Here is a 230,686-nt window from a genome sequence, read left to right as displayed (position 1 = left end):
GTTCGAGCACGGCCGCGAAGCGCGCGTCGTCGACGTTGCGCAGCAGCCCGTCGTCGATCTGCATCGCCGAATGCAGCACACCCTTGAGCGGCGTCCCGCGACGCTCGATCTCGTCGACGAGGCCGTCGAGCGCCGCGCCGTCGGTCACGTCGCATCGCTCGACCGACACGTCCGCGCCGAGCGCGTCGCGCCAGCGATCGGCTTCCGCCTGCATCTCCGCGTCCAGTGCGCCGCCGCGGCTCGCGAGCGTCAAATGCCGCGCGCCGCTCTCGATCATCCAGCGTGCGGTCGCGAATCCGAGCCCGCCGGTGCCGCCGACGATCAGGTACGCCGCATGCGGGTCGAGCCGCAGCGTCGGCAATGCGACACCACGCGTCGGTACCGGCGTGCCGGACGGATAGGTGACGAGCACCTTGCCGATCTGGCGCGCCTGCTGCATGTAGCGGAACGCCTCCTCCGCACGCGCGGCCGGGAATGCGCGGTACGGCAACGGATGCAGCACGCCGTCCGAGAACAGAGCCATCACTTCCTCGAACAGCCGTGTCGTCAGCGACGGCAGCACCCCCATCAGCTGATCGGCGTCGATGCCGAAATAGCTGATGTTGTTGCGGAATGGCCGCAGGCCGATCTGGCTGTTCTCGTAGAAATCGCGCTTGCCGAGTTCGAGGAAGCGGCCGAACGGACGCAGCGTATCGATACTGCGCACCATCGCCTCGCCGGCGAGCGAGTTGAGCACGATGTCGACGCCTTCGCCGTTCGTGCGCGCGCGGATCTCGTCGGCGAACGCGAGGCTGCGCGAATCGAACACGTGCTCGACACCGAGCAGGCGAATGAACTCGCGCTTCTCGTCGCTGCCGGCGGTGGCGAAGACTTCCGCGCCGAGATGCCGCGCGATCTGGATCGCCGCGATGCCGACCCCGCCCGCGCCACCGTGCACGAGCACGCGCTCGCCGCGCCGCAGCCGCGCCAGTTCGCACAGGGCGTAGTACGCGGTGAAGAACGTCGTCGGGACGGTGGCAGCCTCCTCGAACGACATCGACTCGGGCTTGCGTGCGATCGCGGTTGCGCGCGTGACCACGCGCGTTGCGAACGATGCCGGCGCGAAACCCAGCACCGCGTCGCCCGGTGCCAGGCCGTCGACGTCCGGGCCGACCCGGGCCACCCGCCCCGACATTTCCATGCCGATCGTCGCGCCCGCGAAGCCCGTCTCGACGGCCTCGTCCGACAGCAGCCCCATCGCGTACATCACGTCGCGGAAATTGAGCCCCGTCGCCATCGGCTCGATCTCGACTTCTCCAGCGGCGAGATCGCGTGCCGGCATCGCGAACCATTCGAGGTTGCGCAACGAACCCGGCATGTCGAACGCGAGTCGTGCGCCCGGATGGTCCGATGCGCTCGGCAGCGCACGCTCACGCCCGGCCGCGTGCGCGGCCGGCAGCATGCGGGGCACGTAGCGACCCTGCGGCGCAAGCAGCACTTCTTCCTCGCCATCGTCGCCAAGCAGCGCCATCGCAAGCTGCAGCGCCGGGTGTTCGACGGCCTGATCGACGTCGATCAACCGAATCGGCAGCGTCGGATACTCGTTCGCCATCACACGGCCGAGACCCCACAACGTTCCGTGTTCGGGATGTGACGATGATGCATCGGTTGCGAACGGCGCACCGCCGCGCGTCACGACACACAGTCTGCCGCGCTCCGTGGCGCCGGCCGCATCGAGGTCGCGCACGAGCGATGCCAGCGCGAGCGCGCCGCCTTGCTGCGCGCGCATCACGGCTGCACCGTCGGCCGTGTCCAGCGACGCGAGCGGCGCAACGAACACGACATGCGCCGAACGTTCGGCCGGCTGGCGCGCCGACCATGCCGCGGCGTCACGCACCGATGCCGACTCGGCGCGACAACCCAGCCGCTCGAGTTCGCCCGCCACGGCGGTGCCGAACGCGTCGTCATCGTCCTGCACGATCAGCCAGTGCGCGCCGTCGCTCCCGGCCATGCGATGCGCTCGATCGTCGGCTGACGAAGCGGCTGCCATTTGCGCGTCGGCTCCCGGCTTGCGCGCGACGATGAAGGTCGGCACGCCTTCGAGATCGAGGCCTTGCTCGGTATCGCGCACCACGTCGACCAGCCCGGCGCGTTCGCACATCGACGCGAGCGCGGCGGGCGCCAGCGCGCCATACGCACTGGCGGCAACTTCGCCGCCGGCCGCACCGAACACGATGTCGGAGAAGCGGCTGCGGCGCGCCTCGGCGACGACGACGAGCCCGCCCGGCGCGAGCCGTTCGGCGATTGCCGTCAGCGCGGCGAGCGGGTTCGGGTGATCGCCCAGCATCCGGTTGACGATCACGATGTCGAACGGCGTCGTATCGCGGCATTGCGAGAACAGCGGCGCGTCGGTCGCAAACACCAGCGTCCGCACATGTGCATGCGCTTCCGCGTCGAACCCGGCAAGCTGCTGCTGCGTACCCGCCAGCATGTATTCGCAGCGACCGGCCGGTACATCCACGTCGAGCGGTTGCAGCACGTCGCCGTTCGCGGTACCGATCTCCAGTACACGCAAGCGGCGTGCATCCGGCCACGCCGCGACAGCCTGCGTCACGCAGGCGGCGAGCAGCGCGCGCGCATGCGCCCACGTCGGCGAGGCATCGAAGAACTGCTCGACCAGACTGCGCCCAGTCGACGACAGCAGCGCGCCCGCAGGCGACGCGTCGCGCAGCACGCGCGGCAGCGCCGCCCCGACGTGCGCCAGCAACGTCAGTTCGGCGACATGGGCCGGCGATGCCGCCAGCACGTCGCGCCACAGCGCGTCACGCGCGGGCATCGCCACGCAGGCCTCGTCGTCGCGAACCAGACGATCGCCGTCGAAGCGGGCCAGCCCATCCTCGACGACGATCTCCGCCAGTCGCGCGACCAGTCGCGAGGCTGCGTGCGCCGGGCGTGCCGGCTGGGCGAATGCGCCAAGCGCATCCAGCGCATCGAGCGCGTGCAGACCGGCCAGCACGTCGAGCAGCGGCAGCATTTCGGTCAGATGCCGCGTGCGGCGCGCGAGGTCCTCACGTGCCGCGACATGCGCGTTCGCTCGCTCGACGAGCACACCCGGCGGCGGCAGCCCGTCGGCGGTATAACCGGCTTGCAGCGGCCGCGCTTCGAGCACATAGGCAAAGCGCGCCGGCGCGCCATGACGGCGCCCGGCGAGATCGACGCGACGGAAGCGGCACGCGCCGAGGCGCGCGACGACTCTGCCGTGCGCGTCGATGAATTCGAACGACGCGACGATCGAATGCGGGCTGCGACGATGGATGCGCGCCAGCACGCGGCGAATCGCTTCACCACTCAGGAAATCCACACGGCCGATCTGGACCGGTACGAATGCCGCATGCGCATCGTCCGGCGCGGCGCCGGCCTGCCCCAGCACGGCGAACAGCGGATGGAAGCCGCTGTCCATCAGTGCCGGATGCAGCAGATAGTCCGACCGCGCACGCGCGTCGGCAAGGACCGACGGCACCTCGAGCTCGGCCAGCGCGTCGTCGCCCGACACGCGCAGCGATCGCACCCACCGGAACGCCGGTCCGTAGCTCAGACCGATTGCCGTCGTACCCGCATACAGCGCATCACCGGACAGTGCCGGACGTGACTGCAGGTGCGCGATGACGCAAGCATCCGGCGCGCTGTCCGCGTCGAGCGTATTGCCGCTTTCGAGCAGGCGCCCCGTCACGTTCAGGTTCCACGGGCCTTCCGTCATCCGGTCGCGCGTCTCGATCGTAAACGACGCGGTGCGCACGTCGATCGCGAACCGGAACAGCTTCGCATGCTGCGGCTGGAACACCACCGGCATGCGGATCTCGACGTTCTCGATGGCCACATCCGGTGTGCCGAAGAACGTGCGCGCCGCCGCGAGCGCCATCTCGACATAACCGGCGCCCGGGAACGCGATACCACCATCGACGACGTGATCGGCGAGCATCGGCACGCGCTGCGGATCGAGCTGGTTCTCCCAGGCGAACGCATGCTCGTGCAGGCGATAGCCGAGCAGCGGATGATCGACGCGCCGGTTCACGAGCCCGTAGCCCTCGACGCTCGGCACCAGCCAGTAACGCTCGCGCTGCCACGGATAGGTCGGCAGCGCGGCATGCGGCGCGTCGGGAACGAAGCGGTCGAGATCGACGCGCGCACCCTGCGCGACCGCCGACAGGACCGAATGGGCGAGCATCTCCGCGCTATCGTGCTGACGCTTGAGTGTCGGCACGACGACACCCGGCGCGTTGCGCGCGGCCAGCGTCTGCTTCACATACGTGCGCAGGATCGCGTGCGGCGCGATCTCGACGAACACGCGCACGCGATCGTCGGCCAGGTGCGCAATTGCTTCGCCGAAACGGACCGGCTCGCGAATGTTGCGCCACCAGTAACCCGCATCGAGCGCGGTACCCGGCAGCGTGTCGCCGGTCACCGTCGACACGAACCGCGTATGGGTATCGCGCGGCGCGAGATCGGCCAGCCCGTCGCGCACGATCGGTTCGATCGCGTCCATGCGTCGGCTGTGGAACGCGTAATCGAGCTCGAGCAGCTGGTAGAAATGGCCCGCGCCCGTCAATGCCGCACCGATCGCCTCCAGTGCGGCTTGCGAGCCCGCGAGCGTCACCGCGTCGGGGCTGTTGGTGCCCGCGATTTCAATGGCCGCGACGAGATCGAGACGCGCGATCCAGTCGCGCGCCGCGGCTTCGCCGATACCAGCCGCCGCCATCCTGCCCGCGCCGCGCGTCAGGCCCTGGGCGCCGCTGCGAATCCGGATCACGCGCACGGCCTGGGCGAGCGTGAGCGCGCCCGACGCCCAGGCCGCGGCGATCTCGCCGACACTGTGGCCGACCACTGCATCGAAGCGGATGCCGCGCGCGGTCAGTACGCGCGTGATGCCGACCTGCATCGCGAACAACAGTGGCTGCGCGTTCTCGGTCGCGGCGAGCCATTCGGCGTCGACGCCTTCGCACATGACTTCGACGAGCGATGCGTTGCCGTCCGCACGCCAAAGCACGTCGACTTCGTCGAGTGCCGCGCGAAACACGGCATCCTCGGCATAGAGTCGCTTGCCCATCCCGGCCCATTGACAGCCGTTGCCCGCGTAGACGAACGCGACCGGCGCGTCGTCTTCAACGGCCTGCCCCTGCACGGCACACGCCGGCAAACCGTGCTCCGACGGCTCGGCCAGTGCCGCGAGCGCCGCCAGCCCTTCGGCCCGATTGGCCGGTGCGACGACCGCGCGATGCTCGAGCCACTGGCGACGCCGCGCGGCTGCGGCGGCGAGCGCGGCCCAGTCAGCACCCGACTGCACGCGTGCGAGATGACGTGCGGCGACGGCTGCCAGCGCGGCCGGCGAGCGTGCGGCCAGCACGAGCGGCGGCAGCGGCGCATCGATCGTCGCAACCGGCTGCACGACTGGCGCCGGCGCCGCCGCTTCGGTGAGGACGACGTGTGCATTCGTGCCACCGAAGCCGAACGAGTTGATGCCGATCGTCAGCGGTGCATCGCCGCGCTCGAGCGGCGTGAGCCGATCGACCACGCGCAAGCGGCCGCCTTCGAAATCGATGCCGGGATTGGGTGTGTCGAAATGCAGCGAGCGCGGCACCGCGCGGTGCTTCAGGCACAGCACGGCCTTCAGCAGGCCCGCCATGCCCGATGCCGTTTCGAGGTGTCCGATATTGGTCTTGACCGAGCCGATCAGCAGCGGATCGGACTCGGGCCGGCCGCCCGATACCGCGTCGATCAATGCACGCGCCTCGATCGGATCGCCGACCGCGGTGCCCGTGCCATGCGCCTCGAGATAGGCGAGCGTGCGCGGGTCGACGCCTGCGCGTCGATAGACGGCGCGCAGCAGGTCGGCCTGCGTCGCCGCCGCCGGCACGTTGATGCCGCCGTGCGAATGGCCATCCGAGTTCACGCCCGATCCGGCGATGACCGCATGGATCGTGTCGCCATCGGCCAGCGCCTGGTCAAGCGGCTTGAGCAGCACGAACGCGCCGCCTTCGGCGCGCACGTAGCCGTCGCCGGTCGCATCGAACGCGCGGCAACGGCCACGCGGCGACAGCATCGACGCCTTCGAGAAACTGACGAAACCGAACGGATGCAGCAGCAGGTTGACGCCGCCGGCCAGCGCCATCGCGGTCTCGCCGGACTGCAGCGCGCGGACCGCCTGATGGAGTGCGACGAGCGAGGACGAGCATGCGGTATCGACCGACAGGCTCGGGCCGCGCAGGTCGAACAGGTAGGACACGCGGTTCGACGCGATGCTGAGCGTGTTGCCGGTCGCCGAATATGGATCGATCGTGTTCATGTCGTCCATATTGCGGTTGCCGTAATCCATGCCCGCCACGCCGACGAACACGCCGCAGTCGCGTCCGCGCATCGCGGCGGGACGCACGCCGGCGTCTTCGAACGCCTCCCATGCGAGTTCGAGCAACAGCCGCTGCTGCGGATCCATCTGCGCCGCCTCGCGCGGCGAGATGCCGAAGAATTCGGCGTCGAAGCCCGCGACGTCGTCAACGACGCCCGCCGCGAACGTGTAGCTCTTTCCCGGCTCCCGTTTCGACGGGTGCTGATAAAACGCCGTGCCGAAACGGTCCGGTGGAATGGCGGTCACGGCATCGCGTTCGTCGCGCAGCAGTTGCCAGAAGTCGTCGGGACTCTCGACGCCACCGGGGAACCGACACGCCATCCCGATGATCGCTATTTGCTTGTTCATGCTCTTTCTGATTTGGCCAGCGCATTGCGATCACACGCACGCGGCTCGTTCGAATGGGTGACGGCCGACATCAGTATTCGGCCCAGTTCTTCTGCCCGGATATCCTGTGCGCAGGCATTGGCGCTCGCATCATTCTTCCAGACGAAATAGTCGCTGCGATCGGGCAGCACACCGAGCTTGTCGAACACGCGCCGCATGGCCGGTACGTGGTCTCCGTAGAAGCAGACGATCGTCTCGCGGTCGCTTTGCCTCAGATGATCGAGCAGTCGCGCGATCATCCGGTTGGCGTTATCGAGGTGACGCAGGTATGCGGTCAGGTCGTGCCACGCATCGTCGTCGCCGAGCGAATGGTAGCGAGCCGCTTCACCAGCGACCACCGTCTCCAGATGAAGCGGCCCGTGGTTCTCCATCGTCATCGCGAAGACGAACGCGGGTTGCTCCCGCGGGGCGTCCAGCACGTCGATGATCGCGTCGGCGACGGCCGCGTCCGCGACGTACGGCCCGACGCACGCACGACCGTCGAAGCTGCGAATGTCCATGAACGCGTCGAAGTGCATCAGCGGAAACACGCGATCGCGCCCGAAGAAATCCGCGTGATACGGATGCACCGCGAGCGTCCTGTAGCCGCCGCGCCTGAACCACCCAGCAAGCGACGGACACACCTTGCGCAGAAACGCATACGGATAGAAGCGCGCGTATCCAAGTTGATCGGCGGGAATGCCCGTGAGAACCGCGAACTCCGTGCGCATCGTATTCGCGCCCCATGCGGGAACGGTCAGCTTGCCGTGCGCGATGGCTTCGCGCCGGGCTTGATCGAACGCCGACAGCAACGACGGCGCGATCGCGGACGTCGCGCGCCGGATATCGAAGAACGACTCGCTTTGAATCACGACGACGTCGGGCGTACGCGACGGCGAGCCGGACGAGAATCGGCTCGCACGGGCTGCGGCGTCGAACGTCTTCAGCGTTGCGGGCCGCAAACCATTGAGCAAATAGGCGACGAACACCGCGAAGAAACCATGTCGCTGCTGGTCCGCCGCCGCATCGAGCGTCAATGGCAAGCGTGCGGCCAGCCACACTCCGATCAGTAGGCAGACGAGGGCGACAGCCGCGGCGGCCGCGCGTGCGGGCGCCACTGCATGGTCAAGCAGGCAGCCCGCGACGAGCAGCACGACGCCGGCCGCGATCGCGACGACCTTGCCGGCGCTCAGGAACGGCAGATAGAGCCGCGGATGGGCAAACAACTGGCTGAACAGGCTGAGATCGGTAAAGACGAAGGGTTCGCGCAGCGATTCGGACTTCGCGTTGCTGATGGCGGCCAGCAGCGCCACCAGCGCCGCCGCGATGCCAGCGGAAAACACCGGCCGCGACGTGGCGATCAGCACGCAAGCGCCAACGAACGACACGGCCGCCACATGCAGAAGCACGGCACGCCAGGGCCTGCGCAACGGCGCACGCGGCACCGCGACGGCATCGAGGCCGAACGACGCGGCCAATGCCATCGCGTAGACGAGTGCCAGCGTGCCGGACATGCTAGCGCCCCTCGCGCGGCAAGTACGACAGCTTGCCGAGAATCGCATCGGCGAGCAGCGCCGGCAACAGCGTCAGCAAACGCATCCCGAAGGCGAGCGCGCCCGGAAACGCGATTTCCGCTCGTCCCGCGTGCAGCCTGCGGCGAATATGCTGCGCAGCGCGATCGGCCGACCACATGAACGGCTTGTCACCCGGAAATACGTCGCTCATCGCGGTCTTCACGAATCCGGGCAGCACGATCGACATCCTGATGCCGTCGCGTGCGAGTACCGGCCGCACCGAATCGCCATAGGCCTTGATCGCCGCCTTGCTCGCGCAATAGGCGGGCGAAATCGCCATCCCGCGCAACGCCGCGAGCGAGCTGACCATCGCAACGTGGCCACGGCGGCGCGCGCGCATGCGGGCGATCACCGGCAGCACCGCATGCAGCGCGCCGTACAAATTCGTATCGACCACCACGGCTGTGCGCTCGAGTTCCTCCCAATCGTCGGCGTGCGCCAGCGTGCTCGCCACGCCCGCGTTCGCGATCAGCAGATCGATCGGGTGCGTGTCGTCGAACGCGTTCAGCCACGTGCGCATCGCTTCGGCGTCGCACACGTCGACGCGACCGCATTCGACCGCCGCGCCACGCGCCCGGCAGGCAGCCGCGACCTCGTCGAGGCGCGCGGCATCGCGGCCGATCAACCCGACAACGACGCCGGGCGCGGCATAGGCGAGCGCCAGCGCACGCCCGAGTCCGGCAGTCGCGCCGGTGATCACGACATGACGCGGTTCATGCGAACGCATGCTCGATCTCCACGTGGGTGGCCTCCAGTCGTCGCACCGCACCCGCCACGGCCATCTCGATGCCGGTATCCGTGTAGAAGTCGCCGTTGATCTGCGTGTGATGAATCACATAATCCAGAAAGGCATGGAACAGGCGTTCGTCGGGCCGCTCGGCATGTGCCCAGAAACTGTCGAGCCCGCCTTGCCACGTCAGCCCCGGCATGTCGTAGATCGCGACGCCCAGTGCGATCAGCGGGCAATGGTGGTAAAGCGCCGACATCCCGGTCGTACTGTTGACCAGCACCACGCCACGTGCGTGATCGAGCAGCGTCGGCAGGTGGCCGGCGTCGATGAACGACACGCGATCCGCCACCCCAAGCGCGCGCGCAAGCTGCCGGACGTGCCCGCGATAATCAAACACGCCCGTATCCAGCGGATGGTTCTTGACCAGCAGGTCGTGTCCGTCGGGCGCGTGCTGCGCGAATGATTGCAGTACGACGTCGATCGATGCGCGCACGCTGCCGAATGGCGAATGGTGGACGATTTGCGCGTCCGCATTGACCTGCAGCGGAAACAGATAATAGGGCCGCCGGCCAAGCAGACCGTGCGTCACGCGCGTGGACTCGCGATCGAATATCGGTTGTTTCAACGCGCGGGTTGCCAGTCCCGCGTATTCGACAAAACCGTTGCGCGGACGATGGCTGTGGTAATTCGGAAAACGGGATCGATACAGTGTATTGGCCGCCCGATAGCGCATGTCGTGATAGGCACGCACGGCCAGCCGATATCCGGTGGCCTGCCCGAGCTCGCGCGGTGGCGTTACGCCGCGCTGATCCAGATACCACGCCGGATCGCGCGGCAGCAATGAGCGGCCATTCACGCCATGGCGCTCGAGTGTCAGCCAATGCGGACGCACGTATCCTTCCTCGAATACATGCACGGCAACGCCATGATCGCGGGCGACAGGATGCACGGGCCGGTGAATGGCCCGGCAGTCGCCGAACAGGATCACATCCGTCACGTCGCCGGTTCGAAGTGCTGCCGCATACCACGCGGCAAGCTCGTCCGGATGCGCGGTGTAATCGCTCGCAGCACCGTTGCCGGAATAGACCAGGTCTCCTCCACAGAAATTAATCCTGCGAACGCGATGGCCGCGACTCCGCAACGCATCGGCCAACCGGCTAAAGAACGGCGATGCCGTGCCCTGCAGAACCAGAAAAGAGCGTCGCATTATTAATATGATTTATCATTTTTCAATATTTTTACGCACGCACACGAAATGAACGCTGAATGCGCCAGCAGTTTAAATCACCGCCCTGCCCCGATTTTTCGCCCCGGATTTATAGGTGAACGATTGTATCGTTTTACGAGATAACCATACAACCTTGGTCGCTTGAAAAACGCTAACGTTGATTTGCGTTATCGAACCCGTCGGCACCGTCCCCCGATGGCTGCCGGCTAAAGCTTCGCGAGCCAGCGCTGCAGCGACATGTAAAGCTTCTTGCGCGCCGAAATCCGATATTCCGAGTAAGTCGTCAGCATCCACATCTTGACTTTCCCGGACTGTTGCTCAAGTCGATTTCGCTTCAACTTGCCCTGCCCCGTCGACTGTCGCTGCGAGTGCAGCAATCCGATTGCGTGTTGCGCGTCGACCACGGCGCGGGATACCGGATGGACATAACGTGGATAGCGCAGCAGCGTCCCGGCAATCAGCTCGTCGAGCGTCAGCCGGCGACTGCGACGCGACCAGACCGGATGGGTATCGGATCTATCGCCGCCGATCGGCATGTGCGCGGCGCCTGGCGACACGCTCGCGAAGACGTCATTCGTCAGCCCCCAGCCTGCATAAAACGGCGCACCGTAGCAGACGACCCGCTTGCCGCGCAGCAGCGCCTCGAAGCCGGTCAACGACGTCATCGTATGCACTTCGTCGGCCTGCTCGACGCATGCGATCACGTCGGATTCAGGCGCCACGGCATCGGCGAGTCGGCACGCATCGTGCAGCGCAACGGCACCCGCGCGATTGCCGCTGACGACGTCGGGATGCGGCTTGAAGACGATGAACGCGTCGGGATGGGCGGCCCGCACCCTCGACAGCAAGCCGAGATTCGTGGAGATCCACGGCGAGCCAGTCCGGATCGATGCATCGTCTTCGACCTGCCCTGGCACCAGAATCACTTTCGCCGGACGGGGCGACGGCAGCGCGACGCCACCGTTGCCGACGTTGTACTTGCCAATGCGTGCGTCGACCAGCGCCGCGCGCACGGTGCGCGCCTCGGCGAGTTCCGCATCGTCGAAGCCGCCTCGCTCGAGGATCGCCTCCAGCCGGGACGGCGTGCGCGGATCGAAATAGATGCCGAGATCGTCGATCACGAGCGAAAGCGGTGCGACCAGGTTCGAGCCCAGCCCGACGGACCGGATGAACCCGTCCTCCATGCGAAGCACGGGCAAGCCCAGTTCCTGCGCGGCCGCAGCGACATCGGGACGGCGGGCCCCCCAGAGCACGACGCGCCGCGACGCGTCGGGCGGCAGTCGCCGCAGCGCCGCCGGCGAGTCGACGAAACGCACGCGCGCGCCGCCGTGCCGTAGAAACGGCGCGACCACGCTGCGCTTCCACAGGCTCAGCCCGACGCACACGAGCTCGCCTCTCGTTACTTCGTTCAGCCGGCGCTGCTTCGCGAGATGGGCGATCACGTCGAAGATCGTGCCGCGACTGCCGGTTTGCGGATCGATGTAGCGGCAATAGCGCAGATACGCTGCGTCGAACAGCTGCTGCAGCGTCGCGCTGCCGCGACGAGCGGCAACGATCGGTGCGTGCACATGGCGATCGTCGGTGAGCCCCCAGCCGGCGTACCACGGCAAGCCGAATGTCACGACCGGCTTGCCGCACAGCAGCGCCTCGAAGCCCATTTGCGACGAAACGGCATAGACCTTCCCGACCCGCTTCAACAGCGAAGGCGGACTGACATCGGCGGGCAGCAGGCGCACGCGCGGATCACCGAATGCAGCGTCGACGAGATAGCCGGCTTTCTTGCCGCACATCACGTCGGGATGCGTCTTGATCCAGACCGGCTTGCAGGGGTTTTCGGCGAGCGCGGCGGCAAGCATCGCGCGGAACGACGACGCGTCGGCCCCGCCCAGGCGGACGGCGACGTCACCGCTGGTCTGGTCGATGACCAGGACCGCGTCGTCATGCCAGTCGTCCGGGGGAACGAAATCGGGTGCGTGGTTGTATTTCGACAGGCCGTGGCGAACGATTAGGGACATTGCGTGGTCGGCCTTGATCCGCGATTCATCGGCATGGTCATCCTGCAGCGTGGCGGCGTCCTTCACGAGCATCTCGAGACGGGATGGCCTGCTGGCGTCGTAGTAGATGCCCAGATCGTCGATGACGATCGACAAGGCGGGATCGCCGAGAACGCCCAGGGAGACTGAGCGGAGGAAGCCGTCTTCGATGCGCAGCACGTCCACGCCGGCGCGCAGCGCCCACGCCTGCGCGCGCTGGCCACTTTCACGAAGGCCCCAGCCGAGAATGCCGGAGATGCCGGATCGCTGCCATGGCAAGCCGCACGAAACAACACCGTCGAGCCAGGGGGTGGTGCCACACCATGTCCACAGGCCAACGCTCTGAATGGGAACGATCCAGCGCGGCGGATGGCTCATGATTCCCCCCCCGTCGCGCGTCCCGCCGTGCCCGATCGAACCTTCGGTACTCACCCGCGACATCGCAAGCAGCACCTTCAACTGTTGGACGAGACAACGTGCATACGGCCGACGCGCATAGTGATGATCGTACCGGCGGGGATGGCGCCAGGACCGTTTTACCAGGCCATCCGCCCCGAGCGCATGCGAACTTGAATCGAGGTACGGAATCCCGCGCGCGCGGCAATATCGTTCGATACGGGCATTGAATTCCCGCGCCAGCTCTGTCCGCTCGCGCTGGGTGGCCGACACCTGTTGACGTACCGCGGCCGTCTCGTCGCGCGGCGCGGCCTGGTTCGCCAGCGTTGGCAGCGGCGCGCTCAGCACTGCGACGCGGTGAGCCGCGACCACTTCGGCGATGAAGTCGCAATAGTTGCGAACCGCCTCGTCAAGCAATACAGGGATCGGACACGACCGGAATTCCACTAGTTTCCACAGCGAATAGGCGGTATCGACTTCACCGAGATTGAGCAGAACCCAATCATGTCTCGACGACTGAAGCCGGTTCGTGAAACGTAGCAATGCGGACGTAATCGAATGGCGGTTGTCGATGCCGATCGCGGTCGCGCCCGGAACGTATTCGATATCGAATCGCACGTTCGGCAGCGCTAATGCGAACCACGCGTGCTCGAACACACGAACGTGAGAATCCCCAAGGACCAGTACGCGCTGCGGCGGTCGATCGCTTACAAGCGCCGCGCATCGCCACCACACGCGCAACAGCACACGATCGCGCCCGCGTTGCATGATCGCGCTCACTGCCCCAACACCTCTGCAATCTGGCGGAGGCGATGCTGCCATGTATGGTGCTTCGCCACATACTCCGCACCGGCTCGTGCGCGCTCGAGATCACTGTTGGACGGACCACCGCGCAGCCGTGCAAATAGCTCGCTCGCCTCGTCGCCGCTGCGCACGACATGACAGAAGTCCGCGAACATCGCATCGACCGATCGCGCCGGCGTGGTGACGGCAATTCCGCCACAACCGAGAATCTCGACCAGACGCCGCGAGAACATCGTCGGCGAGTCCTCGACGGTATTCACGTTCAGGGACACGACGTAGTCGCGGTACATTTGGGCCGTTTGTTCGTGTCGGACCGCATGCTGGACATCGAGGCCGTCGAGCGCCGGAAAGCGATAATGCGACGCCTTGCGGCTCGAATTGCGGTCGACGACGGTCAGGCCCAAACCACTCCCGCATGCCGCACCGAACAACGCGTCCTGCCACACGCGGCGACGCGCGTGATTCTCGCTGCTGTAGCTGCCGACGAAATTCGCCCGCCGGAATTTGAAGTCGAAGCCGGTGAACCCGTGCGTCCTGGGCTGAATCGCGAACATCAAGGTGTGCACCGACGCCTGCTCACCCATCACCGCTTTGTACCGCGCCACGGCATTGGCATCCACCGTAAATACATGATCGAACAGCTTCGCACTTTCCACGAAACGATCGAAGTGAACCGAGTCCTCCTTGTTCCAGAACACCGTCGGAATGCCACAATCCTTCGCGGCTTCGACGAGCCGAATCAGCGCGTGATTCGTTCGTTCCGGGTGTTCGGGATACGCGGCGATCTTGTACTTCCATCGATCGCGTGCGCCTGACCACGCCGACTCGACGAGCAAATAGTCCGGGCGCGAAAATGCCAGCCGCCAGCGAAATCCGCGGGGACCCAGCGAAATGACTCGACTATCGAAAACGAGGCTCGACGATGTCAGTCCGTCCGCGACCAGCGCGATAGTCGGATGCGTTCTGATGCTCAATTCCACTCCCGACGATCGACGCACGGCGCAACGCCGCGCGCCACCGAAGCACTTCGATGCCGCATTACGCCACCTTCTCCAGCACGAGCACGCCGTCGAGTAGATCCGCCGCATCTTCCTCGATACTCAAATAGGCGAGTGCACGCAAATTTCCGCCACGAAACCCGACCGAGAATCCGTCGTCCGGGATCGGGTTACCTTTGAAACGTTTAGCCAAATATTGCGCGACGTCCGGATGGCTGTCTTCCGCGGCACGGCTCGGAAACGGCACCAGAAAGCATGAACCCACCGGATGGGTTTCCGTGCTTTCCACCAATCCGACCGAACAGAACCGCGCAAAGTCGGCTTCGGCCGGATACTTGACGTCGACCCACGGTCTGCCGAGAAGCGAATCAAGCTTCGCGGCCAGCGATTCCCGCTGCACCGCGTCCCGCACGAAGTCCCACTTCTTCATCTTGAAACGCGGCTTCTGGCTTTCGCGCGGGACGGCCGGAGCTGGGTCCGGGTCCGGATGGCACTCGCGCTCCGCCTCGATATAGGAAATCGCATCCAGCGTACTGTCGTATGCGATGAAGCGCTGTGACCGGAATCCGACGCCGCGCTTGAAAAGGTTGATCCCCATCCCGTCATCCACGACGTACAGATAGTTGATCGATTTGACCCACGAATACTTCTCGATCAATTCCTTCACGACGTGAAATACGTTCAGGTTCATTACCCCGTTCTTCACGTGCTCCTTGTGACACAGGATGTGATTGATCTGCGCGAGCTCGCCAAACATGAAGAGCGTGATGTACGAGACCAGGCGCCCTTCGTGCACGATGCCGAAGAATCGTTCCGTGTGATATTCGCACCCGGCGGCGCTCGGGTTCAGCACATAAATCGGCGGGTTCGAATAGTAGTACTCGGGAATCGGCCGCCCCTGGCGCATCGGATCCGACGTGCGAATCTCGTAGATGTCCTGCTCGAAACCTGCGGGGCCACCTTCATGGAACCGGTATCCGAGGCGATTCGCCTTTTGAATCATGTTCCGGGACTTGTCGCCGATCGACCGCAGATATTCCTCGACCGTATCGGGAATCGTCAGAAATGCCGGGCTCGCCTTCTGGCGGCTCGCAGGCATCAATTCCCCGCTCGCGGCCTCGACAAAGACGGGCTCCCGACCGAAACGATCGACATCGTGCCGCGACGCGAACGCATCCATCGACCTGAACCATTTGTCGCAATGGACAATGCACTCCGGGCCGCATTGGTGCCGTTTAAGCAGCAGGTTCGCGCGAATCGCCGGCTCGCGCGTGATGTTGACCGACTGGCTGCCGTCCTTGCGTTTCGCGATCAGCACCGGGCTATCGAGTGCGGCGCCACCGGAATCCACGCTGACGTCCGAGAGGACGACGGGACCATCGAAGTTCCAGGTCAGCATCTTGAGCGACGTGATCCGGCTATCGACTGCGATCTCCGTCGTCAGCCGCTCTTCGCGCATGTCGCTCTTGAGATAACGAAAGTAACCGACCCACGACTTCATGTACCCCATCGCATGCATGTCGGCATCGACGAGATTTTCGCCGGCGACGACGAGCAACAAGTTGCGGTTGCCCGATAAATCGCCGTTGACGGTCGCGCTCAGACGGATGCGTGTCGCTGCCGTCGCGCGTACCGAAACCTCGAGACCTTGCATCCCTTTCTGCAATGTCACGCGATCGCTGTACCACGCGGTCACCGGCGTTGCGTCTTCGTGGCGAAACCGGCTTCCGACGAGTCGCAGCTTGTCCCGCACATACCTTACGATACCCACGCTGCTCCCCTGCTCTTCAGAAGTTTCCGCGACAGCCGCTCCGGTCCGCGCCACATATCGATCGAGACCATCGAGCAAGTGGGTGTAATACCCGGCCACATAGTGAAATGGACTCTTTCCCCACTGATGGTCGATTGCGCCGACGAGCAAGGTCGAGTCGAAATGCAGGAATTGCTCGTCGGCGAGATCTTCTCGCATCCGCGCATATTGCCGCGCCAGGAATGCGTTCGCCTGCGCGACGTCGTCGCGCGAATATGCCGGCGAGAAATCGGTGCCGTCCGAGCAGGCCGAGCCCCAGTACACCTCGTTCACGATCAGCGCGTCCAGCCGCCCCTGCGCGCTCAACGCCGCGACGAGTTGGCGCCAACCCGCTTCCCATCGGTCGAAGAACGCATCCGTGAATGGCTTGATTACCGTGCCTCGACGCGCCCGCGCATCGAATCCCGACGACAGCAGTTCACCCGATACGGTGCAGGACGCGCCACGGTCGTCAACGAACACGCTGAAACGTTCATCGATCAGGTCCATCAGCAACAAATCGAATCCGCCCGCGGCGAGTACCGCCACCAACCCGTGCTCGACGTCCGATTGAACCATCCTGCGCTGAAACGGTGACGCGATCGCGTCAAAGTCGACGTCCTCCACCACACCCGAAGAGAATGCAGTCGCCAGCGAAGTGCGCGCAAGATAACCCGCAAGCTCGTAGTGCTCGGCTTGCGGAAATCGGTCGGTAAAGGCGTCCCGGCTCACGCAACTTCCATGAATCAGAAGCTTCGGTTTACTGCGCGCCATCCATTTTTCCTCGTACTTGTTTTTAGTTGTCGTCACGCAATCGCGCAGCGCCCGTCCCGAAGAACGGGTCCGTACGCCCTGCGAAGTTCACCGCGGCGGGTGAGCAATCGCTCCATCCGCCTCCCTCGAGGCGAACGATCGTCGAATACGTCCTTTCGCCGTCTCTCGAGCGAAGATCGACGCCGGTGGCCGGCGTGACCCTGCCGAACTCGAAGGCAGTCCAGCCGCGAATCTTGTCGTCACGCTGGCCCTTGTATATATCGGCATCTGAACCCCGATGGATGAGGGTGCCGGCAAATTTTTGTGCGCTCAGATGGAGGCACGCGCCGTCGCTCGCCGCTTCAACGCCCGGACCGAGGAGGAAGCGTTGCACCACATCGGCAGTGTCGGGTGCGTCGAACGTGTCCACCACGACGACTTCATGCGATCGACCCACGAACACATAACGATTGAGCATCGCGCCGCATCCGGGCACCGAATAGGCACAAGCGATCCGGACGCCATCATCCGATTCTTCAAAGCGCTCGATGCAACCCGAGACGGGGCCGAACTTCGACTGGACCTCGTGTCGCGGCAAGCCATCGAGCAGGGCCGGAACAATAGCACTATGGCCAGTGGTCGACGTGATGCAGCGTGAATAAGGATCGCTCTGATCGTAGGAGTAGCTGCCGGCGTCGACGATGACGTCCACGCCCTTGTACTGCAGATAGATAGACGAATCGTCCATCTGCTTGTGCCATTCCGTGCGCCCGCCGCACACCAATGAAAAATAGAGGCCGTCGCGCTTCACCACGGCGAATCCCGATTCGAAGAAGCAAAACGCGCCATCCCGCGACGGCAGCCCGAGATCGTAGCGCGGCGAGTCGCCTATCGGCGGAATTTTACCGTCGGGAAGCACGCACAGTTCAAGCGCATGGGACGCTCTTCCAATCAGTGCATCGATTTTGTCGCGCAGGTCCTCGGCGATCTGGAGGTTCGCTAGTACGGTGCGGAGCTTGCGGTATAGCGACAGATTGAAATTGTGATAGCCGATCGTGTTCTCGTTGCACAGACCGTCCTTGTCGAACGACTGCGCGGCAAGCGACAGAATCCGATCCTCTGCGACCTTCAGATAACCGCTGCCTTCACCATCGGCCAGTAACGCACACACATAGATGAGCGATGTCGCGCCCATCAGCTTGTGGTTTCCGACGCCAAGATTTCGGTCGTCGGCAAGCCATTCTGCCCAGCGGTGAATTTCGCGCAGTAGACGCACCCGCAGCGCCGTCGACGCCCCAACCTCGTCGAGCATCTGATGGCAGGTCAGCAACACCTTCAGCCGCTCGCTTGCCGAGTGGTCCGCGGACGGAATACGACCAATCGCAAGCCGATTCTCGGCAATGGCCGTGAAATCCATGAAGTTGGAGATCAGATCGATTGCCAGCTTGCTTGCGTCAGCATCCTTGCGTTGTGCCCAGGTTGCGAGCAGACGACCAATATAGGCGAGCGAGTAATACCACATCCGGTCGGCATTCAGCGCGAACGTGTGGTTCCACGGGAACCGTGCACCGACCTTGACGTCGATGCGCGTGGCCCCTGTCATGAACGACATCTGAGCAGTGCCGGCGGTCAGCCAATCTTCGGCAAGTGGCTGGTAGTCATCGACCAGTCGCACACACTCCAGTCTGGATGGACGGACTGCCGTCGCTGCCAGGAATTCGGCTTCGGCCTTGACTTGAACGTCTGTCGTCTCGGCGGCATCCAGCGAGGCGCCGGGCGCCTCGGTCACCTTCTCGAGCACCAGGATGCCGTTACAGAACTGTTCAGCCCAATCCGTGATTTCAAAGAACGCGAGTGCACGCAATTCGCCCCCCTTGAAACCGGCCTGAAAGCCGTGGTTTCCGACCGGGATTCCTTTGAAACGTCGATTGAGATAGTCGGCGACGCCGTGACCGGTCTGCGCGTCGGCCCGAGCGGGGAACGGAACAGCGATGATCGTCCCCGCGGGCTGAACCGCAACAGACCTCATCAATCCCTTGCCGATGTACTCGACAAATTGTTCCGGGATCGGCTTCGGCATCTCGATGACGGCACGCCCGATTCTGTCGGCGACATGTGCAAGCGCCCCCTCTGCCCCGATCGATTCGCGAATGAACGTCCATTGCGACAACCGGAGTTTTTCCTTTCCCTTGCTTGGGTGCTGCCCGCTCGGCACGTCGCCCGGGTCCGGAGACACCGATTGCGCACGGGTGCCGGCAAATGTCGCCGGCGCACCGTCATACGTCAGCAAGCTGCGGGGAGAAAACCCGACGCTACGCCGAAATCTGTCGATGCCACTATCGTGGCCGGCGATGTACATGTAGTTCACCGCCCTCACATGAGGATGACGCGTGATCAACTCATCGACCATATGCAGCACGTTGAGATTCATCACGCCATGCGTCGCATGTTCCTTGTGGCAAAGAATATGATTGACCTGCGCCAACTCGCCGAACAGGAGGACGGTGATATAGGACACCAACCGATCACCGAGAAAAATGCCGACAAAGTTCTCGGTATGTAGCTCGCAACCCGCCGGATTCGCTGCGACTACGTATTGCGGCGGGTTGGTATGGAAATACTCCGGGATCGGGCGCCCCTGGCGCATCGGATCGGACGTCCTGATTTCGTAAATGTCCTGGCCCAGCATCTCGGGCGTGAGGCGCCTGAATTCGTAGCCCAGCTTCCGGGCCTTCCGGATCATGTTTCGCGACTTGTCGCCGATCGACTTCAGATACGCGTCGAGCGACGCCGGGATTTCGAGCAACGCGGGTTGAGCGCGCTGCAGCGAAGCGGGAACCAGTTCCCCCGTGCCTGTTTCGACATACACATCTTCTCGGCCGAACGCATCACTGCCCGTCCGGATCGCGAACTCGTCCATCGACTCGAACCAGCGATTGCAATGTGCGACGCAATGGAAGCCACAGCTCGCGTTGCGAGTCAGGAAATTGGCCGAAAGCGGCTGGCTGCCGTCCGCGGTCAGCGGGTGCCACTTCTTCACGATCCTACTCGATGGGCCGGAAAACACCGGAACGGCGTCTTCACTTGTCAGTACGACGTCCTCTAGCACGACAGGCGTCGTCATGTTCCATGGCCGAATCTGAAATCCGGTTACCTCGGAAATCACATCGAAGTCGAACGCGAGCTTTCCGTCTTTGATGGACGGAAGCAGATAGCGATAGAAGCCGGACGACGTCTTGATGAAGCCGATTTCCGCCGCCTTTGCTTCGGTCAGATATTCGCCGGTGATCACGAAAAGCATGTTGCCCTTTTCGGGCAGCGTCCATCCGACCTTCGCGGATAGACGAACCGCGCTCTTGCGCTCAACGGTGAACACACCGCTCAGCACCCCACGCCCACGATTCAGTACAACTCGATCGACCCATGCTTCATTCATGGCGGCACCACACCTTGCTCATTATTCTCAGGCCCGTGGCCCCTCTTCATTGACATGCGAGTCGTGCAACACGCCGACATGATTCGTCGTTCGGCCCGGCACCACGCTGACTGATTCGATCGCGTCCGGCCCTGACTGCGCGAGCCTGACCAGGAACGCATTGATCGCCTCTTTCGGCGGCGGTTCGTGTCCTTGCGCCAGACTGCCGAGATGCAGGAAGAATCGATCTTCCAGCCATCCCCAGAATTCGGTTCCACGAACGTGAGGCAATCTCGAATTCGACAGGAACGGCTTCAGGTGGTAATCGGTATGCCAGTCGGTAAAGTTCTGCAAATAAACCACGTGATTCCCGTCGCTCGGATAGACCCGCCACACATCGGCCACGGCCACTTTCTCGAGCCTTTCGCGAAGCGTCGCGAGATCCTCCGTGCCAAAGCAAACGCGGCCGAAATTCCGTACGGCCGTCTCCTCGAACGCCAGGATGGAAGTCTGTGGATTCCACACGAAGGCGGTTGAATCGGCAAACTTCGTCGACAGATACAGCGCTGCGAAGCCGCCCCCCGATCCGCCCCAGAACACCAGCCTCTCCGGAGCAAGAACCGACCGGACCTTCTCCGTGATCAATTCATACAGGTACTGCAGCGGCGTGGTCGACGTGCCGACGTGCCAGGCAAGCGTCAAATCGGGATCCAGCAGCAACGCGGGATCGGAGAAGATGAGGACGGAACTGTTCACGTCACTCATCATCGATACGCCACTGAACACGGGCAGCTTGAACACATCCGATCGCGGTGCATTGCCGTGAAGGAAGCAAAATAGCGCCGGGCTGCGCCGGTCGACGAGCAGGAACTCGATCAACAGATCGTTGACCGGGATGATGTGCGCCGAATTGGGCAGCACCGTCGCGGACAGAAATTCGCTGATGCTGGCCCACACTTTCGGTGGATATCGCGCGGCATCGCGCGCAGCTGCGTACCGTGCCGTCAATTGCTCGGCGGAAGGACTCGTGACGGCGACGAAGGAGTGAAGACGTACGAAGTCGTCCGCCCCCCACGTGACGATCTTGAAGCGGACGGTACCCGCAAAGGGTGTAGCCTGGGAAAATTCCCAATCGACTGACACACGTCCCGCACGCGTCGGCACGTATCGATACCACCAACCATGATGGGAATGTACCAGTCCCAGTCGCTCGAGCTGATTCGGCGGCTCGCTGAATTCGACCTGAACCAACGCGCAATTGGTCCCGATATGTGGCCCGCAGACCAGATCCATGCAGACCGAGAATCGCTGCACGTCCGTGATGTCGAGCGAAAACTGCACGCCTGCGCCGGATAGCTGAATGCCATCGGTCGAGTGGTAGCAGTTTGAAGTATCGTTCATAAGCCGAGACAGTAAATCTGGGAAATGCAGCGCCGGGATCGGTGACAACACCGATCAATTCGTGAAGAACGGGTCGGTTTTGTTCGCAAACGCTCGTGCCCGGTCGGAACCGCCTTGCGGATCCGTGCCGTTCAACACGACGATCGACGAGAATTCCCCGGCAATCGGTCCTCCGCTCAGATCGATACCCGTGGTCGGCGAGATTTCACCGAAATCGTACGTACTCCAGCCCCGCACTTTTCCATCCTGTTCACCGCGATAGAAATCGGCATGCCGCGACGAATGAATGATGGCCCCTTCAAACGTCTCGCCCTGCAGGCGGATGATCCCTTGCTCCGCGTGCGCCGAAACGTCCGGCGCAAGAAGAAAGCGCTGCACGGCCGCCGCGGGATCCGGCGACTTGACCATGTCCACAATGACAACCTCGCCCAGCCAGTGGACAAACACGAATCTCCGGAAGCTGGTCCAGCAGCCGGGAACGGAGTAAGCGCATTCGATGCGCACGCCGTCGTCGCTTTCCTCGAACCGTTTGATGCTGCCCGACACCGGCCCGTACTTCGCGATCAGTTCGTATCTCGGAAGGCCGTCGAACTGGGACAGAAACACGCCGCTATGGCCCGCCGACGAGGTGATGCAACGTGTATGCGGATTGCGCTGGTCGTACGAGTAGCTGCCGCCATCGACAAACACGTCTTCCCCCTTGTACTGCAGATAAATCGCCGTGTCGTCCATGTGCTTGTGCCAGTTCGTCCGCCCGCCGCAGATCAACGACAGATAGAAGTCGTCGCGCTTGACGACCGCGAACCCGGATTCGAAGAAGCAGAACGACTCGTTGACGGAGGTGACGCGCGAGTCATAGCGAGGCGAGTCGCCGATGGGGGGGATCATGCCGTTCGGAAAAATGGCGAGCCGCAGCGCGCGCATTGCGTTGTCGAGCACGGGTTCGATGTCGGCGCGCATCGATGCCGCGATCCCCAGTTTTCCGAGCGCGTCATGAATCTTCGTGTACAACGACAGGTTGAAGTTGTGGTAACCGATCGTGTTCTCGTTACACAGCCCGTCCTTGTCGAAGGACTCGCCCAGCAGCGAGCGCACGCGGCGCAGGGCCGTGTCGAGATAAACCGCACCGGCCTCGTTCGTCAGAAGCGAATACGTGAACATGAGGGACATGCAGCCCATCAGCTGATGATTGCCGACACCGAGATTGGCCTCCTCGGTCAGCCACTCGGCGCAGTAATGCATCTCATCGAGCAATCGCGGCAACAGAGCGACGCCTCGGACATCCTTCGATTCCCTGACGATCTGATGCAGCGTCAGCATTACCTTCAATCGCTCAGCCGTGGCATGATCGGCGGACGCAATGCCGTTGACGCCGGCACGATGCTCGGCAACGGCTACGTAGTCGAGATAGTCGGACGTCAACGACAACGCCAGATCCAGCGACGCGGCATCGTTGGACTTATGGTACGTCGCCAGCAATCGTCCGATATAAATCAGCGAGTAGTACCACATGCGTACCGAGTTGTTCGGTAGCTCCGAGTTCCACGCGAACTTCTTGTTCAGTTCGACATCGACAGTCGCCGTCGAATACGGAAACGACATCTTCACGACGTTCCCGTGCCGCCACCCGTCGGCCAACGGCTGATACTCGTCGGCAAGGCACACTCGGTCCAGCGACGCCCCATCCGTCGGAACAGACGCCATGAAACGATCTCGCGTCAAGAATGTTCCCTGCGGCTTGTTCCGCACAATCGAATCCGGACGCAAGCCAGCTTTTCCGAACTTCTCGAATGCCTCGGTCAGACCACGGACCCTGCTCTTTCCCACCGGTGTCAATTTCTCGACCACCAATAACCCGCGGAAAAACAGAGCATCGTCGTCGCTGACCTGGAAATACCCCAGAACGCGGAAATCGCTGCCCTTGAACGCGGTTTCGAAATCGTCGTTCGAGATGGGGCTCTGCTTGAAACGCCGTCGCATGTAATTGCAGAGACGGTCATCGGCATCCGGGATACGGTCCGGGAACGGCACCGCGAAGCAGCTTCCATCCATCCAGTCGATCACCGTCTCGCTCAATCCGCGCGACAGATAGCGCTCGAACTCGTGATAGATGGGCATCGGCAAACGTGCAACGCGCCGGCCAATGCGGCTCTCGATCGCCTGCATGACGTCGCCGCTCACCTGCTCGCGCATGAACGCCCGGTTGGCGCCTTTCACCTTCGGCTTGAAGGATGGCGCCAAGGGCGCCGTCACGCTGCCGATCGACGACCGAATCTCCGTATGCCGCGCGTACAGCTCGACCACGCTGTCGTACGTCATGAAAGCGACATCCCGGAAGCCGACACTTTCCTTGAAAAGGTTGATCCCGCCCTGGGATTGTCCGATGTACAGATAGTTGAGGACGCGTACCTCCGGCTGATGCCTGATGAGTTCGTCCACAACGTGAAACACGTTGAGATTCATCGCACCGCTGCTCGCGTGATCCCGATGACACAGCAGGTGATTGACCTGCGCAAGTTCGCCGAAGAGAAAAAGCGTGACGTACGCCACCAGGCGATCGTCCTTGAACACACCATAGAAGCGTTCGGTATGCAGCCGGCAACCGACTGAACTCGGCTGCAATACATGCTCGGGCGGATTCGTGTAGTAGTAGTCGGGAATCGGACGGCCTTGGCGCATCGGATCCGATGTTCGAATCTCGTAAATGTCCTGCCCATATTCGTCAGGATCGATTGCACGGAATTGGTAGCCGAGCCGCCGCGCCTTTCGCACCATATTGCGCGATTTATCACCGATGTCCGACCAATACGCGTCGATCGAATCCGGAATCCCGAGCATCGCAGGCCGCGCGCGTTGCATGCTCGCCGGGATCAGTTCCCCGGTGTCGCGTTCGACATAAACGTCGTCGCGTCCGAACTCGGAGCGCCCTGTCCGCTGCTCGTACCCATCCATCGAGTCGAACCATTTATTGCAATGTACGACGCATGCCGGGGCGCACGCATGCTTCGCGAGGAGCAAATTCGCCGCAACGGGCCGCTGCCCTTGCGCAGTAAGCGACTCCCATTTCTTGATGATGCGACGCGGACGCGCGGCCAGGAATCGAATGCCTTCTTCGACGCCCGTCACGCGAACGTCGTCCAGCACGACGGGCGGCACGCCAATGCCCCACAATCGGATATTGATCGACGTGACTTCCGGCAGGACGACGAATGCGTGGCACAGTCGTTCGCCCTTCACCGACGGCTTCAGGTACTGGTAATAGCCGCCTTTCGTCGGCACGAACCCGATTTCCGTCGCGTGTTGCTCGGTCAGTGCATTACCGTTGATGACGAGAATCAGATTCGTGCCATCCGGCAATCCCCCCGCGATCGTCGCATTGAGTTCGACCGAGGTCCTCGCTGCGACGCTCGCTGCGCAGTAGATCATCGAATGCCGCTCGCTCAACACGACGCGATCCATGTATTGGTCAGCCATCATTCCCCGCAGCAGTTCTTGTCGACGGTGCGGTTCCGATCGTCAACGACCCGCACCGTTATCCTTTTCAGGCCCGCCCCTTTCACGCATGCACGATTCCCTGCACGGCATTGCGAATCATCGCGAGACCGAGGGCTCTCGCGACCCAGCCTCTTCGGGGTGCCTCGCAAAGCACGCCATTTCCCGTTGAATCACCGCATCGTGGGCACTCTGCCGTCGCACACGCTGCGCCGCGGCGGCACTCATGTTTGCAAACAGTCGCGGGTCCCGAATGATCGCCAGCAGTCCTTCGGCAAGTTCGTGCGCGTCCTCTGCCGGCGCGAGCACACCGCAGGTTGCGTCGACGAATTCCGGAATGGCAGCCACCGCATTCGTCACCGGAACAAGGCCCGACGCCATCGCTTCGTCGCGTGAAACGCCCTGCGTATCCATTCTCGACGGGCACAAAAATACGCCGTACTCCTTGTGGAGATCCGCAATTTCACGTTGCGTCAGGAAGCGTCGCTCGATTCGAACATTCGAGAATCCGCGAAGCGGCGCTACCGTCTCATCGAAGAGCGCGCCGTCGCCGATCAGGTGGAATTGCATCCGGTCGAAATCCGGCTGGCCCGATAGCTCAAGAATCGCCCCGACGCTCAGATCGTTGGCATAGACCTTGGACGCATACGGCCGAATCGACAGCACCTTCCAGCGCAGTTCGGCATCCTTCTCGACATAGTCGAATCGCGTGGTATCGATCGGGTTATGGATGACGCTGTACGCATCGTCAGGCAGGATCAACTCGAGGTCTTCCATCGCGGTTGTCGCGAGATACTTCGAGACGAAGACGAAGTGCAATGAGGGCGGACGATCCGTCAGCAGAGTCCGCCAGAATTGCGCGCGGCGCTCGCTCTTCAGCGCAGCGGCGGAACGTTGTTCGGCATCGTCGTACAGGAATGCGCGACGCTCGAAGCGCTGGATGTCGGCGCCGTGAACCCAGACGACGATCTTCAGTCGATCAGCGTAAGGCTGCAGCGCGCGCCACATCGCATCGTCGAGGAAGTGGACCAGGACCGAGCGATATCGCCCCGTCTGGAGCAGTCGGTCCAGCACCTCGGCGCCGCCTGTCATCACATCAACGTTTTCGAACTCCTGAAACTCCACTGTCTGTTCGTCACGGAAGCGGAACACGTCGCATCGCACACCATGTGCGCGATAGGCGCGCACCCGGCTGTGCACGAACGCGTTGCGATACAGGTCGTCGTAGGATGGGTAGTGGTTTGTCAGGATGAGATGTTCGCCCTGAGAAAACATATCCGCCGGCAGGAGCGAGCGGTGACCGAGCAGCAACGATTGCACGCGCGCGGAGCCGCTGGCGTAGACCCGCAAGCCGATCCGCAAGTACACCGTGCCCGCCGGCACCTCGATATCGTGATTGCGATTCGAAGCCTTCACGACATGGCCGATCCGCGCCTTTTCGCCATCGAGGAACAACACGACAACCTGCACGTTCAGACCCGGCGAAACTTCAAGATGGAGTTGCAGCTTCCCGTTATCGACCGACAGATCGGACGGCGAAAAATCGCGATCGGCGTACCAATATTCGTGTGAGCCATCAGGCAACGCCGAATCGACCTGCAGACAGCCGCCGCGCTCGACCATCGATACACGACTGTTCGCCGGCGCCTTCGTCAACAGCGATGCCAAATCGCTACCGCGCAATTGCGGAAGCGCATTGCTGTCGAGTCGCTCCGCAGCGACTGCCTCCGCTCTACGCTGCATTTCGTCGAGCGTCAGTCCGTGATCGGACAGGAGCACATCGTCAACGGTCGAGCGGCCCGCCTCATCCAGCGCGACACCGCTTCGGCAGTAGTTGAATTCGTCGACAGCGAAGCACGAAGCGTGGTTGAACTGCGCGGTATACAGTTCCCTCACCCAGTCGCGCAACGACACCGCGGGCAACGTATCGAAACGCGCGATACCCGATCGTGCAGCGATCTCGGTAACGAACGTATACGCTGCGTCATCCCGAAGCAGCGACAGGCCCTTGCTGCCCGACCAAACATACTGGGCAACCTTGCCGATCGCTGGCGCCTGCGCGTAGCGCGTCGCCAGCGCGAGATCCGTCAGATAGTGGGCACCGTAGTAGTCGTCCGCGACCATGACGGAGAGCCACGCGGCAGGCGATGCCAGCGCCTGCAACATGACCGTATCCGATTCAAGCGCAGACAACACGCGCACAGCGCGTCCGTCCGGCACTCCGGCCGGGTCGAACTGCTCCGGCACGACCAATACCAGCGTCTTGGCCCGATATTGCTGCCGCTCGAACGCGCGCAGCAGGCCGTCGGCTTGTGCCTGATCCTTGGCGTACGCAACCACAATGATCTGCGGGAGCAGCGACGGCAAGGTCTCCTCGCTGACCTTCGAAATAACGTAAGCCAGTCGATCCTGATACGTATGCTCGAGCATCACCTTGCGAAGCGCGGCAAGACGGAACTTGCGCGCGCCTGCTTCGTCGTTGCCGAATGCCTCCAGACGTCGCCGAATCTCGGCGCCGCTATCGCTCGTCACGACCAGATCGCCGAACATGAGGCGCACGCCGCGCGAGAAGTTGCTGATCGTGATCGTATTGGACGCCAGCAGTTCATAGACGCGACGCGCGAACATCGACTGTGACTGCTTGATCGAGTTGAGGTTGATCGCGTATCGATAGCCCTTGTATGCCTTGTCGATCTCCGCGTACGGCAGATTGCCGACGACAAACGGCTGGTATTCCTCCGGAAACTGGTAGTTCGCGTCGCTTTTTCCGTAGTTTCTGTCGTAGATTTCCAGTGGTCGAAACTCGGGCAAATTGACAATGAAGTTCCCCAGATCGCGCGTGCGCTCCGGATATCGGACGTAATAGGCGCCGGCAAAGCAGAACGCGTTTTTCCGCTCGTACTTCTCGACGGGATTGTTGACGAGCGGTTGAGCGGCGAACGGCAGCAGATAGACCCGGTCGTGGCCGAGTGCGGCCTTGTAACGATGGATGCAGTCGATGTCCGTCGTAAAAACGAAATCGAACAACTTCGCGGTCGTCAGGAACGTCTCGAAATGGACCGGATCCTCCTTGTTCCAGAAGATCGTCGGAATCTTGTGATCCCGACACCATAGAACGATACCGAGGACTTCCTGACTGAGGTGGCCGACCTTGCTGCCCCAAAGATCATCCTTCCCGCGCCACGCCGATTCAATGAACAGCATGTCCGGATTGAACGCATTCAATTCGGTTTGCCAGTGAGCGGGCGTCAGTTGCAGAAGGTTGCACTCCGGATCGTACGAGCCGAACGTGAACTCGTCCATGATGGCCGCCACCTTGAGTTGCTTCATCCGATGGGCAAGCTGCTGCCCGTCATCGTCGTGCAAACCCTGCAGCCGCGCACGCGCAGCGACCGCCACAGGCTCGACGGCGTCTGCGCGCGATGAAATCGGCGCCGCTTGCAGCATCGGTCGAACGTTGGGACGCTTCAGTCCCTTGGCTTGGTTGTCGTCACGGCGTTGCTTCGACAAACGATGAATCGCCAGCAGCTTGCCCGGCAGGGCGAAGAACCCGCTCCACGACTTGGTGCCGAATATCAGCGCGTGCCCAAGCTGAAACGACAGTGTGTTCTTCGTTCGGAGTATCTGCTGATTTGCGGCAATCAGTTGTTGGCGCAAACGTTCGATCTGCGCGTTCGCTTCGGTGAGTGCCATCTTGTTGCGGACGGCGTCCAGCTTGATTTTCTCGAGGGTCGTCGACGATGACTTCGCTTCCGAGCGCAGCACCGAGAGCATCGAGCCCAGCTCCTGGCGCTCGATCGCGCGCGCACTGCGCTCTGCTTCCAAAGCCGCAATCTTTTTTTCGAGCGCCGCTACACCGGTCGCCCGCAATTGCTCCTGCTGGCGCGCAACGGCCCTTGCCGCATCGACCTCGCTGGTCAGGCTGCCGATCGTCTCGCCGTGCCGTGAAAGCTCGTCCGCGAGCGCGTCGATCGTGACACCGGTGTCCGCGCGGTACTGCCGGAAAGTCTCCTCCTCCCGTTCCCGTATTGCCTTCAGTCCGTTGAATCGGCTCGTGAGATCGGTGATCGTCCGCTGGTACCCGGTGACATCCGCCGCGCCGTCGACGCACAGCGATGTCAGGCCGGCGTCGATACCGGTCGTGGCCTCCCGAGGCTTGCGCAACCGCGCGGCTTCCTCCTCGAGCAGCGACACGAGTTCGTCCTGCGCGGCTCGTTCGGCCCGCAATGCCGCGCATAGCGCCGCATAACGGTCGCGCTCCCGTCGCAAAGCGGCAACCTCGTCCAGACCATCACCCGCACCGACATCGACATTCACGCTCATCCCGACTTCCCTGCCTTTTGAAATTCGTCTTTGCTTTTCCGCGCCATGCCCGAAGCGCGAACGGGAGCAACTCAGCCCCAGATGCCTTTTGTATCGACGAGTCGCTGTGTTTCGCGCAGAGTCGGTTTCATCGTCTTGAATTGCGCGTGGTCGACCAGCATGACAAGGACGTCCGCGCGTGCCAGTGCGTCGTCCAGATCCATCAATCGCGCGCCGCCAAGCTCGAGCTTCTCCGGAATCGCGTCGATATGCGGCTCTACAACGAGGACTTGCTCCGGATACGCGTCGGTGAGCTTGTGCGCGATATCAAGCGACGGACTTTCTCGCAAGTCATCGATATTCGGCTTGAACGCGAGACCGAAACACGCAATTCGGATGTCGCGTCGGGGTTTTCCGGCTTCGCACAGCGAATCGACCGCAGCGCGCACCTTGTCGATCACCCATTGCGGCTTCGAATCATTCACCTCCCGAGCCTGTCGAATCAACTTCGCCTGGCCCGGCGTTTTGTTGACGATGAACCACGGGTCGACCGCGATGCAGTGACCACCGACGCCCGGCCCGGGCTGGAGGATATTGACGCGCGGATGGTGATTCGCGATATCGATCAATTCCCACACATTGATGTCGAGCTTGTCGCAAATGAGGGAAAGCTCATTGGCAAACGCGATGTTGACGTCGCGGAATGCGTTCTCGGTGAGCTTCGACATCTCCGCCGTACGCGCGTCCGTGACCAGCAACTGACCGCTGACGAACGTACGGTAGACCTCTTGCGCACGTACTGCGGAAAGCGGATTGACGCCACCGATCACGCGATCGTTTTCGATCAATTCGCGAATCACCTGTCCGGGAAGGACACGTTCGGGACAATAGGCGACGTAGACGTCGCAGTCGCCCGCGTCCTTCTCCGGAAATACGAGGTCCGGTCGAGCGCGCGCCAACCATTCCACCATCTGCTCGGTCGTACCGACCGGCGAGGTCGACTCGAGAATGACGATGTCGCCCTTCTTGAGAACCGGGGCAATCGATTCGCACGCAGCCTTGACGTATGACAGATCCGGCTCGTAGTTACCGTGAAACGGTGTCGGCACCGCGATCATGAAAGCGTCTGCGGCTTCAGGCCGGGTTGTCGCGCGAAGCCATCCCTCTTTCACCGCCGCGTGCACGACGATATCGAGTTCCGGCTCGACGATATGAATCTCGCCTCGATTGATCGTATCGACAGCATGCTGATCGATATCGACACCGACGACCTTGATCTTGCGCGATGCGAGCACGGCCGCGGTCGGAAGACCGATATATCCGAGTCCGATGACGGATATGGATTGGATGGCATTTTTCACGGAACGTCCTTGATGATGTATGGAGGCGCGGCAACGCTTCGGCATGCCGCGCGAATCAGGGCTGACTGATCGCCCTTATCGTGCGCGGCATTACCCGGCGAACGCGCGAACCGGACCTGGAATCGAAGAGAACGCCAGTGGTTCGTTGCGATCGCTTTCGCCGACGAGGTGATGCACGATGCGTTCGCACGCACGCCCATCTCCATACGGATTGTGCGCACGCGCCATTTCCTCGTAGCGCACCGGATCGTCGAGCAATTGGCGACAGGCCTCGACAATTCGGCTGCTGTCCGAGCCAACCAGACGAACCGTTCCGGCCGCCACCGCTTCAGGTCGCTCCGTCGTATCGCGCATCACGAGCACCGGCTTGCCGAGCGACGGGGCCTCTTCCTGAATTCCCCCCGAATCGGTGAGGATCAGCGCGGCGCGCGACATCAGATAGACGAACGGCAGATAGTCCTGAGGCGCCAGCAGATGAACGTTCGAGATGCCGGAGAGAATCTCTTCCGCCGGCTGCTTGACCTGCGGATTCAGGTGAACCGGGTACACGAAATCGACGTCCGTGTAGTGCGCCGCCAGTTGGCGGATCGCCTGACAGATATTCCGGATCCCTTCTCCGAAATTTTCCCTGCGATGAGCCGTCACGAGCACCATGCGACGCCCGCCTGCAAGCGCCGGAAACGTGTCGCGCATTTGACGCTGGAGTGCCTCATCGTGTTCGAGCCTGCGCGTAACCGAGAGCAACGCATCGATGACGGTATTGCCCGTCACGATGATGTCCTCGTCGCGAACCCGTTCGGCTACGAGGTTCTCGCGCGACGCCTCGGTCGGCGCGAAATGAATGTCGGCGAGCTGGCCCGTCAGCTTCCGATTGCCCTCTTCGGGCCACGGCGAGTGCATGTCGCCGCTACGCAGCCCCGCTTCGACGTGCCCCACCTTGATCTTCAGGTAGAACGCCGCCAGCGCGCTCGCGAAGGTGGTCGTCGTATCGCCATGCACCAACATGTAGTCCGGCCGATACGATGCGAGAACCGGCGTGATCTCGTTCACGATGTCGCACGTGATCGACTGGAGCGTTTGCCCCGCCTTCATCAGATTCAGATCGTAATCCGGCTTTATCTCGAAAAGCTCGAGCACCTGGTCCAGCATTTGCCGGTGTTGTGCGGTGACGCATACGCGGCAATCCACACCCGACCTCCCCCTAAGCGCGTGTACCAGCGGCGCCATCTTGATCGCCTCCGGCCGCGTGCCAAACACGGTCAGAATTTTCATGATAATTATCGTTGCTATTATTTTTTACGAGCCCCCGAAGGAGCAATCTGCCGGTGCGTTCGTGCCAACGAGCCGCCCGCGGCCCTCTCGGTGTCACGTGACGCGCCCTCTACGCGTCATGTGACGTGCTGCCACCATCACCAGAAGATCAGCTTCGCGGCCACTGCCATCTGATAGAGGATCTGCGTAATCCCGCGCGTGATCTCGATACTCTTCGACCTCACCTTCGGCAATACCATGAGCTCATCGCCGGCCTCGACCTTCGTACCGCTGTCGGCCAGTTCGGCCTTGCCGTTCTGATGAATCACGATGATCTTGCTGTTGTCGGCCTTCTGCGTGTATCCGCCGACATGCGCGACATAGTCGCTTGTCGTCATGCCCGATTGCCATTCGACCGCGTTCGGGAAGAGCACCTCTCCATGCACCATGACGACACTGGTTCTTTCGGGGATGTTGATGACGTCGCCATCCTCCAGAATCACGTTGCCCATCGTCTGCTCGTTGAGCACCACCTGCCCCTTGAACTCGGTCTTGCTCGCGAGCGCAGCAAACTTCGTGATGTTCTCGGCTTCCTTCGAGCGCAGATTGGCCTCTTCGCTCGTCGCGGACGGCGCGGACAACGCCGCCTCCTGAAGCTTCTGCAATTCGACGCCGAGCATTTCCTTTTGCCGATCCGCCACCGACTTGCGGAACAACTGGGCCTCGTCCACGCGTGACAATGGATTTTTGCGAACCTGGCTCAGCACCTGCGCCATCGTGGAGCCATACGGGAGCACCAACGCATGCTCTCCCGAATGGGCGCCCTCGACGCGAACCTGAATCGTGCCGGCGTAGCGATCCGACGTGACCGCGAGCTGATCGCCGTCGTTGAGCCTGACGTTCGAAGCATTCGAAATCGGGTAATACTCGGTGGTCCGTTCGGTGCCCTGGCGACGCACGATGCTGACATGCGTTGCACCCGGTTTCGGTCGCGCAACCGCAAGCGCCTGCTGAAGCGTAATGACCGGCGTGGCGAACTCGAAGTCGTATGCGTTGTAGACCTCGCCGCGCACCGAGAAGACGTGTTCGCGCGGCCCAACGACGATCACGTCGCCATCGGCCAGCTGCAGTTGATCGATCTCACCGTTCAACAGGAAGTCGTACAGGTTGAAGCGCTTGCGCACCGCTCCGCCGCGCTTCACCATCACGTCGACATAGCTGCCTCGGTCGACGTCGACACCACCGGCTTTGTCGAGATAGGACAGGATGCTTTCCGACGCGATGCCGCCATACATGCCCGGCTGCTTGACATATCCGGTGACGAAAACCTTTACCGGCTGCGCGACGTCCAGGCTGGCATAAACGTTCACGTTTGCCTTGTAGACTTTGCGCACTTCATTCAGCACACGCCCGTTCAAGTCGGCATTTCGAACACCTGCGACCGTAACCGGCCCGACATTCGGCACGAAGATATTTCCCTGCGGATCGACGGTCAGCTGCCCGTCGAATACGAAAGCACCCCACATCCGCAGCGTAACGGTGTCGCCAATGCCAACCTGATAAGCCGGATTGAATCCGGTCCCCCGACTGTTGTGGAACGTCCCGCCGAACAACTGCGAGCCGAACATGCTGTTCGGCGCCTGCGGAGCGACACTGACGTCGACCGGACTCGGAGCCATCCCGCCGGGTCCACCTTGCTGACGCGACACCTTGCCGCCCTGAAGCATCATCGCCCCGGCCGCGACGTCGTCCGGGTTGTACCCGAAACCCGTCGAGGCAGCACCGCGCTGTCCGCCGTCAGCCGCGGCCTTGGACGACGTCGAACCACTATCGCTGTCGGTTCCCGAGAGCCCGAACAGCGTATCACTGAGCCCGGCCCACCCCGCCGTGCTCGCGGCGCCCAGCATCAGGGCAATCAATGCCTTTCGGCCTGTTGATAGATTGATCATCTCAATATTTGCATTCGTCGATGCCTGCTTGCATTCGCCACCCCGTCACGGCAACGACGCTGTACCGGCCATTCAAGTTCGTGCGAACTGCCACCCCGATACGACATCCCGGCGGCAGTCATGTCCGTTACGTCCGGTGATCTTCGATGATCGCTTGTGCCAGCCTCACGACACCGAACAACAACAACAATCCGACAACCAGGGACATCATGATGTGCAGCCTGCGCGGGTACTCGGCCTCTTCCGGCAGGTTGGGCGTCACGATCACGGATAGGCTCTTTGCCTTGTGCCCCGATTCGATCCGAGCTTTTTCGAAGGTCGACAGCGATACCTTGTACAGGTCGGCCGCAAACTGGAGGCGCGACTTGAGTTCCGCATACTGCGCGGCCGTACGGTTCATCTTGCCGTCGCCGGGCGCACTGAGCTTGGCTCGCTCGACGGCAATCTGCGCGACAAGCGCCGATAGCGCGTTGCGCTTCGCCACGACCGGCGGCGCGTCGTCGTTCATGTAGGTCTGCAGGTTGCGCAATTCCGCTTCGAGCTCCGCCTGCTTCGACTGCATTTCGACCACCATGCGTCCGCCCGCCTCGGCGCTCGCCGTCGGATCCAGCATGCCGGTCTTGTTTTCGAACGCGATCACCGCATCGCGTGCCGTCTTGACTTCGTCATACGACCGATCGATTTCCTCACGCGCAAACAGCATGTCGTTACGCGAAATGCGATGCGACAACTCGTTCAGGAAAGTTTCGCTTTCGCTCAGCAACGTTCGATTGAACGTCTGCGCGAAGGCCGGCGACAGACCTTGTGTCCGAATCGTCAACAGCCCCGTCTTGTCGTCTACATCGACGCTGACACGCCGCATGTAGTACTTCAGCGTTTCCTCTCGCGTGGCGTGCGGCGAAAGCCGGTTGAACCAGTCGAGCCCGACATGCCCGAACGCCTCCTTGAGCTTCAGCCGCGCATCCACTTTCGCCAGCATGTCCGGCGATTCGATGTACTGCTTGAGCACGACTGCGTCGTCCCGCGCCGATGCATCGCCGCCGCCGCCAAGCAGCGCCTGAATATTCAGCCCCGTGCCGACGGAACGTCCGGAGTCCTTGACCAGCACCTGCGATTCACTGACGTAGCGATCCCGGGAAACCAGCCCGAGATACAACCCGCACACAACGAGCGGTACCGCGACAAGCGACACCTGCAGCCGATGCCCGCGCAGCTTCCCCAACCAATCAGACATTGTTCTCTTGCTTGTAAACTTCGATCGCCTCATTCACGTCGGGGTAGTACGTGACTTTCCCGTCGCCGATCAGCAACCCGACGTCGCAAACCCGACTTACCTCGTCGAGGCCGTGCGACACAAATATGAACTGGCTGACGGCGCGCCTGGCCATCATCAACGCCTCGCTTTTTTTTCTAAAAACGGCATCGCCGACCGCCGTCACCTCGTCAATCACGTAGTAGTCGAAGTCGAACGCCATCGACAGCCCGAACCCCAATCGCGCCCGCATGCCGGTGGAGTAGCTGCGGATCGGCATGTCGAAAAACTTGCCGAGTTCACAGAAATCCGCGACGAACCGCACCTTCTCCGCCAGTTCGCCCTTGCTCGCGTACAGGCGCGCGACGAATTTGACGTTCTCGCGCCCCGTCATGCTGCTTTGGAATCCGTTTGCGAGACCAACCGGCCACGAAATGCGCCGGTTCGTCACGACCCGGCCGCGATCGGGCCGATCAATGCCGCCAATGATGCTGAGCAGCGTGCTCTTGCCAGCGCCATTACGCCCGATCAAACCAATACTTTTCCCCGATGGCACTTCGACATTGACGTCCTTGAACACGTAATGCCGACCCGACGGAGTCTTATACGATTTCGTGAGATTCTCGAGTCGAATCATGATCTCAGCAGGGAGGGTTCACGTGCCTTGTACAGGGCCATACCGGCGAACAGAACGACAAGCGCGCAAAACGCGGGGTATGCGAGACCGACGTTTTCAGCCGCGTATGCCGGCACGATCGTGTGCCGCAATAACTCGAGAATATGAACGAGAGGATTCCACAATACCCAGCTGCGGTATTCCGCCGGAATGGTTGTCAACGGATACATCACCGCACTGGTGAAATAAAGGGGCCGCATGAACAACGGGATGACCTTCTCGCTGATCGGGAACTCATGGCCAATAACCATGAAGATGATCCCGATACCCAGCCCGAGAAGCACGAGTATCGTCCAGATTCCGGCGAGTTCCGGAATATCACCCAATTGAACCGGCTGCCCACCGAGGCCGAGAATAACCAGCAATACAACCAGGACGACCGCGCTGATAATACATTCGAGACCCGCACGTGCAATCAGTGTATCCAGCGGATGCACCGGACGATAGCTCAGCAGTCCGAGGTTTGCCTCCAGCGCGTTCAACGATCGCAGCGCGATGTTGATGAACATGAAGTACGGTACCAGACCGCAGATGAGAAATACAGGAAACGAAATACCGGGCATCGTATGTTTCGCAATCAGCCCCAGGATTGCGAACAATACGAGCATGTGAACGACAGGCTCGAGAAATACCCACAGATATCCAAGCCTGTGCTTGCCGAACCGGGTCTTCAGTTCGCGCAAAAACAATGCATAAACGACTCTTCGCTGAATAGCAAATGCTTCGCCCAGCCTGGACTCCTCGTCTGGCGGCTCTACCATACCCAACCCCGGTCCCACTTTTATCGTTTGCGCCCCGTGCGTGGTGAAACTTTTGCCCCACGCTCCTAATTTTTTAAATCACCTCAAACTACCGAGGCGCCGCATTGTACCAGCTTACATGCGAGAAAACTTCCTTACCTTTAAACGTTGTTAACGCTTCTACACATGCTTTCGATTTGCGCAACACATCTGCTTGCCGCAGTAAAAAATGCCGCCCCTTTGTCGCGCAATGCAGACCTGCGAGTTATTGTCGCAGCGTGTTGTAAAATCCGGTAATAATCAGACCGGATACAGGCTGAAACCGCCAGATTCATCTCACCCCGGAGCCCCCATGCCGAACCTGGAAACCGCCCAGCAATTCCTGATGACCCGCGGCCTCGACCTCGGCCTGAATCTCCTCGCCGCGATTGTCTTGTGGTTCATCGGCCGCTGGGCGATCCGCCTCGGCACCCGACTGCTCGGCAAGGTCGTGCGCCGCAGCGGCAAGGTCGACCCGACGCTCACCGACTACCTGACCTCGGTGGTCGGCGTGCTGCTGACGATCCTGCTGATCCTCGCGATCCTGCAGATCTTCGGCGTTCAGACCACGTCGTTCGCCGCACTCCTCGCCGGCCTCGGCCTCGCGATCGGCACGGCCTGGGGCGGCCTGCTCGCCCACTTCGCCGCCGGCGTGTTCATGCAGGTGCTGCGTCCGTTCAAGATCGGCGACGTGATCAGCGCGGGCGGGGTCACGGGCATGGTGAAGGAACTCGGCCTGTTCGGCACGACGATCATCACCGCCGACAACATCGTGACGATCGTCGGCAACAACAAGATCTTCTCGGACAACATCGCGAATTACAGCGCATCGCCGCATCGCCGCGTCGACCTGACCGCGAAGATCGCCAACAGCGTCGATGCCGTCGACGCGATCAACCGCCTGAAGACGCAGATCCAGGTGATCCCGAACGTGCTGAAGGTGCCGGCGCCGGACGTCGGCGTGCTGCAGTTCACGCCGGAAGGCCCGCTGCTGTTCGTGCGCCCGTCGACGCAGCCGGAGAATTACTGGCAGGTGTACTGCGATACCAACCGCGTGATCCTCGAGACGTTCCGCGACGCGCAATACCCGACGCCCGAAACGCCGCTCGCGCATCGCACCACCTGAACCGCACGGACGAAAAAAAAGCGTGGCAACCGCCACGCTTGTTACTGCGCCGAAGCGAAACGTGCCGGCTCAGCGCCCGCCCGTCTTCCGCGCATCGCCCGAGTGCCGCCCGCGCACTAGCTTCCACAGCGCGCCGAACGCGATCGGCACGATCGCCGCGCCGATCCCCACCAGCACGATCACGTTCAGATACTGGCGGATGAACGGGATATTGCCGAAGAAGTAACCGAGCAGCACCAGCAGCAGCACCCAGACCAGCGCGCCGATCACGTTGAACAGCTGGAAGCGTGCGAAGCTCATCGACGACGCCCCGGCGACGAACGGCGCGAACGTGCGCACGACCGGGATGAAGCGCGCGAGCACGATCGTCTTGCCGCCGTGCTTGTCGTAGAACGAGTGGGTCTTCTCCAGCGCCGCGCGGTCGAGGAAGCGCTCGAGCACCGGGATATGGGTATTGAACACCTTCGGCCCGACCCAGCGGCCGATCACGTAGTTCAAGGTATTGCCGGCAATCGCCGCGACCAGCAGCAGCACGATCAGCACGACGACGTTCATGTCGCCCGTCGCCCCGAACGCACCGCCGATGAACAGCAGCGAATCGCCGGGCAGGAACGGCAGCACGACGAGCCCCGTCTCGCAGAACACGATCAGGAACAACACCAGATACACCCATGCGCCGTACTGCCGGATGAAGTCGCCGAGGAACGCGTCGATATGCAGGACCAGGTTGACGAAATGAAGCAGCGTATCCAAATGCGATTCCTCGAAGGCGAAAAGGCCGTGGCGGCCGGAAAAAGCGGAAGCGCCCGCCAGACAAGGCGGCGCGCGGAACGGAGCCATCATACCGAAACTACCTTAAGGCTCCGTGAAAAAACGTAACCACCGGCGGCGCCGGCATGCATCCGCCGCCTCGCTATAATTCGGCCATGTCCGAAATCACCGAAACGGCCGCGGGCGCCGCGCCCTCTCCCGCCGCGCGCCCGCTGCGCGCGATCCAGCCCCTGCCCGACCAGCTGATCAGCCAGATCGCCGCCGGCGAGGTCGTCGAACGCCCGGCGTCGGTCGTCAAGGAGCTGCTCGAGAACGCGATGGACGCCGGCGCGACCACGCTGCGCATCGTGCTCGAGGAAGGCGGCGTCAAGCGCATCTCGATCACCGACGATGGCTGCGGGATTCCGCCCGGCGAACTGCCGCTCGCGCTGATGCGCCACGCGACGAGCAAGATCCGCTCGCTCGAGGAGCTCGAGGCGGTCGCGACGCTGGGTTTTCGCGGCGAAGCGCTCGCGTCGATCGCGTCGGTCGCCGAGATGTCGATCACGAGCCGCACGGCGGACGTCGCCCATGCGACGAAGATCGACGCGACCACCGGTGCGCTGTCGCCGGCCGCCGGTGCGGTCGGCACGACGATCGAGGTGCGCGAGCTGTACTTCAACACGCCCGCGCGCCGCAAATTCCTGAAAAGCGAGCAGACCGAGTTCGGCCACTGCCTCGAAATGATCCGCCGCGCGGCGCTCGCGCGGCCGGACGTCGCGATCTCGGTGCTGCACAACGGCAAGGCCGTCGAGCACTGGAACGCGACCGAACCCGCGCAGCGCGTCGCGAAGATCCTCGGCGACGGCTTCGCCACCGCGCACCTGCCGCTCGACGAGCAGGCCGGGCCGCTCGCCGTCTACGGCTGCGCGGGCCTGCCGACCGCGAGCCGCGGCCGCGCCGATCAGCAATACTTCTTCGTCAACGGCCGCTTCGTGCGCGACAAGCTGCTCACGCACGCGGTGCGCGCGGCGTACGAGGACGTCCTCCACGGCGACCGCTACCCGTCGTACGTGCTGTTCCTCGACCTGCCGCCCGAATCAGTCGACGTGAACGTGCATCCGTCGAAGATCGAAGTGCGGTTCCGCGATTCGCGCTCGATCCACCAGTACGTGTTCCACGCGGTCCAGCGCGCACTCGCGCGCCATGCGGGCGCGTCGCCGGAAACCACCGCGGGCGGCCACGCCGCGCAACTGTCGCCGGCGCCGGGCGGCCCCGCGTCGTTCCTGAATACGCCGCTCGGCCTGGGCGCCGCCACCGGCACGGGCGGCAGCGGCTTCTCGTCGCCGTCGTCGTCCTCATCGTCGGCCGGCAACACGTGGATGCGCCAGGCGCGCATGACGCAGGGCACGCTGCCGGTCGCGCAGCCACTTGCGCTCTACGACGCGCTGTTCGGCCGCAAGGACACGGGCGCCGGCACGCCGGACGGCACGACCGTCATCGCGCACGATTCGGCGAGCGTGACGAACACGCCGCCGGGCTTCGTCGCGTCGCCGCTCGCGGCCACCGCGCACGACGAGCAGCCGCTCGGCTTCGCGCTCGGGCAGATTCACGGCATCTACGTGCTCGCGCAGAACGCGCACGGCCTCGTGATCGTCGACATGCATGCGGCGCACGAGCGGATCCTGTACGAACAGTTCAAGAACGCGCTCGCCGACCGCACGATCGCCGTGCAGTCGCTGCTGCTGCCGATTTCGATGACGGCGACGCCGGTCGAGATCGGCACGGTCGAGGAAGAGCGCGACACGCTCGAATCGCTCGGCTTCGACCTCGCGGTGCTGTCGCCGACGACGCTCGCGATCCGCGCGGTGCCCGCGCTGCTGAAGGATGCGGACCTGCAGTCGCTCGCGCGCGCGGTGCTCGCCGACCTGCACGCATTCGGCGGCTCGCGCGTGCTCACCGAGCGCCAGCACGAACTGCTCGGCACGCTCGCCTGCCACCACGCGGTGCGCGCGAACCGGCGCCTGACGCTCGACGAGATGAACGCGCTGCTGCGCCAGATGGAAGCGACCGAACGCGCGGACCAGTGCAATCACGGCCGGCCGACCTGGTATCAGCTCACGCTGAACGATCTCGACCGCCTCTTCATGCGCGGCCAATGAGCGCTTCACCGCAGTCCCGTCCGACGACGATCGCCTGCCTGCTCGGCCCCACCGCGTCGGGTAAGACGGCCGCCGCGCTGGCGCTCGCCGCGCGCCGCCCGATCGAGATCGTCAGCGTCGATTCGGCGCTCGTCTACCGCGACATGGATATCGGCACCGCGAAGCCGACGCGCGACGAACGCGCGCGCGTGCCGCACCATCTGATCGACATCATCGACCCGGCCGATGCGTATTCGGCGGCCGAATTCCGCGCGGACGCGCTGCGCCTGATCGGCGAGATCGCCGCGCGCGGCCGCACGCCGCTGCTCGCGGGCGGCACGATGCTGTACTACAAGGCGCTGACGCAGGGTCTCAACGACCTGCCGACCGCCGATCCGGCCGTACGCGCGGCGCTCGACGCCGACGCCGCGCGCGACGGCTGGCCCGCGCTGCATGCGCGGCTCGCGCAGGTCGATCCCGCAACGGCCGCGCGGCTCGCGCCGAACGATTCGCAGCGGATCCAGCGCGCGCTCGAAGTGTTCCTGCTGAGCGGGCAGCCGATGTCGGTGCTGCTCGCCGCGCCGCGGCGCGCGGACGACGAGGCCGCCGCGTACCGCTTCGTGCCGGTCGCGCTCGAACCGTCGGACCGCGCGGTGCTGCACGCGCGCATCGCGCAACGCTTCGACGCGATGCTCGACGCGGGCTTCATCGACGAGGTCGAACGGCTGCGCCGCCGCGAGGATCTGCATCTCGGCCTGCCATCGATGCGCTGCGTCGGCTATCGGCAGGCATGGGAATTCCTCGACGGCGACACCGACTACCGGACCATGCGCGACAAGGGCATCTTCGCGACGCGCCAGCTGTGCAAACGGCAGATCACGTGGCTGCGTGCGATGCCCGAGCGGATCGTCGTCGACTGTGTCGCGCCGGATGCGACGGCGCTCGCGCTCGACACGCTCGAGCGCGTGCTGGACGACCGCCTGCCGACCTGAGCCCGGCGCGGGTGCGGGTCAACCGCCGCGCTGGCGCGCCGCCAGACGCGCGCGCGCGCCATCGACGATCAACGCAACGCCACGCTCGAACGCTTCGTCGCCGCCACGCTCGCGCAGCGCAGTCCAGCCCTGCGCGAGGAGCGGATGCTCGGCCGTGTCAGGCAGCGTCGTGTCGGTTTCGCGTTCCGCTTCCGCCTGCTCTTCCAGCACCCAACCGACCACGAAGCGGCCGAGCGCATACATCACGTCGACCGCTTCGTCTGGCGCAAAGCCCGCCGCGGCCAGCAGCGCCACCTTCCGTTCGATCGAATCGAAATGCAGTGTGCGCGGCCGCGTACCGGCATGCAGGCGCGCGCCGTCGCGATAGGCGAGCAGCGCGCGACGGAAACCGCGCGCATTCTCGAGAAGCCATGCATCCCATGTGTCGCCCGGCCGCGGCAGCGACGCGCCGTGGCGCTCGAGCATGATCGCCTCGGCCATCGCGTCGAGCAGCTCGGCCTTGTTGCGGAAGTGCCAGTACAGCGTCGGCGACTGCACGCCGAGCCGCTCCGCGAGCCGCCGCGTCGACAGCCCGTCGATACCGACCTCGTTCAGCAGATCGAGCGCCGCGCGCATCACCGTGTCGCGCGTGAGCCGCGCACCCGTGTCCTTCATCTCTATCACCGATAGGGAAACTGTGGAATAATCGTCACTCTATCATCGATAGAGTGGTCGCCTTGAATCCGTCCCTGATTGCCATCCTCGCCACGGTATTGCTCGACGCGATCGGCGTCGGGATCGTGATGCCGATCCTGCCCGGCCTGCTGCGCACGCTCGCCGGCACCGGCAGCACCGACACCCACTACGGGATCCTGCTCGCGCTATACGCGTTCGCCCAGTTCCTGTGCGCCCCGCTGCTCGGCACGCTGAGCGACCGCTTCGGCCGCCGGCCCGTGCTGCTCGCGTCGCTTGCGGGCGCCGCGCTCGACTACTTGCTGATGGCGCTCGCGCCGACGCTGGCCTGGCTTTACGTCGGGCGGCTGATCGCCGGCATCACCGGCGCGAACGTCGCGGTCGCAACTGCATACGTGACCGACGTCACGGCCGAACCCGACCGCGCACGGCGCTTCGGCCAGCTCGGCGCGATGATGGGCGTCGGCTTCATAGCGGGCCCGCTGATCGGCGGGCTGTTTGGCGCGCTGCACCTGCGCGCGCCGTTCGTCGCGGCCGCGCTGCTCAATGCGCTGAACCTCGCACTCGTGTGGCGCGCGCTGCCGGAATCACGTCCGCGCGCGGCCCGGGCAAGTCGCGGGCTCGCCACGCTCAACCCGTTCGCCGGCCTGCGCCGGCTGAGCGGCGCGCCCGCGCTCGGCCCGCTGATCGGCATCTACGTGATCGTCGCGCTGGTGTCGCAGGCGCCCGCGACGCTGTGGATTCTGTACGGCCAGGAGCATTTCGGCTGGTCCACGCCGGTCGCCGGGCTGTCACTCGCCGGCTACGGTGCGTGCCACGCGCTCGCGCAGGCCTTCGCGATCGGGCCGCTGATCGCACGGCTCGGCGAGCGCCGCGCACTCGCGCTGGGCCTCGCGGGCGACGCGCTCGGGCTGGTGGTGATCGCGTTCGCGACGGCCGCATGGGTGCCGTTCGCGTTGCTGCCGCTGTTCGCGGCGGGTGGCATGACGCTGCCGGCGTTGCAGGCGATGCTCGCGCGTCAGGTCGACGATGCCCGCCAGGGCGAACTGCAGGGCACGCTCGCGAGCGTGGCGAGCCTGATCGGCGTCGCCGGGCCGCTCGTCGTCACGACGACCTACGCGGCCAGCCGCGGCACGTGGCCGGGGCTCGTATGGGCCGCGGCCGCGCTGCTCTATCTGCTGGTGCCGCCGTTGCTGGCGGGCGCGCGCCCGACGAGCGCCCCGCAGCCGTCCACGTGACCGGCGGCCGGCCGCCCGGAAGCGCTCACGCCACCTCGCTCAGGGCGCGGGCGTCACGAGATTCGCGTCGCGCGTGAGCTGCCAGCGGCCGTCCGACTTGCGGAAGATCGTCAGCGTATGGCCCGAGCGGCGCACGGTATCGCCGCCCGGCGGCGTCACGTCGATCTCGATGAAATTGCGCAGGTACGCCCAGTCGCCCATCACGCGCAGTTCGTCGATCCGGTAGCGGCCATCGACCTTCGGCCCGTTGCCGGCCGCCGCGTTCGCGTCGCGCGAGGCGGCCGCGAACGCCGCCTTGTCGAACGGCGGCTTGCCGGCCACCATGAAAATCGCGTCGTCGGCGATCAGGTCGAGCACGGTCGCCAGATCGCCGCGCCGGCTCGACACGAACCAGGTTTCCACCAGCTCGCGAATCGCGCGTTCGTCTTCGGTCATCGTCGTTCCTCCTTCGGGGGCGCGTCGACATGCCTGCCCGCGCCAGAAAGAAAGCCGCCCGGATCGACTCCGGGCGGCTTTCGTTGCTGCATCCTGCGTGTGCTGTATCAGACCACGACCGTCTGCGCCTCGCCTTCGCGGCTCGCACGCACGGTGCCGATCTTCCACACTTGTTCGCCGACGGCCGTCAGGTCGGCGATCGCCGCGTCGGCGTCCGCCGCCGACACGATCACCGCCATGCCGATCCCGCAGTTGAACACGCGGTGCATTTCCGCGTCGGCGACGCCGCCGTGCTCCTGCAGCCACTTGAACAGCGGCGGCAGCGGCCATGCGTTCTGGTCGAGCTCGGCGGTGAGGCCTTCGCGCAGCACGCGCGGAATGTTCTCGACGAGGCCGCCACCGGTGATGTGGGCCATGCCCTTCACCGGCAGCTTCTGCATCAGCGCGAGCAGCGGCTTCACGTAGATGCGCGTGGGCGCCATCAGCGTGTCGGCCAGCGAGCGGCCATGGAAATCGGCCGACAGGTCGGGGTTCGCGCGCTCGATGATCTTGCGCACGAGCGAGAAGCCGTTCGAGTGGATGCCGCTCGATGCGAGGCCGAGCACCACGTCGCCTTCGGCGATCGTGCTGCCGTCGATGATCTTGCTCTTCTCGACCGCGCCGACCGCGAAACCGGCCAGGTCGTATTCGCCGTCCGGGTACATGCCCGGCATTTCGGCCGTCTCGCCGCCGATCAGCGCGCAGCCGGACAATTCGCAGCCGTGCGCGATGCCCTTGACGACCGTGGCGGCCGTGTCGACGTCGAGCTTGCCGCACGCGAAGTAGTCGAGGAAGAACAGCGGCTCGGCGCCCTGCACGAGGATGTCGTTCACGCTCATCGCGACGAGATCCTGGCCGACGGTGTCGTGTTTGTTCAGATGAAACGCCAGCTTGAGCTTGGTGCCGACGCCGTCGGTGCCCGACACGAGCACGGGCTCCTTGTACTTCTTCGGCACTTCGAACAGCGCGCCGAACCCGCCGATGCCGCCGAGCACGCCGTCGCGCAGGGTTTTCTTCGCAAAAGGCTTGATCTTGTCGATGAGCGCGTCGCCAGCGTCGATGTCGACGCCTGCGTCGCGGTAGGACAGACCCTGAGCGTCGGGAGCGGATTTCGGAGGATTCATGGGGGAATGCGAGAAGGTCGGTAAAATGCGATTTTACCCGAAGCCGGCCCGTTGGCCGGAATTCCCAGCACCGAATCGTCAGGGATTGCATCTTGGTCGACACGTCCCCGTTTTCATCGCCCCGCGAGCCGCGCCGAAACCCGCGCGCCGCCGTGCGTGCGGCCGCGTGTGCAGGCACCGGAGCAGCCCCTCGCGCGTGCCCGGCGTACGGCGCGCGTTTCATCAACCGACCCGCATTGTGACTGTTGTGTCCCGTCAACTGACGCTCGATCTCGGCACGCCGCCGCCCGCCACGTTCGACAACTTCATCATGAATGAGGAGAACGACGAGCTCATCTCGCGGCTTCAGAAGCTCGACCTCGCGCTCGCGGCGGGGCCCGTGCCGGACCGGTCGTTCTACATCTGGGGCGAGCCCGGCAGCGGCCGCACCCACTTGCTGCAGGCGCTCGTGAGCGACGCGTCGTACGGCTACGCGCGCTACCTGACGCCGCAGAGCCCGCTCGGCGCGTTCACGTTCGACCCGCGCATCGGCATCTACGCGATCGACGACTGCGACCGGATGAGCGACACGCAGCAGGTCGCGCTGTTCAACCTGTTCAACGAGGTCCGCGCGCACCCGTCGAGCGCGTTCGTCGCGGCGGGCCCCGCGGCGCCGCTCGCGCTCGACGTGCGCGAGGATCTGCGCACGCGCCTCGGCTGGGGGCTCGTGTTCCACCTGTCGCCGCCGTCCGACGCCGGCAAGATCGCCGTGCTGAAGCTCGCGGCCAAGGAGCGCGGGATCGCGCTCACCGACGACATCGCCGCCTACCTGCTGACCCATTTCCGCCGCGACATGCCGAGCCTGATGGCGCTGCTCGACGCGCTCGACCGCTTCTCGCTCGAGCAGAAACGCGCCGTCACGCTGCCCTTGCTGCGCCGGATGCTGGCGCGCCCCGGCGACGACATCGCACCGCCCGGCACAGGCCCCAACCGCTTCGAGTAAAATGCGCATCCATGACTAATCTGGCACTCTTTGACCTCGATCACACGCTGATCCCGACCGATAGCGACCACGAATGGGGTCGCTTCATGGTGAAGCTCGGCATCGTCGACGCGGAAAGCTTCTCGCGTCAGAACGATCAGTTCTTCGCCGACTACAAGGCCGGCAAGCTCGACATCCATGCGTATCTGTGCGCGATGCTCACGCCGCTCGCGAAGTATTCGCGCGCGCAGCTCGCCGAATGGCACGAGCAGTACATGCACGAGGTGATCCGCCCCGCGATGACGCCCGCCGCGCTCGAACTCGTGCGCAAGCACCTCGATGCCGGCGATCTGTGCTGCGTCGTGACGGCGACCAACGAATTCATCACGCGTCCGATCGCGACCGCGTTCGGCGTCGACACGCTGATCGCGTGCGAGGTCGAAACGACCGACGGACACCCCGACTCGCCGTACACAGGCCGGCCGACCGGCACGCCGAGCTATCGCGAAGGCAAGATCGTGCGCACCGAAGCATGGCTCGCGTCGCTCGGCAAGCACTGGGACGACTTCGAACACAGCTATTTCTACAGCGACTCGCACAACGACATCCCGTTGCTCGAGAAAGTCACCGACCCGATCGCGACCAACCCCGACGACACGCTGCGCGCGCATGCAAGCAACCGCGGCTGGCGCATCCTGGATCTCTTCTGAACGTCGTGATCAAAAAATTCATTCGCAAGCTGCTCGGCCAGGACGATGCCGAACAAACGTCACCCGTCGAGGCGCCCGCCGTCGAAACGGCCCCCGCTCCACGCCCCGCGAAGGGTAGCCGCGGCGCCGCCGCCGCCAAAAAACCGCGCAGCAATCACGAACCGACCGTCGTGCCGGCCAGCGTGCACCAGATCGATCCGTCATTGATCTCGCGGAACGCGGTGCGCGTGACCGACACGCTGCAGCAGGCGGGTTTTCGCGCGTTTATCGTCGGCGGCGCGGTGCGCGACCTGCTGCTCGGCATCGCGCCGAAGGACTTCGACGTCGCGACCGACGCGACGCCGACCGAGGTGCAGCGCCTGTTCCGCCGTGCGCGCCTGATCGGCCGCCGCTTCCAGATCGTCCACGTGCAGTTCGGCCAGGAGCTGATCGAGGTGTCGACGTTCCGCGCCATGGTCGACGCGCCGCCCGAAGCCGCCGCGGCCGAGCCGCCGAAGCGGCTGAAGCGCGACGAACTCGATCGCCGCACGCATGCGGTGGATGCAAGCGGCCGCGTGCTGCGCGACAACGTCTGGGGCGAACAGCACGAAGACGCCGCGCGCCGCGACTTCACGATCAACGCGATGTACTACGACCCGTCGACACAGACGGTGCTCGACTACCACGACGGGATGGCCGACATCCGCGCCCGCCTGCTGCGGATGATCGGCGATCCGGCCACGCGCTATCGCGAGGATCCGGTGCGGATGCTGCGCGTCGTGCGCTTCGCGGCGAAGCTCGGCTTCGAGATCGAGACGCACACGCGCGAGCCGATCAACGCGTTGGCCGACCTGATCAACAACGTGCCGGCCGCGCGCCTGTTCGACGAAATGCTGAAGCTGCTGCTGTCGGGCCAGGCGCTCGCGTGCCTGCAGCGGCTGCGCAAGGAAGGCCTGCACCACGGGCTGCTGCCGCTCCTCGACGTCGTGCTCGAACAGCCGCAGGGCGAGAAGTTCATCACGCTCGCGCTGAACAACACCGACGCGCGCGTGCGCGCCGGCAAGACGGTGTCGCCGGGCTTCCTGTTCGCGACGCTGCTGTGGCACGACATGCGCCAGCGCTTCGAACAATACACGGCCGAAGGCGAAATCCCGGTGCCGGCGCTCCATCGCGCGATGGACGACGTGATCGACATGCAGACCGAGAAGCTCGCGATCCACAAGCGCTACTCGGCCGACATGCGCGAAATCTGGGGGCTGCAGCTGCGTCTGGAAAAACGCTCGGGCCGCAGCGCGATGCGGCTGCTGGAACACCAAAGGTTTAGAGCGGGGTATGATTTCCTCCTGTTACGCTGCGAATCCGGCGAGCTGGAAGCAGCTGTCGGCCAGTGGTGGACGGATTTCATCGAAGGCGACGCAGCCGCTCGTGAGGCACTTCTCACGCAGGGTGGCTCGAAGGAAAAATCGCCCCGCAAGCGCCGCCGCCGCGGTGGTGTGCGAAACCGCAAGCCGGACGAAGGCGCAGCCGAGCAGGCGCCGGACACCGCGGGCGGTACCGCGAGCGGTTCCGACGACTGACGCGCTCGCCGGCGAACGACGTAGGAAGTGATGCCATGACGGTTGCATATATCGGACTGGGGGCGAATCTCGGCGATGCACGCCAGACCCTGAAGGACGCGGTGGTGTGCCTTGCGCAGCAGCGCACCATCTCGATCCTCGGCAAGTCGAGCCTGTATCGCACGGCGCCCTTCGAGGCGGGCGGCGACGATTACTACAACTGCGTCGTCAAGCTCGACACGACGCTGTCGGCCCGGGAGCTGCTCGCGCTCTGCCAGAAGATCGAACATCACTTTGGGCGCGAGCGCCCGTATCGCAACGCGCCGCGCACGCTCGACCTCGACATCCTGCTGTTCGGCACCGACTCGATCGACGAACCCGACCTGATCGTCCCGCATCCGCGCCTCACCGATCGCGCCTTCGCGCTCGTGCCGCTCGTCGAAATCGAGCCGGCGCTCGACATTCCGGCGCGCGGCCGCGCCGATGCGTTCCTTGCCGCCGTCGCCGACCAGCGCGTCGAGAAGGTGCAGACCTGTCAATGCCTGATGCAGAAAGCCCTGGCCGCCGGCGCAGACGCCGACAAGAACCGCTGCCCATGAACACCACTCCACTGACCGTCACCGCACCCGACCTGCGCGCCCCCCATCGCTATCTCGTGATCGAAGGCCCGATCGGCGTCGGCAAGACGACGCTCGCGCGCTTGCTCGGCGAGCGCTGGTCGATGCAGGCGCTGCTCGAACGCCCGCAGGACAATCCGTTCCTCGAACGCTTCTACCGCGACACCGCGCGCTACGCGCTGCCCGCGCAGCTGTCGTTCGCGCTGGAGCGCGCGCAGCAGGCGCGCGAACTGATCGGCGCGCTCGATACGGGCCGGCCCGTCGTCGCCGACTACATGCCGCAGAAGAACGACATCTTCGCGCGGCTAAACCTGCCGGAAGACGAATGGCAGCTGTATCGGTCGATCGCGACGCACCTCGATGTGCCGCAGGCGCCCACGCCCGATCTCGTCGTCTACCTGCAGGCGAGCCCCGAGGTGCTGTTCTCGCGCATCCAGAAGCGCGGGCTGCCGATGGAACTGCAGATCAGCGACGCGTACCTGCGCTCGCTCGTCGACGCGTACAACGAATTCTTCTATCACTACGACCGCACGCCGGTACTGACGGTCGCAGCCGAACACCTGAACCCGCAGGATTCCCCCGAAGACCTCGCGCTGCTGATCGAGCGCATCGAGACGATGCGCGGCCGCAAGGAATCCTTCGTCAAGGGCGAGACGACGCGCTGACGCGTCCTCGCCTGTCGTTTTCACCATCGAACCGGATTTCCCATGACCTATCTCCAGGAATCGAGCCGGCCTGCCGTCACGGTGCCGAAGCTGCAGGCAATGCGCGATGCCGGCGAGAAGATCGCGATGCTCACCTGCTACGACGCGAGCTTTGCCGCGCTGCTCGACCGCTCGGGCGTCGACGTGCTGCTGATCGGCGATTCGCTCGGCAACGTACTGCAGGGCCACACGACCACGCTGCCCGTGTCGCTCGACGACATCGCGTACCACACCGCCTGTGTCGCGCGCGTGCAGCCGCGCGCGCTGATCACCGCCGACCTGCCGTTCGGCACCTACGGCACGCCGGCCGAGGCATTCGCGAGCGCCGTGAAGCTGATGCGCGCCGGTGCGCAGATGATCAAGCTCGAAGGCGGCGAGTGGCTCGCCGAAACGATCCGCTTCCTCGTCGAGCGTGCGGTGCCCGTGTGTGCGCACGTCGGCCTCACGCCGCAGTCGGTGCACGCGTTCGGCGGCTTCAAGGTACAGGGCAAGACCGAGGCCGGCGCCGCGCAACTGCTGCGCGACGCGCGCGCGGTCGAGGATGCCGGTGCGCAACTCGTCGTGCTCGAAGCGGTGCCGACGCTCGTCGCATCCGAAGTCACGCACATGCTCAAGATTCCGACGATCGGCATCGGCGCAGGCACCGACTGCTCGGGCCAGGTGCTCGTGCTGCACGACATGCTGGGCATTTTCCCCGGCAAGCGTCCGCGCTTCGTGAAGGACTTCATGCAGGGCCAGCCGACCATTCAGGCGGCCGTCGAAGCCTATGTGCGCGCGGTGAAGGACAGTTCGTTCCCCGGCCCGGAACACTCGTTCTGACGCACGGCCGGCGGCTCGTTCGCCGGCGTCGTCTCGATGCAAAAAAGCGCGGCACCCTTTGCGGGGTGCCGCGCTTTTTTGTCCGGACGCCCGGTTGCCGAAGACGTGCGGCACCGGTCCTTCGGGCACGCGGCCCGAACCCTCATTGCGTCATGTCAATACCGCGTCGAGCGCTCCGCGCAGCGCGTTGGTCAGCAGCAGCGCTTGCGCGCGCGCAAGGTCGTCACGCGTGACGATACGCTCCACCGCGCCGAACGCGCGGTCGTCGAGCAGCACGCCGCGCATCACGCCCGGCAGCACACCACTCGCCAGCGGCGGCGTCACCCACTGGCCGTCCAGCTTCACGAACAGGTTCGAGCGGCCGCCTTCCGTCACCTCGCCGCGCTCGTTGACGAACAGCATGTCGAAGCCGCCGAGCGCTTCGGCCGCCTGCCATGCACGGTCGTATTCCGCGCGGCGCGTGGTCTTGTGCAGCAGCAGCGCATCGTCGGTGCGGGTCGGCGCAAAGCCGTGCTCGGACGCGAGCATCACGCGGACCGGCCCCGCAGGCAGCGGCTTCAGCACCGCGACCGTGATGTCGAGCGTGCCGTCCTTCGCGAGCGCGAGCTTCATCCGGTACGGGCCATCGCCGTCGAGCGCCGCGCAGCGCGCATCGACCTCGCGACGCAATGCGTCGGCGTCGAGACGGAAGCCGAATGCATCCGCGCTACCTTGCAGCCGCGCGAGATGGCGCTCGAAATACCGGATGCCGTCCGCACGCGTCGCCGCCATGGTTTCGAACAACTGGAAGCCGGGATCGGCGTCGGTCAGGAATCGTGCTTTCAATTCACACTCCGCATATTCGTCGGCGGCCACGCTGTCGAGCACGATGCCCGCGCCGACCCCCATCGTGCCGCGCCGCCGGCCGGCCCGGCGAGCCGCCGCGTCGCGCGCGCCGACCGTTGCGACAGCATCGATACCGACCGCTTCAAGCGTGAGCGTCCGGATCGCGACCGACAGGCAGAAATCGCCGCAGCCGGCCACGCCGCCGGGTGCCGCCCTGCCTGTCGATTGGTCTTCCTTCGGCGCATCGAGCCAGCCGATCGCGCCCGTATAGAGGCCGCGCGGCGTCGACTCGATCGCGTCGATCAGTTCCATCGTCTTGTGCTTCGGCGCACCGGTGATCGATCCGCATGGAAACAGCGCGCGCAGCATCTGCGCGAACGTCGTCCCGTCGCGCCAGCCGGCCTCGACCGTCGACGTCATCTGCCACACCGACGCATACGGCTCGACCGAGAACAGCGCCGGCACCTTGACCGTGCCCGTGCGCGCGATCCGCGACACGTCGTTGCGCAGCAAGTCGACGATCATCACATTTTCCGCGCGGTTCTTCGGATCGTTCGCGAGGAACGCGGCGGCCGCCGCATCGTCACGCGGATCGGCCGAGCGCGGCGCGGTGCCCTTCATCGGCCGCGCGCGCAGCACGTCGCCGTGCTTCTCGACGAACAGCTCCGGCGAGCACGACACGACCCACGCGCCGCAAGGCAGCGCGATCAGCGCGCCGTAACGCACGGGCTGACGCGCGCGCAGCCGCCGGTACAGCGCGGTCGGCGTGCCGAACATGTCGAAATTCAGCCGGTACGTGTAGTTGATCTGGTACGAGTCGCCCGCACGCAGTGCTTCGTGCACGGCGGCGATCGCCGCGTCGAACGCATCGCGCGACACGCTCTTCGCGACGTGCGCGACGCCGGCGATCGACGGCGGGCCACCGCCATCCTGCTGCGCGAGCCACGCGTCGACTTCGTCGCGCGACAGGCGCTCGCAGCGCGCATACAGCAAAAAGCGCAGCGGGGCATGGCCCGGCTGCGCTCTTTCCAGATTGCGTCCGAATTCGTAATCGCCGACGACCACCGCATGCAGCCCGTCGCGCAGGTCCTGCGCCACCGCCGCATCGACTTCGTCGAGCCGCGCCGGATCCGTGCATACGCGTTCGCGCACGAAACCGGAATACAAACGACTCGACCGCGCAACCGCAGTCGAGTCGCAATCGTCCAAGAGCGCGAATGACGCGCTCTCGTTGCCTTCAGTCATGCCGTTACTCGAAGAAGCTCTTCACCCGGTCGAACCAGCTCTTGCTCTGCGGGCTGTGACGCGCACCGCCCTCGGCCAGCGACTTCTCGAACTGCTTGAGCAGGTCGCGCTGCTGGTCGGTCAGCTTCACGGGCGTCTCGACCTGCACGTGTACGTACAGATCGCCCGCGATGCTCGAACGCAAACCCTTGATGCCCTTGCCGCGCAGGCGGAACGTCTTGCCCGACTGCGTGCCTTCCGGCACCGGGAACGACGCGCGGCCGGCCAGCGTCGGCACCTCGATCTCGCCGCCGAGTGCGGCGGTCGTGAACGGGATCGGCATCTGGCAGTGCAGATCGTCGCCGTCGCGCTCGAACACCGAATGCGGCTTGATGTGGATCTCGACGTACAGATCGCCCGGCGGCCCGCCGTTGATGCCGGGCTCGCCGTTGCCGGCCGAGCGGATCCGCATCCCGTCGTCGATGCCGGCCGGGATCTTCACTTCCAGCGTCTTGGTTTCCTTCACCTTGCCCGACCCATGGCAGTGCACGCACGGTTCCGGGATGTAGGTGCCGGTGCCGTGGCACTTCGGACAGGTCTGCTGGATGCTGAAGAAACCCTGCGACATGCGCACCGTGCCCTGGCCGTGACAGGTCGGGCAGGTTTCCGGCTTCGTGCCGGGCTTCGCGCCCGAGCCGTGACAGACTTCGCACGACACCCAGCTCGGCACGCGGATCTGCGTGTCGTAGCCGTGCGCGGCCTGCTCGAGCGTGATTTCCATGCTGTAGCGCAGGTCGGCGCCGCGATACACCTGCGGGCCGCCGCGGCCGCCGCGCGCGGCGCCGCCCGCGGCCTGGCCGAAGATGTCGCCGAAGATATCGCCGAACGCATCCGCGAAACCGCCGAAACCCTGGCCGCCCGCACCGCCCATGTTCGGATCGACGCCCGCGTGGCCGTACTGGTCGTACGCCGCCCGCTTCTGGCCGTCCGACAGCATTTCATAGGCTTCCTTCGCCTCCTTGAAATGCTCTTCCGCATCCTTGCTGTCCGGATTGCGGTCAGGGTGATACTTCATCGCAAGCTTGCGATATGCCTTCTTGATTTCGTCGTCGCTCGCGTTCTTCGCGACGCCCAGAACCTCGTAGTAATCCCGTTTCGCCATATCGATTCATGTGCCTTCGCGCGTCGCACGCGCGGCGGCTCCTTTCGCCCGCAGTAAAGTCTCTCGACTCGTCTGGCGCTGCGCCGTCCGCGGACGGCTCGCGCAGCACCCGCCAAAAAACAAATGTGCCCGGAGGGCCGCGAAGCCCGCCAGGCGTGGAGTCGATCCGGCCATCCGGAAGGGAAAGACAGACCGCTGTTCAACCGCGCCGCGCGCGTGTCGCGCGCGGCGTGCGGTGCCATGGCAACCTGGCTTAGTCCTTCTTCACTTCCTTGAACTCGGCGTCGACGACGTCGTCGGCGGCCTGCTGCGCACCACCCGCGTGGGCCGCGCCTTCCGCTGCACCCGCCGCGCCGGCCGCACCGGCCTGCTGCGCCTGCATGTCGGCGTACATCTTTTCGCCGAGCTTCTGCGAAACCTGACCGAGTTCCTCGACCTTCGCGTCGATCGCCGCCTTGTCGGCCGACGTATCCTTCAGCGCGTCCTCGAGCGACTTCAGCGCCGCTTCGATCTTTTCCTTCTCGCCCGCGTCCAGCTTGTCGCCGTACTCGGTGAGCGCCTTCTTCGTGCTGTGGACCAGCGCGTCGCCCTGGTTGCGCGAATCAGCCAGCTCGCGCAGCTTGTGGTCTTCCGCTGCGTTCGCTTCCGCGTCCTTGATCATTTGATCGATTTCGGCGTCGGTCAGGCCCGAGTTCGCCTTGATCGTGATCTTGTTTTCCTTGCCGGTCGCCTTGTCCTTCGCGCCGACGTGCAGGATGCCGTTCGCGTCGATGTCGAAGGTCACTTCGATCTGCGGCACGCCGCGCGGCGACGGCGGGATGCCTTCGAGGTTGAACTCGCCGAGCAGCTTGTTGCCTGCCGCCATCTCGCGTTCGCCCTGGAACACCTTGATCGTCACGGCCGACTGGTTGTCGTCCGCCGTCGAATACACCTGTGCGTGCTTCGTCGGGATCGTCGTGTTCTTGCTGATCATCTTCGTCATCACGCCGCCGAGCGTCTCGATACCGAGCGACAGCGGGGTCACGTCGAGCAGCAGCACGTCCTTGCGGTCGCCCGACAGCACCTGGCCCTGGATCGCCGCGCCAACCGCGACGGCTTCGTCCGGGTTCACGTCACGGCGCGGATCCTTGCCGAAGAACTCCTTCACCTTCTCCTGCACCTTCGGCATGCGGGTCTGGCCGCCGACCAGGATCACGTCGTCGATGTCCGACACCTTGACGCCGGCGTCCTTGATCGCGATGCGGCACGGTTCGATCGTGCGCTCGACGAGGTCCTCGACCAGCGCTTCCAGCTTCGCGCGGGTGATCTTCAGGTTCAAGTGCTTCGGACCCGATGCGTCGGCCGTGATGTACGGCAGGTTGATTTCGGTCTGCTGGCTCGACGACAGCTCGATCTTCGCCTTTTCGGCCGCTTCCTTCAGGCGCTGCAGCGCGAGCACGTCCTTCGACAGGTCGACGCCCTGCTCCTTCTTGAACTCGCCGATGATGTAATCGATGATGCGCTGGTCGAAGTCCTCGCCGCCGAGGAACGTGTCGCCGTTGGTCGACAGCACTTCGAACTGCATTTCGCCGTCGACGTCCGCGATCTCGATGATCGACACGTCGAACGTGCCGCCGCCGAGGTCATACACGGCGATCTTGCGGTCGCCCTTCTCGGCCTTGTCGAGGCCGAATGCGAGCGCGGCCGCGGTCGGCTCGTTGATGATCCGCTTGACTTCGAGGCCCGCGATGCGGCCGGCGTCCTTGGTTGCCTGGCGCTGGCTGTCGTTGAAGTACGCCGGCACCGTGATCACGGCTTCCGTGACCGGCTCGCCGAGGTAGTCTTCGGCCGTCTTCTTCATCTTGCGCAGCACTTCCGCCGAAACCTGCGGCGGCGCGAGCTTCTCGCCGTGCGCTTCGACCCATGCGTCGCCGTTGTCGGCCTTGATGATCGCGTACGGCATCAGGCCGATGTCCTTCTGGACTTCCTTCTCTTCGAAGCGGCGGCCGATCAGGCGCTTCACGGCGAACAGCGTGTTCCGCGGGTTGGTCACGGACTGGCGCTTGGCCGGCGCGCCGACGAGCACTTCGTTATCGTCCATGTAGGCGATGATCGACGGCGTCGTGCGCGTGCCTTCCGAGTTCTCGATGACCTTGACCTGGTTGCCTTCCATGATGGCGACGCACGAGTTCGTGGTGCCGAGGTCAATACCGATGATCTTTCCCATTTTCCTAATCTCCAGAAATGCTTGTTTGCTGCGCGAAACCCCGCGTTTTTGGGCGGTTTCGCGCGCCTGAATTCAACTCTGTTCCCGAAATGCGTCCGGCCGGCCCGTTTTCAAGACCCGCCCAGCGATGCGGATATTAAATTTTTTCAATCGCCGCCGGTAGCTGGATCGTGCAGGCCGCCGTCGCGCTCGGCCGGCTGCGCACCGGCCGCGGCGAACTTCGCGCGCGCCGCCGACACCGCCGCCTGGAACTGCGCGAGGCCATGCCAGCCGGTCGCGCGGCCGAGCCGCTTGCCGCGGTGGAAGAAGAACCACGTCGGCACGCCGTGCAGGCCGAAGCGGCGCCCCAGCTCAGGGTATTCGTACACGTTGCAGTGGAACCACTTCAGGCCCAGCGCGCGGATCGCGTCCGGCTGGGCGAGCATCGCCTTCTTCGCGATCTCGCAATTGAAGCAGTCGACGCCCCAGAAGAACACCACGGCGAGCGCATCGCCGGCGCCGGCGACACCGGCGTCGAACGTGTCGGGCGCCAGCGCCTGCATGTCGAACGCGTTGAACGCGGCCGGATCGACGCCGGCGGGAATCATCGCGGCAGCCTTACTTCGGCTGGGCGACCGTGACGAGCGCCGGGCGCAGCACGCGGTCGGCGATCATGTAGCCCTTTTGCAGGACGGTCACGACGGTATTCGGCTCCTGCTCGGCCGGCACCATCGAAATCGCCTGGTGCTGGTGCGGATCGAACTTCTCGCCCACCGGGTTGATCGCGACGACGCGGCCCTTCTCGAGCGCGCTCGTCAGCTGGCGCAGCGTCAGCTCGACGCCTTCGCGCACCTTCGTGATGTCGCCGGACGTGTCGCCGACGGCCGCTTCGAGGCTGTCCAGCACCGGCAGCAGGTGCTCGGCGAAGCTCTCGATCGCAAACTTGTGCGCCTTCGAGACGTCGTCCTGCGCGCGGCGGCGGACGTTCTCCGTCTCGGCCTTCGCCCGGAGATAGCTCTCCTGCAGCTCGGCGACCTTGGCTTGAGCCTCCGCGAGCGCCGCGTCGGCTGCTTCGGCGGCGGGAGCAGCGCCTTGCGCCGCCTGCTTCTCGCTGCCGATGTCGTCGGCCGAAGGGGTAGCCGGGTTCTCTTGCGTGTTTTCCATGTCGCTGAAAGTCGATTAGAGGTTGAAGCCAAATCGGCAACCGCCGGACCGTATACCCGGCGGCACCGCACATTCACGGTGCAAATAAGGGCGAAAACTGCGACTTCAAGAGGGTTATTCGCCGGCATTCGCCAATGCCGAGAAACAACCGCGCTGCGCGCCGCCCCATTGCGCGCATTTGCCGCCAAACCGGACGAAACGACCGGTAACAACGCTTACCTGACTAGTACTAGCTCGGCTCGAGGGGCTGCACTACACTCCAACTCAAGCGTCGGAAAGCGTGTTTACCCCTAGCTGACCGCCGCCTGACATTCACCTGGCGCCGCATTCAACCGTCCCACGAGGCGAGTACCGTGAAACTGACCTTTGCCATATCGGTGGTCGCGCTGGTACTGATTGCCGGCACCACCACCATCTGCCTGTCCGGAGCCGTCACCGACCGCACGACCGAATACGGAAGCGCGCGGGCGACGTTCGACCAGATGTTCAGCTTCCACCCGAAAATCTGTCGATGATGCGCCGGTCGCGCTTGGTCGGCCGGCCGTGCAGTTCCGCCGCCGGCTCCCGATACGTGCGGCGCCGTTCCAGTTCGGCGAGCCGCGCGACGCGCCCGGCTTCCGTTTCCGCGTAGAGCGTCTGCGCGATGCTCGCCGGCCCGCGCACGTCGCAAATTCCCAGCACGGCAATGTGCCAGACGACACCGTCGATCGCAATCTCGACCTCGTCGCCGACGCGCACGTCCTTCGCCGGCTTGACCGCCGCGCCGCCGATCTTCACGTGCCCCTTGTCGACCGCGTCGGACGCGAGCGAGCGCGTCTTGAAGAAGCGGGCTGCCCACAGCCATTTGTCGATGCGCAGCCGCGCGCCGGGTTCCGTCGAAATCTTGTAATTCATGCCAGCCTCCGCCGTGCCGCCCCATCGCCACCGAACGCCCGCTCGAACGGCGAACGCAGTGCGCATAGGGGCTGGGCCGTCATTTCAGTTCACCTTCAGTTCACCATGTCGGGCTGCGCGGCCTTCACCGGCCAGCCCTGCAGATTCTCGGCGACGATCTCGCCGAGCGCGCCGATCCATGCGTGCGCGCCGTTCAGGCACGGAATCCGGTGGAACGCCTGGCCGCCGCCCGCGATGAATTCGTCGCGCACCTCCATCCCGATTTCCTCGATCGTCTCCAGGCAATCGGCAGTAAAACCGGGACAGAACACATCGGCTCGCCGCACGCCGGCCGCGCCGAGCTCGCGTAACGTGGGCGCCGTGTACGGCTGCAGCCATTCGGCCTTGCCGAAGCGTGACTGGAACGTCACGCGGCATTCGAGCGTCGACAGCCCGAGCGCGGCCATCAGCAGCGCGCCCGTCTGCTGGCACTGGTCGTGATAGGGGTCGCCCAGGTCGAGCGTGCGTTTGGGCACGCCGTGAAAGCTCAGCACGAGCTTGTCGCCGGCCGCGAAATCGGGCCGGCCGTGCTGCGCCCAGTATTGGCGCACCTGCTCGGCAAGCGCGTGGATATAGGCCGGATGGTCGGCGTAGTGCCGCACCGTGCGCACTTCCGGCTGGTTGCGCATCCGCGCGAGCGCGGCGAACGCGGCATCGAATGCCGTCGCGGTGGTGGACGCCGAGTATTGCGGATACATCGGCATCAGCAGCACGCGCTCGACGCCCGCCCACTTGAACTGCGCGAGCGCGTGCGCGATGTTCGGGCTGCCGTAGCGCATCGCGTAATCGACCGTCACCTGATAGGCGTTCGAGGCGAGCAGGTGCTGCACGCCCTCGGTCTGCCGCTCGGTGTAGACGCGCAGCGGCGAACCCTCGGGCATCCAGACGGCCGCGTATTTCTTCGCGGACGCGCGGCCGCGCAGCGGCAGGATCAGCGTGCGCAGCAGTACCTGCCAGACGACCTGCGGGATTTCGACGACGCGAGGATCCGACAGGAATTCGGCCAGATAGCGCCGCACCGCGCGCGGCGTCGGGGCGTCGGGCGTGCCGAGATTGATCAGCAGCACGCCGGTACGATGGGCGGCCGCGACGCTCGAAGGCGGCTCAAGATCGAAACGCATGGGCAGGAACGTGCTCGGGGCACGCAGTCGGACGGCTCTCAATTATAGCGGGCCGCCCCGCTCGGGTCGGCTGGCCGTTCGGCCGAATGGCGGCGCGCGCGCCGCCGCGGCACGATGGCGGGACGGTGCCGGTCAGGTTATTGCTGGCTCAGCGTGAGCGACAGCAGGCGCGCGGTGATGTCGACGATCGGGATCACGCGGTTGTAAGCCATGCGGGTCGGGCCGATCACGCCGAGCGTGCCGACGATCTGGCCGTTCACCTCGTAGGGTGCGGTGACGACGCTCATCTCCTCGATCGGCACGAGCGTCGATTCCCCGCCGATGAAGATCTGCACGCCCTGGGCGTGGCTCGACACGTCGAGCAGTTGCAGGAGGCCCGTCTTTTGGTCGAACACGTCGAACAGCTTGCGCAGCCGTGCCATGTCGGACGACAGATCCGCCACTTCGAGCAGGTTGCGCTCGCCGGAAATGAGCACGGTGTCCTCGGTATCGGGCACCTCGGTGCTGGCCGTCACGGCCGCATGCATCAGCGTGGTCATGTCGCCGCGCAACTGGTCGATCTCGTCGCGCAGGCGGCGGCGCACCTCGTCGAACGACAGCCCGGCGAAATGCGCGTTGATGTAGTTGGATGCCTCGGTCAGCTGCGACGGCGAATAGTCGCGCGGCGTCGCGAGCATCCGGTTCTGCACGTCGCCCTCTGGCGTGACGATGATCAGCAGGATCCGCTTGTCCGACAGGCGCATGAACTCGATCTGCTTGAACACGTGGCTGCGGCGCGGCGTCAGCACGACGCCCGCGAACTGCGACAGGTTCGACAGCACGCTGGCGGCGGCCGCCACGACCCGCTGCTGCGGTTCGCCGGCCTGCAGCGTGTGCTGCACCTGCCGCGCGACGGCCTCGGCGTCGATCGGCGTCTCGACCGTCAGCATCGTGTCGACGAACAGCCGGTAGCCGCGCGGCGTCGGCACGCGGCCGGCCGATGTGTGGGGGCTCGACACAAGGCCGAGCTCCTCCAGGTCGGACATCACGTTGCGGATCGTTGCCGGGCTCAGCTCGAGCCCGGAGTAACGGGACAACGTGCGCGATCCGACCGGCTGACCGTCGGCGATATACCGTTCGATCAGGGTTTTCAGGAGGGTTCGTGCGCGAGGATCTAGCATGGTGGAAAATTTTAGCGCAACCGCGCCAGCACGGCGAGTGGCAGCGGCCCCAGTCGCGCGGGCCGGCCGATCCGGCCCCGTCTGCGCACAACCGGTTCTTTTCGTCAACGAGCTATGGTGTAATGCCGGCATGAAAACCGGTAATCAGTTCAACACTGTCGCGCTCGTCGGCCGGAGCAACACGCCCGGCATCGCCGAGCCGCTCACCACGCTGGCCGGCTGCATCGCGAAGCTGGGCTTCGAGGTCGTGTTCGAAGTCGACACCGCTCGCGAGATCGGCATCTCCGGCTATCCGGCGCTCACCCCGGCCGAGATCGGGGCGCGCGCGGACGTGGCGGTCGTGCTCGGCGGCGACGGCACGATGCTCGGCATCGGCCGGCAGCTCGCGCCGTACAAGACCCCGCTGATCGGGATCAACCACGGGCGGCTCGGCTTCATCACCGACATCGCCGCCGCCGACATGCAGGCGCGCGTGCCGGTGATCCTGTCCGGCAAGTTCGAGCGCGAGGAGCGCTCGCTGCTCGAGGCGCGGATCGTGCGCGACGGCGAACCGATCTACCACGCGCTCGCGTTCAACGACGTCGTCGTGAACCGCAGCGGCTTTTCCGGGATGGTCGAGCTGCGCGCGTCGGTCGACGGCCGGTTCATGTACAACCAGCGTTCGGACGGCCTGATCGTCGCCACGCCGACCGGCTCGACCGCGTACGCGCTGTCGTCGGCCGGCCCGATCCTGCACCCGCAACTCCAGGGCATCGTGCTCGTGCCGATCGCGCCGCACGCGCTGTCGAACCGGCCGATCGTGCTGCCCGACGATTCGAAGATCGCGATCCAGATCGTCGGCGGCCGCGACGTCAACGTGAACTTCGACATGCAGTCGTTCACCGCGCTCGAACTGAACGACACGATCGAGGTGCGCCGCTCGAAGCACACGGTGCCGTTCCTGCATCCGGTCGGCTACAGCTACTACGCGACGCTGCGCAAGAAGCTGCACTGGAACGAACACGCATCGAACGAAGACGACACGGCGTCCTGACGCACCACAGCCCGACACCATGCTCCGCCACCTCTCGATTCGCGACTTCGTCATCGTCGCCGCGCTCGATCTCGAATTCGACAGCGGCTTTACCGTCTTTTCCGGCGAAACCGGCGCCGGCAAATCGATCCTGATCGACGCCCTCGCCCTCGCGCTCGGCGAACGCGCCGACGCGAGCGTCGTGCGCGCCGGCTGCAGCCGTGCCGACATCACCGCCGAATTCACGCCGCACGACCGCGTCGCGCGCTGGCTCGACGAGCACGCGTTCGACGCAGAGGACACCGTGATGCTGCGCCGCGTGATCGACGCGAACGGCCGCTCGCGCGCGTTCATCAACGGCACCAGCGCGACGCTCGCGCAGCTGCGCGAGCTCGGCGAGATGCTCGTCGACATCCACGGCCAGCACGCGCACCAGTTGCTGATGCGGCCCGACGCGCAGCGCGAGCTGTTCGACACGCACGCGGGGCTCGTCGCCGATGCCGCGAACGTCGCCCGCGCGTGGCGCGTATGGCGCGACGCGACGCAGGCGATCGACGCCGCGAAGGCGCACGAGCGCGAACTGCAGCTCGAGCGCGAAAAGCTCGCGTGGCAGCTCGCCGAGCTCGACAAGCTCGCACCGCAACCGGGCGAATGGGACGAAGTCGGCAGCGAGCACAAGCGGCTGTCGCACTCGGCGAACCTGATCGCCGGCGTGCAGGGCGCGCTCAACGCGCTGTCCGAGGCCGACGACGCGATGCTCCAGCAGCTCGGCGCGATCGTGTCGAAGCTGCGTAACCTGGCCGACTACGACACGGCGCTCGGCGATGCGCTCGCGTCGCTCGAACCGGCCGAGATCCAGCTGCAGGAAGCCGTCTATTCGCTGTCGCACTACGCGCAGCGCCTCGATCTCGACCCGGCCCGGCTCGCGCAGGTCGAAGCGCGCCTCGACGCGCTGCACACGACCGCCCGCAAGTTCCGGCTGCCGCCCGGCACGCTGCACGAGGAACATGCGGCACGCCGCGCGCAGCTCGCCGCGCTCGACGCGGCCGCCGATCTCGGCGCGCTCGAAGCCGCGCAGGCGAAGGCCTGGGAAACCTATCTCGCCGACGCGAAACACCTGTCGAAGGCCCGCACGCAGGCGGCGAAGGCGCTCGGCACGGCCGTCACGGCCGGCATGCAGGAACTGTCGATGGCGGGCGGCAGCTTCGAAGTCGCGCTCGTGCCGCTCGCCGACGGCGGCCCGCACGGGCTCGAGCAGGTCGAATTCCGGGTCGCCGGGCACCCCGGCGTGCCGCTGCGCCCGCTCGCGAAAGTCGCGTCGGGCGGCGAACTCGCGCGGATCAGCCTCGCGCTCGCGGTGATCGCGAGCGCGGCAAGCCCGACGCCGACGCTGATTTTCGACGAAGTCGACACGGGGATCGGCGGCGGCGTCGCCGAGGTGGTCGGCCGCCTGCTGCACCAGCTCGGGCGCGACCGCCAGGTGCTGTGCGTGACGCACCTGCCGCAGGTGGCCGCGCGCGGCGACCATCACTATCAGGTTGCGAAAGGCGCCGACGACCGCGGCGGCACCGTGTCGTCGGTCATCCCGCTCGACAAGGCGAGCCGGGTCGAGGAAGTCGCACGGATGCTCGGCGGGCTCGAGATCACCGCGACGACGCGCAAGCACGCGAAGGAAATGCTGGCGGCCTGACGCGGGCACTCCGTTGGCCGAATGCAAAAAGACCGGCGCATGCGCCGGTCTTTTTTAGTGGGCGAGCGCTCGATCACGCCCGCCCAGTGCCTCGGGCCGTAGATTCGAACGTCCGACTCAAACGCCCGTTTCGACGGCCCCGAACACGCGCGTCCACAGCGCCGTCACGGCCGCCCGCTCGTCGGCCACCAGGGCCGGATCGACCCGCGCCTTCTCCATCCCGTCGAGCCGCAGCTTGTGCTGCAGCTTCCGGTACTGGCGGTACGCCGCGCCGACACGCTCGGCCTCGTCCTCGCTCATCAGCCCGAAGCGCGCAACCTCGCGCAGCAGCGCGATGTTGCCGGTGTTGCGGATCAGCTCGGCATCGCTCGACGCATGCAGCAGCACCCAGTACTGGACGATGAACTCGATGTCGACCATCCCGCCGCGATCGTGCTTCAGGTCGAACAGCTCGGTCTGGTTCGGATGGCCCGCGAACACCTTGCCGCGCATGTCGACGATTTCCTTCGCGAGCACGTCGCCGTCGCGCGGCGTCGTCAGCACCTGCTGGCGGATCGCCTCGAAGTCCATGCCGATCTGCGTGTCGCCCGCGCTGTAGCGCGCGCGCGTGAGCGCCTGGTGCTCCCACACCCACGCGGTGTTCGCCGCGTCGCCCTCGCGCAGCTGGTAGCGGCGGAACGCGTCGAGATCGGTCACGAGCAGCCCGGCCTCGCCGTTCGGCCGCAGCCGCAGGTCGATGTCGAACAGCGCGCCCGCGCCGGTCGCGGTCGTGAGCCACGTGATCAGCCGTCGCGTAAACGTCGTATAGACGTCCGCCGAGCGCTCGTCGGGATCGTCGTACAGGAAGATCAGGTCGAGATCTGATGCGTAGCCGAGCTCCTTGCCGCCGAGCTTGCCGTACGCGATCACCGCGAACTTCGGCACGTCGCGATGGCGCTTCGCGAGCTGCGACCAGACCACTTCGATCGTCACGTCGAGCACCGCGTCGGCGAGCTCGGACAGGCGATCGCTCACGTGCTCGACCGACAGCTGGCCCGCCAGGTCGATCAGCAGGATGCGGAACACCTCCGCGTGCTGCGCATGCCGCAACAGGTCCATCTGCTGCTCGGGGCCGTCGGCCGCCGCGAGACGCGCGCGCAGCGCATCCTTGAACGCGGGCCAGTCGAACGGGCTCGCGATCGCTTCGTCGTCGAGCAGTTCGTCGAGCAGCTGCGGATGGCGGATCAGGTAGCCGCCGCCCCAGCGCGTCGCGCCGAGCACGGACAGCACGCGGTCGAGCGCAGCCGGGTACTCGGTCAGCAGCGCGAGATAGACGCCGCGCCGGCTGACCGTCTCGAGCAGGTCGAACAGCCGCACGATGGTTTCGTCGCGGCGCGCGGCGTCGATCCGCGGCGCGGCCTCGAGCGCGCGCTGCGCGACGCTGTCGAAGCGCTGCCGGCTCTTTTCCGGCAGGCCCGCGTAGCGCGACGACTGCCAGATCGCGCGCAGCCGCGCGAGCACGGCCGCCGGATCGGCGAAGCCCAGGCCGTCGAGGCGCGCGAGCAGCGCGTCGTCTTCGCCGTCGTCGGCCAGCGCGCCGCTCCAGATCCACGCGGCCGCCGTGTCCTCACCGGCCGCGCAGGGGCCGCCGCTCACCTTGTCCGCGAAAATCTGGTCGAACTGCGCCTCGACGAAGGTGCGGTAGCCATCGAGCACCGTCATCAGCGCCGCGTAGTCCGCAAAGCCGAGCGAGGCGGCCAGCGCCGCGCGCTCGTCCGGATCGACCGGCATCGCATGCGTCTGCGCGTCGTCGCGATACTGCAGCCGGTGCTCGAGCGTGCGCAGGAAGTTGTACGCGTCGGTCAGCCGCTCGCGCACGTCCTCGCCGATCAGCCCGCGCGCCTGCGCATGGCGCAGCACCGCGAGCGTCGGCCGCACGCGGAACCCCGCATCCTGGCCGCCGCGGATCAGCTGGAACACCTGCGCGCTGAACTCGATCTCGCGGATCCCGCCGCGCCCGAGCTTGATGTCGTCGGCCTTGTCGGGCCGCATCGACGCGCGGCGCGCGGCTTCGTGGCGAATCTGCTGGTGCAGCGAACGGATCGCGCCGATCACGCCGAAGTCGAGATAGCGGCGGTAGACGAACGGCTTGACGATCGATTCGAGCTGCGACTCGAGCCGCCGCGCCGCGTCGCTGTCGCCTTCCGACACGAGCCGCCCCTTGATCCACGCGTAGCGCTCCCATTCGCGGCCCTGCACGTAGAAATATTCCTCGAGCATCCCGAGGCTGCAGACGAGCGGCCCCGAATCGCCGTTCGGGCGCAGCCGCATGTCGACGCGAAACACATAGCCGTCGGCCGTGACTTCGGACAGCACGCCGATCAGGCGCCGGCCGAGCCGCGTGAAGTATTCCTGGGTGGACAGCGGCGAGCGCGTGCCACCGGCTGTCTCGCCGTCGTCCTCGTAGACGAAGATCAGGTCGATGTCCGACGACACGTTCAGCTCGCGGCCGCCCAGCTTGCCCATCCCGACGACGCCGAGCACGACGCGCTGGCCGTCGGCGCCGCGCGGCTCGCCGTACATCGCCTCGAGCTCGGCGGACAGCAGCGCGAGCGAGCGCTGCACGGCCGCTTCGGCCAGATGGGTCATCGCGCCCGTCACCTCGGCGACGCTCGCGAGGCCGCGCAGATCGCGCTCCGCGACCGCGCCGAACACTTCGACACGCAACTGCCGCAGCGCGCGCTTCAACTGCTCGTCGCTCGGCGCGGCCGTGCCGGCCGGTGCCGCGAGCAGCTCGCTCAGGCGCGCGTCGAGCTGCGCGCGGGACAGCGGCGCGGCGGCCCACGCGGCGATCCGCTCGGACAGCGCGGGACGCGCGGCGGCCGCGCGGGCGATATAGCGGGAGTAGGATGGGCTGATCAGGGCGGAAGCGTCGGTCATCGAAAAGCGGGCCTGGCGGTAAGGCCCGCCGCCGCGGGGCGACGCATGCGCGCCCCGCTGCCGACAGGCTCCTTGGACTCGGCGCGGCATCGCGGCGCGGGTGCGCCGCCGCGAAAACCGCGCGCCGGAAAGCCCGTGCCATGCTGCCCCAACGGCCGCCGGCACGAACCCCTGTGATACATTTCAACGTCAGTCTGCAAAACTACCATATCGCCGCCCTTCCGCCGCATGTCCGACCGTCAGGAATCCGCCGTACCTGCGCCCGAAGCGGGACCTCCGAAGCACGATCATCCTGTCCTGCGTCGCGTGTTCAGGGTGACGCTGGCAGTCGGTATCGGCACCTACTTCGTCGCGTCCGCCTCGTTCCTCGGGCTGCGCTACGTGCTGCTGCCGCGCATCGACGAATTCCGCCCGCGCATCGAGCGCGCGGTGTCCGACAAGCTCCACGCGCAGCTTTCGATCGGCAGACTGTCTCCTCACTGGTCCGGCATGCAGCCGGGCGTCGAAGTCACCAACCTGACGATTCGCGGCCGTGACGGCCGGATCGCGCTGTCGGTCCCGCACGCGACGGCCGCGCTGTCGTGGATGTCGCTGCTGCGGTTGTCGCCCGCGCTGTCGAGCCTGATCGTCGACCACCCCGACCTCGTCGTCGCGCGCGCGGCCGACGGCTCGCTGAGCGTCGCGGGCGTCGGCGTCGCGACCACCCATGGCGGCAACGACACGTTCAGCACGTGGCTGCTGAAGCAGGAAGCGATCGTGCTGCGCAACGGCACGCTGCGCTGGCGCGACGCGCAGCACGACGCACCGGAGCTCGCGCTGTCGGGCATTCGCCTCGCGGTGCTCAACCACGGCCGCGTGCACAAGGCCGCGCTGCAGGCGCCCGCGAACGGCACGCTGCTGCTCGGCCCGCTCGATTTCCGCGCGCGCTTCCGGCACAAGCCGCTCCAGCCGATCGGCAAGCCGACGAACTGGACCGGCGACGCGTACCTGTCGACCGGCCCGGTCGACCTGCAGACCCTCGGCCGCTATCTCGACATTCCGCTCACGATCCATGCGGGCCGGATCGACAACGCGATCTGGGCGACCTTCGAGGACGGCCACCTGCGCTCCGCGGGCGGCGACCTGCAAGGCGCCGACGTCGTGCTGCGCGTGCGGCCGACCCAGCCGCGCCTCGACGTGCCGACGGTCGGTTTCGGCTGGGACATGGCGCTGAACGCCGGCCGCGACTACACGCTGCACCTGACGCGCTTCAACGCGGAGCTCGGCCAGCCGCCGCTGCCGGACGGCACGCCGCTCGCGCGCTCGCTCGCGCTGTCGACACTGACCGCCCGCTACCGCGTGCCGGCCGCCGACCAGGGGCAACTGCTGAGCGTCGTCGGCGACCGCGTCGATCTCGGCATCCTCAGCGAGTTCATCCGCGGGCTGCCGCTGCCGGCACGCCTGCGCAACGAGCTGATCAAGCTCGACCCGCGCGGGATGGTGTCGAACTATCACATCGAGGTCGAGCGCGCGAAGCCGGCGCGGCCCGAGCTCGCCGACGAAGAGCGGCGCATGGGCGCCGCGCCGATCGTGCGCTATCGCTTCCTCGGCGATCTGCAGGGCATCAGCGTCGCCGCGCAGGAGCCGCCGCCGGGCTTGTCGCCGCGCGGTCACCCGCGCGCCGGCTGGCCGGGCGTCGAGAATTTGTGGGGCCGCGTCGATGCGAACGAGACCGGCGGCAGCGCGCACTTCGACACGGTCAACGCCGCGGTCACGGTGCCCGGCGAATTCGACCAGCCGCGCCTGACCTTCGACCGGCTGCGCGGCAACGCGAAATGGGTGATCACGCCGGCGCCGGGCGACAAGCACGCGCGCGTCGACGTGACGTTGCCCGACCTGTTCGTCTCGAACCCCGATGCCGAAATCGCGGTGTCGGGCTCGTACACGAACCCCGGCCACGGCCGCGGCTCGCTCGACCTGCGCGCGGATTTCGCGCGCGCGTCGGTGGCGCGCATTCCGCGCTACCTGCCGACCGGGATGTCCGAACGCCTGCGCCAGTATCTCGGCCATGCACTGCAGGACGGCCAGGTGACCAAGGGCGCGTCGATCGTCGCGCGCGGCCCGCTCGAGAAATTCCCGTTCTCACACGAGCCGGATGCCGGCGTGTTCCATATCGTCGCGCCGTTTACCGGCGGGCGCTTCGAGCCGACGCCGTACCCGCCGCGCAAGCTCGCGAACGGCACGCCGAGCGTCTGGCCGGCACTCGACGCAATCGACGGCGTGTTCGAGCTCGCGCAGAACAAGCTGCACTTCGACATTGCCCGCGCGCGCTACAAGCGCGTCGCGCTGACCAAGGTGGCCGGCCGGATCGACGATCTCGGCAACCCGTCGAAGTCGCCGCTCATCATCGACGGCCATGCGCAAGGCCCGCTCGCGGACCTGATCGACTACGCGGACAACAGCTCGCTCGGCACGATGAGCGGGCACATCGGCCAGCGGATCGATGCGCAGGGGCCCGCGTCGCTTGCGCTCAAGATCACGATTCCGCAGCGCGTGCCGCATCCGCATACGCACGTCGAAGGCGCCCTCGCGTTCGGCGGCAACACGCTGTCGACCGACGGCGTGCCGCCGCTGTCCGCGCTGCGCGGCAGCGTGCGGTTCAGCGAGGCCGGCGCGTCGCTGCACGACCTGTCGGGGCGCTTCCTCGGCGGCCCGGTGCGCGCGAACGGCAACTTCCAGTCGCATGGCCCGTACGCGGTGAACGTCGACGGCAAGCTCGCGCTCGACGCCACGCGCGGTCTGAACCTGCACGGCACGGCCGCGGCGCTGCTCGAGCACGTGGTCGGCGACGCGCCGTACCACGTCGCCGTGCGCGGCGCGCCGGGCCGCCTGCCGGAGGTCACCGCGCATTCCGACCTGACGGGCGTCGCGCTGAACTTCCCCGCGCCGTTCGCGAAACCGGCCGGCACGCCGATGCCGTTCCGCTTCACGCTGCAGCCGGCCGCCGAGGCCGACGGCAAGCGCCTCGAACATGCCGACCTGACGCTTGGGCCCGTGTCCGCGACCTACCTGCTCGACGCGACGCGCGGCCAGCCGCTGCGGGCGGTGCGCGGCGCGATGGGCATCCACCGGATGCCCGACCTGCCGCAGGACGGCGTGAGCGCCGCCGTCGACGTCGACGAACTGGACGCCGACGCATGGCTCGCGCTGGCCCGCACGCTGCAGCACGACACCCCGCGCGCACCGGAGCCGGCCGCGCCGCGCGTCGACGTCGCGAGCTTCACGCCGAAGCGCTTCGCGCTGCACTTCGGCACGCTGAAGCTGCTCAAGCGCAACTGGGAAAACGTGATCATCGGCGCGTCGCACGTCGACGAGCTGTGGCAGGCGAACATCGCGTCGAACCAGGTCTCGGGCTACCTGTCGTGGGCGCAGGGCGGCGGCCACAACGGCGCGGGCGTGCTGAACGCGCGGCTCGCGAAGCTCGTGATTCCGCAAAGCGCGCAGCACGACCTCGTCGGCCGCGCGATGAACCTGCCGACGCCGACGGACCGGCCGATGCCGTCGGTCGACCTGATCGTCGACCAGGTCGTCGCGCGCGATCACGACATCGGCCGGCTCGTCGTCAATGCGAGCAACATCGACGAGGACGGCGCGCCGGTGTGGCAGCTCGACAAGCTCGAGCTGGCGAACCCGGCCGCGAAGCTGACGGCGACCGGCAACTGGCGCACCTCGCGCCGCGCGCTCGCCCGCGGCGTCGACGAAAACGATGCGCCGCGCCGCAGCGTGTTCGACTTCAAGCTCGACATCGGCAACGCGGGCGCGCTGCTCGATCTCGTCGGCCTGCCGCGCACGGTCGCGAACGGCCACGGCACGGTGACCGGCAAGGTCGGCTGGCGCGGCGGCCCGACCGCGGTCGATCTGCCGTCGCTCGGCGGCCAGGTCGCGGTCGATCTCGAGCACGGCCAGATCCTGAAGGTCGATCCGGGTGCCGCGAAACTGCTCGGCGTGCTGAGCCTGCAGAGTCTCGCGCGCTTCCTGACGCTGAATTTCCGCGACGTGGTCGGTAAGGGCCTGCCGTTCGACAAGATCACGGGCACCAGCCGGATCTCGAACGGGATCGCGCGCACCGACGACTTCTCGATGACGACGGCGCCGGCGAACGTGACGGTGCGCGGCGCGGTCGATCTCGGCGCCGAGACGCAGGACCTGCACGCACACGTCGCGCCGAAGATCGGCGCCGGCACGGCGGCGATCGCGGCCGCGATCATCAACCCGCTGCTCGGCGTCGGCGTGCTGGCCGCGAACTACGCGCTGTCGGAGACGCTGTCGCACGCGTTCGCGCTCGACTACGCGATCACGGGCTCGTGGGCGCATCCGCACATCGAGCGGGTGCGGGGCGATCAGGGTAAGATGAATCACGGTCCGGCCGATGCGGCGAGCCATTGACGCGCGCAGGGTGCCGGGCCGCACCCTATTTATGACGCAATCGATCCAGCGATGACCGATCACACCCGTTCCGCCACGCCCTTTCGGGTCGCCGCGCTGCAGATGGTGAGCACGCCGGACGTCGCGCGCAATCTCGCCGAAGCCGGCCGCCTGATCGCGGAAGCGGCCGGCGACGGCGCCCAACTCGTGCTGCTGCCCGAGTATTTCTGCTTCATGGGCCACCGCGACACCGACAAGCTCGCGCTCGCCGAACCCTACCGCGACGGTCCGATCCAGCAGTTTCTCGCGCAGGCCGCGCAGCGTCACGGCATCTGGGTGATCGGCGGCACGCTGCCGCTGAAGGCGCCCGAACCCGATCGCGTGCTGAACACGACGCTCGTGTTCGATCCGAGCGGCCACGAGGCGGCCCGCTACGACAAGATCCACCTGTTCAACTTCGAGAAAGGCGACGAATCGTTCGACGAGGCGCGCACGATCCGCGCGGGCGAGACGGTCGTCACATTCGACGCGCCGTTCGGGCGGGTCGGCCTGTCGGTCTGTTACGATCTGCGCTTTCCGGAGCTGTATCGCAGGATGGGCGACTGCGCGCTGATCGTCGTGCCGTCGGCGTTTACGTATACGACGGGTCGCGCGCACTGGGAAATGCTGCTGCGCGCGCGGGCCGTCGAGAACCAGTGCTACGTGCTCGCGGCCGCGCAGGGCGGCAAGCACGAGAACGGCCGGCGCACCTGGGGCCACAGCATGCTGGTCGACCCGTGGGGCGAGGTCGTCGCGGTCCGCGACGAAGGCGCGAGCGTCGTGACCGGCGCGCTCGATCCGCAGCGTATCGCCGACGTGCGCCAGAGCCTGCCCGCGTGGCGACATCGCGTGCTGGCGTGACCCGCTGAACCGCCCCGGCGCTTGAAACGCCGCCCGGCCAACCCATCTGCCCAGAACGCACCCGACAACTTTTTGAGAACCCTCGATACCCGCATGAACATCATCGAACCCGGCATCCGCAATCTTGCGCTGGCGAAGGACATCCTCCTCACGCCGTACGGCCTCGACGAGAGCCTGCTCACGCGCACGATCGCCGACATCTTCACGCATCGCGTCGACTACGCGGACCTGTACTTCCAGGCGACCCGCAGCGAAGCGTGGAGCCTCGAGGAAGGCATCGTGAAGTCGGGCAGCTTCAGCATCGACCAGGGCGTCGGCGTGCGCGCGGTCGCGGGCGACCGCACCGCGTTCGCTTACTCGGACGACCTGTCGCCGGAAGCCATCGCGCAGGCGGCCGCGGCCACCAAGGCGATCGCGGCGGCCGGCGGCGGCCGCCAGAAGATCCGGGCCGCGACGTCGCTCACGGGCATCTCGGGCCGCGACCTGTACCTGCCGTCCGATCCGCTCGCGTCGCTCGACGCGACCGCCAAGGTCAAGCTGCTCGAGCGCATCGAGCAGATGGCGCGCGGGCGCGACCCGCGCGTCACGCAGGTGATGGCGGGCCTCGCCGGCGAATACGATGTCGTGCTGGTCGCGCGCAGCGACGGCGCGCTCGCGGCCGACATCCGCCCGCTCGTGCGCGTGTCGGTCACGGTGATCGCCGAGCAGAACGGCCGCCGCGAGATCGGCTCCGGCGGCGGCGGCGGCCGCTTCGACTACGCGTACTTCACCGACGACGTGCTGTCGCGCTACGTCGACGACGCCGTGCACGCAGCGTTGGTGAACCTCGACGCCCGCCCCGCGCCGGCCGGCGCGATGACGGTCGTGCTCGGGCCGGGCTGGCCGGGCGTGCTTTTGCACGAGGCGATCGGCCACGGTCTCGAGGGCGACTTCAACCGCAAGGGTTCGTCCGCGTTCGCCGGCCGCATCGGCGAGCAGGTCGCCGCGAAGGGCGTGACGGTGGTCGACGACGGCACGCTGCCGAACCGCCGCGGCTCGCTGAACATCGACGACGAAGGCAACCCGACGCAGTGCACGACGCTGATCGAGGACGGCATCCTGAAGGGCTACATCCAGGACACGCTGAACGCGCGCCTGATGAAGATGCCCGTCACCGGCAACGCGCGGCGCGAATCGTACGCGGCGCTGCCGATGCCGCGCATGACCAACACGTACATGCTCAACGGCGACAAGGATCCGCAGGAAATCATCGCGTCGGTGAAGAACGGCCTGTACGCGGTGAACTTCGGCGGCGGCCAGGTCGACATCACGAACGGCAAGTTCGTGTTCTCGGCGTCCGAGGCGTACATGATCGAGAACGGCAAGGTCACCTACCCGGTGAAGGGCGCGACGCTGATCGGCAGCGGCCCGGAATCGCTGAAGTACGTGAGCATGATCGGCAACGACATGTCGCTCGACTCGGGCGTCGGCGTATGCGGCAAGGAAGGCCAGAGCGTGCCGGTCGGCGTCGGCCAGCCGACCCTGCGGATCGACAAGATGACGGTCGGCGGTACGGCATAACCGCATCGCGACGCAGACAATCCGCGCATTTTGACAAAAACGCGCGGATTGTCCGCATTTTTTGACGCCCCGGCTTGCCAGCCGCACGGCGACACGGTATAAATTCCGAATCAACTTTTTTGACGAACCGAATCTCCGTCATGTCCGCCAAGTTTTATTTTTACTTTTTTTGGCATCTCAGACCGCTGGCGGATCGAGAGGGTTGATGGCGCGTGAAGCGCAACCGAAATTCCCGAAAAACCGCCGGCGAACCCGGCGGTTTTTTTTCGCCCTTCGCCAGCCGGTCGCCGCCGCAGCGGTCCCGCGGCCGCGGTCGACACCACTGAATTGTCTGAATCGATGAATTTGCCGCACGCGTAGTCATTGGGCGGCGCCCTCAACAGCTTTGCATGGGGCCGGAGCAAGTGCCGAAGCACTCGAGCCGGTCGACACAGGAGAAAACAGCATGCCCCCGCACAATACCGACGACGTCCGCATTCGCGAACTCAAGGAACTGACGCCGCCCGCCCACCTGATCCGCGAATTCGCGTGCTCCGAGGCCGCGTCCGAGCTGATCTACCACTCGCGCCAGTCGATGCACCGCATCCTGCACGGGATGGACGACCGGCTGATCGTCGTGATCGGGCCGTGCTCGATCCACGATACGAAGGCGGCGATCGAGTACGCGGGGCGGCTCGTGAAGGAGCGCGAGCGCTTCAAGGGCGAGCTGGAAATCGTGATGCGCGTGTACTTCGAGAAGCCGCGCACGACGGTCGGCTGGAAGGGGCTCATCAATGATCCGCACCTGGACAACAGCTTCAAGATCAACGAAGGGCTGCGCACCGCGCGTGAGCTGCTGCTGCAGATCAACGAGATGGGGCTGCCGGCGGCGACCGAATACCTCGACATGATCAGCCCGCAGTACATCGCCGACCTGATCTCGTGGGGCGCGATCGGCGCGCGCACGACCGAGTCGCAGGTGCACCGCGAGCTGGCGTCGGGGCTGTCGTGCCCGGTCGGCTTCAAGAACGGCACCGACGGCAACGTGAAGATCGCGGTCGATGCGATCAAGGCCGCGTCGCAGCCGCACCATTTCCTGTCGGTGACCAAGGGCGGCCATTCGGCGATCGTGTCGACGGCCGGCAACGAGGACTGCCACGTGATCCTGCGCGGCGGCAAGACGCCGAACTACGACGCGGACAGCGTGAACGCCGCGTGCGCGGACATCGGCAAGGCCGGCCTCGCCGCGCGCCTGATGATCGACGCGAGCCACGCGAACAGCTCGAAGAAGCACGAGAACCAGATTCCCGTGTGCGCGGACATCGGCCGCCAGGTCGCGGCCGGCGACGAGCGCATCGTCGGCGTGATGATCGAGTCGCATCTCGTCGAGGGGCGTCAGGACCTGAAGGAAGGCTGCCCGCTGACCTACGGCCAGAGCATCACCGATGCGTGCATCGCGTGGGACGACAGCGTGAAGGTGCTCGAAGGCCTCGCGGAATCGGTGAAGGCACGCCGCGTCGCGCGCGGCAGCGGGAACTGAGCGCCTGCAGGCCCCGGTGCGGCGCGTACCGCCCGCGGCCTGCGGCCTGCGCCCATGAAAAAACCCGGCTCGCGCCGGGTTTTTCATTGCCTTGGCCGGAACCGACCGCAGATCCTTACTCGAGCGCGCCCGAGCCGAAGATCTCGGTGTTCACACGCTCCGGCGCGACGCCCAGCGCGACGAGCGCATCGCGTTGCGCCTTCATGAACGCGATCGGGCCGCAGATGTAGTAGTCGGCATCCGGCACGAGCGCATGCTGCTTCACGCGTTCCGGCGTCAGGCGCCCTTCGAGGTCGTGATCGACACCGGCACGGTCGTTCGGGCCGACCAGCTCGTACAGCACCGTGCGCTTCACGTTCGCGTGCTCGCGCGCCGCGTCGTTCAGCCAGTCGCGGAACGCGTGCACCGCGCCCGAACGGCATGCGTGGACGAACCGTACCTCACGCTTGCTGCCTTCGGCGATCAGCGTCGACGCCATCGACATCATCGGCGTGATGCCGACACCGCCCGAGATCAGCACGACCGGCGTCTCGACATCGCGCTTCAGCGAGAAGTCGCCCATCGGCGCGGTCACTTCGATGATCGCGCCCTCTTCCACGCCGTCGTGCATCAGCGTCGACACCTTGCCGGCCGGGATCGCTTCCGCCCTGCCTGCCTCGCGCTTCACCGAAATGCGCAGCCACTTGCCGTTGGGCGCATCGGACAGGCTGTACTGGCGCGGCTGGTCGACACCCAGGTCGCCGACGAAGCGCTTCACCGAGATGTACTGGCCCGGCTCGAACTTCGGCGCGTCGCCGCCGTCGGCGGGGGTCAGGTAGAACGACGTGATCTCGTCGCTTTCGCGCACCTTGCGGGCGACCTTGAACGGGCGGAAGCCGCTCCATGCGGCGTTCGCGTACAGGTCGGCCTCGGCGCCGATCATGATCTGCGCGAGCTGGCCGTACGCGACGCGCCAGGCTTCGAGCGTTTCCGCGTCGACCGCGTCGCCGAGCACTTCGACGATCGACGCGAGCAGGTTCTCGCCGACGATCGGGTAATGCTCCGGACGGATATTGAGGCTCGCGTGCTTGTGCGAGATGCGCGACACCGCGCCGCCCAGCGCACCGAGGTTGTCGATGTTCGCGGCATACGCGTAGACCGCCTTCGCGAGCGTTTCCGGCTGGCTGCCGGTCTTCTGGTGCGTCTGGTTGAACAGGTTCTTCAGTTCCGGATGACGCGCGAACATGCGCTGATAGAAGTGCTTCGTGATCGTCGCGCCGTGCTCGGCAAGGACAGGGGCGGTGGCCTTCACACGGGCCATCTGGTCAGCGGTGATGTGGGTCATGTGTGTTCTTCTCCGTTAAACATGCACATACGATACATCTTTAAAATCGAAGCGCCCCTCGGACAAATTGTCGCAGTGCGGAAATCGATGCCTGCCGCGCGTCAGCGCACGCGCCCGCGCTCCCACAGCACGTCCGAGCCGCCGTCCGCGCGATTCAGCACGCGCGCCAGCACGAACAGCAGATCCGACAGCCGGTTCACGTATCGCCGCGGCGCATCATTGAGCGTGTCGGTGCGCCCGAGCGCGACGATCGAGCGCTCTGCACGGCGGCACACCGTGCGGCACACGTGCGCAAGCGACGCCGCGCGCGAGCCGGCCGGCAGGATGAATTCCTTCAGCGGCGGCAGCGTCGCGTTGTAGTCGGCGAGCCACCGGTCGAGGCGCGCGAGATGCGTGTCGTCGAGCACCCCATGGCCGGGGATGCACAGCTCGCCGCCCAGATCGAACAGGTCGTGCTGGATCGTGACGAGCGCGGTGCGGACGTCGTCCGGAAGCGGCTCGGCGAGCAACACGCCGAGCGCCGAGTTCAGTTCGTCGACGTCGCCGATCGCGGCGATGCGCACGTCGTCCTTGCCGACGCGGCGCCCGTCGCCGAGGCCGGTGGTGCCGTCGTCACCCGTGCGCGTGGCGATCTTGCTCAAGCGGTGGCCCATGCGAATGTCCTCTCGTGCGCGGCCGCAGCGCGGCCAGGTGGGGTTGGTACGCGATTATCGCAGCCCGCGGCGAGGGCCGCACCGGACGTTGCAGCGTAGAATGAACCGAAAGTTCGACAAGCAGCCGTCAGGAGACACGAGTGAATCACCCCGACACGCCGGCCGCCACGCGCCGCCCCCTCCCGCCCGCGATGCTCGATGCGCTGCGCGCCGCCTTCGGCGAGCGCGTGTCGACCGCCGAGGCCGTCCGCGCCCATCACGGCCGCGACGAATCGCCGTTCGATCCGCAACTCCCCGACGTCGTCGTGTTCGCCCGCAGCGCGGATGAAGTCCGCGAAGTCGTGTCGCTGTGCGCGCTCTACAGCGTACCGCTGATTCCGTACGGCGCCGGCTCGTCGCTCGAGGGCCATCTGCTCGCCGTACGCGGCGGCGTATCGCTCGACCTGTCGGAAATGAACCGCGTGCTGTCGATCAACGCGGAAGACCTGACGGTCACGGTCGAACCGGGCATCACGCGCAAGGCGCTCAACGAAGTGCTGCGCGACACCGGCCTGTTCTTCCCGATCGATCCGGGTGCCGACGCCAGCATCGGCGGGATGACCGCGACCCGCGCGTCGGGCACCAACGCCGTGCGCTACGGGACGATGCGCGAGAACGTGCTCGGCCTGAGCGCCGTGCTCGCCGACGGCCGCGTCGTGAAGACGGGCTCGCGCGCGCGCAAGTCGTCGGCCGGCTACGACCTCACGCGCCTGTTCGTCGGCTCCGAAGGCACGCTCGGCGTGATCACCGAAATCACGCTGCGCCTGCATCCGCTGCCCGAAGCCGTGTCGGCCGCGATCTGCACGTTCCCGTCGATGGGCGACGCGGTGCGCACCGTGATCGAGACGATCCAGATCGGCGTGCCGATCGCGCGCGTCGAATTCGTCGACTCGCTCGCGGTGCGCTCGATCAACCGCCACTCGAACCTGACGCTCGCCGAGGCGCCGACGCTGTTCTTCGAATTCCACGGCACCGAAGCGGGCGTGAAGGAACAAGCCGAGCTCGTGCAGGCGCTCGCGGGCCAGAACAATGGCCAGGGCTTCGAATGGGCGACCCGCCCCGAGGACCGCACGCGGCTCTGGGCCGCGCGCCACAACGCGTATTTCGCGATGCTGCAGTTGAAACCCGGCTGCCGCGCGGTGACGACCGACGTGTGCGTGCCGATCTCGCAGCTCGCCGCGTGCGTCGAGGAGACCGAAGTCGACCTGCGTGCGTCGTCGCTGCCCTGCCCGATCGTCGGCCACGTCGGCGACGGCAATTTCCACGTCGCGATCCTGATCGATCCCGACAAGCCCGAGGAAATCGACGAAGCCGAGCGCATCAACGACCGGATCGTCGAACGCGCGCTGCGCCTTGGCGGCACCTGCACCGGCGAACACGGCGTCGGGCTGCACAAGATGCGCTTCCTGCCGAAGGAGCACGGCGACAACGCGATCGACGCGATGCGCGCGATCAAGCTCGCGCTCGATCCGCGCAACCTGATGAATCCCGGCAAGATCTTCACGTGCTGACACGGCGGCGCGCCGCCGCGCGGCCGCAGGAGACCCAATGAACGCTTCCGTCGAACTGTCGAGCGCGACCCGCGCGCAGCGCCAGCGCGAAGTCGTGCAGGCGCTGATGGCCGTGCTGCCCACGCATTGCCTGCTGTTCCGCGACGAAGACACCGCGCCGTACGAATGCGACGGCCTGTCCGCGTACCGGCGGCTGCCCCTCGCGGTCGCGCTGCCCGAAACCGAATCGCAGGTGCAGCGGATCGTGCAGATCTGCCGCCGCATGGAAGTGCCGATCGTGCCGCGCGGCGCGGGCACGAGCCTGTCGGGCGGCGCGCTGCCGATCGGCAACGGCGTCGTGCTGTCGCTCGCGCGCTTCACGCGCATCGTCGAGGTCGATCCGTACGCGCGCACGGCCACCGTGCAGCCCGGCGTGCGCAACCTCGCGATTTCGGAAGCCGCCGCGCCTTACGGGCTGTACTACGCACCCGATCCTTCGTCGCAGATCGCGTGCACGATCGGCGGCAATGTCGCGGAAAATTCCGGCGGCGTCCACTGCCTGAAATACGGGCTGACCGTGCACAACGTGATGCGCGTGCGCGCGGTCACGATCGAGGGCGAGATCGTCGAATTCGGCTCGCTCGGCCTCGACACGCCGGGCCTCGACCTGCTCGCGGTGATGATCGGCAGCGAAGGGATGTTCGCGATCGTCACCGAGGTCACGTTGAAGCTGATCCCGAAACCGCAGACCGCGCAGCTCGTGATGGCGAGCTTCGACGATGTCGTGAAGGGCGGCGAGGCGGTCGCCGCGATCATCGCGTCGGGCATCATCCCGGCCGGGCTCGAGATGATGGACAAGCCGGCCACCCAGGCCGTCGAGGCGTTCACGCACGCGGGCTACGACCTCGACGCGAAGGCGATCCTGCTGTGCGAATCGGACGGCACGCCGGAGGAAGTCGCGGAGGAAGTCGTGCGCATGACGGCCGTGCTGCGCGAGCATGGCGCGACGCGCATCCAGGTGTCGCGCAACGAAAGCGAGCGCCTGCGCTACTGGTCGGGCCGCAAGAACGCGTTTCCGGCCGCCGGACGCATTTCCCCCGATTATTACTGCATGGACGGCACCGTGCCGCGCCGCGCGATCGGCCCGCTGCTCGCGCGCATCGAGCAGCTCGAGACGCAATACGGATTGCGTTGCATCAACGTGTTCCATGCCGGCGACGGCAACATGCATCCGCTGATCCTCTACAACGCGAACGATCCGGACGAGCTGCACCGCGCCGAGCAGTTCGGCGCGGAAATCCTCGAATGCTGCGTGGAATTCGGCGGCAGCGTGACGGGCGAGCACGGCGTCGGCATCGAAAAGCTCAATTCGATGTGCGTTCAGTTCTCGCCGCAGGAGCGCGACGCGTTCTTCGCGGTCAAGCGTGCGTTCGATCCGGCCGGGCTGCTCAATCCCGACAAGGGCATTCCGACCCGCGCGCGCTGCGCGGAATACGGCCGCCAGCACGTGCGCGGCGGGCTGCTGCCGCACCCCGACCTGCCGCGCTTCTGAGCAACGCGCGGCGGCGCGCCCCGTGCCGACGCGCGGGTCGCGACGTAGCGCCCTGCCCGCGCGCGGCCATCCGCGCGGCGGCGCCTGCATGCGTTCGTGATACGGGGCTTAGGGATAGTCGCGATGTGGATTCGCGCCACCCCGGTACAATCGACCGGACAACAAGACGAGATGGCAATAGAACATGGAAGAGGACGACATCGTCACCGGATGGGCCGAGCGCATCCGCGCCGCCAGTGCCGACGGCCGGCCGCTGCGGATTCGCGGCGGCGGTACCAAGGACTGGTACGGCCAGGCGCTGGACGGCGAAATACTCGACACACGCGCGTTGCAGGGCATCGTGTCGTACGACCCGGCCGAACTCGTCGTCACGGTCCGCGCGGGCACGCCGCTCGCGCAGCTTGAAACCGCCCTCACCGAGTGCGGCCAGATGCTGCCGTTCGAGCCGCCGCACTTCGGCCGCACGGCTACCGTCGGCGGCTGTATCGCGGCCGGCCTCGCGGGCCCGCGCCGCGCGACCTGCGGCGCGCCGCGCGATTTCGTGCTCGGCGTCACGCTGATGAACGGGCGCGGCGAGCTGCTGCGCTTCGGCGGCCAGGTCGTGAAGAACGTCGCCGGCTACGACGTGTCGCGGCTGATGGCCGGCTCGCTCGGCACGCTCGGGCTGATGCTCGAGCTGTCGATCAAGGTGCTGCCGGTGCCGGTCGCCGAAGTCACGCTGAAGTTCGAGATGACCGCGACCGACGCGGTGCGCAAGCTCAACGAATGGGGCGGCCATCCGCTGCCCGTCAGCGCGAGCGCGTGGCGCAACGGCACGCTGGTGCTGCGGCTGTCGGGCGCCGAGGCCGCCGTGAAATCGGCGAAGACGCTGCTCGGCGGCGAAGTCGTCGACGCGGTCGAGGCCGAGCGCTTCTGGGCCGGCCTGCGCGAGCATGCCGATCCGTTCTTCAACGGCATCCCGCCCGGCTATGCGCTATGGCGCCTCGCGCTGCCGTCGATCACCGAGCCGATGCACCTGCCCGGCACCCAGCTGATGGAATGGGGCGGCGCGCAGCGCTGGTGGATCACCGACGCCGATGCGCAGACGGTGCGCATGAGCGCGAAGCAGGCCGGCGGCCATGCGACGCTGTTCCGCGCGGGTGACTCGTACGACCGCAGCGCGGGCGTGTTCACGCCGCTGCCCGCGCCGCTGATGAAGATTCACCGCGGGCTGAAGGCTGCGTTCGATCCCGCACGCATCTTCAACCGCGGCCGGCTCTACCCCGAGCTTTAGGGTCTGTTTACCTATGGAACGCACATGCGAATGCCCGAAATCGCTCGTAGGGCAAGAAGTGAGGAGCGCCGTTTGGCCGAGCCAAACAAGTGACGACCGACGCCGCCATACGGGCGATTTCGGGCATTCCCGTGGAATGAATTTTTTAATTAGGGGTTGCCGCGAGAACGGCCGCTCGCCGCGTTGCGCACCTTGCGAATACTTCAGTATTCGCGGCGGCGCGCGCCTCGCGAGCGGCCGTTCTCGCGGCAACGCATGCGCGTTCCATAGGTAAACAGACCCTAAATGCAAACGAACCTCGCCGATTTCATCCGCAACACGCCCGACGGCGACGAGGCCGACGCGATCCTGCGCAAGTGCGTGCATTGCGGCTTCTGCACCGCGACGTGCCCGACCTACCAGTTGCTCGGCGACGAACTCGACGGCCCGCGCGGGCGCATCTACCTGATCAAGCAGATGGTCGAAGGCGCGCCCGTCACGCGCAGCACGCAGCAGCACCTCGATCGCTGCCTCACCTGCCGCAGCTGCGAGACGACCTGCCCGTCGGGCGTGCACTACCACACGCTCCTCGAGATCGGCCGCACGCAAGCCGAGACGCATGCGCAGCGCCCGGTGCAGCAGCGCATCCTGCGCCGCCTGCTCGCGAGCCTCGTGCCGAACGCGGCGCTGTTCTCGCCGGTCATGCGGCTCGGCCAGCACGTGCGGCCGCTGTTGCCGAAACGGCTGCGCGACAAGGTACCGCCGCGCCAGCGGCTGCTCGAATGGCCGCAGCGCACGCATCCGCGCAAGATGCTGATGCTCGGCGGCTGCGTGCAGCCGTCGATGCTGCCGAACATCAACATCGCGACCGCGCGCGTGCTCGACGCACTCGGCGTCGAGACGATCGTCGCGCCCGACGCGGGCTGTTGCGGCGCGATCCGCCTGCACCTGAACTATCACGACGAAGCGCTCGCCGACGCACGCCGCAACATCGACGCGTGGTGGCCGTATATCGAGCAAGGTGCCGAAGCGATCGTCATGAACGCATCGGGCTGCGGCGCGACGGTGCTCGAATATGCGCACCTGCTGCGTGACGATCCGGCCTATGCGGAAAGAGCGCAGCGCATCGTCGCGCTGACGCGCGACATCTCCGACGTGCTGCTCGCGTTCGAGGCCGAGATCGCGACGCTCGCGCGACGCCGCGCGATCCATACCGTCGCGTACCACCCGCCATGCACGCTGCAGCACGGCCAGCAATCGCGCGGCAAGGTCGAAAGCATCCTCGCGGCGGCTCGGCTTCGATCTGCGACTGTCGCCGACAGCCACCTGTGCTGCGGGTCGGCCGGCACCTATTCGCTGACGCAGCCGTCGCTGTCGTACCGGCTGCGCAAGCAGAAGCTGCTGAAGCTGCAGGCACTCGAGCCGCAGATGATCGTGTCCGGCAACGTCGGCTGCATCGCGCACCTGCAGAGCGGCACGCAGATTCCGGTCGCGCACTGGATCCAGCTCGTCGAGCATCTGCTGTACGGCTAGCGCGGCGCCGGCCCGGCCGGTCGCGCACGGCATCGCGTCCGTATAATGGGCGAATCGATGCGGCGCGCACCGTGCCGCATCCGCCGCTACGTCCGCAGTGGTATCCGCTTCTCGTGCCTGCTTCCGTGCCCGTCATGTCCGATTTCGCCGCCCGTCTCGACTCCGTTCACCGCCGCATCGCCGACGCCGCCCGCGCGGCCGGCCGCGATCCCGCCACCGTCTCGCTGCTCGCCGTGTCGAAGACGTTTCCCGCCGACGACGTGCGCGCCGCGCATGCGGCCGGACAACGCGCGTTCGGCGAAAACTACGTGCAGGAATCGATCGACAAGATCGACGCGCTCGCGGATCTGCGCACCGGGCTCGAATGGCATTTCATCGGGCCGCTGCAATCGAACAAGACGCGCCCGGTGGCCGAGCGGTTCGACTGGGTCCATTCGGTCGACCGGCTGAAGATCGCGCAGCGCCTCGCCGAACAGCGCCCCGCGCACCTGCCGCCGCTCAACGTGTGCGTGCAGGTGAACATCAGCGGCGAGGCGTCCAAGAGCGGCGTCGCGCCGGCCGACGTGGCCGAGGTCGCGCGCGCGGTCACCGCGCTGCCGACGCTGCGCCTGCGCGGCCTGATGGCGATTCCCGAACCGGCCGGCGATACCGACGCGCAGCGCGCGCCGCATCGTGCGCTGCGTGCGCTGTTCGATACGCTGCGCGCCGACGGCCTGCCGCTCGACACATTGTCGATGGGCATGTCCGCCGATCTCGAGGCCGCAGTGCTCGAAGGCGCGACGATCGTGCGCGTCGGCACCGCGCTGTTCGGCGCACGCGACTATTCGCACTGAGCGCCTCCCCTGTTCCGCCTTTCCGTTCACTCTTCTGCTCAATCGACATCATGAAAATCGCATTCATCGGCGGCGGCAACATGGCCGCGGCCCTGATCGGCGGCCTGATCAAGCGCGGCGTCGCCGCTGACGGCCTGTATGCCATCGACGTCAACGAGGACGTCCGCGCGCGCGCCGCGCAGCAATTCGGCATCCGCACCGGCGCGGCCGTCGACGGGACGCTCGCCGGCTACGACGCGATCGTGCTGGCGGTGAAACCGCAGGTACTGAAGGACGTCGCGCAGGCGCTCGCCCCGCATCTGAAGTCGCAACTCGTGATCAGCATCGCGGCCGGCATCCGCGGCACCGACCTCGCCCGCTGGCTCGGCGACTACGCGCGCGTCGTGCGCACGATGCCGAACACGCCCGCGCTGGTCGGCATGGGCGTGACGGGCCTCGCCGCGCTGCCGGGCGTCGACGCGGCCGGTCGCGAGCTCGCGTCGAACGTGCTCGGCGCGGTCGGCGAGATCGTCTGGTTCGACGACGAAGCGCAGCTCGATGCCGTCACCGCGATCTCGGGCAGCGGCCCGGCCTACGTGTTCTATTTCATCGAAGCGCTGCAGGAAGCCGCGCGCCGCCTCGGCATGAACGACGAACAGGGCCGCGCGCTCGCGGTCGCGACGTTCGCGGGTGCCGCGCAGCTCGCCGCGCAATCGGGCGAACCGGCGAGCGTGCTGCGCGAGCGCGTGACGTCGAAGGGCGGCACGACGGCCGCCGCGCTCGCGTCGTTCGACGCGCAGGGCGTGAAGGAAGCGATCGTGCGCGGCGCGCTGGCCGCCGAGGCACGCGCGAAGGAAATGGGTGACGAGCTCGGCCGCGCGTAAGCGCGGCACGCTGCGCCGGGCTTCCGGCACCGGCAACAAAAAAGCGGCCTCGGCCGCTTTTTTGTTGGCATCGCGCGCCGGGCGCGACCGCTTCAGTTGCCTGCCGTGCCCGCCAGCAGGTAGTGCGCGGCGATCCCCGCGAACAGCACGCCGCCGAGCCAGTTGTTGTGCCGGAACGCCGCGAAGCACGGCATCCGCTCGCGGTCCTTGATCAGCGTGTAGTGATACAGCGCGCAACCAACGGCCGCGGCCCAGCCGGCCCAGTACGCGAGGCCGAAGCCGAGCGTCACGCCGATCCACACATAGATGCCGAGCGTCGCCGCATAGCAGAGCATGACGGCCGCGACGTCGAAGCGGCCGAACGTCAGCGCGGACGTGCGAATGCCGATCTTGATGTCGTCGTCGCGGTCGACCATCGCGTATTCGGTGTCGTACGCGACCGACCAGAAGATGTTCGCGATCAGCATCACCCACGCGAGCATCGGCACCGTGTCCTGCACGGCCGCGAACGCCATCGGGATGCCGAAGCCGAACGCGATGCCGAGATACGCCTGCGGAATCGCGAAGAAACGCTTCATGAACGGATACGAGCCCGCGACGAACAGCGCGACGACCGACAGCTCTTTCGTCAGCGTATTGAGCGGCTGGATCAGCAGGAACGAGATGAAGGCCAGCACCACCGCGATCGCGACGGCTTCCCATGCGCGGATCTTGCCGGACGTCAGCGGCCGGTCGGCCGTGCGCTTCACGTGACGGTCGAAATCGCGGTCGGCATAGTCGTTCATCGCGCAGCCGGCCGAGCGCATCAGCAGCGTGCCGAGCACGAAGATCGCGAGCAGCGGCCAGCGCGGATGGCCATCCGACGCGATCCACAGTGCGTTGAGCGTCGGCCAGAGCAGCAGCAGGCTGCCGATCGGCTTGTCCATCCGGACGAGCCGCAGATACAGGGGGAAGCGGGCAAGCATGGCGAAGCACCGGGAAGATAACCCCGGCATTTTAGAGCCGAGCGGCGGGTCACGTCATGTCGGGCAGGCCCGCGACGGGGGCCCCGACCCGCGCGCCGGCCGCCCGGGCCCGCTGCAGGCGGGCCGGGCAGTCCGCGCGTCAATCAAGGGACAGATGCGTGGCAGGCGCGTACCGCGCTATCGCCGGAATTCGATCCGATGCGGGCGACGCGGCCCCGGCTCGGCGTCGGACACCCGCTCACGCCGGCCGCGCGGCGCGCGACCGGCCGCACCGGACTTACGCGAGCAGCGACCGCAGCATCCACGCGGTCTTTTCATGCGTCTGCAGACGCTGCGTCAGCAGGTCGGCGGTCGGTTCGTCGCTCGCCGCGTCGGCGATCGGGAAGATTTCGCGCGCGGTGCGCACGACGGTCTCGTGCCCTTCGACGAGCTGGCGGATCATCTCTTCGGCCGCCGGCACGCCGTTCGCCTCCGGCACCGACGACAGCTTCGCGAAATCGCCGAACGTGCCCGGCGCGACGACGCCGAGCGTGCGAATGCGCTCGGCGACCTGGTCGACCGCGAGCCACAGTTCGTTGTACTGCTCTTCGAACATCAGGTGCAGCGTGTTGAACATCGGGCCCGTGACGTTCCAGTGGAAGTTGTGGGTCTTCAGGTACAGCGAAAACGTATCGGCCAGCAGCCGCGACAGGCCGTCCGCGATTTTCTTGCGGTCCTTGTCGCTGATGCCGATGTTGATCTGCGTGGCGTTACCTTTCTTGGCCATCTTCGGGACTCCTCATTCGAAATGTTGAACCGGCGAAAATGCGGCGAGCAACCGGCATGCCGCCGCGCGGCGTCCGTCGCCACGTGCCAGTCTAGCGCGGCGAGCGAATCGCTGCGCTCAGCCGCCGGCACTCGAGACGAGCGGCGCGAGCGCGTGCAGCGCCTGCGCGACCAGCTCGGCCGCACCGCCGACGACGATCGCGAATCCGACGATGTGCCGCGCCAGCCCGCCCGGCGTGCGCAGCTCGGGCGCCGCGAGGGCGGCGCGCATGTTCAGCACGATTTGCGTCATGGTCGTCACTCCTTCGACAAGACCTTGAATCGGAAGAAAAAACGGCCGGTCGTGCGACCGGCCGCTGCACGTTGCAACGTGACTGCGCTAGCGCGTCACGACGTTCACGCGAGGTCGAAACGGTCGAGGTTCATCACCTTGTCCCAGGCCGCGACGAAATCGCGCACGAACTTCTCGTTCGCGTCCGCGCTGCCGTACACCTCGGCCAGCGCGCGCAACTGCGAGTGCGAACCGAAGATCAGGTCGACGCGCGTGCCGGTCCACTTGACCTGGCCCGTCGCACGATCGCGCCCTTCGAACACGTCGTTCGCGGCCGACACTGGCTTCCACTCCGTGCCCATGTCGAGCAGGTTCACGAAGAAGTCGTTCGACAGCGTGCCCGGACGATCGGTGAACACGCCGTGCTTCACATCGCCGACGTTCGCGCCGAGCACTCGCAGGCCGCCGACGAGCACCGTCAGCTCCGGCCCGTTCAGCGTCAGCAGCTGGGCCTTGTCGACCAGCAGCGCCTCGGCCGGCGTCTTGTACGCGCTCTTCAGGTAGTTGCGGAAACCGTCCGCAACCGGCTCGAGCACGGCCATCGCGTCAACGTCCGTCTGCTCCTGCGACGCGTCCATCCGGCCCGGTGCAAACGGCACCGTCACCGCGACACCGGCGTTCTTCGCGGCCTGTTCGACGCCGGCCGCACCGGCCAGCACGATCAGATCGGCGAGCGACACCTTCTTGCCGCCCGTCTGCGCATCGTTGAACGCCTTGCGCACGCCTTCGAGCGTCTCGAGCACCGTGGCGAGTGCGGCCGGCTGGTTCACTTCCCAGTCCTTCTGCGGCGCCAGGCGGATGCGCGCACCGTTCGCGCCGCCGCGCTTGTCGGAACCCCGGAACGTCGAGGCCGACGCCCACGCGGTCGACACGAGCTGCGCGACCGACAGGCCCGACGCGAGCACCTTCGCCTTCAGCGCCGCGACGTCCGCGTCATCGATCAGCGGGTGATCGACGGCCGGGATCGGGTCCTGCCACAGCAGTTCCTCGGCCGGCACTTCCGGGCCGAGATAGCGCGCACGCGGACCCATGTCGCGGTGCGTGAGCTTGAACCAGGCGCGCGCGAACGCGTCGGCAAACTCGGCCGGGTTCTCGTAGAAGCGGCGCGAGATCTTCTCGTAGGCCGGATCGAAACGCAGCGACAGGTCGGTCGTCAGCATCGTCGGGCGATGCTTCTTCGACGCGTCGAACGCATCCGGAATCACTTCGTCCGCGCCCTTCGCGACCCACTGGTGCGCGCCGGCCGGGCTCTTCGTCAGTTCCCATTCGTAGCTGAACAGGTGCTTGAAGAAGTCGTGGCTCCACTTCGTCGGCGTCGACGTCCACGTGACTTCGAGGCCGCTGGTGATCGCATCGTGGCCCTTGCCCGATGCATACGCGCTCTTCCAGCCGAGACCCTGCTGCTCGATGCCCGCCGCTTCCGGCTCCGCACCGACGTCCGTCGCGGGGCCCGCGCCGTGCGTCTTGCCGAACGTGTGGCCGCCGGCGATCAGCGCGACCGTCTCTTCGTCGTTCATCGCCATCCGCGCGAACGTGTCGCGGATGTCGCGTGCCGCCGCGACCGGGTCGGGGTTGCCGTCCGGGCCTTCCGGGTTCACGTAGATGAGGCCCATCTGCACGGCCGCGAGCGGGTTCTCGAGATCACGGTCGCCCGAGTAACGGCTGTTCGGGCCGCCGCTCAGTTCCAGCCAGATCTTTTCCGAACCCCAGTAGACGTCGTCCGGTTCCCACGTGTCGGCACGGCCGCCCGCGTAGCCGAAGGTCTTGAAGCCCATCGATTCGAGCGCGACGTTGCCGGTCAGGATCAGCAGGTCGGCCCACGAGATGTTGCGGCCGTACTTCTGCTTGATCGGCCACAGCAGCCGGCGCGCCTTGTCGAGGTTCGCGTTGTCCGGCCAGCTGTTCAGCGGCGCGAAGCGCTGCTGCCCGCCGCCCGCGCCGCCGCGGCCGTCGGCGATCCGGTACGTGCCGGCGCTATGCCAGGCCATCCGGACGAACAGGCCGCCGTAGTGGCCGAAGTCTGCCGGCCACCAGTCCTGCGACGTCGTCATCAGCGCCTGCAGGTCGCGCTTCACCGCCGCGAGGTCCAGCTTCTTGAATGCTTGTGCGTAGTCGAAATCCTTGTCCATCGGATCGGACAGCGCCGAGTGCCGGTGCAGGATGTTCAGGTTCAGCTGGTTCGGCCACCAGTCCTTGTTCGACGTGCCGCCGGCCGCCGTGTGGTTGAACGGACATTTCGCTTCGGTCGACATGCTTTTCTCCTTTATTTGCTCGTAAGCCCCCACTTGCCGGGCGCGGTTCGTGGAGCATTGCGGGGGATGAAACGGGAATCTGGGGCACCGGAGCGGCGTGCGGCGGCACTCATCCGCCGTAGACACGATCCGCCAGGTATGCGAACGCAATCGGGCGCAGGCTGCGGGTCGCCGCCCTCGCACGATTCAGGACTTCATCGCGCGACGGGATGTTCCGTTGCGCGTGCTGCAATACCGACCGCATCATGACATCCTCCTTTGACGCTTGCATTGACGGTGCGAATCGGGCTGGCGAGCCGACGCCGATCCATGTAGAAGAGTGTATCGATATCTATCGACTTTTGTAATTTAATAAAAATAATCTATGCGATAGGCAAAAATAAACGGGGTCGCAAGCCCCGTTCATCATGCGGTCACGTATGCCGCCGTGCGTTCAGTTCATCGTCGCCGGCATGTCGAGCTTCGCGACGCCCGGCAGGTCGCACGCGGCGATCGCGTCGCTGATCGCGTCGATCGCCGGCATCCGCGTGAAGCTCTTGCGCCACACCAGCACGACGCGGCGATCGGGCACCGGTTCGTTGAACGGCACGTACGACAGCAGTTCGGCGTCGGGGCCGTTCGCGCGCGGGCCGATCTCGGCGACCGACATCCGCGGCAGCACCGTGATGCCGACCCCGCTCGCGACCATATGGCGAATCGTTTCGAGCGACGAGCCCTCGAAGGTCTTCTGGATGCCGTCGGCTGTTTGCGAGAAGCGCATCAGTTCCGGGCACACGCCGAGCACGTGATCGCGGAAGCAGTGGCCGTTGCCGAGCAGCAGCATGGTTTCCTGCTTGAGATCCTCGGCGTCGATCTCGTCGCGCTTCTCCCACGGATGGCCGGCCGGCAATGCGACGACGAACGGCTCGTCGTACAGCGGCCGCACCATCAGGCCGGTTTCGGGAAACGGCAGCGCCATGATCGCGGCGTCGATCTCGCCCTGCTTCAGCAGTTCGAGCAGCTTCAGCGTGTAGTTCTCCTGCAGCATCAAAGGCATCTGCGGCACACGCTGGATCATCTGCTTGACGAGCGTCGGCAGCAGATACGGCCCGATCGTATAGATCACGCCGAGCCGGAACGGGCCGACGAGCGGGTCCTTGCCCTGCTTCGCGATCTCCTTGATCGCGAAGGTCTGCTCGAGCACGCGCTGCGCCTGCGTGACGATCTGGTCGCCGATCGGGGTCACGCTCACTTCACTCGCGCCGCGCTCGAAAATCTGCACGTTCAGCTCGTCTTCCAGCTTCTTGATCGCCACCGAGAGGGTCGGCTGGCTCACGAAGCAGGCTTCGGCGGCGCGACCGAAATGCCGCTCGCGCGCGACCGCGACGATGTATTTCAGTTCAGTCAGGGTCATTGTGGGTCAATCAGATATATACAGGCGATAGGTTTAATTTATACACCCACTGGGACCGATTCGCCAAGTTTCTCAGTATTGCAATGCGCCGGAGCGCGGCGAATTTCGATTTCGGGTCCAGCCCTCAATGCGTCGATCACGCCTTCAGATATTGCTCCCGCGCGCCGAGCCAGCGGGCGAGATGCTGCGTGACCACGTCGGGATACGCGGCGATCAGTCGCGCCGCCGCGTCGCGGGCCGGGTCGATCAGCCAGCCGTCGGTCTCGAGGTTCGCGAAGCGCAGCATCGCCGCGCCCGACTGGCGCGCGCCGAGGAATTCGCCGGGGCCGCGGATCTCGAGGTCGCGCCGCGCGATCTCGAAGCCGTCGGTCGTCTCGCGCATCGTCTTCAGCCGCTCGCGACCGGTGAGCGACAGCGGGCCCGTGTACAGCAGCACGCACACCGACGCCGCGGTGCCGCGCCCGACCCGGCCGCGCAACTGGTGCAGCTGCGCGAGGCCGAAGCGCTCCGCGTGCTCGATCACCATCAGCGACGCGTTCGGCACGTCGACGCCGACCTCGATCACGGTCGTCGCGACGAGCAACTGCACCTCGTTGCGCGTGAAGGCTTCCATCACGGCCGCCTTGTCGGCCGGCGACAGCCTGCCGTGCACGAGCCCGACCTTCAACTCGGGCAGGGCCGCGGCCAGCGTCTCGTAGGTTTCGACGGCCGTCTGCAACTGCAGCGTCTCGCTCTCCTCGATCAGCGGACACACCCAGTACACCTGGCGGCCGGTCAGCGCGGCCTCGCGCACGCGCGCGATCACCTCCTCGCGCCGCGCGTCGCCGACGAGGCGCGTCAGCACCGGCGTGCGGCCCGGCGGCAGCTCGTCGATCGTCGACACCTCGAGATCCGCGTAATACGTCATCGCGAGCGTGCGCGGGATCGGCGTGGCCGACATCATCAGCTGGTGCGGCTGGAAATCGCGCGCGCCGTTGGCCGCGTTCGCGGCCTTCGCCCGCAGCGCGAGACGCTGCTCGACGCCGAAGCGGTGCTGCTCGTCGACGATCACGAGGCCGAGCCGCGCGAATTCGACCGTGTCCTGGATGATCGCGTGCGTGCCGATCACGAGCTGCGCGGTGCCGAGCGCCGCGGCCTCGATCGCCGCGCGCTTCTCCTTCGCCTTCAGGCTGCCCGCGAGCCATGCGACCGACACGCCGAGCGGCTCGAGCCACGCGCGCAGCTTGCGGGCGTGCTGTTCCGCGAGGATTTCGGTCGGCGCCATCAGCGCGGCCTGATAGCCGGCATCGATCGCCTGCGTCGCGGCCAGCGCGGCGACGACCGTCTTGCCGCTGCCGACATCGCCCTGCAACAGCCGCTGCATCGGGTGCGGGAGCGTGAGGTCGTGCGCGATCTCGTCGACGACGCGCGCCTGCGCGCCCGTCAGCGTGAACGGCAGCGCCGCGTAGAGGCGCGTCGTCAGCGCGTCGGCATCGGTCGCGGCGCGGCGCGGCATCGCGGGCGCCGTGCGCGTGCGGCGCTCCTCGTGCGCGCGCTTGAGCGACAGCTGCTGCGCGAGCAGCTCCTCGAACTTGATGCGCGTCCACGCCGGATGCGAGCCGTCCATCAGTGCGGCTTCGTCGGAATCGACGCCCGGGTGATGCAGGATCCGCACGGCCTGCGCGAGCGTCGGCACGCCGAGCGGCTTCAGGTAGTCGCGCTCGATCTCGGGCGGCAGCAGCTCGGGCAGCGGCGTGCGCTCCACCGCGTTCTCGATCGCCTTGCGCAGATACGCCTGCGACACGCCCGCCGTGCTCGGATAGACGGGCGTGAGCACCTGCGGCAGCGGCGCATCGGCTTCGACCACGCGCACGGCCGGATGCACCATCTCCATCCCGAAGAAGCCGCCGCGCACATCGCCGCGCACGCGCAGCCGCTGGCCGACGGCCATCTGCTTGACCTGCGAGCCGTAGAAATTCAGGAAGCGCAGCACGAGCTGCTCGCCGTCGTCGTCCTGGATCTTCACGACGAGCTGGCGGCGCGGCCGGTACGCGACCTCGTTGTCGAACACGACGCCTTCGGTCTGCGCGATGCCGCCCGGCAGCAGTTCGCCGATCGGCGTGAGCGTGGTTTCGTCCTCGTAGCGCATCGGCAGATGCAGCACGAGATCGATCGAGCGCGTGAGGCCGAGCTTCGCGAGCTTGTCGGCGGTCTTCACGGGTTTGTCGGCGGCCGGCTTCTTCTTGCGCTTCGCGCCGGATGCATCGGATGCGCCCGACGCCGCCGCAACGCCCGCTTCGTCGCTGCCGGCGCCCGGTTCGACGTCGGGCGCGGCGGCGGCCGGTTGCGCGAGCCGCCCGTCGGCGCCGCGCTTCGGGCCCGCGCGCTTCGGCGCCGCGCGCGCGTCGGAGTCGCGCTCCCCCGCGCTTCGCGCGGGTAACGCGGCATCGTCCGCGTCGAACGGATCGGCGGAATCGGCAATGGCAGCGGAGGAACGGCGTGGTGACACAGGCATCGGATCGTCTGGGTGCTTCGCAAGGCAAGTACAATAGCGGCTTTCACGTCGTCCGAACGAACGACGCCGGCCAGGCCGCGCATCCCGCCATCATAGCGGCTTGCGCGCCCCATTCATGCGTTTCCGCCTTGTGGGCGGCGCCCGCCGGCCGTTTCGAACCAGCCCGCATGTTCACGCTTTCCGATTTCGATTTCAATCTGCCGCCCGAGCTGATTGCGCAAACCGCGCTGCCCGAGCGCACCGCGAGCCGCCTGCTCGAGGTCGACCGCACCGTCGAGCCCGCGCGCCTCGTCGACCGCAACTTCGCCGAGCTGCCGTCGTGCATCGCGCCCGGCGACCTGCTCGTGTTCAACGATACCAGGGTGCTGAAGGCGCGTTTCTTCGGCCAGAAGGCCAGCGGCGGCAAGATCGAGGTGCTGATCGAGCGCGTGACCGGCACGCATACGGCGCTCGCGCAGATCCGCGCGAGCAAGTCGCCGGGCGCCGGCACGACGCTGCGCCTCGCCGACGCGTTCGACGTGACGGTCGGCGAGCGCGTCGAACCGTTCTTCACGCTGCACTTCCCGCAGCCGTGCCTCACGCTGATCGAGCAGCACGGCCGCCTGCCGCTGCCGCCGTACATCGAGCACGACGCCGACGCGAACGACGAGACGCGCTACCAGACCGTCTATGCGAGCAACCCGGGCGCGGTCGCGGCGCCCACCGCCGGGCTCCATTTCGACCTGCCGCTGCTCGAGAAGCTCGACGCGATGGGCGTCGAGCGCGCGACGCTGACGCTGCACGTGGGCGCCGGCACGTTCCAGCCGGTGCGCGTCGAGAACATCGCCGAGCACCGGATGCACAGCGAGTGGTACGACCTGCCGCAGTCGCTCGTCGACAAGATCGCCGCCACGCGCGCGCGCGGCGGCAACGTAATCGCGGTCGGCACGACGTCGATGCGCGCGCTCGAAGCCGCGGCGCGCAGCGCCGACGAAGCGGGCCGCCCGCTCGCGGCGACGCAGGCCGAAACCGACATCTTCATCACGCCCGGCTACCGCTTCCGGGTCGTCGACCGGCTCGTCACGAACTTCCACCTGCCGAAGTCGACGCTGCTGATGCTGGTGTCCGCGTTCGCGGGCGTCGAGACGATCCGCGCCGCCTACCGGCACGCGATCGACCAACGCTACCGCTTCTTCAGCTACGGCGACGCGATGCTGCTCACGCGGCGCGACACGCCGGAGGCGCCCCAAGCATAAGCGCGGCGGGCGCGACGGTTTCGCACCGCATGCCCGTCGCACCTGCGATTTCCCGCTGTGCGCGCCACGCTGGCCCGCACCCGCTTTTCCTGCCGCCGGATTCCCGGCGGCCTGTCCAACATGCGCCGGACTGTTTTCCGGTGGCAAGGAGAATGACGCGATGACCGAAGGTTCATCCCACGATACGCACGCGCCCGTGCAGGAACGCCCGGCCAACGGGCTCGAATTCGAACTGCTGACGACCGACGGCCATGCACGCCGCGGCCGCGTGAAGCTCAACCACGGCGTGGTCGAGACGCCGATCTTCATGCCGGTCGGCACGTACGGCACCGTGAAGGCGATCCAGCCGCGCGAGCTGCACGAGATCAAGGCCCAGATCATCCTCGGCAACACGTTCCACCTGTGGCTGCGCCCGGGCCTCGACACGATCGACGCGCACGGCGGCCTGCACGGCTTCATGGGCTGGAACAAGCCGATCCTGACCGACTCGGGCGGCTTCCAGGTGTTCTCGCTCGGCGACCTGCGCAAGATCACCGAGGACGGCGTCACGTTCGCGTCGCCGATCAACGGCGACAAGCTGTTCCTGTCGCCGGAAGTGTCGATGCAGATCCAGAAGGTGCTGAACTCCGACATCGTGATGCAGTTCGACGAATGCACGCCGTACGCGACCAACGGCGTGCCGACGACGCACAAGGAAGCGGCCGACTCGATGCGCATGTCGCTGCGCTGGGCGAAGCGCTCGCTCGACGAGTTCGACCGGCTCGGCAATCCGAACGCCCTCTTCGGGATCGTCCAGGGCGGGATGTTCGAGGACCTGCGCGACGAATCGCTCGCAGGCCTGTCCGAGCTCGGCTTCCACGGCCTCGCGATCGGCGGGCTGTCGGTCGGCGAGCCGAAGGAAGACATGATGCGCGTGCTGCGGCACGTCGGCCCGAAGCTGCCGGCCAACAAGCCGCACTACCTGATGGGCGTCGGCACGCCGGAAGACCTGGTCGAGGGCGTCGCGAACGGCATCGACATGTTCGACTGCGTGATGCCGACCCGCAACGCGCGCAACGGCTGGCTGTTCACGCGCTTCGGCGACGTGAAGATCCGCAACGCGACGCACAAGAACTCGCTGAAGCCGCTCGATGCGAGCTGCGGCTGCTACACGTGCCAGAACTTCTCGCGCGGCTACCTGCATCACCTGCACCGTGTCGGCGAAATCCTCGGCGCGCAGCTCAACACGATCCACAACCTGCACTACTACCTGCAGCTGATGGGCGAGATCCGCGACGCGATCGAAACCCATACGTTCGACGCGTTCCGCCAGCGCTTCGCGGAGGATCGTGCGAGAGGGGTCGACTGACGCGGCCGGCTGCCCGCGCCGCTGCCCGCCCCGCTGCCCGCGCCGCCGCCTGTCACATCGGACACGTACTAAATAACGCGTTCCAGGTGCCGGTCGCGACCGCGAAACATTACAATTGCCTTTCCAAACAAGTTGCAACGGTGCGGGTTCATGCTTTAACAGCTTGATCCGAAAGCGCATTTCCCGCGCCGTTTGCGCATGGGGCCGGTGGTAGAATAACCGGCTTATTTTTCGATCTTCCCCTACGGAGAGACCAACGTGCCGTTCATTTCCAATGCCTTCGCGCAAGGCGCCGGTGGCGCCGAATCGAGCCTGATGAGCTTCCTGCCGCTCATCCTGATGTTCGCGGTGCTGTACTTCATCATGATCCGTCCGCAGATGAAGCGTCAGAAGGAACACCGCAACATGCTCGCGGCCATGGCGAAGGGCGACGAAGTCGTCACGAGCGGCGGCCTCGTCGGCAAGGTGACGAAGGTCACCGAAGGCTACATCGGCGTCGAAATCGCCGAAGGCACCGAAATCACCGTGCAGAAGGCCGCCGTCACGACCATTCTGCCGAAGGGCACGATCAAGTCGCTGTAAGGCTCGCTGTAAGGCTTTTACCGAGCGTCCGGCTCCCCGCGCCGTGCCCGCCTGAGAGAGCGGGCCGACGCGGCGCCGGACGCGACGCTTTCACGCCAACCACCCGTTCGGCCCCCTCATGAATCGTTATCCACTCTGGAAATATGTCGTGATGGTCGTGGCGCTCGCCATCGGCTTTCTGTACACATTGCCCAACTTCTTCGGCGAAGCGCCGGCGGTGCAGGTGTCGAGCGGCAAGGCCACGGTCAAGCTCGACTCGACCACGCTGACCCAGGTCGAATCCGCGCTCGCGTCCGCGCAGATCAAGCCGGACGACGTCACCTTCGAGAACACGGCGTCCAACGCGAACATCCGCGTGCGCCTGAAGGACACCGATACGCAGCTGCGCGTCAAGGACCTGCTGCAGAAATCGCTGAACGCCGACCCGAACGATCCGCAGTACGTCGTCGCACTGAACCTGCAGAGCGCGTCGCCGCGCTGGCTGACCGCATTGCACGCGCTGCCGATGTATCTCGGCCTCGACCTGCGCGGCGGTGTCCACTTCCTGCTCCAGGTCGACATGACGGGCGCGCTGACGAAGAAGCTCGACTCCGACGCATCCGACGCACGCGCGCTGCTGCGCGACCGGAACATCCGCGACGGCGGCGTGAGCCGCGTCGACCAGTCCGTCGTCGTCAACTTCAGCGATGCGCAAACGGCCGAAGACGCCCGCAAGGTGCTCGCTGCCTCCGTCACCGAACTGCAATGGGCGACCCAGCCCGGCGGCGGCGGCACGCAGGTCGTCGGCACGTTCACGCCGGCCGTGCAGAAGTCCGTCGAGGACGCCGCGCTCAAGCAGAACCTGACGACGCTCCACAACCGCGTGAACGAACTCGGCGTGTCCGAGCCGATCCTGCAGCAGCAGGGCAGCGACCGTATCGTCGTCGAGCTGCCGGGCGTGCAGGACACCGCGAAGGCGAAGGACATCATCGGCCGCACCGCGACGCTCGAGGCGCGCCTCGCCGATCCGATCAACACGCACCCGAACCCGAACGACCCCGTGCCGCCGGGCGAGGAGCTGTTCACGCAGGGCAACCAGGCGCCCGTGCTGCTGAAGAAGGAAGTAATCTTCACCGGCGACCGCATCATCGATGCGTCGGCCGGCTTCGACGAACACCAGCGTCCGTCGGTCAACATCCGCCTCGACTCGGCGGGCGGCCGCTCGGTGCGCGCGGTGTCGCGCGAGAACATCGGCAAGCCGATGGCGATGGTGCTGTTCGAGAAGGGCAAGGGCGAAGTGCTGACGGTCGCGACGATCCAGTCCGAGCTCGGCGACCGCTTCCAGATCACGGGCCAGCCGACGCCGCAGGCAGCGGCCGATCTCGCGCTGCTGCTGCGCGCCGGTTCGCTCGCCGCGCCGATGGACATCATCGAGGAACGCACAATCGGCCCGAGCCTCGGCGCGGACAACATCAAGATGGGCGTCCACTCGGTGATCTGGGGCTTCTGCGCGATCGCCGTGTTCATGGTCGCGTACTACATGCTGTTCGGCGTGATCTCGGTGATCGGCCTGTCGGTGAACCTGCTGCTGCTCGTCGCGGTGCTGTCGTTGATGCAGGCGACGCTGACGCTGCCGGGTATCGCGGCAATCGCGCTCGCGCTCGGCATGGCGATCGACTCGAACGTGCTGATCAACGAGCGCGTGCGTGAAGAACTGCGCGCCGGCCAGCCGCCGCAGCTCGCGATCCAGTCCGGCTACGCGCATGCGTGGGCGACGATTCTCGACTCGAACGTCACGACGCTGATCGCCGGCCTCGCGCTGCTCGCGTTCGGCTCGGGCCCGGTTCGCGCGTTCGCGATCGTGCACTGCCTCGGCATCCTGACGTCGATGTTCTCCGCGGTGTTCTTCTCGCGCGGGCTCGTCAACCTCTGGTACGGCGGCCGCAAGAAACTGAAGTCGCTCGCGATCGGCCAGGTGTGGAGGCCGGAAGGCGCCGCGGCCGGCGCGTCGTTCACCGCGGCCGACGAATCGACCGACACCGTGCGCGCCGCGAAGCTCGCCGCCCCCGCGAAGGGCAACGCCCCGCGCGCCGGCAAGCCGCAGCTGCGCAACCGCGCGCAGCAAGGCGTGTCGCCGAAGAAACCGGGCTCGACCCAATAAGGCCCCGGAGACGAAGCCATGGAATTTTTCCGCATCCGTAAAGACATTCCGTTCATGCGGCACGCGCTGGTGTTCAACGTGATCTCGCTGGTCACGTTCCTCGCCGCCGTGTTCTTCCTGTTCCACCGCGGGCTGCACCTGTCCGTCGAATTCACCGGCGGTACGGTGATCGAGGTCCAGTATCAGCAGGCCGCGCAGCTCGAACCCGTGCGCGCGACGCTCGGCAAGCTCGGCTACGCCGATGCGCAGGTGCAGAACTTCGGCACGTCGCGCAACGTGCTGATCCGCCTGCAGCTGAAGGAAGGCCTCACGTCCGCGCAGCAGAGCGATCAGGTGATGACCGCACTGAAGGCGCAGAGCCCCGACGTGTCGCTGCAGCGCGTCGAGTTCGTCGGCCCGCAGGTCGGCCGCGAGCTCGCGACCGACGGTCTCCTCGCGCTCGCGTGCGTCGTGATCGGCATCGTGATCTACCTGTCGATCCGCTTCGAATGGAAGTACGCGGTCGCCGGCATCATCGCGAACCTGCACGACGTCGTGATCATTCTCGGCTTCTTCGCGTTCTTCCAGTGGGAGTTCTCGCTGGCGGTGCTCGCGGCGATCCTCGCGGTGCTCGGCTACTCGGTCAACGAGTCGGTCGTCATCTTCGACCGGATCCGCGAAACGTTCCGCCGCGAACGCAGGATGAGCGTGTCGGAAGTGATCAACCACGCGATCACGACGACGATGTCGCGCACGATCATCACGCACACGTCGACGGAAATGATGGTGCTGTCGATGTTCTTCTTCGGCGGCCCGACGCTGCACTACTTCGCGCTCGCGCTGACGGTCGGCATCATGTTCGGCATCTACTCGTCGGTGTTCGTCGCGGGCTCGCTCGCGATGTGGCTCGGCATCAAGCGCGAAGACCTGATCAAGGAAAAGAAAGGCGCGCACGATCCGGACGATCCGAACGCGGGCGCGCAGGTTTGAGCCCGCGCCGTTTCGGCTGATACTAGAAGGCCGGTCCTGTTGGACCGGCCTTTTTTCATGCACGCGGCGGTCCACCCTCCACCCGCGTCACCGCCACTTCACCGAAACCCGAACCGCCGCCGCAGCACGAACAGCGCCGCGAGGCTCAGCACGGCCGCGAACATCAGGTAGAAGCTCGGCGCGGTCTTCATCCCGGTCGCGCGGATCAGCCACGCGATGATGAACGGCCCGAAGCCGCCGAAGATCGTCACCGCGACGTTATACGCGAGCGACATTCCGGTCGTGCGCGTCTGCACCGGAAACACTTCCGACAACAGGCCCGGCAACGCCGCGAAATAGCCGGTCATCAGGAACGCGAGCAGCACCTGCAGCGCGATCAGCGTGCCGAAGCCCGGATGCGCGACCAGGTACGCGAATGCCGGATAGATCAGCACGAGAATGCCGAGCGCCGGCGCGATCATCACGCGCACGCGGCCGTAGCGATCCGACCAATGGCCGACGAGCGGCGCGAACGCCATCTGGATCACGCCGACGACGAGGATCGCCGCGAACGCGGCCGACGGCGCGAGGCCGAGCTGCTTCACGCCGTAGGTCGGCATGAACAGCACGAGATAGGTCGCGACGGTGCCGAGCACGACCACGCCCATCGCGGCGACGAGCCGCGCCTTGTGCGACGCGAACGTGTCGCGCAACGGGGTCGCGGTGCTTTCGGCCGCGAGGAATTCGGGCGTCTCGTCGACCTTCGAGCGGATGTAGTACGCGACGGGCCCGAGCAGCAGCCCGAAGAAGAACGGAATGCGCCAGCCCCACGCGGCCATCTGGTCGGCCGTGAGCTGCGCGTTCAGCACGGTGCCGAAACCGGCGGCAAGCAGTGTCGTGAGGCCCTGGCTCGCGACCTGCCAGCTCGCGAAGAAGCCGCGCCGCCCCGGCACGTGCTCGGCCAGGAACGCGGTCGCGCTGCCGAATTCGCCGCCCGCCGAGAAACCCTGCATCAGCCGTGCGGCGACGAGGATCAGCGGCGCCGCGACGCCGATCGTCCCGTAGGTCGGCAGCACCGCGATGACGAGCGTACCGGCCATCATCAGCAGGATCGACAGCGTGAGCGCGGCCTTGCGGCCCGCGCGGTCGGCATAAGCGCCGAGCACGATCGCGCCGAGCGGACGCATGAAGAACGACACGCCGAACGTGCCGAGCGTAAGCAGCAGCGACACGGTGTCGTTGCCGGCCGGAAAGAACAGCTTCGAGATCGTGACCGCGAAGAAGCCGTAGACGACGAGGTCGAACCACTCGAGCGCGTTGCCGATCGATGCGGCGACCACCGCGCGCCACACGCGCGGCGACGAGGCAATGGAGCTGGACTGCGTGACGGCGTGCATCGGCGATCTCCTTGTCGTTGTACGTTCTGTCCGACGCGCCGTTCCCGCGCCGCGAGCTGTGCCGACGATTATAGGCGCGCAAAAAAAACCGCCGCGACCCCGGGAACGGGGGCGCGGCGGTGTACACGCAACGCGGCGGCCGGTGCCGCCGGGCGCGTTACTGCTGCTTGACGGCTTCGGCCGTGATCAGCAGCTTCGTCTTCATCTTGAAGCCGTATTGCTTGCCGTAGTCGAGGCCGAAATCGTCGCGGCTGAATTCGCCGATCGCGTCGACGCCGCACACTTCACGCTTGAGCATCGGGTGCGGCATGCACTTGAACGAATCGATCTTCAGCGTGACCGGCTTCGTGACGCCATGCAGCGTCAGGTTGCCGACCACCGACACGGGCTTGTCGCCGTCGAACTTGATCGTGCCTTTGTAGTTCGCCTGCGGGAACTTGGCGGCGTCGAAGAATTCGCCCGTCTGCAGGTGCTCGTCGAGCTTCGTGCTGCCCGTGTGGATCGACGCGATGTCGGTCGTCACGTCGACCGTACCGGTCTTCGCCGCGCGGTCGAGCGTCACGGTGCCGCTCGACTTATCGAACTTGCCGCGCCAGACCGACAGGCCGCCGAAGTGGTCGGCCTCGAAGCTCGGGTACGTGTGGCTCGGGTCGAACTGGTACGTCGCGGTGTCGGCGAATGCCGAGAACGACAGCGAGGCGGCCAATGCGCCGGCGGCGATGATCAGATGCTTTTTCAAACTCATTCTCCTGTGAACAGCGCCGCGCCCTCGCGCGGCATTCGGGTAATGCAACAGCGCGCCGTTTACTTCGTGGCGACGAGATGGAACTTGATCTGCACTTCGTCGGCGACGATCGACGTGTCCTTCCACTCGCCGGTGCCGACGTTGAACGCCGAACGCTTGATCGGCAGCACGCCGTCGAAGGTCTGCGTCGCGCCGTTCTGCGAGACAGTGACGGGCACCGTGACGGTCTCGGACTTGCCCTTGATCGTCAGCTTGCCGGTCACGTTGTACTTGTTGCCGCCCGCCGGCGCGATCGCCGACGACGCGAAGGTCGCCTGCGGATACGTCTTCGCGTCGAACCAGTCCTTGCCCGCGACCTGGTCGTTGTACATCTTGTCGCCAAGGTCGAAGCTCGCGATGTCGATCGACATCTGCGCGCTGCCCTGCGCGGCCTTCGCCGGGTCGAACTTCACCTGCGCGGAGAACTTCTTGAATGCGCCTTCGGTCGGCACGTTCATCTGCTTCGACACGGCGGACACCTTGCTCTTCGCGAGATCGACGTCGGCATGCGCCGCGCCCGACGCGACAAGTGCCGCCGCGGCGAACGCGGTCAGCATGGAGCGGGAGAAAGACACTTTCATGGGATCCTTCATTTGGCAAAGGGAAGCATCCGCGACAGCAGGCCGTCGCGGTCCAACACCTGGTGCTTGAGCGCCGCGAGCACGTGCAGCGAAACGAGCGCAAGCAGAATGTAATTCAAAGACACGTGAAGCGTCTTGAACGTTTCCTTCAACACCGGATCGGGGTCGATCAGGCGCGGCAACGGCACGATGCCGAGGTAGACGACCGGGATGTTCGACGCCGAGCTGTACAGGTAGCCGGTCACCGGGATCACGAGCATCAGCACGTACAGCAGGATGTGCACGCCGTGCGACGCCGCCCGCTGCCATGCCGGCGTATTGCCCGGCAGCGCCGGCGACGCATGGGTCGCACGCCACAGCACGCGCACGACCGCCAGCGCGAACGCCGTCACGCCGATCCACTTGTGCCACGAGAAATACTTCAGCTTGGTCGGCGTGAAACCGGGGATGTCCGTCATCACCCAGCCGAGCGCGAAGCCGCAGACGATCAGCAGCGCGATCAGCCAATGCAGCGCGATCGCGGTCTGCGTGTAACGTGCCGGCCGGGCCGGCAGCGAATTCGATGCCATCTTGGTTTCCTCAGTTGAGCGAACGGCCGCGCCGGTAAATTCGTCCGACGCTTGCCACGGCCGCCATGCTACCGCAACCTTTTGTGCTGCGCGGACTCTGAGGACAGGCGCGCCAGCCGGCCGCCATGTTGATGCCATGTTACCGATCGGTCACCCGATAACGGAACGTTGACGCGCCGAAAAGGCCGTTTTGGTAAGATTGGCGCGGCTTCCGGCCCCGTCGGCACACGTTTCCGCCGTCACGCAACCGCCTCCTCCATGCAACGATACGACCTGATTGCCTGCCACGAATGCGACGCACTGTTGCATAAACCGCGCCTGAGCGGTCGCGAAATCGCGCGCTGCCCGCGCTGCGACGCGCTGCTCTACCGCAACAGCACCACGCAGATCGAACGCATCAGCGCGCTCGCGGTCGCGGCCCTGGTCACGTTCATCATCGCGCAGACCTTCCCGATCCTCGAGATGGACCTGAACGGCACGCGCGTGCAAACCACCTTGCTCGGCGCGATCGAGTCGCTGTGGCACCAGGGCATGGAAGTCGTCGGCGTCATGGTGTTCTGCTCGACCGTGCTGTTTCCGCTCGTCGAGATGGCCGCGCTGCTTTACGTGCTGCTGCCGATCCGCCGCGGCGTCGTGCCGCCCGGCCTCAACCTGGTGCTGCGCACGATCCAGCTCGTGCGGCCGTGGGGGATGATCGAGGTACTCATGCTCGGCATCGTCGTGACGATCGTGAAGATGGTGAGCCTCGCGCGCGTCGTGCCCGACGCCGCGCTGTTCGCGTTCGGCGCGCTCACGCTGATGACGGCCGTCGTGCTGATGTTCGATCCGCGCACGCTGTGGGACATCGCCGACGACCTGCGCGCCGGCCGCGCGCCCGGGCAGCCCGACGGCGCCGCGCCGCCGCAAGACCCCCGCCGATGACGACGCCGAACGCGGCCCGCGAGGGCTATGCCAGCTGTCACGCATGCGGGCTGGTGCAGACGATCGATCATCCGCATGCGCGTTGCGCGCGCTGCGGCAGCAGGCTCCATTTCCGTACGCCGGACAGCATCATGCGCACCTGGGCGCTGCTGCTCGCGGCCGCGATCCTCTATATCCCGGCGAACCTGCTGCCGATCATGCGCACGTCGTCGATCGTCGGCTCGCAGGAAGACACGATCATGAGCGGCGTCATCTATTTCTGGACGTCGGGCGACTGGCCGCTCGCCGTCGTCGTGTTCGTCGCCAGCATTCTCGTGCCGATGCTCAAGCTCGGCGTGCTGCTGATCCTCGTGATCAGTTCGCAGCGCCGCACCACGTGGCGACCGCTGCAGCGCACGCTGCTGTACCGGATCGTCGAGCGGATCGGCCGCTGGTCGATGCTCGACATCTTCGTCGTGACGCTGACCGTCGCGCTCGTCCATTTCCGTTCGCTCGCCGTCATCACGGCCGGCCCCGGCGCACTCGCGTTCGGCTCGGTCGTGATCCTGACGATGCTCGCGTCGATGCAGTTCGATCCCCGTCTGATCTGGGATCCAGTCGAAACCTCAGGGAAACACCATGAATAGTCCGCAAGGCCCGCAGCACGACGCGTCCCGGCCGCCCGACCCGTCGATCTCGACGAAAAGCGGCTGGCTGCCGTCGCTCGTCTGGCTCGTGCCGCTGATCGCCGCGCTGATCGGCATCGGCCTCGTCGTCAAGTCCGTGCGCGAACGCGGCCCGGAAATCTCGATCAGCTTCCACAGCGCGGAAGGCCTCGAGCCGGGCAAGACGCAGGTCAAGTACAAGGACGTCGAGATCGGCATGGTCAAGACGATCAAGCTGTCGAAAGACCTGTCGCGCGTGCTCGTCCAGGTGCAATTGAAGAAGGAAGCCGAGGACTTCGCGGTCAAGGGCTCGCGCTTCTGGATCGTGCGTCCGCGCGTCGGCGCGACCGGCGTGTCGGGGCTCGGCACGCTGCTGTCGGGCGCGTACATCGGCGTCGACGGCGGCCACGGGCAGGACACGCAGACCGACTTCACCGGGCTCGAATCCCCGCCGGCCGTGACCGGCGACCAGAAGGGCACGCAGTACGTGCTGCGCGGCGATTCGCTCGGCTCGGTCGACATCGGCTCGCCCGTCTACTACCGCCGCGTGCAGGTCGGGCAGGTGGTCGGCTTCTCCCTCGACAAGGACGGCACGGGCGTCACCTTCAACGTGTTCGTCAATGCACCGTACGACCAGTACGTCGGCGTGAACTCGCGCTGGTGGCAGGCGAGCGGGGTCGATCTGCGGCTCGATTCGAGCGGCCTGAAGCTGAACACGCAGTCGCTCGCGACGGTGATCCTCGGCGGCATCGCGTTCCAGACGCCGCCGAACCAGGGCACGGGCGCGACCGCGCCGAACAACACGACCTTCCGCCTCGGCTCCGACGAGGGCGACGCGATGCGCGATCCGGACGGCCAGCCGCTGCAGGTCGTGATGAACTTCAACCAGTCGCTGCGCGGGCTCGCCGTGGGCGCGCCGGTCGACTTCCGCGGCATCGTGCTCGGCGAAGTGACGAACATCGGCATCGACTACGATCCGAAGACCAAGAACTTCCTGATGCCGGTCACGATGAACGTGTATCCGGAGCGGCTTGGCCGGCGGTTCCGCGAAACGATCGAGAGCCAGGGCGAACCGGCCCGCCGCGACATCGTCGAGCGCCTCGTCAAGCACGGACTGCGCGGCCAGCTGCGCACCGGCAACCTGCTGACGAGCCAGCTGTACGTCGCGCTCGACTTCTTCCCGAAGGCGCCCCCCGCGAAAATCGACACCACCCGCCAGCCGCTCGAGCTGCCGACGGTGCCGAACACGCTCGACGAGCTGCAGCTGCAGGTCGCCGACATCGCGAAGAAGCTCGACAAGGTGCCGTTCGACCAGATCGGCGCGAATCTGAACAGCGCGCTGTCGAACGCTGACAAGCTGTTCAAGCAGCTCGACACGCAGATCGCGCCGCAAGCGCGCGACACGCTGTCGGCCGCGCAGCAGACCTTCTCGACCGCCCAGGCGACGCTGCAGCAGGATTCGCCGCTGCAGTCCGACGTGCGCGGCGCGCTGAAGGAGCTCACGCGCACGCTGCAATCCCTGAACGCGCTCGCCGACTATCTGGAGCGCCACCCCGAATCGCTGCTCAAGGGCAAGCCAGGAGATCAACAATGACGACACGCGTGAACGGTTTCGCGAGCGGCGCGGCGGCGGCTGTCGCCGTGCTCGCGCTCGCCGCGTGCAGCTCGCCGCCCGCGCGGTTCTACACGCTGAGCCCGGCCGGCGCCACGGCCACCGTGCGCACCGCGCCGGCCAACCCGCCGTTCCTGATCGAGGTGCCGTCCGTCGGCGTGCCCGAACAGGTCGCGAAGAACCAGCTCGTCGTGCAGAAGAATGGCGCGCAGGTCGACGTGCTCGAACAGGAGCGCTGGGCCGCGCCGCCCGCCGACGAGATCCGCCGCGCGCTGTCCGACGATCTCGCCACGCAGCTCGACACGATCGACGTCGTGAATTCCGCGTACCCGGTCGGCGTGCCCGTCTATCGGATCAGCGTGAACCTGCAGCGCTTCGATTCGTGGCCCGGCAAGCGGGCGGCGATCGATGCGGTGTGGAGCGTGCGCGCGCTCGGCACGCAGGCGGTGATGACGTGCCGCACGAGCGTCGCGGAACCGGTCGGCGATGGCTACGACGCGCTCGTCGCCGGCCACCGGCGCGCGCTCGACGTGATTGCGTCGCAGGCAGCGGCCGGCGTGCGCGCGATGGCCGCGCAGCGCGATGCGATGGCGACGGCGACGGCCACCCGGACCGCGTCGGCCAAGGCAACGGCCGCCGCGCCCGTGCTGCCCTGCCCGGCCAATCCGACGCCAGGCGGCGACGCGGGCGCGGGCGGGAAGTCCGGCGCGTAAGCGTGCGGCGCGCGGGCCGGCGTCCGGTGGATTCGCACCTGCCACCGGATTCGGCACGCGCCGCCCGATAGCGCCCGTCGGCGGCGATCCGCGTGCGTGCCGCCGCGCACGCGCCGCCGCCGCCATCGCCGATGCAGCCGCCCCCGCGCATCATCCATCGGCCGGACGGCCGCTTTGCACTGTTTGTCAAAATCCGCCGGAACCGGCGCCAGGCCATTCGGTCGGCTTGCGTTTTCGCGCCCGATTGACGATCCTACGCACTTTCCGGCTCGCGCCGCCTGTCGTGCGCGCCAGCCGGCGGCGATCCGCCCCTGTTCGGTGCGGTCGCCGCGTCTCCCGGGCGCCCGCGCGCGAACCGCGTGCACCGCATCGGGGCAGCCGCATCGCGGGTCGCCGCGTATTTCCGGCCACCTGACCAGCCTTACCGTTCCCCCGGCGCCGTGCCGTGTTCCCGGCCGGCACCCCGAACCCGCCCGTCCAGGGCTTTCGCTATTCCGTTTATGTTTCGTTCCCTGACGACCCTGATCAAGAAGTGGCGCGCGTCGCGCAGTACGGGCCACCAGCTCGACGCGCTGCTCGCGCATGCCGACGCGGACGCGTCGTACGCCGAGCGCAGCGAATGGCTGATCGAGCTCGCGCACTGGCTGCGCCGCAACGGCGCGGTGCAGCCCGCGCCGGACGCGACGGCCGCGCACGACGCCGACACGCGCACGTATCCGGCACACGCGCGGCTGCGCTACCTGTTCCACGTGCTCGACCGCAATCCCGTGTGGAAATCGCACGCGGCGCGCATCCTGCGCGGGATCCTGCGCGAATGCGACGGCATCTCGCTGCTGTGCGACGCGGGGATGCCGGTGCATTCCGGCTTCTTCGGCGCGCTGTTCGAGCGGATCGACTCGTCGCTGATCCCGCCCGCGCCGAACCGCCGCGAGCTGAGCGCGCTGTTCACGCTGATGTTCCCGGCGCCGGAAGACGCGCAATGGATCGACGCGCTGCCCGACGACCTGCTCGCCCGCCTCGCCGACCTGAATTCGTACGACGTCACCGACGAAGAACGCCACGAGCCCGGCTCGTTCTCGCGCGACCTGCTGGCCGCGCTGCACAACCTGACTTGCCAGATCAGCTCGACCGGCCTGTCGCAGACGGTGCGCAGCCGCCTGTCCGACGACGACGCGCGCAAGCCGCTCGAAACGCAGCCGTTCTACCGCCTCACGCGCGCGATGCTCGCGGTCGAGACCGCGCACGCGGCCGTCGAGGACGGCGGCGATCCGAGCAAGCTGCTGCACGAGGTGAACTACCTGCGCGTGCTGCTCGACGAATGCCGGACCGCGGTCGACGACGTGTTCACGCACCTGTACCGCAACGGCGTGTCGGTCGACATCGTGTTCCAGGTCGAGCGGATGCGCATGCGCATCCTGCGCGCCGAAACGCTGCTCAACGCGTGGATGGCGCGCGACGACCTGCGCGGGATGGCGCGCCTGACGGCCGAGCTCGTCGACGCGAACCAGAACAGCCAGAGCGTGTCGCACCTCGTGCGCAGCAACTTCTCGCTGTTCGCGCGCAAGCTGGTCGAGACCAACGCGGACACCGGCGAGCACTACATCTCGCGCGGCCGCGCCGAATACCTGAAGATGCTGCGGATGGCCGCGGGCGGCGGCCTCGTCACCGTCGTGACCGTGTGCGTGAAGTTCGCGATCACCGGCGCGCATCTCCAGTCGATGCTCGAAGGGCTGCTCGCGGGCATCAACTACGCGGCGAGCTTCATGCTGATGCACTTCCTGCACTTCACGCTCGCGACCAAGCAACCCGCGATGACCGCGCCGACGCTCGCGCGCGAGCTCGACGAAACCGGTCACGACGAAGGCGTGAAGGCGTTCGTCGCGTCGGTGATCGCGCTGATCCGCACGCAGGCGGCGGCGATCTCCGGCAACGTGCTCGTCGTGCTGCCCGTGTGCCTGCTCGTGCAGTTGTTCGCGAGCCACCTGCTGCACGGCAACCTGATCTCGCCGGAAAAGGCGCACGCCACGCTGCATTCGTTCTCGCTGCTGGGCCCGACGCCGTTCTATGCCGCGCTCACGGGCGTGCTGCTGTGGTCGTCGAGCCTGCTCGCGGGCTGGGCCGACAACTGGTTCGTGCTGCACCGGGTCGGCGACGCGCTCACGTACAACCGCCGGCTGCGGCTCACGCTCGGCGCCTCGGGCGCCGCGAAGCTCGCGCATTTCTGCCGGTCGAACGTCGCGGGCGTGGTCGCGAACGTCGGCCTCGGCCTGATGCTCGGCCTGGTCCCGGCGATCGTCACGGTGTTCCTGTTCCCGTTCGAGGTGCGGCACGTGACGCTGTCGGCCGGCTCGATCGGGATCGCGCTCGGCGTGCTCGGCAAGGACGCGCTGAGTACGCCGGAGCTGTGGTGGGCCTGCGCCGGCGTGCTGAGCATGGCGATCCTCAACGTGCTCGTGAGCTTCGCGCTTGCGTTCACGATGGCCGTGCGCTCGCGCAGCCTGCGCCGCGCCAAGGTGCGCGCGCTGGTCGGCGCGATTATCCGCACGGTGCTGTCGAAGCCGTCCGCGCTGTTCTGGCCGGCCGGCGCCCCGGCCGCGCGGGCCGGCCAGCCGGACTCGCACTGACCGCGCGACGGTAGCGCGGCGCCCCGCCAGGGCGCCGCCGCGCAGGCTGCCCGGCCCGCGGGCGCGGCCGGCGCACGCGCGCCGGTGCCCCGAATCGGACGCAACACCGGCCGCGGCCGCCCACGCCGCGTACAATGGTGGACTTTTGCACGCCCTCACCCGCCTTATGTCCTCGCCCACCCTGTACGAATTCTTCGCTCCCTGCCCGCGCGGCCTCGAAGCGGTGCTTGCCGCCGAGCTGGCCGAAATCGCCGGCCGCCATCTGGACGGCGCGCCGTTCACCGCGGGCGCGCAGGTGCCGGGCGGCGTTCATTTCCGCGGCGGCTGGGCCGCCGGCATGGCCGCGAACCTCCATTCGCGGATTGCGAGCCGGATCCTGCTGAAGATCGCGCACCGCCCGTACCGTAACGAACAGGACGTCTACGCGCTCGCGCTCGAGCAGCCGTGGGAACGCTGGTTCGCGTCGACGCAGACGCTGCGCGTCGACATCACCGCGATCAAGTCGCCGCTGAAGAGCCTCGAATTCGCGACGCTGCGCGTGAAGGACGCGATCTGCGACCGGTTGCGCGAGAAGACGGGCTCGCGGCCGAGCATCGACACCGGCGCGCCGGACGTGCGCGTGTTCGCGTTCCTGACGGCCACCGAGTGCACGCTGTACCTCGATACGTCGGGCGAGCCGCTGTTCAAGCGCGGCTGGCGTCTCGACAAGGGCGCGGCGCCGCTGCGCGAGAACCTCGCGGCCGGCATCCTGCGCCTGACGGGCTGGACGCCCGGCACCCCGCTGTACGACCCGATGTGCGGCAGCGGCACGTTCCTCGCGGAAGCCGCGCAGATCGCGCTCGGCGTCGCGCCGGGCGTCGAGCGCCGTTTCGGCTTCGAAAAGCTCAAGCAGTACGACATCACCGCATGGCAGGGCCTGAAGGTCCCGGCGCTCGACGCGAAGCGCGCGGCGCGCGGCAAGCGCGAGGCGCTCGGCGTGTACGGCAGCGACATCTCCGGCGACATGCTCGAGAAGGCGCGCGCGAACCTCGAGCGCGCGGGCGTGCCGTCGGTGTGGCTCAAGCAGGTCGACGCGCGCGGCATGACGCCGCCGTGCGACGGCCCGGGCATCATCCTCGCGAACCCGCCGTACGGCGAGCGGATCGAGGTACGCGGCCGCAGTGCGCGCGGCGAGGTACGCGAGACCGGCCGCAACCGCGACAACGACGACGCATTCCGCCGCACCCACACCGACGCGCCGGACAGCGAGTTCTTCAATGCGCTCGGCGATGCGCTCAAGCAGCGCTTCACCGGCTGGCAGGCGTTCCTGCTGACCTCGGACCGTTCGCTGCCGGGCATGCTGCGGCTGCGCGAATCGGCGAAGACGCCGCTGTTCAACGGCGCGCTCGAATGCCGGCTGTTCCGCTTCGACCTGATCGCCGGCAGCGTGAAGGCACGCCCGGCCGCGCCGGAAGGCGACGCCTGACACGCGAAGCGGCCGCTGCGGCCGCCTGCTGACACCCTGACGACGCCCGGCATCCGCCGGGCGTTTTTCGTTGCGGGGCGCGGAGGCATGCGGGGCCGCGCCCGGCGCGCTTCGATGTGCCCTTCGATCCGCCCGTCCCATACGGTGCCGCCCGGCCGGGACGCCGGCGAAGCGACCTTTCGTCAGCACCGCCATGACTACTGACAGCACGCTGTCAGCAGCCTCCGATCACACTGCAATCCCGGCGCAATGCAAGGCTGGTTTCCATTAACAACCCGAACAACACAAGGAACTCGTCATGACGTCCGCAACTGCAACTGCAACCCTCGAACGTGCGATCGCGTGGTTCGACATCCCGTCCCTCGATTTCGACCGGGCGATCCGTTTCTACGAAACCGTGCTGCAAACGACGCTGCAGCGCGAAGTCATCGGCGGCGTGCCGATGGCCATGTTCGATCACGAAGCGTCGAGCACGGGCGGCAGCATCGTGTTCGATCCGCAGCAGATGAAGCCGAGCGCGAACGGCGTGCTCGTGTATCTGAACGCCGGCGAGTCGGTCGTCGCGGCGCTCGAACGCGCGAAGCGCGCGGGGGGCGTCGTGCAGGGCTCGGTCGTCGAGCTGCCGAACAACTACGGCTACATCGGCTACCTGATCGATACCGAAGGCAACCGCGTCGGCCTGCACGCGCCGAAATGCCACTGAGCGCGTCCACGATCCTGCCGGCGCGGCGCTATCATCGCGAAATTCCCGTCGCCGTTGGAGTCGAGGTGCACCCATGACGCGCCGTGCCGACCGTCTGTTCCAGATCGCCGAGCTGCTGCGCGGGCGGCGTCTCACGACCGCGCAGCAGCTCGCCGACTGGCTGTCGGTGTCGCCGCGCACGGTCTATCGCGACGTGCGCGACCTGCAACTGTCAGGGGTGCCGATCGAAGGCGAAGCCGGCATCGGCTACCGGCTGAACCGCAACGCGAGCCTGCCGCCGCTGACGTTCACTGCCGAGGAACTCGCGGCGCTCGCGGTCGGCGCGCGGATGCTCGAGACCTGGGGCGGCGCACGCTTCGCGGGTGGCGCACGCTCGGCGCTCGCGAAGATCGCATCGGCGATGCCGGCCGACAAGCGCACGGCGCTCGACCGCCTGCCGGTGTTCGCGCCGTCGTTCCACATCGACGAGACGTTCTGTGCGAAGGTCGACGCGATCCACCAGGCGGTCGACACGCACCACATCGTCAGCTTCGACTACCGCGACCGGCTCGGCGCGCACACGCGGCGCCGCGTGTGGCCGCTCGGGCTCGTCTACTGGGGCGGACGCTGGACGATCGGCGCGTGGTGCGAACTGCGCGGCGACTTCCGCACCTTCGACATCGCGCGCATGGGCGACATCACCGTGCACGAGCAGTTTCCAGACATGGAAGGCCGGCGGATCGCCGACTACATGCGGATCGCGGAAGCGCCGATGCGCTGACGCGCTGACGCGCGCGCGGCGGCAGCCGGATGCAGCCCCGCCGGCCCAGCCGCCATTCGAGCGCCGGGACGTGGGCGCCCCCGGCAACGCCCGTCAGCCCTCGAACACCACCGGCCGCTTCGGCCGCTCGTCGACGTGCAGCGAAAACACGTCGGCGCGCGCATAGTGCCCGACCACGTCGAAGTCGTAGCGCGCACGCACGAGTTCGTCGGTATCGATGCGCGCGGTCACGAGGCCGGCCTCGCCGATCAGCGGCTCCGTCAGCAGGTCGCCGAGCGGCCCGACGATCACGCTGCCGCCGCGGATCAGCGGCCGCTCGGGATCCCAGCCCGGCACGTCGATGCCGAGCGCGCGCGGCGACGGCTGCACCTGGCAAGCGCTCACGACGAAGCAGCGCCCCTCGTGCGCGATGTGCCTCATCGAGCTTTGCCACAGGTCGCGCTCGTCGACGGTCGGCGCACACCAGATCTGCACGCCTTTCGCATACATCGCGCAGCGCAGCAGCGGCATGTGGTTCTCCCAGCAGATCGCGGCACCCGCGCGGCCCGCGGCCGTGTCGACCACCGGGAGCGTCGAGCCGTCGCCCTGCCCCCAGATCAGCCGCTCGGTGCCGGTCGGCATCAGCTTGCGGTGCTTCGCGACAAGCCCGTCGCGCGGGTCGAAGAACAGCGCCGTGCAGTACAGCGTGCTGCCGCCGCGCTCGATCACGCCGACCACGAGGCTCGCGCCCGTGCGCTGCGACAGCGCGGCCAGTTCGTCGGTTTCGGGCCCCGGCACGTCGATCGCCTGCGCGGCGTAGCGCGCATACGCGTCGCGGCCTTCGGGCAACCGATAGCCGAGCCGCGTGCCGAAGCTCTCGCCTTTCGGATAGCCGCCGAGCACGGCCTCGGGCAGCACGACGAGCGACGCGCCGCTGTCGCGGATCGCGGTTTCGTAGCCGAGGATCGTGTCGAGCGTGGCGCGCGTGCCGGCGGGCGATGCGCCGATCTGCAGCGCGGCGATGACTGAGGTGGACATGGAGGCGTCTCCGGGTGAGTGAATGGGGTGACGCCATCTTTATCGATATCATTTCATCGATCAAATCGATACAACGATAACTGACATGAATGCGGATGATATCGCCGGGCTCGACCTGAACCTGCTGAAGGTGTTCGAGGCGCTGTACGAGGAAGGCGGCGCGAGCCGCGCGGCGCTGCGGCTCGGCCTCACGCAGTCGGCGGTCAGCGCGGCGCTCGCGCGGCTGCGGGTGATCTATGCCGATCCGCTGTTCGTGCGCACTGGCCGCGGGCTCGCGCCGACGCCGCGCGCGGACGAACTCAAGCCGATCCTGTCCGATGCGCTCGACCGCTGCCGCGAAAGCCTCGCGATCGCGGCCGACGGCGGCGAGCGGGTCGGCCGCACGATCTCGATCGGCTTGTCGGACGACTTCGAGATCGCGCTCGGCCGCGCTCTGATCGACGCCATCGCGCGGGAAGCCGCGGGCATCCGGCTGATCTTCCGGCAGACGCACAGCGGCATCGCGGGCGACGCGCTGCTGCGGCACGGCGTCGATCTCGCGATCGCGTCGGGCGGGTTCTCGGCCAACGGCCTGAGCCGGCGCGCAGTCGCGACGGGCGGCTACGCGTGCCTGATCGATCCGGCCGGCCGTGCCCGAGCGCCGCGCACGCTCGCGCTCGCCGAGTTCCTGCAGCGCGATCACCTGCTCGTATCGTCGGGCGGCGTGATCGGGATCGTCGACGAGGCGCTGGCCGCGCTCGGCCACAAGCGGCGCGTCGTGGCCTCGACCACGCACTTCGCGGCGCTGCCGTACCTGCTCGCCGGCTCCGCCACGGTGGCGACGATTCCGGCGCATGCTGCACGCGCGATCGCGCAGTCGACGTCGCTGCGCGCACTCGCGTGCCCGGTCGAGCTGCCGCGCTACCCGGTGGAGATCGGCTGGCGCACGAGCACGCAGCGCGACCCGGCGATCGTGCGCGTGCGGGATGCGATCGCCGGCTGTGTCGCGGCGATCGTCGCGCCGTGAAAAATGGGGGTGCGATTCGGCGTCTTCGGTCCGCTCGATCCGCGCGGTCCGCTCGCTTCGTTCGCTTCGTTCGCTTCGTTCGCTTCGTTCGCTTCGTTCGCTTCGTTCGCTTCGTTCGCTTCGTTCGCCTCGTTCGCCTCGTTCGTCTCGTTCGTCTCGTTCGCCTCGGGTCGTTCGGGTCGTTCGGGTCGTTCGGGTCGTTCGTCTCGTTCGCCTCGTTTGCCTCGTTTGCCTCGGGTCGTTCGGGTCGTTCGGGCCGTTCGATTCGATCCGTTCGATCCGTTCCGGCCGCTCCGGCCGCTCCGGCCGTTCGCCGCTAATGGCCGCGCCGCCGATCCGCACCACGACAAATCGGCCGCCCGTAGCCGCGCCCCGAACGACCAGGGTCGGATCCGCCCAACGAAGGGGGCCGGCAGCGTCCGGGCGCAACCGGTAAAATGCCGAACCATGAAACCCGAAATCTGGACCCCGCATGTGACCGTCGCAGCGCTCGTCGAGCGCGCCGGTCGCTTTCTCGTGATCGAGGAAGAAACCTCCACGGGCCTGCGCATCAACCAGCCGGCCGGCCATCTCGAAGCCGGCGAGACGCTCGCCGACGCCGTGATCCGCGAGACGCTCGAGGAAACCGCGCATCCGTTCGTGCCCGACGCGCTCGTCGGCGTCTATCTCGCGCACTACGACCGCCCCGGCACCGCCGGCGCGACCTACCTGCGCTTCACGTTCTGCGGCACGGCCGGCGAGCCGCTGCCCGGCCACGTGCTCGACGACGGCATCGTCCGCACGCTGTGGATGAGCGCCGACGAACTGCGCGCGTGCAGCGAGCGCCACCGCTCGCCGGCGGTGATGCGCTGCGTCGACGACTATCTCGCCGGGCGGCGCATCCCGCTCGATTTCCTGCATACGCATTCGGTCGCGCCGCGTCCGGACGCATTCGACCGCCAGGCGGTAAGCAAATGACCAAGCGCCGTGTAGTAGTGGGCATGTCGGGCGGCGTCGATTCGTCGGTGACCGCGTGGCTGCTGAAGGAACAAGGGTACGACGTGGTCGGCCTGTTCATGAAGAACTGGGAAGACGACGACGACGGCGAATACTGCTCGACGCGCCAGGACTGGATCGACGTCGTGTCGGTTGCCGACCTGATCGGCATCGACGTGGAAGCGGTGAACTTCGCGGCCGAGTACAAGGACCGCGTGTTCGCCGAATTCCTGCGCGAATACTCGGCCGGCCGCACGCCGAACCCCGACGTTCTGTGCAACGCCGAGATCAAGTTCAAGGCGTTCCTCGATCACGCGATGTCGCTCGACGCGGAAATGATCGCGACCGGCCACTACGCGCGCGTGCGCGAGCGCGACGGTCGCTTCGAACTGCTGAAGGCGTTCGATCATACGAAAGATCAGTCGTACTTCCTGCACCGGCTGAACCAGGCGCAACTGTCGAAGACGATGTTCCCGCTCGGCGAGATTCCGAAGACGAAGGTGCGCGAGATCGCCGCGCAGATCGGCCTGTCGAACGCGAAGAAGAAGGACTCGACGGGCATCTGCTTCATCGGCGAACGGCCGTTCCGCGACTTCCTGAACCGTTATCTTCCGACGAAACCGGGCCCGATGAAGACGCCGGACGGCAAGGTGATCGGCGAGCACATCGGCCTCGCGTTCTACACGTTCGGCCAGCGCAAGGGCATCGGCCTCGGCGGCAGCAAGGACGGCAGCGGCGAACCGTGGTTCGTCGCCGCGAAGGACATCGCGTCGAACACGCTGTACGTCGTGCAGGGCCACGACCATCCGTGGCTGCTGTCGCGCCAGCTCGTCGCCGGCAACGTGAGCTGGGTCGCGGGCGAGCCGCCGGCCGACGGCTTCTCGTGCGGCGCGAAGACGCGCTACCGACAGGCCGACGCCGCGTGCTCGTTCGGCCGGGGCGACGGCGAGCGCTTCTCGCTCGCGTTCGACGACGCGCAATGGGCGGTGACGCCCGGCCAGTCGGCCGTGCTGTACGACGGCGAGATCTGCCTGGGCGGCGGCATCATCGAGTTCGCGGCAACCGGCCAGCCCGGCCAGACGGCGCCGGCAGCGGCGGCGGGCCACGCGGGCGCGCTGGCCGAAGCACGCTGACATCCATTCGGTTTAGACTTGCGGCACGCCGCGCCCGGGGGAACACGATTCCGCCGCGGCCGGTGCGCCGCCGCGCAGCGTACGCATGGCGGCATTCTCTTACGGAGTCCCCATGCTTTCCAGACGCTACCTCGCGATGTGGTGCGCCGTGCTGTTGCTCGTCGCAGCGGCCGCCCTCGCGTCGATCCACGTGCTTTCCTGGCTGTGGATCATCATCCCCGTCGCCCTCGTCGCACTCGGCCTGTACGACCTGAAACAGGACCGTCACGCGATCCTGCGGAATTACCCGCTGTGGGGCCATTTCCGCTTCCTGTTCGAGTTCATTCGCCCCGAGATCCGCCAGTATTTCGTCGAGGACGACACCGACGAGAAACCGTTCTCGCGCGCGCAGCGCAGCCTCGTCTACCAGCGCGCGAAGAATGTCGCCGACAACCGCCCGTACGGCACCGAACTGAACGTGAAGGCCGTCGCGCACGAATGGATCAGCCACTCGCTCGCGCCGACGAAGCTGCCGAACCACGACTTCCGCATCCGGGTCGGCGCAAACCGCGCACAGCCCTACGACATCTCGATCTTCAACATCTCGGCGATGAGCTTCGGCTCGCTGTCCGCGAACGCGATCCGCTCGCTGAACCTCGGCGCGAAGAAAGGCGGTTTCGCGCACGACACCGGTGAAGGCTCGCTGTCGAAGTACCACCGCGAGAACGGCGGCGACATCATCTGGGAAATCGCGTCCGGCTACTTCGGCTGCCGCAGCGAAGACGGCACGTTCAACCCGGACAAGTTCGCGAAGCAGGCCGCCGACCCGCAGGTCAAGATGATCGAGATCAAGCTGTCGCAAGGCGCGAAGCCCGGCCACGGCGGCGTGCTGCCGGCCGCGAAGATCACGCCCGAGATCGCCGAGACGCGCGGCGTGCCGATGGGCAAGGACTGCATCTCGCCCGTGACGCACTCGGAATTCTCGACGCCGCGCGGGCTGCTCGAATTCGTCGAGCGACTGCGCACGCTGTCAGGCGGCAAGCCGACCGGCTTCAAGCTGTGCATCGGCCATCCGTGGGAGTTCTTCGGGATCGCGAAGGCGATGGTCGAGACGGGCATCGTGCCCGACTTCATCGTCGTCGACGGCGCGGAAGGCGGCACCGGCGCCGCGCCGCTCGAATTCACCGACCATGTCGGCGTGCCGCTGCAGGAAGGGCTGCTGCTGGTGCACAACACGCTCGTCGGGATCGGCGTGCGCGACCGCGTGAAGATCGGCGCGAGCGGCAAGATCATCACCGCGTTCGACATCGCGCGCACGCTCGCGATCGGCGCGGACTGGGTGAACTCGGCACGCGGCTTCATGTTCGCGGTCGGCTGCATCCAGGCGCAGCATTGCCACACCGACCGCTGCCCGACCGGCGTCGCCACGCAGGACCCGGTGCGCCAGCGCGCCCTCGTCGTGCCGGACAAGGCCGAGCGTGTGTACAACTTCCACCGCAATACGCTGCATGCGCTGCAGGAGCTCGTGCAGGCGGCCGGCCTCGGCCATCCGTCCGAGCTGCGCGCGCATCACATCGTGCAGCGCGTCGCGCCGCACGAGGTCCGGCTGATGTCGCAGCTGCTGAAGTACCTGAAGCCCGGCGCGCTGCTCGATGGCCAGACCTGCGGCTATTCGCTGTACGACAAGTGGTGGCCGATCGCGCGCAGCGATTCGTTCGTGCTCGGCGAAACCGTTTACGCGTCGATCGACTGACGCGTCGGACATGCGATCGCCCGTCGCCCGGGCGATCCGCCAAAGAGAAAAGCGCCCCGCGGGGCGCTTTTCTTTTGTCTGCTCGATCTGCCCGCCGGCAGCGGGTCAGGCTGGCGGCAGCGTGTCGGCGAAGGTCTGCCGCTGCGACAGCTTCACGAAATACTTGTCGAGGTTCGGATGGCGCTCGCGCCAGTTGAGCTCGGGCATCCGGAAGTCGAGGTAGCCAAGCGCGCAGCCGAGTGCGATGTCGGCGAGCGTGTAATGATTACCGACGCACCACGTCTTGCCGCCGAGGCCCTGCGACATCGCGACGAGGCCGTCGTCGATCTTGCGCTGCTGGCGCGCGATCCAGCTCGCGCTGCGCTGGGCTTCTTCACGCAGCGTGTGTTCGAGACGGATGGCGACGGCCGCGTCGAGCACGCCGTCGCCCAGCGCTTCCCAGCAACGCACTTCGACACGCTCGCGCCCCGACGGCGGAATCAGCTTGCCGACCGGCGACAGCGTATCGACGTATTCGCAGATCACGCGGGAATCGAACACCGCGGCACCATCTTCCATCACGAGACACGGGACCTTGCCGAGCGGATTCGATGCATGAATGTTCGTCTCCGGCGCCCACACGTTCTCGAGCTCCAGCTTGTAGTCGATCTTCTTTTCAGCAAGCACGATCCGCGCCTTGCGGACGAACGGGCTGCTGAGCGAACCGATTAATTTCATCATCTGCCTTTTTAAGGGAACCGCCGAGAGTATACGTTGTCGTCGATCATAACCGGCCGGCGCGGCCGGGTAGAAAATCGCCCATCCGGCCTGTGGATGGTTTGCAACAGCCGTCGCCGAGCCCCGTCCGGCGTGGCTTGCGGCCACTGCCCTCACGCGCCGCGTCCGGCGGCGCTACAATCGCACGAATGAATGCGCCCCTCGATACCGCCATCGCCGTCGACGTCTACCGCCAGCGCCGTGAACGCGTGCTTGCCGCACTGCGCGCCGCGGGCGGCGGCGTCGCCATCGTCCCGACCGCGCCGGAAATGCTGCGCAACCGCGATACGGCCTTTCCGTACCGGCATGACAGCTACTTCCATTACCTGACGGGCTTCACCGAGCCGGACGCCGTGCTCGTGCTGAACGCGTCCGGGCACGGCGCGCCGGAATCGATTCTGTTCTGCCGCGCGAAGAATGCCGACCGCGAGATCTGGGAAGGTTTCCATTACGGGCCCGAGGCCGCGCGCGATGCGTTCGGTTTCGACACGGCCTACGCGGTCGACGTGATCGACACCGAAATGCCGCGGCTGCTCGCCGATGCGGGCACCGTGCACTACCGGTTCGGCGCATCGGCCGAGTTCGACCGCCAGCTCGCCGGCTGGATCGATGCGGTGCGCGCGCAGGCGCGCGCGGGTGTCGCCGCGCCGGACGCGATGCTCGACCTCACGCCGCTGCTCGACGACATGCGGCTCGTGAAGGACGAACACGAGCTCGCGATCATGATGCGCGCCGCGCACATCTCCGCGCTCGCGCATCGCCGCGCGATGCAGGTGTGCCGCCCGGGCATCCGCGAATACGAACTCGAGGCCGAGCTGCTCTATACGTTCCGCAAGCATGGCGCGCAGGCGCCCGCGTACGGCTCGATCGTCGCGGCCGGCGCGAATGCGTGCGTGCTCCACTACCCGGCCGGCAACGCGGCCGCGCAGGACGGCGACCTGATCCTGATCGATGCCGCGTGCGAACTCGACGGCTACGCGTCGGACATCACGCGCACGTTCCCGGCCAACGGGCGCTTCTCGCCCGCGCAGCGCACGCTGTACGACATCGTGCTCGCCGCGCAGCAGGCCGCGATCGACGCGACGCGCGCGGGCGTGCCGTTCGAGGTGCCGCACGACGCAGCCGTACGCGTGCTCGCACAGGGGCTGCTCGATACCGGCATCATCCCGAAGACACGCTTCTCGAGCGTCGACGACGTGATCGCCGAGCGCGCGTACGCACGCTTCTACATGCACCGCACCGGCCACTGGATCGGCATGGACGTGCACGATTGCGGCGACTACCGCGAACGGCTCGCCGAGCGCGACGCCAACGGCGCGCTGCCGTGGCGCACGCTGAAACCCGGCATGACGCTCACCGTCGAGCCGGGCCTGTACGTGCGGGCCGCCGACGACGTGCCGTCCGAATACTGGAACATCGGCATCCGCATCGAAGACGACGCGATCGTGCGCGAGCACGGTTGCGAGCTGATCACGCGCGACGTGCCGGTGGCGGCTGCCGAGATCGAGGCGCTGATGCGCGCGGGCGCGGCGCACGCCGCCTGAGCGTGCCGCAGGCTGCCATCGATCTCGCCGACCCGCCGTTGACCGTTACCCCGTTTCACGAACACTGATGACGACCGCTTCCTCCCCGGCCACGCCGGACTATGACCTTGCCATCGTCGGCGCGGGCCCCGTCGGGCTCGCGCTCGCCGGCTGGCTCGCACGACGCAGCGCGACGCAGCACGCGTCGATCGCGCTGATCGACGCGCGCGAGCCGGCCGCGAGCGCGAACGATCCGCGCGCGATCGCCGTGTCGCACGGCAGCCGCGTGCTGCTCGACACGCTCGCGTGGCCGGCCGATGCGACGCCGATCGAACACATCCACGTGTCGCAGCGCGGCCACTTCGGCCGCACGCTGATCGACCGGGACGAGCACGACCTCGCCGCGCTCGGCTACGTGGTGCGCTACGGCTCGATCGTGCAAGCGCTCGCGCAGGCGGTGCGCGGCACGCGCGTCGACTGGCTCACGTCGACCACCGCGCGCGCGCCGCAACAGGACGCCGACGGCGTCACGCTGACGCTCGACGGCCCGCAAGGCCAGCGCACGCTGCGTGCGCGCATCGTCATCAACGCGGAAGGCGGGCTGTTCCACGAACAGCAGGCCGAAACGGGCAAGCATCGCCGCGACTACGGTCAGACCGCGATCGTCGGCACGGTCACGGTCTCGGCGCCGCGCCCGAACGTCGCGTGGGAACGCTTCACGCACGAAGGCCCGCTCGCGCTGCTGCCGCTTGGCGGCGCCGACTATTCGCTGGTGTGGTGCTGCATGCCCGACGAAGCAGCCCGCCGCGCCGCCCTTCCCGACGCCGAGTTCCTGCGCGAACTCGGCGCCGCGTTCGGCGAACGCATGGGTCAATTCGTCGCGATCGCCGGGCGCGCATCGTTCCCGCTCGGGCTGACCGCGGCGCAGACGCTCGTCAACGGACGCATCGCGATCGTCGGCAATGCCGCGCAAACGCTGCATCCGGTCGCCGGCCAGGGCCTCAACCTCGGGCTGCGCGATGCGCACACGCTCGTCGACTCGCTGTCCACGCAAGGCTTCGAAGCGACCGCGCTCGCGACCTTCAACGCGCGGCGCGCGCTCGACCGGCGCTTCACGATCGGCGCGACCGACACGCTCGCGCGCCTGTTCACGGTCGAGGCCGGCCCCCTTCCGCTGCTGCGCGGCGCGGCGCTCACCGCGCTCGAATTCGTGCCGCCGCTGAAGAAGGCGATCGCGCGCCAGATGATGTTCGGCCAGCGCAACTGACGCGCGGCGCATCGCGCTAGAGTTGCGCACGTCGGTTGCGCGCAGCCGGAGCACGCAAACCGGGTCAAATCGGCGGGCCATGGGAATACGGTAAAATGCGCGTTTTCCCTCCGCCTTTTTTGCCCGCGACGCCCGGCGCTCGCGGGCGGTGCCATTGCGATGCCCGTTATCGGCTCTCACGTTTTGCGTAACAACCTGTTCGTCGCGCCGATGGCCGGCGTGACGGATCGTCCGTTCCGCCAGCTGTGCAAGCGGCTGGGGGCCGGATACGCGGTGTCCGAGATGGTCGCGTCCAATGCGCAGCTGTGGAAAAGCGCGAAGACGATGCGGCGGGCGAACCACGAAGGCGAAGTCGAGCCGATCGCGGTGCAGATCGCCGGCGCCGATCCCGCGATGATGGCCGAAGCGGCCCGCTACAACGTCGACAACGGCGCGCAGATCATCGACATCAACATGGGCTGCCCGGCGAAGAAGGTCTGCAACGTCGCGGCCGGCTCCGCGCTGCTGCAGAACGAGCCGCTCGTGCAGCGGATCGTCGAGGCCGTGGTCGCGGCGGTGGGCACGGGGCCGGATGCGGTGCCCGTCACGCTGAAGATCCGCACCGGCTGGGATCGCGAGCACAAGAACGCGATCACGGTCGCGCGCCTCGCCGAAGCGGCCGGCATCTCGATGCTGACCGTGCACGGCCGCACGCGTGCCGACCTCTACCGCGGCGACGCGGAATACGACACCATCGCGGCTGTGAAGGCGGCCGTGCGCATCCCGGTCGTCGCGAACGGCGACATCACGTCGCCGGCGAAAGCGAAGGCCGTGCTCGACGCAACCGGCGCCGACGCGCTGATGATCGGTCGCGCCGCGCAAGGCCGGCCGTGGCTGTTCCGTGAAATCGATCATTTCCTGCAAACCGGCGAGCTGCTGCCCCCGCCGCGGATCGACGAGATCCAGCACGTGATGAACGAACACCTGGAAGACCACTACGCGTTCTACGGTGAATTCACCGGAGTCCGTACTGCGCGCAAGCACATCGGCTGGTACACTCGCGGCCTTTCCGGTGCCAACGGGTTCCGGCACAGGATGAACACGCTCGATTCCACCCGCGAGCAGCTCGCCGCCGTCAATGCATTCTTCGAGGCGCAAAAGGCGCTGTCGGACCACCTCGTCTACGTCGATGACGAAGAGGAAAACGGCCAGCGCGAGTCGGACGACCATAACCAGTTAGCAGCATGAGCAAGCACAACATCGAACAATGTGTCCGCGAGAGCCTGGACGTGTATTTCCGGGATCTAGACGGCTCCAATCCGCACGACGTCTATGAAATGGTGATGTCCTGCGTCGAAAAGCCGATGCTCGAGGTCGTGCTCGTACAGGCCGGCGGCAACCAGTCGCTCGCCGCGGAGTACCTCGGCATCAATCGCAATACGCTGCGCAAGAAGCTGCAGCAGCACGGCCTGCTGTAGGCCGGCCGTCCCGTCCCCGTTTCCCTGGCTATTGGTGGTTCCATCATGATCAAGCAAGCGCTCATTTCCGTTTCCGACAAGACCGGCATCGTCGACTTCGCGAAGTCGCTGTCCGACCTCGGCGTCAAGCTGCTGTCGACCGGCGGCACCGCGAAACTCCTCGCCGACGCGGGCCTGCCCGTTACCGAAGTGGCTGATTACACGGGCTTTCCGGAAATGCTCGATGGGCGCGTGAAAACGCTCCACCCGAAGGTGCACGGCGGCATCCTCGCCCGCCGCGACCTGCCCGAGCACATGCAGGCGCTGGAGCAGCACGACATCCCGACGATCGACCTGCTGGTCGTGAACCTGTATCCGTTCGTCGCGACGATCGCGAAGGACGACTGCACGCTCGCCGATGCAATCGAGAACATCGACATCGGCGGCCCGACGATGCTGCGCTCGGCCGCGAAGAACCACCGCGACGTGACGGTCGTCGTCGATCCGGCCGACTACGCGGTCGTGCTCGACGAAATGAAGGCGAACGGCAACGCGATCGGCTACGCGACCAACTTCCGCCTCGCGACGAAGGTGTTCGCGCACACCGCGCAGTACGACGGCGCGATCACGAACTACCTGACGAGCCTGACCGACGAGCTGCAGCACGCGTCGCGCAGCGCGTACCCGGCGACGCTGAACATGGCGTTCGACAAGGTGCAGGACCTGCGCTACGGCGAGAACCCGCACCAGAGCGCCGCGTTCTACCGCGACCTCGCGGCGCCGGCCGGCGCACTGGCGAACTACCGCCAGCTGCAGGGCAAGGAGCTGTCGTACAACAACATCGCGGATTCGGACGCGGCGTGGGAATGCGTGAAGACGTTCGACGCGCCGGCCTGCGTGATCATCAAGCATGCGAACCCGTGCGGCGTCGCGGTCGGCAATGATTCGGCCGACGCATACGCGAAGGCATTCCAGACCGACCCGACGTCGGCGTTCGGCGGCATCATCGCGTTCAACCGCGAAGTCGACGAGGCGGCCGCGCAAGCGGTGGCGAAGCAGTTCGTCGAAGTGCTGATCGCGCCGTCGTTCTCGGACGCCGCGAAGCAGGTGTTCGCCGCGAAACAGAACGTGCGTCTGCTCGAGATCGCGTTGGGCGACGGTCATAACGCCTTCGACCTGAAGCGCGTGGGCGGCGGCCTGCTCGTGCAGTCGCTCGATTCGAAGAACGTGCAGCCGAGCGAGCTGCGCGTCGTCACGAAGCGTCAGCCGAGCGCGAAGGAAATGGACGACCTGCTGTTCGCATGGCGCGTCGCGAAGTACGTGAAGTCGAACGCGATCGTGTTCTGCGGCAACGGCATGACGCTCGGCGTCGGCGCAGGCCAGATGAGCCGCGTCGATTCCGCGCGCATCGCGAGCATCAAGGCGCAGAACGCGGGCCTGACGCTGGCCGGCTCGGCCGTCGCGTCGGATGCGTTCTTCCCGTTCCGCGATGGCCTCGACGTCGTCGTGGCGGCAGGCGCGACCTGCGTGATCCAGCCGGGCGGCTCGATGCGCGACGACGAAGTGATCGCGGCAGCCGACGAGCACGGCATCGCGATGATCCTGACGGGCGTGCGTCACTTCCGTCACTGATCGCACGCGGCCCGCGCGGCCGCCGCACGCAAACCCGGCGGCATCGCACCCGCCGGGTTTTTTATTGCGCGCCGCCGGCGCACGCGACAATGCGGCCGGCGCCACGCACCATTCGTTGTAGTATCGCTGCATCTGGTTTTTCTCCTCACTCATGCGAATTCTCGGCATCGACCCCGGCCTGCGCGTCACCGGCTTCGGCGTCATCGACGTCAGCGGCCACCGGCTCGCCTATGTCGCAAGCGGCGTGATCCGCACGCCGACGGCCGACCTGGCCACGCGGCTCGGCACGATCTTCCAGGGCGTATCGACGCTCGTGCGCGAACACGCGCCCGACCAGGCCGCGATCGAGCAGGTGTTCGTCAACGTGAACCCGCAGTCGACGCTGCTGCTCGGCCAGGCGCGCGGCGCGGCGATCTGCGGACTCGTCTCCGGCGGCCTGCCGGTCGCCGAATACACCGCGCTGCAACTGAAGCAGGCCGTCGTCGGCTACGGGCGCGCGACCAAGTCGCAGATGCAGGAGATGGTCACGCGGCTGCTCAACCTCACGGGCCAGCCCGGCAGCGACGCGGCCGACGCGCTCGGAATGGCGATCTGCCATGCGCACAGCGGCAGTACGCTCGGCGCGATCGGCGCGATCGGCGGCCTCGCGCCGGCGCTCGCGAAAAAGGGGCTGCGCGTGCGGCGCGGACGGCTCGTCGGCTGACGCGACGGCACGCAATCGCCCAATCGCCCGATGCGGCGCGCAGCCACGCGCGTCGCGCACGCGCGGTGCATCGCCCCGACCTGACGGCCCACCCATCGGCATCGCGCCGCACCTGCGCTACACTCGCCCTTTCCTCCTCGCATCCCGCCATCCATGATCGGTCGCATCGCCGGCATCCTGCTCGAAAAGAACCCGCCTCACCTGCTCGTCGACTGCAACGGCGTCGGCTATGAAATCGACGTGCCGATGAGCACCTTCTACAACCTGCCGCAGACGGGCGAGCGCGTCGTGCTGCTCACGCAGCAGATCGTGCGCGAGGACGCGCACCTGCTGTACGGCTTCCTGACGCCGCAGGAGCGCACGACCTTCCGCGAACTGCTGAAGATCACGGGCATCGGCGCGCGCATGGCGCTCGCCGTGCTCTCCGGCATGAGCGTGCAGGAGCTCGCGCAGGCGGTGACGATGCAGGACGCCGCGCGCCTCACGCGCCTGCCCGGCATCGGCAAGAAGACCGCCGAGCGCCTGCTGCTCGAGCTGAAGGGCAAGCTCGGCGCGGACCTCGGTGCGCTCGCCAGCGCCGCATCGCAGTCCGATCACGCGACCGACATCCTCAACGCGCTCGTCGCGCTCGGCTATTCCGAAAAGGAAGGCCTTGCCGCGATCAAGAACGTGCCGGCCGGCACCGGCGTGTCCGAAGGCATCAAGCTCGCGCTCAAGGCACTGTCGAAGGTGTAACGGCGGCCCGGGCAGGCGCCCGAACCGGCTGTCGGAACCAGTGTCGCGCCGCCGTGCGGCGCGCGCCAGTCGGCCGTTCGGCCAGTTCGGCCGCGTGACGGCGCGCGGTACAATGGCCGCATGATTGAAACCGACAAACTCGCCGCCGAGCGGATCATCGCCGCCACGCCCACCTCGTCGCACGAGGAGGTGTTCGAACGCGCGCTGCGGCCGCGCCAGCTCGACGACTACGTCGGCCAGGAAAAGGTGCGCGGCCAGCTCGAGATCTTCATCGAGGCCGCGAAGCGCCGCTCCGAGCCGCTCGACCACGTGCTGCTGTTCGGGCCGCCGGGCCTCGGCAAGACTACGCTTGCGCACATCATCGCGCGCGAGATGGGCGTGAACCTGCGCCAGACGTCGGGCCCCGTGCTCGAGCGCGCGGGCGACCTCGCCGCGCTGCTGACCAACCTCGAAGCGAACGACGTGCTGTTCATCGACGAAATCCACCGGCTGTCGCCGGTCGTCGAGGAAATCCTGTATCCGGCGCTGGAGGACTACCAGATCGACATCATGATCGGCGAAGGGCCGGCCGCGCGTAGCGTGAAGCTCGACCTGCAGCCGTTCACGCTGGTCGGCGCGACCACGCGTGCGGGGATGCTGACCAACCCGCTGCGCGATCGCTTCGGGATCGTCGCGCGTCTCGAGTTCTACGATGCCGAACAGCTGGCGCGCATCGTGCGGCGCTCGGCGTCGCTGCTGAACGCGCACATCGATCCGAGCGGCGCGCTGGAGATCGCGAAGCGCTCGCGCGGCACGCCGCGGATCGCGAACCGGCTGCTGCGCCGCGTGCGCGACTTCGCGGAAGTGAAGGCCGACGGCCAGATCACCGCGGCCGTCGCCGACGCCGCGCTCGCGATGCTCGACGTCGACCCGGTCGGCTTCGACCTGATGGACCGCAAGCTGCTCGAGGCGATCCTGTACAAGTTCGACGGCGGCCCGGTCGGCATCGACAACCTCGCGGCGGCGATCGGCGAGGAACGCGACACGATCGAGGACGTGCTCGAGCCGTACCTGATCCAGCAGGGCTTCCTGCAGCGCACGCCGCGCGGGCGCGTCGCGACGCTGCTCACGTATCGCCATTTCGGACTCTCCGCGCCCGACGCCGGCAACACCGAACGCGGGATGTGGGACACCCCCGCCGGAAAGTAGCCGGCCGCCCGCGCCAAGCCAGCCATGACCACGCCGCCCAGCCCTCACCCCGCACCCAGCCCGCGCTGGGCCGAGCCGATCCGCAAGCGGCTCGTGGCCGGCGTCACGCACCTGACGGCGGGCGGCGGCGGTCCATCGCTCGATCTCTCGTCGCCGCCCGGGGATCCTGGGCTGTTCGGCCCCGACGCCATCTGCTGGCGCGTGCATGCCGATTTCACGTCGATGATGACGGGCGGCATCGCGGCGCTGCTGCTGCAGGCGCTTCACCCGCTCGCGCTCGCGGGCGTCTGGGATCATTCGTCGTTTCGCACCGACATCCTCGGCCGCTTGCGGCGCACCGCCACGTTCATCACGGGCACGACGTTCGGCAGCCGCGCGGACGCACTCGCGCTGATCGAGCGCGTGAAAGCGATCCACGCGCGCATATCGGGCACCGCGCCCGACGGCCGGCCGTACCGGGCCGACGATCCAGCGTTGCTGACGTGGGTGCATGTCGCGGAAGTATCGAGCTTCCTCGCCGCGCATCTGCGCTATGTGAATCCGTCCTTGCCGGGCGAGTTGCAGGATGGCTACTACGCTGAAACGGCATTGGTCGCCGAGCTGCTCGGCGCCCGCGACGTTCCTCGTTCGCGGGTCGAGGTGGCGGCCTATCTCGCGCGCATGCAGCCCGAGCTCGCGGCCGGGCCGCGCACCTTCGAAGTGATGGACATCCTGCTGAACGTGCCGGTCGCGACGCCCGCGCTGCGGCCGGCCGCGTCGCTGATCATGCATGCGGGAATCGACCTGCTGCCGCCGTGGGCGCAGCGCATGCTCGGGGTATCGACGTTCGCACCGCTGCGGCGTGCGGTGGTCAGGCCCGGGGTTCGGGCGGTCGCCCCCGTGCTGCGCTGGGCGCTCGTCAACGGCGCGTCGAAACGCGCACGCCGCCGCGCAGCCGCGCCACCGCCCGACGGCGATCCGCCCGCCTGACGATCCTTCGGATCATTTCGATTTGTTGGGAAATACGGTGGCAAGCTGACGCGATTGCCTCCACGCACGCTCGTACGAAGCGCCCTGGCCCATCACGCCAGGCCGGGCCGATACGATCGGATCAGAGTACCTTTCGATACCCGTCGTCGTCGCTCGCGGCATCCAGATGCGACACGTCGGCCCATTGCACGACCTGCGCGCGGCCATCGACGTAATCGACGACGTTGATGCTCGTGTTGAGCAGTTGATAGCTGCGCGGTGCCGACAACTCGAGACCGTTTGCAAAGCGGTACACGCAGTCGAGTACGCCGCCGTGCGCGACGCAAGCGATCCGGCCGCCCGGATGCGCCGCGACGATCGGCTCGAGCGCATGCAGCACACGGTGATAGAACTCGCGCTGCGACTCGCCGCCGTCGGGCGCGAAGCCTGGGTCGCGGGTCTGCCACGCGGCGTAGGCGTCCGGAAACAGCGTCTCGATCTCGGTGCTGTCATGCCCCTGGAACACGCCGTACGCGCGTTCGCGCAGCCCTTCACGCAGCTGCAGCGGCAGCCCGAGCGCATCGGCAAAGGGTTGCGCGGTCTGCTGCGCGCGCATCAGGTCGCTCGAATAGATCGCGTCGATCCGCTGCCCTTCGCGCGCTTCCCGCGCGAGCCGGACGGCCAGCCGCCGCGCCTGCGCGAGCCCCGTTTCGGCCAGCGGAATGTCGATATGGCCCTGGATGCGCTTGATGCGGTTCCAGGCCGTTTCGCCATGGCGAATGAACAGAATCTGCGTGGTGGCCATCGCGGCGCGTCTCCGGAAAGTGTCAGGGCCGCACTTGCAGCCAGAACGTCACGGGGCCGTCGTTGACGAGCGACACCTGCATGTCGGCGCCGAACTCGCCCGTCTCGACGAACGGATGGCGCTCGCGCGCGGCCGCGACGAAATAGTCGAACAGGCGCGCGCCTTCGTCGGGCGGCGCGGCCGGCGTGAAGCTCGGCCGCAGCCCGCTGTTGGTATCGGCCGCGAGCGTGAACTGCGACACGAGCAGCAGGCCGCCTGCTCCGCCCGCACCGTCGATGTTCGACACCGGCAGGTTCATCTTGCCGGCCGCGTCGCTGAACACGCGATAGCCGAGCAGCTTCGCGAGGAGCTTGTCGGCCGCGGCCTCGTTGTCGCCGCGCTCCGCGCAGACGAGCGCGAGCAGGCCCGCGCCGATCTCGCCCGTCGTGCGGTCGCCGACGCGCACGTCGGCACGCTTCACGCGCTGGATCAGCGCGATCATGCGCTCAGCGTGACGCGCGCGAAGCGGCGCTTGCCGACCTGGACGACGAACTCGCCGGCCTCGACCTTCAGGCCCTTGTCGGACACGGTCGCACCGTCGATCTTCACGCCGCCCTGCTCGATGTTGCGCAGCGCTTCGCTCGTCGACGGCACGAGGCCGGCCTGCTTCAGCAACTGGCCGATCGCGAGCGGCGCGCCCGCGAGCGTGACCGACGGGATGTCGTCCGGCACGCCGCCCTTCGCGCGGTGGTTGAAGTCGTCGAGCGCACGCTCGGCGTCGGCCTGCGAGTGGAAGCGCGCGACGATTTCCTGCGCGAGCAGCACCTTGAAGTCGCGCGGGTTGCGGCCGCCTTCGGCGTCGCGCTTGAAGCCGGCGATCTCGTCGAGGCTGCGGAACGACAGCAGTTCGAAGTAACGCCACATCAGCGTGTCGGAGATGCTCATCAGCTTGCCGAACATGTCGGTCGGCTTCTCGCTGATGCCGACGTAGTTGCCCTTCGACTTCGACATCTTCTCGACGCCGTCGAGGCCTTCGAGCAGCGGCATCGTCAGGATGCACTGCTGTTCCTGGCCGTACTGCTTCTGCAGTTCCCGGCCGACCAGCAGGTTGAACTTCTGGTCGGTGCCGCCGAGCTCGAGATCGGCGTTCAGCGCGACCGAGTCGTAGCCCTGCATCAGCGGGTACAGGAATTCGTGGATCGAGATCGGCACGCCGCCCTGGAAGCGCTTCGTGAAATCCTCGCGCTCGAGGATCCGCGCGACCGTGTAGCGCGACGCGAGCTTGATCATCCCGTCCGCGCCGAGCGGCATCGACCATTCGCTGTTGTAGCGGATCTCGGTTTTTTCGCGGTCGAGCACGAGCGCGGCCTGTTCGAAGTAGGTCTTCGCGTTCGATTCGATCTGTTCGCGCGTGAGCGGCGGACGCGTCGCGTTGCGGCCCGACGGATCGCCGATCAGCGACGTGAAATCGCCGATCAGGAAGATCACGGTATGACCGAGGTCCTGCAGCTGACGCATCTTGTTCAGCACGACCGTATGGCCGATGTGGATGTCGGGCGCGGTCGGGTCGAGGCCGAGCTTGATGCGCAGCGGCGTGCCGGTGGCCGCGCTGCGCGCGAGCTTCTGCGCGAACTCTTCCTCGATCAGCAGCTCGTCGACGCCGCGCTTCGTGACGGCGAGCGCATGGCGGACTTCGTCGGTGATCGGGAAAACAGGCTTGGAACTGGGTTCGGTGCTCATCGGTGCCGGGAAGAATGTCGCAAAGACAGGGATTTTCCCATAACTTGCGCGTGCATCGCTTAACGATGCGTCAGGTTGCGCGGATAATCGGGCGCAAGGCGCGTGGCACCGGCCCGCGCCGCTCGATCCAGGAGAACCCAACGTGCCGCAACGACATCCGCAACCTGCCCATCCGGCCGACGGCATCTACTTCGGGCTGATGTCGGGAACCAGCATGGACGGCGTCGACGGCGTCGCCGTGCGTTTCGAGACCGGCCACGGACCGGTCGTGCTCGCGGAAGCGTTCGTCGGCTTCGCGCAATCGCTGCGCGACGCGCTGTTCGCGCTGCAGCAGCCGGGTGACGACGAAATCGACCGGGAATCGCTCGCGGCGAACGCGCTCGTCGCGCGCTACGCGGTGTGCTGCCATGAATTGCAGCGCACCGCCGGCTTGTCGCGCGACGAGATTCGCGCGATCGGCGTGCACGGCCAGACGGTGCGCCATCGCCCCGAGCGCGGCTATACGCGGCAGCTCAACAACCCGGCGCTGCTCGCAGAACTGACCCAGGTGGACGTGATCGCCGATTTCCGCAGCCGCGATGTGGCCGCTGGCGGCCACGGCGCGCCGCTCGCGCCGGCGTTCCATGCGACGGTGTTCGGCGCGCCCGGCGAGACGCGGGTCGTCTGCAATCTGGGCGGAATCAGCAACATCACGATCCTGCCCGGCGAAGGCGGCGACGTGCGCGGCTTCGACTGCGGCCCCGCGAATGCGCTGCTCGACGAATGGGCGACCCGCCATCTCGGCAAGCCGTACGACGACGGCGGCAAGTTCGCCGCGCGCGGCACCGTGCATGCGCCGCTGCTCGACGCACTGCTCGACGAGCCCTATTTTGCCGCGCCGCCGCCGAAAAGCACCGGCCGCGACCTGTTCAATCCCGCGTGGCTCGACGCGAAGCTCGCCGCGTTCGCGCAGGTTGCGCCGCAGGACGTGCAGGCAACCCTCACGGCGCTCACTGCCGTGTCGGTCGCACGCGAGGTCGCCACGCACGCATCGGGCTGCAAGGCCCTTTTCGTATGCGGCGGCGGCGCACGCAACCCAGTGCTGCTCGACGCGCTCAGGCACGCGCTGCACGAGGCCGGCGTGCCGGCCTCGGTCGATACGACCGCCGCGCTCGGCGTGCCGCCGCAACAGGTCGAGGCGCTCGCCTTCGCGTGGCTCGCGTACCGCTTCACCGCGCGCGAGCCCGGCAATCTCGCGACGGTGACCGGCGCAGCCGGCAACCGTGTGCTCGGCGCACTTTATCCGCGCTGACGCGATGCCCGCCGCGCGGCGGGCGCTGCATCGCAGACGGGAATGAAAAAAACGGGGCATGAAGCCCCGTTTTTCATATCGGCGAACCGGCGCGGATCTGCCGGATGCTCAGACCGAGAACGACGAGCCGCACCCGCAGGTGGTCGTGGCGTTCGGGTTCTTGATCACGAACTGGGCGCCGTTGAGGTCGTCCTTATAGTCGATCTCGGCGCCGACCAGGTACTGGTAGCTCATCGAGTCGATCAGGAGCTGGACGCCGTTCTTGTTCATCACGGTGTCGTCCTCGTTGACTTCCTCGTCGAACGTGAAGCCATACTGGAAGCCCGAGCAGCCGCCACCCTGCACGAACACGCGCAGCTTCAGGTCGGGATTGCCCTCTTCGTCGATCAGTTGCTTGACCTTGTCGGCCGCGGCGTCGGTGAAGACGAACGGTACCGGCATTTCGGCCGTCGTTGCTGCGGATTCGGTAACAGCGTTCATGCGAACTCTCCAAAAAGCTTTAGCCGCTATTGTAGGGCCGATCAGAAGATCGTGCTGATGTCCATGAAATCAATAGGTTCTTGTTGATTTCAATCGCGTGGCCCCGCGGGTGGCCGTCGCGCGGGCATAAAAAAACCGCCAGCGCGAAAGCTGGCGGTTTTTTCGGCGGACGCCGCCCGAAAGCGGCGAGGCCATGAAGCGGAATTAACGCTTCGAGAACTGCTTTGCGCGACGTGCCTTGCGCAGACCAACCTTCTTACGCTCGACTTCACGTGCATCGCGCGTGACGAAGCCTGCGGTCGACAGCGACGGCTTCAGCGTCGCATCGTAGTCGATCAGTGCACGGGTGATGCCGTGGCGCACTGCGCCTGCCTGACCCGTTTCACCGCCGCCCGTCACGTTCACCTTGATGTCGAACGTCTGGCCGTGGTTCGTGAGTTCCAGCGGTTGACGCACGATCATCAGCGACGTTTCGCGCGAGAAGTAGTCAGCGATGGGCTTGCCGTTGACGATGATGTCGCCCTTGCCAGCCTTGATGAAGACACGTGCGACAGCGCTCTTGCGGCGGCCCGTACCGTAGTTCCAGTTACCGATCATATGGGCTCCCCTTAGATCTCGAGCGCCTTCGGCTGTTGCGCCGAATGCGGATGCGTGGCTTCAGCGTAGACCTTCAGCTTCTTGATCATTGCATAGCCGAGCGGGCCCTTCGGCAGCATGCCCTTGACCGCTTTCTCGAGCGCGCGGCCCGGGAAGCGTTCTTGCATCTTGCCGAACGTCGTTTCATAGATACCGCCCGGGTAGCCCGAGTGACGGTAGTACTTCTTGTCGAGAGTCTTGTTGCCCGTGACCTTCAACTTGCTCGCGTTGATGATGATGATGAAATCACCAGTGTCGACGTGCGGGGTGAACTCAGGCTTGTGCTTGCCGCGCAGACGGCGTGCCACTTCGCTGGCAACACGGCCGAGAACCTTATCCGTCGCGTCAATCACGTACCATTCGCGCGTCACCTCATGGGCTTTTGCGGAAAACGTCTTCATGATCGATCCAAAAAAAATGCTTTGCCCGATGTGTTCTTCCTGCTTGTCTGTGTGCGCTTCGAGGCGCGGTGCAGGCTCTCCCTGTTCTTTTTCCGTGGGCATGAATGCGGAAAAGCCCTGAATTATAAAGGAAATACGGCAACGCGGTCAAAGGGAATCCACGTCCCGCACCGGCCGCGCCCGAAATGAGCCAGAATTCGGTCGTGCCCCGACACACCAGGCGAACCGAGCGCCTGGGGAGGCACCCATCGACGCGCGGCACCAGACCTTGCCGCGCCCGATCGGCCGACCACGGAAAAACGACCAACAAGCATGATGAAACAACGACTTACGCCTATTCTCGCGGCCGGATGGCTGGCCGCCGTCGCGCCCGCCATCGCGGCCCCGGCCGGCTGCGAAGCCAAGCTCGACGCACTCGACGCCCGCATCGCGGAGGCCCGCGGCGCCCATGCCGAAGATCGCGTCGCCCGCCTGCGCGCGGTACGCGCGCGCGTGCAGCACTTCTGCGCGCGCGGTTACAGCGATGCCTCAGGCGCCCCCGCGCCTGCCACTCGTGCCGCGGAGTCGCCACCCGACGCGGCGTCGCGGCCGGCCGCACGGCAGCCTGCGTAATCACCACCGGTAACGGATGCCGGAGCGCGCAAACTGCGCGCTGCTCATTGCATGGGACGAAAAAAAGCCCGAACGGCTGGTTCGGGCTTAATCCACCTCAGGAGGAGGGTGGAGGAGACATGCGGAGATTGTCGCACCGCGACAACCAATGACGCTCATTATACGAATGGGGTGTCGACTTCACAAGAAAATTCGCATTAAGAAATGCGAAACCACAATGTGGGATGCATGCCATTTCGCGAGGCAAATCGAGTTTTCTCTTTAAAATCAATCGATTGGTTAGCGAGCGAGAGCTCAGCCGCCTACCAAACCTAGAGTAAAACCCCTAAAGACCTCAGGGAAATCGGCGTCCGAGGCCCCACCGGCCGCCGCATACGCCCGCCCGCCCTTACGCGTCGTGCAGCGCATCAGCCGACCATTGCCCGGCGGGCTACAATGCCGGATCGAATCCGAATCAGGCAACGCTGGAGTGCAAGCATGGAATGCAAAGTAAGCTGGATGGGTCAGGACGGCATGGCGTTTTCCGCCCAGACCGGAAGCGGGCATCTCGTCGCGATGGACGGCGCGCCGGAAGGCGGCGGCCATAACCTCGCGCCGCGCCCGATGGAAATGGTGCTGGTCGGCACCGGCGGCTGCACCGCGTACGATGTCGTGCTGATCCTGAAGAAGAGCCGCCAGGAAGTCACCGGCTGCTCGGTCACGCTGAAGGCCGAGCGCGCGAGCGAAGATCCGAAGGTGTTCACGAAGGTCCACTTCCACTTCACCGTCACGGGCCGCAACCTGAACCCGGCCACGGTCGAGCGCGCGATCAACCTGTCGCACGACAAGTACTGCTCCGCGTCGATCATGATCGCGAAGACGGCCGAACTCACGCATTCGTTCGACATCGTCGCGGACTGACCGCACGGCAGCCACGCATGAAAAAAAGGGCCGGCGCTCCTGGTGGAGCGCCGGCCCTTTCGCATTCGAACGGCAAAGCAGGCCGATAAGCCGGATTCTGTGCACGCTGCACGCCGAAGCGCGCAGCGCGTGGCAGCCATTCCTCTAGGCGCGCCATTGCTGACGCGCTCAAGCTTCCTACCCGCAGACGAGACGGGGGCCCCGTCCTGCATCCGAAAATGCGCGCCTGCCTACTTGGAATTGCTCCGGGTGGAGGTTACCGTGCCGGCGAACGTCGCCGTCGCCGCGGTGCGCTCTTACCGCACCGTTTCACCCTTACCTGATCCCGGCTTGCGCCGGGCCATCGGCGGTTTGCTTTCTGTTGCCCTGTTCCGCGTGTCGCCACGGATGGCCGTTAGCCATCACCCTGCCCTGTGGAGTCCGGACTTTCCTCGCCCCCGCCCGCCCGAAGGCGGCGAGGCCGCGACTGCCTGGCCTGCTTTGCGACGCGCATTCTAGCACCGCGCGCCGCCGGCCGTCTGGCCGGCGTCACGTGGCGGTGCGCCGGCCGCGCCGGTTACGCGAATTTCCAGCCGATCGCCTCGCCGGCGCGCAGCGGCACGACCGGCGTATCGCCCGCGAACACCTCGCGCGGCAATTCCCAGGTCTCGCGACGCAGCGTCACGGTTTCGGTGCTGTGCGGCAGCCCGTAGAAATCCGCGCCGAAGCGGCTCGCGAAATTTTCCAGCTTGTCGAGCGCGCCGGCCTGGTCGAACGCTTCCGCATACAGCTCGAGCGCGTGCAGCGCCGTGTAGCAGCCCGCGCAGCCGCACGCGGTTTCCTTCGCGCCGCGCGCGTGCGGCGCGCTGTCGGTACCGAGGAAGAAGCGCGGGTTGCCCGACGTCGCGGCCTCGACGAGCGCGACGCGATGCGTTTCACGCTTCAGCACCGGCAGGCAGTAGTAATGCGGGCGAATCCCGCCGACGAACAGCGCGTTGCGGCTGTAAAGCATGTGCTGCGGGGTGATCGTCGCGCCGAGCAGGCCCGGCGCCGCGTCGGCGTCGCGCACGTAGTCGGCCGCGTCCTTCGTCGTGATGTGTTCGAACACGACCTTCAGGCCCGGGAAATCGCGGCGCAGCGGCGTCATCACGCGATCGATGAACACCTTCTCGCGATCGAACATGTCGACCGACGGATCGGTCACCTCGCCGTGCACGAGCAGCGGCATGCCGGTTTCCTGCATGACCTCGAGCGCCTTCGCGCACTTCGCGAGATCGCTGACGCCGTGGTCGGAGTTCGTCGTCGCGCCGGCCGGATACAGCTTCACGCCGTGCACGAAGCCGCTGTCGCGCGCGCGGCGGATTTCGTCGGGCGCCGTGTTGTCGGTCAGGTACAGCGTCATCAACGGCTCGAACGACATCCCGGCCGGCAGCGCGGCCAGGATCCGCTCGCGATAAGCCTGCGCGTGCGCGGTGGTCGTGACGGGCGGCTTCAGGTTCGGCATGACGATCGCGCGGGCGAACTGGCGCGCGGTGTGCGGCAGCACCGCGGCCAGCATGTCGCCGTCGCGCAGGTGCAGGTGCAGGTCGTCGGGACGGGCGAACGTGAGCGTCGCCGGAGAGGAAGCGTTCGAGGCAGTCATAGGAGGCGTCGTGAGGAACGGGCTGGCCATCTGCGGGGCCGGAACGCACGTGCGCGGACCGACTGACGGCAAACCGCAACACGAGGCCTTCGGCCGGCGGAATCCGCTTTTTACCGCTCAAGGCTCGGTGATATGCTAGAAACCACATTGTACCGGGGTTCCCCCGGTTGGTTACCCCGCTTCCGCCCCCGCCCCCAAGTAAAATGTGCCAACTCCTAGGAATGAACTGCGCCGCGCCGACGGACGTCACATTCTCCTTCACAGGTTTCGCGGCCCGGGGCGGCCTCACCGATCACCATGCCGACGGCTGGGGAATCGCGTTCTTCGAGGACAAGGCCTGTCGCCTCTTCATCGACCAGCAGGCGTCGGCCACGTCGCCGATCGCCGAAATGGTGAAGCGCTACCCGATCAAGTCGAAGAACACGATCGCGCACATCCGCAAGGCCACGCAGGGTCACATCCTGCTCGAGAACAGCCACCCGTTCATGCGCGAGCTGTGGGGGCGGCACTGGATCTTCGCGCATAACGGCGATCTGCAGGACTACGAACCCGATCTCGACGGCAGCGTCTACCATCCGGTCGGCACGACCGACAGCGAGAAGGCGTTCTGCGTGCTGATGCAGGGGCTGCGCGAAGCGTTCCCCGGCGCGCAGCCGCCGTTGCCGGAGCTGTTCGAGCGCGTCGGCGAGCTGACGCGCGGCATTACCGATCACGGCGTGTTCAACTTCCTGATGTCGAACGGCCAGGCGCTCTTCGCGCACTGCTCGACGCGGCTGCACTACCTCGTGCGGCGCTGGCCGTTCTCGACCGCGCATCTGGTCGACGAAGACCTGTCGATCGACTTCGCGAAATACACGACGCCCGAGGATCGCGTCGCGGTGATCGCCACGCAGCCGCTGACCGACAACGAAATCTGGACCTCGTTCGAACCGGGCGAGCTGATCATGTTCCAGTGCGGCGACGTCGCCGCGCGGATGCAGATTCCGGTGCCCGAGCGCGTGCTCGAGAAGCTGCGCAACCCGGCGCTCGACGCATCGGCGTCCGCGCCGTGCGGCGGTGTCATTCGCGAAGCGCTGGCGGCCGGTGCCGCGGACGACGGCGACGACGCGATCGATTTCTGAGCCAGGCGCGCCCCTGCTTCCCTTGTCGCCACGCGATAGCGTGATCGCCGGTCATGCCGGCTTGGCATGACCGATTATCCGCGCCCGAATCCGGGCCGTGCGCCCTCGCTGAAAATCGCGCCGCTTTTCCATCCGCACTCCGGCTTTCGTTTCATCCGAACCACATTTGCGCGTATCGAACCGGCTTCGCGCAACATTCACTTGATTTTATTAACGTTCAAGCGAAAATAATACATACGCGAAACAAATAAATATCCGCACTCACAATTACATAATCCGGAAACCACATTTTATCGCGGCAATTTTCCGCGAACAGTGCGGCAGGCCACCGACGCACGGCATAAATATTCGACCCCTTCAAAATCGAACAAACCCTTACCCCACAAGGCTTTCAGTTCGATTAACCACACAATCAAAAAATACCGAATGAAATCGGCATTATCGCCACATTCGCTATTTTTTTGATAATCGACCGCCAACTCCATTAGTAGACTCGCCTCATCCCCGGTGTAACGGATCACGATTGGCGCGACATCCGCAATGCGGCAACGGCCGCCGCACGCCCATTCGAGCCATTTTCCCGCCGTGGAATGCGCTTTCACCGTACCGCGGTGGACACCACTTCAAAAAAGAGAGAGGGGCTTGTCGTGAATCACTCATTTCGATCGATATGGAGCGAAGCCGCCGGCTGCTGGGTGGCGGTCGCGGAAACGGCCCGGGCGCGCGGCAAGCGTTCGGGCAGCGAATCGGGCGCAAGCCGCCGTGCCGGCCGCATGGCCGCCCGCCGCTCGCCGCTGCGTGTTGCCGCGCTCGGCGCCGCGCTGGCCGCGCTGTCGGCCGGCTCCGCGTACGCCTCGACGTGCGGCGACGGCTCCGCGGTCACGAGCGGCGGCACCTGCGCGCTCGGCAGCTACAGCCCGACCGTGAATGACAACCTGGCCGGCGCCACGGCCGTGTCGGGCGGCGACACGGTCGGCGTGACGGGTGCATGGACGAGCGCCGGCGGCGACCCCGGCTATACGCTCACGCCGATCGGCAATACGTCGATCGTGTCGGGCAACCCGAACCAGCCGCTGCTGTCGCTCGGCGGCAAGACGCAGAGCGTCAGCACGCCCGACTCGATCACGGGCACCCATACGTCGATCGCCACGTACGACTCGTCCGCGTTCGCCGCGTCGACGACCGGCGCGACCAACGTGCCCGTCTACCAGGACGTGAACGGCAACCAGTACGTGAACCTTCGGCTCGGCACCGTCGACAGCACCGGCGGCACGCTGAACGTGTCGATCGGCAATCCGGCGAACGCGCCCGACGCGGCCGGCAACGCGATCTCGATCGCGCCGAAGCAGACCGACCTGACCTTCGCGGACGGCACCGGCTCGGCAAAGAGCGTCGTCAACTGGAATTCGCGCAACCAGATCTGGCTCGGCACCGGCGACTATCTCGCGAGCGGCGGCGCCGTCGGCCAGGTCCAGCTCGACGTGCCGACCTATGCGGGCACCTTCACCGCGTTCGACGGCAGCACGTGGACGGTGAGCGACGCCGCGTCGCTCGCCGCGTACAACGATTTCCTCGCGCGCGCCGTGCGCAGCGGCGCGCTCGGCTCGCAAGCCGCGTACGACACCGCGTTCGGCCAGGCCGTCTCCTTCACGCAGGAAACCTTCCAGTACGCGAACAACGTGTCGGCCGGCGACAAGAACACGCTGCCGATCGACCATCTGTCGGTGATGCACGGCACGGGCGCGAACGCGACGCTGCAGATCGGCAAGGACGGCCAGATCGACTTTCGCGGCACCAACACGGTCGAATCGAGTTCGGCCGTCCTCGCGGAAAACGGCGCGCACTTCGTCAACGACGGCCGCCTGTCCGGCGACTTCACGCTGGTGCGCCTGCTCAGCGGCGCGAGCGGCGTCAACAACGGCGTGATCTCGGCCGGCTACGCGTCCGGCGACAACGTCGACACGAGCAGCAGCACGCCGCCCGACAACTTCGGATTCCACGCGTACACCGAGGGCAACGGCGTCTACGCAAGCGGCACGGGCACGACGTTCGTGAACAACGGCGTGATGAACGTCGGCGCGTGGACGCTCGACGGCAACCGCCCCGACCTGCAGAACTACGCGGTGGGCGTGACGGGCGGCGCGAATGCGTCGAACGCCGGCACGATCAACGTCGGCGTCAACGCGACGACGCTCGACAGCCAGGTGATCGGCGGCTTCGCGGCCGGCGGCACCTTCACCAACGAGGCCGGCGGCACGATCGAGCTCGGCCGCGCGGCCCAGTACGCGCCGGGCGCAGCGGCGAACGACGTCGCGCTGTCCGCGCGCGCGTACGGGATCCTGCTCGGCGCGTCGGGCACGGCCAGCAACCTCGGCTCGATCGTGATCGGCTCGCAGACGCAGAACGGCGCCGGGATGGCGAGCGTCGGCTCGTCCTCCGGCACGCTGCGCAACGCGGGCTCGATCGTCGTGAACGGCGCGGCGCCCGGCACGCCGCTCGCGAACGTCGGCATGCTCGCGGCCAATTCGGCCGCGAACGTCACCAACACCGGCACGATCACGCTGAACGGCGTGAACGGGATCGGCATCATGGTGGTCGGCACCTCGACGGCGACGGCCGCGACGTCGACCGGCACGATCAACGTGGCCGGCGGGCTCGACCCGGCATCGGACACGCGCAACTACGGCGTGTGGGCCGAAGGGTCGCGCGCGCAGGCCACGGTCGACGGCGCGCTGAATCTGACGGGCAACGGCGCGATCGGCGTCCATGCGCGCTCGGGCGCGACCATCGACGTCGGCGCGAACGCGGTGCCCCGCTTCATGTCGGGCACGAACCAGATCGGCTTCTATGCGTATGGCGCGGGCTCGAGGATCAACGTCGCCGCGCAGCACCTGAGCGTCGATACCGACGATTCGACGCTGTTCCGGATCGCAGGCGGCGCGGCCTATACGGGCGCGTCGGCCGCCGGCGCGCTGACGACGGACGTGACCGGCCAGCGTGCGCGCGGCGTGCTCGCGACCGGCGCCGGCACGACGCTGTCGACCGGCAACGCCACCTACAACGTCAACGGCGCGAACGGCATCGCGGTGGCGGTCGAAGGCGGCGCGCAGGGCTCGATCGACGCCGGCGCGACGATCAACCTGAATGCAGCCGGCGCGATGGCGGGTGTCGTCGACGGCCAGGCGCACGACCTCGCCGGCGCGAATGCTGGTGCGCCGGTCGCGACGACGCTGGCCAACGCTGCCGCGGTCACCTCGTCGAGCGCGGGCGTGACGGGTTTCGTCGCGCGCAACCTCGGCACGCTCGAGAACCGCGGCTCGGTGCTGCTGACCGGCGCCGGCTCGACGGGCGTCGTGATCGGCCCGCTCGGCACGGTGAACAACGCGTCGGCGATCCGCGTGTCGAACGGCACGGGCGCGCTCGTGCAGGGTGCGTCGGCGACGCTCGCCAACGCAGGCACGATCGAGGCCGACGACGGCGTCGCGGGCGTGCACCTGACCGGCGCGGGCGCGTCGGTCGCGCTGTCGGGCGCGGGCACGGTCATCGCCAACGGCAGCGCCGACGGCGTGCGGGTCGATTCGAGCGTCGCGGACGGCGGGATCGCGGCCGGCGCGACGTCGATCGCGGTGGGCGGCGCCGGCAAGGGCATCGACAACCTCGGCACGAACACGACGATCGCGCTTTCGGGTACGCAGATCGGCACGACCGGCAACGGCGCCGACGGGCTGTCGTCGACGGGCGCCGGCGCGCGCATCGCGACCGATGCGGCGACCGTCGCGCGCACCGCCGGCGACAACGCACGCGGCCTCGTGGTGGCGGGCACGGATTCGACGCTCGCGGCCAACGGCACGACGGTCGCGACGACGGGCGCCGGCGCGCACGCGATCGTCGCCGGCAGCGGCGCGAGCGCGTGGCTGTCGGGCGCGAAGGTCTCCACGGCGGGTGCGGCGGCCGACGGCCTCGTCGCGCAGAACGGCGGCCGCATCGGCGACACGGATTCGTCGATCGCGAGCGCGGCCGGCAGCGGCGCGAACGTCGACAGCGGCAGCGTGCTCGCGCTGACCGGCACGACGCTCAAGGGCGCGACCGCCGGCGTGCTGAGCACCGACACGCTCGCGTCCGGCGCGACGAGCGCGGTGCTCGTCGACGGCGGCAGCGTCGCGTCCGTCGCCGGGCCGGCGTTCGCCGCACGCGGCGGTACGGTCGACATCGCGGTGCGCAACGGCACCGTCGTGACGGCCGGCAACGGCACGCTGCTGGACCTCGCGAACGGCAGCACGGCGACCTTCAACGCGTCGGCGGTCAACCTGAGCGGCGACATCGTCTCCGACGCGTCGAGCACCGGCGACGTGCACCTGGCGAACGGCACGACGCTCACCGGCAAGATCGACCCGGTCGCGCTGACCGTCGACGGCACGAGCACGTGGCGCATGACCGGCAGCTCCGTGCTGAGCAGCCTGAACAACGCGGGCCTCGTTGCATTCGCCGCCCCGTCCGGCACGCCGACGGCGGCAGGCAGCTACCGGACGCTGACGACCGGCAGCTACGTCGGCTACGGCGGCACGATCGCGCTGAACACCTACCTCGGCGCGGATGCGTCGCCGACCGACCGGCTGATCGTGAACGGCGGCACCGCGAGCGGCACGACGGGGCTAAAGATCGCGAACACGGCCGGCACCGGCGCGCAGACGACCGGCGACGGGATTCCGGTGGTCGTCACGGCCAACGGCGGCACGACCGCCGCGTCGGCGTTCCATCTCGCGGGGCCGGTGCAGGCCGGCGCATACGAATACCGGCTCTATCGCGGCGGACAGAGCGATGCGAACGGCTGGTACCTGCGCTCGCAACTCGACCCGACGGATCCTGACGATGCGATTCATCCGTCCGGCAACGCCAATGGCAACGGTAACGGTAACGGTAACGGCAACGGCAACGGCAACGGCGGCAATCTCGCGTATCGCCCGGGCGTCACAGGCTATGCGATGACGCCGCTGCTGAACGCCGACTACGGCTTTTCGACGCTCGGCAAGCTGCACGAACGCGTCGGCGATATCTACAACCTGGAGAAGCAGGCGCCGGGCAACCGCGACGGCGTGTGGGGCCGCATCGGCGGACAGAGCCTCGACGCGAACGCGGGCCGCTTCGCGGCCGACGAGCGCACGTTCTTCGCGCAGTTCGGCAAGGACTGGACGCTCGAGCAGGCTGCGGGCGGCGGCAGCACGCATGCGGGCGTGACGGCGAGCATCGGCGTCGCGAACGCGAGCTTCGACGACATCGCGCGTACCGATACGCCGGGCCTGTCGACGTCGACGGGCTCGGTCGAGATGCACGCGCAGAGCGTCGGCGGCTACTGGACGCGCTACCTGGCCGACGGCACCTACTTCGACAGCGTCGGCCAGGTCACGCACTACGGCAACCGGTATCGCGACAGCTACGGCAACGAGGCGTCGCAGAACGGCTTCGGCATCGCGCTGTCGCAGGAAGTCGGCAAGCCGTTCGGGATCGGCGGCACGCCGATCGCGGTCGAGCCGCAGGCGCAGCTGATGTACCAGTACCTGAAACTGAACGGGTTCAACGACAACGTATCTGCCGTATCGGGCACGACGACGAACGCGTTGCGCGGGCGCGTCGGCGTGCGGATCTTCCGGCCGAACCTCGACGCGAACGCGGGCGGCGGCGCCGCGACGCCGTACTTCACGGCCGACGTGCTGCACGACTTCCTGTCGCCGGGCCAGACGGTCGTCGGCGGCACGCCGTTCGCGACGCACCTCGGCCGCACCTGGTACGAGCTGGGCCTTGGCGTGACCGCGGGCTTCGGCAAGTCGGGCGAGCTGTACGCGAACGTGAAATATGCGCGCAACCTCGGTGGCGATTACCGGCGCGGCGTCACCGGGCAGGTCGGTTACCGCTACAGCTGGTAACGCGCGACGCGAAGCCGGCCGTTGGCCGGCTGCCGACGAAAAAAAACCGCCCGGCGTTCGGCCGGGCGGTTTTCCGCATTCGCGCACACGAGGCGCGCGATGCACGAACGCTCAGTGCAGGATTTTCGCGAGGAAGTCCTTCGCGCGATCCGACCTCGGATTCGAGAAGAAATCGTCCTTGCGGTCGTCCTCGACGATCGCGCCCTTGTCCATGAAGATCACGCGATGGGCGACCTTCTTCGCGAAGCCCATTTCGTGCGTGACGACCATCATCGTCATCCCTTCCTGCGCGAGCTCGACCATCACGTCGAGCACTTCGTTGATCATCTCCGGATCGAGCGCGGACGTCGGTTCGTCGAACAGCATCGCGATCGGGTCCATCGACAGCGCACGCGCGATCGCGACCCGCTGCTGCTGGCCGCCCGACAGCTGCCCCGGAAACTTGTGCGCATGCGCCTTCAGGCCGACGCGATCGAGCAGCTTCATGCCCTTCTCGTTCGCTTCGTCCTTGCCGCGGCCGAGCACCTTGATCTGCGCGAGCGTCAGGTTCTCGGTGATCGACAGGTGCGGGAACAGCTCGAAATGCTGGAACACCATCCCGACCTTCGAGCGCAGCTTCGACAGGTTCGTCTTGCGATCGCCGACCGACTGGCCGTTCACGAGGATCTCGCCCTGCTGAAACGGCTCGAGGCCGTTGACGGTCTTGATCAGCGTCGACTTGCCCGAGCCCGACGGACCGCACACGACGACCACTTCGCCCTTGTTCACCTCGGTCGTGCAATCGGTGAGGACCTGAAACTGGCCGTACCACTTCGAAACGTTCTTGATGGAAATCATCTTGTGACCTTTTTCTGGAGACCTTTGACGAGGGCAGACGCCACCGAGCAAATCACGAAATAGCATGCACCCGCGAACAGGACCATCTCGACGGTCGTGCCGTCGCGATCGCCGACGTTGGCGGCCGTGCGGAAGAAGTCCGCGAGACTGATCACGTACACGAGCGACGTATCCTGGAACAGGACGATCGCCTGCGTGAGCAGCAGCGGCACCATCGCGCGGAACGCCTGCGGGAGGATCACGAGGCGCATCGCGTGCGCGTAGTTCATGCCGAGCGCGAACGCGGCGTTCATCTGCCCGCGCGGCACCGCCTGGATGCCGGCACGGATGATCTCGGAATAATACGCGGCTTCGAACAGCGAGAACGCGACCATCGCCGACGCAAGCCGGATGTCGATCGTCGGCGACAGCCCGAGCACGCCCTGCAGCACCTGCGGCACGATCAGGAAGAACCACAGCAGCACCATCACGAGCGGGATCGAGCGGAACACCGTCACGTACGCTTTCGCGAACCACGCGAGCGGCTTCACGCCGGACAGCCGCATCAGCGCCAGCAGCGTGCCCCAGACGATACCGACGACGATCGCGATCAGCGTGATCTTGAACGTGACGATCGCGCCGGACCACAGCGTCGGCATCGCGCCGGGAATACTACTCCAGTCGAACTGATGCATCACTTGCCTCCGATGTAGCCGGGCAGCCGCGTACGGCCTTCGATCCAGCGCATGAACGACATCACGACGAGGTTGATGACCACGTACGCGAGCGTCACCGCGATGAACGACTCGTAGGTCTGCGCGGTGTAGTCGACGAGCTGGCGCGCCTGCGCGGACAGGTCGAGCAGGCCGATCGTCGACGCGACGGCGGAGTTCTTGAAGATGTTCAGGAACTCGGACGTGAGCGGCGGCACGATGATCCGGTAGGCCACCGGCAGCAGCACGTAGCGGTACGTCTGCCATTGCGTGAAGCCCATCGCGAGGCCGGCCGCGCGCTGGCCCTTCGGCAGCGCGTTGATGCCCGAGCGCACCTGTTCGCACACGCGCGCACCGGTGAACAGGCCGAGACAGACGATCGACGCGGTGAAGAACTGCGTGGTCGGCGGCAGTTGCTTGATCCAGGTGCCGACCGACGCGGGCAGCAGCTCGGGCACGACGAGGTACCAGATGAAGAACTGCACGATCAGCGGGACGTTCCGGAAGATCGACACATAGACGGTGCCGATCGCGGACAGCCATTTGTTCGGCACCGTGCGCAGCACGCCGAATAGCGAACCGACGATCAGCGCGATGACCCAGGCGACGAGCGACACTTCGATCGTCACCCAGAAGCCCGACATCAGCCATCCGAAATAAGTCGTCGGCTCGCCGGTCGAGACGGGGCTCAGGAAGATGCCCCAGTTCCAGTGGTAAGACATAGGCAAGACTCCAGCAAAAAGAAACGGAAGAAGCATGGCCTCTTCCGTTTCAGTAGCGTCATTACTGCGTCAACGTCCGTGTGGTCAGTCGAGCGCCTTGTCGTTCGGGTTCGCGTACAGCTTCTTCATCGAATCGGACAGCGGGAAGTTCAGGTTCAGCCCCTTCGGCGGAATCGGGCTCTCGAACCACTTTGCGTAGATCTTCGCGGCTTCGCCCGACTTCTCGACTTGCGAGATCGCGTCGTCGACCACCTTCTTGAAGTCGGTATCGCCCTTGCGCATCATGCAGCCGTAAGCCTCTTCCGATTGCGGCGTGCCGACGATCACCCACTCGCCCGGCTGCTTGGCCTTCGCGCGCTCGCCCGCGAGCAGCGCGTCGTCCATCATGAACGCGACCGCGCGGCCCGACTCGAGCGTGTTGAACGAGTCGCCGTGATCCTTCGCGCTGATGATGTTCATGCCGAGCTGCTTGTCGTTGTTCATCTTGCGCAGCAGGCGCTCGGACGTCGTGCCGGCGGTGGTCACGACCGTCTTGCCCTTCAGGTCGGCGAAGTCCTTCACGCCCGAATCCTTCTTCGTCATCAGGCGCGTGCCGATCACGAAGATCGTGTCGGAGAACGCGGCTTGCTGCTGACGCTCGGTATTGTTGGTCGTCGAGCCGCACTCGATGTCGACCGTGCCGTTCTGCACGAGCGGGATGCGGTTCTGCGACGTGACCGGGATGTTCTTGACCTGCAGGTTCGGCAGGCTCAGCTTCTTCTTCACCGCGTCCACGACCTTCATCTGGAATTCGCGCGAATAGCCGACGACCTGCTGGTTCTGGTCATAGTAGGAGAACGGGATCGACGATTCGCGGTGCCCCAGCGCGATCACGCCCGTGTCCTTGATCTTCTTCAGCGTGCCGGTCTCCTGTGCATGCGCGCCGCTCGCGAACGCGCACAGCGCCGCGACCATCAGGACTGCCTTGTGGTATTTCATTTTGGTCATCTCCTTTGCTAAAACCCGCGCCAGTGTATCAAAGTAATATTTTTGAAAGAACTGGTTGTTTACCGCACTACGAATCGCCCTGTACGAAGCCTTCCTCCCGGCTTCGGGCGCGCTTGTGACGCATGAATGCACGCGCGGGCGGTGCCGGATTCGGCACCGCCCGCGAGGGATCATGCACGCAATCGGTGGATTGCGTCACGCTGTGATCGTAGTCAACCGATCGCCGATCGGCAATGGCCGATCGGCGACGCCCGATCAGGGGTACAGGCCGCGCATTTCGCGCGCCATCAGGATGCGCTTGCACGCGACGATGAACGCCGCCGTACGCACCGACACCTTGTGCTCTTCCGAAACCGCCCACACGCCGGCGAACGCTTCACGCATCACGCGCTCGAGACGGTGGTTGATCTCGTCTTCCGTCCAGAAGAAGCTCGAGAAGTCCTGCACCCACTCGAAGTACGACACGGTCACGCCGCCCGCATTCGCGATCACGTCCGGGATCACGAGCACGCCGTTCGCGCTCAGGATGTCGTCGGCCGCCGTCGTCGTCGGGCCGTTCGCGCCTTCGACGATGATCTTCGTGCGGATCTTCGATGCGTTCTTCTCGGTGATCTGGTTTTCCAGTGCCGCCGGGATCAGGATGTCCGTCTCGACCGTCCAGAACTCGTCGTTCGGCATCGGCTCGGCGCCTTCGAAGCCCGCGACGCCGCCCGTGCGTGCCACGTGGTCGAGCAGCTTGTTCGAATCGAGGCCGGCCGGCCGGTAGATCGTGCCCGTGTGATCCTGCACCACGATCACCTTCGCACCCGCTTCCTGGAACAGCTTCGCCGCGATGCCGCCGACGTTGCCGAAGCCCTGCACAGCGATGCGCGCGCCTTCGATTTCGAGGCCCTTCTTCTTCGCCGCTTCGCAGCCGACGACGAACACGCCGCGGCCCGTCGCTTCCTTGCGGCCGAGCGAACCGCCGAGCGAGATCGGCTTGCCGGTCACGACGCCGGTCGACGTCTGGCCCTGGTTCATCGAGTAGGTATCCATCATCCACGCCATCACCTGTTCGTTGGTGTTGACGTCCGGCGCCGGAATGTCGGTGTTCGGTCCGATGATGATGCCGATTTCGCTGGTGTAGCGACGCGTCACGCGCTCGAGCTCACCGCGCGAGAGCTTGCGCGGGTCGACGCGGATGCCGCCCTTCGCGCCGCCGTACGGCACGTTCACGGCCGCGTTCTTCACCGACATCCATGCCGACAGCGCCATCACTTCCGACAACGTCACGTCCTGGTGGTAGCGCACGCCGCCCTTGCCCGGACCGCGCGACACGTTGTGCTGCACGCGATAGCCTTCGAAGTGCGCGACGGTGCCGTTGTCGAGCTCGATGGGGCAGTCGACGATCAGGATGCGCTTCGGACGCTTCAGCGTTTCGAGCCAGCGCGACAGCGAACCGAGGTACGGCGCGACGCGATCGACCTGCTGAAGGTAGTTGCCCCACGGGCCGAGATCGTCGGCGTGCAGGTAGGACGGGATGGACTGCAGTTGCGAAGACATGGATGCTCCAACGTTCAACGGATTGCGCACATTGTCGAAAAACCCATTTTTTTTATCCAATGCCGTTTGCTTATTCGATTATGCGTTTCTTGCATGATCGGGATTTTTCGCAAATCCATGGTCGATTTGGGCAAGAACGCCCGCGATCGGTCGTGCATCGCGTTGCGCGAAAATCGTTGGTGCAATATGCGGGACGCCCGCCGGACAGCCGTCCGACAGGCGCGGCAAGCTCGTCGTCAGCCGCGCGCGGCCGTGCTCGATCCCGTCATTCGGCCGTGTCGCGCAATTCGTCGCGCACGACCTCCCACAACGCGCGCACCAGTTTCTGGCGCGGATCGTCGCCCTGCAGCGCGAGCTTGTCGCAGTACAGGCGAATCTCCATCGTCAGCGTGTACGGATGCGCGCCGCCGCGCGCGGAACGGTCGAGCCGGATCAGCCGGCCGCCGGCCACCGCGTCCTCGACCGCGCTGTGCGGCAGAAACGCGACGCCGTGGCCCGCGAGCGCCATCGCCTTCAGCCCTTCGGCCATGTCGGTTTCGTAGACGCGATCGAGGAACAGCCGCGTCGGTGCGTTCGCAACGATGACTTCGGTCATCCGGCCGAGATACGCGTTCGGCGTATACGACAGGTACGGCACGCGCGCATCGGCCGTGCCCGGCAGCGTGTAGCGCGGCCGGCCCGCGCGGCCCGGCGCCGAGAACGCGCTGATCGGCTCGCTGCCGAGGACCAGCATGTCGTAGCGCGCCGGGTCGAGCGCGACCGGGTGGCTCGGGTGGTGGTAACCCATCACGAGATCGCGGCCGCCTTCAACGAGCGACAGCACGGCATCGTGCACGTTCAGCGCGCGCAGCCGCGTGTGGACCTGCCCCATCTTCGCCTCGATCCGCTGCAGCCAGCGCGGGAAATACGTGAGCGACAGCGTGTGCGGCACCGCGAACTCGATCGTCGGCACCGGCGCGCCGACGTGGCCGCGCAGCAGCGTGCGCGCCTCGTGCGCCTGCGACAGCATCGTCAGTGCCTGCTCGTAGAAGATCTGGCCGGCCTGCGTGAGCCGCGTCGGATAGACCGAACGGTCGATCAGTTCGGTCGCCAGCCAGGCTTCCAGCGCCTGGATGCGCCGCGAGAACGCGGGCTGCGACACGTGCCGCAGTTCGGCGGACCGGCTAAAGCTGCGCGTTTCCGCGAGCGAGACGAAGTCTTCGAGCCATTTCAGTTCCATGCAGGCGGGGCGCGGCGGGCGGCGGTCGGGAAGAAGCCTGCATTCTACCGGCGGGCGGGTGTGGGCCGGCGGTGTGGTCGGCGGGGTGGTCGGCGGGGTGGTCGGCGGGGTGGTCGGCGGGGTGGCCGGCGGGGTGGTCGGCGGGGTGGCCGGCGGGGTGGCCGGCGGTTGGGTCGGCGGGCGGCGGCGGGCGGCGGCGGTGTGACAGGCGGACCCGGCGAGCCGGCCCAGGCGCCCGCCGCCAGGCCGGATGCGCGACGGCCGGCCGCCGGGTGCACGCCGATCGCCCGCAGCAGGGCCGGCCGGACCAGTTCGGCCGGAATCGACCCGCGCCAATGGTAAAATGCCGGATTCTCCTCCCCCTCGTTCGCCCCGGCTCCAAGGCCCCGCCCGATCATGTCCGACACTCGTCCCGATACGCTTTTCGCCCTCACCGCGCTCTCGCCCATCGACGGCCGCTACGCCAGCAAGACCGAAGCACTGCGCGACTGGCTCTCCGAAGCCGCCTTCATGCGCCACCGCGTCACCGTCGAGGTGCACTGGCTGATCGCGCTGTCGCGCGCCGGCTTCGCGGAAGTCCCGCGCTTCTCCGACGCCTCCGAGCAATTCCTGCTGCAGCTCGCCGAGCGCTTCACCGCGCACGACGCCGCCCGCATCAAGGAAATCGAGCGCGTGACGAACCACGACGTGAAGGCCGTCGAATACTGGCTGAAGGAATCGGTCAAGGGCCAGGCCGAGCTCGAAAAGGCCAGCGAATTCATCCACTTCGCGTGCACGTCCGAAGACATCAACAACACGTCGCACGGGATGATGCTCGCCGGCGCGCGCGAACACGTGATCCTGCCGGCGCTGCGCACGGTCCACCAGCGCCTCGTCGCGCTGTCGCACGCGCACGCCGAGCAGCCGATGCTGTCGCGCACGCACGGCCAGCCGGCCAGCCCGACGACGCTCGGCAAGGAACTCGCGAACGTCGCCGCGCGCCTCGCGCGCGCGATCGCGCGCATCGAGAAGGTCGAGATCCTCGGCAAGATGAACGGCGCGGTCGGCAACTTCAACGCGCATCTCTCCGCATATCCGGAATTCGACTGGGAAGCGTTCTCGCGCGACGTGATCGAGAACCGCCTGAAGCTGACGTTCAACCCGTACACGATCCAGATCGAGCCGCACGACTACATGGCCGAGCTGTTCGACGCGGTCGCTCGCGCGAACACGATCCTGCTCGACCTCGACCGCGACGTGTGGGGCTACATCTCGGTCGGCTACTTCAAGCAGAAGACGAAGGCCGGCGAGATCGGCTCGTCGACGATGCCGCACAAGGTCAACCCGATCGATTTCGAGAACTCGGAAGGCAACCTCGGCCTCGCGAACGCGACGCTGCGCCACCTCGCCGACAAGCTGCCGGTGTCGCGCTGGCAGCGTGACCTGACCGACTCGACGGTGCTGCGCAACATGGGCGTCGCGCTCGGCTACTCGCTGCTCGCGTACGACTCGCTGATCCGCGGCCTCGACAAGCTCGAAGTGAACCCGCAGCGCCTGAACGAAGATCTCGACAACTGCTGGGAAGTGCTCGCGGAGCCGGTGCAGACGGTGATGCGCCGCTACGGCATCGAGAACCCGTACGAGCAGCTGAAGGAACTGACGCGCGGCAAGGGCATCACGCGCGAAGCGCTGCAGGAATTCGTCGGCACGCTGGCGATCCCGCAGGACGCAAAGGATCGCCTGCTCGCGATGACGCCTGCGTCGTACATCGGCAAGGCCGTCGAACTCTCGAAGCGGATCGCGTAAGCGCCGCCGTCGCCGGACGGAAAAAAAGCCCGATGCGAGCAAGTTCGCATCGGGCTTTTTCGTTGGCGGCCGGCGCGCGGCCAGCGCGTCGGAACACCGGTGCCTCAGAACGAGATCATCCGCCCCGGATTCAGCGCGCTCATCACGCTCATCGCCGCCTTCGCGGCCGGAATCGCGATCGGCGACAACTGCCGGCCGAGCGGAATCTCGCGATGGTCGATGCCGGTCAGCATCGAGAAGTCGTCGTTGCGCCCGACGAAATCGTCGCAGATCGCCTTGCCGATCCGCACCGTCTGCGCGACGCCGTGCCCGCTCCAGCCCTGCACCATGTACATCGGCACGCGGCCGTCGGTCTTGCGGCTGTCGGTCGCGCCGTTCAGCGTGAAGTCGCTGACGCCGCTCCAGCAGTAGTCGAGCGCGAAGCGGCCGTCGTGCTGCGGGAACACCGTGTTCAGCCGCGTCAGCAGGTACGCGTTGACGTCCTGCTGCGCCCAGCACGAGCCGGTGCCCTGCCCGCCGAACAGCAGGCGGTTGCCGCGCACCGGCCGGTAGTAGTCGATCTGGAACTGCGTGTCGTACACCGGCATGCCGGCCGGCATCAGCGTCGCGACATCGACGTCGAGCGGCGCCGTCACGCTCACATACGTGAAGAACGGCACGGTGGTCGCGCCGCCGTCATCCAGCAGCCGGAACGTCGTGTTGTGCAGCGCGAGCACGACGCCGCGACGCGCGGTGATCGTGCCGCCCGGCGTCGTCGCGACGACGCCCGCGGGCGTTTCGTCGAGCTCGAGCACCTCGGTGCCCTCGTACAGCGCGCCGCCGTTCAACTGGAAGCCGTGCACGAGGCCGCGCACCAGCGCGAGCGGATGAAGCTGGCCGCCGAGCGCGTCGATCGCCGCGCCGTGATACAGGCCCGAGCGCACGTATTCGTCGTGCAGCTGATGGCGGCCGACGAGCGTCACGCCGGCGTCGCCGAGATGGCGGCGGGCGTCCGCGCCGTCGAGCAGCGCGCTCATGTGGCCCGGGTGGACCGCCGCCGTCACGTGGCCGCGCTTGCGATCGAGGTCGAGCGCGTAACGTGCGCCGATTTCATCGATCAGGTCCATCGATTCGGTCGACGCGAAGCGCCACAGCCGCTTCGCATCGTCGTGCGACAGGTAGTCGATCATGTCGGCGGCTTCCCAGCGCGCGAGGCCCGGCGTGAGCTGGCCGCCGTTGCGGCCCGACGCCGCGGAGCCGACGTGATGCTTGTCGACGAGAATCGTGTCGACGCCCGCTTCCGCGAGATGCAGCGCGGCCGATGCGCCGAGCAGCCCCGAGCCGATCACCAGCACGTCGCACACGGCGTCGTGCGCGAGCGGCGCGCTGTTTTCATGGCGCGACAGCGACGCCTCGTACCAGTTGGCCGGACGCTCGCCGTCGTAGCGGGACGGCTCGCTCCAGTTCCAGTTGTCCTTTTCGATGTTCAGTTGCGTCTGGTCGAAACGCGATTCGCCCTGGATCAGGGGTTTGTTGTAGGTCGTCATGATTGCACTTGCATGGTCTTGGGCCGCCAGTCGAAGGGCCGTGAGGCTTCGCGGGTGGGGCAGCCGGTTCCACTTGGGTGTCAACGAGATAAAGGGCGCGATGGCCCGTGTTGACGGCAGGCACGTGTGTGTCTGCCTGGATCCCGGGACTGTGCGAAAGCACGTATTGAAAGGTGCCGGGACACCCAATTTCTACACCGCAGAAATAATTCTACAGCGTAGAATATGCTTTCGTCAAGCTGACAGTCGCACGCCACCATCACCCCATGAAAGACAAACCCGCCCAAGGCCCGCGCGGCCTCGACAAGGATGCGATCGTCGCGGCCGCGCTCGCGCTGCTCGAAGAGGTCGGCGAAGCCGCGTTCAGCGTGCGCAAGCTCGCGCAGTCGGTCGGTTGCGACCCGATGAGCGTGCTGTATCACTTCAAGTCGAAGGACGGCCTGACCCGTGCGATCGCGAATGCGCTGTCGCGCTCGCTCGTGCCGGTCGACGACACGCTGCCGTGGCGCGAGCGGCTGCGCGATCTCGCGCGCCAGTACCGCGCGCTCGCGCTGCGCTACCCGGCCGCGTTCGCGCTGCTGCAGCGGCACATGAGCACGGGGCCGGCCGATCTCGCGCACATCGAGGCCGTGCATCGCGCGCTGGCCGACGCCGGCATCGCGCGCACCGCGCTGCCGGCCGTGTGCGTCGGCTGGTATGCGAGCGTGATCGGGCTCGCCGCCGCCGAGGCCGGCGGCCTGACGCGCCCCGCGAACGACGTCGAGCTCGCGGAAATGGATGCGCTGTCCGATACCGCGCATCCGCTCGTCAAGTCGGCCGCGCCGCTCTATGCGCGGCTCGATCCGGCCGTGGTGCATGACACGATGCTCGACGTGCTGCTCGACGGCATCGCGCGGCACGCGCACGCAGCCTGACCGGCGCGCGCCGCCAACGAAAAAGGCGCCCGAAGGCGCCTTTTTCATGAAGATTGCGGCAAACCGCGCTCAGTGCTGCTGCGCGAAGCCGATCTTCACCATCACTTCATCGACGATCTGTTCGGGCGTCAACTCGATGCTGACCTCGATCGCTTCGTCCGGGCCCGGCTCCTCGAGCGTGTCGAGCTGGCTCTTCAGCAGCGACGGATCGAAGAAATGGCCGGTGCGGCTCTTCAGGCGCTCCTGCAATACCTCGAACGAACCCTTCAGATACACGAACCGCACGTCGGTGTCGGTGCCGCGCAGCACGTCGCGGTACGACCGCTTCAGCGACGAGCACGTGAACACGGCCGTCTCGCCGGCGCGCTGCTTTTCCTCGATGGCCGCGCGGATCGTGCGCAGCCACGGCCAGCGGTCGTCGTCGGTCAGCGGAATGCCGTGATGCATCTTTTCCTTGTTCGCCGCGCTGTGAAACGCGTCGCCATCGGTATAGCTGCACGACAGGCGTTCCGCCAGCATTTCGCCGATTCGCGACTTGCCCGCGCCCGACACGCCCATTGCGATCAGAATCATTGACTACCCCTTTGTTACAAAACCAGGCTCAGCAGCAGCGTGAAGCTAAGACCGAGCACCGAGATGATGGTTTCAAGCAGCGACCAGGTCTTGAACGTCTGACCGACCGTCATCCCGAAGTATTCCTTGATCAGCCAGAAGCCGCCGTCGTTCACGTGCGAGAAGATCAGCGAGCCCGAGCCCGTCGCGAGCACCAGCAGCTCCGGGCTGACCGCCGCGCCGGACGCCGCCGCGATCGGCGCGACGATGCCGCAGGCCGTCGTCATCGCGACCGTCGCCGAACCCGTCGCGAGACGCATCAGCGCCGCGACGAACCAGCCGAGCAGCAGCGGCGACAGATGCGCGTGCTTCGCGGTCTCGACGATCTGCTGCGAGATCCCGCTGTCGCGCAGGACGCCGCCGAAGCCGCCGCCCGCACCGACGATCAGCGTGATGCCGGCGATCGGCGCCAGACACTCGCCGCAGAACTTCTGGATCTGGTCGCGGTTGAAGCCCTGCAGCTTGCCGAACGTGAAGAAGCTCACCAGCACGGCGATCAGCAGCGCGACGTCGGAGTTGCCGGCAAAGCGCAGCAGGTTGTTCGGCAGCGACTTCGGCGCGAACACCAGGTCGGCCCAGCTGCCGACCAGCATCAGCACGACGGGCAGCAGGATCGTGAACAGCGTGATGCCGAAGCTCGGCAGTTCGCGCTTGCGGCCTTCCGTGTGCGTATCGACGAACTGCGCGGCGAGCGGATTGTTTTCCGGCAGCTTCACGAACTTCGAGATCGCCAGCGCGAACAGCGGACCGGCGATGATCGCGGTCGGCACGCCGACGATCAGGCCGAAGGCGATCGTCTTGCCGATATCGGCGCCGTATTGCTGAACGGCCAGCAGCGCGGCCGGGTGCGGCGGGATCAGCCCGTGCACGACGGACAGGCCGGCCACCATCGGCAGGCCGACGACGAGCAGCGACTTGCCGGTGCGCTTCGCGACGTTGAACGCGATCGGGATCAGCAGCACGAAGCCGACTTCGAAGAACACCGGCAGGCCGACGATGATCGCGACGAACATCATCGCCCAGTGGATGTTCTTTTCACCGAACCAGTCGATCAGCGTGGTCGCGATCCGTTCGGCGCCGCCGGATTCGGCCATCATCTTGCCGAGCATCGTGCCGAGGCCGACGACGATCGCGATGTGGCCGAGCGTGCCGCCGGTGCCCGTTTCGAACGACTTGACGATCTTGTCCATCGGCATGCCGACGACGAGACCGAGGCCCAGCGAAACGATGATCAGCACCAGGAACGGGTAGATCTTGTAGCGCGCGATCATCAGGATCAGCGCGGCGATCGCGATCAGCGTGAATACGAGCAGCATGCTGCCTTGGACAGCCCCCATGTGGCACTCCTCCTAGAATTTGTTCGAACCGGGCGAGGTGTTGCGAGTATGCCCGGCTATGCAGGTCTCCGAAACACGGGGGTACCCCCCCGTGAGGACGCTGAATTTTACTTATCTTTGCGACCCACGGATAGAACCGGTTCCATCAGCAAAAACCCTCGGTAAAACAAGCACTAAGCGCTTGCTTACCGAGGGCCAAACGATCATTTCGTACAAGTCTTAGCGGGGGAGCTGGCTCGCGGTTTGCGCGAGGCGCGTGACCTCGGCCCAGTCCTGCGCGGCGAGCGCGGCTTTCGGCGTGAGCCAGGAGCCGCCGACGCACACGACGTTCGGCAGCTTCAGGAAACTCGGCGCGCTTTCGGCCGTGATGCCGCCCGTCGGGCAGAACTTCAGCGCCGGGAACGGGCCGTGGAACGCCTGCAGCATCGGCACGCCGCCGGCCTGCTGCGCGGGGAAGAACTTGACGATCTCGTAGCCGAATTCGAGCGCCTGGATGATGTCGCTCGGCGTCATCACGCCCGGCAGCAGCGGCAGATCGGCGTCGAGCGACGCGAGGTGCAGATCCTTCGTCAGGCCCGGCGACACGCCGAACTTCGCGCCCGCGCGCTTCGCCTGCGCGCAGTGCTCGGGCTTCGTGATCGTGCCGACGCCGACGACGATGTCCTCCGCGAGCTGGCTCGCGCGCTGGATCGCCTCCAGGCCCGCCGGCGTGCGCAGCGTGATCTCGAGCACCTTGACGCCGCCCGCGTGCAACGCGCGGGACACGTGTTCACCCTGCTCGACCGAGTCGAATGCGAGCACCGGAATCACCGGGCCCAGCTTCACGATTTCGCCAATCCTCTTCATTGATGACACTCCTTGAAATTCATGCAGCGACGCCGACGGCCGTTTCGCCGACCAGCGTCCCGAAAACCGATGCGCCCTGCTCGGCCGGCGCGGCCGCCGCGCGGAACACGCCGAACAGTTCGCGCCCGAAACCCGTCTCGTTGTCGGCCTGGTGCAGCGGCTGCGCGACCGCGCGCGCTTGCCACACGGCCTCGTCGACCTCGATGTCGAGGATGCCGGCTTCCGCGTCGATCACGAGCGTGTCGCCCGTCTGCACCTTGCCGAGCGGGCCGGCCAGCAGCGCTTCCGGCGACACGTGGATCACCGCCGGCACCTTGCCCGATGCGCCGGACATGCGGCCGTCGGTGACAAGCGCGACGTGGAAGCCCTGATCCTGCAGCACGCCGAGCAGCGGCGTCAAACGGTGCAGCTCGGGCATCCCGTTCGCGCGCGCGCCCTGGAAGCGCACGACCGCGACGAAATCGCGCTTCAGCTCGCCGCGATCGAATGCCGCCTGCACGGCTTCCTGCGAATCGAACACGATCGCGGGCGCCGTCACCTTGCGGTGCTCGGGCGCGACCGCCGAAATCTTGATCACGCCGCGGCCGAGTCGGCCCTGCATCAGGCGCAGGCCGCCGTCCGGCTGGAACGGCTCGCGAATGCCGCGCAGCACCTTCGTGTCGTGGCTCTCGGCCGTGCCGTCGACCCACGTCAGCTTGCCGTCGATCAGCTTCGGCTCCTTCGTGTAGTGCGACAGGCCCTTGCCGGCGACCGTCGTCACGTCTTCGTGCAGCAGCCCGCCTTCGAGCAGATTGCGCACCAGGAACGCAACGCCGCCCGCCGCGTGGAAATGGTTCACGTCCGCCTTGCCGTTCGGGTAGATCTTCGCGAGCAGCGGCACGACGGCCGACAGCTCGTCGAAATCGTTCCAGTCGATCAGCACGCCGGCCGCACGCGCGATCGCGACGAGGTGCAGCGTGTGGTTGGTCGAGCCGCCCGTCGCGAGCAGCGCGACGATCCCGTTGACGATCGCCTTCTCGTCGATCACATGGCCGATCGGCGTGTACTGGCCGCGCTCGACCGTCAGGTCGAGCACGCGGCGCGCGGCTTCGGCGGTCAGCGCGTCGCGCAGCGGCGTGTGCGGGTGGACGAACGCCGAGCCCGGCAGGTGCAGGCCCATCAGCTCCATCAGCATCTGGTTGCTGTTCGCGGTGCCGTAGAACGTGCAGGTGCCGTGGCCGTGATACGCGGCCGATTCGGCTTCGAGCAGCGCGTCGCGGCCGACCTGGCCGGTCGCGAACTGCTGGCGGATCTTCGCCTTGTCGTCGTTCGACAGGCCGCTCGTCATCGGGCCGGCCGGCACGAAGATGGTCGGCAGGTGGCCGAACTGCAGCGCGCCGATCAGCAGGCCCGGCACGATCTTGTCGCAGATGCCGAGGCAGAGCGCCGCGTCGAACATGTTGTGCGTGAGCGCGATCGCCGTGCCCATCGCGATCGCCTCGCGCGAGAACAGCGACAGCTCCATCCCGGGGTTGCCCTGCGTGACGCCGTCGCACATCGCCGGCACGCCGCCCGCGAACTGCGCGACGCCGCCGTTCTCGCGTGCGGCGGCCTTGATGATGTCGGGGAAATCCTTGTACGGCGCGTGCGCGGACAGCATCTCGTTGTACGAGGACACGATGCCGATGTTCGGCTCGCGGATCGCCTTGATCTGGAACTTGTCGCTGCCTTCGAGACCCGCGAAGCCGTGCGCGAGGTTCGCGCACGACAGCGCGCCGCGCGCCGGGAACTTGCCTTGCGCGCCGTCGATGCGCTGCAGATAGGCGGAACGGGTCGATTGGCTGCGGGCGATCACGCGTTCGGTGACTTTCGCCAGAGTGGGGTGCAGCGACGTCATGCTGGGCGCTCCTGTATGCCGGACGACACCGGCGGTTGGAATCGTGGGGACGGTCGAGTACGTCGAACGAACGAAGCAAGTCTAGTAGAAAAACTACATAGACGCAATGCAGATCAACCGGCGTGCAACCCACATTCCCGCCACCAGCAAGGCTTTACCTAGTGAAAACCCTAATTCACCACCCCGACAGAAGCAGAAATTACCGGCATTGGAGCTAGCATTTTCATGTAGATTTTCTACAATTCGATTGCGATACACTCCCTACCCGAACCCCATTTCCATCCGCCGCCCCATGCTGCCTCGCATCGAAGCGATCCGCGCCGAACTGCGCCCGTCCGAGCGCAAGCTCGCCGACTACATCCTCGCCGCGCCGCGCGAGGTGCTCGACCTCGCGATGACCGAGCTGTCGACCCGCGCGGGCGTGAGCCAACCGACCATCGCGCGCTTCTGCCAGGCGCTCGGCTGCAGCGGCTTTCGCGAATTCAAGATCCGGCTCGCGCAGAGCGTCGCGCCGGGCGTGTCGTCGGTGTATCGCGACGTCGAGCCCGACGAGCCCGCGCCCGGCATCATCGGCAAGGTGTTCGACCGCACGATCGGGGCGCTGATCGAGGTGCGCAACAGCTTGTCGGCCGGCAGCGTCGCCGACGCGATCGCGCTGCTGTCGAACGCGTCGCGCATCGAGTTCTACGGCGCCGGCGGGTCGGGCATCGCCGCGCAGGACATCCAGCACAAGTTCTTCCGGCTCGGCGTGCCGAGCGTCGCGTATTCGGACCCGCACACGTTCTCGATGTCGTCGGCGCTGCTCGGGCCGCACGATGTCGTCGTCGCGATCTCGAACACCGGCCGCACGCGCGACATCGTCGATGCCGCGCGCTCCGCGCTCGCGTGCGGCGCGAAGGTCGTCGCGATCACGCAGAGCCATTCGCCGCTCGCGAAACTCGCGACGGTGAGCCTCGCGTCGAACGTGGCCGAGGAAACCGACGTGTTCTCGCCGATGACGTCGCGGATGTCGCACCTCGCGATCGGCGACATCCTCGCGGTCGGCGTCGCGCTGTCGCGCGGGCCCGCGCTGATGGAGCGCGTCGGCCGCGCGAAGGAGGCGATCACGCGCCGCCGGATCGACGACCCGACGAAAGATTGACGCGCACGATGCGCATATGAAAACGGCGCCCCGAAGGACGCCGTGTTTTCACATGTACATCGATCGATTGCCGGCATGCTCGTCGACGGAGCCGCCGGCAGGGTTCAGAACGGCTTGATCACGGCCAGCGCGACCGCGGCGAGCATGCCGAGCACCGGCAGCTCGTTGAACACGCGATACCACTTGTCGGTGCGGCGGTTCTCGCCGCGCTCGAACACGCGCAGCAGGTGGCCGCAATACGCGTGGTAGACGATGAGCAGCAGCACCACCGTCACCTTCGCGTGGATCCAGCCCTGCCCCTGGCCGATGCCAATCACGAGCCAGAGCCACAGCCCGCATGCCAGCGCCGGCACCGCGATCATCGTCATGAAGCGGAACAGCTTGCGCGCCATCAGCAGCAGGCGCCGCACCGCGGCCGGATCGGTCTCCATGGCCAGGTTCACGTAGATGCGCGGCAGGTAGAACAGCCCCGCGAACCACGCGGCGATCAGAACGATATGGAACGTCTTGACCCAGAGCATTGCCATCGGTTGTGCGCCTCGCTTTACTGACGGCCTTCGCCGTGCCCGAGCACGACGTACTTCAGCGACGTGAGCCCTTCCAGGCCGACGGGGCCGCGTGCGTGCAGCTTGTCGTTCGAGATGCCGATTTCGGCGCCGAGGCCGAATTCGAAGCCGTCCGCGAAGCGCGTCGACGCGTTGACCATCACGCTGGCCGAATCGACTTCGCGCAGGAAGCGCATCGCGCGGTCGTGATCCTCGGTGACGATCGCATCGGTGTGATGCGAGCCGTAGTGATTGATGTGCTCGATCGCGGCGTCGAGGCCGTCGACGACCTTGATCGCGAGCACCGGCGCGAGATATTCGGTGTGCCAGTCTTCGTCGGTCGCGTCGACGAGCGGGCCGACGCCCGCTTCGGCGAGCACCGCGCGCGCGGCCGCATCGACGCGCAGCTCGACCTGCTTGTCGCGATACAGCTTGCCGAGCGGCGGCAGCAGCGTCGCCGCGATGCCGCTCGCCACGAGCAGCGTTTCCATCGTGTTGCAGGTGCCGTAGCGGTGCGTCTTCGCGTTGTCGCACACGGTCAGCGCCTTCGCGAGATCGGCGCGATCGTCGACATACACGTGGCAGATGCCGTCGAGGTGCTTGATCATCGGCACGCGCGCCTCGTTGATCAGGCGCTCGATCAGGCTCTTGCCGCCGCGCGGCACGATCACGTCGACATAGTCGGTCATCGTGATCAGCTTGCCGACCGCGGCGCGATCGGCGGTCGCGACGACCTGCACGGCATCCTGCGGCAGCCCGGCCGCCTCGAGCCCTTCGCCGATCAGCTTCGCGAGCGCCGCGTTCGATTCGAGCGCCTCGGAGCCGCCGCGCAGGATCGTCGCGTTGCCCGACTTCAGGCACAGCGCGGCCGCGTCGATCGTCACGTTCGGGCGCGACTCGTAGATGATGCCGATCACGCCGAGCGGCACACGCATCTGGCCGACCTGGATCCCGCTCGGACGGTACTTGAGGTTGCCGATCTCACCGATCGGATCGGCCAGCGACGCGACCTGGCGCAGACCTTCGACCATCGTCTTCAGCGCGTTGTCGGACAACGTCAGGCGATCGATGAACGCCGCGTCGAGCCCCTTTTCACGGGCACGGGCGACGTCGCGTGCGTTCGCATCCTTCAGCGCCTGCGCGTCGCGCTCGATCGCGCGGGCCACGGCGTCGAGCGCCGCGTTCTTCGCGGCCGTGCTGGCGCGCGCCATCGCGCGGGAAGCGTGCCGGGCACGGCGGCCCAGGTCCGTCATGTACTGGTCGATATCCATCGTGTGACTCGAGAAGCGAGCCGCTTGGCGCGGCGTGAATTCGTGGGGAAGCGTGAGGCGCGGCGGCAGGCCGGCCGCGCCGGCTTATCGAATATTGTAAGCGGGTTGCGATGCGTGCGCTGAAGGCCCGGACGGGGCTTAACGCCGCACGCGACCCGCGGGCGGCGGTCGCTCGCCGCGGGCGCCCGCCACCGTCATCGCGAGCTGGAACAGGCCGTCCCACGGGTCGGGCGGCGGATCGTCCTGCGAGCGGCGGCCCGGCGTGATCGCCGACAGCCCCTTCACCTGCCGGTCGAGTTTCGCGGCGAACGCGAGCGCCTTCTCGAGCACGGGTTCCGACACGCGGTTCAGCGCGGGGCCGATCAGCCGCTCGCGCGGGCCCCACACGCGGTTCTCGCGCAGCAGCGTGGCCAGCGGCTTGCCGGCGGTCGTGCCACGCTTGATCCGCAGCAGCGTGCGCAATTCCTCGACGACGGCCCACATCACGAGCACGATCGCCTCGCCCTCGCCCTTCAGCCCGTCGATCATCCGCGCGAGCCGGGCAGCGTCGCCCGCGAGCATCGCCTCGTTCAGCTTGAACACGTCGTAGCGCGCGACGTTCAGCACCGCGTCGTGCACCTGCTCGAACGACAGCACGCCCTGCGGATAGAGCAGCCCGAGCTTCTGGATTTCCTGATGCGCGGCGAGCAGGTTGCCCTCGACGCGCTCCGCGATGAACTGCAGCGCGCGCCGCCCGTCGTCGCCGGGCGCGACGCGCTGGCCCTGCATCGACAGACGCTGGCCGATCCAGTTCGGCAGCGCCGCGCGCTCGACCGGATCGATCTTCAGCGCGACGCCGCCGTTCTGCAGCGCGGTAAACCACGCGGATTTCTGCGTTGCCGCGTCGAGGCGCGGCAACGTGACGAGCATCAGCGCGTCGGGGTTGGGGGTCGCCGCGAGCGTCTTCAGCGCATCGGCGCCTTCCTTGCCGGGCTTGCCCGACGGAATGCGCAGCTCGATCAGCTGACGCTCGCCGAACAGCGACATCGCCTGGGTCGCGCCGAGCAGCACGCTCCAGTCGAAGCCGCGCTCGACCGTATGCACCGAACGCTCGGTGAAGCCGGCCGCGCGCGCGGCCGCACGAATGCGGTCGCACGCTTCCTGCGCGAGTAGCGGCTCGTCGCCGTAGACGGTGTAGAGCCCGGCCATCCCCTTCGCGAGGTGCGGCTCCAGCGCATCAAGTCGCAATTGCATCGGTGCGTGCGCCGGCGATCACAGCGGCGGCGGCGGTAGCGGCGCGCGCGGCGCGACGCCCGGCACCACGTCCTCCGGCGCCGGCGTCAGCGAGTGGACGATCGCGAGACGCCGCATCAGCTGGTCGACCGCGTCGTTCTGCATGTCGGCGTACAGAATCTCGGCTTCCTGCGCCTTCGCGTTGGTGTACTGATCGCTGTACGTCATCGCGCGGTTCAGCGCGATCGCGCTCGGCGGGATCAGCAGCGTGCCGTCCTGGCTCGTCAGCGTGAAGTTCAACGTGTAGTAGAGCGCATATTCCTGCGCGGAGCCGTACTTGTTGAGCGTCAGCGTGTTCTGCCCGCGCGACTCGGACATGCGCAGCACGGCATCGGCTTCGTCCATCGACTTGACGATCTTCGTGTCGCTGCCGGCCTCGACGAGGCGCACGAGCCGCGCCTCGACGGGCGCCGGCGCGCCGGCCACCAGCAGGCGCTTGAACGCGTAGTCCTGCCGGCCACGCAACTGGAAACCGCATGCCGACAGCGCGACCGCGCTGCCGACGAGCCCCAAAAACGATCTGCGGATCACCTTCGCTCCTTCTGTGTGCGCCCGACGGCCAATGGCCGTCAGACGACGATGTTCACGAGGCGGCCGGGCACGACGACGATCTTCTTCGCCGGCTTGCCGTCGCTGAACTTCGCGAACGCTTCGTCGGCCACTGCCGCGGCTTCGATCGCCTCGCGGCTCGCGTCCTTCGCGACCTTCAGCGCGCCTCGCACCTTGCCGTTCACCTGCAGCACGAGCTCGATCTCGGCCTGCTCGAGCGCGGCCTCGTCGACCTTCGGCCACGGTGCGTCGAGCAGCGGGCCGAATTCGTCCGCGTAGCCGAGCGCCTTCCACAGCTCGAACGTGACGTGCGGCACGACAGGGTACAGCACGCGCAGCAGCACGCCGTACGTCTCGCGCAGCACGGCGGGCGTCGCGCCCTTCGCGCCGTCGATCGCGTTCAGCATCTTCATCGCGGCCGACACGACCGTGTTGTACTGCAGGCGCTGGTAGTCGAAATCGGCCTGCTTCAGCACGCTGTAGATTTCGCGGCGCAGCGCCTTGTCGGCGTCGCCGAGCGCGGCCGCGTCGAAGCCCGCGCGCGCGGCGAGCGCCTCGCGGTTCGTCGCGCCGAAGCTCCACACGCGGCGCAGGAAGCGGCTCGCGCCTTCGACGCCCGCGCCCGACCACTCGAGCTGCTGCTCGGGCGGCGCCGCGAACATCGTGAACAGGCGCGCGGTATCGGCGCCGTACTGGTCGATCAGCACCTGCGGATCGACGCCGTTGTTCTTCGACTTCGACATCTTCTCGATGCCGCCGAGCACGACCGGCTGGCCGTCCGTGTTCAGCGTCGCGCCGACCGGGCGGCCCTTGTCGTCGTGCGTGACCGTCACGTCGGCCGGGTTGTACCAGGTCTTCTTGCCGGAGGCGTCTTCGCGGTAGAACGTCTCGTTCAGCACCATCCCCTGCGTGAGCAGGTTCTTCGCCGGCTCGCCGAACTTCACGAGGCCGAGGTCACGCATCACCTTGGTCCAGAAGCGCGAATACAGCAGGTGCAGGATCGCGTGCTCGATGCCGCCGATGTACTGATCCATCGGCATCCAGTAATCGGTGCGCGCGTCGACCATCGTGTCGGCGTCCGGCGCCGTGTAGCGCGAGAAATACCACGACGAATCGACGAAGGTATCCATCGTGTCGGTCTCGCGCTTCGCGGCCGCGCCGCACTTCGGGCACGAGCAGTTCAGGAACGCTTCCGACTTCGCGAGCGGGTTGCCCGAGCCGTCCGGCACGAGATCTTCCGGCAGCACGACCGGCAGGTCCTGCTCCGGCACCGGCACGTCGCCGCACGACGGGCAGTGGATGATCGGGATCGGCGTGCCCCAGTAGCGCTGGCGCGACACGCCCCAGTCGCGCAGGCGCCACGTGACCTGCTTGTCGCCGTAGCCGCCGGCCTTCAGGTCGGCCGCGACCGCGTCGACCGCATCCGCATAGCGCAGGCCGTCGTACTTGCCGCTGTTCACGCAGACCGCGGTTTCCTTGTCGCCGTACCACTCCTGCCAGGCATCCAGCGAGTACGTCTGCCCTTCGCTCGCAATCACCTGCTTGATCGGCAGGCCGTACTTCTTTGCGAAGGCGAAATCGCGCTCGTCGTGGCCCGGCACGCCCATCACCGCGCCTTCGCCATAGCTCATCAGCACGTAGTTGCCGATCCAGACCTCGACCGGCTCGCCCGTGAGCGGGTGCGACACCGAGAAGCCCGTCGCGACGCCCTTCTTCTCCATCGTCGCGACATCGGCCTCGGCCACGCCGCCGCGCTTGCATTCGTCGATGAACGCCTGCAGTTCCGGCTTGCCCTGCGCGAGGCGCGTGGCAAGCGGGTGCTCGGCCGCGACCGCGCAGAACGTGACGCCCATGATCGTGTCGGCACGCGTCGTGAACACGCGCAGGAGCGCCTTCTCGCCATCGAGTTCGTACGGGAAGCCGAAGTTCACGCCGAAGCTCTTGCCGATCCAGTTCTGCTGCATGATCTTCACGCGCTCGGGCCAGCCGAGGCCGTCGAGATCGTTCAGCAGTTCATCGGCGTACTGCGTGATCCGCAGGTAGTACATCGGGATCTCGCGCTTCTCGACGAGCGCGCCCGAGCGCCAGCCGCGGCCGTCGATCACCTGCTCGTTCGCGAGCACGGTCTGGTCGACCGGGTCCCAGTTCACGGTGCCCGTCTTCTTGTACGCGATGCCCTTCTCGAGCATTTTCAGGAACAGCCACTGGTTCCACTTGTAGTAGTCGGGCTTGCACGTCGCGATTTCGCGCGACCAGTCGATCGCGAGGCCCATCGACTGCATCTGGCCCTTCATGTAGTCGATGTTGTCGTAGGTCCACTTCGCGGGCGGCACGCCGTTCGCCATCGCGGCGTTCTCGGCCGGCATCCCGAACGCGTCCCAGCCCATCGGCATCAGCGTGTTGTAGCCGTTCATCCGCAGATAGCGGTACATCACGTCGTTGATCGTGTAGTTGCGCACGTGACCCATGTGCAGCTTGCCGGACGGATACGGCAGCATCGACACGCAGTAGAACTTCGGCTTCTGCGAATCTTCCCTCGTCTTGTAGGCATCGGCTGCGCGCCAGTCGCCCTGGGCGGCGGCTTCGACGTCGGCGGGTACGTATCTCTCGTGCATGGTGTGGTTCGGACTAGGCTTTAAGCAGCGCGCCACGAGGCGGGCACGCGGAAGTGGACGAAATCGGGCAGCCCGGCGGCGGGAGCAGGCTCACGGTTCTCGAGCCTGCATCATGGTTCCGGATATTCGCCGGGTAACCCGGAAGGTCTCCAGGTTACCCGGCGAAACCCTGCCAACCGGGCGGAAACGACGATTATACCGTCCGTGGCGGGCGGTACGGCCGGGTGTCGCGGGCTGCGGCGCATTCTTGCCTGCATCGGGCTCGCAGGCAGCCGGCAGGTCAGGGTTTCGCGCCCGCGGCGGCCGGCGCGGCGGCGCCCGCCGGCGGCACGTCGGTGACGAAGCCGATCCGCGTGAGGCCCGCGGCCTGCGCCGCGCCCATCACCTGCGCGATTACGTCGTAGCGGGTCGCGCGCGACGCGCGCAGCCGCAGCTCGGGCGGCGCGGCGCCCGCGGCGGCGGCCTGAAAGCGTGCCGGCAGCGCGTCGAGTGCGACGGGTGTGTCGTCCCAATACAGCTTGCCGGCGTCGTCGATCGACAGCGTGACCGATTGCGGCGTATCGCGCGCGACGCCGGCCGCGACCTTCGGCAGGTCGAGCCGGATCGCGTGCGTCATCAGCGGCGCGGTGATGATGAAGATGACGAGCAGCACGAGCATCACGTCGATCAGCGGCGTCATGTTGATCTCCGCCATCGGCGCCGATGTCTTGTGGTGCTCCAGTCCGCCGAATGCCATGGTCGCTCCTCCCGGCTGCGCGTCAGGCGCCCTGCGCGCACACGAATACGTGCAGGTCGCGCGCGAAGCCGTCGAGTTCCTCGGCGAGCTGGCGCACGAGCCGCCCGAGGATGTTGTAGGCGAGCACCGCGGGGATCGCGACGACAAGCCCGAACGCGGTCATGATCAGCGCCTCGCCGACCGGCCCCGCGACGTTCTCGATCTGCGCCTGTCCGCTCGCGGCGATGCTGCCGAGCGCGTGATAGATGCCCCACACGGTGCCGAGCAGCCCGACGAACGGCGCGGTGCTGCCGATTGACGCGAGCAGCACCTGACCGAACTCGAGACGCCGCTGCGAGCGCAGCATCGCGTGACGCAGCGCGCGCAGCACGCGTTCGCTGCGCTCGACGCGCGCGGCCAGCGCGGCCGGATCGTGTTGATCGGCCGCGTCGCGCGCGGCTTCTGCGAGCGGCACGAACACGCGCTCGCGATCGGCGCCGGCGAGCGCGTCGATGCCCGCGTCGAGCGACGCCGCACGCCAGAACGCGGCGAGCGCGCGCGGCCCCTGCCGCTTCGCGCGGACCAGCAGCCAGGCCTTCATGAGGAGAAAGCACCAGCTGGCGACGGACATCGCCAGCAGCACATAGGCGACGGCGTGCGTGATCGCATCGCCGCTTTCGAGGTAGTGGACAACGCCGGTGGGAATCGCCATCGGAGTTTCCCCGTGAGGGTCAGCGCAGGCCGAGCACGTCCTGCATGTCGAACAGGCCGGCGTCGTGCGCCGACAGGAAGCGGACCGCACGCAGCGCGCCCTGCGCGTACGACACGCGGCTCGACGACTTGTGCGTAATCTCGATCCGTTCGCCGATGCCGGCGAACAGCACGGTGTGATCGCCGACGATGTCGCCGCCGCGCACGGCCGCAAAGCCGATCGTCGACGGATCGCGTTCGCCCGTCACGCCCTGGCGGCCGTACACCGCGCAGTCCTCCAGCGAGCGCCCGAGCGCGCCGGCCACCGCTTCGCCCATCATCAGCGCGGTGCCCGACGGCGCGTCGACCTTGTGACGGTGGTGCGCCTCGATGATCTCGATGTCGTAGCCGTGCGAGAAATGCTTCGCCGCGAATTCGAGCAGCTTCAGCGTGACGTTCACGCCGACACTCATGTTCGCCGCGAACACGATGCCGATCCGGGCCGCCGCGGCCTGCAGCTCGGCCTTCTGCTCGGCGGTGAAGCCGGTCGTGCCGATCACGAGCTTCACGTCGTGGCGCAGCGCGGCCGCGACGTGCGCGATCGTGCCTTCCGGACGCGTGAAGTCGATCAGGTAGTCGGCCTGCGCGAACACGGCATCGAGGTCGTCGGTCAGCTTGACTCCGGTTTCCTTGCCGAGGAACGCGCCCGCGTCCTGGCCGAGGAACGGCGAACCGGCGCGGTCGAGCGCGCCGACGAGCTGCGCGTCGGAATCGTTGAGAACGGCTTCGATCAGCATCCGGCCCATACGGCCCGATGCACCGGCAATCGCAATCTTCATGGCTTTCTACACGGCAGGTCTAAAGGCGGGCGGCGCATGCCGCCCTGTTTCCGCACGCCGGACGCTTACTGGGCCGGCGCGGTGAGCGGCTGGTTCTGCAGGTTGTCGGAGCCTTGCGGGCCGACCGGCGGCGCCGCTTCGTTCGACGCGTTCGGCTGCGGCGGGCGGTGGAACTGGAACTGCGGCTGGATTGCCGGCGCGGCGCCCGGCGGCTGGCCGCCCGGCACCGGCGCGCCGCCCGAAGCCTGCGCGGACGGCGTGAAGCGGCGGCTGGCCGAGCCCTGCCCCGATACCTGGTTGGTCGCGCGGTTCGCCGCGCGCGCCGCCTGGGCGTTCGCATCCTGGTCGACCACCGCGCCGGACGCCAGCCCGGTGGACGGGCTCGCGGCCTCGGCAGCCTGCGCGGCGCTCGCGGCGGCAGCCGCCTCGGCCGCCCGCTTCGCCTCGGCGGCGGCCTTCGCCTTCTTGCCGCCGCGGTCGCCGTCGATATCGGCCAGCAGGTCGAGCTCGGAAGGCAGGTTGTCGGCGCCGGTCCAGCTCGCGAGGCGATCGCTCGCGAACGTCAGCACGAGATCGCGCTGCTGGACGACGGACGTCGAGCCGCGCTTGAAGTAAAAGAGGTAATCCCAGCGATCGGCATGGAACATGTCCGCCAGCAGCGGCGTGCCGAGCAGCGCGCGGACCTGCTCGCGCGTCATGCCGGCCTGCAGCTGCGCGGCCTTCTCCTGCGACACGAAGTTGCCCTGCACGACGGTGATCCGATAGGGCGTGATGCTCTGCGCGATACGCTGCGTCACGCTGTCGTACGACGAACAACCAGCCAGCGCGGCAACGGCGGCGGCAGCGATGATGGCACTCCGCATGCGACTCCTCTGAAAGTGCGAAAGAGATTCCGGGAACATTTCCGTCACCGTGCAGGCCCACGTCGCGAGCCGCGCGTGTTTCTGGAACGGCGAAAAGCCGGTAACATGAAGCCCTGCATTGTACTCTAGGGATGCCTAGCCATGACCAATCCGACGGATCTCAAGAATATCGGGCTAAAGGCCACCCTACCGCGCCTCAAGATTCTCGAGATCTTCCAGCAAAGCCCGGTGCGTCACCTGACTGCCGAAGACGTCTACCGCAACCTGCTCAACGAGCAGCTCGACATCGGGCTCGCCACTGTTTACCGCGTGCTGACGCAGTTCGAGCAGGCCGGCCTGCTCACGCGCAGCAACTTCGAATCCGGCAAGGCCGTGTTCGAATTGAATGAAGGTTCGCACCACGATCACCTCGTCTGCCTCGATTGCGGCCGCGTCGAGGAGTTCTTCGATGCCGAGATCGAAAGCCGCCAGCAGGCCATCGCGAAGGAACGCGGCTTCCGGCTGCAGGAACATTCGCTCGCGATGTACGGTTCGTGCACGACCGAGAACTGCCCGCACCGCAAGCACTGATCGAACCCTTCGCGCAAGCGCCACGGCCCGGCCGGCATCCCGCCGCCCGGGCCGTGTTGTTTTCGGAGCCGGAATGAAAGCGGCCCGCGGGTGGCCTGCGGGCCGGGTCGGAACGATGTTTTCAATCGAGCGTGCGGCGGCGGGCCGTGCAGCCGCCGCGCGATCGTCGACGCCTGATGCGGCCCTTCGCCGTGCGTCAGGTCGCGCTCGCGCAGGCCGGCTCGAACTCGAGCGCCCATGCGTCGTCGAGCGGAATCTCGTCGCAGTTCGGCTGCGGACCGCCGCGGTCGACGATCACGAAGTCGCTGACCGCGTCGAGCGCGAGCAGCGGATGGTGCCAGACGCCCTTCGCGTAATTCACGCCTTGCCAGCCTTCGGCCAGGAACGCGCGCATCGCGTCGGGCCGGAACTCGCCGGCCGGTGCGACGACGATCGCGTAGCGCGACACGGCCGCGAGCGGAATGAACGCCTGGCTGCCGTGCGGATGGCGCTCCATCAGCGTGATCGCGACCGGCAGCGCGCGCGGCTGCGCGCGAAATACGCTGACGAGCGGCCGGCCGCCGTCCGCGCAGACGTCGATCGTCGCGAGATCGTGAAAGCGCTCGGTCGTGCCGCCGTTGATCGGGAAATGCCGCGCGCCTTCGAGCGCGATCACGTCGCCGAACGGCGCGAACGCTTCGCGGGTCAGGCGCTCGACGCGCAGGATATGGGGTCCGCTCATGCCATTGCCCTCCTTCAAGCCGGCTCGCCCCACAGACGCAGGCGCGACACGCCGCCGTCCGGGAAGATGTTGAAGCGCACGTGCGTGACGGGGCCGAGTGCCGCGAGCTGGTCGAACGTATGCACGTGGTCCATCTGCAGCTTCTGCTCGCCGAGCAGTTCGGCCCAGAACATCGCCTGCGTGACGAGCGAGTCGTCGGTGCCGCCCGCGACCCGCGCGGCCTGCAGCGAACAGCGGTCGGGAAAGTTGCCCTTGAAGAATGCCGTATCGACCTCGACGCGCCGGAGGATGCCCGGCCGCGCCAGCGCGACGATCGCCCAGTCGTTGCCGGGCTCGCGGCGGCGCCGCGTTTCCCAGCCGTCGCCCATGTTCGCGCCGCGCCCCGGCATCAGCATCTGCGAGGCCGGGCCGAAGTGCTGGTTGTTCGCAGCCACCAGGTAGCCGCCGTTCTCGATCGCCGCGAGATCGACGAGCTCGCCCGCCGGCACGTGGCGCCAGTCGCGCTGCGGCTGGCCGTACACGCGCAGGCGCGCGAGCCCGCCGTCCGGATACAGGTTCACGCGCAGGTGGGTGACCGGTTGCGCGTCGTCGACGCCGACATAGTGATGCGAATTGCCCTGCAGCGTCGTCGCGGGCACGAGCGTACGCCATTCGGCGTCGTCCGGCGGCGTGTCGCCCTCCACCGCGCATGCGTCGATCGACGCAGCCGGCGGGAAGTTGCCGGTAAAGTGGCTCGTATCGAGATCGACGCCGTAGATCACGCCCGGCCGCGCGAGCCGGACCACGCAGAAGTCGTGGCCGGTGGTGCGCTTGCGGCGCGTTTCCCAGCCGTCCATCCACTTGCCGTGATCGTCGTACTTGCCGGGAATGAAGACGGCCGGCTCGGGATTGAGCATGCGCTCCTTCGGCGCGAAGAATTCGTCGCTCGCGAAGAGCGCCTGCGCGCCCAGTCGCGGGTCGGCGAGGTTCATGTAGCGCCGCGTGAAGGCCGGCGCGTTCGGATCGAGGATGGGGGCTGCCATGTCGTCTCCACTATTTTTCGAGATGGGCCGGCGCGTCGTGGCGCCGGCCGCGGGAAATGCGATCGCGCGCAGCGGCCAGGGAAAGCCGCCGCGCGCGCGTGACGCTCAGAGCGCGTGAGCCTGGTCGCCGGCGACCGGCGCGCTGCTGCCCTGCGCGTCGACCGCCACGTAGCGCAGCTCGCGGTTCAGCACGCGCGTCGCGCGGGCCCGGTCGATGTCGTTCTCCCACACCGCGACGACCACCGTCGCGACGCAGTTGCCGATCAGGTTGGTCAGCGCGCGGGCGATGCCGACGAACCAGTCGACCGGCAGGATCAGCACGAGGCCGAGCACCGGAATCGCGGGAATCGCCGACAGCGTCGCCGCGAGGATCACGATCGCCGAGCCCGGAATCCCGTGCGCGCCCTTCGACGTGACGAGCGACACGAGCAGCACGACGATCAGGTCATGCGTGGACAGCGGCGTGTTGGTGGCCTGCGCGATGAACAGCACGGCGAGCGTCAGGTAGATCGAGAAGCCGTCGAGGTTGAACGAATAGCCGGTCGGGATCACGAGGCCGACCGTCGAATCCTTGATGCCCATGTATTCGAGCTTGCTCATCACCTGCGGCAGCACCGCGTCCGACGACGCCGTGCCGAGCACGATCGACAGTTCCTCGCGCAGGTAGCGGATCAGCTTGAACACCGAGAAGCCCGCGAGCCGCATCACCACGCCGAGCACGACCGTGACGAACACGATGCAGCTCAGGTAGAACACCGCGACGAGGTAGCCGAGCTGCTTGAGCGACGAGACGCCGTACTTGCCGGTCGTGAACGCGATCGCGCCGAGCACGCCGAGCGGCGCGAGCTTGATGATGAAGCCGATGATGCGGAAGAACACGTGCGACAGTTCCTCGATCAGGCTGTTCACGCGCTGCGCCTTGTCGCCGAGCAGCGACAGCGCGGAGCCGAACAGCACCGCGAACACGAGGATCTGCAGGATGTCGCCCTTCGCGAACGCGTCGATCGCGGTCTCGGGGATGATCTTCATCAGGTAGCCGGCCGTGTCCTTCAGGCTTTCGGCGTTCTTCGCGTACGACGAGAGCGACGCTGCATCGAGCGAGCGCAGGTCGATGTTCATCCCGACGCCCGGGCGCGTGAGCCACGCGAGGACGAGCCCGATGCCGAGCGCGAGCGTGGTCATCACCTCGAAGTAGATGACGGCCTTCAGGCCGACCCGGCCGACCTTCTTCAGGTCGCCCGCATTGGCCATCCCGCTCACCACGACGCAGAACACGATCGGGCCGATGACCATCTTGATGAGCTTCAGGAAGCCGTCGCCGAGCGGTCGCAGCGACTCGGCGAAATGCGGGAAGAACGCGCCGAGCGCGACCCCCAGTATCAATGCGACGACTACCCGGCCAAACAGCGAATTGAGGAATTTCGACACGGCGCTCTCCCGATCCAACGGTTGCAGTTTCGTCTGTTCATACTGGTAAGACCAGTGATGTTATGGTGGATAGTAGGAAGCCGATATAGTGGCGTCAAGGACGATCAAAATAGGGATTTCCCGCCCCCATCGCCCCGAATTTCCGGCGCACCAAACAGGGGCTGATCGTGGCTTACCCGTAGGGCGCCGATGCACCGCACGCGTGCGGATTACAATGCCGGTCAGACCGGCCAAACGCTCACATCATGAAAAACGTTCCGCACACCGTGACCGACGCCGCCATCGCGACGATCCGCGACCGGATCGAGGCAGGCGTCTATCCGGTCGGCAGCCTGCTGCCGGCCCAGCGCCAGCTCTCCGAAGAGCTGGAGATCAGCCGTGCGTCGCTGCGCGAGGCGCTCTCCACGCTCGAGGCGCTCGGGATGCTGCGCATCCGCGCCGGCAAGGGCGTCTATGTCGAAAGCGCGCAGGCGAGCGCCGCCCATCCGTGGCAGTTCGCCGAGCAGTCGTCGCCGCCCGACACGTACCAGATGCGCTATGCGCTCGAAGGGTTCGCCGCGCGCATGGCCGCGCACGTCGTCAGCGACGACGACATCGCCTGGTTCGAGGACAACCTCGCCGACCTGCACGTCGCGCTCACCGACAGCGAGCTGGACGAAGCGTCGCGGCTCGACTTCGACTTCCACATGCGGATCATCCATCTCGCCGGCAACGCGGCGATCGAGTCGGTGCTGCGCAGCAGCGCGGACATCATGAAGGAAAGCCAGCGCATGCCGTTCTACCGGCGCGAGCTGCTGCTGTCGACGTGGCACGAGCACCGCGCGATCCTCGACGCGCTGATCGCCCGCAATGCGGCCGCGGCCGGCCTCGCGATCGAGACGCACATCGCGAATGCCGCGCAGCGCGCGGGCATCTTCTTTCCGACGCCGTGCGCCAGCACCGTCGCGGCCCTTCCCGCGAAATAAAAAAAGCCCGGCCGGAAAAACCGGGCCGGGCTCGTTCGCTGCGCAGGCCGCCATGCGGCGGCCGCGCAACGTGCGGGATTACTTCGCGTTCGCGAATGCGACTGCCGTATCCAGCATGCGGTTCGAGAAACCCCACTCGTTGTCGTACCAGCTCGACACCTTGACGAGGCGGCCCGACACCTTGGTCAGCGTTGCGTCGAACGTCGACGAAGCCGGGTTGTGGTTGAAGTCGATCGACACCAGCGGCGCGTCGTTGTAGCCGAGGATGCCCTTCAGCGCGCCTTCCGATGCTTCCTTCATGATCGCGTTGACTTCCTCGACCGTCGTGTCGCGCTTGGCGATGAACGACAGGTCGACGATCGACACGTTGATCGTCGGGACGCGGATCGCGTAGCCGTCGAGCTTGCCGTTCAGTTCCGGCAGCACGAGGCCGACGGCCGATGCAGCACCCGTCTTCGTCGGGATCTGGCTGTGGGTGGCCGAACGCGCGCGACGCAGGTCTTCGTGATAGACGTCCGTCAGCACCTGGTCGTTCGTGTAAGCGTGGATCGTCGTCATCAGGCCGGTTTCGAGGCCGATGCGGTCGTTCAGCGGCTTGACGAGCGGCGCGAGGCAGTTCGTCGTGCACGATGCGTTCGAGATGACGGTGTGCTCGGCCTTCAGCACGTCGTGGTTCACGCCGTAGACGATCGTTGCATCGACGTCCTTGCCGCCCGGCGCCGAGATGATCACCTTCTTCGCGCCGCCCTTCAGGTGCGCGCTCGCCTTTTCCTTCGTCGTGAAGAAGCCCGTGCATTCCATCACGACGTCGACGCCGAGCTCGCCCCACGGCAGTTCTGCCGGGTTGCGGTTGGCCAGCACGCGGATCTTGTCGCCGTTCACGACGAGGTAGTCGCCGTCGACCGACACGTCGCCCGGGAACTTGCCGTGCGCGGTGTCGTACTGGGTCAGGTGCGCGTTGGTCTTCGCGTCGCCCAGGTCGTTGATCGCGACGATCTCGAGATCGTGCTTCTTGCCGTTTTCATAAAACGCGCGCAGCGTGTTGCGGCCGATGCGGCCGTAGCCGTTGATTGCGACGCGGATCGTCATGGTCTATCTCCTGATGGCTGAAAAAAATTAGTTACGTGCAGCTTCACGGTGCGACGCGCGCGACGGGTGGCGCGCGTCGCGTATGCTTTTAGGCCAGCACGGCCTTCGCGGTCTCGACGACGTGCTCGACGGTGAAACCGAAGTACTTGAACAGCACGCCGGCCGGTGCCGATTCGCCGAACGTGTCGATCCCGACGACGCCGCCTTCGAGGCCGACGTATTTGTGCCAGAAGCTCGTCACGCCCGCTTCGATCGCGACGCGGCGCACGCCGTGCGGCAGCACGCGTTCACGGTATTCGGCGTCCTGGCGATCGAACACGTTGGTCGACGGCATCGACACGACGCGGGCCGCGATGCCCTGCTGCGCGAGCGGCTCGACGGCCTTCATCGCGAGCTCGACTTCCGAGCCCGTCGCGATCAGGATGATCTTGCGCGCGACGATCTCTTCGTCCCAGTCCTTCAGCACGTAGCCGCCCTTCTCGATGTTCGCGATCTGCGCATCGGTACGCGGGTTGAACGCGAGGTTCTGACGGCTGAAGATCAGGCTCGACGGACGGTCGGCAGCGACCGCGTGGGTCCATGCGACGGCCGTCTCGACCGTGTCGGCCGGACGCCACACGTCCAGGTTCGGGATCAGGCGCAGGCTCGACACGTGCTCGACGGACTGGTGCGTCGGGCCGTCTTCGCCGAGGCCGATCGAATCGTGCGTGAACACGAAGATCGTCGGGACCTTCATCAGCGCCGCCACGCGCAGCGCGTTGCGGCTGTAGTCGGAGAACGTCAGGAACGTGCCGCCGAACGGCTTGTGGCCGCCGTGCAGCGCGAGGCCGTTGAGCGCGGCGCTCATGCCGAATTCGCGCACGCCGTAGTTGATGTGGTTGCCGAGCAGCACGCCCGCGCCTTCCGGATTCGCGCGCACCGCCTTCGATGCCTTCCAGTTGGTCAGGTTCGAGCCGGTCAGGTCGGCCGAGCCGCCGAGCAGTTCCGGCAGTGCGGCGGCGAGCCCTTCGATGGCCTGCTGCGAGGCCTTGCGGGTCGCGACCGTCTCGGCGCGCTCGTTCGCGCCGGCGATGATCGCCGCGGCCTTTTCGGCCCAGTCGGCCGGCAGCTGGTTGGCCATCCGGCGCTCGAATTCAGCGGCTTCCGCGGGGAATTTCTCGCGATATTGCGCGAACGTCGCATCCCATTCGGTCTCGGCACGCTTGCCGGCTTCCTTCGCGTCCCACGCCGCATAGACTTCCTGCGGAATCACGAACGGCTCCCACTTCCAGCCGAGCGCTTCGCGCGTCTTCGCGATTTCTTCCGCGCCGAGCGCCGCGCCGTGCACGTCGTGGCCGCCGGCCTTGGTCGCCGCGCCCTTGCCGATCACCGTCTTGCAGCAGATCATCGTCGGCTTGTCCGACAGCTTCGCCTTCGCGATGGCCGCGTCGACCGCGTCGACGTCGTGGCCGTTCACGTTCGGGATCACGTTCCAGCCGTATGCCTCGAAGCGCTTCGGCGTGTCGTCGTGGAACCAGTTGACGACGTCGCCGTCGATCGAGATGCCGTTGTCGTCGTACAGCGCGATCAGCTTGTTCAGCTTCAGCGTGCCCGCGAGCGAGCAGGCTTCGTGCGAGATGCCTTCCATCAGGCAGCCGTCGCCGAGGAACACGTACGTGTGGTGATCGACGATCTTCGCGCCGTCACGGTTGAACTCGTCGGCCATCAGCGCTTCGCCGAGCGCCATGCCGACCGCGTTCGCGAGACCCTGGCCGAGCGGGCCGGTGGTCGTCTCGACGCCCGGCGTGATGCCGTATTCCGGGTGGCCCGGCGTCTTCGAGTGCAGCTGGCGGAAGTTTTTCAGCTCTTCGATCGGCAGGTCGTAGCCGGTCAGGTGCAGCAGCGAGTACAGCAGCATCGAGCCGTGGCCGTTCGACAGCACGAAACGGTCGCGGTCTGCCCAGTGCGGGTTCGTCGGGTTGTGCTTCAGGTGGCGCGACCAGAGTGCAACGCCGATTTCGGCCATGCCCATCGGCATGCCGGGGTGGCCGGAGTTCGCTTGCTGGACGGCGTCCATCGCGAGCGCACGGATCGCGTTGGCCATCAGAGTGGTAGAGGCGGGAGACGAAGTCGTCATGTCGAGTCCGGAGAACGAGTCGAGGAAACGGGGGCACGGCGGCATCCGGAAGCTCGAGCGTCAATCGTTCCCGGCGCGCGGTGCGGCGCCTGACGGACGCGAAGCGGACGGAGCCTACGGACGGGGCTGCAAAGCTCGTCATTTTAACAGATGGGCCGACATTTCCCTTGTCGATACGCGGTGTTCCGGCACGCTTTTCCGTACAACCGCGCGCCTCCTATAATTCAGACGTCAGAACTGCCCGCCCCGAGCCGCCCGCCCGTGAGCACGACCCTTCTCTTCCATCCCACGCCCAACGCCGCCTACGGATTCCCGAACGCACGCCGGCTCGCGCACGTCGCGTCGCCGCACCAGCGCATCGAAGTCTGGGAAACGCCGCAGCTCGGCCGCCTGTTTACGCTGGACGGCCGGCCGATGACCTCGGTCGGCGACGAATACGTGTATCACGAGTGCATGACGCACCCGGCCGCGCTCGCGCATCCGTGCCCGAAGAAGGCGCTCGTGCTCGGCGGCGGCGACGGCGGCGCCGCGCGCCAGTTGCTCAAGCACGCATGCATCGAGCGGATCGTCGTCGCGGAGCTCGACGACGAAGTGGTCGGCATGGCGCGCCGCTATCTCGACGACGTGCACCAGGGCGCACTCGACGACCCGCGCGTCGAGGTCGTGATCGGGGACGCCGCGCATTTCGTCACGTCGACCATCGAGCATTTCGATCTCGTCGTGTTCGACCTCACGCCACCCGATTCGCCCGCGGCCGGCCTCTATACGCGCGAGTTCTACGCGCAACTCAAGCGGATCCTCACGCCGTGCGGCGCGATCTCGATGCACCTCGGCTCGCCGGAGTTCCACGCGGCGCGCATCGCCGCGCTGCTCGACGACCTGCGCGCGAGCTTCGCGGTCGTCGATCCGCTGTCCGCGCATGTGCCGCTATACGGCTCCCAATGGCTGATGGCAATCGCGAGCGATACGCTCGATGCGGCCGCGCTGTTCGCGCACGACGTCGACGAACGCCTCGCCGCACGCCGCGTGCAGGGATTGCGCTACTACGATGCGCGACTTCATGCGGCCCTCTTTGCCCTGCCGTGCGCGCTGCGCGATACACTGGGCGTTCGCCGCTGAGCTGACGGGCGAACGCATCGTTCCGCAGGCTGGTCGCGCGTTTTACCGCGCTGGACTTGCGACGCTCAGGGCCTGCCTCGGTATTCGCGACATGGCGCGGGACCGGGCGCCCGGGCGCCAATACCCGTTGGACCGCAAAGCATGGGACCGGCGTAGCCGCTCAAGCGCCAACACCGTTCGACAGGAGATTTTCATGACCGATCCACGTCCGGCCAACGTGCCTTGGTTGACACCCTATCTGGCCGTGCGCAATGCGCAGGCGGCCATCGAATTCTTCAAAGCCGCATTCGGCTTCGAGCTGCGCGACGTCCACGACGAGGACGGCGCGATCATGCACGTCGAGATGACCTACCGCGGGCAGCTGGTCGTGATGTTCGCGCCCGAAGGCGCGTTCGGCTCGACCGCGCTCACGCCGAAGAGTGCGGACGCAACCGCCCCGCAGTCGTTCTATCTGTATGTCGACGACGTCGACACGACCTGGCAGCGCGCGCTCGACGCGGGCGCGAAGTCGCTGACCGCACCGCAGGACCAGTTCTGGGGCGACCGCTTCGCACAGGTCGAGGATCTCAACGGCTACCGGTGGGCGCTCGGTTGCCGCCTGAGCGCATGAACGGAGCCGCGCCCCACATGAGTGAAGCCACCACCACCGCGGCTGTGCCGCGCTTTTTCGTCGAAGCGGCACTGCGCGCCGATGCGACGCTCACGCTGCCGGCCGAGGTCGCGCGTCACGCGCAGGTGCTGCGGCTGCAGCCGGGCGACACGCTCGCGCTGTTCGACGGCAGCGGCGGCCAGTACCGCGCGCGGCTCGTCGAGATCGACAAGCGCAACGCGCTCGCGCAGATCGAGGCGTTCGACCCGGCCGAGGCCGAGCCGCCGTATCGCGTGACGCTCGCGCAGGGCATCGCCGGCGGCGACAAGATGGACTGGGTCATCGAGAAAGCCGTCGAGCTCGGCGTCGCGGCGGTCGTGCCGCTGACGACTGCGCGCGGCGTCGTGAAACTGTCGGGCGAGCGCGCGGACAAGCGCGTCGCGCACTGGCGCGGCGTCGTGCGCGCATCGTGCGAACAGTGCGGACGCAACCGTGTGCCCGACGTCGCGCCGGTACGCGGCTTCGGCGCGTGGCTCGACACGCTGCCGGCCGCGCCGGCCGACGGCGAGCTGCGGCTGCTGCTGTCGCCGCGCGCGAGCATCCCGTTCGCGTCGCTGCCCGACGCGCCGCCCGCGGCTGAAGTCACGCTGCTGATCGGGCCGGAAGGCGGACTGTCGCCGGACGAAGAAAACGTGGCCCGCGCGCACGGGTTCACCGCGTTGTCGCTCGGGCCGCGTGTGCTGCGCACCGAGACGGCCGGCGCGGCCGTGCTCGCCGCGCTCGCGGCGCGCTGGGGCGGGTGGTAACGAGCGAGACGTGCCGCCTGCGCGGACGCAAAAAAGCCCGCTCGACGCGGGCTTTTCGGCAAATCGACCGCAGGTGCGCGGCCGATGGATACGTGCTTACGCGAACGAATAGAACACGCGGAACGCGACCTTGCGCTCGGCCCAGAATTCGGCGGCTTCGCGGAACACGTCGAGCAGAGTCTCGCGCCCTTCCTTGTCGAATTTCTGCGCGATCGGCAGCCCTTCGAGGACGATCACGAAACCGGGCTGCGCGCCGGCCTTCGCGACGAGGTCGGTCAGGCAGTCGTACAGCGCGTCGTAGTTCTTCCCGAAATGCTTCGGAAACAGGAACGACGTCGCGATCGTCTCCATCACCTCCTGCTTCGACTGCGCTGCGCCGCAATACGCGTACAGGAAATGCTGGCCGAGCCGGCTGGCTTCGTCGGCGAGATCCTGCACGCGGAACGCGCGGATCGACTGCACGAGGTTGGGTCGCACGGTCGTGAAAAGGCTCATAGGCTCCTCGTTCGATGAAAGCCCGGGCTCGGCTTCCTGTTGCTCCGACGCGCCGCCAGCCTGCGCCACCGCGTGTAGTTGCATCACGCGCTGGAACAGATTGCCGTCGCCGGCCGCGAACAGTTCCGCCCCCGCCGTGTCGTGCGCGTAGATGGAGTCGCTCATGCCATTCATCCCGAAGTCATTCAACAATACGTTTAAAACTGTTGTAGTGGTCGTCCGTGTAATAACAGTTGTCGATCCGGCGCAACGGCCCGCCACAGACGATGCGGCGCGCGCCGCGATTGCGTGCGCGCGGCGTCGGCACCGTGTACTCGTGGTAGTAGCCGCGCTTCGCCTTCGGCAGGATCCGCTCGCGGTTGCCGAAGACGACGCCGTCTTTCTCGTACGGATAGGGGCCACCGGTGCCGATCAGGCCAAGCGTGGTCACGGCCTCGCGCGGCAGACGGGCGGTCGGGATCGTATCGACCCCGCCGACGGCCAGGTCGGCCGAAACGGCCTGCCGTGCGTAAGCGGCGGAAACCAGACTGCCCGTCGGTGTACCGACGATACCCATCGCGAACATCGCGAAGACGGACGCCAGCGCGCCGTTGCGGAGCCACTTGCGTGCCATGAACCAGGGTTCCCGCTGTTAAATCAAGTAGTTGACGACCAACCAAAGGCGTTAGCGTAGCGCTATTGTCCTTGCGAATCAATGTTCGTTTGGGAATCGAAAGCCTGACGCGGCCCGGAATCGCGCATTTCTTACCGAAATAAGACTACATTTATCTTACATAGGATAAAATATCGGCGGTATCTCTCGCATGGCAAGACCCTGCCTCCTTGCCGCGCTCGCTACCCGGAGTGGAGAGATGCTGCTGTTGCTTATAGGAAGCGCGTTTGCGCCCTACCTGACGGCGTGCCCGTTGCGGGCACGCCTCTTTTTGCTTTTGTTTACAATTTCGCCCGACGCACGGCACCGGTTGACCGGCGCCGCGCGTTCGTCCCGGCTCAGCGTGCGGCGTTCACGTCGGCGACCAGCAGCGCCGCCATGTTGACGATGCGGCGAACGGTCGCCGATTCCGTCAGCACGTGCACCGGCTGCGCCGCGCCGAGCAGGATCGGCCCGATCGCGATGTTGTTGCCGGCGGCCGTCTTCAGCAGGTTGTACGCGATGTTCGCGGCGTCGATGTTCGGCAGGATCAGCAGGTTCGCGTCGCCTTCGAGCGTCGATTCCGGCAGGATTTCCTTGCGCAGCGCCGCGTCGAGCGCCACGTCGCCGTGCATTTCGCCGTCCACCTTCAGCTCCGGCGCGCGTTCCTGCAGGATCGCGAGCGTATCGCGCATCTTCTTCGCCGAAGGGGCGTTGCTCGTGCCGAAATTCGAGTGCGACACCAGCGCGACCTTCGGCTCGATGCCGAACCGGCGCACTTCTTCCGCGGCCATGATCGTGATCTCGGCGAGCTCCTCCGGCGTCGGATCGACGTTCACGTGGGTATCGACCAGGAAAATCTGGCGACCCGGCAGCACGAGGCCGTTCATCGCCGCGTACACGCTGCAGCCCGGGCGCTTGCCGATCACCTGGTCGATGAAGTGCAGGTGGCGGTGCGTCGTGCTGATCGTGCCGCAGATCATCCCGTCCGCTTCGCCCTTCTTCACCAGCATCGAGCCGATCAGCGTCGTGCGGCGGCGCATTTCCACGCGGGCCAGCTGCTCGCTGATGCCCTTGCGCGACATCATCTTGTAGTACGTCTGCCAGAAGTCGCGGTAGCGCTCGTCGTGCTCGGTGTTGACGACCGTGAAATCGGTGCCCGGCGTGAGGCGCAGGCCGTAGCGCTGGATACGGTGCTCGATCACCGACGGGCGGCCGATCAGGATCGGCGTCGCGAGCTTCTCGTCGACGATGATCTGAACGGCGCGCAACACGCGCTCTTCCTCGCCTTCCGCGAACACCACGCGCTTCTTCTCGCCCGGCGCGGCGCGCGCGATCTGGAAGATCGGCTTCATCGTCGTGCCGCTGTGATACACGAACTGCTGCAGGTGAACGCGGTACGCCTCCATGTCCTCGATCGGACGCGTCGCGACGCCGCCGTCCATCGCGGCCTGCGCGACGGCCGGCGCGATCTTGACGATCAGGCGCGGATCGAACGGCTTCGGAATCAGGTAGTCGGGCCCGAACGACAGGTCCTGAATGCCATATGCGGTCGCGACGATGTCGCTCTGCTCCTGCTGCGCGAGCTCGGCGATCGCGTTGACGGCCGCGATCTCCATTTCACGCGTGATCGTCGTCGCGCCGACGTCGAGCGCGCCGCGGAAGATGAACGGGAAGCACAGGACGTTGTTGACCTGGTTCGGATAGTCGGTGCGGCCGGTGGCCAGCACGGCGTCCGGGCGCACTTCGAGCGCGAGTTCCGGCAGGATTTCCGGCGTCGGGTTCGCGAGCGCGAGGATCAGCGGGCGCTCGGCCATGCCCTTCACCATCTCCTGCTTCAGCACGCCCGCGGCCGACAGGCCGAGGAAGATGTCCGCGCCTTCGATCACCTCGGCCAGCGTGCGGGCTTCGGTTTCGCGCGCGAAACGCTCCTTGTCCGGATCCATCAGCTCGGTGCGGCCCTTATAGACCACGCCGGCCAGGTCGGTCACCAGGATGTTCTCGATCGGCAGGCCGATGTCGACCAGCAGGTCCAGACACGCGAGCGCGGCCGCACCCGCGCCCGACGCGACGAGCTTCACTTTCTTGATGTCCTTGCCGACGACCTTCAGGCCGTTCGTGACGGCCGCGGCCACGACGATCGCGGTGCCGTGCTGGTCGTCGTGGAACACGGGGATCTTCATCCGCTTGCGCGCTTCGCGCTCGACGATGAAGCAGTCCGGCGCCTTGATGTCTTCCAGGTTGATCCCGCCAAAGGTCGGCTCCAGCGCGGCGATCACGTCGACCAGCTTGTGCGGGTCCGACTCGTTCAGTTCGATGTCGAACACGTCGATACCGGCGAACTTCTTGAACAGGACGGCCTTGCCTTCCATCACCGGCTTCGACGCGAGCGGGCCGATGTTGCCGAGCCCGAGCACCGCGGTGCCGTTCGTGACCACGCCGACCAGGTTGCTGCGCGCGGTGAAGCGTGCGGCGTTCAGCGGGTTCTCGACGATCTCCTCGCACGCATACGCGACGCCCGGCGAATACGCGAGCGCGAGGTCGCGCTGGTTGATCATCTGCTTGGTCGGGGCGATCGCGATCTTCCCGGGAGTCGGGAATTCGTGATAATCGAGAGCGGCTTCGCGGAGCTTGGCTTTGGAGGAGGCTTGGGTCGACATGTGTCTCTTGGCGGGCGGATTAGAATAACTGTTCGACGGCATTGTAGCGCCAATCCAAGGCCGCCAGACCGGCGATTCGGGTGCGACAGCCGCGACAAAAATGGTCTGAACGGTGCAGGAACGGCGCCGTTCGCTGCGTACAATGCCGTTCCTTTCACCGCTTCCGGGTCCATCCGCCGTGCCAGCCGCCTTGTCCGAGTTTTCGCTGATCGATCGCTTCTTCGCGCGCCGCGCGGCCCGCGGTGCACGTGCGTCGACCCTCGGCATCGGCGACGATTGCGCGCTGATCGCGCCGCGATCCGGAAAATTGCTGGCCATTTCGACGGACATGCTGGTCGAAGGCCGCCATTTCTTTGCCGATGTCGCGCCCGACGCGCTCGGCCACAAGACGCTCGCGGTCAACCTGTCGGATCTCGCGGCGATGGGCGCCGAGCCGCGCGCGTTCACGCTCGCGTGCGCGCTGCCGCGCGCCGACGCCGCGTGGCTCGAGGCGTTCAGCAACGGGCTGTTCGCGCTCGCCGAACGGTTCGGCTGCGAGCTGATCGGCGGCGACACGACGAGCGGGCCGCTGAACCTGTGCGTGACCGTGTTCGGTGAAGTCGCGCCGGATGCGGCGCTGCGGCGCGATGCCGCGCGCGACGGCGACGATGTGTGGGTGTCCGGCACGCTCGGCGACGCCCGCGCGGGGCTTGGCCTCGCGCGCGGCGAATGGAGCGCCGGCGCGGCCGAAGCCGCCGCGTTCCGGCAGGCGCTCGAGCGTCCCGAGCCGCGCATCGCGCTCGGGCTGGCACTCGCGGGCGTCGCGCATGCTGCGCTCGACATCTCGGACGGCCTCGCCGGCGACCTTCAGCACATCCTGACCCGCTCGAACGTGCGCGCCGACATCGACGCCGACGCGGTGCCGCGCTCGGCCGCGCTCGCGACGCTGCCGCCCGATGTTCAGCGACGCTGCACGCTGGCCGGCGGCGACGACTACGAACTGTGCTTCACGGCACCGGTCGCGGCCCGCGCGGCAGTCGAGGCGGCGGGTGCAAGCAGCGGCGTTCGGGTCACGCGAGTCGGTACAATACACGCGTTGTCCTCGCCGTCGGAGCAGCCCGCGATCGCGTGGCGCGACGCCGCCGGCACGCCCCTGACTCTCACGTTGCACGGTTTCGACCACTTCCATGCAGACTGACCCGACGACCGCACCGAACGCGGCCGCGCCCGGCGCCGCCCGGAACGCGCCGCAGCGCGCCACCGTGCGCTTCATGCTGTCGCATCCGGCGCACATCGTGTCGCTCGGCTTCGGCAGCGGGCTCGCGCCGTTCATGCCCGGCACGTTCGGCTCGCTGTTCGGGTGGCTGACGTTCGTCGTGCTGAACGGCTACCTGACGGTGCCCGAATGGTGGGCGCTGATCGCGGTCGGGTTCGTCGCCGGCACGTGGATCACCGGCTTCACCGCACGCAGGATGGGCACGACCGATCCGGGCGCCGTCGTCTGGGACGAAATCGTCGCGATCTGGCTCGTGATGCTGTTCGTCACGCCCGCGACCTTCATCGGCCAGCTGTGGGCGTTCGTCGTGTTCCGCTTCTTCGACATGCTCAAGCCGCCGCCGATCCGCTATTTCGATCGTCGCGTGAAAGGCGGGCTCGGCATCATGGTCGACGACCTGATCGCCGCGTTCATGACGCTGCTCGTGATCGCCCTGTGGCGCTCCGCCGTCAGCTGACCGTTGTTCCCGACTCCCGTTTCCCGACGCGCATGCCAACCGATTCCGTCGTCCATCAGCTTGCGATCCGCGCAGGCAACAAGCTGCGTGACGAGCACCTGTCGCTCGCCACCGCCGAATCCTGCACGGGCGGCATGATCGCCACGGCGATCACCGACATCTCCGGCAGCAGCCAGTGGTTCGAGCGCGGCTTCGTCACGTACTCGAACCAGGCCAAGATCGAGATGATCGGCGTGCCGCCCGACCTGATCGACAAACATGGCGCCGTCAGCGAGCCGGTCGCGCGCGCGATGGCCGAAGGCGCGCTGCGCAACAGCCGCGCGCAGGTCGCGCTGTCCGTGACCGGCATCGCCGGCCCGGCAGGCGGCAGCGAGAAAAAACCGGTCGGCACCGTGTCGTTCGCATGGAGCAACCGGCTGCATACCGACGTCGAGACGCGCGTGTTCAAGGGCGACCGCGAGCAGATTCGCACGCAGGCTGCCGCGCATGCGCTGCGCGGGCTGCTGAAGCTGCTCGACGAGCGCGAAGGCTGAGCGAAGGCTGATTAAAGGCCGAATCAACGCTGATTTGCCGCCGCAACGGCAGCGGCGGCCGGCGCCCTCCCCGCTTACTGGATCGCGTCGGGCTTCACGACGATCCAGTTCTTGTCCGCCGTCACCGGCAGGCCGAGCGCTTTCTGCTTCGCGGCCGATTCGTCCGACCACGCGCGGATCTGCGCCATCTGCTTGTCCTTCTTGTTGACCCAGACGCGTACGCCGCCACGCGCGACGTCGGTCGCATTCAGCAGCATGTAGCCGTCGGACGTCGGCGTGTCGCCCGCAACGAGCACCGGCTTCTTCCACTGGTCGATCCAGCCGACGATCGAGCCGAGCTTGCCTTCGTACCACGTCATCGGGTTCATCAGGAACGGCGTGATCACGAGGTTGCGGTTCGCGGCCTCGTCATACTTGCCGGCCTTGATCTGCAGCCGCGACGTCGTCAGCGCGCCCGTCGCCGGGTTGCGCAGCAGCGTCGTCACGCCGATCACGTTCTGCGGCTTCACGTTGTAGCCGTATTTCGGATCGGACAGCACGAGCCGCGCGAGTTCCTCGTGCGCGGCGGTCATCACATAGACCTCGATCCCGTTCTCGCGCAGCGCGTTGTACAGCTCCTGCATCCCGCGGAAGAAGCGCGGCGGATTCGCGGCGCCGTCGACGACCTTGTCGCCCTGCCAGTAGCGGATCGGCACCGGCTTGCCGTCAGCGAGCATCGCGTCGACGTGGCGCTTCAGATCCGCGAGCGACAGCCCCGCGAACGCCTGCGCGATCCACGGGTAGCAGACCAGGTCGTCGATCTCGCAAAGCCGGTAGTAGTAGCTCGTCAGCGATTCCTTGTAGTCGGCGGAATCCTTGAACGGGATCAGCTTCAGCGACGGATCGAGCGAGTCGCGCGTGAGCACGCCGCGGTTCTCGAGATACGGCAGCAGCGATTCCTCGAGGTCGTAGCGGTAGGTCGTGTTGTCGGCGTCGAACACCGCGTAGTCGCCGCGATTCGCATGGGCGGCGATCATCGCGTTCAGCGCCTTCGCGCTGTCCGCCGGCCAGTGCGACAGGTCCGCCGCGTGGGCGAACGACATGCACAACGACGCGGCAAGCGCGCTCAGAATACGGCGGGACAGCTTGGGCATGACGTCGCTCCCTTTCGTGACAGTGTGGTGACAAATCGATGACGAGGGCCTGATCCCCGGCAGCATCGCGCGATTGCGGCGCGGGCATGCGATGGGAAGCGACGGGAAGTTGTTCACGTGCGCCAATGCGGCAGGCGCAGGCGGCACGCGGGAGGCACGCGCGCGGCCCGCGAATGCGGGCGCGGCGGTGAAAGGCCGCCCGAACGGGCGGCCGGTATGTCAGCGATGCGCGTTGATCGTGTCGCGCGTCTTCTGCGCGGCGAGCGCCGCGGCTTCGGCGAAATCCTCGCCCTTGCTCGCATACAGGATCGCGCGCGACGAGTTGATCATCATGCCGGTGCCGTCGGCCGTGCGGCCCGCGTTGACGGTAGCTTCCACGTCGCCGCCCTGCGCGCCGATGCCGGGAATCAGCAGCGGCATGTCGCCGACGATCCCGCGCACGATCTCGATTTCGTTCGGGAACGTTGCGCCCACCACGAGGCCGAGCTGGCCGTTCTTCGCGTTCCACTTGTTCGCCGCGAGATCGGCCACGACCTGGTACAGCGGCCGGCCGTTTGTCTCGAGGAACTGAAGATCCGAGCCACCCGGGTTCGACGTGCGGCACAGCACGATCACGCCCTTGCCTTCATGCTCGAAGTACGGCTCGACCGAGTCGTAGCCCATGTACGGGTTCACGGTGACGGCGTCCGCACGATAGCGCTCGAACGCCTCGCGCGCGTACTGCTCGGCGGTGCTGCCGATGTCGCCGCGCTTCGCGTCGAGGATCACCGGCAGGCCCGGATGCTGGAGGTGGATGTGCGCGATCAGGCGCTCGAGCTGGTCTTCGGCGCGATGCGCGGCGAAGTACGCGATCTGCGGCTTGAACGCGCTCGCATACGGTGCGGTCGCGTCGACGATCTGCCGGCAGAATTCGAAGATCGCGTCGGGCTGGCCGTCGAACTGCACGGGAAAGCGCGACGGCTCGGGATCGAGGCCGACGCACAGCAGCGAATTCGTGCGCTGCCACGCGGCGCGCAGCGATTCGATGAAAGTAAGCGGGGAAGACATGGCGGATACTCGCGGCAAACCGTTGGTAGACCGCGTATTTTACCCGCGTCGCCGGCGCCCTTCGCGCGCGGCCGCATCGACGCGTGCATCGGCCCGCTCGACGGTGAACGCGAAACGCCGCGTGAGCCGCTCGCCCGGCGCGAGCAGCGTCATGCCGTGCGCGGCGGCACCCCCGGGCAAATTCACCGCGTTGATCGGATGATCGACGGGTTCGAAGCAGAAGAAATCCTCGCCGGGCGGCGTATACAGCACATACGCATCGGCGTCGGCCGCCACCGTCAGCGACAGCCCGCGGCGCGGCCAGCTCACTGCCGCGTGGCCGCCCCAGCCGGTGAACGCATGATTGACGAGCGTCGCCGGCAACGGATACGCGACGCCGAACTGCCAGGCCGGCGGCACGCTCACGTGCCGCACCGGCAGGAAATCGGCGCCCGACAGCCACAGGCCGCCCGCGGCCGCGGCAAGCTCGGTCACGTCGTCGCGAACCAGGAACGGATGCACGCCGAGACCGAACGGCAGCCGCGCGCGCCCCGCATTCTCGATCGTCAGTGCGATCGACAGCGTCGTGTCGTCGAGCGCGAACGACTGGATCGCGCGAAACGCATACGGCGCGCCGCTCGCGCGATCGAGCGACAGCTGCAGCGTCGTGTCGGTCGCGTCGTCCACCTGCCACGGCGCGAGCCAGCCGTCGCCGTGAATCGGCAGCGGCTCGTCGCGACGATTGCGCGGCACCGCGACGCTGCGCCCGTCGCATTCGAAGCGGCCGTTGCCGATCCGGTTCGAATACGGCAGCAGCGGATAGCACGCGAGTTCATTCGGATCCGTGGCCGTTTCCGGATGCACGCAGCGGCGGAACACCGGCACCAGCGCGCCGTGGTCGCCGCGCCAGTCGAAGCGCGCGATGCCGCCGCCGAGGTGCGGCAGCACGTCGAGCCGCAGCGCCGCGTTCGACAGCGTGACGGCCGCCGCATGCGCGGCGCCGACGCCCTGTGCGAACGCGGCGGTCTGCGGGCCGGCGCTGACCGGCTGCGCGGCGGCAGCCAGACGCGCGCGGCGCGACTGGCTCGTGGACGACAAGGTGCGCGAGGACGTGGCGGTCATGGTGAACTCCTTTCCTTCGTCGATGAAACGATACGGGTCGTCGCACGGTGCCGAGCGAACCCCGGCACCCATACCAGCAATCAGGCCCAGCCGCCGTCGACCACCACGTCCTGCGCGGTGATCATCCGGCTGTCGTCGGCCGCGAGAAACAGCGCCATGCGCGCGAGATCGTCCGGCAGCAGCTCGGCGTCGATGCACTGGCCCGCCTTGATCGCCGCGCGGCCCGCGTCGTCGAGCCAGAGCCTGCGCTGCTTGTCGGTCATCACCCAGCCGGGCACCAGCGAATTCACGCGGATCCCGAACGGGCCGAGATCGCGCGCAAGCCCGCGCGTGAGCCCCTGCACGGCCGCCTTCGCCATCACGTACACGGGATAGCCGCCGTTCTTCAGCATCCAGCTGATCGAGCCGAGATTGATGATCGCGCCGCCGCCGCGCTGCTTCATGTCGTCGATCACCGCCTGCGCGGCGAAGAACTGGTGGCGCAGGTTCACGGCGATGCCCGCGTCGAACGACGCCGGTGTCACGTCGGCGATCGCGTGGCGCGTGTCGTTCGCCGCGTTGTTCACGAGCACCGCGATCGCGCCGATCCGCGCGCGGATCGCGTCGATCGCATGGTGCAGCGCATCGATGTCGGTGAGGTCGCACGGCAGGAACAGCGGCGCGTGGCGTACCTCCGGCAACTGCGCGAGGCTTTCCGCGAGCGCCTGGCCCGCCTGCGCGTCGAGATCGACGAACGCGACGCGTGCGCCCTGCCGCGCGAAGTGCTCGACGAACGCCGCGCCGATCCCGGTCGCACCGCCCGTGATCAGCACCGCGCGATCCGCGAGGCTCGGGTAGCGCGCATAACGCGCGTCGCTCGCGGCGCGCGAATCCTGCGCGGAAGTTTCGATGGTCATGCGAATCGTCTCCGTGGAATCGGTCAGTCGCGTACGCCGCGGTTCTTCAGCTGGTCGAGCAGCACGGCTGCGAGCAGGATCGCGCCGCGCACCAGGTACTGGTAGAACGCGTCGATGTTCATCAGGTTCATCACGTTCTCGACGGTGCCCATGATCAGCACGCCGATCACGACGCCCGAGATCGTCGCGCGGCCGCCCATCAGCGACACGCCGCCGAGCACGCAGGCGGAGATCACGTTCAGCTCGAAGCCCTGCGCGGCGTTCGGCTGGCCCGACGTGATGCGCGACGCGAGGATCACGCCGGCGAGCGCCGTCACCGCGCCCTGGATCAGGAAGATGTAGACGCGCGTGCGTTCGACGTTGATCCCCGCGAGGCGCGACGCCTCCGGGTTGCCGCCGATCGCGAGCGTATTGCGGCCGTACACGGTCTGGTTCAGCAGCACGCCGAACACGATGAAGCACAGCAGCGTGACCCAGATCGGCAGCGATACGCCGAACAGCGACAGCCCGCCGAGCGCGATGAACGTGTCCGACGACACGCCGACCGCCTGCCCCTTCGACACGATGAAGCCGAGCCCGCGCACGATTTCCATCGTCGCGAGCGTCGTGATCAGCGCGTTGATGCGCAGGTACGCGATCACCGCGCCGTTCACGAATCCGATCGCCGCACCGGCCGCGACCGCCGCGATGATCGCGACGAACGTGTTGTCGGTCGCGTTCAGCACCATCGCGCACAGCACGCCGGAGAACGCGACGGTCGAGCCGATCGACAGGTCGAAGTCGCGCGAGGCCAGACAGAACATCATCGTGCACGCGACCATCCCGATCTGCGAGATCGACAGCGCGAGGCCGAGCATGTTGTCGATCGAGAAGAAGTGATCGACCGTCAGCGACATCGTCAGGAACATCACCGCGAAGATCGCGATCAGGCTGTATTCGGTGAGGTGCTGCCACCACTTCTGGCGGTCGCTCTGCTGTGGAACCAGCGCGTCGGCCGACGGCTTCACGGCTGCGCTGGCGAGGTTTTCCCGGACTTGCATGGTTGTGTCTCCTGCTCCTGCATCGCGCGGCCCGCGCCGCGCTTGATCGATTCGAATATCGTGCGTCGCCCGCGGCGACCTGACATCGCGTCAGGCCGCCTCGGCGACGCTCGTCTGCGGCAGCGCGAGGCTGAGCACCGCATGCTCGTTCGCCTGCGCGCGCGCCAGCTCGCCCGCGATGCGGCCTTCGCGCATCACGACGATGCGGTCGGACACGCCGAGCACTTCCGGCAGTTCCGACGACACCATCACGATCGCGCAGCCGCGCTCCGCGAGCCGGTAGATCACGTCGTAGATCTCGTGCTTCGCGCCGACGTCGATCCCGCGCGTCGGCTCGTCGAGGATCACGACCTTCAGGTCGGGCTCCGCGAGCCAGCGCGACAGGATCGCCTTCTGCTGGTTGCCGCCCGACAGGAAGCGGATCTTCTGCCGGCGGTTCGGCGTCTTGATCTTCAGCCGCTGGATGAAGCGGTCGGCCGTTTCGATTTCGGTCTTGCGGTCGATGAAGAGCCCGGCGCGCAGCGAATGGCGGCGGCAGCTGATGTTGATGTTCTCCGCGACCGACGCCATCGCGATGATCCCTTCTTCCTTGCGGTCCTCCGGACACAGCACGATGCCGTGGCGGATCGCGTCGCCGGTGCGCTTCACGTCGATGCGCTTGCCGTCGAGCGTCAGCTCGCCCGCGCGCCGGCGGTCCGCGCCGTACACGAGCCGCATCAGTTCGCTGCGCCCCGCGCCGACCAGCCCGAAGAACCCGACGATCTCGCCCGCGCGCACCGAGAAGCTCGCCGGCTCGCGCAGCGCCGGGCCGTCGACGCCTTCGGCGGAAAACCGCACGTCGCCGAGCGCGCGCGGCGCGTAATGGTAGATGTCCGAAATCTCGCGCCCGACCATCTCGGCGACGAGCTGCTCGCGCGGCACGTCGGCGAGCGATTCGTGCGACGCGATCTTGCGCCCGTCGCGGAAGATCGTGCACGCATCGCACAGCCGGTAGATCTCGTCCATCCGGTGCGAGATGTAGATCAGCGCGCGACCCTGCGCACGCAGGTCGTCGACGAGCTTGAACAGCACCTCGGTCTCGCGATGCGACAGCGAGCTCGTCGGCTCGTCGAGCGCAATCACGCGCGCGTTGCGCATCAACGCCTTGCAGATCTCGACCATCTGCCGCTGCGCGATCGACAGCCGCCCGAGCTTCGCGTCGGGATCGAGATCGACGCCCATCGCGGCGAGCCGCTCGCGCACATGGCGCTTCGCCTCGCCCTTCTTCACCCAGCCGAGCGCGTTCGGCAGGCGGCCGAGCAGCAGGTTCTCCGCGACCGTCAGGTCGGGCACGTACTGCAGTTCCTGGTGAATCACCGCAATGCCGGCCGCGATCGACGCGGCCGCACTCGAGAAATGCACGGGCTGGCCGTCGACCAGCACGCTGCCCGCGTCGGGCTGGTATTCGCCGCCGAGAATCTTCAGCAGCGTCGACTTGCCCGCGCCGTTCTCGCCCATCAGGCCATGCACCTCGCCCGCATGCACGTCGAACGAGATGCCGTCGAGTGCGCGCACGCCGGGAAATACCTTGCCGATATTGTCAAAACGCAGTGCCGCTGACACGTCGTCTCCCCACTTTGCAGATCCATCGATCGCCGGCTGCCGCATCGCCGCGGCAGCCGGCAAGCCGCTTACTTCGATGCGAGCCCCATCTCGTCGCGCACCTTCGACACGTTGTCGCGCGTCGCGAGCATGCCCGTCGTCAGCGTCAGCGCCGGCGGTGCCTTGCCCTGCGTGATCCATGCGTACATCAGGTCCGAGGTTTCCTCGCCGTGGCGCTTCGGGCTGATGATCACGGTGCCGTAGAAGCCCGTCGGCTGCGGCTTCTTGAATTCGCTGAGCGCCGAATCGGAACCGCCGATGCCGATGCCGATCATGTTGTCCGCCTTGAAGCCGCGCCCTTCGGCCGCGCGCACCGCGCCGAGCACGGCTTCGTCGTTCAGGCCGTAGGCGACCCAGTGCTTGAACTGCGGGTTCTTGGTGAGCGCGATGTTCGCCGCGTTGAACGCGTTCTCGGTGTCGGTCTTCGCCTGCGGCGCCGCGATCACGTTCGCCTTCGGGAAGCCGGCCGCCACCAGCGCGTCGGTCGCGCCGCTCGTGCGGTCGTGCGCGGTCGGCAGCTGCTCGTACGTGATGTCGATCGCGCCGACTTCCTTCATGTTCCAGCCGCGCTTCTTGATCTCGGCCGCGATGCCGTCGCCGACCTGCTTGCCGATGTTGTACGCGGAAATGCCCATGTGCGGCACCGACTCGATCGGCTTGCCCGCGCCGTCGACGAGGCGGTCGTCGACCGTCATCATCTTCAGGTTGTGCGACTTCGCCTTCGCGACGATGCCCGGCCCGAGCTTCACGTCGGGCGTGCAGATGATGAAGCCCTGCACCTTCTGCGCGGACAGGTTGTCGATCGCGCTCATCACCTTCTCGCCCGACGGCGCGCCGATCTTCACGAGCGTGAAGCCCTTGTCCTTCGCGGCCATCTCGGCGAATTTCCATTCGTCCTGGAACCACGGCTCTTCCGGCTGCTTCACCAGAAAGCCGATCTTGACCGGATCGGCCGCGTGCGCGACCGGACTGCCCATCACCACCGCCGCCGCGGCGGCCAGCGTTACGAACGTTCTGCGTTTCATCTCCAGTGTCTCCTTGTCTTCATCGAACGGGATGCAGCCGCTTGTTGGTTTCGACGCAGCGTGCGCGCGGCCGTCGCACGTGCGGTCTTTCGAATCGTTGCGTCAATCGTGGTACAGCGCCGCGCGCCCGCCATCGACGGTGATGCACGCGGCATTGATGAACGGCGCCTCGTCGGACGCGAGGAACACGGCCGTCATCGCGACTTCCTCCGGTTTGCCGATCCGCTTCATCGGCTGCAGCGCGAGCGTCTCGGCGCGCGCCGCGGCCGGGTCGGCCTGCGCATCCCACCAGTCGCGCGTGAGCTGCGTCTCGATGTAGCCGGGCGCGATCGCGTTCATCCGCACGTTGCGCGCCGCGTATTCGATGCCGAGCGCACGCGTAAGGCCCAGCACGCCGTGTTTCGCAACCGGGTACGGAAAGCAGCCCGGGATGATCCGGAACGCATGCGTCGACGCGATGTTCACGATGCTGCCGCGACCGCGTTCGACCATCCCGGGCAGCGCCGCGCGGCAGCCGTGCCACACGCCGTCGAGATCGACCGCGAAGCAGCGGCGCCAATCGTCGTCCGTCATCGTCAGCGGATCGGCGAACACGTTGATGCCCGCGTTGTTCACCAGCACGTCGAGCGGGCCGAGCGCCGCTTCGGTCTGCGCGAACGCGTCGCGCACCGAGTCCTGCCGCGCGACGTCCGCATGCAGCGCGAGCACGCGCGCGCCGTCGATGCCGGCGGCGATCGCGGCCGCCGTGCGCTGCGCCTGCGGGAAGTCGAGGTCGACGAGCGCGACGGCAGCGCCCTCGCGCGCGAACGCCTGCGCGATCGCGGCGCCGATCCCGCGGCCCGCGCCCGTCACCACCGCGACCTTGCCCGCGAGACGTCCCATCATGCGGCTCCGCCCAGCGCCGCGCGCAGGCCGGCCTGGAACGCGCGCGCATTCGCGAGCGTCGCGTCCGCCGACTGGCCGGGCCGGTACAGCGCCGAGCCGAGGCCGAAGCCGTTGGCACCGGCCGCGAGGAACGGCTGCATGTTGTCCGGCGTGATCCCGCCGACCGGAAGCAGCGGCACCGCGCGGTCGATCACCGCGCGCCACGCCTTCACGACGGACACGCCGAGCTGCTCGGCCGGGAACATCTTCAGCACGTCGGCGCCGTTCGCGAGCGCGGCGAACGCCTCGGTCGGCGTCGCGACGCCCGGGGCGCTGGCGAGCCCGCGCTCGCGCGCGCGGCGGATCACGGCCGCGTCGCTGTGCGGCATCACGATCAGCGTGCCGCCGGCGTCCTGCACGCGGTCGACGAATTCGGCGCGCAGCACGGTGCCCGCGCCGACGATCATGTCGTCCGGCAACGCGCGGCGCAGCGCCGCGATGCTGTCGAACGGATCGGGCGAGTTCAGCGGCACCTCGACGATCCGCACGCCGGCTTCGTGCAGCGCGAGGCCGTGGTCGGCCGCTTCGGCGGGCGTGATGCCGCGCATGATCGCGATCAGCGGGCACGCGTCGAATGCCCGCATCAACGCGGGATGCGGCGTGTACGGCGCGGGCAACGTGAGTTCGGACGACATCGATGGTTCCTCTTCAATCGGTTCATTGATCGGCGCAGACGGGCTCGCCGTCCGCGCGCACGAGTCCGGCACGCGATGCGATCCACCACAGGCCGCGCTCGGTCGCCTGCGCGACGACACGCGCATGCAGGCAGCCGAACACGCGCAGCGCATCGACATAGCGCGCGCACAATCCGTCGTCGCCGATCAGCAGCAGCGGCTGGTTCGCGAGCGCGACACCGCGCTCCGCGAGCATCGCGTCGAGCGCACCGAGTTCGTGGCCGATCAGCAGGCCGGACAGGTAGTCGCCCTGTGCATCAGGCGCGAGCTGGTCGGTCAGGCCGAGCGTGCGTGTGCTGAAGATCGTCGCGAGCAGCCCCGCGCGCTGCGCGCCGCGGGCGACCGCGACGCCGCGCGTGAATGCCGCGCGGTCGGGCGACGGGCTCGCGCGCATCGTGCGGCCGAGGATCGTGTGATCGCGCAGCGCCGCGAACAGCTCGCCCGTCATGAAGGTCTGGAAGCGCTCGATGAGCCCGTCCTTCACCCACGCCCACTTCGCATGCGTGCCCGGCAATCCGATCAGTAGCCCTGAACGATCGGCATCAAGCAGAGAATCGTTAGCGAGTGCGCCGAATATCTGCGTTTCTTCGCCGCGCATCACGTCAGGCAATTCGCCCGTCGCGATCACGCCCGGCACGATCGACACCGCCGTGCCGCGCGCCGTCGTCACCGTGACGAGGCCCGCGACCAGCGCATCGGCGCCGGCCGGCACCGCGACGTACGGCGCCTCGCGCCAGCCCTGCGCGCTGCCGACCATCCCGGCGGCCAGCACCGGCACGCCGGGCGCGCGGTCGAGCCAGTCGCCGCACGCTTCCTCGAACACGACGTCGAACGCACGCGCGCCGCCGGCCGGCACGTGCATCACGCCCGCCGCGCGGCTGCGCGTGTCGAGCAGCGCGCCGTGCGCATCGAACAGATACGCGCGCAGCGACGTCGTGCCCCAGTCGAGCGCAATCAGCGACGGGGCGGCGGAGTTGGCGTCCGGAGCGGTCCGGGTCGGATGGGTCATCGTTTGATCCTGCGGGTACCTTGCGGCGGGCTCCAGCCCAGTTCAGCGGAAATGGCTCGCGCTTCACGCTGCACGAGCGGAATCAGTTCATCCATCCGATCGTGCGGCATGTACGGAATCGTGCTCGCGACCGACACGGCCGCGACGACCGCGCCCGATGCGTCGCGAATCGGTGCGGCCACGCAGCGGATCGACGCCTCGTTTTCCTCGAGGTCGAACGTGTAGCCGCCGGCCGCGTAGTGCGCCATGCGCTGCAGGAACGCGCTCGTCTCGGGCCGGTTGTCCGGCTTGAAATTGACGCCGGCCAGCGCGCGGCGCGCCGCTTCGAACAGCGAGCGCCACACGTCCGGATCGAGGTCGAGCATCATCGCCTTGCCGATGCCGGTGGAGGCGAGCGGCATCCGGTGGCCGACGCGCGAACGCATCTCGAGGCCACGCGTGCCGGGAATCTTGTCGATGTACAGCACGTCGTCGCCGTCGCGCACGCCGAGGTGAATCGTGTCGAGCGTCGCTTCCGCGAGCGCTTCGAGGTGGGGCCGCGCGACCGCCGTGAGCGGCATCTGCTCGAGCGCGATCGTGCCGAGCTCGATCAGCTTCGGGCCGAGCAGGTAACCGCCCTGCACCTGTCGCAGGTAGCGCGCCTGCACGAGGCTGCTGACGAGACGGTGCGTCGTGCTGCGCGTCGTGCCGAGCGCGGCGCCGATCGCACGCATGTCGCGCGCGCCGTTCGCGATCGCTTCGAGGATCGCGAGACCGCGCAACAGCGTCTGCGTGCCGGCCTGCTGCGCGGCGAGATCGAGCGGCGTGCTGGTCGCGCCGATGCTGTCGGTCAGCGGCGCATCGTCCGGCGTCGCACGCCGGGCGTCGAGAGCAAGGGATTCGGGCATCTTGGTCATGGAACGGGCTTCTTCAGCGGAATCGGTGAAGCGGCGGTCGCGAAGCCGGAACGAGGTCGGGCGTCGCGGCAACGCGGCGGTCGATGCACCGAGGAAAGCGCCCGGCGAACTTCATGGAATGTGTCTCCGTGTGCGTCGGGCGCCGCGCGATGCGTGGGTCCGAAGCTGTCGATGTGCTTCGGATTGTAGGAGCGCACGCACTCGCCTCCAATATTTGAATGCGTTGTCCAGATAATGAGCAAAAGCGGCAATCGCCGTGAAACGGCCGCGCCACGTGCACGGGGCGGAACCCGACGCGTCGTCGGTTCCGCCCCCGTTATCTACGCTTGCCGCGCTTATTGCTGGTTGGTGCTGCGCGCCTGCATGTAGCGCTGCACGTCGGAGAACGACACGCGGCCGCTGCCGCTCGCGTCGATCTGCCGGAAGTGGTTCGCGACGTAGCCGAGGCCGGCCGCGCGCGCCTGCGCTTCGGTGATCGAACCGGTGTTCTGCGTATCGGCCGCGCCGAACTGCCGCGCGAGCTTGCGCACCACCTGCGCGTGCAGCGCGGCGCCGGTCGTCTGCGTGCCGGCGGTCGGCTTGCGCGCGGCCGGCGGCACGTACGGATCGCCGAGCTGCGCCTGGCGCGCACGCGCCGGGGTGGCGGCGTCGCTCGCCTGCGCGAACGCGGACACGGATGCGGATGTTGCAGCGCCGGCGCATGCAAGCGCCGCGGCAACGACGATGAAACGTTTCTTCATGTCAGGCTCCAGTCTGGAATGAGGTCGTCGACGGCCGGCGAACGGCGCGGCCACGCGCGCGTCGCCGGGCCCGCCCATCGCATCAATGCGCGGCCGCGTTGTAGAAAGTCACGAGGTCGGCCTTCTCCTGCGGACGCGACGTATCGTCGAGATAGACCATGTGTCCACCCTGATAGTCCTTGATCGTCAGGTTCGGTTGCGATCCGAGCCGCGCGAGGTCCAGCTCGGTCTGGTAGAACGGCGTCGCGATGTCGTGATACCCGTTCAGCGACAGCACCTTCAGCGACGGATTGAGCGTCAGCGCCGCGGCGAGATCGGGGATCGTGTCGGGCATCGCGAGGCCGTCGTGCGACCAGTCCCACGTGTTGATCGCGTTGCTGCTCAGCGAATACGCGGACTGCGCGCTGTACTTCAGCACGTTCGGCAGGTAGCTGCCGATCGTGTCGGTGAACGGCTTCGTGATGAACGTGCTCGACGGGTCGCCGTCGGCCGCGAGCGGGCTCGACGACGGCACGTTCACGCGTGCGTCGTAGCGGCCGATCAGCGTGCCCGGGATCAGCGCCACCTGGAAGCTGTTGTCGAAGAACGTCGGGACCACGTTGAAGTCCGCATTCCACAGCGACTGCTTCACGCCGGTCGAATTCACCATCGTCGTGACGAGCGTCGGCGGAGGTGGCGTGTGGCTCGCGAGATACGCGTTCACGGCGGGCGCGTAGCTGCCGGCCGTCAGCAGGCGCATCTGGTCCGCATACTGCGGCAGGCTCGACGGGTTCGGATTGTCGAGCTGGTAGTACGCGCCGACGGTGCCGTACGACGGCATGAAGCCCGCGCAGCTCACCGGGCTCGCCCCGTTGTTCGAGTTGCCGATGTAATCGCTCGCCATGTCGCAGTTCGCGTTGTAGTTCAGGATCGACGACTGCAGCACGATGCCGGCGAGCTTCACGCCGGCCGTTTCGAGCAGGTTCGCGAGCACGTCGGTGCGCGGCGTGCCATACGATTCGCCGAACAGGTATTTCGGCGAATCGTTGCGCTGGTTCACGGCGATGTAGCGCATCACGAAATCGCGAAATGCGCCGCCGTCCTGGTCGACGCCCCAGAACGTCTGGTTCGTGTTCGGCGCGATCGCTTCCGAGAAGCCTGTCCCGATCGCATCGACGAACACGAGGTCGGTCGTATCGAGCAGGCTTTCCGCGTTGTCGACGAACGGGAACGTCGACGTGTTCGCGTTCGGGTCGCCCGTCTGGATCCGTTTCGGACCGAACGAGCCGAGATGCAGCCACACCGATGCGGAACCGGGGCCGCCGTTGTACAGGAACGTGACGGGGCGCTTCGCCGCGGGCTGGTTGTCGGCGGTGTACGCGATGTAGAAGAACGACGCTTCGGGCGCGCCCGTCTGCGGATTGCGCGCGACGAGGTGGCCGGCGGTGGCCGTGTAGCGGATCGTGTGGCCGTTCAGCGTGATCTGGTGATGGGTGACGGCGGCCTTCTCGACCGCGGCGGACGCGTCGAGCGACGCGGTCGCGCTCGACGAATAACTATTGGGATCGTTGTACGGCCTGTCCACCTGAGCGGCGGGATCGGCTGAGTTGGCGGCACCTGTTGCGGCGGACGACGTCACGTCGTCGTTGCAGGCCGTCAGAATCAGCGAAGAGAACACAACTCCCAACAACAGCTTCGCTTTGCTCGCTGGCATCGTTGCTTTCCTTCTCTCGAATGTTTTTTGTGTCGAGCAGCCGGGTACGCCGCCCCCCGCCTCGATTGCGGCCGATAAGCCGAGGCGCTGGCCAATATACGCGAGCGGGTCGCCTTTGAAAAATTTGGAAATATTCGAGCGAAGGTCGGTGCGGCGCACACCTTTCAGGAATGCTTCGATTCGCACACCATCGTTTTTCAGCCGGCTTTCAGCGCGTGGCGCGTGACCGTTGAAACGGAGAAACCGCGCGGATTTCGTGCCATATCGCCAAACAAAACCGCGCGGCTGCAGGGATTGCTCAGTAAAGCGAAATAGACGGTTTCGTCTAAACAATGCGGCCTGAAATCCGGGCGACACGCATGCGCTGCAGCGCACCAACGGTGCGCCGGCGACGGAACGGACAATGCAGCGACGCGAGCGCGCCGCTCACTGCCTCACTGCGATTGCGGAAGCTCGGCCGCGCCCATCCGGCGGGCAATGACGGCCGCGCGCTGCGCCTGGTAGGCCGAGCCGCGATGCGCGTCGAACCAGCGCGGCTTCGGCAGCATCACCGCGAGGCGCGCCGATTGCCACGCGCCGAGCCGGCTCGCGGGAATCCTGAAGTAATAGCGTGCGGCGGCTTCGGCGCCGTACACGCCGCGGCCCCATTCGACCGAATTCAGGTAGATCTCGAAGATCCGCTCCTTGTCGAGCACCGTCTCGAGCATCCACGTGATGATCAGCTCCTGCCCCTTGCGGATGTAGCTTTTCTCGCGCGACAGGAACAGGTTGCGCGCGAGCTGCTGCGTGATCGTCGAGCCGCCCGCGACGATCCGGCCGCGCGCCTTGTTCTTCTCCCACGCCTGCAGGATCGCGTCGACGTCGTAGCCGTTGTTGGTCGCGAAGGTCGAATCCTCCGACGCGATCAGCGCGCGCTTCAGGTTGCGCGAGATCTGGTCGTACGGCACCCACTGGTGCTGGACCTGCGCGGGCGGCTTGTCGCGCGACAGCCACCAAGCGTCGGTACGCATGAACGCGGTCGAACCGGGATTGATGAACGACCACAGCGCGATCTGCACGAGATAGAACAGCTGCGTCGCGAGCCACGCGCCCGCGAACACCGAACCCGCGTAGACGATCCAGCGCGTCGGGCTGACCGTGCGCGTGCGCCGCATGCCGCTTACCGCCGCCACCTGCCGCGCTCCGCTCAGGCCGCCGCGAGCGCCTGGCGCAGCGCGGCCAGCACGGGTGCGCCGTCCGGCCGCACGCCGCGCCAGATGAAGAACGATTCGGCCGCCTGCTCGACCAGCATGCCGAGACCGTCGGCCGTGCGCGCGCCGAGCGACGCCGCGTGCTGCATGAACACGGTCGGCTGCGCGCCGTACATCATGTCGTAGGCCAGCGTGCCCGCGCCGAACGCGGCGGCGTCGCACTCCGGCAGCGCCGCATCGAGACTGCCGGCCGTCGCGTTGACGATCACGTCGTACGGTTCGGCACGGACGGTGTCCGGGCCGCCGCCCGCCAGCACGCAGCCCGCATCGTGCGCGGCCTGCGTGAACTGGCCGACGAGCGTCTCGGCCTTGCTCGCGGTGCGGTTCACGATCGTGATCGACAGCGGTGCGCGCTCGAGCATCGGCAGCACGACGCCGCGGGCGGCGCCGCCCGCGCCGAGCAGCAGGATGCGCGCGCCGGCGAGCGACACGCCGAGATTCGACTCGATGTCGCGCACGAGGCCGACACCGTCGGTGTTGTCGCCGTAAATGCGGCCGTCGGCGTCGAAACGCAGCGTGTTCACCGCGCCGGCCGCCGCCGCGCGCGGCGACAGCGTATCGGCGAGCGCATGCGCGTCGAGCTTGAACGGCACGGTGACGTTCGCGCCGCGCCCGCCTTCGGCGACGAACGCGCGCACGGCAGCCTCGAAGCCGTCGACCGGTGCGAGCCGGTGCTCGTAAGTGATCGCCTCACCCGTCTGCGCGGCGAACTGCGCGTGGATGAACGGCGACTTGCTGTGCGCCACCGGGTTGCCGAACACCACGTAGCGGTCGACGCCGCTCGCCGGCGCGATCGCGGTCATGATGCGCGGCCCTCTTCGCTGGCCTGGCCGTTGCCGGTCGCGGCATCGCCGCCTTCGGCCGCCGCGCCGTCCGATTCGGCCAGCGCTTCGGCCTCGGTTTGCGCCGACGCGTCTTCCGCATCGACCAGCGTGTCGTCGCCGCCTTCGGTTTCGTCTTCGTCCTCGGCCGCCTCGCCGCTCGTCACGGTCGGCGCGTCGAGCACGTTCAGCAGCCGCACCGACGCCTCGATCGTCAGCTCGTCGAGCGACATCACGTCGAGCAGCACGCGCGTGCCGCGCGCATGCACGCCGAGCCCCGGCACGTGCAGCAGCAGCGGAATTTCCTCGAGACGCACGAGATCGCCCTTCACGACGCTCGCGACGACCTGCTTCTTCTGCTCCTGCGCAAGCCAGCGCAGGCACCAGAAGTATTCCATCCGGCGCTGGTAGTCGGCGTACGCGGTATAGGTGTCGTCGAAGCCCTGCACGACCGCGTACAGGTCGGCGTCCTTCGGCTTGAACGGCGCGGCGAGCTTCGCGGTGACGCCGTGCTGCACGCACGCGAGCAGCTGCCACTGGTTCACGAGGTCGACGTAGCGGCGCAGCGGCGACGTGCTCCACGCGTACTGCGCGACGCCGAGGCCTTCGTGCGGCGCGGCCGTCGTCTGCATCCGCGTGCGCTTCGGGCCCGGCGCGCCGAAGCCGCGCTGCGAGCGGTAGATGCCCGGCACCGTGTGATCGTGCAGGAACGCGCCCCACGTCGAGTTCGCGAGGATCGCGAGCTCCGACACGATCAGGTCGAGCGGCGACCCGCGGCGACGCGGCGTGATCGTCACGTGCTCGCCTTCGACGTAGAAGTTGTAGTCGGTGTTGCGCTGCACCTCGCGCTTCAGGCCATAGCCCGCGCGCGCGACCTGGCGCTTCTCGAACAGCGCTTGCGCGAGCGGCCACAGCACGGCGATGTCGTCCTTGTGCGGATAGTCGCCGGTGCCGGCCGCGAGCGTCTCCTCGTTGACGAGCTCGTCGAGCGTGTTGTGGCGCAGGTTGCTCTTCACGTACACGAGTTCGGCGCGCGTCTCGTTCGCGACGATGTCCTGCGTCTCGCGGTTGACGATGATGTACAGCGACAGCGCCGGGCGGTAGTCGCCCTCCTTCAGCGTGAACACGTCGACGACGTCGTCCGGCAGCATCGTGATCTTGTCGCCCGGCATGTAGACCGTCGACAGGCGCGTACGCGCGATCGCATCGACCGCGTCGCCGCGCACGATGCCGAGCGCCGGCGCCGCGATGTGCACGCCGATCCGCACGCGACCGTCGGCCAGGTGCTCGACCGAGAACGCATCGTCGATTTCGGTCGTCGTGACGTCGTCGATCGAGAACGCCTCGACGTCCGCGCGCGGCAGGTCGTCCGGCAGCGGGCCGACCGTGACGGGCGGAAAGCCCGTGCCGTGCGGGAAGAATTCCGCGAGGAAGCGCGCCTCGTGCAGCGCACGCGCCGACGCGACGCCGCCGCAGTCGAGCATCAGCCGCGCCGGCGACACGCCGCGCGCGCCGGCCGCCGCCTCGAGCGCCTTGTATTCGATCGAATTCTTGTCCGGCCGCGTCAGCAGCCCGAGCACCTTGCCCGCGAACGCCTCCGGCAGCTTGCCGGCCTTCAGCTCCTCTTCATACTGGACCTGGACGAGCGCCTGCTGGCGCTTGCGCTCGAGCGACGCGAGCGCCATCTTGAGCTGGTCTTCCGGCGCGCGCTGGTACTGGCCGCGCCCCTTGCGGCGGAAGTAGACGGGCGAGCCGTGCAGCCGCAACACCAGCGCCGCGCGCTCGACCGCGCCGTAGGTCGCACCGAAGTATTCAGCGGCCAGCGCCGTGTAGGTGAATTCTTCCGCCGGCGCGCATTCCCACAGGAAATCCAGGTCGATCTGCTGCGCGGCCGTGTCGGCTTCCTGCATCAGTTCGCCCGCGGCCGGCTTCTCGAATTCGATCAGCACGTCTTTCGCGCGCACCTTCGCCCGCCGCCCGCCGGGCAACTCGACCTGAAACGCGTCGCCCTGGCGCGACAGCACGCTGCCCGCCTTGAAACTGCCCGATTCCTCGAAGAAAACGTTCACTCAGTACTCTCGTTCAGACTGCCGGGCGCCGCATCGGCGGCGCCGCATGATGATGGGAATTCGATCGGCATGACGCCGGGCTCATGACGTTGTGTCGTCGCAAAAAGCGAGAACGTCGTCGACATAGTCGGCAAATTCGCTGATTCCGTGATCGCTGCCTTCGATCACGCGCGTTTTCGCGCCCGGGTAATGGGCGAGCATCTCGCGGTAGTCCAGCACTTCGTCGCCCGTCGCCGCGAACAGATAGTAGCGCCCGGGCCGCGAAATCGCCGGCACGCGCAGCGCATCGAGCTCCTGCAGGTGACGGCGTTCGACGACGATCGAGCCGCCGCCGTGCCACAACGGCTGTTCGCCCAGATACTGTTCGAGATCGCGTTGCGGCACGATCGCCGGATTCAGCAGCACCGCCTTCCAGCCGTGCTTTTCCGCCAGCCAGGTCGCGTAGTAGCCGCCGAGCGAGCTGCCGATCACCGTCACGTCGCGCGCCCCGGCCACCTCGGCTTCCGCCACGGCGATCGCATCGAGCGGGGACACCGACAGCGACGGGCAGCGCCATTCGTGCGTGCGGCCGAGCTCCGCCATGCGGGCGGCGAGCAGCCGCGACTTCTGCGACTCCGGCGACGACCGGAACCCGTGCAGGTACAGGATCACGCGCGGCTCCCGAGCGCGTCGAGCAGCTTCTGGTGCACGCCGCCGAAGCCGCCGTTGCTCATCACCAGCACGTGGTCGCCCGGACGCGCAGCCTCCACGACCGACTTCACCAGCAGATGGAGATCGTCGAACGCACGGGCCTTGTCGCCGAGCGGCGCGAGCGCGTCGGCCAGGTTCCAGCCGAGCACGTCGCGCCCGGCGGGCGCGCCATAGCCGAACACCAGATCGGCGTCCGCGAGGCTCGCCGGCAGTTGCGCCTTCATCACGCCGAGCTTCATCGTGTTCGACCGCGGCTCGAGCACCGCGAGAATGCGGGAATTTTGACGGCCGATGCGCGCACGAAGGCCGGCGATCGTGGTTTCGATCGCGGTCGGATGGTGCGCGAAGTCGTCGTACACGGTCACGCCGTCGATGCTGCCCCGCACTTCCATGCGCCGCTTCACGTTGCGGAACGATGCGAGCGATTCGGCGGCCTGCGCGGGCGGCACGCCGACGTGGCGCGCGGCGGCGATCGCGGCGAGCGCGTTCATCCGGTTGTGGTCGCCCTGCACCTGCCACGCGACTTCACCGACGCGCTCGGACTGCGAATACACCGCGAACCGTTCGTCGACCGGCACGCCGTCCTCGGCCGGCAGCGCCTGCCAGCCGCCGTCGACGCCAAAGCGCTCGACCTCGCTCCAGCAGCCGCGCGCGAGCACGCGCTCCAGCGCGTCGGAACGGCCGTTGGTCACGAGCCGGCCGACGCCCGGCACGGTACGCACGAGATGATGGAATTGCGTTTCGATCGCGGCGAGATCCGGGAAGATGTCCGCGTGATCGAATTCGAGATTGTTGAGCACCGCGGTGCGCGGCCGGTAGTGGACGAACTTCGAGCGCTTGTCGAAGAACGCCGTATCGTATTCGTCGGCTTCGATCACGAAGAAGCTCGAATCGGTCAGCCGGGCCGACACGCCGAAGTTCAGCGGCACGCCGCCGATCAGGAAGCCCGGGTTCAGGCCGGCATCTTCCAGCAGCCACGCGAGCATCGACGACGTGGTCGTCTTGCCGTGCGTGCCCGCGACCGCCAGCACCCACTTGCCCGCCAGCACGTGCTCGCCGAGCCATTGCGGGCCGGACACGTAAGGCAGGCCGCGATCGAGGATCGCCTCCATCAGCGGGTTGCCGCGCGTGACGACGTTGCCGATCACGAACAGGTCGGGCTTCAGGTCGATCTGCTCGGCGCCGTAGCCCTCGATCAGCGTGATGCCCTGCGCCTCGAGCTGCGTGCTCATCGGCGGATAGACGCCCGCGTCGCAACCCGTCACCGTGTGGCCCGCCTCGCGCGCGAGCACGGCAAGACCGCCCATGAAGGTGCCGCAGATGCCAAGAATGTGGATGTGCATAGATGAATGCTTTCGCGCCGCCGGGCGCCGTCGATTCGGAAAGGAAGGTCCGCGGCACGCCGGACAGGCCGCCCGGCCAACGACTTTCGCCGCGACACAAAGACCGCCATTGTAACTGACGCCCCGCCGTGACCGGCGGCCCGAACGAGGATCGCGGACGCCGCCCGGCACGCACCGGCACCGCGTTCGGGCGCGACGACGATCGAGTATGATTGCCGGATCATGTCTCGCAAACCTCTTGTCGACCCGCGGCGCGCCCGCGAGGAAATCGCCCAGTCCGCCGCCCGCCTGATCGCGGAGGACGGCCTCGATTACGCCAGCGCGAAGCGCAAGGCCGCGCGCCAGCTGTTCGGCGATGCGCGCGTTGCCGGCGAATGGCTGCCGGATAACGACCTGATCGAAGAAGAACTGCGCGAGTACCTCGCGCTGTTCCAGAGCGACACGCAGCCGGACGAACTGCGCCGCCTGCGGGAGCTCGCGCTCGACTGGATGCGCCGGCTCGCCGAGTTCAATCCGTATGTGACGGGCGCGGTGCTGCACGGCACCGCGAACGAGCATTCGGACATCCATTTGCAGATATTCACCGACAACCCGAAGGACGTCGCGATCTACCTGCTGAACCAGAACGTTCAGTACGACGTATCCGAGACGCGACATTTCGCCGGCCGCGCCGACGTCGAGACGCTCAGTTTCCTGTGGCGCCCGCGGCGCGACGTGGACGCGATCGGCATTCACGTCGCGCTCTACGCGAGCGACGACCTGCGCGGCGCGGTCAAGGCCGACGCGCGCGGCCGGGTCGCGCGCGCGGACGCCACCGCATTGCGCGCGCTGCTCGAGGCCAGCAACGCTCCTTCCGAACCGGAATGATTCAACGATGATGACGAAACGCATGTTGGCGCTCGCGGTGGTCGCGGCCGCCGCCGTCGCCGGCGGGCTCGCCGCCGGCCATTGGTTCCGCGGCGGCAGCGCCGATGACGGCGTCGCCGTCGCGGCGCCCGCCGCGCAGGGCAACCCGGTCGATCAGCTGTGGGCCGCGTCGCTGACCGGCGTCGACGGCAAGCCGGCGTCGCTCGCCGCCTTCAAGGGCCAGAAGGTCGTGGTCAATTTCTGGGCGTCGTGGTGCGGCCCGTGCGTCGAGGAGATGCCGGAGCTCGTCGCGCTGTCGCATCAATACAAGCAGAAAGGCGTCCGCTTCATCGGGATCGGCGTCGATTCCGACCAGAACGTGAAGAACTTTCTTCAGAAGGTGAAGGTCGACTATCCGGTTTTCGTCAGCGGTTATGCGGGCGCCGATCTGGCCCGCAATTTCGGAAATACGGCCGGCGCGCTGCCGTTTACGGTCGTCATCGACGAAACCGGCAAGATTCGCGAGACAAAATTAGGACAAATCCAGCCGGCCGAGCTGAGAAAGACCCTCGACGCGCTGTGATCGTCCGGAACGGCCGCCCGCACGTTGGCGGCGATTTGTGCGTCGATCGCCGCAATTTCACGGAAATTCGCTGATACTTTGCCGCCCCGCCGGTAATTCTTGCAGGTCCGGCGCGCCTGGCCGTTCGGCAAAACTAGACAAATTTCTCTAAATAGCGCTAAAGTTCGCGCAATTCCGCAGAAATAGAAGCGACCATGACACGATTGCTGGTGCTGCACGGCCCCAACCTGAACCTTCTCGGCACCCGGGAACCGGAGGTGTACGGCCGCGTCACGCTCGCGCAGATCGATCAGGCGCTTGCCGCGCGGGCGCACGAAGCCGGCGCCGAGCTGTCGTCGTTCCAGAGCAACCATGAAGGCGCGCTCGTCGACCGCATCCAGGCCGCGCGGGAGGAACAGACCGATTTCATCCTGATCAATCCCGCCGCGTATACGCACACCAGCGTCGCGATCCGGGATGCGATCGCCGGCGTAGGCATCCCGTTCGTCGAGATTCACCTGTCGAACGTGCACCGCCGCGAAGCGTTCAGGCATCACTCCTACTTTTCCGACCAGGCCGAAGGCGTCATCTGCGGGCTCGGCTGGAAAGGTTATCTGTACGCGCTCGAGTACGCGCTGGACAAGCTGCAAGGCGCGTCGCGCGGCTGATTTCGCGATCTAGATTCAGCGCCGGCCCCTAACCGGCGCTTTCACGTATTGAAAGGGGAATTCCCGATGGATCTTCGTAAGCTGAAAACTCTGATCGACCTCGTTTCCGAATCCGGCATCTCCGAGCTGGAAGTCACGGAAGGTGAAGGCAAGGTGCGCATCGTCAAGAACGCGCCGCCGGTCTACGTGCAGCAGACGGCTGGGTTTGCCCCGCAGGTCAGCGCGCCCGCTCCGTCGGCCGCGCTGCCGACCGACGGCGCCGCCGCGCCGGCCGCCGGCGCGGCAGCCGCACCGGCCGTCCCGCAGGGCCACGTCGTGACGTCGCCGATGGTCGGCACGTTCTATCGCGCGCCGTCGCCGGGCGCCGACCCGTTCGTCCAGGTGGGCGACACGGTCAAGGAAGGCCAGACGATCTGCATCATCGAAGCGATGAAGCTGCTCAACGAGATCGAGTCGGACAAGGCCGGCATCGTCAAGGAAATCCTCGTCGAGAACGGCCAGGCCGTCGAATACGGCCAGCCGCTTTTCGTGATCGGCTAACTCCGCCGCGCGGCCCTGCCGGCCGCGCGCCGCCGATGCTCGCCAGGCGCCGTTCGCGCGCCCCTCGAAGAGACGAATACTCGCTATGTTTGAAAAAATCCTCATTGCCAACCGCGGTGAAATCGCGCTGCGCATCCAGCGCGCGTGCCGCGAACTCGGCGTCAAGACGGTGGTTGTCTACTCGGAAGCCGACAAGGAAGCCAAGTACGTGCGCCTCGCGGACGAAGCCGTCTGTATCGGTCCCGCCCCGTCGAACCTGAGCTACCTGAACATGCCCGCGCTGATCAGCGCCGCGGAAGTCACCGATGCCGAAGCGATTCACCCCGGCTACGGCTTCCTGTCGGAGAACGCCGATTTCGCGGAGCGCGTCGAGCAGTCGGGCTTCACGTTCATCGGGCCGCGCCCGGAAACGATCCGCATGATGGGTGACAAGGTCACCGCGAAGCAGACGATGATCAAGACCGGCGTGCCGTGCGTGCCGGGCTCGGAAGGCGCGTTGCCGGACGATCCGAAGGAGATCGTCAAGATTGCGCGCACGATCGGCTATCCGGTCATCATCAAGGCAGCGGGCGGCGGCGGCGGGCGCGGCATGCGCGTCGTGCACACCGAGGCCGCTCTCGTCAACGCGGTCAACATGACCCGCGAGGAAGCCGGCCGTGCGTTCGGCAACCCGCAGGTGTACATGGAGAAGTTCCTCGAGAACCCGCGCCACATCGAAATCCAGGTGCTGTCCGACGCGCACAAGAACGCGATCTGGCTCGGCGAGCGCGACTGCTCGATGCAGCGCCGTCACCAGAAGGTGATCGAGGAAGCGCCGGCGCCCGGCATTCCGCGCCGCCTGATCGAACGCATCGGCGACCGCTGCGCGGACGCGTGCAAGAAGATGGGCTACCTCGGCGCGGGCACGTTCGAATTCCTGTACGAGAACAACGAGTTCTACTTCATCGAGATGAACACGCGCGTGCAGGTCGAGCACCCGGTGTCCGAGATGATCACGGGTGTCGACATCGTGCAGGAACAGATCCGCATCGCGGCCGGCGAGAAAATCGCGCTGCGCCAGCGCGACATCCAGTTCCGCGGACATGCGATCGAATGCCGGATCAACGCGGAAGATCCGTTCAAGTTCACGCCGTCGCCGGGCCGGATCACGTCATGGCATACGCCGGGCGGCCCCGGCGTGCGCGTCGACTCGCATGCATACAATGGCTATTTCGTGCCGCCGAACTATGATTCGATGATCGGCAAGCTGATCACCTACGGCGCGACACGCGACCAGGCGATCCGCCGGATGCGCATCGCGCTGTCGGAAATGGTCGTCGAAGGCATCCACACGAACATTCCGCTGCACCGCGAGCTGATGATCGACTCGAAGTTCGTCGAAGGCGGCACCAGCATCCACTACCTCGAACACCGGCTCGCCCAGAAGCAGCAGGTCGCACCGGAAGAAGCGTAAGCATGAGCTATCGCGAACTCGTCGTCGAACTGGCCCGTGAGCATGCGGAGGCGCTGTCCGACGCGCTGCTCGAACTCGGCGCGCTGTCGGTGTCCGTCGAAGACGCCGACGCCGACACGCCCGACGAACAGCCGCTCTTCGGCGAGCCCGGCCTGGTTCCCGATCGCACCGCGTGGCAGCACTCGCGCGTGATCGCACTGCTGTCGCCCGATCACGAGCCGGCCGTGCTGCTCGCGGCGGCCGTGAACGACATCGGCGTCGCCGACACGCCGAAGTTCGACGTGCGCGAAGTCGAGGAACAGGACTGGGTGCGGCTCACGCAGTCGCAATTCGAGCCGATTCCGATCGGCGAGCGGATCTGGGTCGTGCCGTCGTGGCACGACGCGCCCGACCCCGACGCGTTGATCCTCGAACTCGACCCCGGTCTCGCGTTCGGCACCGGTAGCCACCCGACCACGCGCCTGTGCATGGAATGGCTCGAACAGTCGGTGAAGCCCGGCCAGTCGGTACTCGACTACGGCTGCGGCTCCGGCATTCTCGCGATCCTCGCGCGCAAATGCGGGGCGAACCCCGTGGTGGGCATCGACATCGATCCGCAGGCGGTCGAGTCGGCGCGGCAGAACAGTGAACGCAACCATGCGGAAGTCACGTACGGGCTGCCCGACGCGTGCCCGGCCGGCGAATTCGACATCGTCGTCGCGAACATCCTGTCGAACCCGCTGAAGCTGATGGCGTCGATGCTCGCGTCGAAGGTGAAACCGGGCGGGCGCATCGCGCTGTCGGGCGTGCTCGCACGCCAGGCGGACGAAGTCGCGGCCGTCTATGCGCGCTACGTCGACATCTCGGTCTGGCGCGAACACGAAGGTTGGGTATGCCTCGCCGGAACCCGGCGCGAAAGCCATTAGAATAGCGCTGTCCTTCACTCTGGCCAGCAGGCCGCCCGGCTCGACATGCTTCTTGCGACGCGCTGCCCTCATTGCGAAACCGTCTTCCGGCTGCAGCAGGAACAGCTCTCGCTGCATGACGGGCTTGTGCGCTGCGGACACTGCCAGCAGGTCTTCAACGCCTCGCAGTCGCTCGTACCCGATCCGGCGCGGCAGCCCGACCCGGCGCTGACCGAAGCGGCACCGGCCGGGCCGGGCGCCGCCGCCCCGCAACCGGACGCCGCACCCGACGCCGCCCCCTCGCGGCTCTTCGCCACCGACGCCCCGGTCGAGCCGGCGTCCGGTATCGACTACAAGCCCGAAGGCTGGGACATGTGGGCGCCGTGGCTCGATGCCGGCGTCGATCCATCGTTGCAGCACACGGTGCAGACCGTGCGCGCCGAGCCACTGGTGCCGCTCGCGCTGCCGGCCATCGAAGCCGGTGTCGTGCGCCTTTCCGGCACGCCCGCACCGATTGCCTCCGCCCCTGCCGAGCTGGACGCCGCGCACATGCAAGCGGCCGAGCCGGACGCGACGCTGCACGAAACCGACGCGTCGGGCACGTCGTTCGCCGCGCCCACTGCCGAGCCCGACCTGCGCGAACCGCGCTTCGTCGCGCACACGCCGTCGGCCGAACCCGCCGCAGCGGAGCCCGCTGAACCGGTGGGCAACGCGCGCTTCGCAGTACCGGACGACGAGCACGCACCGCGCGAACCGCGCTTCGCGTTCAGGCCGGCGCAAGCCGTGTCCGAACCCGAATCGGCACCCGAATCCGGACCCGACACCCACGCCGACGAACGCGCGCCCGCACCGACCGCACCGACCGCGGCCACCAGCGAACCGGCCGCCGAACCGGACATCCAACCGGCCGCCCAACCGGCCGTCCAACCGGCCCTCCCCTTCCCCGCCGCGCTAACCGATGACGACCGCCCGCATTTCGCCGTGACGCGCGAGACGCGGGAGACGGGCGCGCCGCCGCGACGCGGGATGCTCGGCGGCTTTTTCGGCGGGCTCGTCGCCGCCGCGCTCGCGGTGCTGCTCGTCGCGCAGCTCGCGTGGTGGCAGCGCGAAACCGTGATGATCTACTGGCCCGCCACGCAGGGCTGGTTCCGGCAGGCGTGCGCGCCGCTCGGCTGCAAGCTCACGCCGCCGCGCGCGATTGACGGCCTGCGGCTCGATGCGACCGACCTGCGCCAGATCGACGGCCCGCGCACGCTCGAGCTGAAGGTGCCGCTGACGAACCGCTACCGCGTCGCGCTCGCCTATCCGTCGCTCGAGCTGACGCTGCTCGACGACACGAATCACGTGACCGTGCGCCGCGTGCTCGCGCCGCGCGACTACGTGCGCCCGGGCACGCCGATCGACGCCGGGCTGCCGCCCGGCTCGACGCAGACGATGGTCGTCCGCCTCGACACGAACGGCACGCCCGCCTCGAATTTCCGCGTCCAGATCTTCTATCCGTGACGCCCCGCGGCGCGCGCATGCGCGCCGTCTCAACCCGCGCGCCGCAGCGGCGCGCTATTTCGGAGCACGAACATGAGCAAAGTTACGCTGGGTGGCAACCCGATCGATCTCGCCGGCACGTTCCCGGCCGTCGGCTCGCAAGCCCCCGACTTCAAGCTGGTCGGCAAGGACCTCGCCGATCTGTCGCTCGCCAGCTTCGCCGGCAAGCGCAAGGTGCTGAACATCGTCCCGAGCCTCGACACGCCGACCTGCGCGACGTCGACCCGCAAGTTCAACGAAGCGGCGTCGTCGCTCGACAACACGGTCGTGGTCGTCGTGTCGGGCGACCTGCCGTTCGCCGCCACGCGCTTCTGCACGACCGAAGGCCTCGCGAACGTCGTGACGGCTTCGACGTTCCGCGGCGGCCGCGCCTTCGCGAACGCCTACGGCGTCGACGTGACGAGCGGCCCGCTGAACGGCCTGACGGCCCGCGCGGTCGTCGTGCTCGACGCGCAGGACAAGGTGATCCACGCGCAACTCGTCGACGAGATCAAGGACGAGCCGAACTACGACGCAGCACTCGCCGCACTGAAGTAATCCGCTGCCACCCGCCCTGCCGCGCGAGGCCGGACGGCCGCGCGCGCCGCTCGGGTGGCCGCTCCCCTTTGCTCTCTACAGGAACGCACGCCTTGACTACGCTGATTTGCGGCTCGCTCGCCTACGACAACATCATGACCTTCGAAGGCCGGTTTCGCGAGCACATCCTGCCCGACCAGGTTCACCTTCTGAACGTGAGCTTCCTCGTGCCGACGATGCGTCGCGAATTCGGCGGTTGCGCGGGGAACATCGCCTACGCGCTGCACATGCTCGGCGGCGACGCGCGCATCATGGCGACGATCGGCGCGAACGACGCCGATCGCTATCTCGAGCGTCTCGACAGCCTCGGCCTGTCGAAGGCCAGCGTGCGCGTGGTGCCCGAAGCGCACACCGCGCAGGCAATGATCACGACCGACCTCGACAACAACCAGATCACCGCATTCCACCCGGGCGCGATGATGGTGTCGCACCTGAACCGCGCGGACGAAGTGGCGGGCGTGAAGCTCGGCATCGTCGCGCCGGACGGCTTCGACGGGATGGTCCAGCACGCCGAGCAATTCGCGAAGGCCGGCGTCCCGTTCGTCTTCGATCCGGGCCAGGGCCTGCCGCTGTTCGACGGTGCGACGCTGCGCCGCATCATTGAACTCGCGACCTTTGTCGCGGTCAACGACTACGAGGGCAAGCTCGTCAGCGACAAGACGGGCTGGTCCGAACAGGACATCGCCAGCCGGGTTCAGGCGCTGATCATCACGCGCGGCGAGCACGGCTCGACCATTCTTCACAAAAACGGCGAAGAACAGATTCCGGTCGTGCAAGCAGAACGTGTCGTGGATCCGACCGGCTGCGGCGACGCCTTCCGGGGCGGCCTGCTGTACGGCATTGAGAACGGCCTCGACTGGGCAACCACGGGCCGTCTCGCGAGCCTGATGGGCTCGATCAAGATTGCCCACCAGGGGCCCCAGACTTACGCACTGACGCGCGCCGAAATCGACGCGCGCTTCGAGGCTGCCTTCGGGTACAGTCTCAAATGAATATTGTGGGAGAGCAAAGATGTTGACCAAAAAAACCCTCACGCTCGCGGCCATGCTGACCGCCACGCTGACGCTCGCCGGCTGCTTCACGGCGCCGGGCTCGGCGGATGTCTATAGCGTCGGCCAGGCGCAGCGCGAGCAGACCGTCCGCATGGGCACGGTCGAAAGCGTCCGCGCGGTGCGCATCCAGTCCGACGGCGGCGGCAGCGCGATCGGCACGCTCGGCGGCGGCGCGCTCGGCGCGGTCGCGGGCAGCGCGATCGGCGGCGGCAAAGGGTCGATCCTGACGGCCATCGCGGGCGGCCTCGTCGGCGCGGTCGCGGGCAACGCGGTCGGCGAAAACCTCGGCACGGCGAACGGTGTCGAAATCACCGTGCGCCTCGATAACGGCGACCTGCGCTCGATCACGCAGGCGGCAAGCGGCGAAATGTTCCGCGCCGGCGAGCGTGTGCGACTGCTGTCGAGCGGCGGCGTCACGCGCGTCACGCACTAACGAGCATCCTCAGCACGCGGCGCAAGCCGCGGTCGAACGCATGTGCGAAGCTGCACATGCGTTTTTTTTCGTCCGCCATTCGCTGCTGGCCGCCGGCCGCTGGTCGGCGCGTCGATGAATATGGACGAAAAAAATCCCGCCACCTGAGCCAGATGGCGGGATCGATTGAGTAGCGCTACTCAACCCACGGACACCGCATGAGTGTCCGGGTGGTACTGGCCAGCCGCGATTACGGACGGCTGCCGGTCGGGAACGGCCATGCCGCTGCCGGGTTGAGCGCGGTCTTCACGCCCGATGCCGGCGCAACCGATGCGGTCGACGCGGTGGTTGCCGGTGCAGCCTTCTTCACGACGGCCTTCTTCGGAGCAGCAGCCTTCTTCGCCGGGGCAGCAGCCTTCGGTGCGGCAGCCTTCTTCGCAGGGGCAGCCTTCTTGGCAGGCGCGGCCTTCTTCGCAGCAGCCTTCTTCGCAGGCGCAGCCTTTTTGGCGGCAGCCTTCTTCGCCGGCGCGGCCTTCTTCGCAGCAGCCTTCTTCGCCGGTGCGGCCTTCTTCGCAGCAACCTTCTTCGTTGCGACCTTCTTGGCTGCTACCTTCTTCGCAGCGGCCTTCTTCGCCGGTGCTGCCTTCTTCGCGGCAACCTTCTTCACCGCGACTTTCTTCGCAGCGACCTTCTTGGCTGCAACCTTCTTCGTTGCGACCTTCTTGGCCGCGACCTTCTTCGCAGCGGCCTTCTTCGCCGGTGCTGCCTTCTTCGCGGCAACCTTCTTCACCGCGACCTTCTTAGCAGCAACCTTCTTCACCGCGGCAGCCTTCTTGGCCGGAGCAGCCTTCTTCGCAACGGTCTTCTTGGCAGCAACCTTCTTCGCAGCCGGTTTTTTCTTGGCAGTAGCCATGTTGTTCTCCTTCAGGTTCAGATGAGAGTCAGTTCAAACTACACCCTTCGTCAAAACCCGCTTCCCGCGGACGCTGTTCAGCACGTGCGCTTCGAAGCGGGCTATTCATCGGCGTACGCGGATACCGCGCGCTTACGCTAATGAATACGGTATGGCGCGCGTGACCCCATGGCCTCGCGCGCCAAATCAAGTCGGTAGCCGGCGCACCTCGCGCCGCTACCCCTAATCGCTTGATAAAGCGGACCGCCACACGGCCGTCCGCTTTTTCCGGAGGGAAGTTTGCCCATCCCACTGAAGGGTTCGCAAAGTGCCGATCATGTCGTTGGGCCGTTAAGGCACCGGGCATGCTTTGCATCAGGCGTTCTTGCTCCTAAACCTTGGGCCGGGGCCGAGAGGCCGCCGGCTGCTCACATCATGTGACGGGTTCGCTGCTGCGGGTTATTCCCAGGACAGCGCGCCGCCCGTCTGATACTCGATCACACGCGTCTCGAAGAAGTTGCGTTCCTTCTTCAGGTCGATCATCTCGCTCATCCACGGGAACGGGTTTTCCTCGTTCGGATACAGCGGGTCGAGGCCGATCTGCTGGCAACGGCGGTTGCTGATGAAGCGCAGATAGCTCTTGAACATCGACGCGTTCAGACCCAGCACGCCGCGCGGCATTGTGTCCTCGGCGTAGCGGTATTCGAGTTCGACAGCCTGCTTGAACAGCTCGCGGATCTCGGCGCGGAATTCCGCGGTCCAGAGATGCGGGTTCTCGAGCTTGATCTGATTGATCAGGTCGATGCCGAAATTGCAGTGCATCGACTCGTCGCGCAGGATGTACTGATATTGCTCTGCAGCACCCGTCATCTTGTTCTGGCGGCCGAGCGCGAGGATCTGCGTGAAGCCGACGTAGAAGAACAGGCCTTCCATGATGCAGGCGAACACGATCAGCGACTTCAGCAGCTTCTGGTCCGCTTCGAGCGTGCCGGTCTTGAAGGCCGGATCCGTCAGCGTGTGGATGAACGGGATCAGGAATTCGTCCTTCGCGCGGATCGACGTGACCTCGTGGTACGCGTTGAAGATCTCGCCTTCGTCGAGACCGAGCGATTCGACAATGTATTGATACGCGTGCGTGTGGATCGCCTCTTCGAACGCCTGGCGCAGCAGGAACTGCCGGCACTCGGGCGCCGTGATGTGGCGGTACGTGCCGAGCACGATGTTGTTCGCGGCGAGCGAATCGGCCGTCACGAAGAAGCCGAGGTTGCGCTTGACGATGCGGCGCTCGTCCTCGGTCAGACCGTTCGGGTCCTTCCACAGGGCGATGTCGCGGGACATGTTGATTTCCTGCGGCATCCAGTGGTTCGCGCAACCGGCCAGATACTTTTCCCACGCCCACTTGTACTTGAACGGCACCAGCTGATTGACGTCAGTCTGGCCGTTGATGATGCGCTTGTCCGCAACGTTGACCCGCGCTTCCGAACCCGCAGCGGGAACAGCCGATGCTTGCGGCGGCACCGCGAGATCGCCTTCGAAAATGTCGCGGACCTGATGGGCGGCAGGCGCTGTCGCCTGCAGTCCGACAGCCATCCCAGCGGAGGTGCGCAACGCATTCTGCTGCGCTCCGCTCGCGGGGGTTACGGCAGTCTTCTCGTCATCCCAGTTGAGCATAAATTCTCACCATCAATTTAGAACGGTTTGTACCATCTTTTCCTGAGCGATAAAAGGGTTCGCTCACGAAAAATCCTTTTTTCGATTCGCGTTGCGACCTCGATACAACACTTTGAGCAACGCATCGTCGTTCATGCAGAGCGCGACGCGTGTCGCACATGTATCGCGAGGTGCGCTCGACGCATCGAACGCTGATCGAAACGCGACGTCGTCGGGGATGTTTCGATCGCTCGTCACTGCCTGCAACGCGAGTGGCGCGTTACAGATTCCTTATCATTTTTTTAGTTGAGAGCGGCGCACACTTCAACCTCCATCGGTTGTCGTGCGCGCCGCACGAACCTTAGTTCATACGCGCTGCGTTACTGGCAGGCTTCGCACTCGTCGAAACCCGCATCGCCCGGACGCATCGTGCATACCGGACCGTCTGCTTCGACCGGCGCCAGCGCCGCTGCCGCATTGACCGCGCCCGACGAGGCATCGCCACCTGCCGCACCGAAACCGCCTGCCGCGCCTTGCGCGCCGCCGCTGCTCGAGCCGCCCGCACCGCCCGTCGGCACCGCGTTCAGCGCGCCGTGCGCGACCGTCGACTTCTCGACGTGCGTCGCCGCCATCGTGCGGAGGTAGTAGGTCGTCTTCAGACCGCGCAGCCACGCGAGCTTGTAGACCTCGTCGAGCTTCTTGCCCGACGCGCCGCCCATGTAGATGTTCAGCGACTGCGCCTGGTCGATCCACTTCTGGCGACGCGATGCCGCCTCGACCAGCCACGTCGGGTCGACTTCGAACGCGGTCGCGTAGATCGCGCGGAGGTCGGCCGGGATGCGGTCGATGCGCGACAGCATGCCGTCGAAGTACTTCAGGTCGGCGACCATCACTTCGTCCCACAGGCCGCGTTCCTTCAGGTCGCGCACGAGGTACTCGTTGACCACCGTGAACTCGCCCGACAGGTTCGACTTCACGTACAGGTTCTGGAAGGTCGGCTCGATGCACGCCGACACGCCGATGATGTTCGAGATCGTCGCCGTCGGCGCGATCGCGACGCAGTTCGAGTTGCGCATGCCGTGTGCCGCGATCCGCGAGCGCAGCGTCGTCCAGTCGAGCGACTCCGACGTGTCGACCTCGACGTAGCCGCCGCGTGCTTCCGTCAGCAGCTTCAGCGTGTCCTGCGGGAGGATGCCGCGATCCCACAGCGAGCCGCGGTAGCTCGAGTAGCGGCCGCGTTCCTCGGCCAGCTCGGTCGACGCGTAGTACGCGTAGTAGCAGACCGCTTCCATCGAACGATCGGCGAACTCGACCGCCGCTTCCGACGCGTACGGCGTGCGCAGCAGGTGCAGGCAGTCCTGGAAGCCCATGATGCCCATGCCGACCGGACGGTGCTTCAGGTTCGAGTTACGCGCCTTCGGCACCGCGTAGTAGTTGATGTCGATCACGTTGTCGAGCATGCGCATCGCGACGCTGATCGTGCGCTTGAGCTTGTCGTGGTCGAGCGCGTAGCTGCCGTCGGCCTGCTTCACCAGGTGGGCGACGAGGTTCACCGAGCCCAGGTTGCACACCGCGATTTCGGTGTCGCTCGTGTTCAGCGTGATTTCCGTGCACAGGTTCGACGAATGGACGACGCCGACGTGCTGCTGCGGCGAACGCACGTTGCACGGATCCTTGAACGTGATCCACGGGTGGCCCGTTTCGAACAGCATGCCCAGCATCTTGCGCCAGAGTTGCTGCGCCGGGATCTTCTTGAACAGCTTGATCTCGCCGCGCGCGACCTTGTCTTCGTAAGCCGTGTAAGCCGCCTCGAACTCCGCGCCGAACTTGTCGTGCAGGTCCGGGCAGGTCGACGGCGAGAACAGCGTCCAGTCGGTGCCTTCCATCACGCGCTTCATGAACAGGTCGGGAATCCAGTTCGCCGTGTTCATGTCGTGCGTGCGGCGGCGATCGTCGCCGGTGTTCTTGCGCAGCTCGAGGAATTCCTCGATGTCGAGGTGCCACGATTCGAGGTACGCGCACACCGCGCCCTTGCGCTTGCCGCCCTGGTTGACCGCGACGGCCGTGTCGTTGACGACCTTCAGGAACGGCACCACGCCTTGCGACTTGCCGTTCGTGCCCTTGATATGCGAGCCGAGCGCACGCACGCGGGTCCAGTCGTTGCCGAGACCGCCGGCGAACTTCGACAGCAGCGCGTTTTCCTTCAGCGCTTCATAGATGCCGTCGAGGTCGTCCGCGACCGTCGTCAGGTAGCACGACGACAGCTGCGAGCGGTGCGTGCCCGAGTTGAACAGCGTCGGCGTCGAGCTCATGAAGTCGAAGCTCGACAGCACGTTGTAGAACTCGATCGCGCGCGTTTCGCGGTCGATCTCGTTCAGCGACAGGCCCATCGCGACGCGCATGAAGAATGCCTGCGGCATTTCGATGCGGGTGCCTTCGACGTGCAGGAAGTAGCGGTCGTACAGCGTCTGCAGGCCGAGGTAGCCGAACTGCAGGTCGCGGTTCGCGTCGAGCGCTTCGCCGAGACGCTTCAGGTCGAACTGCAGCAGCTTGTCGTCGAGCAGGCCGGCATCGACGCCGCGCTTCAGGAACTGCGGGAAGTATTCCGTGTAGCGGGTCGCCATCTCGGCCTGGAGCACTTCCTCGCCGAGGATCTCGCGGCGGATCGTGTGCAGCAGGATGCGGGCCGTGACCTGGCTGTACGCCGGGTCCTTCTCGATCATCGTGCGCGCCGCGAGGATCGCCGAGTCGTAGACCTGGCTCATCGGCACGCCGTCGTACAGGTTCTTCACCGTCTCCGCGACGATCGGCTCAGGGTTAACCGCAGCGCCGAGACCGGCGCATGACGACACGATCAGCTCGCGCAGCGCGTTCATGTCGAGCGGGCGCGTGACGCCGTTGTCGACCACGTTGATGCCCGCGCTCGCCTCGCCGCCCGCTGCGGCCGCTTCTTCGCCCGCATGCTGGCGCTCGAGGTGGCGCTTCTCGCGATACAGCACGTACGCACGCGCGACGTTGTGCTCGCCGCCGCGCATCAGCGCGAGTTCGACCTGGTCCTGGATGTCTTCGATATGGAACGTACCGCCGTTCGGACGGCTGCGCACGAGCGCGCGCACGACGTTGTGCGTGAGCTGCTCGACCTGCTCGCGCACGCGCGCCGATGCCGCGCCCTGCCCGCCGTTGACGGCCAGGAAAGCCTTGGTCACCGCGATCGCGATCTTCGAAGGCTCGAACGACACCACACTGCCGTTGCGGCGGATCACCTTGTAGTCGGCGAACGTGGCCTGCGGCGCGAGCGCCTTCGCGCCCTGTTCGGTCCCGCCGAGCGGACGGCTCGAGGCGCTCTCGTACTGGGACGTCGCGTTGTCGGTGGTTTGCATGTGCAAAGCTCCTGGTGTTGGATGGTGCGGAGAGTACCGCGGATTAAAACGAACGCTGCGCGATGGAGTGCGCGAGCGGTAAGAGGCGAGCGATGCGGCGGGGACGCCGGTGCGGTCGATGCGCGACAACCGAGCCGGTCGTGTGCTTCGTCATGTGTACCCCTGCCCCGTCGAAGTTCGCTGCGCTTGATCGCGACGCCCGGACCGCCCGGCCCTGGCGCGCCGCCCTGAGAACCCTGTCCGCCGGCGTTGGCCGCCGGCCGGTGCCGCTCGGGTTTCCCCTGCGACACACACTATATCTAGTACAGAACGGCTCAACTGGCACCAAGTATAGTGGACATTCGGACGAGGTCAAAACGGATAATTTGCGCTGAAGGTATTGACATCACCCCCGCCCCGCGCAGGCGCAGACGTGACAAGGCATTGGTCGGAAAAATTTTTTTCGCGGGCTCGAAAACCCTGCGCTCAGTGCTGACGGAAAGGAAAGTATTCGGCCGAAAAGCCGGCATCGCCTGCGAAGCGTTGCCAATCGAAATGCGGACCCGGGTCGGTCTTGCGGCCCGGCGCGACGTCGGAATGCCCGGCCACCGCATCGATCGGGTAGCGCGCGGCGAGCGTGCGGGCGAGCACGCCGAGCGTCGCGTACTGCGCCGGGTCGAACGGCACGTCGTCCGCGCCCTCGAGCTCGATGCCGATCGAGAAGTCGTTACAGCGCGGCCGGCCGAAGAATTCCGACGAGCCCGCATGCCACGCGCGCTCGTCGCACGACACGAACTGCACGAGTTCGCCGTCGCGGCGGATCAGGAAGTGCGCGGACACGCGCACGCCGCGCAGGTGGCTCTGGTAATAGGGATGCGCATCGCAATCGAGGCGATTCAGGAACAGCGACTCGATCGCGTCGCCGCCGAACTCGCCGGGCGGCAGGCTGATGTTGTGGACGACGACGAGCGTCGGCACCGCGCCCGCGGGCCGCGCCTCGAAATTCGGCGACGGCGCGTGGCGCGCTTCGCGCACCCAGCCGTGTGCGTCGACCGACAGCGGTGCTGCGTCGCTCATCGCGCGTCGTGGCCGCTCGCGCGTGCGCCGTGGCGCCGCGCATGGTCGGTGCTGCAGAAGTATTCGCCGCCCGCGGCGACGGCGTCGCCCTTCGGCGCATGCACGCCGCATTCCGCGCAGCGCACCATCGGCTCGGGCAGCGAGCGCGTGCCGCCGTTCGCGCGTGCCGCACCCGCGCCGCCGTGACCGGGCGCGTCGGCGCCGTCACCGCGGCCGGTGCGCGCGTGCGCTTGCTCCTGGGCCTGGCGCAGCTTGCGCGCAAGCCACGAGCCCGCGAAGAGAAGAAGAATCAGGAGAAGAATCTGTCGCATCGGAAACCTGCGTTCAAACCACGGAGCGGTGCAGCAGCACCTCGAAAACGAACCGGCTGCCGACATACGCGAGCAGCAGCGCCGCGAACGACACGAGCACCCAGCGCGCGGCGCCGCGCCCGCGCCAGCCCGACGTCTTGCGGGCGACCAGCAGGCCGCCGAACATCAGCCACGACAGCACCGCGAACACGGTCTTGTGATCGAGCCGCATCGCGCGTGCATCGACCTGCTCGCTGAACAGGATCCCCGATGCGAGCGTCAGCGTCAGCAGCACGAAGCCGGCGCCGATCAGGCGGAACAGCAGCTTCTCGAGCGTGAGCAGCGGCGGCAGCGTTTCGAGCCAGCTCGCGATCCAGCCGGTCGAGCCGTCGCGCCCGCCGCTCCTGAGCGACTGCAGGCGCCGCTCGACCATCAGCATCAGGACCGCGTGCAGCGCGGCGATCGCAAAGAGGCCGTACGCGATGTTCGCGATCAGGAAGTGCATCTTGAACAGCGGCGCCGCGGCATAAGGCAGCACCCGCACGCCGCCGAACACGAGCGGCAGCAGCGACGCGCCGCACGCGAGCGGCAGCACCAGCAGGCGCAGGCTGTCGAGCGGGAAGAAGAAGCTCTCGATCCAGTAGATGCCGGCGCCGAGCCAGAACATCGCAGACAACGCAAACGCGAACCCGAAGATCATCGCGTCGTGCGGGAAGATCGTCATGTGCAGCAGCACGCCGTGCGCGACGAGCGCCGCGAACAGCAGCGCGCGGCCGGCCGCGCTCATCCCCGACGCGGCGGACGCCGGAACCGGCACGGCGGGCACGCTCGCGACGAGCGGCGTCGCGCCCTGGCGGTGCGTGCGCCAGCCTGCGACGGCGAGGCCGCCGTACAGGAATGCGGTGAGGGCATACAGTACAATATCCATGTTCGAAGTTTACACTAGGCCCCCTTCCCGCGACGGCTCCCTTTGTTCGGTTCCGTTGCGCCTTCGGGCCCCACTGTCCAACGCTCCCCATGCTCGACAATCTCACTCAACGGATGGCGCGCGTCGTCAAGACGCTGCGCGGCGAGGCCCGGCTTACCGAGGCGAACACCCAGGAAATGCTCCGCGAGGTGCGTCTCGCGCTGCTCGAGGCCGACGTCGCGTTGCCCGTCGTGCGCGAATTCATCGCCAAGGTCAAGGAAAAGGCGCTCGGCGAGGAAGTGATCAGCAGCCTGTCGCCGGGTCAGGCGCTCGTCGGCGTGGTCCAGAAGGAACTGACCGCCGTGATCGGCGGCGACTACGAAGGCAAGGCCGCCGAGCTGAACCTCGCGGTCACGCCGCCCGCCGTGATCCTGATGGCGGGCCTGCAGGGCGCCGGCAAGACCACGACCGTCGGCAAGCTCGCGAAGCTGCTGCGCGAGAAGCACAAGAAAAAGGTGCTGACGGTCTCGTGCGACGTGTATCGCCCGGCCGCCATCATGCAGTTGAAAACGGTGAGCGAACAGGTCGGCGCCGACTTCTTCCCGTCCACGCCGGACCAGAAGCCCGTCGACATCGCGGTCGCGGCCGTCGACTGGGCGAAGCGCCACTATCATGACGTGCTGATCGTCGACACGGCCGGCCGCCTCGGTATCGACGAGGCGATGATGCAGGAAATCGCGGCGCTGCACGGCACGCTGAAGCCGGCTGAAACGCTGTTCGTCGTCGACGCGATGCTCGGCCAGGACGCGGTCAACACCGCGAAGGCGTTCAACGACACGCTGCCGCTCACCGGCGTCGTGCTGACCAAGCTCGACGGCGATTCGCGCGGCGGTGCCGCGCTGTCGGTGCGCCACATCACGGGCAAGCCGATCAAGTTCGTCGGTGTCGCCGAAAAGCTCGACGGCCTCGAGGTGTTCCACCCGGATCGCATGGCGAACCGGATCCTCGGCATGGGCGACATCCTCGCGCTGGTCGAGGAAGCGCAGCGCGGCGTCGACGTGCAGGCCGCGCAGAAGCTCGCCGACAAGGTGAAGAAAGGCGGCGACTTCGACCTGAACGATTTCCGCGCGCAGATCTCGCAGATGAAGAACATGGGCGGCCTGTCGTCGCTGATGGACAAGCTGCCCGCGCAGTTCCAGCAGGCGGCGGCCGGCGCCGACATGGGTCAGGCCGAGAAGTCGATCCGCCGGATGGAAGGCATCATCAGCTCGATGACGCCCGCCGAGCGCGCGAAACCCGAGATCATCAAGGCGACGCGCAAGCGCCGCATTGCAGCCGGCGCGGGCGTGCCGGTGCAGGAAGTCAACCGGATGCTGAACCAGTACGACCAGATGCGTACGATGATGAAGAAGCTGAAGGGCGGCAACATGCACAAGATGATGCGCGGCCTGAAGGGCATGATGCCCGGCATGCGCTGATCGCGCCCATCGGCCGGCGCGCGGGTTTTTGCTGTAGCGCGCGCCGTCCGTTCTGCTTCATTCTTATTTGTATACCGACTGCTCGCCAGAACACATGAACCGCGAAGAAGCCCTCCACATTTTCGACCACTCCGAAGAGATCGTCTCGGCAGACGCCGTCAATGCGTCGATCTCCAGGATGGCCGACGCGATCCGCGCCGAGATCGGCGACGCGTTCCCGCTCGTTCTTTCGGTGATGGGCGGCGCCGCCGTGTTTACCGGGATGCTGCTGCCGCGTCTCGATTTCCCGCTGGAATTCGACTACATCCACCTGACCCGCTACCGCAACACGACGCAGGGCAGCCCGGAGATGCACTGGCGCGTCGCGCCGCGCGAATCGGTGAAGGACCGGATCGTGCTCGTGCTCGACGACATCCTCGACGAAGGCGAGACGATGGCCGCGATCCGCGACCGCATCCTCGACATGGGCGCGACGCGCTTCATGTCCGCCGTGCTGTGCGAGAAGACGCTCGCGAAGGCGAAACCGCTGCATCCCGACTTCTGCGGCTTCCCGGTGCCCGACCGCTACGTGTTCGGCTGCGGGATGGACGCCAAGGGTTACTGGCGCAACCTGCCGACGATCCGCGCGCTGACCGCGAACGTCTGACCGCCCTGCCCGCCTTAAAGAAAAGCGGCGCTCCGGTTTCCCGGAGCGCCGCTTTTTTTCGTCGGCCGCGCCACCCGTGCTACAGCTGGTGCACGAACGCCCGCACGCCGGCCAGCAGCATCTCGACCGAGATCGCGACGAGCACGAGGCCCATCAGCCGCTCGAACGCCGCGACGGTCCGCTCGCCGAGCCACTGCTGGATCCGTTCGGCCAGCACCAGCGTGATCGCGCAGACGATCATCGTGACCGTCAGCGCGCCGACCCACTCGAACATCTTGCCCGGCGCCTGCGACGTCAGCAGCATCACCGTCGCGAGCGCGGACGGCCCGGCGAGCGCGGGAATCGCGAGCGGCACGATGAAGGGCTCGCCGCCCGCACGCGGATCGCTGCCGAGCGCGCCGTCCGGATGCGGAAAGATCATCCGCAGCGCGATCAGGAACAGCACGATCCCGCCGCCGAGCCGCAGCGACAGGTCGGTGAGGCTCATCATCCGCAGGAAGCGGTCGCCGACCACCATGAAGAACAGCAGGATCACGAACGCGATCCCCACCTCGCGCAGGATCAGCTTCACGCGCCGCTCGCGCGGCACATCCCGCATCGCCGTGATGAACAGCGGGATGTTGCCGAGCGGATCCGTGATCAGCACAAGGAGCACGGTGGCCGACAGGAAGGTGTATTCCACCGTGTCCCCCGGTCGCCGCGCTTAGTGCGCGAGCGCGGCGCGGATCTTCTCCGTCACCGTCGCCGCAGCCTCGTCCGCCGGCAGCAGCGTCGCCTCGGCGTCGCGGCGGCCCTGGTACTCGATCTTGCCTTCCTTCAGGCCGCGCTCGCCGATCACCAGGCGATGCGGCACGCCGATCAGTTCCCAGTCGGCGAACATCACGCCCGGGCGCTCGCCGCGATCGTCGAGGATCACGTCGATGCCAGCGGCGACCAGTTCCGCGTACAGCTTGTCGGCGGCCTCGCGGACCATATCGCTGCGATCGTAGCCCATCGGGCACAGCACGACCTGGAACGGCGCGATCGACTCGGGCCAGATGATGCCCTTCTCGTCGAAGTTCTGTTCGATCGCCGCGCCGAGAATCCGCGTGACGCCGACGCCGTAGCAGCCCATCAGCATCGGCTGCGGCTTGCCCGATTCATCGAGGAACGTCGCGCCCATCGCTTCCGAATACTTGGTGCCGAGCTGGAACACGTGACCGACTTCGATGCCGCGGCAGATGTCGATCGTGCCCTTGCCGTCCGGCGACGGATCGCCCTTCTTCACGTCGCGCACATCGGCGACTTCCGGTTCCGGCAGGTCGCGGCCCCAGTTCACGCCCGCGATGTGATAGTCGACCTCGTTCGCGCCGACGACGAAGTCGCTCATGTTCGCGACCGTGCGATCGGCGATCACCTTCACCGGCTTCTTCGTGCCGACCGGGCCGAGATAGCCCGGCGGCGTGCCGAACCAGTCGACGATTTCCTGCTCGGTCGCGAAGCGGTGGTTCTTCAGCCCCGGCAGCTTCGACACCTTGATCTCGTTCAGATCGTGGTCGCCGCGCAGCATGATGAGCCAGATGGTCGGCTCGGCGCCTTCGTTCTCGGTGGCGAGCACGATCGACTTGATCGTGCGCTCGAGCGGGATCGCCAGCAGTTCGGCGACCGCCTCGCACTTCGCCTTGCCGGGCGTCGCGACCTTCTCCATTGCCTCGGCCGGCGCGGCACGCTCGGCGATCAACGGCAGCGCTTCGGCCGCTTCGATGTTCGCCGCGAAATCGGACGTCGGGCAGTAGGCGATCGCGTCCTCGCCGGTATCGGCGATCACGTGGAACTCGTGCGAGAAGTTGCCGCCGATCGAGCCGCTGTCGGCCGCGACCGCGCGGAACTCGAGGCCGAGGCGCGTGAAGATGCGAACGTACGCGTCGTACATCTTGCGATACGACTCGTTCAGGCCCGCCGTGTCCTTATCGAACGAATACGCGTCCTTCATGAGGAATTCGCGGCCGCGCATCACGCCGAAGCGCGGACGGATCTCGTCGCGGAACTTCGTCTGGATCTGGTAGAAGTTCACCGGCATCTGCCGGTAGCTCTTGATCTGGTTGCGCGCGATGTCGGTGACGACTTCCTCGTGCGTCGGCCCGATCACGAAGTCGTTGTCCTTGCGGTCCTTGAAGCGCAGCAGCTCGGGGCCGTACTGCTCCCAGCGGCCCGACTCCTGCCACAGCTCGGCCGGCTGCACGGCCGGCATCAGCAGCTCGATGGCGCCTGCCCGGTTCATTTCCTCGCGCACGATCGCTTCGACCTTGCGAATCGAACGCAGGCCGACCGGCAGGTAGTTATAGATGCCGCCGGCGACACGACGGATCATGCCGGCGCGCACCATCAGCTTGTGGCTGACGATCTCTGCGTCGGCCGGTGCTTCTTTGAGGGTGCCGATAAAGAAACGGGAAGCTTTCATGCGGACGGTTCCAAATACGGCGCCCCCAGGCGGGGCGCCCGAAAAAGTTTCAAGGTGAAAAAGCTGCGCGCGACGAACGACGATGGCGCAGATGACGTAGCAGACAAATCAGGGACAATTCAGCCGCCGTACCCCGCGCGGATTCGCTCCGTCACGGTGCGCAGCGCCCGTTATCTGTTTATAATCAAAGCAATTTTAAAGGATTCGAAGGTGGTTGTATGCTGGATCGTGAAGGCTTTCGCCCGAACGTCGGCATCATCCTCTTGAACGCGCGCAACGAGGTGTTTTGGGGCAAGCGGCTCCGCGAGCATTCCTGGCAGTTTCCTCAAGGTGGGATCAAGTACGGCGAGACCCCCATGCAGGCGATGTACCGGGAGCTGCACGAGGAAACCGGCCTGCACCCGGAACACGTCAAGATAATCGGCCGCACCCGCGACTGGTTGCGTTACGAGGTGCCTGACAAGTTCATCAAACGCGAAGTACGCGGCCATTACCGCGGCCAGAAGCAGATCTGGTTCCTGCTGCGGATGGTCGGACGCGATTGCGACATTTGCTTGCGCGCGACCGATCACCCGGAGTTCGATGCGTGGCGCTGGAACGAGTACTGGGTGCCACTCGATGCGGTGATCGAGTTCAAGCGGGATGTCTATCAGTTGGCGCTGACGGAACTGTCACGCTTCCTGCGCCGCCCGGCGCAGCGAGCCGACAAGCCGCAGGGGCCGCGTCCGTCGTCGCGCTATCCGCGCGTGATCGGCACGCAGTCCCAGCAGACGCTGACGATTGTCGACACATCGGTAGTCTGTTCGGAGATCGAAGTGGAGGCGAGCACGCTCGACGAGATGCCGCCCCGCGTGATCGTCGGCAAATGACGAGTCGGACTGCATGACCGGGCGCGACCTTGGTGTCGCGCCCTTTTTTTACGAGGAATGCATATTGAAAGCGATTGCTCTCGCGCTCGCATCGGTTGTCGCGGCGGCCACGCTGGCCGGTTGCGCCAATTCGAAAGCGCCGTCCAACAAGGACGACAGCGAGTTCGTCTATCTGCTCGACCGTAAGGGTGAGTGGAAGGAAAACCCGGTCGACACGCTGCCCCCGCTGCCGCAAGCGGGCGACCTGCTGCCGTTCACCGTGTCGCAGAACACGCCGCTCAAGTTCTTCGTCGATGCGAAGTCGCTCGCGGTCGGCACCGACGGCATCGTGCGCTACGCAGTCATCATCACGAGCCCGGCCGGCGCGCGCAACGTGAACTACGAAGGCATCCGCTGCGACACCTACGAATGGCGTCAGTATGCAGGCCTGAATTCGGATCACGACGGCTGGGACCGCACGGTCGAGAACGACTGGCGTCGCATCGAGAACGGCGAACTGAACTCGTATCACTCGGCGCTGTACCAGGACTACTTCTGCTCGAACAAGATGCCGCAGGGCACGACCAAGCAGATCATCGAGAACATCAAGTTCCACCGCACCGCGATGAGCCAGCTGCGCTGACGGCGCAACGCAGGCCGCCTGGCTGGGCCTGCTCCGCCCCGTCGCAACAAAAAAGCCCGCGTAATGCGGGCTTTTTGCTTTTTGGCTTTTTGGCTGTCTCGCGACGCCGGGCCGAACGGTTACACGAGCACGAGGTTGTCGCGGTGAATCAGCTCCGGCTCCAGCATGTAGCCGAGCACCGTCTCGATCTCGCCGCTCGGCTTGCGATGAATCAGCTTCGTTTCCGCGCTGCTGTAGTTCGTGAGGCCGCGCGCCACTTCACGCCCGTCGGGACCGACGCACGCAATGACCTCGCCGCGCGCGAAAGCGCCTTGCACGCCGATCACGCCGATCGGCAGCAGGCTCTTGCCGCCGGCCGTCAGCTTCTCGACCGCGCCCGCATCGATCACGACATGCCCGCGCACCTGCAGGTGATCGGCCATCCATTGCTTGCGCGCGGCCATCCGCGCGGTGCGCGCGATCAGCTGCGTGCCGATCGCCTCGCCGGCCGCGAGCCGCACCAGCACGTCGGTTTCGCGGCCGCTCGCAATCACGGTGTTCGCGCCGCTATGCGCCGCGCGCTTCGCCGCGAGGATCTTCGTCAGCATCCCGCCGCGGCCGAGGCTCGAGCCTGCGCCACCCGCCATCGCCTCGAGGTCCGGCGCGCCCGCGCTGGCTTCCGCGACGAGCGTCGCGTTCGGGTCCTTGCGCGGATCGGCGGTGAACAGCCCCGACTGGTCGGTCAGGATGATCAGCGCGTCGCCTTCGATCAGGTTCGCGACAAGCGCGCCGAGCGTGTCGTTGTCGCCGAACTTGATTTCGTCGGTGACGACCGTGTCGTTCTCGTTGATGATCGGCACGACGCCGAGCCGCAGCAGCGTGAGCAGCGTCGAACGTGCATTCAGGTAGCGTTCGCGATCGGCGAGGTCGGCGTGCGTGAGCAGGATCTGTGCGGTGCGGATGTCGTGCTCGGTAAAGCGGCTTTCATAGACTTGCGCGAGCCCCATCTGGCCGACCGCGGCGGCAGCCTGCAGCTCGTCGATCTCGCGCGGACGCTTGCTCCAGCCGAGCCGCTGCATCCCTTCGGCAATCGCACCCGAACTGACGAGCACCACTTCCTTACCCTGCGCGCGCAGCGCGGCGATCTGGGCCGCCCAGCGGCCGATTGCAGCATGATCGAGCCCCTTGCCGTCGTTGGTCACGAGGCTCGAGCCCACCTTCACCACCAATCGCTTCGAATCCGCGATGATCGAACGCATCGTGCGCCGTCTCCTGTATCTGATGCCTGCCCGGCCGGGCGCGATTGAATTCCGGCACCGGGCGCGATGCCCGGTGCGTTTCGGGTCCGCTCAGGCGTCGTCGCCGGGCGTCGCACCGCCATCGGCGGGCGGCGCATCGCGGAATCGCACGTCCGTGGCCAGATCTTCCTCTTCCGCCGCGCGATGCGCGTCCGAATGCTGGGCGAGGTAATCGTAGATCGCGTAGCACAGCGCTTCGCAGCCCTGGCCCGTCAGCGCCGAAATCTCGAACACCGGGCCATCCCAGTCGAAACGGGCGAGGAAATCGGCGACGCGCGCCTCACGCTCGTCTTCCGGCACCATGTCGAGCTTGTTGAGGACGAGCCAGCGCGGCTTCTCGTAGAGCGCCTCGTCGTACTTGCGCAGTTCGCCGACGATCGCCTTCGCTTCCGCGACCGGGTCGACGTTTTCGTCGAACGGGGCCAAATCGACGAGATGCAGCAGCACGCCCGTGCGCTGCAGATGTCGCAAGAACTGGTGGCCGAGACCCGCGCCTTCGGCGGCGCCCTCGATCAGCCCCGGGATGTCGGCGATCACGAAGCTCTTGCTCGGGCCGACCCGCACGACGCCGAGGTTCGGCGCGAGTGTCGTGAACGGATAGTCGGCGATCTTCGGCTTCGCGTTCGACACCGACGAGATGAAGGTCGACTTGCCGGCGTTCGGCATGCCGAGCAGCCCGACGTCGGCGAGCACCTTCAGCTCGAGCCGCAGCATGCGCCGTTCGCCGGGCTTGCCGTCGGTCTTCTGGCGCGGTGCACGGTTCGTGCTCGACTTGAAATGCAGGTTGCCGAGACCGCCTGCGCCGCCGTTCGCAAGCATCACCTGCTGGCCGTGCTCGGTCAGGTCGGCGATCAGCTCGCCGGTATCCATGTCGGTCACGACCGTGCCCACCGGCATGCGCAGCGTGACGTCGTCACCGCCCTTGCCGTAGCAATCCGAGCCGCGACCGTTTTCGCCGTTGCGCGCCAGGTGCTTCTTCGCGTAACGGTAGTCGATCAGCGTGTTGATGTTGCGGTCGGCAATCGCGTAGACGTTACCGCCCCGGCCGCCGTCGCCGCCGTCCGGCCCGCCGAACGGAACGAACTTTTCGCGGCGCATCGACGCGCTCCCATCACCTCCGTCGCCGGCGATGACTTCGATTCGTGCTTCGTCAATGAACTTCATTCGTTACTCCGACCAGTATTTCCGCTATTGTGCCGCGCGCCGGCACGCTTGAACAATCTGCCGTTCGGCCGATTGCCCGCCGTTTCGCGACAGCCGCCGGCGCGCACATGCGCCCGGCGGCCAAATAAAAAAAGGCCCCGCGAAGACTGCGGGGCCTTTCGGCTACGAAGCCCGTGGGTGCCTAACTAACTTAGGCAGCCGCCGGGACAACGATGACCAGATGCTTCTTGTCCGCGCCCTTGGTCGCGAACTTGACGTGACCGTCGACCAGCGCGAACAGGGTGTGATCCTTGCCCATGCCGACGTTCTCGCCAGCGTGCATGCGCGTACCGCGCTGACGCACGATGATGCCGCCAGCGTTGATCGCCTGGCCGCCGTACACTTTCACGCCGAGACGTTTCGACTCGGAGTCGCGGCCGTTCCGGGAAGAGCCGCCTGCCTTTTTGTGTGCCATCTGATTGCTCCTTTACCGAGGCGCTTACGCGTTGATCGCGTCGATGCGCAGCTCAGTGTAGTTCTGGCGGTGGCCGCCGTGCTTTTGGTAGTGCTTCCGGCGACGCATCTTGAAGATGGTGACCTTGGCATGACGACCGTGCGACACAACGGTGGCCTTGACGGAAGCCCCACTGACCAGCGGCGTACCGAACTTAATCGATTCGCCTTCGCCCACTGCGAGAACCTGGTCGAGCGTGATTTCAGCGTCAATGTCAGCCGGTATCTGTTCTACTTTGAGTTTTTCGCCAAC

Annotated in this window: 191 protein-coding genes and 1 other RNA gene (2 of these 192 cut by a window edge); 80 read left to right on the top strand and 112 right to left on the bottom strand. The window is 66.8% G+C overall.

Translation table 11 applies throughout. The features are described 5' to 3' along the window. The 17 genes from ACP26O_RS03590 to ACP26O_RS03510 form a co-directional block, all read right to left on the bottom strand. Positions 1 to 6,727: the 5' portion of a type I polyketide synthase gene (locus ACP26O_RS03590; RefSeq protein WP_175665259.1), read on the bottom strand. It extends 839 nt beyond the left edge of the window; the window shows 6,727 of its 7,566 coding nt (coding positions 1-6,727); it begins with the start codon at positions 6,725 to 6,727; its stop codon lies beyond the left edge, outside the window. After that, positions 6,724 to 8,259 (bottom strand): LTA synthase family protein, encoded by a 1,536-nt coding sequence (locus ACP26O_RS03585; protein ID WP_175665260.1) that lies wholly within the window; start codon positions 8,257 to 8,259, stop codon positions 6,724 to 6,726. The genes ACP26O_RS03590 and ACP26O_RS03585 overlap by 4 nt, the downstream gene beginning before the upstream one ends. 1 nt (position 8,260) lies before the next feature. Beyond that, the gene (locus ACP26O_RS03580; RefSeq protein WP_175665261.1) at positions 8,261 to 9,046 is read right to left on the bottom strand and encodes an SDR family NAD(P)-dependent oxidoreductase; all 786 of its coding nucleotides are present in this window, start codon (positions 9,044 to 9,046) and stop codon (positions 8,261 to 8,263) included. Continuing rightward, complete coding sequence (locus tag ACP26O_RS03575; RefSeq protein WP_175665262.1) at positions 9,033 to 10,256, bottom strand: capsule biosynthesis protein; 1,224 nt, start codon at positions 10,254 to 10,256, stop codon at positions 9,033 to 9,035. The genes ACP26O_RS03580 and ACP26O_RS03575 overlap by 14 nt, the downstream gene beginning before the upstream one ends. 227 nt (positions 10,257 to 10,483) lie before the next feature. Then, positions 10,484 to 13,486, bottom strand: coding sequence for a capsular polysaccharide biosynthesis protein (locus ACP26O_RS03570; protein WP_244099025.1), 3,003 nt, complete (start codon positions 13,484 to 13,486; stop codon positions 10,484 to 10,486). Then, positions 13,483 to 14,490 (bottom strand): CgeB family protein, encoded by a 1,008-nt coding sequence (locus ACP26O_RS03565; RefSeq protein ID WP_426282727.1) that lies wholly within the window; start codon positions 14,488 to 14,490, stop codon positions 13,483 to 13,485. Before ACP26O_RS03565 ends, ACP26O_RS03570 begins: the two co-directional genes overlap by 4 nt. Positions 14,491 to 14,548: 58 nt before the next feature. Then, positions 14,549 to 17,071 (bottom strand): DUF6270 domain-containing protein, encoded by a 2,523-nt coding sequence (locus ACP26O_RS03560; protein ID WP_175665264.1) that lies wholly within the window; start codon positions 17,069 to 17,071, stop codon positions 14,549 to 14,551. Positions 17,072 to 17,093: 22 nt separating this feature from the next. After that, the gene (locus ACP26O_RS03555) at positions 17,094 to 20,486 is read right to left on the bottom strand and encodes a heparinase II/III domain-containing protein (protein WP_244099026.1); all 3,393 of its coding nucleotides are present in this window, start codon (positions 20,484 to 20,486) and stop codon (positions 17,094 to 17,096) included. Positions 20,487 to 20,513: 27 nt separating this feature from the next. Further along, positions 20,514 to 21,917, bottom strand: a complete 1,404-nt coding sequence (locus ACP26O_RS03550; protein WP_165750927.1) for a hypothetical protein — start codon at positions 21,915 to 21,917, stop codon at positions 20,514 to 20,516. Between the two features lie 3 nt (positions 21,918 to 21,920). Beyond that, positions 21,921 to 25,325, bottom strand: a complete 3,405-nt coding sequence (locus ACP26O_RS03545; RefSeq protein ID WP_175665265.1) for a heparinase II/III domain-containing protein — start codon at positions 25,323 to 25,325, stop codon at positions 21,921 to 21,923. Between the two features lie 132 nt (positions 25,326 to 25,457). Beyond that, complete coding sequence (locus tag ACP26O_RS03540; RefSeq protein ID WP_175665266.1) at positions 25,458 to 29,681, bottom strand: glycosyltransferase family protein; 4,224 nt, start codon at positions 29,679 to 29,681, stop codon at positions 25,458 to 25,460. A gap of 71 nt (positions 29,682 to 29,752) precedes the next feature. Then, positions 29,753 to 31,066 (bottom strand): UDP-N-acetyl-D-mannosamine dehydrogenase, encoded by a 1,314-nt coding sequence (gene wecC, locus ACP26O_RS03535; protein WP_244099027.1) that lies wholly within the window; start codon positions 31,064 to 31,066, stop codon positions 29,753 to 29,755. A 45-nt stretch (positions 31,067 to 31,111) separates the two neighbouring features. Continuing rightward, the gene (wecB, locus tag ACP26O_RS03530) at positions 31,112 to 32,296 is read right to left on the bottom strand and encodes a non-hydrolyzing UDP-N-acetylglucosamine 2-epimerase (RefSeq protein WP_341770855.1); all 1,185 of its coding nucleotides are present in this window, start codon (positions 32,294 to 32,296) and stop codon (positions 31,112 to 31,114) included. Between the two features lie 134 nt (positions 32,297 to 32,430). Continuing rightward, a complete protein-coding gene (locus tag ACP26O_RS03525) occupies positions 32,431 to 34,221 on the bottom strand; it encodes a polysaccharide biosynthesis/export family protein (protein WP_175665268.1) in 1,791 nt (596 codons plus the stop codon). Positions 34,222 to 34,348: 127 nt separating this feature from the next. After that, positions 34,349 to 35,386, bottom strand: coding sequence for a lipopolysaccharide biosynthesis protein (locus tag ACP26O_RS03520; RefSeq protein WP_244099028.1), 1,038 nt, complete (start codon positions 35,384 to 35,386; stop codon positions 34,349 to 34,351). Between the two features lie 61 nt (positions 35,387 to 35,447). Then, entirely contained in the window at positions 35,448 to 36,110 is a 663-nt protein-coding gene (locus ACP26O_RS03515; RefSeq protein WP_006750676.1) for an ABC transporter ATP-binding protein, read from the bottom strand. Beyond that, complete coding sequence (locus ACP26O_RS03510) at positions 36,107 to 36,910, bottom strand: ABC transporter permease (protein ID WP_165750921.1); 804 nt, start codon at positions 36,908 to 36,910, stop codon at positions 36,107 to 36,109. The genes ACP26O_RS03515 and ACP26O_RS03510 overlap by 4 nt, the downstream gene beginning before the upstream one ends. 331 nt (positions 36,911 to 37,241) lie before the next feature. Between ACP26O_RS03510 and ACP26O_RS03505 the strand changes: the two genes are divergently transcribed. After that, positions 37,242 to 38,054 (top strand): mechanosensitive ion channel family protein, encoded by an 813-nt coding sequence (locus ACP26O_RS03505; protein WP_175665269.1) that lies wholly within the window; start codon positions 37,242 to 37,244, stop codon positions 38,052 to 38,054. 69 nt (positions 38,055 to 38,123) lie between these two features. Here the strand turns inward: ACP26O_RS03505 and ACP26O_RS03500 are convergent, their stop codons facing one another. Then, positions 38,124 to 38,807, bottom strand: coding sequence for a DedA family protein (locus ACP26O_RS03500; RefSeq protein WP_041491321.1), 684 nt, complete (start codon positions 38,805 to 38,807; stop codon positions 38,124 to 38,126). A 173-nt stretch (positions 38,808 to 38,980) separates the two neighbouring features. Here ACP26O_RS03500 and mutL point away from each other — a divergent pair, with 173 nt between their 5' ends. Both mutL and miaA read left to right on the top strand, forming a co-directional pair. Then, positions 38,981 to 40,966, top strand: coding sequence for a DNA mismatch repair endonuclease MutL (mutL, locus tag ACP26O_RS03495; protein ID WP_175665270.1), 1,986 nt, complete (start codon positions 38,981 to 38,983; stop codon positions 40,964 to 40,966). Then, positions 40,963 to 41,937 carry a tRNA (adenosine(37)-N6)-dimethylallyltransferase MiaA gene (gene miaA / locus ACP26O_RS03490; RefSeq protein WP_175665271.1) on the top strand — a complete coding sequence of 325 codons (975 nt, stop codon included), beginning with the start codon at positions 40,963 to 40,965 and terminating at the stop codon, positions 41,935 to 41,937. The genes mutL and miaA overlap by 4 nt, the downstream gene beginning before the upstream one ends. An 18-nt stretch (positions 41,938 to 41,955) precedes the next feature. On the opposite strand, the gene tetR is transcribed toward miaA, so the two are convergent. Next, positions 41,956 to 42,591, bottom strand: a complete 636-nt coding sequence (gene tetR, locus ACP26O_RS03485; RefSeq protein ID WP_175661471.1) for a tetracycline resistance transcriptional repressor TetR — start codon at positions 42,589 to 42,591, stop codon at positions 41,956 to 41,958. A gap of 62 nt (positions 42,592 to 42,653) precedes the next feature. Between tetR and tet the strand changes: the two genes are divergently transcribed. Next, positions 42,654 to 43,847: a Tet(A)/Tet(B)/Tet(C) family tetracycline efflux MFS transporter gene (gene tet, locus ACP26O_RS03480; RefSeq protein ID WP_175665272.1), complete on the top strand. Its 1,194-nt coding sequence runs from the start codon at positions 42,654 to 42,656 to the stop codon at positions 43,845 to 43,847. Between the two features lie 39 nt (positions 43,848 to 43,886). Here the strand turns inward: tet and ACP26O_RS03475 are convergent, their stop codons facing one another. Then, positions 43,887 to 44,282, bottom strand: a complete 396-nt coding sequence (locus ACP26O_RS03475; RefSeq protein WP_175657168.1) for a YybH family protein — start codon at positions 44,280 to 44,282, stop codon at positions 43,887 to 43,889. 107 nt (positions 44,283 to 44,389) lie between these two features. Further along, complete coding sequence (purM, locus tag ACP26O_RS03470; RefSeq protein ID WP_175665273.1) at positions 44,390 to 45,445, bottom strand: phosphoribosylformylglycinamidine cyclo-ligase; 1,056 nt, start codon at positions 45,443 to 45,445, stop codon at positions 44,390 to 44,392. A 247-nt stretch (positions 45,446 to 45,692) separates the two neighbouring features. Between purM and hda the strand changes: the two genes are divergently transcribed. Genes hda through panB form a run of 6 tightly spaced genes read left to right on the top strand, consistent with a single transcriptional unit; the run spans position 45,693 to position 50,791 of the window. After that, positions 45,693 to 46,427, top strand: a complete 735-nt coding sequence (hda, locus tag ACP26O_RS03465) for a DnaA regulatory inactivator Hda (RefSeq protein WP_006760485.1) — start codon at positions 45,693 to 45,695, stop codon at positions 46,425 to 46,427. Positions 46,428 to 46,438: 11 nt separating this feature from the next. Then, positions 46,439 to 47,116 carry an HAD family hydrolase gene (locus ACP26O_RS03460; protein ID WP_006750664.1) on the top strand — a complete coding sequence of 226 codons (678 nt, stop codon included), beginning with the start codon at positions 46,439 to 46,441 and terminating at the stop codon, positions 47,114 to 47,116. 5 nt (positions 47,117 to 47,121) lie between these two features. Then, positions 47,122 to 48,672, top strand: a complete 1,551-nt coding sequence (gene pcnB / locus ACP26O_RS03455; RefSeq protein WP_175665274.1) for a polynucleotide adenylyltransferase PcnB — start codon at positions 47,122 to 47,124, stop codon at positions 48,670 to 48,672. A gap of 35 nt (positions 48,673 to 48,707) precedes the next feature. Next, a complete protein-coding gene (folK, locus tag ACP26O_RS03450; protein ID WP_006750662.1) occupies positions 48,708 to 49,250 on the top strand; it encodes a 2-amino-4-hydroxy-6-hydroxymethyldihydropteridine diphosphokinase in 543 nt (180 codons plus the stop codon). After that, positions 49,247 to 49,933 (top strand): deoxynucleoside kinase, encoded by a 687-nt coding sequence (locus ACP26O_RS03445; protein ID WP_175665275.1) that lies wholly within the window; start codon positions 49,247 to 49,249, stop codon positions 49,931 to 49,933. Before folK ends, ACP26O_RS03445 begins: the two co-directional genes overlap by 4 nt. A 42-nt stretch (positions 49,934 to 49,975) precedes the next feature. Next, the gene (gene panB / locus ACP26O_RS03440) at positions 49,976 to 50,791 is read left to right on the top strand and encodes a 3-methyl-2-oxobutanoate hydroxymethyltransferase (RefSeq protein ID WP_175665276.1); all 816 of its coding nucleotides are present in this window, start codon (positions 49,976 to 49,978) and stop codon (positions 50,789 to 50,791) included. A gap of 150 nt (positions 50,792 to 50,941) precedes the next feature. Here panB and ACP26O_RS03435 read toward each other — a convergent pair whose 3' ends face one another. The 5 genes from ACP26O_RS03435 to grpE all read right to left on the bottom strand — a co-directional run bounded on the left by ACP26O_RS03435 (position 50,942) and on the right by grpE (position 57,351). Continuing rightward, positions 50,942 to 52,861 carry a chorismate-binding protein gene (locus tag ACP26O_RS03435; RefSeq protein ID WP_175665277.1) on the bottom strand — a complete coding sequence of 640 codons (1,920 nt, stop codon included), beginning with the start codon at positions 52,859 to 52,861 and terminating at the stop codon, positions 50,942 to 50,944. A 4-nt stretch (positions 52,862 to 52,865) separates the two neighbouring features. Next, positions 52,866 to 54,002: a molecular chaperone DnaJ gene (dnaJ, locus tag ACP26O_RS03430; protein ID WP_011656039.1), complete on the bottom strand. Its 1,137-nt coding sequence runs from the start codon at positions 54,000 to 54,002 to the stop codon at positions 52,866 to 52,868. Positions 54,003 to 54,255: 253 nt separating this feature from the next. After that, positions 54,256 to 56,208: a molecular chaperone DnaK gene (dnaK, locus tag ACP26O_RS03425; RefSeq protein ID WP_011656038.1), complete on the bottom strand. Its 1,953-nt coding sequence runs from the start codon at positions 56,206 to 56,208 to the stop codon at positions 54,256 to 54,258. 146 nt (positions 56,209 to 56,354) lie between these two features. Beyond that, positions 56,355 to 56,795, bottom strand: a complete 441-nt coding sequence (locus ACP26O_RS03420; RefSeq protein ID WP_175665278.1) for a thioredoxin family protein — start codon at positions 56,793 to 56,795, stop codon at positions 56,355 to 56,357. A gap of 10 nt (positions 56,796 to 56,805) precedes the next feature. After that, positions 56,806 to 57,351, bottom strand: a complete 546-nt coding sequence (gene grpE, locus ACP26O_RS03415) for a nucleotide exchange factor GrpE (RefSeq protein WP_006752736.1) — start codon at positions 57,349 to 57,351, stop codon at positions 56,806 to 56,808. 353 nt (positions 57,352 to 57,704) lie between these two features. On the opposite strand from grpE, the gene ACP26O_RS03410 reads away from it, so the two are divergent. Next, complete coding sequence (locus ACP26O_RS03410) at positions 57,705 to 57,866, top strand: hypothetical protein (RefSeq protein ID WP_006752735.1); 162 nt, start codon at positions 57,705 to 57,707, stop codon at positions 57,864 to 57,866. On the opposite strand, the gene ACP26O_RS03405 is transcribed toward ACP26O_RS03410, so the two are convergent. From ACP26O_RS03405 to hrcA, 3 genes are all read right to left on the bottom strand, one after another. Then, entirely contained in the window at positions 57,838 to 58,245 is a 408-nt protein-coding gene (locus ACP26O_RS03405; protein WP_006761205.1) for an RNA-binding S4 domain-containing protein, read from the bottom strand. The two genes, ACP26O_RS03410 and ACP26O_RS03405, sit on opposite strands and share 29 nt — an antisense overlap. Before the next feature lie 95 nt (positions 58,246 to 58,340). Further along, complete coding sequence (gene hemH / locus ACP26O_RS03400) at positions 58,341 to 59,405, bottom strand: ferrochelatase (protein ID WP_426356292.1); 1,065 nt, start codon at positions 59,403 to 59,405, stop codon at positions 58,341 to 58,343. 137 nt (positions 59,406 to 59,542) lie between these two features. Continuing rightward, positions 59,543 to 60,565, bottom strand: a complete 1,023-nt coding sequence (gene hrcA, locus ACP26O_RS03395) for a heat-inducible transcriptional repressor HrcA (protein WP_011656033.1) — start codon at positions 60,563 to 60,565, stop codon at positions 59,543 to 59,545. A gap of 130 nt (positions 60,566 to 60,695) precedes the next feature. On the opposite strand from hrcA, the gene ACP26O_RS03390 reads away from it, so the two are divergent. Both ACP26O_RS03390 and recN read left to right on the top strand, forming a co-directional pair. Continuing rightward, complete coding sequence (locus ACP26O_RS03390) at positions 60,696 to 61,598, top strand: NAD kinase (RefSeq protein WP_006752731.1); 903 nt, start codon at positions 60,696 to 60,698, stop codon at positions 61,596 to 61,598. Positions 61,599 to 61,617: 19 nt separating this feature from the next. Then, the gene (recN, locus tag ACP26O_RS03385; RefSeq protein WP_175665280.1) at positions 61,618 to 63,267 is read left to right on the top strand and encodes a DNA repair protein RecN; all 1,650 of its coding nucleotides are present in this window, start codon (positions 61,618 to 61,620) and stop codon (positions 63,265 to 63,267) included. Between the two features lie 117 nt (positions 63,268 to 63,384). Here recN and glnE read toward each other — a convergent pair whose 3' ends face one another. After that, positions 63,385 to 66,186 carry a bifunctional [glutamate--ammonia ligase]-adenylyl-L-tyrosine phosphorylase/[glutamate--ammonia-ligase] adenylyltransferase gene (glnE, locus tag ACP26O_RS03380; RefSeq protein ID WP_175665281.1) on the bottom strand — a complete coding sequence of 934 codons (2,802 nt, stop codon included), beginning with the start codon at positions 66,184 to 66,186 and terminating at the stop codon, positions 63,385 to 63,387. A gap of 228 nt (positions 66,187 to 66,414) precedes the next feature. Between glnE and ACP26O_RS03375 the strand changes: the two genes are divergently transcribed. The 4 genes from ACP26O_RS03375 to aroG all read left to right on the top strand — a co-directional run bounded on the left by ACP26O_RS03375 (position 66,415) and on the right by aroG (position 74,569). Further along, entirely contained in the window at positions 66,415 to 70,611 is a 4,197-nt protein-coding gene (locus ACP26O_RS03375; RefSeq protein ID WP_175665282.1) for a YhdP family protein, read from the top strand. Positions 70,612 to 70,662: 51 nt separating this feature from the next. Then, positions 70,663 to 71,490, top strand: coding sequence for a carbon-nitrogen hydrolase family protein (locus ACP26O_RS03370; RefSeq protein ID WP_175665283.1), 828 nt, complete (start codon positions 70,663 to 70,665; stop codon positions 71,488 to 71,490). A gap of 93 nt (positions 71,491 to 71,583) precedes the next feature. Then, entirely contained in the window at positions 71,584 to 73,050 is a 1,467-nt protein-coding gene (gene tldD / locus ACP26O_RS03365; protein ID WP_012363145.1) for a metalloprotease TldD, read from the top strand. Positions 73,051 to 73,495: 445 nt separating this feature from the next. Then, the gene (gene aroG / locus ACP26O_RS03360; RefSeq protein WP_006752725.1) at positions 73,496 to 74,569 is read left to right on the top strand and encodes a 3-deoxy-7-phosphoheptulonate synthase AroG; all 1,074 of its coding nucleotides are present in this window, start codon (positions 73,496 to 73,498) and stop codon (positions 74,567 to 74,569) included. A 115-nt stretch (positions 74,570 to 74,684) separates the two neighbouring features. On the opposite strand, the gene hmpA is transcribed toward aroG, so the two are convergent. Together hmpA and ACP26O_RS03350 are read right to left on the bottom strand one after the other, a co-directional pair. After that, positions 74,685 to 75,893 (bottom strand): NO-inducible flavohemoprotein, encoded by a 1,209-nt coding sequence (gene hmpA / locus ACP26O_RS03355; RefSeq protein ID WP_175665284.1) that lies wholly within the window; start codon positions 75,891 to 75,893, stop codon positions 74,685 to 74,687. A 101-nt stretch (positions 75,894 to 75,994) separates the two neighbouring features. After that, positions 75,995 to 76,546 carry a cob(I)yrinic acid a,c-diamide adenosyltransferase gene (locus ACP26O_RS03350; RefSeq protein WP_126227190.1) on the bottom strand — a complete coding sequence of 184 codons (552 nt, stop codon included), beginning with the start codon at positions 76,544 to 76,546 and terminating at the stop codon, positions 75,995 to 75,997. Positions 76,547 to 76,686: 140 nt separating this feature from the next. On the opposite strand from ACP26O_RS03350, the gene ACP26O_RS03345 reads away from it, so the two are divergent. The 6 genes from ACP26O_RS03345 to proC all read left to right on the top strand — a co-directional run bounded on the left by ACP26O_RS03345 (position 76,687) and on the right by proC (position 84,108). Then, on the top strand, positions 76,687 to 78,096 hold the full coding sequence (locus ACP26O_RS03345; protein WP_175665285.1) for an FAD-binding oxidoreductase: 1,410 nt from the start codon (positions 76,687 to 76,689) through the stop codon (positions 78,094 to 78,096). A gap of 37 nt (positions 78,097 to 78,133) precedes the next feature. Further along, a complete protein-coding gene (locus ACP26O_RS03340) occupies positions 78,134 to 79,627 on the top strand; it encodes an FAD-linked oxidase C-terminal domain-containing protein (RefSeq protein ID WP_011656020.1) in 1,494 nt (497 codons plus the stop codon). 184 nt (positions 79,628 to 79,811) lie between these two features. Beyond that, on the top strand, positions 79,812 to 80,900 hold the full coding sequence (gene glcE, locus ACP26O_RS03335) for a glycolate oxidase subunit GlcE (RefSeq protein ID WP_175665286.1): 1,089 nt from the start codon (positions 79,812 to 79,814) through the stop codon (positions 80,898 to 80,900). A 285-nt stretch (positions 80,901 to 81,185) separates the two neighbouring features. Further along, a complete protein-coding gene (glcF, locus tag ACP26O_RS03330; RefSeq protein WP_426356291.1) occupies positions 81,186 to 82,412 on the top strand; it encodes a glycolate oxidase subunit GlcF in 1,227 nt (408 codons plus the stop codon). A gap of 134 nt (positions 82,413 to 82,546) precedes the next feature. Then, the gene (locus ACP26O_RS03325) at positions 82,547 to 83,245 is read left to right on the top strand and encodes a YggS family pyridoxal phosphate-dependent enzyme (protein ID WP_175665288.1); all 699 of its coding nucleotides are present in this window, start codon (positions 82,547 to 82,549) and stop codon (positions 83,243 to 83,245) included. 50 nt (positions 83,246 to 83,295) lie between these two features. Beyond that, positions 83,296 to 84,108, top strand: a complete 813-nt coding sequence (proC, locus tag ACP26O_RS03320) for a pyrroline-5-carboxylate reductase (protein ID WP_175665289.1) — start codon at positions 83,296 to 83,298, stop codon at positions 84,106 to 84,108. 92 nt (positions 84,109 to 84,200) lie between these two features. Here proC and ubiA read toward each other — a convergent pair whose 3' ends face one another. From ubiA to recG, 6 genes are all read right to left on the bottom strand, one after another. Then, a complete protein-coding gene (gene ubiA, locus ACP26O_RS03315) occupies positions 84,201 to 85,073 on the bottom strand; it encodes a 4-hydroxybenzoate octaprenyltransferase (protein ID WP_011656015.1) in 873 nt (290 codons plus the stop codon). A 277-nt stretch (positions 85,074 to 85,350) separates the two neighbouring features. Next, positions 85,351 to 85,839 (bottom strand): non-specific DNA-binding protein DpsA, encoded by a 489-nt coding sequence (gene dpsA, locus ACP26O_RS03310; RefSeq protein ID WP_011656014.1) that lies wholly within the window; start codon positions 85,837 to 85,839, stop codon positions 85,351 to 85,353. 117 nt (positions 85,840 to 85,956) lie between these two features. Next, positions 85,957 to 86,130 carry a hypothetical protein gene (locus ACP26O_RS03305; protein ID WP_175665290.1) on the bottom strand — a complete coding sequence of 58 codons (174 nt, stop codon included), beginning with the start codon at positions 86,128 to 86,130 and terminating at the stop codon, positions 85,957 to 85,959. A 104-nt stretch (positions 86,131 to 86,234) separates the two neighbouring features. Next, positions 86,235 to 88,421 carry a catalase/peroxidase HPI gene (katG, locus tag ACP26O_RS03300; protein ID WP_175665291.1) on the bottom strand — a complete coding sequence of 729 codons (2,187 nt, stop codon included), beginning with the start codon at positions 88,419 to 88,421 and terminating at the stop codon, positions 86,235 to 86,237. 433 nt (positions 88,422 to 88,854) lie between these two features. Beyond that, positions 88,855 to 89,814, bottom strand: a complete 960-nt coding sequence (locus ACP26O_RS03295; RefSeq protein WP_012363132.1) for a LysR substrate-binding domain-containing protein — start codon at positions 89,812 to 89,814, stop codon at positions 88,855 to 88,857. 136 nt (positions 89,815 to 89,950) lie between these two features. Then, a complete protein-coding gene (gene recG, locus ACP26O_RS03290; RefSeq protein WP_175665292.1) occupies positions 89,951 to 92,308 on the bottom strand; it encodes an ATP-dependent DNA helicase RecG in 2,358 nt (785 codons plus the stop codon). A 167-nt stretch (positions 92,309 to 92,475) separates the two neighbouring features. Here recG and queA point away from each other — a divergent pair, with 167 nt between their 5' ends. The 5 genes from queA (at position 92,476) to secF (ending at position 98,582) form a co-directional block, all read left to right on the top strand. Then, positions 92,476 to 93,543, top strand: coding sequence for a tRNA preQ1(34) S-adenosylmethionine ribosyltransferase-isomerase QueA (queA, locus tag ACP26O_RS03285; protein WP_175665293.1), 1,068 nt, complete (start codon positions 92,476 to 92,478; stop codon positions 93,541 to 93,543). 160 nt (positions 93,544 to 93,703) lie between these two features. Beyond that, positions 93,704 to 94,891: a tRNA guanosine(34) transglycosylase Tgt gene (gene tgt / locus ACP26O_RS03280; RefSeq protein WP_011656008.1), complete on the top strand. Its 1,188-nt coding sequence runs from the start codon at positions 93,704 to 93,706 to the stop codon at positions 94,889 to 94,891. Between the two features lie 258 nt (positions 94,892 to 95,149). Then, on the top strand, positions 95,150 to 95,473 hold the full coding sequence (gene yajC, locus ACP26O_RS03275; RefSeq protein WP_006476868.1) for a preprotein translocase subunit YajC: 324 nt from the start codon (positions 95,150 to 95,152) through the stop codon (positions 95,471 to 95,473). Between the two features lie 118 nt (positions 95,474 to 95,591). Beyond that, positions 95,592 to 97,613, top strand: coding sequence for a protein translocase subunit SecD (gene secD, locus ACP26O_RS03270; protein ID WP_426356290.1), 2,022 nt, complete (start codon positions 95,592 to 95,594; stop codon positions 97,611 to 97,613). Positions 97,614 to 97,631: 18 nt separating this feature from the next. Beyond that, positions 97,632 to 98,582 carry a protein translocase subunit SecF gene (gene secF / locus ACP26O_RS03265; RefSeq protein WP_011656006.1) on the top strand — a complete coding sequence of 317 codons (951 nt, stop codon included), beginning with the start codon at positions 97,632 to 97,634 and terminating at the stop codon, positions 98,580 to 98,582. 98 nt (positions 98,583 to 98,680) lie between these two features. Here secF and ACP26O_RS03260 read toward each other — a convergent pair whose 3' ends face one another. From ACP26O_RS03260 to ACP26O_RS03245, 4 genes are all read right to left on the bottom strand, one after another. Beyond that, the gene (locus ACP26O_RS03260; RefSeq protein WP_165750895.1) at positions 98,681 to 99,958 is read right to left on the bottom strand and encodes an MFS transporter; all 1,278 of its coding nucleotides are present in this window, start codon (positions 99,956 to 99,958) and stop codon (positions 98,681 to 98,683) included. Positions 99,959 to 100,115: 157 nt separating this feature from the next. After that, entirely contained in the window at positions 100,116 to 100,697 is a 582-nt protein-coding gene (locus ACP26O_RS03255; protein WP_041491319.1) for a YceI family protein, read from the bottom strand. Between the two features lie 65 nt (positions 100,698 to 100,762). Continuing rightward, on the bottom strand, positions 100,763 to 101,323 hold the full coding sequence (locus ACP26O_RS03250) for a YceI family protein (protein WP_175665295.1): 561 nt from the start codon (positions 101,321 to 101,323) through the stop codon (positions 100,763 to 100,765). 8 nt (positions 101,324 to 101,331) lie between these two features. Then, positions 101,332 to 101,892, bottom strand: a complete 561-nt coding sequence (locus ACP26O_RS03245; protein ID WP_175661494.1) for a cytochrome b — start codon at positions 101,890 to 101,892, stop codon at positions 101,332 to 101,334. Between the two features lie 258 nt (positions 101,893 to 102,150). On the opposite strand from ACP26O_RS03245, the gene ACP26O_RS03240 reads away from it, so the two are divergent. The 8 genes from ACP26O_RS03240 (at position 102,151) to ACP26O_RS03205 (ending at position 111,334) form a co-directional block, all read left to right on the top strand. Beyond that, entirely contained in the window at positions 102,151 to 102,813 is a 663-nt protein-coding gene (locus ACP26O_RS03240; RefSeq protein ID WP_175661495.1) for a paraquat-inducible protein A, read from the top strand. Continuing rightward, positions 102,810 to 103,439, top strand: coding sequence for a paraquat-inducible protein A (locus ACP26O_RS03235; RefSeq protein ID WP_012363120.1), 630 nt, complete (start codon positions 102,810 to 102,812; stop codon positions 103,437 to 103,439). Before ACP26O_RS03240 ends, ACP26O_RS03235 begins: the two co-directional genes overlap by 4 nt. Further along, a complete protein-coding gene (locus ACP26O_RS03230) occupies positions 103,432 to 105,051 on the top strand; it encodes an intermembrane transport protein PqiB (protein WP_011655999.1) in 1,620 nt (539 codons plus the stop codon). The genes ACP26O_RS03235 and ACP26O_RS03230 overlap by 8 nt, the downstream gene beginning before the upstream one ends. Beyond that, a complete protein-coding gene (locus tag ACP26O_RS03225; RefSeq protein ID WP_175665296.1) occupies positions 105,048 to 105,782 on the top strand; it encodes a PqiC family protein in 735 nt (244 codons plus the stop codon). Before ACP26O_RS03230 ends, ACP26O_RS03225 begins: the two co-directional genes overlap by 4 nt. Positions 105,783 to 106,282: 500 nt before the next feature. Then, positions 106,283 to 108,406 carry a site-specific recombinase gene (locus ACP26O_RS03220; protein ID WP_175665297.1) on the top strand — a complete coding sequence of 708 codons (2,124 nt, stop codon included), beginning with the start codon at positions 106,283 to 106,285 and terminating at the stop codon, positions 108,404 to 108,406. 166 nt (positions 108,407 to 108,572) lie between these two features. After that, entirely contained in the window at positions 108,573 to 109,871 is a 1,299-nt protein-coding gene (locus ACP26O_RS03215) for a THUMP domain-containing class I SAM-dependent RNA methyltransferase (RefSeq protein WP_175665298.1), read from the top strand. A 298-nt stretch (positions 109,872 to 110,169) separates the two neighbouring features. Continuing rightward, positions 110,170 to 110,574, top strand: coding sequence for a VOC family protein (locus ACP26O_RS03210; protein ID WP_006751908.1), 405 nt, complete (start codon positions 110,170 to 110,172; stop codon positions 110,572 to 110,574). Between the two features lie 73 nt (positions 110,575 to 110,647). Further along, positions 110,648 to 111,334 (top strand): helix-turn-helix transcriptional regulator, encoded by a 687-nt coding sequence (locus tag ACP26O_RS03205; RefSeq protein WP_006751907.1) that lies wholly within the window; start codon positions 110,648 to 110,650, stop codon positions 111,332 to 111,334. A 93-nt stretch (positions 111,335 to 111,427) separates the two neighbouring features. On the opposite strand, the gene ACP26O_RS03200 is transcribed toward ACP26O_RS03205, so the two are convergent. Then, the gene (locus tag ACP26O_RS03200) at positions 111,428 to 112,351 is read right to left on the bottom strand and encodes a carbon-nitrogen hydrolase family protein (protein WP_166724772.1); all 924 of its coding nucleotides are present in this window, start codon (positions 112,349 to 112,351) and stop codon (positions 111,428 to 111,430) included. An 85-nt stretch (positions 112,352 to 112,436) separates the two neighbouring features. Here ACP26O_RS03200 and ACP26O_RS03195 point away from each other — a divergent pair, with 85 nt between their 5' ends. The 4 genes from ACP26O_RS03195 to ACP26O_RS03180 all read left to right on the top strand — a co-directional run bounded on the left by ACP26O_RS03195 (position 112,437) and on the right by ACP26O_RS03180 (position 117,197). Further along, entirely contained in the window at positions 112,437 to 113,357 is a 921-nt protein-coding gene (locus ACP26O_RS03195) for a LysR family transcriptional regulator (RefSeq protein ID WP_175665299.1), read from the top strand. Positions 113,358 to 113,804: 447 nt separating this feature from the next. After that, positions 113,805 to 114,314, top strand: a complete 510-nt coding sequence (locus tag ACP26O_RS03190; protein ID WP_006751904.1) for an NUDIX hydrolase — start codon at positions 113,805 to 113,807, stop codon at positions 114,312 to 114,314. Beyond that, positions 114,311 to 115,465 (top strand): tRNA 2-thiouridine(34) synthase MnmA, encoded by a 1,155-nt coding sequence (gene mnmA / locus ACP26O_RS03185; RefSeq protein ID WP_175665300.1) that lies wholly within the window; start codon positions 114,311 to 114,313, stop codon positions 115,463 to 115,465. Before ACP26O_RS03190 ends, mnmA begins: the two co-directional genes overlap by 4 nt. Before the next feature lie 112 nt (positions 115,466 to 115,577). Further along, positions 115,578 to 117,197: an FMN-binding glutamate synthase family protein gene (locus ACP26O_RS03180; RefSeq protein WP_426356289.1), complete on the top strand. Its 1,620-nt coding sequence runs from the start codon at positions 115,578 to 115,580 to the stop codon at positions 117,195 to 117,197. Positions 117,198 to 117,302: 105 nt separating this feature from the next. On the opposite strand, the gene ACP26O_RS03175 is transcribed toward ACP26O_RS03180, so the two are convergent. Continuing rightward, entirely contained in the window at positions 117,303 to 117,917 is a 615-nt protein-coding gene (locus ACP26O_RS03175; protein WP_041489763.1) for a glutathione S-transferase family protein, read from the bottom strand. Between the two features lie 185 nt (positions 117,918 to 118,102). Between ACP26O_RS03175 and ACP26O_RS03170 the strand changes: the two genes are divergently transcribed. The 9 genes from ACP26O_RS03170 to ACP26O_RS03130 all read left to right on the top strand — a co-directional run bounded on the left by ACP26O_RS03170 (position 118,103) and on the right by ACP26O_RS03130 (position 127,406). After that, a complete protein-coding gene (locus ACP26O_RS03170) occupies positions 118,103 to 119,497 on the top strand; it encodes an aminopeptidase P N-terminal domain-containing protein (RefSeq protein WP_175665301.1) in 1,395 nt (464 codons plus the stop codon). Between the two features lie 67 nt (positions 119,498 to 119,564). Beyond that, on the top strand, positions 119,565 to 120,743 hold the full coding sequence (locus ACP26O_RS03165; RefSeq protein WP_175665302.1) for a UbiH/UbiF/VisC/COQ6 family ubiquinone biosynthesis hydroxylase: 1,179 nt from the start codon (positions 119,565 to 119,567) through the stop codon (positions 120,741 to 120,743). Between the two features lie 159 nt (positions 120,744 to 120,902). Beyond that, on the top strand, positions 120,903 to 121,970 hold the full coding sequence (gene dusB / locus ACP26O_RS03160; protein WP_012363107.1) for a tRNA dihydrouridine synthase DusB: 1,068 nt from the start codon (positions 120,903 to 120,905) through the stop codon (positions 121,968 to 121,970). Then, on the top strand, positions 121,967 to 122,200 hold the full coding sequence (locus ACP26O_RS03155) for a Fis family transcriptional regulator (protein WP_006476892.1): 234 nt from the start codon (positions 121,967 to 121,969) through the stop codon (positions 122,198 to 122,200). The genes dusB and ACP26O_RS03155 overlap by 4 nt, the downstream gene beginning before the upstream one ends. A 45-nt stretch (positions 122,201 to 122,245) precedes the next feature. After that, positions 122,246 to 123,811 (top strand): bifunctional phosphoribosylaminoimidazolecarboxamide formyltransferase/IMP cyclohydrolase, encoded by a 1,566-nt coding sequence (gene purH / locus ACP26O_RS03150; RefSeq protein ID WP_012363106.1) that lies wholly within the window; start codon positions 122,246 to 122,248, stop codon positions 123,809 to 123,811. 151 nt (positions 123,812 to 123,962) lie between these two features. Continuing rightward, positions 123,963 to 124,514, top strand: a complete 552-nt coding sequence (gene ruvC, locus ACP26O_RS03145) for a crossover junction endodeoxyribonuclease RuvC (RefSeq protein WP_175665303.1) — start codon at positions 123,963 to 123,965, stop codon at positions 124,512 to 124,514. 153 nt (positions 124,515 to 124,667) lie between these two features. After that, positions 124,668 to 125,249, top strand: coding sequence for a Holliday junction branch migration protein RuvA (gene ruvA / locus ACP26O_RS03140; protein WP_175665304.1), 582 nt, complete (start codon positions 124,668 to 124,670; stop codon positions 125,247 to 125,249). 120 nt (positions 125,250 to 125,369) lie between these two features. After that, positions 125,370 to 126,437, top strand: coding sequence for a Holliday junction branch migration DNA helicase RuvB (gene ruvB / locus ACP26O_RS03135; RefSeq protein WP_175665305.1), 1,068 nt, complete (start codon positions 125,370 to 125,372; stop codon positions 126,435 to 126,437). A gap of 24 nt (positions 126,438 to 126,461) precedes the next feature. Then, a complete protein-coding gene (locus tag ACP26O_RS03130; protein WP_175665306.1) occupies positions 126,462 to 127,406 on the top strand; it encodes an oxygenase MpaB family protein in 945 nt (314 codons plus the stop codon). A 121-nt stretch (positions 127,407 to 127,527) separates the two neighbouring features. On the opposite strand, the gene ACP26O_RS03125 is transcribed toward ACP26O_RS03130, so the two are convergent. The 3 genes from ACP26O_RS03125 to tyrS are packed head-to-tail and all read right to left on the bottom strand — an operon-like array spanning position 127,528 to position 129,909. After that, entirely contained in the window at positions 127,528 to 128,190 is a 663-nt protein-coding gene (locus ACP26O_RS03125) for a histidine phosphatase family protein (protein ID WP_175657194.1), read from the bottom strand. 22 nt (positions 128,191 to 128,212) lie between these two features. Continuing rightward, entirely contained in the window at positions 128,213 to 128,671 is a 459-nt protein-coding gene (gene dtd / locus ACP26O_RS03120) for a D-aminoacyl-tRNA deacylase (protein WP_175665307.1), read from the bottom strand. Further along, a complete protein-coding gene (tyrS, locus tag ACP26O_RS03115) occupies positions 128,668 to 129,909 on the bottom strand; it encodes a tyrosine--tRNA ligase (RefSeq protein ID WP_006751890.1) in 1,242 nt (413 codons plus the stop codon). The genes dtd and tyrS overlap by 4 nt, the downstream gene beginning before the upstream one ends. A gap of 142 nt (positions 129,910 to 130,051) precedes the next feature. Here tyrS and ACP26O_RS03110 point away from each other — a divergent pair, with 142 nt between their 5' ends. Next, positions 130,052 to 131,200: an anhydro-N-acetylmuramic acid kinase gene (locus ACP26O_RS03110; RefSeq protein ID WP_175665308.1), complete on the top strand. Its 1,149-nt coding sequence runs from the start codon at positions 130,052 to 130,054 to the stop codon at positions 131,198 to 131,200. A 108-nt stretch (positions 131,201 to 131,308) separates the two neighbouring features. Here ACP26O_RS03110 and erpA read toward each other — a convergent pair whose 3' ends face one another. From erpA to rplM, 3 genes are all read right to left on the bottom strand, one after another. Beyond that, positions 131,309 to 131,680, bottom strand: coding sequence for an iron-sulfur cluster insertion protein ErpA (gene erpA / locus ACP26O_RS03105; RefSeq protein ID WP_006751888.1), 372 nt, complete (start codon positions 131,678 to 131,680; stop codon positions 131,309 to 131,311). 204 nt (positions 131,681 to 131,884) lie between these two features. Beyond that, on the bottom strand, positions 131,885 to 132,277 hold the full coding sequence (gene rpsI, locus ACP26O_RS03100; protein ID WP_006751887.1) for a 30S ribosomal protein S9: 393 nt from the start codon (positions 132,275 to 132,277) through the stop codon (positions 131,885 to 131,887). Positions 132,278 to 132,288: 11 nt separating this feature from the next. Beyond that, positions 132,289 to 132,717 carry a 50S ribosomal protein L13 gene (rplM, locus tag ACP26O_RS03095; protein ID WP_009687896.1) on the bottom strand — a complete coding sequence of 143 codons (429 nt, stop codon included), beginning with the start codon at positions 132,715 to 132,717 and terminating at the stop codon, positions 132,289 to 132,291. A gap of 312 nt (positions 132,718 to 133,029) precedes the next feature. Between rplM and ACP26O_RS03090 the strand changes: the two genes are divergently transcribed. Together ACP26O_RS03090 and ACP26O_RS03085 are read left to right on the top strand one after the other, a co-directional pair. After that, complete coding sequence (locus tag ACP26O_RS03090; RefSeq protein ID WP_175665309.1) at positions 133,030 to 133,329, top strand: hypothetical protein; 300 nt, start codon at positions 133,030 to 133,032, stop codon at positions 133,327 to 133,329. A gap of 435 nt (positions 133,330 to 133,764) precedes the next feature. Beyond that, positions 133,765 to 134,229, top strand: coding sequence for an OsmC family protein (locus tag ACP26O_RS03085; RefSeq protein WP_072465471.1), 465 nt, complete (start codon positions 133,765 to 133,767; stop codon positions 134,227 to 134,229). A gap of 70 nt (positions 134,230 to 134,299) precedes the next feature. Here the strand turns inward: ACP26O_RS03085 and rnpB are convergent. After that, an RNA gene (gene rnpB / locus ACP26O_RS03080) (RNase P RNA component class A) lies at positions 134,300 to 134,711 on the bottom strand. A gap of 74 nt (positions 134,712 to 134,785) precedes the next feature. After that, the gene (gene pyrC / locus ACP26O_RS03075) at positions 134,786 to 135,850 is read right to left on the bottom strand and encodes a dihydroorotase (protein ID WP_175665310.1); all 1,065 of its coding nucleotides are present in this window, start codon (positions 135,848 to 135,850) and stop codon (positions 134,786 to 134,788) included. 203 nt (positions 135,851 to 136,053) lie between these two features. On the opposite strand from pyrC, the gene ACP26O_RS03070 reads away from it, so the two are divergent. Continuing rightward, positions 136,054 to 136,971 carry a class II glutamine amidotransferase gene (locus ACP26O_RS03070; protein WP_175661509.1) on the top strand — a complete coding sequence of 306 codons (918 nt, stop codon included), beginning with the start codon at positions 136,054 to 136,056 and terminating at the stop codon, positions 136,969 to 136,971. Positions 136,972 to 137,037: 66 nt separating this feature from the next. Further along, entirely contained in the window at positions 137,038 to 137,202 is a 165-nt protein-coding gene (locus ACP26O_RS03065; protein WP_175665311.1) for a hypothetical protein, read from the top strand. 59 nt (positions 137,203 to 137,261) lie between these two features. Here the strand turns inward: ACP26O_RS03065 and ACP26O_RS03060 are convergent, their stop codons facing one another. After that, complete coding sequence (locus ACP26O_RS03060; protein ID WP_175665312.1) at positions 137,262 to 137,573, bottom strand: hypothetical protein; 312 nt, start codon at positions 137,571 to 137,573, stop codon at positions 137,262 to 137,264. 45 nt (positions 137,574 to 137,618) lie between these two features. Between ACP26O_RS03060 and ACP26O_RS03055 the strand changes: the two genes are divergently transcribed. Beyond that, complete coding sequence (locus ACP26O_RS03055; protein WP_175665313.1) at positions 137,619 to 142,892, top strand: autotransporter outer membrane beta-barrel domain-containing protein; 5,274 nt, start codon at positions 137,619 to 137,621, stop codon at positions 142,890 to 142,892. Positions 142,893 to 143,003: 111 nt separating this feature from the next. On the opposite strand, the gene ACP26O_RS03050 is transcribed toward ACP26O_RS03055, so the two are convergent. The 6 genes from ACP26O_RS03050 to ACP26O_RS03025 all read right to left on the bottom strand — a co-directional run bounded on the left by ACP26O_RS03050 (position 143,004) and on the right by ACP26O_RS03025 (position 148,891). Beyond that, entirely contained in the window at positions 143,004 to 143,729 is a 726-nt protein-coding gene (locus tag ACP26O_RS03050) for an amino acid ABC transporter ATP-binding protein (protein ID WP_006755150.1), read from the bottom strand. Next, on the bottom strand, positions 143,726 to 144,403 hold the full coding sequence (gene gltK / locus ACP26O_RS03045) for a glutamate/aspartate ABC transporter permease GltK (RefSeq protein ID WP_011655973.1): 678 nt from the start codon (positions 144,401 to 144,403) through the stop codon (positions 143,726 to 143,728). Before gltK ends, ACP26O_RS03050 begins: the two co-directional genes overlap by 4 nt. Further along, positions 144,403 to 145,143 carry an amino acid ABC transporter permease gene (locus ACP26O_RS03040; protein ID WP_175661512.1) on the bottom strand — a complete coding sequence of 247 codons (741 nt, stop codon included), beginning with the start codon at positions 145,141 to 145,143 and terminating at the stop codon, positions 144,403 to 144,405. The genes gltK and ACP26O_RS03040 overlap by 1 nt, the downstream gene beginning before the upstream one ends. A gap of 84 nt (positions 145,144 to 145,227) precedes the next feature. Further along, complete coding sequence (locus tag ACP26O_RS03035; protein ID WP_166726363.1) at positions 145,228 to 146,121, bottom strand: glutamate/aspartate ABC transporter substrate-binding protein; 894 nt, start codon at positions 146,119 to 146,121, stop codon at positions 145,228 to 145,230. Between the two features lie 264 nt (positions 146,122 to 146,385). Next, the gene (locus ACP26O_RS03030; RefSeq protein WP_011655970.1) at positions 146,386 to 147,672 is read right to left on the bottom strand and encodes a Glu/Leu/Phe/Val family dehydrogenase; all 1,287 of its coding nucleotides are present in this window, start codon (positions 147,670 to 147,672) and stop codon (positions 146,386 to 146,388) included. A 265-nt stretch (positions 147,673 to 147,937) separates the two neighbouring features. After that, a complete protein-coding gene (locus ACP26O_RS03025) occupies positions 147,938 to 148,891 on the bottom strand; it encodes a LysR substrate-binding domain-containing protein (protein WP_426356288.1) in 954 nt (317 codons plus the stop codon). Between the two features lie 396 nt (positions 148,892 to 149,287). On the opposite strand from ACP26O_RS03025, the gene purB reads away from it, so the two are divergent. Beyond that, the gene (gene purB, locus ACP26O_RS03020) at positions 149,288 to 150,676 is read left to right on the top strand and encodes an adenylosuccinate lyase (RefSeq protein ID WP_426356287.1); all 1,389 of its coding nucleotides are present in this window, start codon (positions 149,288 to 149,290) and stop codon (positions 150,674 to 150,676) included. A gap of 104 nt (positions 150,677 to 150,780) precedes the next feature. On the opposite strand, the gene ACP26O_RS03015 is transcribed toward purB, so the two are convergent. Beyond that, positions 150,781 to 152,202: an NAD(P)/FAD-dependent oxidoreductase gene (locus ACP26O_RS03015; RefSeq protein ID WP_175665315.1), complete on the bottom strand. Its 1,422-nt coding sequence runs from the start codon at positions 152,200 to 152,202 to the stop codon at positions 150,781 to 150,783. A gap of 266 nt (positions 152,203 to 152,468) precedes the next feature. Here ACP26O_RS03015 and ACP26O_RS03010 point away from each other — a divergent pair, with 266 nt between their 5' ends. Next, entirely contained in the window at positions 152,469 to 153,116 is a 648-nt protein-coding gene (locus ACP26O_RS03010; protein ID WP_006753806.1) for a TetR/AcrR family transcriptional regulator, read from the top strand. A 69-nt stretch (positions 153,117 to 153,185) separates the two neighbouring features. Here ACP26O_RS03010 and ACP26O_RS03005 read toward each other — a convergent pair whose 3' ends face one another. From ACP26O_RS03005 to edd, 4 genes are all read right to left on the bottom strand, one after another. After that, positions 153,186 to 153,689, bottom strand: coding sequence for a gluconokinase (locus ACP26O_RS03005; RefSeq protein ID WP_006753807.1), 504 nt, complete (start codon positions 153,687 to 153,689; stop codon positions 153,186 to 153,188). 14 nt (positions 153,690 to 153,703) lie between these two features. Then, positions 153,704 to 155,065: a GntP family permease gene (locus ACP26O_RS03000; RefSeq protein ID WP_011655965.1), complete on the bottom strand. Its 1,362-nt coding sequence runs from the start codon at positions 155,063 to 155,065 to the stop codon at positions 153,704 to 153,706. 219 nt (positions 155,066 to 155,284) lie between these two features. After that, entirely contained in the window at positions 155,285 to 155,911 is a 627-nt protein-coding gene (gene eda, locus ACP26O_RS02995) for a bifunctional 4-hydroxy-2-oxoglutarate aldolase/2-dehydro-3-deoxy-phosphogluconate aldolase (RefSeq protein WP_105834724.1), read from the bottom strand. A gap of 19 nt (positions 155,912 to 155,930) precedes the next feature. Next, on the bottom strand, positions 155,931 to 157,787 hold the full coding sequence (edd, locus tag ACP26O_RS02990; RefSeq protein ID WP_175665317.1) for a phosphogluconate dehydratase: 1,857 nt from the start codon (positions 157,785 to 157,787) through the stop codon (positions 155,931 to 155,933). Positions 157,788 to 158,079: 292 nt separating this feature from the next. On the opposite strand from edd, the gene ACP26O_RS02985 reads away from it, so the two are divergent. After that, the gene (locus tag ACP26O_RS02985) at positions 158,080 to 158,928 is read left to right on the top strand and encodes a MurR/RpiR family transcriptional regulator (protein ID WP_050013824.1); all 849 of its coding nucleotides are present in this window, start codon (positions 158,080 to 158,082) and stop codon (positions 158,926 to 158,928) included. A gap of 104 nt (positions 158,929 to 159,032) precedes the next feature. On the opposite strand, the gene ACP26O_RS02980 is transcribed toward ACP26O_RS02985, so the two are convergent. The 9 genes from ACP26O_RS02980 to ACP26O_RS02940 form a co-directional block, all read right to left on the bottom strand. After that, on the bottom strand, positions 159,033 to 159,455 hold the full coding sequence (locus tag ACP26O_RS02980; protein ID WP_011655962.1) for a CopD family protein: 423 nt from the start codon (positions 159,453 to 159,455) through the stop codon (positions 159,033 to 159,035). 17 nt (positions 159,456 to 159,472) lie between these two features. Next, positions 159,473 to 160,744, bottom strand: coding sequence for a glutamate-5-semialdehyde dehydrogenase (locus ACP26O_RS02975; protein WP_011655961.1), 1,272 nt, complete (start codon positions 160,742 to 160,744; stop codon positions 159,473 to 159,475). A 138-nt stretch (positions 160,745 to 160,882) separates the two neighbouring features. Continuing rightward, positions 160,883 to 161,977 (bottom strand): DNA polymerase III subunit delta, encoded by a 1,095-nt coding sequence (gene holA, locus ACP26O_RS02970; RefSeq protein ID WP_105786115.1) that lies wholly within the window; start codon positions 161,975 to 161,977, stop codon positions 160,883 to 160,885. A gap of 18 nt (positions 161,978 to 161,995) precedes the next feature. Then, complete coding sequence (gene lptE / locus ACP26O_RS02965) at positions 161,996 to 162,547, bottom strand: LPS assembly lipoprotein LptE (RefSeq protein WP_011655959.1); 552 nt, start codon at positions 162,545 to 162,547, stop codon at positions 161,996 to 161,998. Between the two features lie 38 nt (positions 162,548 to 162,585). Next, positions 162,586 to 165,180, bottom strand: a complete 2,595-nt coding sequence (gene leuS / locus ACP26O_RS02960; RefSeq protein ID WP_175665318.1) for a leucine--tRNA ligase — start codon at positions 165,178 to 165,180, stop codon at positions 162,586 to 162,588. 280 nt (positions 165,181 to 165,460) lie between these two features. Continuing rightward, the gene (locus tag ACP26O_RS02955) at positions 165,461 to 165,916 is read right to left on the bottom strand and encodes an ExbD/TolR family protein (protein WP_011655957.1); all 456 of its coding nucleotides are present in this window, start codon (positions 165,914 to 165,916) and stop codon (positions 165,461 to 165,463) included. 22 nt (positions 165,917 to 165,938) lie between these two features. After that, positions 165,939 to 166,607 carry a MotA/TolQ/ExbB proton channel family protein gene (locus ACP26O_RS02950; RefSeq protein ID WP_006762731.1) on the bottom strand — a complete coding sequence of 223 codons (669 nt, stop codon included), beginning with the start codon at positions 166,605 to 166,607 and terminating at the stop codon, positions 165,939 to 165,941. 19 nt (positions 166,608 to 166,626) lie between these two features. Continuing rightward, on the bottom strand, positions 166,627 to 167,424 hold the full coding sequence (gene dapB, locus ACP26O_RS02945) for a 4-hydroxy-tetrahydrodipicolinate reductase (RefSeq protein WP_175661517.1): 798 nt from the start codon (positions 167,422 to 167,424) through the stop codon (positions 166,627 to 166,629). A 65-nt stretch (positions 167,425 to 167,489) separates the two neighbouring features. Further along, positions 167,490 to 168,287, bottom strand: coding sequence for an outer membrane protein assembly factor BamE (locus ACP26O_RS02940; RefSeq protein WP_105834717.1), 798 nt, complete (start codon positions 168,285 to 168,287; stop codon positions 167,490 to 167,492). Positions 168,288 to 168,428: 141 nt separating this feature from the next. On the opposite strand from ACP26O_RS02940, the gene fur reads away from it, so the two are divergent. Further along, complete coding sequence (gene fur, locus ACP26O_RS02935; protein ID WP_006753314.1) at positions 168,429 to 168,857, top strand: ferric iron uptake transcriptional regulator; 429 nt, start codon at positions 168,429 to 168,431, stop codon at positions 168,855 to 168,857. 196 nt (positions 168,858 to 169,053) lie between these two features. On the opposite strand, the gene ACP26O_RS02930 is transcribed toward fur, so the two are convergent. From ACP26O_RS02930 to ACP26O_RS02920, 3 genes are all read right to left on the bottom strand, one after another. Beyond that, positions 169,054 to 169,578, bottom strand: coding sequence for an ureidoglycolate lyase (locus tag ACP26O_RS02930; RefSeq protein ID WP_012363078.1), 525 nt, complete (start codon positions 169,576 to 169,578; stop codon positions 169,054 to 169,056). Between the two features lie 14 nt (positions 169,579 to 169,592). Further along, the gene (alc, locus tag ACP26O_RS02925; protein WP_175665320.1) at positions 169,593 to 170,600 is read right to left on the bottom strand and encodes an allantoicase; all 1,008 of its coding nucleotides are present in this window, start codon (positions 170,598 to 170,600) and stop codon (positions 169,593 to 169,595) included. A 105-nt stretch (positions 170,601 to 170,705) separates the two neighbouring features. Beyond that, complete coding sequence (locus ACP26O_RS02920; protein ID WP_011655952.1) at positions 170,706 to 172,028, bottom strand: C4-dicarboxylate transporter DctA; 1,323 nt, start codon at positions 172,026 to 172,028, stop codon at positions 170,706 to 170,708. A gap of 245 nt (positions 172,029 to 172,273) precedes the next feature. Here ACP26O_RS02920 and ACP26O_RS02915 point away from each other — a divergent pair, with 245 nt between their 5' ends. Continuing rightward, entirely contained in the window at positions 172,274 to 172,993 is a 720-nt protein-coding gene (locus tag ACP26O_RS02915; RefSeq protein WP_175665321.1) for a FadR/GntR family transcriptional regulator, read from the top strand. Positions 172,994 to 173,071: 78 nt separating this feature from the next. Here ACP26O_RS02915 and gap read toward each other — a convergent pair whose 3' ends face one another. Together gap and tkt are read right to left on the bottom strand one after the other, a co-directional pair. After that, the gene (gene gap, locus ACP26O_RS02910) at positions 173,072 to 174,082 is read right to left on the bottom strand and encodes a type I glyceraldehyde-3-phosphate dehydrogenase (protein ID WP_006760300.1); all 1,011 of its coding nucleotides are present in this window, start codon (positions 174,080 to 174,082) and stop codon (positions 173,072 to 173,074) included. A gap of 88 nt (positions 174,083 to 174,170) precedes the next feature. After that, positions 174,171 to 176,243 (bottom strand): transketolase, encoded by a 2,073-nt coding sequence (gene tkt / locus ACP26O_RS02905; protein ID WP_175701401.1) that lies wholly within the window; start codon positions 176,241 to 176,243, stop codon positions 174,171 to 174,173. 216 nt (positions 176,244 to 176,459) lie between these two features. On the opposite strand from tkt, the gene speE reads away from it, so the two are divergent. The 3 genes from speE (at position 176,460) to ACP26O_RS02890 (ending at position 178,712) form a co-directional block, all read left to right on the top strand. Next, positions 176,460 to 177,317, top strand: coding sequence for a polyamine aminopropyltransferase (gene speE, locus ACP26O_RS02900; RefSeq protein WP_175665323.1), 858 nt, complete (start codon positions 176,460 to 176,462; stop codon positions 177,315 to 177,317). A gap of 193 nt (positions 177,318 to 177,510) precedes the next feature. Beyond that, positions 177,511 to 177,927: a VOC family protein gene (locus ACP26O_RS02895; protein WP_105834711.1), complete on the top strand. Its 417-nt coding sequence runs from the start codon at positions 177,511 to 177,513 to the stop codon at positions 177,925 to 177,927. Positions 177,928 to 177,944: 17 nt separating this feature from the next. Beyond that, a complete protein-coding gene (locus ACP26O_RS02890) occupies positions 177,945 to 178,712 on the top strand; it encodes a 16S rRNA (uracil(1498)-N(3))-methyltransferase (protein WP_175665324.1) in 768 nt (255 codons plus the stop codon). A gap of 96 nt (positions 178,713 to 178,808) precedes the next feature. On the opposite strand, the gene ACP26O_RS02885 is transcribed toward ACP26O_RS02890, so the two are convergent. From ACP26O_RS02885 to ACP26O_RS02875, 3 genes are all read right to left on the bottom strand, one after another. Next, positions 178,809 to 179,372: a barstar family protein gene (locus ACP26O_RS02885; RefSeq protein ID WP_006753300.1), complete on the bottom strand. Its 564-nt coding sequence runs from the start codon at positions 179,370 to 179,372 to the stop codon at positions 178,809 to 178,811. 16 nt (positions 179,373 to 179,388) lie between these two features. Further along, positions 179,389 to 179,820, bottom strand: coding sequence for a ribonuclease (locus tag ACP26O_RS02880; RefSeq protein WP_011655945.1), 432 nt, complete (start codon positions 179,818 to 179,820; stop codon positions 179,389 to 179,391). A gap of 377 nt (positions 179,821 to 180,197) precedes the next feature. Next, complete coding sequence (locus ACP26O_RS02875; RefSeq protein ID WP_279607089.1) at positions 180,198 to 182,540, bottom strand: NADP-dependent malic enzyme; 2,343 nt, start codon at positions 182,538 to 182,540, stop codon at positions 180,198 to 180,200. 100 nt (positions 182,541 to 182,640) lie between these two features. On the opposite strand from ACP26O_RS02875, the gene thiL reads away from it, so the two are divergent. The 3 genes from thiL to ACP26O_RS02860 are packed head-to-tail and all read left to right on the top strand — an operon-like array spanning position 182,641 to position 184,743. Continuing rightward, positions 182,641 to 183,675, top strand: a complete 1,035-nt coding sequence (gene thiL / locus ACP26O_RS02870) for a thiamine-phosphate kinase (protein WP_175665325.1) — start codon at positions 182,641 to 182,643, stop codon at positions 183,673 to 183,675. Beyond that, positions 183,665 to 184,210 (top strand): phosphatidylglycerophosphatase A family protein, encoded by a 546-nt coding sequence (locus ACP26O_RS02865; protein WP_011655942.1) that lies wholly within the window; start codon positions 183,665 to 183,667, stop codon positions 184,208 to 184,210. Before thiL ends, ACP26O_RS02865 begins: the two co-directional genes overlap by 11 nt. A 32-nt stretch (positions 184,211 to 184,242) precedes the next feature. Further along, on the top strand, positions 184,243 to 184,743 hold the full coding sequence (locus ACP26O_RS02860; protein ID WP_175665326.1) for a CinA family protein: 501 nt from the start codon (positions 184,243 to 184,245) through the stop codon (positions 184,741 to 184,743). Positions 184,744 to 184,817: 74 nt separating this feature from the next. Here the strand turns inward: ACP26O_RS02860 and ACP26O_RS02855 are convergent, their stop codons facing one another. The 18 genes from ACP26O_RS02855 to mpl all read right to left on the bottom strand — a co-directional run bounded on the left by ACP26O_RS02855 (position 184,818) and on the right by mpl (position 204,735). After that, complete coding sequence (locus ACP26O_RS02855; protein WP_126227140.1) at positions 184,818 to 185,876, bottom strand: haloacid dehalogenase-like hydrolase; 1,059 nt, start codon at positions 185,874 to 185,876, stop codon at positions 184,818 to 184,820. A 219-nt stretch (positions 185,877 to 186,095) separates the two neighbouring features. Then, a complete protein-coding gene (gene pyrF, locus ACP26O_RS02850) occupies positions 186,096 to 186,923 on the bottom strand; it encodes an orotidine-5'-phosphate decarboxylase (RefSeq protein WP_175665327.1) in 828 nt (275 codons plus the stop codon). A gap of 39 nt (positions 186,924 to 186,962) precedes the next feature. Further along, positions 186,963 to 188,024, bottom strand: a complete 1,062-nt coding sequence (locus ACP26O_RS02845) for an aldose 1-epimerase (protein WP_175665328.1) — start codon at positions 188,022 to 188,024, stop codon at positions 186,963 to 186,965. Positions 188,025 to 188,104: 80 nt separating this feature from the next. Then, entirely contained in the window at positions 188,105 to 188,920 is an 816-nt protein-coding gene (locus ACP26O_RS02840; protein ID WP_175665329.1) for an SDR family NAD(P)-dependent oxidoreductase, read from the bottom strand. 23 nt (positions 188,921 to 188,943) lie between these two features. Continuing rightward, positions 188,944 to 189,960 carry an L-arabinose ABC transporter permease AraH gene (araH, locus tag ACP26O_RS02835; protein ID WP_012363061.1) on the bottom strand — a complete coding sequence of 339 codons (1,017 nt, stop codon included), beginning with the start codon at positions 189,958 to 189,960 and terminating at the stop codon, positions 188,944 to 188,946. 90 nt (positions 189,961 to 190,050) lie between these two features. Continuing rightward, positions 190,051 to 191,562: an L-arabinose ABC transporter ATP-binding protein AraG gene (gene araG, locus ACP26O_RS02830; protein WP_105786162.1), complete on the bottom strand. Its 1,512-nt coding sequence runs from the start codon at positions 191,560 to 191,562 to the stop codon at positions 190,051 to 190,053. A 68-nt stretch (positions 191,563 to 191,630) separates the two neighbouring features. Next, entirely contained in the window at positions 191,631 to 192,626 is a 996-nt protein-coding gene (locus ACP26O_RS02825) for an arabinose ABC transporter substrate-binding protein (RefSeq protein WP_006755510.1), read from the bottom strand. 102 nt (positions 192,627 to 192,728) lie between these two features. Continuing rightward, positions 192,729 to 193,508, bottom strand: coding sequence for an SDR family oxidoreductase (locus ACP26O_RS02820; protein ID WP_041491315.1), 780 nt, complete (start codon positions 193,506 to 193,508; stop codon positions 192,729 to 192,731). Next, complete coding sequence (locus ACP26O_RS02815) at positions 193,508 to 194,185, bottom strand: 2-dehydro-3-deoxy-6-phosphogalactonate aldolase (protein WP_175661529.1); 678 nt, start codon at positions 194,183 to 194,185, stop codon at positions 193,508 to 193,510. Before ACP26O_RS02815 ends, ACP26O_RS02820 begins: the two co-directional genes overlap by 1 nt. A 22-nt stretch (positions 194,186 to 194,207) precedes the next feature. After that, on the bottom strand, positions 194,208 to 195,233 hold the full coding sequence (locus ACP26O_RS02810) for a 2-dehydro-3-deoxygalactonokinase (RefSeq protein WP_175665330.1): 1,026 nt from the start codon (positions 195,231 to 195,233) through the stop codon (positions 194,208 to 194,210). Continuing rightward, positions 195,230 to 196,129 carry an IclR family transcriptional regulator gene (locus ACP26O_RS02805; RefSeq protein ID WP_011655931.1) on the bottom strand — a complete coding sequence of 300 codons (900 nt, stop codon included), beginning with the start codon at positions 196,127 to 196,129 and terminating at the stop codon, positions 195,230 to 195,232. Before ACP26O_RS02805 ends, ACP26O_RS02810 begins: the two co-directional genes overlap by 4 nt. Positions 196,130 to 196,464: 335 nt before the next feature. Then, entirely contained in the window at positions 196,465 to 196,869 is a 405-nt protein-coding gene (locus tag ACP26O_RS02800; RefSeq protein WP_138848263.1) for an EF-hand domain-containing protein, read from the bottom strand. An 82-nt stretch (positions 196,870 to 196,951) separates the two neighbouring features. Further along, on the bottom strand, positions 196,952 to 198,562 hold the full coding sequence (locus ACP26O_RS02795) for a S10 family peptidase (protein WP_175665331.1): 1,611 nt from the start codon (positions 198,560 to 198,562) through the stop codon (positions 196,952 to 196,954). 434 nt (positions 198,563 to 198,996) lie between these two features. Continuing rightward, a complete protein-coding gene (mtgA, locus tag ACP26O_RS02790) occupies positions 198,997 to 199,734 on the bottom strand; it encodes a monofunctional biosynthetic peptidoglycan transglycosylase (protein ID WP_126227135.1) in 738 nt (245 codons plus the stop codon). Between the two features lie 14 nt (positions 199,735 to 199,748). Further along, positions 199,749 to 200,615, bottom strand: a complete 867-nt coding sequence (gene aroE, locus ACP26O_RS02785) for a shikimate dehydrogenase (protein ID WP_175665332.1) — start codon at positions 200,613 to 200,615, stop codon at positions 199,749 to 199,751. Continuing rightward, complete coding sequence (locus tag ACP26O_RS02780; RefSeq protein ID WP_175665333.1) at positions 200,612 to 202,702, bottom strand: RNB domain-containing ribonuclease; 2,091 nt, start codon at positions 202,700 to 202,702, stop codon at positions 200,612 to 200,614. Before ACP26O_RS02780 ends, aroE begins: the two co-directional genes overlap by 4 nt. Before the next feature lie 81 nt (positions 202,703 to 202,783). Beyond that, positions 202,784 to 203,353, bottom strand: a complete 570-nt coding sequence (locus ACP26O_RS02775) for a YqiA/YcfP family alpha/beta fold hydrolase (RefSeq protein ID WP_175665334.1) — start codon at positions 203,351 to 203,353, stop codon at positions 202,784 to 202,786. Further along, positions 203,350 to 204,735, bottom strand: coding sequence for a UDP-N-acetylmuramate:L-alanyl-gamma-D-glutamyl-meso-diaminopimelate ligase (mpl, locus tag ACP26O_RS02770; RefSeq protein ID WP_011655924.1), 1,386 nt, complete (start codon positions 204,733 to 204,735; stop codon positions 203,350 to 203,352). Before mpl ends, ACP26O_RS02775 begins: the two co-directional genes overlap by 4 nt. Positions 204,736 to 204,957: 222 nt before the next feature. Between mpl and ACP26O_RS02765 the strand changes: the two genes are divergently transcribed. From ACP26O_RS02765 to ACP26O_RS02720, 10 genes are all read left to right on the top strand, one after another. Further along, positions 204,958 to 205,602 carry a UDP-N-acetylmuramate--alanine ligase gene (locus ACP26O_RS02765; protein ID WP_165750847.1) on the top strand — a complete coding sequence of 215 codons (645 nt, stop codon included), beginning with the start codon at positions 204,958 to 204,960 and terminating at the stop codon, positions 205,600 to 205,602. 7 nt (positions 205,603 to 205,609) lie between these two features. Continuing rightward, positions 205,610 to 206,164, top strand: coding sequence for a TlpA family protein disulfide reductase (locus ACP26O_RS02760; RefSeq protein ID WP_175665335.1), 555 nt, complete (start codon positions 205,610 to 205,612; stop codon positions 206,162 to 206,164). A gap of 194 nt (positions 206,165 to 206,358) precedes the next feature. Next, positions 206,359 to 206,811, top strand: coding sequence for a type II 3-dehydroquinate dehydratase (gene aroQ / locus ACP26O_RS02755; protein WP_175665336.1), 453 nt, complete (start codon positions 206,359 to 206,361; stop codon positions 206,809 to 206,811). A gap of 66 nt (positions 206,812 to 206,877) precedes the next feature. Next, positions 206,878 to 207,351, top strand: coding sequence for an acetyl-CoA carboxylase biotin carboxyl carrier protein (gene accB, locus ACP26O_RS02750; protein WP_175665337.1), 474 nt, complete (start codon positions 206,878 to 206,880; stop codon positions 207,349 to 207,351). A gap of 85 nt (positions 207,352 to 207,436) precedes the next feature. Then, complete coding sequence (gene accC, locus ACP26O_RS02745) at positions 207,437 to 208,804, top strand: acetyl-CoA carboxylase biotin carboxylase subunit (RefSeq protein ID WP_006752252.1); 1,368 nt, start codon at positions 207,437 to 207,439, stop codon at positions 208,802 to 208,804. Positions 208,805 to 208,806: 2 nt separating this feature from the next. Then, positions 208,807 to 209,709, top strand: coding sequence for a 50S ribosomal protein L11 methyltransferase (gene prmA, locus ACP26O_RS02740; RefSeq protein WP_175665338.1), 903 nt, complete (start codon positions 208,807 to 208,809; stop codon positions 209,707 to 209,709). Between the two features lie 45 nt (positions 209,710 to 209,754). Beyond that, the gene (locus tag ACP26O_RS02735; RefSeq protein WP_175665339.1) at positions 209,755 to 211,191 is read left to right on the top strand and encodes a DUF3426 domain-containing protein; all 1,437 of its coding nucleotides are present in this window, start codon (positions 209,755 to 209,757) and stop codon (positions 211,189 to 211,191) included. A 72-nt stretch (positions 211,192 to 211,263) separates the two neighbouring features. Then, positions 211,264 to 211,767, top strand: a complete 504-nt coding sequence (gene tpx / locus ACP26O_RS02730; protein ID WP_006758913.1) for a thiol peroxidase — start codon at positions 211,264 to 211,266, stop codon at positions 211,765 to 211,767. A gap of 92 nt (positions 211,768 to 211,859) precedes the next feature. Then, on the top strand, positions 211,860 to 212,798 hold the full coding sequence (locus ACP26O_RS02725; RefSeq protein ID WP_175665340.1) for a carbohydrate kinase family protein: 939 nt from the start codon (positions 211,860 to 211,862) through the stop codon (positions 212,796 to 212,798). A gap of 19 nt (positions 212,799 to 212,817) precedes the next feature. Next, positions 212,818 to 213,291 carry a glycine zipper 2TM domain-containing protein gene (locus ACP26O_RS02720; RefSeq protein WP_006752247.1) on the top strand — a complete coding sequence of 158 codons (474 nt, stop codon included), beginning with the start codon at positions 212,818 to 212,820 and terminating at the stop codon, positions 213,289 to 213,291. 229 nt (positions 213,292 to 213,520) lie between these two features. On the opposite strand, the gene ACP26O_RS02715 is transcribed toward ACP26O_RS02720, so the two are convergent. From ACP26O_RS02715 to ACP26O_RS02685, 7 genes are all read right to left on the bottom strand, one after another. Further along, the gene (locus ACP26O_RS02715; protein ID WP_011655917.1) at positions 213,521 to 214,183 is read right to left on the bottom strand and encodes a histone H1-like DNA-binding protein; all 663 of its coding nucleotides are present in this window, start codon (positions 214,181 to 214,183) and stop codon (positions 213,521 to 213,523) included. A 28-nt stretch (positions 214,184 to 214,211) separates the two neighbouring features. Next, on the bottom strand, positions 214,212 to 214,538 hold the full coding sequence (locus ACP26O_RS02710; RefSeq protein WP_165750844.1) for a hypothetical protein: 327 nt from the start codon (positions 214,536 to 214,538) through the stop codon (positions 214,212 to 214,214). A gap of 83 nt (positions 214,539 to 214,621) precedes the next feature. Next, positions 214,622 to 215,833: a ribonucleotide-diphosphate reductase subunit beta gene (locus ACP26O_RS02705; RefSeq protein WP_011655915.1), complete on the bottom strand. Its 1,212-nt coding sequence runs from the start codon at positions 215,831 to 215,833 to the stop codon at positions 214,622 to 214,624. A 359-nt stretch (positions 215,834 to 216,192) separates the two neighbouring features. Next, the gene (locus ACP26O_RS02700; RefSeq protein WP_105834692.1) at positions 216,193 to 219,192 is read right to left on the bottom strand and encodes a ribonucleoside-diphosphate reductase subunit alpha; all 3,000 of its coding nucleotides are present in this window, start codon (positions 219,190 to 219,192) and stop codon (positions 216,193 to 216,195) included. A 465-nt stretch (positions 219,193 to 219,657) separates the two neighbouring features. Next, complete coding sequence (gene ampD / locus ACP26O_RS02695) at positions 219,658 to 220,248, bottom strand: 1,6-anhydro-N-acetylmuramyl-L-alanine amidase AmpD (protein ID WP_011655913.1); 591 nt, start codon at positions 220,246 to 220,248, stop codon at positions 219,658 to 219,660. Continuing rightward, positions 220,245 to 220,559, bottom strand: a complete 315-nt coding sequence (locus ACP26O_RS02690; RefSeq protein ID WP_175665341.1) for a PP0621 family protein — start codon at positions 220,557 to 220,559, stop codon at positions 220,245 to 220,247. Before ACP26O_RS02690 ends, ampD begins: the two co-directional genes overlap by 4 nt. Positions 220,560 to 220,572: 13 nt before the next feature. Next, positions 220,573 to 221,466, bottom strand: coding sequence for a cytochrome C assembly family protein (locus ACP26O_RS02685; RefSeq protein WP_011655911.1), 894 nt, complete (start codon positions 221,464 to 221,466; stop codon positions 220,573 to 220,575). A gap of 89 nt (positions 221,467 to 221,555) precedes the next feature. On the opposite strand from ACP26O_RS02685, the gene ffh reads away from it, so the two are divergent. Continuing rightward, entirely contained in the window at positions 221,556 to 222,923 is a 1,368-nt protein-coding gene (gene ffh / locus ACP26O_RS02680) for a signal recognition particle protein (RefSeq protein ID WP_006756844.1), read from the top strand. A gap of 94 nt (positions 222,924 to 223,017) precedes the next feature. Next, positions 223,018 to 223,569, top strand: a complete 552-nt coding sequence (locus ACP26O_RS02675; RefSeq protein ID WP_006756843.1) for a hypoxanthine-guanine phosphoribosyltransferase — start codon at positions 223,018 to 223,020, stop codon at positions 223,567 to 223,569. Between the two features lie 79 nt (positions 223,570 to 223,648). Here ACP26O_RS02675 and ACP26O_RS02670 read toward each other — a convergent pair whose 3' ends face one another. Both ACP26O_RS02670 and ACP26O_RS02665 read right to left on the bottom strand, forming a co-directional pair. Then, positions 223,649 to 224,251 (bottom strand): MarC family protein, encoded by a 603-nt coding sequence (locus ACP26O_RS02670; RefSeq protein ID WP_105786143.1) that lies wholly within the window; start codon positions 224,249 to 224,251, stop codon positions 223,649 to 223,651. Between the two features lie 21 nt (positions 224,252 to 224,272). Continuing rightward, entirely contained in the window at positions 224,273 to 226,009 is a 1,737-nt protein-coding gene (locus tag ACP26O_RS02665) for a proline--tRNA ligase (RefSeq protein ID WP_175665342.1), read from the bottom strand. Positions 226,010 to 226,227: 218 nt separating this feature from the next. On the opposite strand from ACP26O_RS02665, the gene ACP26O_RS02660 reads away from it, so the two are divergent. Together ACP26O_RS02660 and ACP26O_RS02655 are read left to right on the top strand one after the other, a co-directional pair. Further along, complete coding sequence (locus tag ACP26O_RS02660) at positions 226,228 to 226,878, top strand: RNA pyrophosphohydrolase (protein ID WP_011655908.1); 651 nt, start codon at positions 226,228 to 226,230, stop codon at positions 226,876 to 226,878. Between the two features lie 13 nt (positions 226,879 to 226,891). Further along, a complete protein-coding gene (locus ACP26O_RS02655; RefSeq protein WP_175665343.1) occupies positions 226,892 to 227,500 on the top strand; it encodes a CNP1-like family protein in 609 nt (202 codons plus the stop codon). 119 nt (positions 227,501 to 227,619) lie between these two features. Here ACP26O_RS02655 and proB read toward each other — a convergent pair whose 3' ends face one another. The 4 genes from proB to rplU all read right to left on the bottom strand — a co-directional run. Further along, positions 227,620 to 228,738: a glutamate 5-kinase gene (proB, locus tag ACP26O_RS02650; protein WP_006752234.1), complete on the bottom strand. Its 1,119-nt coding sequence runs from the start codon at positions 228,736 to 228,738 to the stop codon at positions 227,620 to 227,622. A gap of 90 nt (positions 228,739 to 228,828) precedes the next feature. Then, positions 228,829 to 229,941, bottom strand: coding sequence for a GTPase ObgE (gene obgE / locus ACP26O_RS02645; protein ID WP_175665344.1), 1,113 nt, complete (start codon positions 229,939 to 229,941; stop codon positions 228,829 to 228,831). 190 nt (positions 229,942 to 230,131) lie between these two features. Then, on the bottom strand, positions 230,132 to 230,395 hold the full coding sequence (gene rpmA / locus ACP26O_RS02640) for a 50S ribosomal protein L27 (RefSeq protein WP_006476999.1): 264 nt from the start codon (positions 230,393 to 230,395) through the stop codon (positions 230,132 to 230,134). A gap of 24 nt (positions 230,396 to 230,419) precedes the next feature. Further along, a protein-coding gene (rplU, locus tag ACP26O_RS02635) for a 50S ribosomal protein L21 (protein WP_006025184.1) crosses the window boundary here: on the bottom strand, positions 230,420 to 230,686 show its 3' portion. 45 nt of this gene lie beyond the right edge of the window; the window shows 267 of its 312 coding nt (coding positions 46-312); its start codon lies off the right edge, out of view — the gene reads right to left on this strand; it ends in the stop codon at positions 230,420 to 230,422.

This window comes from Burkholderia sp. R-40, from assembly GCF_049942845.1.
Lineage (GTDB): Bacteria > Pseudomonadota > Gammaproteobacteria > Burkholderiales > Burkholderiaceae > Burkholderia > Burkholderia ambifaria.
This window is presented reverse-complemented; position numbering and strand designations above follow the sequence as displayed.

Coding starts and splice junctions, on each gene's coding strand:
- ACP26O_RS03585 (WP_175665260.1), bottom strand. CDS start 8,259: ATGTCCGGCACGCTGGCACTCGTCTACGCGATGGCATTGGCCGCGTCG.
- ACP26O_RS03580 (WP_175665261.1), bottom strand. CDS start 9,046: ATGCGTTCGCATGAACCGCGTCATGTCGTGATCACCGGCGCGACTGCC.
- ACP26O_RS03575 (WP_175665262.1), bottom strand. CDS start 10,256: ATGCGACGCTCTTTTCTGGTTCTGCAGGGCACGGCATCGCCGTTCTTT.
- ACP26O_RS03560 (WP_175665264.1), bottom strand. CDS start 17,071: ATGGCGCGCAGTAAACCGAAGCTTCTGATTCATGGAAGTTGCGTGAGC.
- ACP26O_RS03555 (WP_244099026.1), bottom strand. CDS start 20,486: ATGAATGAAGCATGGGTCGATCGAGTTGTACTGAATCGTGGGCGTGGG.
- ACP26O_RS03545 (WP_175665265.1), bottom strand. CDS start 25,325: ATGGATCGCGTCGTGTTGAGCGAGCGGCATTCGATGATCTACTGCGCA.
- ACP26O_RS03540 (WP_175665266.1), bottom strand. CDS start 29,681: ATGAGCGTGAATGTCGATGTCGGTGCGGGTGATGGTCTGGACGAGGTT.
- wecC (WP_244099027.1), bottom strand. CDS start 31,066: ATGCCGAAGCGTTGCCGCGCCTCCATACATCATCAAGGACGTTCCGTG.
- ACP26O_RS03525 (WP_175665268.1), bottom strand. CDS start 34,221: ATGATCAATCTATCAACAGGCCGAAAGGCATTGATTGCCCTGATGCTG.
- ACP26O_RS03515 (WP_006750676.1), bottom strand. CDS start 36,110: ATGATTCGACTCGAGAATCTCACGAAATCGTATAAGACTCCGTCGGGT.
- ACP26O_RS03510 (WP_165750921.1), bottom strand. CDS start 36,910: ATGGTAGAGCCGCCAGACGAGGAGTCCAGGCTGGGCGAAGCATTTGCT.
- ACP26O_RS03505 (WP_175665269.1), top strand. CDS start 37,242: ATGCCGAACCTGGAAACCGCCCAGCAATTCCTGATGACCCGCGGCCTC.
- mutL (WP_175665270.1), top strand. CDS start 38,981: ATGTCCGAAATCACCGAAACGGCCGCGGGCGCCGCGCCCTCTCCCGCC.
- miaA (WP_175665271.1), top strand. CDS start 40,963: ATGAGCGCTTCACCGCAGTCCCGTCCGACGACGATCGCCTGCCTGCTC.
- tetR (WP_175661471.1), bottom strand. CDS start 42,591: ATGAAGGACACGGGTGCGCGGCTCACGCGCGACACGGTGATGCGCGCG.
- ACP26O_RS03475 (WP_175657168.1), bottom strand. CDS start 44,282: ATGACCGAAGACGAACGCGCGATTCGCGAGCTGGTGGAAACCTGGTTC.
- purM (WP_175665273.1), bottom strand. CDS start 45,445: ATGAATCCTCCGAAATCCGCTCCCGACGCTCAGGGTCTGTCCTACCGC.
- ACP26O_RS03460 (WP_006750664.1), top strand. CDS start 46,439: ATGACTAATCTGGCACTCTTTGACCTCGATCACACGCTGATCCCGACC.
- folK (WP_006750662.1), top strand. CDS start 48,708: ATGACGGTTGCATATATCGGACTGGGGGCGAATCTCGGCGATGCACGC.
- ACP26O_RS03445 (WP_175665275.1), top strand. CDS start 49,247: ATGAACACCACTCCACTGACCGTCACCGCACCCGACCTGCGCGCCCCC.
- panB (WP_175665276.1), top strand. CDS start 49,976: ATGACCTATCTCCAGGAATCGAGCCGGCCTGCCGTCACGGTGCCGAAG.
- ACP26O_RS03435 (WP_175665277.1), bottom strand. CDS start 52,861: ATGACTGAAGGCAACGAGAGCGCGTCATTCGCGCTCTTGGACGATTGC.
- dnaJ (WP_011656039.1), bottom strand. CDS start 54,002: ATGGCGAAACGGGATTACTACGAGGTTCTGGGCGTCGCGAAGAACGCG.
- dnaK (WP_011656038.1), bottom strand. CDS start 56,208: ATGGGAAAGATCATCGGTATTGACCTCGGCACCACGAACTCGTGCGTC.
- ACP26O_RS03420 (WP_175665278.1), bottom strand. CDS start 56,795: ATGATTCCCGCCGGCGTCGATCCGGCCGCGTTCAACGCGTTCGACATG.
- grpE (WP_006752736.1), bottom strand. CDS start 57,351: ATGGAAAACACGCAAGAGAACCCGGCTACCCCTTCGGCCGACGACATC.
- ACP26O_RS03405 (WP_006761205.1), bottom strand. CDS start 58,245: ATGAATTACAAGATTTCGACGGAACCCGGCGCGCGGCTGCGCATCGAC.
- hemH (WP_426356292.1), bottom strand. CDS start 59,405: ATGCGTTTCGATCTTGAGCCGCCTTCGAGCGTCGCGGCCGCCCATCGT.
- hrcA (WP_011656033.1), bottom strand. CDS start 60,565: ATGCTAGATCCTCGCGCACGAACCCTCCTGAAAACCCTGATCGAACGG.
- ACP26O_RS03390 (WP_006752731.1), top strand. CDS start 60,696: ATGAAAACCGGTAATCAGTTCAACACTGTCGCGCTCGTCGGCCGGAGC.
- recN (WP_175665280.1), top strand. CDS start 61,618: ATGCTCCGCCACCTCTCGATTCGCGACTTCGTCATCGTCGCCGCGCTC.
- glnE (WP_175665281.1), bottom strand. CDS start 66,186: ATGACCGACGCTTCCGCCCTGATCAGCCCATCCTACTCCCGCTATATC.
- ACP26O_RS03375 (WP_175665282.1), top strand. CDS start 66,415: ATGTCCGACCGTCAGGAATCCGCCGTACCTGCGCCCGAAGCGGGACCT.
- ACP26O_RS03370 (WP_175665283.1), top strand. CDS start 70,663: ATGACCGATCACACCCGTTCCGCCACGCCCTTTCGGGTCGCCGCGCTG.
- tldD (WP_012363145.1), top strand. CDS start 71,584: ATGAACATCATCGAACCCGGCATCCGCAATCTTGCGCTGGCGAAGGAC.
- aroG (WP_006752725.1), top strand. CDS start 73,496: ATGCCCCCGCACAATACCGACGACGTCCGCATTCGCGAACTCAAGGAA.
- hmpA (WP_175665284.1), bottom strand. CDS start 75,893: ATGACCCACATCACCGCTGACCAGATGGCCCGTGTGAAGGCCACCGCC.
- ACP26O_RS03350 (WP_126227190.1), bottom strand. CDS start 76,546: ATGGGCCACCGCTTGAGCAAGATCGCCACGCGCACGGGTGACGACGGC.
- ACP26O_RS03340 (WP_011656020.1), top strand. CDS start 78,134: ATGAACGCTTCCGTCGAACTGTCGAGCGCGACCCGCGCGCAGCGCCAG.
- glcE (WP_175665286.1), top strand. CDS start 79,812: ATGGAAGAGGACGACATCGTCACCGGATGGGCCGAGCGCATCCGCGCC.
- glcF (WP_426356291.1), top strand. CDS start 81,186: ATGCAAACGAACCTCGCCGATTTCATCCGCAACACGCCCGACGGCGAC.
- ACP26O_RS03325 (WP_175665288.1), top strand. CDS start 82,547: ATGTCCGATTTCGCCGCCCGTCTCGACTCCGTTCACCGCCGCATCGCC.
- proC (WP_175665289.1), top strand. CDS start 83,296: ATGAAAATCGCATTCATCGGCGGCGGCAACATGGCCGCGGCCCTGATC.
- ubiA (WP_011656015.1), bottom strand. CDS start 85,073: ATGCTTGCCCGCTTCCCCCTGTATCTGCGGCTCGTCCGGATGGACAAG.
- dpsA (WP_011656014.1), bottom strand. CDS start 85,839: ATGGCCAAGAAAGGTAACGCCACGCAGATCAACATCGGCATCAGCGAC.
- ACP26O_RS03305 (WP_175665290.1), bottom strand. CDS start 86,130: ATGACGCAAATCGTGCTGAACATGCGCGCCGCCCTCGCGGCGCCCGAG.
- katG (WP_175665291.1), bottom strand. CDS start 88,421: ATGTCGACCGAAGCGAAATGTCCGTTCAACCACACGGCGGCCGGCGGC.
- ACP26O_RS03295 (WP_012363132.1), bottom strand. CDS start 89,814: ATGACCCTGACTGAACTGAAATACATCGTCGCGGTCGCGCGCGAGCGG.
- recG (WP_175665292.1), bottom strand. CDS start 92,308: ATGCCTGTGTCACCACGCCGTTCCTCCGCTGCCATTGCCGATTCCGCC.
- queA (WP_175665293.1), top strand. CDS start 92,476: ATGTTCACGCTTTCCGATTTCGATTTCAATCTGCCGCCCGAGCTGATT.
- tgt (WP_011656008.1), top strand. CDS start 93,704: ATGACCGAAGGTTCATCCCACGATACGCACGCGCCCGTGCAGGAACGC.
- secD (WP_426356290.1), top strand. CDS start 95,592: ATGAATCGTTATCCACTCTGGAAATATGTCGTGATGGTCGTGGCGCTC.
- secF (WP_011656006.1), top strand. CDS start 97,632: ATGGAATTTTTCCGCATCCGTAAAGACATTCCGTTCATGCGGCACGCG.
- ACP26O_RS03260 (WP_165750895.1), bottom strand. CDS start 99,958: ATGCACGCCGTCACGCAGTCCAGCTCCATTGCCTCGTCGCCGCGCGTG.
- ACP26O_RS03250 (WP_175665295.1), bottom strand. CDS start 101,323: ATGAAAGTGTCTTTCTCCCGCTCCATGCTGACCGCGTTCGCCGCGGCG.
- ACP26O_RS03245 (WP_175661494.1), bottom strand. CDS start 101,892: ATGGCATCGAATTCGCTGCCGGCCCGGCCGGCACGTTACACGCAGACC.
- ACP26O_RS03240 (WP_175661495.1), top strand. CDS start 102,151: ATGCAACGATACGACCTGATTGCCTGCCACGAATGCGACGCACTGTTG.
- ACP26O_RS03235 (WP_012363120.1), top strand. CDS start 102,810: ATGACGACGCCGAACGCGGCCCGCGAGGGCTATGCCAGCTGTCACGCA.
- ACP26O_RS03230 (WP_011655999.1), top strand. CDS start 103,432: ATGAATAGTCCGCAAGGCCCGCAGCACGACGCGTCCCGGCCGCCCGAC.
- ACP26O_RS03225 (WP_175665296.1), top strand. CDS start 105,048: ATGACGACACGCGTGAACGGTTTCGCGAGCGGCGCGGCGGCGGCTGTC.
- ACP26O_RS03220 (WP_175665297.1), top strand. CDS start 106,283: ATGTTTCGTTCCCTGACGACCCTGATCAAGAAGTGGCGCGCGTCGCGC.
- ACP26O_RS03215 (WP_175665298.1), top strand. CDS start 108,573: ATGTCCTCGCCCACCCTGTACGAATTCTTCGCTCCCTGCCCGCGCGGC.
- ACP26O_RS03210 (WP_006751908.1), top strand. CDS start 110,170: ATGACGTCCGCAACTGCAACTGCAACCCTCGAACGTGCGATCGCGTGG.
- ACP26O_RS03205 (WP_006751907.1), top strand. CDS start 110,648: ATGACGCGCCGTGCCGACCGTCTGTTCCAGATCGCCGAGCTGCTGCGC.
- ACP26O_RS03200 (WP_166724772.1), bottom strand. CDS start 112,351: ATGTCCACCTCAGTCATCGCCGCGCTGCAGATCGGCGCATCGCCCGCC.
- ACP26O_RS03195 (WP_175665299.1), top strand. CDS start 112,437: ATGAATGCGGATGATATCGCCGGGCTCGACCTGAACCTGCTGAAGGTG.
- ACP26O_RS03190 (WP_006751904.1), top strand. CDS start 113,805: ATGAAACCCGAAATCTGGACCCCGCATGTGACCGTCGCAGCGCTCGTC.
- mnmA (WP_175665300.1), top strand. CDS start 114,311: ATGACCAAGCGCCGTGTAGTAGTGGGCATGTCGGGCGGCGTCGATTCG.
- ACP26O_RS03180 (WP_426356289.1), top strand. CDS start 115,578: ATGCTTTCCAGACGCTACCTCGCGATGTGGTGCGCCGTGCTGTTGCTC.
- ACP26O_RS03175 (WP_041489763.1), bottom strand. CDS start 117,917: ATGATGAAATTAATCGGTTCGCTCAGCAGCCCGTTCGTCCGCAAGGCG.
- ACP26O_RS03170 (WP_175665301.1), top strand. CDS start 118,103: ATGAATGCGCCCCTCGATACCGCCATCGCCGTCGACGTCTACCGCCAG.
- ACP26O_RS03165 (WP_175665302.1), top strand. CDS start 119,565: ATGACGACCGCTTCCTCCCCGGCCACGCCGGACTATGACCTTGCCATC.
- dusB (WP_012363107.1), top strand. CDS start 120,903: ATGCCCGTTATCGGCTCTCACGTTTTGCGTAACAACCTGTTCGTCGCG.
- ACP26O_RS03155 (WP_006476892.1), top strand. CDS start 121,967: ATGAGCAAGCACAACATCGAACAATGTGTCCGCGAGAGCCTGGACGTG.
- purH (WP_012363106.1), top strand. CDS start 122,246: ATGATCAAGCAAGCGCTCATTTCCGTTTCCGACAAGACCGGCATCGTC.
- ruvC (WP_175665303.1), top strand. CDS start 123,963: ATGCGAATTCTCGGCATCGACCCCGGCCTGCGCGTCACCGGCTTCGGC.
- ruvA (WP_175665304.1), top strand. CDS start 124,668: ATGATCGGTCGCATCGCCGGCATCCTGCTCGAAAAGAACCCGCCTCAC.
- ruvB (WP_175665305.1), top strand. CDS start 125,370: ATGATTGAAACCGACAAACTCGCCGCCGAGCGGATCATCGCCGCCACG.
- ACP26O_RS03130 (WP_175665306.1), top strand. CDS start 126,462: ATGACCACGCCGCCCAGCCCTCACCCCGCACCCAGCCCGCGCTGGGCC.
- ACP26O_RS03125 (WP_175657194.1), bottom strand. CDS start 128,190: ATGGCCACCACGCAGATTCTGTTCATTCGCCATGGCGAAACGGCCTGG.
- dtd (WP_175665307.1), bottom strand. CDS start 128,671: ATGATCGCGCTGATCCAGCGCGTGAAGCGTGCCGACGTGCGCGTCGGC.
- tyrS (WP_006751890.1), bottom strand. CDS start 129,909: ATGAGCACCGAACCCAGTTCCAAGCCTGTTTTCCCGATCACCGACGAA.
- erpA (WP_006751888.1), bottom strand. CDS start 131,680: ATGAACGCTGTTACCGAATCCGCAGCAACGACGGCCGAAATGCCGGTA.
- rpsI (WP_006751887.1), bottom strand. CDS start 132,277: ATGATCGGTAACTGGAACTACGGTACGGGCCGCCGCAAGAGCGCTGTC.
- rplM (WP_009687896.1), bottom strand. CDS start 132,717: ATGAAGACGTTTTCCGCAAAAGCCCATGAGGTGACGCGCGAATGGTAC.
- ACP26O_RS03090 (WP_175665309.1), top strand. CDS start 133,030: ATGATGAAACAACGACTTACGCCTATTCTCGCGGCCGGATGGCTGGCC.
- ACP26O_RS03085 (WP_072465471.1), top strand. CDS start 133,765: ATGCCGGATCGAATCCGAATCAGGCAACGCTGGAGTGCAAGCATGGAA.
- pyrC (WP_175665310.1), bottom strand. CDS start 135,850: ATGACTGCCTCGAACGCTTCCTCTCCGGCGACGCTCACGTTCGCCCGT.
- ACP26O_RS03070 (WP_175661509.1), top strand. CDS start 136,054: ATGTGCCAACTCCTAGGAATGAACTGCGCCGCGCCGACGGACGTCACA.
- ACP26O_RS03065 (WP_175665311.1), top strand. CDS start 137,038: ATGACCGATTATCCGCGCCCGAATCCGGGCCGTGCGCCCTCGCTGAAA.
- ACP26O_RS03050 (WP_006755150.1), bottom strand. CDS start 143,729: ATGATTTCCATCAAGAACGTTTCGAAGTGGTACGGCCAGTTTCAGGTC.
- gltK (WP_011655973.1), bottom strand. CDS start 144,403: ATGCATCAGTTCGACTGGAGTAGTATTCCCGGCGCGATGCCGACGCTG.
- ACP26O_RS03040 (WP_175661512.1), bottom strand. CDS start 145,143: ATGTCTTACCACTGGAACTGGGGCATCTTCCTGAGCCCCGTCTCGACC.
- ACP26O_RS03035 (WP_166726363.1), bottom strand. CDS start 146,121: ATGAAATACCACAAGGCAGTCCTGATGGTCGCGGCGCTGTGCGCGTTC.
- ACP26O_RS03030 (WP_011655970.1), bottom strand. CDS start 147,672: ATGTCTTCGCAACTGCAGTCCATCCCGTCCTACCTGCACGCCGACGAT.
- ACP26O_RS03025 (WP_426356288.1), bottom strand. CDS start 148,891: ATGGAACTGAAATGGCTCGAAGACTTCGTCTCGCTCGCGGAAACGCGC.
- purB (WP_426356287.1), top strand. CDS start 149,288: ATGTCCGACACTCGTCCCGATACGCTTTTCGCCCTCACCGCGCTCTCG.
- ACP26O_RS03015 (WP_175665315.1), bottom strand. CDS start 152,202: ATGACGACCTACAACAAACCCCTGATCCAGGGCGAATCGCGTTTCGAC.
- ACP26O_RS03010 (WP_006753806.1), top strand. CDS start 152,469: ATGAAAGACAAACCCGCCCAAGGCCCGCGCGGCCTCGACAAGGATGCG.
- ACP26O_RS03005 (WP_006753807.1), bottom strand. CDS start 153,689: ATGATTCTGATCGCAATGGGCGTGTCGGGCGCGGGCAAGTCGCGAATC.
- ACP26O_RS03000 (WP_011655965.1), bottom strand. CDS start 155,065: ATGGGGGCTGTCCAAGGCAGCATGCTGCTCGTATTCACGCTGATCGCG.
- eda (WP_105834724.1), bottom strand. CDS start 155,911: ATGAAGAGGATTGGCGAAATCGTGAAGCTGGGCCCGGTGATTCCGGTG.
- edd (WP_175665317.1), bottom strand. CDS start 157,787: ATGACGTCGCTGCACCCCACTCTGGCGAAAGTCACCGAACGCGTGATC.
- ACP26O_RS02985 (WP_050013824.1), top strand. CDS start 158,080: ATGCTGCCTCGCATCGAAGCGATCCGCGCCGAACTGCGCCCGTCCGAG.
- ACP26O_RS02980 (WP_011655962.1), bottom strand. CDS start 159,455: ATGGCAATGCTCTGGGTCAAGACGTTCCATATCGTTCTGATCGCCGCG.
- ACP26O_RS02975 (WP_011655961.1), bottom strand. CDS start 160,744: ATGGATATCGACCAGTACATGACGGACCTGGGCCGCCGTGCCCGGCAC.
- holA (WP_105786115.1), bottom strand. CDS start 161,977: ATGCAATTGCGACTTGATGCGCTGGAGCCGCACCTCGCGAAGGGGATG.
- leuS (WP_175665318.1), bottom strand. CDS start 165,180: ATGCACGAGAGATACGTACCCGCCGACGTCGAAGCCGCCGCCCAGGGC.
- ACP26O_RS02955 (WP_011655957.1), bottom strand. CDS start 165,916: ATGGCATTCGGCGGACTGGAGCACCACAAGACATCGGCGCCGATGGCG.
- ACP26O_RS02950 (WP_006762731.1), bottom strand. CDS start 166,607: ATGGCGATTCCCACCGGCGTTGTCCACTACCTCGAAAGCGGCGATGCG.
- dapB (WP_175661517.1), bottom strand. CDS start 167,424: ATGAAGATTGCGATTGCCGGTGCATCGGGCCGTATGGGCCGGATGCTG.
- ACP26O_RS02940 (WP_105834717.1), bottom strand. CDS start 168,287: ATGCGGAGTGCCATCATCGCTGCCGCCGCCGTTGCCGCGCTGGCTGGT.
- fur (WP_006753314.1), top strand. CDS start 168,429: ATGACCAATCCGACGGATCTCAAGAATATCGGGCTAAAGGCCACCCTA.
- ACP26O_RS02930 (WP_012363078.1), bottom strand. CDS start 169,578: ATGAGCGGACCCCATATCCTGCGCGTCGAGCGCCTGACCCGCGAAGCG.
- alc (WP_175665320.1), bottom strand. CDS start 170,600: ATGGCAGCCCCCATCCTCGATCCGAACGCGCCGGCCTTCACGCGGCGC.
- ACP26O_RS02915 (WP_175665321.1), top strand. CDS start 172,274: ATGAAAAACGTTCCGCACACCGTGACCGACGCCGCCATCGCGACGATC.
- gap (WP_006760300.1), bottom strand. CDS start 174,082: ATGACGATCCGCGTCGCAATCAACGGCTACGGCCGCATCGGCCGCAAC.
- tkt (WP_175701401.1), bottom strand. CDS start 176,243: ATGCCGCCGTGCCCCCGTTTCCTCGACTCGTTCTCCGGACTCGACATG.
- ACP26O_RS02895 (WP_105834711.1), top strand. CDS start 177,511: ATGACCGATCCACGTCCGGCCAACGTGCCTTGGTTGACACCCTATCTG.
- ACP26O_RS02890 (WP_175665324.1), top strand. CDS start 177,945: ATGAGTGAAGCCACCACCACCGCGGCTGTGCCGCGCTTTTTCGTCGAA.
- ACP26O_RS02885 (WP_006753300.1), bottom strand. CDS start 179,372: ATGAGCGACTCCATCTACGCGCACGACACGGCGGGGGCGGAACTGTTC.
- ACP26O_RS02880 (WP_011655945.1), bottom strand. CDS start 179,820: ATGGCACGCAAGTGGCTCCGCAACGGCGCGCTGGCGTCCGTCTTCGCG.
- ACP26O_RS02875 (WP_279607089.1), bottom strand. CDS start 182,540: ATGCCGTCGAACAGTTATTCTAATCCGCCCGCCAAGAGACACATGTCG.
- thiL (WP_175665325.1), top strand. CDS start 182,641: ATGCCGTTCCTTTCACCGCTTCCGGGTCCATCCGCCGTGCCAGCCGCC.
- ACP26O_RS02865 (WP_011655942.1), top strand. CDS start 183,665: ATGCAGACTGACCCGACGACCGCACCGAACGCGGCCGCGCCCGGCGCC.
- ACP26O_RS02860 (WP_175665326.1), top strand. CDS start 184,243: ATGCCAACCGATTCCGTCGTCCATCAGCTTGCGATCCGCGCAGGCAAC.
- ACP26O_RS02855 (WP_126227140.1), bottom strand. CDS start 185,876: ATGCCCAAGCTGTCCCGCCGTATTCTGAGCGCGCTTGCCGCGTCGTTG.
- pyrF (WP_175665327.1), bottom strand. CDS start 186,923: ATGTCTTCCCCGCTTACTTTCATCGAATCGCTGCGCGCCGCGTGGCAG.
- ACP26O_RS02845 (WP_175665328.1), bottom strand. CDS start 188,024: ATGACCGCCACGTCCTCGCGCACCTTGTCGTCCACGAGCCAGTCGCGC.
- ACP26O_RS02840 (WP_175665329.1), bottom strand. CDS start 188,920: ATGACCATCGAAACTTCCGCGCAGGATTCGCGCGCCGCGAGCGACGCG.
- araH (WP_012363061.1), bottom strand. CDS start 189,960: ATGCAAGTCCGGGAAAACCTCGCCAGCGCAGCCGTGAAGCCGTCGGCC.
- ACP26O_RS02825 (WP_006755510.1), bottom strand. CDS start 192,626: ATGAAACGCAGAACGTTCGTAACGCTGGCCGCCGCGGCGGCGGTGGTG.
- ACP26O_RS02820 (WP_041491315.1), bottom strand. CDS start 193,508: ATGGGACGTCTCGCGGGCAAGGTCGCGGTGGTGACGGGCGCGGGCCGC.
- ACP26O_RS02815 (WP_175661529.1), bottom strand. CDS start 194,185: ATGTCGTCCGAACTCACGTTGCCCGCGCCGTACACGCCGCATCCCGCG.
- ACP26O_RS02810 (WP_175665330.1), bottom strand. CDS start 195,233: ATGACCCATCCGACCCGGACCGCTCCGGACGCCAACTCCGCCGCCCCG.
- ACP26O_RS02805 (WP_011655931.1), bottom strand. CDS start 196,129: ATGACCAAGATGCCCGAATCCCTTGCTCTCGACGCCCGGCGTGCGACG.
- ACP26O_RS02800 (WP_138848263.1), bottom strand. CDS start 196,869: ATGAAGAAACGTTTCATCGTCGTTGCCGCGGCGCTTGCATGCGCCGGC.
- ACP26O_RS02795 (WP_175665331.1), bottom strand. CDS start 198,562: ATGCCAGCGAGCAAAGCGAAGCTGTTGTTGGGAGTTGTGTTCTCTTCG.
- aroE (WP_175665332.1), bottom strand. CDS start 200,615: ATGACCGCGATCGCGCCGGCGAGCGGCGTCGACCGCTACGTGGTGTTC.
- mpl (WP_011655924.1), bottom strand. CDS start 204,735: ATGCACATCCACATTCTTGGCATCTGCGGCACCTTCATGGGCGGTCTT.
- ACP26O_RS02765 (WP_165750847.1), top strand. CDS start 204,958: ATGTCTCGCAAACCTCTTGTCGACCCGCGGCGCGCCCGCGAGGAAATC.
- ACP26O_RS02760 (WP_175665335.1), top strand. CDS start 205,610: ATGATGACGAAACGCATGTTGGCGCTCGCGGTGGTCGCGGCCGCCGCC.
- aroQ (WP_175665336.1), top strand. CDS start 206,359: ATGACACGATTGCTGGTGCTGCACGGCCCCAACCTGAACCTTCTCGGC.
- accB (WP_175665337.1), top strand. CDS start 206,878: ATGGATCTTCGTAAGCTGAAAACTCTGATCGACCTCGTTTCCGAATCC.
- accC (WP_006752252.1), top strand. CDS start 207,437: ATGTTTGAAAAAATCCTCATTGCCAACCGCGGTGAAATCGCGCTGCGC.
- prmA (WP_175665338.1), top strand. CDS start 208,807: ATGAGCTATCGCGAACTCGTCGTCGAACTGGCCCGTGAGCATGCGGAG.
- ACP26O_RS02735 (WP_175665339.1), top strand. CDS start 209,755: ATGCTTCTTGCGACGCGCTGCCCTCATTGCGAAACCGTCTTCCGGCTG.
- tpx (WP_006758913.1), top strand. CDS start 211,264: ATGAGCAAAGTTACGCTGGGTGGCAACCCGATCGATCTCGCCGGCACG.
- ACP26O_RS02720 (WP_006752247.1), top strand. CDS start 212,818: ATGTTGACCAAAAAAACCCTCACGCTCGCGGCCATGCTGACCGCCACG.
- ACP26O_RS02715 (WP_011655917.1), bottom strand. CDS start 214,183: ATGGCTACTGCCAAGAAAAAACCGGCTGCGAAGAAGGTTGCTGCCAAG.
- ACP26O_RS02710 (WP_165750844.1), bottom strand. CDS start 214,538: ATGCAAAGCATGCCCGGTGCCTTAACGGCCCAACGACATGATCGGCAC.
- ACP26O_RS02705 (WP_011655915.1), bottom strand. CDS start 215,833: ATGCTCAACTGGGATGACGAGAAGACTGCCGTAACCCCCGCGAGCGGA.
- ACP26O_RS02700 (WP_105834692.1), bottom strand. CDS start 219,192: ATGCAAACCACCGACAACGCGACGTCCCAGTACGAGAGCGCCTCGAGC.
- ampD (WP_011655913.1), bottom strand. CDS start 220,248: ATGAGCGACGCAGCACCGCTGTCGGTCGACGCACACGGCTGGGTGCGC.
- ACP26O_RS02690 (WP_175665341.1), bottom strand. CDS start 220,559: ATGCGACAGATTCTTCTCCTGATTCTTCTTCTCTTCGCGGGCTCGTGG.
- ACP26O_RS02685 (WP_011655911.1), bottom strand. CDS start 221,466: ATGGATATTGTACTGTATGCCCTCACCGCATTCCTGTACGGCGGCCTC.
- ffh (WP_006756844.1), top strand. CDS start 221,556: ATGCTCGACAATCTCACTCAACGGATGGCGCGCGTCGTCAAGACGCTG.
- ACP26O_RS02675 (WP_006756843.1), top strand. CDS start 223,018: ATGAACCGCGAAGAAGCCCTCCACATTTTCGACCACTCCGAAGAGATC.
- ACP26O_RS02665 (WP_175665342.1), bottom strand. CDS start 226,009: ATGAAAGCTTCCCGTTTCTTTATCGGCACCCTCAAAGAAGCACCGGCC.
- ACP26O_RS02660 (WP_011655908.1), top strand. CDS start 226,228: ATGCTGGATCGTGAAGGCTTTCGCCCGAACGTCGGCATCATCCTCTTG.
- ACP26O_RS02655 (WP_175665343.1), top strand. CDS start 226,892: ATGACCGGGCGCGACCTTGGTGTCGCGCCCTTTTTTTACGAGGAATGC.
- proB (WP_006752234.1), bottom strand. CDS start 228,738: ATGCGTTCGATCATCGCGGATTCGAAGCGATTGGTGGTGAAGGTGGGC.
- obgE (WP_175665344.1), bottom strand. CDS start 229,941: ATGAAGTTCATTGACGAAGCACGAATCGAAGTCATCGCCGGCGACGGA.
- rpmA (WP_006476999.1), bottom strand. CDS start 230,395: ATGGCACACAAAAAGGCAGGCGGCTCTTCCCGGAACGGCCGCGACTCC.